Source organism: Stutzerimonas marianensis (assembly GCF_022810315.1).
Lineage (GTDB): Bacteria > Pseudomonadota > Gammaproteobacteria > Pseudomonadales > Pseudomonadaceae > Stutzerimonas > Stutzerimonas marianensis.
Genome location: NZ_JALGRD010000001.1, coordinates 56877 through 286790, shown reverse-complemented (window position 1 = coordinate 286790; position 229914 = coordinate 56877). Strand labels below are relative to the sequence as shown.

Annotated in this window: 198 protein-coding genes, 1 pseudogene and 2 riboswitches (2 of these 201 running past the window's edge); of the genes and pseudogenes, 110 read left to right on the top strand and 89 right to left on the bottom strand. The window is 63.9% G+C overall.

Annotated elements, in window-relative coordinates; translation table 11 throughout:
* On the bottom strand, positions 1–180 hold the 5' end (the start) of the coding sequence (locus tag MST27_RS01260) for an adenosylmethionine--8-amino-7-oxononanoate transaminase (protein ID WP_243604191.1). 1227 nt of this gene lie to the left of the window's left edge; the window shows 180 of its 1407 coding nt (coding positions 1–180); its start codon is at positions 178–180; the stop codon falls past the left edge of the window.
* 162 nt (positions 181–342) lie between these two features.
* Between MST27_RS01260 and MST27_RS01255 the strand changes: the two genes are divergently transcribed.
* The 5 genes from MST27_RS01255 to MST27_RS01235 all read left to right on the top strand — a co-directional run bounded on the left by MST27_RS01255 (position 343) and on the right by MST27_RS01235 (position 7468).
* Positions 343–900 carry a cytochrome b gene (locus MST27_RS01255; RefSeq protein WP_243604190.1) on the top strand — a complete coding sequence of 186 codons (558 nt, stop codon included), beginning with the start codon at positions 343–345 and terminating at the stop codon, positions 898–900.
* 19 nt (positions 901–919) lie between these two features.
* Positions 920–1495: a YceI family protein gene (locus tag MST27_RS01250; protein WP_243604189.1), complete on the top strand. Its 576-nt coding sequence runs from the start codon at positions 920–922 to the stop codon at positions 1493–1495.
* 250 nt (positions 1496–1745) lie between these two features.
* Positions 1746–2879 carry an efflux RND transporter periplasmic adaptor subunit gene (locus tag MST27_RS01245; RefSeq protein ID WP_243604188.1) on the top strand — a complete coding sequence of 378 codons (1134 nt, stop codon included), beginning with the start codon at positions 1746–1748 and terminating at the stop codon, positions 2877–2879.
* Between the two features lie 24 nt (positions 2880–2903).
* Positions 2904–6041, top strand: a complete 3138-nt coding sequence (locus tag MST27_RS01240) for an efflux RND transporter permease subunit (protein WP_243604187.1) — start codon at positions 2904–2906, stop codon at positions 6039–6041.
* Positions 6038–7468 (top strand): efflux transporter outer membrane subunit, encoded by a 1431-nt coding sequence (locus MST27_RS01235; RefSeq protein WP_243604186.1) that lies wholly within the window; start codon positions 6038–6040, stop codon positions 7466–7468. The genes MST27_RS01240 and MST27_RS01235 overlap by 4 nt, the downstream gene beginning before the upstream one ends.
* Positions 7469–7534: 66 nt before the next feature.
* Here MST27_RS01235 and MST27_RS01230 read toward each other — a convergent pair whose 3' ends face one another.
* From MST27_RS01230 to MST27_RS01215, 4 genes are all read right to left on the bottom strand, one after another.
* On the bottom strand, positions 7535–9328 hold the full coding sequence (locus MST27_RS01230) for an RNA helicase RhlE2 (RefSeq protein WP_243604185.1): 1794 nt from the start codon (positions 9326–9328) through the stop codon (positions 7535–7537).
* 232 nt (positions 9329–9560) lie between these two features.
* Positions 9561–10412, bottom strand: a complete 852-nt coding sequence (gene metF / locus MST27_RS01225; RefSeq protein WP_243604184.1) for a methylenetetrahydrofolate reductase [NAD(P)H] — start codon at positions 10410–10412, stop codon at positions 9561–9563.
* 134 nt (positions 10413–10546) lie between these two features.
* Entirely contained in the window at positions 10547–11953 is a 1407-nt protein-coding gene (gene ahcY / locus MST27_RS01220; RefSeq protein ID WP_243604183.1) for an adenosylhomocysteinase, read from the bottom strand.
* A 23-nt stretch (positions 11954–11976) separates the two neighbouring features.
* Positions 11977–12125, bottom strand: a riboswitch (S-adenosyl-L-homocysteine riboswitch).
* Positions 12126–12205: 80 nt separating this feature from the next.
* Positions 12206–13459 carry a cation:proton antiporter gene (locus MST27_RS01215; protein ID WP_243604182.1) on the bottom strand — a complete coding sequence of 418 codons (1254 nt, stop codon included), beginning with the start codon at positions 13457–13459 and terminating at the stop codon, positions 12206–12208.
* A gap of 170 nt (positions 13460–13629) precedes the next feature.
* Here MST27_RS01215 and MST27_RS01210 point away from each other — a divergent pair, with 170 nt between their 5' ends.
* Positions 13630–14064: a hypothetical protein gene (locus MST27_RS01210; RefSeq protein ID WP_243604181.1), complete on the top strand. Its 435-nt coding sequence runs from the start codon at positions 13630–13632 to the stop codon at positions 14062–14064.
* A 67-nt stretch (positions 14065–14131) separates the two neighbouring features.
* On the top strand, positions 14132–14578 hold the full coding sequence (locus MST27_RS01205; RefSeq protein WP_243604180.1) for a c-type cytochrome: 447 nt from the start codon (positions 14132–14134) through the stop codon (positions 14576–14578).
* Between the two features lie 23 nt (positions 14579–14601).
* Here the strand turns inward: MST27_RS01205 and MST27_RS01200 are convergent, their stop codons facing one another.
* A complete protein-coding gene (locus MST27_RS01200; RefSeq protein WP_243604179.1) occupies positions 14602–14982 on the bottom strand; it encodes a DUF1090 family protein in 381 nt (126 codons plus the stop codon).
* 48 nt (positions 14983–15030) lie between these two features.
* Positions 15031–16710 carry an NAD-dependent DNA ligase LigB gene (gene ligB / locus MST27_RS01195; RefSeq protein WP_243604178.1) on the bottom strand — a complete coding sequence of 560 codons (1680 nt, stop codon included), beginning with the start codon at positions 16708–16710 and terminating at the stop codon, positions 15031–15033.
* Positions 16711–17003: 293 nt separating this feature from the next.
* On the opposite strand from ligB, the gene MST27_RS01190 reads away from it, so the two are divergent.
* Together MST27_RS01190 and MST27_RS01185 are read left to right on the top strand one after the other, a co-directional pair.
* Positions 17004–17933: an ABC transporter ATP-binding protein gene (locus MST27_RS01190; protein ID WP_243604177.1), complete on the top strand. Its 930-nt coding sequence runs from the start codon at positions 17004–17006 to the stop codon at positions 17931–17933.
* A complete protein-coding gene (locus MST27_RS01185) occupies positions 17930–18691 on the top strand; it encodes an ABC transporter permease (protein WP_243604176.1) in 762 nt (253 codons plus the stop codon). Before MST27_RS01190 ends, MST27_RS01185 begins: the two co-directional genes overlap by 4 nt.
* Positions 18692–18753: 62 nt before the next feature.
* Here MST27_RS01185 and metK read toward each other — a convergent pair whose 3' ends face one another.
* The 4 genes from metK to MST27_RS01165 form a co-directional block, all read right to left on the bottom strand.
* On the bottom strand, positions 18754–19944 hold the full coding sequence (gene metK / locus MST27_RS01180; RefSeq protein ID WP_243604175.1) for a methionine adenosyltransferase: 1191 nt from the start codon (positions 19942–19944) through the stop codon (positions 18754–18756).
* A 14-nt stretch (positions 19945–19958) separates the two neighbouring features.
* Positions 19959–20960: an ArsR/SmtB family transcription factor gene (locus tag MST27_RS01175; protein WP_243604174.1), complete on the bottom strand. Its 1002-nt coding sequence runs from the start codon at positions 20958–20960 to the stop codon at positions 19959–19961.
* Between the two features lie 73 nt (positions 20961–21033).
* Positions 21034–21636, bottom strand: a complete 603-nt coding sequence (locus MST27_RS01170) for a LysE family translocator (RefSeq protein WP_243604173.1) — start codon at positions 21634–21636, stop codon at positions 21034–21036.
* Positions 21633–22529 carry a TauD/TfdA family dioxygenase gene (locus MST27_RS01165; RefSeq protein WP_243604172.1) on the bottom strand — a complete coding sequence of 299 codons (897 nt, stop codon included), beginning with the start codon at positions 22527–22529 and terminating at the stop codon, positions 21633–21635. Before MST27_RS01165 ends, MST27_RS01170 begins: the two co-directional genes overlap by 4 nt.
* A gap of 163 nt (positions 22530–22692) precedes the next feature.
* Here MST27_RS01165 and MST27_RS01160 point away from each other — a divergent pair, with 163 nt between their 5' ends.
* From MST27_RS01160 to fba, 7 genes are all read left to right on the top strand, one after another.
* Positions 22693–23613 carry a LysR substrate-binding domain-containing protein gene (locus tag MST27_RS01160; RefSeq protein WP_243604524.1) on the top strand — a complete coding sequence of 307 codons (921 nt, stop codon included), beginning with the start codon at positions 22693–22695 and terminating at the stop codon, positions 23611–23613.
* 96 nt (positions 23614–23709) lie between these two features.
* Positions 23710–25707 carry a transketolase gene (tkt, locus tag MST27_RS01155; RefSeq protein WP_243604171.1) on the top strand — a complete coding sequence of 666 codons (1998 nt, stop codon included), beginning with the start codon at positions 23710–23712 and terminating at the stop codon, positions 25705–25707.
* A gap of 107 nt (positions 25708–25814) precedes the next feature.
* Entirely contained in the window at positions 25815–26861 is a 1047-nt protein-coding gene (epd, locus tag MST27_RS01150; protein WP_243604170.1) for an erythrose-4-phosphate dehydrogenase, read from the top strand.
* Between the two features lie 50 nt (positions 26862–26911).
* The gene (locus MST27_RS01145; RefSeq protein ID WP_243604169.1) at positions 26912–28072 is read left to right on the top strand and encodes a phosphoglycerate kinase; all 1161 of its coding nucleotides are present in this window, start codon (positions 26912–26914) and stop codon (positions 28070–28072) included.
* Between the two features lie 89 nt (positions 28073–28161).
* Positions 28162–28356 carry a hypothetical protein gene (locus MST27_RS01140; protein ID WP_243604168.1) on the top strand — a complete coding sequence of 65 codons (195 nt, stop codon included), beginning with the start codon at positions 28162–28164 and terminating at the stop codon, positions 28354–28356.
* Between the two features lie 28 nt (positions 28357–28384).
* Positions 28385–28720: an MliC family protein gene (locus tag MST27_RS01135; RefSeq protein WP_243604167.1), complete on the top strand. Its 336-nt coding sequence runs from the start codon at positions 28385–28387 to the stop codon at positions 28718–28720.
* A gap of 156 nt (positions 28721–28876) precedes the next feature.
* Positions 28877–29941 carry a class II fructose-bisphosphate aldolase gene (fba, locus tag MST27_RS01130; protein ID WP_243604166.1) on the top strand — a complete coding sequence of 355 codons (1065 nt, stop codon included), beginning with the start codon at positions 28877–28879 and terminating at the stop codon, positions 29939–29941.
* An 82-nt stretch (positions 29942–30023) separates the two neighbouring features.
* Here fba and MST27_RS01125 read toward each other — a convergent pair whose 3' ends face one another.
* The gene (locus MST27_RS01125; RefSeq protein WP_243604165.1) at positions 30024–30401 is read right to left on the bottom strand and encodes a response regulator; all 378 of its coding nucleotides are present in this window, start codon (positions 30399–30401) and stop codon (positions 30024–30026) included.
* Positions 30402–30588: 187 nt separating this feature from the next.
* Here MST27_RS01125 and MST27_RS01120 point away from each other — a divergent pair, with 187 nt between their 5' ends.
* The 5 genes from MST27_RS01120 (at position 30589) to MST27_RS01100 (ending at position 33273) form a co-directional block, all read left to right on the top strand.
* Entirely contained in the window at positions 30589–31209 is a 621-nt protein-coding gene (locus tag MST27_RS01120) for a class I SAM-dependent methyltransferase (RefSeq protein ID WP_243604164.1), read from the top strand.
* Positions 31210–31486: 277 nt separating this feature from the next.
* On the top strand, positions 31487–31765 hold the full coding sequence (locus tag MST27_RS01115) for a DUF3509 domain-containing protein (protein WP_243604163.1): 279 nt from the start codon (positions 31487–31489) through the stop codon (positions 31763–31765).
* Between the two features lie 116 nt (positions 31766–31881).
* Positions 31882–32355 (top strand): hemerythrin domain-containing protein, encoded by a 474-nt coding sequence (locus tag MST27_RS01110; RefSeq protein ID WP_243604162.1) that lies wholly within the window; start codon positions 31882–31884, stop codon positions 32353–32355.
* A 324-nt stretch (positions 32356–32679) separates the two neighbouring features.
* On the top strand, positions 32680–33021 hold the full coding sequence (locus MST27_RS01105) for a hypothetical protein (protein ID WP_243604161.1): 342 nt from the start codon (positions 32680–32682) through the stop codon (positions 33019–33021).
* Positions 33022–33084: 63 nt separating this feature from the next.
* A complete protein-coding gene (locus MST27_RS01100) occupies positions 33085–33273 on the top strand; it encodes a hypothetical protein (RefSeq protein WP_243604160.1) in 189 nt (62 codons plus the stop codon).
* Positions 33274–33312: 39 nt separating this feature from the next.
* Here the strand turns inward: MST27_RS01100 and MST27_RS01095 are convergent, their stop codons facing one another.
* The gene (locus tag MST27_RS01095) at positions 33313–34497 is read right to left on the bottom strand and encodes a BaiN/RdsA family NAD(P)/FAD-dependent oxidoreductase (RefSeq protein WP_243604523.1); all 1185 of its coding nucleotides are present in this window, start codon (positions 34495–34497) and stop codon (positions 33313–33315) included.
* Positions 34498–34610: 113 nt separating this feature from the next.
* Between MST27_RS01095 and MST27_RS01090 the strand changes: the two genes are divergently transcribed.
* Positions 34611–35405, top strand: a complete 795-nt coding sequence (locus MST27_RS01090) for a substrate-binding periplasmic protein (protein ID WP_338052411.1) — start codon at positions 34611–34613, stop codon at positions 35403–35405.
* On the opposite strand, the gene yccS is transcribed toward MST27_RS01090, so the two are convergent.
* The gene (gene yccS / locus MST27_RS01085) at positions 35396–37582 is read right to left on the bottom strand and encodes a YccS family putative transporter (protein WP_243604159.1); all 2187 of its coding nucleotides are present in this window, start codon (positions 37580–37582) and stop codon (positions 35396–35398) included. The two genes, MST27_RS01090 and yccS, sit on opposite strands and share 10 nt — an antisense overlap.
* 196 nt (positions 37583–37778) lie before the next feature.
* On the opposite strand from yccS, the gene MST27_RS01080 reads away from it, so the two are divergent.
* On the top strand, positions 37779–39257 hold the full coding sequence (locus MST27_RS01080) for a PhoX family protein (protein ID WP_243604158.1): 1479 nt from the start codon (positions 37779–37781) through the stop codon (positions 39255–39257).
* Between the two features lie 165 nt (positions 39258–39422).
* On the opposite strand, the gene dbpA is transcribed toward MST27_RS01080, so the two are convergent.
* The gene (gene dbpA / locus MST27_RS01075; protein WP_243604157.1) at positions 39423–40802 is read right to left on the bottom strand and encodes an ATP-dependent RNA helicase DbpA; all 1380 of its coding nucleotides are present in this window, start codon (positions 40800–40802) and stop codon (positions 39423–39425) included.
* Positions 40803–40933: 131 nt separating this feature from the next.
* Between dbpA and rloA2 the strand changes: the two genes are divergently transcribed.
* The 4 genes from rloA2 (at position 40934) to MST27_RS01055 (ending at position 44591) form a co-directional block, all read left to right on the top strand.
* Positions 40934–41455: a retropepsin-like aspartic peptidase RloA2 gene (rloA2, locus tag MST27_RS01070; RefSeq protein ID WP_243604156.1), complete on the top strand. Its 522-nt coding sequence runs from the start codon at positions 40934–40936 to the stop codon at positions 41453–41455.
* A 488-nt stretch (positions 41456–41943) separates the two neighbouring features.
* Positions 41944–42207 carry a DUF4212 domain-containing protein gene (locus MST27_RS01065; protein ID WP_243604155.1) on the top strand — a complete coding sequence of 88 codons (264 nt, stop codon included), beginning with the start codon at positions 41944–41946 and terminating at the stop codon, positions 42205–42207.
* A 5-nt stretch (positions 42208–42212) separates the two neighbouring features.
* Complete coding sequence (locus MST27_RS01060; RefSeq protein ID WP_243604154.1) at positions 42213–43982, top strand: sodium:solute symporter family protein; 1770 nt, start codon at positions 42213–42215, stop codon at positions 43980–43982.
* 90 nt (positions 43983–44072) lie between these two features.
* Positions 44073–44591 (top strand): hypothetical protein, encoded by a 519-nt coding sequence (locus MST27_RS01055; protein ID WP_243604153.1) that lies wholly within the window; start codon positions 44073–44075, stop codon positions 44589–44591.
* Positions 44592–44714: 123 nt separating this feature from the next.
* Here the strand turns inward: MST27_RS01055 and MST27_RS01050 are convergent, their stop codons facing one another.
* From MST27_RS01050 to MST27_RS01025, 6 genes are all read right to left on the bottom strand, one after another.
* Positions 44715–45419, bottom strand: coding sequence for a 3'-5' exonuclease (locus MST27_RS01050; protein ID WP_243604152.1), 705 nt, complete (start codon positions 45417–45419; stop codon positions 44715–44717).
* On the bottom strand, positions 45416–47350 hold the full coding sequence (locus MST27_RS01045) for a putative nucleotidyltransferase substrate binding domain-containing protein (protein ID WP_243604151.1): 1935 nt from the start codon (positions 47348–47350) through the stop codon (positions 45416–45418). Before MST27_RS01045 ends, MST27_RS01050 begins: the two co-directional genes overlap by 4 nt.
* A 184-nt stretch (positions 47351–47534) precedes the next feature.
* Complete coding sequence (locus MST27_RS01040) at positions 47535–47939, bottom strand: phosphate ABC transporter substrate-binding protein (protein WP_243604150.1); 405 nt, start codon at positions 47937–47939, stop codon at positions 47535–47537.
* Positions 47940–47950: 11 nt separating this feature from the next.
* Positions 47951–49111: a hypothetical protein gene (locus tag MST27_RS01035; protein ID WP_243604149.1), complete on the bottom strand. Its 1161-nt coding sequence runs from the start codon at positions 49109–49111 to the stop codon at positions 47951–47953.
* A gap of 19 nt (positions 49112–49130) precedes the next feature.
* Positions 49131–50753 (bottom strand): methyl-accepting chemotaxis protein, encoded by a 1623-nt coding sequence (locus tag MST27_RS01030; protein ID WP_243604148.1) that lies wholly within the window; start codon positions 50751–50753, stop codon positions 49131–49133.
* A 199-nt stretch (positions 50754–50952) separates the two neighbouring features.
* Complete coding sequence (locus MST27_RS01025; protein WP_243604147.1) at positions 50953–53133, bottom strand: malate synthase G; 2181 nt, start codon at positions 53131–53133, stop codon at positions 50953–50955.
* 264 nt (positions 53134–53397) lie between these two features.
* Here MST27_RS01025 and MST27_RS01020 point away from each other — a divergent pair, with 264 nt between their 5' ends.
* Positions 53398–53925: a glycine cleavage system transcriptional repressor gene (locus MST27_RS01020; RefSeq protein ID WP_243604146.1), complete on the top strand. Its 528-nt coding sequence runs from the start codon at positions 53398–53400 to the stop codon at positions 53923–53925.
* Here MST27_RS01020 and rarD read toward each other — a convergent pair.
* Positions 53922–54815 carry an EamA family transporter RarD gene (gene rarD, locus MST27_RS01015; RefSeq protein ID WP_243604145.1) on the bottom strand — a complete coding sequence of 298 codons (894 nt, stop codon included), beginning with the start codon at positions 54813–54815 and terminating at the stop codon, positions 53922–53924. The two genes, MST27_RS01020 and rarD, sit on opposite strands and share 4 nt — an antisense overlap.
* Positions 54816–54989: 174 nt before the next feature.
* Here rarD and MST27_RS01010 point away from each other — a divergent pair, with 174 nt between their 5' ends.
* Both MST27_RS01010 and treF read left to right on the top strand, forming a co-directional pair.
* Positions 54990–55757, top strand: coding sequence for an SDR family NAD(P)-dependent oxidoreductase (locus MST27_RS01010; RefSeq protein WP_243604144.1), 768 nt, complete (start codon positions 54990–54992; stop codon positions 55755–55757).
* Positions 55754–57352: an alpha,alpha-trehalase TreF gene (gene treF, locus MST27_RS01005; protein WP_243604143.1), complete on the top strand. Its 1599-nt coding sequence runs from the start codon at positions 55754–55756 to the stop codon at positions 57350–57352. Before MST27_RS01010 ends, treF begins: the two co-directional genes overlap by 4 nt.
* A gap of 231 nt (positions 57353–57583) precedes the next feature.
* Here treF and MST27_RS01000 read toward each other — a convergent pair whose 3' ends face one another.
* The 3 genes and pseudogenes from MST27_RS01000 to MST27_RS00990 all read right to left on the bottom strand — a co-directional run bounded on the left by MST27_RS01000 (position 57584) and on the right by MST27_RS00990 (position 60210).
* Positions 57584–58081 carry an LEA/WHy family protein gene (locus tag MST27_RS01000; RefSeq protein ID WP_243604142.1) on the bottom strand — a complete coding sequence of 166 codons (498 nt, stop codon included), beginning with the start codon at positions 58079–58081 and terminating at the stop codon, positions 57584–57586.
* 8 nt (positions 58082–58089) lie between these two features.
* A complete protein-coding gene (locus tag MST27_RS00995) occupies positions 58090–58851 on the bottom strand; it encodes a slipin family protein (RefSeq protein WP_243604141.1) in 762 nt (253 codons plus the stop codon).
* Positions 58841–60210 (bottom strand): annotated as a pseudogene (locus MST27_RS00990) (NfeD family protein). The gene MST27_RS00995 and the pseudogene MST27_RS00990 overlap by 11 nt, the downstream one beginning before the upstream one ends.
* Positions 60211–60397: 187 nt before the next feature.
* Here MST27_RS00990 and MST27_RS00985 point away from each other — a divergent pair.
* The 7 genes from MST27_RS00985 (at position 60398) to MST27_RS00955 (ending at position 68084) form a co-directional block, all read left to right on the top strand.
* On the top strand, positions 60398–61231 hold the full coding sequence (locus tag MST27_RS00985) for an MBL fold metallo-hydrolase (protein ID WP_243604139.1): 834 nt from the start codon (positions 60398–60400) through the stop codon (positions 61229–61231).
* Positions 61231–61440, top strand: coding sequence for a hypothetical protein (locus MST27_RS00980; protein WP_243604138.1), 210 nt, complete (start codon positions 61231–61233; stop codon positions 61438–61440). Before MST27_RS00985 ends, MST27_RS00980 begins: the two co-directional genes overlap by 1 nt.
* Positions 61441–61593: 153 nt before the next feature.
* Positions 61594–61752: a YqaE/Pmp3 family membrane protein gene (locus MST27_RS00975; RefSeq protein WP_122163549.1), complete on the top strand. Its 159-nt coding sequence runs from the start codon at positions 61594–61596 to the stop codon at positions 61750–61752.
* Positions 61753–61961: 209 nt separating this feature from the next.
* Positions 61962–65465 (top strand): response regulator, encoded by a 3504-nt coding sequence (locus tag MST27_RS00970; protein ID WP_243604137.1) that lies wholly within the window; start codon positions 61962–61964, stop codon positions 65463–65465.
* Position 65466: 1 nt separating this feature from the next.
* Entirely contained in the window at positions 65467–66285 is an 819-nt protein-coding gene (locus MST27_RS00965; RefSeq protein WP_243604136.1) for a CheR family methyltransferase, read from the top strand.
* The gene (locus tag MST27_RS00960) at positions 66282–66884 is read left to right on the top strand and encodes a chemotaxis protein CheB (RefSeq protein WP_243604135.1); all 603 of its coding nucleotides are present in this window, start codon (positions 66282–66284) and stop codon (positions 66882–66884) included. Before MST27_RS00965 ends, MST27_RS00960 begins: the two co-directional genes overlap by 4 nt.
* A gap of 3 nt (positions 66885–66887) precedes the next feature.
* Entirely contained in the window at positions 66888–68084 is a 1197-nt protein-coding gene (locus MST27_RS00955; RefSeq protein WP_243604134.1) for a hybrid sensor histidine kinase/response regulator, read from the top strand.
* A gap of 1 nt (position 68085) precedes the next feature.
* On the opposite strand, the gene MST27_RS00950 is transcribed toward MST27_RS00955, so the two are convergent.
* The 12 genes from MST27_RS00950 to MST27_RS00895 all read right to left on the bottom strand — a co-directional run bounded on the left by MST27_RS00950 (position 68086) and on the right by MST27_RS00895 (position 87449).
* Positions 68086–68739, bottom strand: coding sequence for an HAD family hydrolase (locus MST27_RS00950; RefSeq protein ID WP_243604133.1), 654 nt, complete (start codon positions 68737–68739; stop codon positions 68086–68088).
* On the bottom strand, positions 68720–68914 hold the full coding sequence (locus MST27_RS00945) for a hypothetical protein (protein ID WP_243604521.1): 195 nt from the start codon (positions 68912–68914) through the stop codon (positions 68720–68722). Before MST27_RS00945 ends, MST27_RS00950 begins: the two co-directional genes overlap by 20 nt.
* A 686-nt stretch (positions 68915–69600) precedes the next feature.
* Positions 69601–70362 carry a hypothetical protein gene (locus MST27_RS00940; RefSeq protein ID WP_243604132.1) on the bottom strand — a complete coding sequence of 254 codons (762 nt, stop codon included), beginning with the start codon at positions 70360–70362 and terminating at the stop codon, positions 69601–69603.
* Positions 70363–70380: 18 nt separating this feature from the next.
* Positions 70381–73818: a T6SS effector BTH_I2691 family protein gene (locus MST27_RS00935; RefSeq protein ID WP_243604131.1), complete on the bottom strand. Its 3438-nt coding sequence runs from the start codon at positions 73816–73818 to the stop codon at positions 70381–70383.
* Between the two features lie 14 nt (positions 73819–73832).
* Positions 73833–74681 carry a DUF4123 domain-containing protein gene (locus MST27_RS00930; protein WP_243604130.1) on the bottom strand — a complete coding sequence of 283 codons (849 nt, stop codon included), beginning with the start codon at positions 74679–74681 and terminating at the stop codon, positions 73833–73835.
* Positions 74678–76768 (bottom strand): type VI secretion system Vgr family protein, encoded by a 2091-nt coding sequence (locus MST27_RS00925; RefSeq protein ID WP_243604129.1) that lies wholly within the window; start codon positions 76766–76768, stop codon positions 74678–74680. The genes MST27_RS00930 and MST27_RS00925 overlap by 4 nt, the downstream gene beginning before the upstream one ends.
* A 190-nt stretch (positions 76769–76958) precedes the next feature.
* Complete coding sequence (locus MST27_RS00920) at positions 76959–77477, bottom strand: Hcp family type VI secretion system effector (RefSeq protein ID WP_243604128.1); 519 nt, start codon at positions 77475–77477, stop codon at positions 76959–76961.
* A gap of 279 nt (positions 77478–77756) precedes the next feature.
* The gene (selO, locus tag MST27_RS00915; RefSeq protein WP_243604127.1) at positions 77757–79217 is read right to left on the bottom strand and encodes a protein adenylyltransferase SelO; all 1461 of its coding nucleotides are present in this window, start codon (positions 79215–79217) and stop codon (positions 77757–77759) included.
* 79 nt (positions 79218–79296) lie between these two features.
* Positions 79297–82587, bottom strand: coding sequence for a mechanosensitive channel MscK (mscK, locus tag MST27_RS00910; protein ID WP_243604126.1), 3291 nt, complete (start codon positions 82585–82587; stop codon positions 79297–79299).
* A gap of 111 nt (positions 82588–82698) precedes the next feature.
* Positions 82699–84444, bottom strand: coding sequence for a potassium/proton antiporter (locus tag MST27_RS00905; RefSeq protein WP_243604125.1), 1746 nt, complete (start codon positions 84442–84444; stop codon positions 82699–82701).
* 179 nt (positions 84445–84623) lie between these two features.
* Positions 84624–86426 carry an acyl-CoA dehydrogenase gene (locus tag MST27_RS00900; protein WP_243604124.1) on the bottom strand — a complete coding sequence of 601 codons (1803 nt, stop codon included), beginning with the start codon at positions 86424–86426 and terminating at the stop codon, positions 84624–84626.
* Positions 86427–86543: 117 nt separating this feature from the next.
* Entirely contained in the window at positions 86544–87449 is a 906-nt protein-coding gene (locus MST27_RS00895) for a polyprenyl synthetase family protein (protein WP_243604123.1), read from the bottom strand.
* A gap of 119 nt (positions 87450–87568) precedes the next feature.
* Between MST27_RS00895 and fni the strand changes: the two genes are divergently transcribed.
* The 5 genes from fni to crtB are packed head-to-tail and all read left to right on the top strand — an operon-like array spanning position 87569 to position 93547.
* Positions 87569–88618 (top strand): type 2 isopentenyl-diphosphate Delta-isomerase, encoded by a 1050-nt coding sequence (fni, locus tag MST27_RS00890; RefSeq protein ID WP_243604122.1) that lies wholly within the window; start codon positions 87569–87571, stop codon positions 88616–88618.
* Positions 88619–88664: 46 nt separating this feature from the next.
* On the top strand, positions 88665–89954 hold the full coding sequence (locus tag MST27_RS00885) for a glycosyltransferase (RefSeq protein ID WP_243604121.1): 1290 nt from the start codon (positions 88665–88667) through the stop codon (positions 89952–89954).
* Entirely contained in the window at positions 89947–91110 is a 1164-nt protein-coding gene (gene crtY, locus MST27_RS00880) for a lycopene beta-cyclase CrtY (protein WP_243604120.1), read from the top strand. Before MST27_RS00885 ends, crtY begins: the two co-directional genes overlap by 8 nt.
* Positions 91107–92624, top strand: a complete 1518-nt coding sequence (locus MST27_RS00875) for a phytoene desaturase (RefSeq protein ID WP_243604119.1) — start codon at positions 91107–91109, stop codon at positions 92622–92624. The genes crtY and MST27_RS00875 overlap by 4 nt, the downstream gene beginning before the upstream one ends.
* Complete coding sequence (crtB, locus tag MST27_RS00870; protein ID WP_243604118.1) at positions 92621–93547, top strand: 15-cis-phytoene synthase CrtB; 927 nt, start codon at positions 92621–92623, stop codon at positions 93545–93547. The genes MST27_RS00875 and crtB overlap by 4 nt, the downstream gene beginning before the upstream one ends.
* Here crtB and MST27_RS00865 read toward each other — a convergent pair.
* Together MST27_RS00865 and MST27_RS00860 are read right to left on the bottom strand one after the other, a co-directional pair.
* Complete coding sequence (locus tag MST27_RS00865; protein ID WP_243604117.1) at positions 93507–94034, bottom strand: sterol desaturase family protein; 528 nt, start codon at positions 94032–94034, stop codon at positions 93507–93509. The genes crtB and MST27_RS00865 overlap by 41 nt on opposite strands.
* Before the next feature lie 84 nt (positions 94035–94118).
* The gene (locus tag MST27_RS00860) at positions 94119–95162 is read right to left on the bottom strand and encodes an NAD(P)H-dependent flavin oxidoreductase (protein WP_243604116.1); all 1044 of its coding nucleotides are present in this window, start codon (positions 95160–95162) and stop codon (positions 94119–94121) included.
* Positions 95163–95297: 135 nt separating this feature from the next.
* Between MST27_RS00860 and MST27_RS00855 the strand changes: the two genes are divergently transcribed.
* The gene (locus MST27_RS00855) at positions 95298–96137 is read left to right on the top strand and encodes a 23S rRNA (adenine(2030)-N(6))-methyltransferase RlmJ (protein WP_243604115.1); all 840 of its coding nucleotides are present in this window, start codon (positions 95298–95300) and stop codon (positions 96135–96137) included.
* A 202-nt stretch (positions 96138–96339) separates the two neighbouring features.
* Here MST27_RS00855 and MST27_RS00850 read toward each other — a convergent pair whose 3' ends face one another.
* Together MST27_RS00850 and MST27_RS00845 are read right to left on the bottom strand one after the other, a co-directional pair.
* A complete protein-coding gene (locus MST27_RS00850) occupies positions 96340–97314 on the bottom strand; it encodes a serine/threonine protein kinase (RefSeq protein WP_243604114.1) in 975 nt (324 codons plus the stop codon).
* A 153-nt stretch (positions 97315–97467) separates the two neighbouring features.
* A complete protein-coding gene (locus tag MST27_RS00845) occupies positions 97468–98175 on the bottom strand; it encodes a ComF family protein (RefSeq protein WP_243604113.1) in 708 nt (235 codons plus the stop codon).
* 94 nt (positions 98176–98269) lie between these two features.
* Here MST27_RS00845 and bioB point away from each other — a divergent pair, with 94 nt between their 5' ends.
* The 5 genes from bioB to bioD all read left to right on the top strand — a co-directional run bounded on the left by bioB (position 98270) and on the right by bioD (position 102792).
* Positions 98270–99325, top strand: coding sequence for a biotin synthase BioB (gene bioB / locus MST27_RS00840; RefSeq protein WP_243604112.1), 1056 nt, complete (start codon positions 98270–98272; stop codon positions 99323–99325).
* 84 nt (positions 99326–99409) lie between these two features.
* Positions 99410–100591, top strand: coding sequence for an 8-amino-7-oxononanoate synthase (bioF, locus tag MST27_RS00835; protein ID WP_243604111.1), 1182 nt, complete (start codon positions 99410–99412; stop codon positions 100589–100591).
* On the top strand, positions 100584–101306 hold the full coding sequence (locus MST27_RS00830; RefSeq protein WP_243604110.1) for an alpha/beta fold hydrolase: 723 nt from the start codon (positions 100584–100586) through the stop codon (positions 101304–101306). Before bioF ends, MST27_RS00830 begins: the two co-directional genes overlap by 8 nt.
* A complete protein-coding gene (gene bioC / locus MST27_RS00825; RefSeq protein WP_243604109.1) occupies positions 101303–102109 on the top strand; it encodes a malonyl-ACP O-methyltransferase BioC in 807 nt (268 codons plus the stop codon). Before MST27_RS00830 ends, bioC begins: the two co-directional genes overlap by 4 nt.
* Complete coding sequence (gene bioD / locus MST27_RS00820) at positions 102109–102792, top strand: dethiobiotin synthase (protein ID WP_243604108.1); 684 nt, start codon at positions 102109–102111, stop codon at positions 102790–102792. The genes bioC and bioD overlap by 1 nt, the downstream gene beginning before the upstream one ends.
* Here the strand turns inward: bioD and MST27_RS00815 are convergent.
* Complete coding sequence (locus tag MST27_RS00815; RefSeq protein ID WP_243604107.1) at positions 102782–103951, bottom strand: zinc-dependent alcohol dehydrogenase; 1170 nt, start codon at positions 103949–103951, stop codon at positions 102782–102784. The genes bioD and MST27_RS00815 overlap by 11 nt on opposite strands.
* A complete protein-coding gene (locus MST27_RS00810; protein ID WP_243604106.1) occupies positions 103951–104739 on the bottom strand; it encodes an SRPBCC family protein in 789 nt (262 codons plus the stop codon). The genes MST27_RS00815 and MST27_RS00810 overlap by 1 nt, the downstream gene beginning before the upstream one ends.
* Positions 104740–104922: 183 nt before the next feature.
* Here MST27_RS00810 and MST27_RS00805 point away from each other — a divergent pair, with 183 nt between their 5' ends.
* The 5 genes from MST27_RS00805 to MST27_RS00785 all read left to right on the top strand — a co-directional run bounded on the left by MST27_RS00805 (position 104923) and on the right by MST27_RS00785 (position 112671).
* The gene (locus MST27_RS00805) at positions 104923–105177 is read left to right on the top strand and encodes a hypothetical protein (RefSeq protein ID WP_243604105.1); all 255 of its coding nucleotides are present in this window, start codon (positions 104923–104925) and stop codon (positions 105175–105177) included.
* A gap of 265 nt (positions 105178–105442) precedes the next feature.
* Positions 105443–107248 carry a phenylacyl-CoA dehydrogenase gene (locus MST27_RS00800; protein ID WP_243604104.1) on the top strand — a complete coding sequence of 602 codons (1806 nt, stop codon included), beginning with the start codon at positions 105443–105445 and terminating at the stop codon, positions 107246–107248.
* 159 nt (positions 107249–107407) lie between these two features.
* On the top strand, positions 107408–108709 hold the full coding sequence (locus tag MST27_RS00795; RefSeq protein WP_243604103.1) for a GGDEF domain-containing protein: 1302 nt from the start codon (positions 107408–107410) through the stop codon (positions 108707–108709).
* 99 nt (positions 108710–108808) lie between these two features.
* On the top strand, positions 108809–110599 hold the full coding sequence (locus MST27_RS00790) for an acyl-CoA dehydrogenase C-terminal domain-containing protein (RefSeq protein ID WP_243604102.1): 1791 nt from the start codon (positions 108809–108811) through the stop codon (positions 110597–110599).
* 293 nt (positions 110600–110892) lie between these two features.
* Positions 110893–112671 (top strand): acyl-CoA dehydrogenase C-terminal domain-containing protein, encoded by a 1779-nt coding sequence (locus tag MST27_RS00785; RefSeq protein ID WP_243604101.1) that lies wholly within the window; start codon positions 110893–110895, stop codon positions 112669–112671.
* 420 nt (positions 112672–113091) lie between these two features.
* Here MST27_RS00785 and msrA read toward each other — a convergent pair whose 3' ends face one another.
* Entirely contained in the window at positions 113092–113739 is a 648-nt protein-coding gene (msrA, locus tag MST27_RS00780) for a peptide-methionine (S)-S-oxide reductase MsrA (protein WP_243604100.1), read from the bottom strand.
* 104 nt (positions 113740–113843) lie between these two features.
* Positions 113844–116519, bottom strand: coding sequence for a putative bifunctional diguanylate cyclase/phosphodiesterase (locus MST27_RS00775; protein ID WP_243604099.1), 2676 nt, complete (start codon positions 116517–116519; stop codon positions 113844–113846).
* Between the two features lie 149 nt (positions 116520–116668).
* On the opposite strand from MST27_RS00775, the gene MST27_RS00770 reads away from it, so the two are divergent.
* Positions 116669–117157, top strand: a complete 489-nt coding sequence (locus MST27_RS00770; RefSeq protein ID WP_243604520.1) for a hypothetical protein — start codon at positions 116669–116671, stop codon at positions 117155–117157.
* Positions 117158–117223: 66 nt separating this feature from the next.
* Here the strand turns inward: MST27_RS00770 and aceF are convergent, their stop codons facing one another.
* Positions 117224–119230 (bottom strand): dihydrolipoyllysine-residue acetyltransferase, encoded by a 2007-nt coding sequence (gene aceF / locus MST27_RS00765; protein ID WP_243604098.1) that lies wholly within the window; start codon positions 119228–119230, stop codon positions 117224–117226.
* Positions 119231–119257: 27 nt separating this feature from the next.
* A complete protein-coding gene (gene aceE, locus MST27_RS00760; RefSeq protein ID WP_243604097.1) occupies positions 119258–121903 on the bottom strand; it encodes a pyruvate dehydrogenase (acetyl-transferring), homodimeric type in 2646 nt (881 codons plus the stop codon).
* A 276-nt stretch (positions 121904–122179) separates the two neighbouring features.
* Here aceE and glnE point away from each other — a divergent pair, with 276 nt between their 5' ends.
* From glnE to MST27_RS00690, 14 genes are all read left to right on the top strand, one after another.
* Positions 122180–125125, top strand: a complete 2946-nt coding sequence (glnE, locus tag MST27_RS00755) for a bifunctional [glutamate--ammonia ligase]-adenylyl-L-tyrosine phosphorylase/[glutamate--ammonia-ligase] adenylyltransferase (RefSeq protein WP_243604096.1) — start codon at positions 122180–122182, stop codon at positions 125123–125125.
* Between the two features lie 43 nt (positions 125126–125168).
* On the top strand, positions 125169–126092 hold the full coding sequence (gene ilvE / locus MST27_RS00750; protein WP_243604095.1) for a branched-chain-amino-acid transaminase: 924 nt from the start codon (positions 125169–125171) through the stop codon (positions 126090–126092).
* An 81-nt stretch (positions 126093–126173) separates the two neighbouring features.
* Complete coding sequence (gene waaF / locus MST27_RS00745; protein ID WP_243604094.1) at positions 126174–127208, top strand: lipopolysaccharide heptosyltransferase II; 1035 nt, start codon at positions 126174–126176, stop codon at positions 127206–127208.
* Positions 127209–128210 carry a lipopolysaccharide heptosyltransferase I gene (waaC, locus tag MST27_RS00740; RefSeq protein WP_243604093.1) on the top strand — a complete coding sequence of 334 codons (1002 nt, stop codon included), beginning with the start codon at positions 127209–127211 and terminating at the stop codon, positions 128208–128210.
* Positions 128210–129331, top strand: a complete 1122-nt coding sequence (locus MST27_RS00735) for a glycosyltransferase family 4 protein (RefSeq protein ID WP_243604092.1) — start codon at positions 128210–128212, stop codon at positions 129329–129331. The genes waaC and MST27_RS00735 overlap by 1 nt, the downstream gene beginning before the upstream one ends.
* Positions 129328–130146 (top strand): lipopolysaccharide core heptose(I) kinase RfaP, encoded by an 819-nt coding sequence (gene rfaP / locus MST27_RS00730; protein ID WP_243604091.1) that lies wholly within the window; start codon positions 129328–129330, stop codon positions 130144–130146. The genes MST27_RS00735 and rfaP overlap by 4 nt, the downstream gene beginning before the upstream one ends.
* Positions 130139–130876: a lipopolysaccharide kinase InaA family protein gene (locus tag MST27_RS00725; protein ID WP_243604090.1), complete on the top strand. Its 738-nt coding sequence runs from the start codon at positions 130139–130141 to the stop codon at positions 130874–130876. Before rfaP ends, MST27_RS00725 begins: the two co-directional genes overlap by 8 nt.
* A complete protein-coding gene (locus MST27_RS00720) occupies positions 130873–131625 on the top strand; it encodes a lipopolysaccharide kinase InaA family protein (RefSeq protein ID WP_243604089.1) in 753 nt (250 codons plus the stop codon). Before MST27_RS00725 ends, MST27_RS00720 begins: the two co-directional genes overlap by 4 nt.
* Positions 131622–133046: a lipopolysaccharide kinase InaA family protein gene (locus tag MST27_RS00715; RefSeq protein WP_243604088.1), complete on the top strand. Its 1425-nt coding sequence runs from the start codon at positions 131622–131624 to the stop codon at positions 133044–133046. The genes MST27_RS00720 and MST27_RS00715 overlap by 4 nt, the downstream gene beginning before the upstream one ends.
* Before the next feature lie 229 nt (positions 133047–133275).
* Positions 133276–135030 carry a carbamoyltransferase family protein gene (locus MST27_RS00710; protein ID WP_243604087.1) on the top strand — a complete coding sequence of 585 codons (1755 nt, stop codon included), beginning with the start codon at positions 133276–133278 and terminating at the stop codon, positions 135028–135030.
* On the top strand, positions 135017–136162 hold the full coding sequence (locus MST27_RS00705; protein WP_243604086.1) for a glycosyltransferase: 1146 nt from the start codon (positions 135017–135019) through the stop codon (positions 136160–136162). The genes MST27_RS00710 and MST27_RS00705 overlap by 14 nt, the downstream gene beginning before the upstream one ends.
* A complete protein-coding gene (locus MST27_RS00700) occupies positions 136159–137064 on the top strand; it encodes a glycosyltransferase family 2 protein (RefSeq protein WP_243604085.1) in 906 nt (301 codons plus the stop codon). Before MST27_RS00705 ends, MST27_RS00700 begins: the two co-directional genes overlap by 4 nt.
* Before the next feature lie 56 nt (positions 137065–137120).
* A complete protein-coding gene (locus tag MST27_RS00695; RefSeq protein WP_243604084.1) occupies positions 137121–138182 on the top strand; it encodes a CgeB family protein in 1062 nt (353 codons plus the stop codon).
* Between the two features lie 36 nt (positions 138183–138218).
* A complete protein-coding gene (locus MST27_RS00690; RefSeq protein WP_243604083.1) occupies positions 138219–139184 on the top strand; it encodes a polysaccharide pyruvyl transferase family protein in 966 nt (321 codons plus the stop codon).
* Here the strand turns inward: MST27_RS00690 and MST27_RS00685 are convergent.
* Entirely contained in the window at positions 139181–140308 is a 1128-nt protein-coding gene (locus MST27_RS00685; protein ID WP_243604082.1) for an O-antigen ligase family protein, read from the bottom strand. The genes MST27_RS00690 and MST27_RS00685 overlap by 4 nt on opposite strands.
* Positions 140309–140993: 685 nt before the next feature.
* Here MST27_RS00685 and msbA point away from each other — a divergent pair.
* Both msbA and hldE read left to right on the top strand, forming a co-directional pair.
* On the top strand, positions 140994–142805 hold the full coding sequence (gene msbA / locus MST27_RS00675; RefSeq protein WP_243604080.1) for a lipid A export permease/ATP-binding protein MsbA: 1812 nt from the start codon (positions 140994–140996) through the stop codon (positions 142803–142805).
* Between the two features lie 89 nt (positions 142806–142894).
* Complete coding sequence (gene hldE, locus MST27_RS00670; protein ID WP_243604079.1) at positions 142895–144316, top strand: bifunctional D-glycero-beta-D-manno-heptose-7-phosphate kinase/D-glycero-beta-D-manno-heptose 1-phosphate adenylyltransferase HldE; 1422 nt, start codon at positions 142895–142897, stop codon at positions 144314–144316.
* A gap of 36 nt (positions 144317–144352) precedes the next feature.
* Here hldE and MST27_RS00665 read toward each other — a convergent pair whose 3' ends face one another.
* From MST27_RS00665 to MST27_RS00650, 4 genes are all read right to left on the bottom strand, one after another.
* Positions 144353–145234 (bottom strand): metal ABC transporter ATPase, encoded by an 882-nt coding sequence (locus MST27_RS00665; protein ID WP_243604078.1) that lies wholly within the window; start codon positions 145232–145234, stop codon positions 144353–144355.
* A 159-nt stretch (positions 145235–145393) separates the two neighbouring features.
* On the bottom strand, positions 145394–146209 hold the full coding sequence (locus MST27_RS00660; protein ID WP_476756122.1) for an aldo/keto reductase: 816 nt from the start codon (positions 146207–146209) through the stop codon (positions 145394–145396).
* Positions 146209–147381 (bottom strand): FAD-dependent oxidoreductase, encoded by a 1173-nt coding sequence (locus tag MST27_RS00655; protein ID WP_243604077.1) that lies wholly within the window; start codon positions 147379–147381, stop codon positions 146209–146211. The genes MST27_RS00660 and MST27_RS00655 overlap by 1 nt, the downstream gene beginning before the upstream one ends.
* A 91-nt stretch (positions 147382–147472) precedes the next feature.
* On the bottom strand, positions 147473–147805 hold the full coding sequence (locus MST27_RS00650) for a DMT family transporter (RefSeq protein ID WP_243604076.1): 333 nt from the start codon (positions 147803–147805) through the stop codon (positions 147473–147475).
* A gap of 113 nt (positions 147806–147918) precedes the next feature.
* Between MST27_RS00650 and waaA the strand changes: the two genes are divergently transcribed.
* Complete coding sequence (waaA, locus tag MST27_RS00645) at positions 147919–149196, top strand: lipid IV(A) 3-deoxy-D-manno-octulosonic acid transferase (RefSeq protein WP_243604075.1); 1278 nt, start codon at positions 147919–147921, stop codon at positions 149194–149196.
* A 36-nt stretch (positions 149197–149232) separates the two neighbouring features.
* On the opposite strand, the gene MST27_RS00640 is transcribed toward waaA, so the two are convergent.
* Positions 149233–150684 (bottom strand): TolC family outer membrane protein, encoded by a 1452-nt coding sequence (locus tag MST27_RS00640; RefSeq protein ID WP_243604074.1) that lies wholly within the window; start codon positions 150682–150684, stop codon positions 149233–149235.
* 173 nt (positions 150685–150857) lie between these two features.
* A riboswitch (TPP riboswitch) is annotated at positions 150858–150964 on the top strand.
* Between the two features lie 102 nt (positions 150965–151066).
* Here MST27_RS00640 and thiC point away from each other — a divergent pair.
* On the top strand, positions 151067–152947 hold the full coding sequence (thiC, locus tag MST27_RS00635) for a phosphomethylpyrimidine synthase ThiC (protein ID WP_420864205.1): 1881 nt from the start codon (positions 151067–151069) through the stop codon (positions 152945–152947).
* Between the two features lie 48 nt (positions 152948–152995).
* Here the strand turns inward: thiC and MST27_RS00630 are convergent, their stop codons facing one another.
* On the bottom strand, positions 152996–153724 hold the full coding sequence (locus tag MST27_RS00630) for a DUF3298 and DUF4163 domain-containing protein (RefSeq protein WP_243604073.1): 729 nt from the start codon (positions 153722–153724) through the stop codon (positions 152996–152998).
* Between the two features lie 225 nt (positions 153725–153949).
* On the opposite strand from MST27_RS00630, the gene nudF reads away from it, so the two are divergent.
* The 9 genes from nudF (at position 153950) to MST27_RS00585 (ending at position 163274) form a co-directional block, all read left to right on the top strand.
* Positions 153950–154567, top strand: a complete 618-nt coding sequence (nudF, locus tag MST27_RS00625; RefSeq protein WP_243604072.1) for an ADP-ribose diphosphatase — start codon at positions 153950–153952, stop codon at positions 154565–154567.
* Positions 154564–155010 carry a DUF1249 domain-containing protein gene (locus MST27_RS00620; protein ID WP_243604071.1) on the top strand — a complete coding sequence of 149 codons (447 nt, stop codon included), beginning with the start codon at positions 154564–154566 and terminating at the stop codon, positions 155008–155010. Before nudF ends, MST27_RS00620 begins: the two co-directional genes overlap by 4 nt.
* Before the next feature lie 146 nt (positions 155011–155156).
* Positions 155157–155972, top strand: a complete 816-nt coding sequence (gene cpdA / locus MST27_RS00615) for a 3',5'-cyclic-AMP phosphodiesterase (protein WP_243604070.1) — start codon at positions 155157–155159, stop codon at positions 155970–155972.
* A gap of 132 nt (positions 155973–156104) precedes the next feature.
* Positions 156105–156722, top strand: coding sequence for a YqiA/YcfP family alpha/beta fold hydrolase (locus MST27_RS00610; RefSeq protein WP_243604069.1), 618 nt, complete (start codon positions 156105–156107; stop codon positions 156720–156722).
* Between the two features lie 18 nt (positions 156723–156740).
* Entirely contained in the window at positions 156741–158627 is a 1887-nt protein-coding gene (parE, locus tag MST27_RS00605; protein WP_243604068.1) for a DNA topoisomerase IV subunit B, read from the top strand.
* A complete protein-coding gene (locus tag MST27_RS00600; RefSeq protein WP_243604067.1) occupies positions 158624–159616 on the top strand; it encodes an esterase-like activity of phytase family protein in 993 nt (330 codons plus the stop codon). Before parE ends, MST27_RS00600 begins: the two co-directional genes overlap by 4 nt.
* Positions 159613–160140 (top strand): retropepsin-like aspartic protease family protein, encoded by a 528-nt coding sequence (locus MST27_RS00595; protein WP_243604066.1) that lies wholly within the window; start codon positions 159613–159615, stop codon positions 160138–160140. The genes MST27_RS00600 and MST27_RS00595 overlap by 4 nt, the downstream gene beginning before the upstream one ends.
* The gene (parC, locus tag MST27_RS00590) at positions 160137–162395 is read left to right on the top strand and encodes a DNA topoisomerase IV subunit A (protein ID WP_243604065.1); all 2259 of its coding nucleotides are present in this window, start codon (positions 160137–160139) and stop codon (positions 162393–162395) included. Before MST27_RS00595 ends, parC begins: the two co-directional genes overlap by 4 nt.
* Positions 162396–162602: 207 nt before the next feature.
* Entirely contained in the window at positions 162603–163274 is a 672-nt protein-coding gene (locus MST27_RS00585) for a PqiC family protein (protein ID WP_243604517.1), read from the top strand.
* Positions 163275–163330: 56 nt separating this feature from the next.
* Here MST27_RS00585 and MST27_RS00580 read toward each other — a convergent pair whose 3' ends face one another.
* The gene (locus tag MST27_RS00580) at positions 163331–164866 is read right to left on the bottom strand and encodes an AhpA/YtjB family protein (protein WP_243604064.1); all 1536 of its coding nucleotides are present in this window, start codon (positions 164864–164866) and stop codon (positions 163331–163333) included.
* 179 nt (positions 164867–165045) lie between these two features.
* Here MST27_RS00580 and serB point away from each other — a divergent pair, with 179 nt between their 5' ends.
* On the top strand, positions 165046–166260 hold the full coding sequence (gene serB / locus MST27_RS00575) for a phosphoserine phosphatase SerB (protein WP_243604063.1): 1215 nt from the start codon (positions 165046–165048) through the stop codon (positions 166258–166260).
* 74 nt (positions 166261–166334) lie between these two features.
* On the opposite strand, the gene MST27_RS00570 is transcribed toward serB, so the two are convergent.
* The 5 genes from MST27_RS00570 to MST27_RS00550 form a co-directional block, all read right to left on the bottom strand.
* Entirely contained in the window at positions 166335–168401 is a 2067-nt protein-coding gene (locus MST27_RS00570) for an EAL domain-containing response regulator (RefSeq protein WP_243604062.1), read from the bottom strand.
* A gap of 63 nt (positions 168402–168464) precedes the next feature.
* The gene (locus MST27_RS00565) at positions 168465–170270 is read right to left on the bottom strand and encodes a molecular chaperone (RefSeq protein WP_243604061.1); all 1806 of its coding nucleotides are present in this window, start codon (positions 170268–170270) and stop codon (positions 168465–168467) included.
* 154 nt (positions 170271–170424) lie between these two features.
* Positions 170425–171321: an archaetidylserine decarboxylase gene (gene asd, locus MST27_RS00560; RefSeq protein WP_243604060.1), complete on the bottom strand. Its 897-nt coding sequence runs from the start codon at positions 171319–171321 to the stop codon at positions 170425–170427.
* An 11-nt stretch (positions 171322–171332) separates the two neighbouring features.
* Positions 171333–172148, bottom strand: coding sequence for a rhodanese-like domain-containing protein (locus tag MST27_RS00555; protein WP_243604059.1), 816 nt, complete (start codon positions 172146–172148; stop codon positions 171333–171335).
* A 45-nt stretch (positions 172149–172193) separates the two neighbouring features.
* The gene (locus tag MST27_RS00550; protein WP_243604058.1) at positions 172194–173711 is read right to left on the bottom strand and encodes an HDOD domain-containing protein; all 1518 of its coding nucleotides are present in this window, start codon (positions 173709–173711) and stop codon (positions 172194–172196) included.
* A gap of 158 nt (positions 173712–173869) precedes the next feature.
* Here MST27_RS00550 and motA point away from each other — a divergent pair, with 158 nt between their 5' ends.
* Together motA and motB are read left to right on the top strand one after the other, a co-directional pair.
* Positions 173870–174721 (top strand): flagellar motor stator protein MotA, encoded by an 852-nt coding sequence (gene motA, locus MST27_RS00545; protein ID WP_243604057.1) that lies wholly within the window; start codon positions 173870–173872, stop codon positions 174719–174721.
* A gap of 9 nt (positions 174722–174730) precedes the next feature.
* Positions 174731–175759 carry a flagellar motor protein MotB gene (gene motB, locus MST27_RS00540; protein ID WP_243604056.1) on the top strand — a complete coding sequence of 343 codons (1029 nt, stop codon included), beginning with the start codon at positions 174731–174733 and terminating at the stop codon, positions 175757–175759.
* 12 nt (positions 175760–175771) lie between these two features.
* Here motB and rsgA read toward each other — a convergent pair whose 3' ends face one another.
* Positions 175772–176803 (bottom strand): small ribosomal subunit biogenesis GTPase RsgA, encoded by a 1032-nt coding sequence (gene rsgA / locus MST27_RS00535; RefSeq protein ID WP_243604055.1) that lies wholly within the window; start codon positions 176801–176803, stop codon positions 175772–175774.
* Between the two features lie 126 nt (positions 176804–176929).
* On the opposite strand from rsgA, the gene MST27_RS00530 reads away from it, so the two are divergent.
* Together MST27_RS00530 and orn are read left to right on the top strand one after the other, a co-directional pair.
* Positions 176930–177727, top strand: coding sequence for a class I SAM-dependent methyltransferase (locus MST27_RS00530; protein WP_243604054.1), 798 nt, complete (start codon positions 176930–176932; stop codon positions 177725–177727).
* Positions 177728–177755: 28 nt separating this feature from the next.
* Entirely contained in the window at positions 177756–178298 is a 543-nt protein-coding gene (gene orn / locus MST27_RS00525; protein WP_243604053.1) for an oligoribonuclease, read from the top strand.
* Between the two features lie 213 nt (positions 178299–178511).
* Here orn and MST27_RS00520 read toward each other — a convergent pair whose 3' ends face one another.
* The 3 genes from MST27_RS00520 to MST27_RS00510 all read right to left on the bottom strand — a co-directional run bounded on the left by MST27_RS00520 (position 178512) and on the right by MST27_RS00510 (position 181394).
* Positions 178512–179153 (bottom strand): Rossmann-fold NAD(P)-binding domain-containing protein, encoded by a 642-nt coding sequence (locus tag MST27_RS00520; protein WP_243604052.1) that lies wholly within the window; start codon positions 179151–179153, stop codon positions 178512–178514.
* Between the two features lie 33 nt (positions 179154–179186).
* Positions 179187–180863, bottom strand: a complete 1677-nt coding sequence (locus MST27_RS00515; protein ID WP_243604051.1) for a C13 family peptidase — start codon at positions 180861–180863, stop codon at positions 179187–179189.
* A 75-nt stretch (positions 180864–180938) separates the two neighbouring features.
* Positions 180939–181394 carry a MaoC family dehydratase gene (locus MST27_RS00510; RefSeq protein ID WP_243604050.1) on the bottom strand — a complete coding sequence of 152 codons (456 nt, stop codon included), beginning with the start codon at positions 181392–181394 and terminating at the stop codon, positions 180939–180941.
* A 177-nt stretch (positions 181395–181571) separates the two neighbouring features.
* Between MST27_RS00510 and MST27_RS00505 the strand changes: the two genes are divergently transcribed.
* Genes MST27_RS00505 through MST27_RS00495 form a run of 3 tightly spaced genes read left to right on the top strand, consistent with a single transcriptional unit; the run spans position 181572 to position 183247 of the window.
* Positions 181572–181934, top strand: coding sequence for a CidA/LrgA family protein (locus tag MST27_RS00505; protein WP_243604049.1), 363 nt, complete (start codon positions 181572–181574; stop codon positions 181932–181934).
* Positions 181931–182650 carry an LrgB family protein gene (locus tag MST27_RS00500; protein ID WP_476756121.1) on the top strand — a complete coding sequence of 240 codons (720 nt, stop codon included), beginning with the start codon at positions 181931–181933 and terminating at the stop codon, positions 182648–182650. The genes MST27_RS00505 and MST27_RS00500 overlap by 4 nt, the downstream gene beginning before the upstream one ends.
* 9 nt (positions 182651–182659) lie before the next feature.
* Complete coding sequence (locus MST27_RS00495; protein ID WP_243604048.1) at positions 182660–183247, top strand: LON peptidase substrate-binding domain-containing protein; 588 nt, start codon at positions 182660–182662, stop codon at positions 183245–183247.
* An 11-nt stretch (positions 183248–183258) separates the two neighbouring features.
* Here MST27_RS00495 and MST27_RS00490 read toward each other — a convergent pair whose 3' ends face one another.
* A complete protein-coding gene (locus MST27_RS00490; protein ID WP_243604047.1) occupies positions 183259–184578 on the bottom strand; it encodes a bifunctional DedA family/phosphatase PAP2 family protein in 1320 nt (439 codons plus the stop codon).
* A gap of 181 nt (positions 184579–184759) precedes the next feature.
* On the opposite strand from MST27_RS00490, the gene MST27_RS00485 reads away from it, so the two are divergent.
* The 11 genes from MST27_RS00485 to lipB all read left to right on the top strand — a co-directional run bounded on the left by MST27_RS00485 (position 184760) and on the right by lipB (position 194963).
* Positions 184760–186025, top strand: coding sequence for a glutamate-5-semialdehyde dehydrogenase (locus MST27_RS00485; protein WP_243604046.1), 1266 nt, complete (start codon positions 184760–184762; stop codon positions 186023–186025).
* Positions 186025–186684 carry a nicotinate-nucleotide adenylyltransferase gene (gene nadD / locus MST27_RS00480; protein ID WP_243604045.1) on the top strand — a complete coding sequence of 220 codons (660 nt, stop codon included), beginning with the start codon at positions 186025–186027 and terminating at the stop codon, positions 186682–186684. The genes MST27_RS00485 and nadD overlap by 1 nt, the downstream gene beginning before the upstream one ends.
* A gap of 15 nt (positions 186685–186699) precedes the next feature.
* Complete coding sequence (gene rsfS, locus MST27_RS00475; RefSeq protein WP_243604044.1) at positions 186700–187059, top strand: ribosome silencing factor; 360 nt, start codon at positions 186700–186702, stop codon at positions 187057–187059.
* 7 nt (positions 187060–187066) lie between these two features.
* Positions 187067–187534 carry a 23S rRNA (pseudouridine(1915)-N(3))-methyltransferase RlmH gene (gene rlmH, locus MST27_RS00470; RefSeq protein WP_243604043.1) on the top strand — a complete coding sequence of 156 codons (468 nt, stop codon included), beginning with the start codon at positions 187067–187069 and terminating at the stop codon, positions 187532–187534.
* 11 nt (positions 187535–187545) lie between these two features.
* Entirely contained in the window at positions 187546–189435 is a 1890-nt protein-coding gene (gene mrdA, locus MST27_RS00465; RefSeq protein WP_243604042.1) for a penicillin-binding protein 2, read from the top strand.
* Positions 189432–190577 (top strand): rod shape-determining protein RodA, encoded by a 1146-nt coding sequence (rodA, locus tag MST27_RS00460; protein WP_423705994.1) that lies wholly within the window; start codon positions 189432–189434, stop codon positions 190575–190577. The genes mrdA and rodA overlap by 4 nt, the downstream gene beginning before the upstream one ends.
* 241 nt (positions 190578–190818) lie before the next feature.
* Positions 190819–191757, top strand: a complete 939-nt coding sequence (gene mltB / locus MST27_RS00455) for a lytic murein transglycosylase B (RefSeq protein WP_243604514.1) — start codon at positions 190819–190821, stop codon at positions 191755–191757.
* A complete protein-coding gene (locus MST27_RS00450; RefSeq protein WP_243604041.1) occupies positions 191757–192695 on the top strand; it encodes a septal ring lytic transglycosylase RlpA family protein in 939 nt (312 codons plus the stop codon). Before mltB ends, MST27_RS00450 begins: the two co-directional genes overlap by 1 nt.
* Positions 192696–192765: 70 nt before the next feature.
* Entirely contained in the window at positions 192766–193923 is a 1158-nt protein-coding gene (locus MST27_RS00445; RefSeq protein WP_243604040.1) for a D-alanyl-D-alanine carboxypeptidase family protein, read from the top strand.
* Positions 193924–193989: 66 nt separating this feature from the next.
* The gene (locus tag MST27_RS00440) at positions 193990–194274 is read left to right on the top strand and encodes a DUF493 domain-containing protein (protein ID WP_243604039.1); all 285 of its coding nucleotides are present in this window, start codon (positions 193990–193992) and stop codon (positions 194272–194274) included.
* Complete coding sequence (gene lipB / locus MST27_RS00435; RefSeq protein ID WP_243604038.1) at positions 194274–194963, top strand: lipoyl(octanoyl) transferase LipB; 690 nt, start codon at positions 194274–194276, stop codon at positions 194961–194963. The genes MST27_RS00440 and lipB overlap by 1 nt, the downstream gene beginning before the upstream one ends.
* 81 nt (positions 194964–195044) lie before the next feature.
* On the opposite strand, the gene lipA is transcribed toward lipB, so the two are convergent.
* The 6 genes from lipA to leuS all read right to left on the bottom strand — a co-directional run bounded on the left by lipA (position 195045) and on the right by leuS (position 202281).
* Complete coding sequence (gene lipA, locus MST27_RS00430) at positions 195045–196100, bottom strand: lipoyl synthase (RefSeq protein WP_243604037.1); 1056 nt, start codon at positions 196098–196100, stop codon at positions 195045–195047.
* Between the two features lie 232 nt (positions 196101–196332).
* Positions 196333–197637: a lytic murein transglycosylase gene (locus MST27_RS00425; protein ID WP_243604036.1), complete on the bottom strand. Its 1305-nt coding sequence runs from the start codon at positions 197635–197637 to the stop codon at positions 196333–196335.
* 60 nt (positions 197638–197697) lie between these two features.
* Positions 197698–197856 carry an alternative ribosome rescue factor ArfA gene (gene arfA, locus MST27_RS00420; RefSeq protein ID WP_243604035.1) on the bottom strand — a complete coding sequence of 53 codons (159 nt, stop codon included), beginning with the start codon at positions 197854–197856 and terminating at the stop codon, positions 197698–197700.
* A 98-nt stretch (positions 197857–197954) separates the two neighbouring features.
* Entirely contained in the window at positions 197955–198983 is a 1029-nt protein-coding gene (gene holA, locus MST27_RS00415; RefSeq protein WP_243604034.1) for a DNA polymerase III subunit delta, read from the bottom strand.
* A 42-nt stretch (positions 198984–199025) separates the two neighbouring features.
* Positions 199026–199631 carry an LPS-assembly lipoprotein LptE gene (locus tag MST27_RS00410; protein WP_243604033.1) on the bottom strand — a complete coding sequence of 202 codons (606 nt, stop codon included), beginning with the start codon at positions 199629–199631 and terminating at the stop codon, positions 199026–199028.
* 43 nt (positions 199632–199674) lie between these two features.
* The gene (gene leuS / locus MST27_RS00405) at positions 199675–202281 is read right to left on the bottom strand and encodes a leucine--tRNA ligase (protein ID WP_243604032.1); all 2607 of its coding nucleotides are present in this window, start codon (positions 202279–202281) and stop codon (positions 199675–199677) included.
* 238 nt (positions 202282–202519) lie between these two features.
* On the opposite strand from leuS, the gene MST27_RS00400 reads away from it, so the two are divergent.
* Positions 202520–202966: a hypothetical protein gene (locus MST27_RS00400; protein WP_243604031.1), complete on the top strand. Its 447-nt coding sequence runs from the start codon at positions 202520–202522 to the stop codon at positions 202964–202966.
* 66 nt (positions 202967–203032) lie between these two features.
* Positions 203033–203794, top strand: a complete 762-nt coding sequence (locus MST27_RS00395) for a YdcF family protein (RefSeq protein ID WP_243604030.1) — start codon at positions 203033–203035, stop codon at positions 203792–203794.
* 3 nt (positions 203795–203797) lie between these two features.
* Here the strand turns inward: MST27_RS00395 and lnt are convergent, their stop codons facing one another.
* From lnt to MST27_RS00345, 10 genes are all read right to left on the bottom strand, one after another.
* Positions 203798–205309, bottom strand: coding sequence for an apolipoprotein N-acyltransferase (gene lnt / locus MST27_RS00390; protein WP_243604029.1), 1512 nt, complete (start codon positions 205307–205309; stop codon positions 203798–203800).
* A gap of 109 nt (positions 205310–205418) precedes the next feature.
* Positions 205419–206264 carry an HlyC/CorC family transporter gene (locus MST27_RS00385; RefSeq protein ID WP_243604028.1) on the bottom strand — a complete coding sequence of 282 codons (846 nt, stop codon included), beginning with the start codon at positions 206262–206264 and terminating at the stop codon, positions 205419–205421.
* A 36-nt stretch (positions 206265–206300) separates the two neighbouring features.
* The gene (gene ybeY / locus MST27_RS00380) at positions 206301–206768 is read right to left on the bottom strand and encodes an rRNA maturation RNase YbeY (RefSeq protein ID WP_243604027.1); all 468 of its coding nucleotides are present in this window, start codon (positions 206766–206768) and stop codon (positions 206301–206303) included.
* Complete coding sequence (locus MST27_RS00375) at positions 206761–207762, bottom strand: PhoH family protein (RefSeq protein ID WP_243604026.1); 1002 nt, start codon at positions 207760–207762, stop codon at positions 206761–206763. The genes ybeY and MST27_RS00375 overlap by 8 nt, the downstream gene beginning before the upstream one ends.
* 276 nt (positions 207763–208038) lie before the next feature.
* Positions 208039–209352, bottom strand: a complete 1314-nt coding sequence (gene miaB, locus MST27_RS00370) for a tRNA (N6-isopentenyl adenosine(37)-C2)-methylthiotransferase MiaB (protein ID WP_243604025.1) — start codon at positions 209350–209352, stop codon at positions 208039–208041.
* A gap of 112 nt (positions 209353–209464) precedes the next feature.
* The gene (locus MST27_RS00365) at positions 209465–210007 is read right to left on the bottom strand and encodes a tetratricopeptide repeat protein (protein WP_243604024.1); all 543 of its coding nucleotides are present in this window, start codon (positions 210005–210007) and stop codon (positions 209465–209467) included.
* Between the two features lie 121 nt (positions 210008–210128).
* The gene (locus tag MST27_RS00360) at positions 210129–210755 is read right to left on the bottom strand and encodes a hypothetical protein (RefSeq protein WP_243604023.1); all 627 of its coding nucleotides are present in this window, start codon (positions 210753–210755) and stop codon (positions 210129–210131) included.
* Entirely contained in the window at positions 210755–212044 is a 1290-nt protein-coding gene (gene hemL / locus MST27_RS00355) for a glutamate-1-semialdehyde 2,1-aminomutase (RefSeq protein WP_243604022.1), read from the bottom strand. Before hemL ends, MST27_RS00360 begins: the two co-directional genes overlap by 1 nt.
* Positions 212045–212106: 62 nt before the next feature.
* Positions 212107–212748 (bottom strand): thiamine phosphate synthase, encoded by a 642-nt coding sequence (gene thiE / locus MST27_RS00350; protein WP_243604021.1) that lies wholly within the window; start codon positions 212746–212748, stop codon positions 212107–212109.
* 12 nt (positions 212749–212760) lie between these two features.
* The gene (locus MST27_RS00345; protein WP_243604020.1) at positions 212761–213555 is read right to left on the bottom strand and encodes a hydroxymethylpyrimidine/phosphomethylpyrimidine kinase; all 795 of its coding nucleotides are present in this window, start codon (positions 213553–213555) and stop codon (positions 212761–212763) included.
* 264 nt (positions 213556–213819) lie between these two features.
* On the opposite strand from MST27_RS00345, the gene MST27_RS00340 reads away from it, so the two are divergent.
* Positions 213820–215751: a sensor histidine kinase gene (locus MST27_RS00340; RefSeq protein ID WP_243604019.1), complete on the top strand. Its 1932-nt coding sequence runs from the start codon at positions 213820–213822 to the stop codon at positions 215749–215751.
* Positions 215752–215922: 171 nt separating this feature from the next.
* On the top strand, positions 215923–217572 hold the full coding sequence (locus MST27_RS00335; RefSeq protein WP_243604018.1) for an acyl-CoA dehydrogenase family protein: 1650 nt from the start codon (positions 215923–215925) through the stop codon (positions 217570–217572).
* Here MST27_RS00335 and MST27_RS00330 read toward each other — a convergent pair.
* Entirely contained in the window at positions 217532–218551 is a 1020-nt protein-coding gene (locus tag MST27_RS00330; RefSeq protein WP_243604017.1) for a threonine dehydratase, read from the bottom strand. The two genes, MST27_RS00335 and MST27_RS00330, sit on opposite strands and share 41 nt — an antisense overlap.
* A gap of 80 nt (positions 218552–218631) precedes the next feature.
* Between MST27_RS00330 and MST27_RS00325 the strand changes: the two genes are divergently transcribed.
* The gene (locus MST27_RS00325) at positions 218632–219975 is read left to right on the top strand and encodes an aminotransferase-like domain-containing protein (RefSeq protein WP_243604016.1); all 1344 of its coding nucleotides are present in this window, start codon (positions 218632–218634) and stop codon (positions 219973–219975) included.
* Positions 219976–220048: 73 nt separating this feature from the next.
* Complete coding sequence (amn, locus tag MST27_RS00320; protein ID WP_243604015.1) at positions 220049–221521, top strand: AMP nucleosidase; 1473 nt, start codon at positions 220049–220051, stop codon at positions 221519–221521.
* A gap of 148 nt (positions 221522–221669) precedes the next feature.
* Here amn and MST27_RS00315 read toward each other — a convergent pair whose 3' ends face one another.
* From MST27_RS00315 to MST27_RS00295, 5 genes are all read right to left on the bottom strand, one after another.
* Positions 221670–222239, bottom strand: coding sequence for a HupE/UreJ family protein (locus MST27_RS00315; RefSeq protein WP_243604014.1), 570 nt, complete (start codon positions 222237–222239; stop codon positions 221670–221672).
* A 154-nt stretch (positions 222240–222393) separates the two neighbouring features.
* Entirely contained in the window at positions 222394–223008 is a 615-nt protein-coding gene (gene ureG, locus MST27_RS00310; protein ID WP_243604013.1) for an urease accessory protein UreG, read from the bottom strand.
* A gap of 302 nt (positions 223009–223310) precedes the next feature.
* The gene (locus tag MST27_RS00305; RefSeq protein ID WP_243604513.1) at positions 223311–223988 is read right to left on the bottom strand and encodes an urease accessory protein UreF; all 678 of its coding nucleotides are present in this window, start codon (positions 223986–223988) and stop codon (positions 223311–223313) included.
* A complete protein-coding gene (gene ureE / locus MST27_RS00300) occupies positions 223988–224488 on the bottom strand; it encodes an urease accessory protein UreE (RefSeq protein ID WP_243604012.1) in 501 nt (166 codons plus the stop codon). The genes MST27_RS00305 and ureE overlap by 1 nt, the downstream gene beginning before the upstream one ends.
* Positions 224489–224654: 166 nt before the next feature.
* On the bottom strand, positions 224655–225137 hold the full coding sequence (locus MST27_RS00295) for a GNAT family N-acetyltransferase (RefSeq protein WP_243604512.1): 483 nt from the start codon (positions 225135–225137) through the stop codon (positions 224655–224657).
* Positions 225138–225409: 272 nt separating this feature from the next.
* On the opposite strand from MST27_RS00295, the gene MST27_RS00290 reads away from it, so the two are divergent.
* The 3 genes from MST27_RS00290 to MST27_RS00280 all read left to right on the top strand — a co-directional run bounded on the left by MST27_RS00290 (position 225410) and on the right by MST27_RS00280 (position 228459).
* Complete coding sequence (locus MST27_RS00290) at positions 225410–226282, top strand: DMT family transporter (protein WP_243604011.1); 873 nt, start codon at positions 225410–225412, stop codon at positions 226280–226282.
* Positions 226283–226379: 97 nt separating this feature from the next.
* The gene (locus MST27_RS00285) at positions 226380–227243 is read left to right on the top strand and encodes an isocitrate lyase/PEP mutase family protein (RefSeq protein ID WP_243604010.1); all 864 of its coding nucleotides are present in this window, start codon (positions 226380–226382) and stop codon (positions 227241–227243) included.
* Positions 227244–227301: 58 nt separating this feature from the next.
* A complete protein-coding gene (locus MST27_RS00280) occupies positions 227302–228459 on the top strand; it encodes an MFS transporter (protein ID WP_243604009.1) in 1158 nt (385 codons plus the stop codon).
* A 15-nt stretch (positions 228460–228474) separates the two neighbouring features.
* Here MST27_RS00280 and MST27_RS00275 read toward each other — a convergent pair whose 3' ends face one another.
* Entirely contained in the window at positions 228475–229194 is a 720-nt protein-coding gene (locus tag MST27_RS00275) for a TorF family putative porin (protein ID WP_243604008.1), read from the bottom strand.
* Positions 229195–229511: 317 nt separating this feature from the next.
* Between MST27_RS00275 and MST27_RS00270 the strand changes: the two genes are divergently transcribed.
* The gene (locus MST27_RS00270; protein ID WP_243604007.1) at positions 229512–229778 is read left to right on the top strand and encodes a DksA/TraR family C4-type zinc finger protein; all 267 of its coding nucleotides are present in this window, start codon (positions 229512–229514) and stop codon (positions 229776–229778) included.
* An 18-nt stretch (positions 229779–229796) separates the two neighbouring features.
* Here the strand turns inward: MST27_RS00270 and MST27_RS00265 are convergent, their stop codons facing one another.
* A protein-coding gene (locus MST27_RS00265) for a GAF domain-containing sensor histidine kinase (protein WP_243604006.1) crosses the window boundary here: on the bottom strand, positions 229797–229914 show its 3' portion. The gene runs 1064 nt beyond the window's last position; the window shows 118 of its 1182 coding nt (coding positions 1065–1182); the start codon falls outside the window, past its right edge; it ends in the stop codon at positions 229797–229799.

The following is a 229914-nucleotide window of genomic DNA, read 5'->3' as shown; positions in this document are numbered from 1 at the left end:
GACATTGACCCACCAGGAACTGACCGCATCGAGATAGCGCTTGCCGTCGAAGTCCTCGAGCCACACACCCTCGCCACGTCTGATGGGAATCAGCGGTAGCTGCTCGTGATCCTTCATTTGCGTGCACGGATGCCAGAGAACGTCGAGGTCACGTCGCATCCAGCTGTCGTTCAGGCTCATGGTTCATCCCCTCTGTACAAAGGGCGGCAGCCTAGCAGAAAGCGACATCGCTCTTTCATGGCGACCTATCCGCTGCGTTGATAGTTTGAAACGAAAAAATGCGATTCATTTCGATCGGTTAGTCGTTAGGCTTAAGGCTCTCACGGTTTCGGAATCGTCAAGATGCAGTGGCGCAACAGTCCCCATAACTACGGTGCGGTCAGTATTGCCATGCACTGGCTTGTCGCGCTGACTGTGATCGGGCTCTTCGCCCTCGGTTACTGGATGGTCGGGTTGAACTACTACAGCAGCTGGTACCGCACTGCGCCGGACATACATAAGAGCGTCGGCCTGCTGCTGCTGGCGCTGATGGTGATTCGGGTCGTGTGGCGTTTCGCCAACCAGGGCCCGGCACCACTGGCCAGTCATGGGCGCTTCACCCGGCTGGCCACCAAGGCGGGCCATGGCGTGCTCTACGTCGGGCTGTTTGCCGTGATGATGTCCGGCTATCTGATCTCAACCGCCGACGGCCGACCGATCAGCGTGTTCGGGTGGTTCGAGGTGCCGGCCCTGATCACCTCCATCCCCGACCAGGAAGACGTTGCGGGGCTGGTTCACGAATACCTCGCGTGGGGCCTGATCATCCTGTCCGGCCTCCATGCGTTGGCGGCGCTGAAACACCATTTCATCGATCGCGATCCGACGCTCAAGCGCATGGTCGGGCGCGCCGATGCCTCTTGAACGACCAAAGGAGACCTCCATGTTGAAGAAAACCTTCACAGCACTTGTACTGGGCTCGGCATTGTTTGCGGGCCAGGCCATGGCCGCGGACTACACGATTGACAAGAAAGGCCAGCATGCCTTCGTCAATTTCAAGATCAGCCACCTCGGCTATAGTTGGCTGTGGGGGCGCTTCAACGACTTCGACGGCACTTTCAGCTTCGATGCCGAACAGCCCGAGGCCAGCAAGGTCGAGGTGACGCTGCAGACCGCCAGCGTGGACTCCAATCATGCCGAGCGTGACAAGCACCTGCGCAGCGAGGACTTCCTCAATGTGTCGGAGCACCCCACGGCAACATTCAAGTCCACGTCGGTCCGGTCCACCGGCGAAGGCACCGCTGACATCACCGGCGACCTGACGCTCAATGGCGTGACCAAGCCGGTCGTGATCACCGCCAAGTTCATTGGCGAAGGCAAGGATCCCTGGGGTGGCTACCGGGCGGGTTTTGAAGGCACCACGACGCTTCAACTGAAAGATTTCGACATCAAGATGGACCTCGGCCCAGCGTCGCAGAGCGTCGATCTCATCATTTCTGTCGAAGGCGTACGTCAATAACCGCCAGCAGTACACGAACGCCGGCGAAAGCCGGCGTTCTTTTTTCTGCCTCGCTTGCGGAACGCCCGAACCAGAGCGGTCCCCAGTGACCCGGCCAGTCATCGACCGCAGCGCCTGCATCCTCGCCTTCGACTACACATTCGATGTTTACAGACAGTCTTGAATGTAAGTATATTCCCCGGATTCTTACGTTCGAGTTTGCCCAGCCTGCGCCGCGCTGGGTCCCGTCTGATCTACGAGGTCACATTTCATGCCGTTCAAGCCAGCCAGTGCTGCCCTGGGTACCCTATTCGCCGTCGCCGTGCTCATCGCCGGATGCCAGGACGAAGCGGCGCCGCCTGCCGACGCGCAACAGCCTGAGGCACCGCAGGTTGGCATCGTGACACTACAGGCCGAGCCCTATGCGCTCACCACCGTCCTGCCGGGCAGGGCGCAGCCCTACCGGATCGCCGAGGTGCGGCCGCAGGTCGATGGCATCATCCAGAAGCGCCTGTTCACCGAAGGCAGCGATGTAAAGGCTGGACAGCAGCTCTATCAGATCGATGATGCCCTCTATCAGGCCACCTACAAGAGTACCCAAGCCAGTCTGGCATCGGCTAAATCACTGGCCGATCGTTACGCCCTGCTGGTGAAGGAGCAGGCGGTGAGCCAGCAGGCCCATGACGAAGCGCGTGCGGCCAGCCTGCAGGCGGAGGCCGAGCTCGAGCGCGCTCGCATCAACGTCCGCTATACCAAGGTGATGGCACCTATCTCCGGCCGCATCGGCCGCTCGGCAGTGACCGAAGGCGCTCTGGTCAGCGCTGGGCAGACGCAGGCGCTGGCGGTGATCCAGCAGCTCGATCCGATCTACGTCGACGTCACGCAGCCCGCGCGGGACCTGCTCAGTCTGCGACGTGACCTTGCCGAAGGACGTCTGGAGAAGGCCGGTGACAACGCCGCTAAGGCGACCCTGACGCTGGAAGATGGCAGCGCCTATCCGCATGAAGGCAAGCTGGAGTTTTCCGAAGTGTCGGTGGATTCGGGCACCGGGTCCGTCGTGCTGCGCGCCGTGTTCCCCAACCCAGACAAGGTATTGATGCCTGGCATGTTCGTGCACGCGCAGCTGGTTGCCGGGGTCAAGAGCGAAGCGATCCTCGCCCCGCAACAGGGCGTGACGCGCACTCCGACCGGGGAGGCCACCGCCATGGTGGTCGGCGCCGATGACAAGGTCGAAGTTCGCAAGATCGCGGCAGCACGCACCGTCGGCAACCGCTGGTTGGTCACCGAAGGCCTGGAGCCCGGGGACCGCCTGATTACCGAGGGGCTGCAGTTCATCCGTCCGGGTGTCCAGGTCAAGCCGGTGCCGGCGACTAACGTCGCTCCCGTTCAGTCGCAAGCCCAGTAAGGCCGAGCCGAGGATTAACCTTTAATGTCCAGATTCTTTATCGACCGGCCCATTTTTGCCTGGGTGATCGCACTGGTCATCATGCTGGCGGGCACGTTGTCCATCCTGTCCTTGCCGGTTCAGCAGTATCCCAGCATCGCGCCGCCTGCGGTCGGCATCTCGGTGAACTACCCGGGTGCGTCGGCGCAGACCGTGCAGGATACGGTGGTGCAAGTCATCGAGCAGCAGCTGAACGGCATCGACGGCCTGCGCTACATGTCTTCGGAGAGCAATTCCGACGGCAGCATGACCATCACCGTGACCTTCGAGCAGGGTACCGACCCTGACATCGCACAGGTCCAGGTACAGAACAAGCTGCAGCTGGCCACGCCACTGCTGCCGCTGGAAGTGCAGCAGCAGGGCATTCGGGTGACCAAGGCGGTACGCAACTTCCTGATGGTCATCGGCGTGGTATCCACGGACGGCAGCATGACCCGTGGCGACCTTTCGGACTACATCGTTTCCAACATTCAGGATCCCATTTCGCGTACCTCGGGCGTGGGTGACTTCCAGGTATTCGGTTCGCAGTACGCCATGCGGATCTGGCTCGACCCGGCCAAGCTGAACAACTTCGCGCTGACGCCAAGCGACGTGGGGCAGGCGATCGAAGCGCAGAACGTCCAGGTGTCCGCGGGGCAGTTCGGTGGCCTGCCAGCCGTGCCGGGGCAGCAGCTGAGTGCAACGATCATCGGCAAGACACGTCTGCAGACGCCGGAGCAGTTCCGCGAGATCCTGCTGAAGGTCAATAGCGACGGTTCGCAGGTACGCCTGGGGGATATCGCCCGGGTCGAGCTGGCGGAGCAGAGTGCGGCGATCAGCGCCCTCTACAACGGCATGCCGGCCTCCGCCATGGCGATCAAGCTGGCAACGGGCGCCAACGCGCTGGACACCGCCAATGCGGTGCGCGCGACTATCGAGGAGCTGAAGCCGTTCTTCCCGGCCGGGATGGAAGTCGTCTATCCCTACGACACCTCTCCGGTGGTGTCGGCTTCGATCACGGGCGTGGTCCATACCTTGTTCGAGGCCATCGCGCTGGTCTTCCTGGTGATGTACCTGTTCCTGCAGAATTTCCGCGCCACCTTGATCCCGACGCTCGCCGTACCGGTGGTTCTGCTCGGGACGTTTGGCGTCCTTGCGGCGTTCGGCTTCAGCGTCAACACGCTCACCATGTTCGCCATGGTTCTGGCGATCGGCCTGCTGGTGGATGACGCCATCGTCGTGGTGGAAAACGTCGAGCGGGTAATGGCCGAAGAAGGGCTGTCGCCTCGCGAGGCGACGCGCAAATCCATGTCGCAGATTCAGGGCGCGCTCGTCGGTATCGGGCTGGTGCTATCGGCCGTATTCGTGCCCATGGCTTTCTTCGGTGGTTCGACGGGCGTGATTTACCGGCAGTTTGCAATCACCATCGCCTCGGCCATGACGCTGTCGGTGCTGGTCGCGCTGATTTTCACCCCAGCGCTCTGCGCCACACTGCTCAAGCCCGTCGCCAAGGGGCAGCATCACGAAAAGCGCGGTTTCTTCGGCTGGTTCAACCGAACCTTCGAGCGTGGCGTGGGGGGCTACGAGAAAGGCGTGCGCAGCGTGCTCAAGCGCAAAATTCCGTTCCTGCTGCTGTACGGTGTGATCGTTGCGATCATGGCGGTGCTCTTCACCCGGCTGCCCAGCTCGTTCCTGCCTGATGAGGACCAGGGTGTGCTGTTCGTCCAGGTCCAGACGCCAGCCGGCTCGACCGCCCAGCGCACCCAGCAGACGATCGATGCGATGCGTGAGTACCTGTTGAAGGAAGAATCGGATGTGGTGAAGTCCGTGTTCACCGTAACCGGCTTCAACTTTGCCGGGCGCGGGCAGAATTCGGGCCTGGCGTTCATCGGCCTGAAACCCTGGGATGAGCGCACCGGCGAAGGTCAGGACGTTGCGTCCCTGGCCCAGCGTGCCCAGGCTCGCTTCGCCTCGTTCCGCGACGCCATGGTGTTCGCCTTTGCGCCGCCGGCGGTAATGGAGCTGGGTAACGCCACGGGCTTCAACCTGTTCCTCCAGGACCGGGCGGGCGTTGGCCATGATGTGCTCATGAATGCGCGCAACCAGTTTCTCGGACTGGCGGCCGAGCACCCCGCCCTGGCTGGGGTGCGCCCCAACGGACTTAACGACGAACCGCAATATCAGCTCCAGATCGATGACGAGAAGGCGCGGGTGCTGGGGGTCTCGCTGAGCGCGATCAACCAGACCCTGTCGATCGGCTGGGGTTCGAGCTATGTCAATGACTTCATCGACCGGGGTCGCGTCAAGCGGGTGTACATGCAGGGCGAAGCCAGTGCCCGGATGAACCCCGAGGACCTCGACAAGTGGTACGTACGCAACGACGCCGGCGAGATGGTGCCGTTTAGCGCCTTTGCCAGTGGCGAATGGGTCTATGGCTCGCCCAAACTGTCGCGCTACAACGGCGTCTCGGCAATGGAGATTCTCGGTCAGGCGGCTCCGGGCTACAGCTCCGGCGATGCCATGGCCGCTGTAGAGGAGATCGCGCAGAAGCTGCCTCAGGGGGTGGGTATCTCCTGGACGGGCCTGTCCTACGAGGAACGGTTGTCGGGCGATCAGGCTCCGGCGCTGTACGCCTTGTCCTTGCTGGTGGTGTTCCTCTGTCTGGCAGCACTGTACGAAAGCTGGTCGATTCCGTTTGCCGTCATGCTCGTGGTGCCACTGGGTGTGATCGGTGCGCTGCTGGCGACGCTGGGGCGTGGTTTGTCGAACGACGTGTTCTTCCAGGTCGGTCTGCTGACGACCATCGGCCTCACCGCGAAGAACGCGATCCTGATCGTCGAGTTCGCCAAGGATCTGCATGAGGAGGGTATGAGCCGATTCGATGCCGCGGTACAGGCTTGCCGCATGCGACTCCGTCCCATCGTCATGACCTCGCTGGCCTTCACGCTCGGCGTGGTTCCGCTTGCGCTCGCCAGCGGCGCCGGAGCCGGCAGCTCGCATGCCATCGGTACGGGCGTCATCGGTGGCATGGTGACCGCTACCCTGCTGGTGATTTTCTGGGTGCCGTTGTTCTATGTTCTGGTGTCCTCGCTGGGTGATCGCAAGAAAGACGCCCCCGAAGCGCCTAATGGAGATGCGCAATGAACAAGTCCGTATTGACGTTGGCGTTGCTGGCGGCCCTTAGCGGTTGCTCGCTGATTCCCGAATACCAGCGCCCCGACGTGCCCACCGCCCAAGCCTGGCCCGAGGGCGAGGCCTATGCCGGTACTGATGGCGCGGTGGCGGGGCAGCAGGCGCCGCTGGGCTGGGAAGCCTTCTTCCGTGATCCGACACTGCGTCAACTGATAGGCGTGGCACTGGAGAACAACCGGGACTTGCGCGCAGCCGCGTTGAATGTCGAGGCGTATCGCGCCCTGTACCGCATTCAGCGCGCCGACCTGCTGCCGGCCGTCTCGGCTGACGGCTCCGGCAGCCGCACCCGTACCCCGGGGGACCTCAACCAGTCCGGACAAAGCGCAATCAGCTCTCAGTACAGCGCCACCTTGGGCGTCTCGTGGGAGCTCGATCTGTTCGGCCGACTGGGCAGCCTTCGTGAGCAGGCCTTGCAGGAATTCTTCGCCACGGCGGCGGCGCAGCGCAGCACCCAGATCAGCCTGATCGCCAGTGTCGCCAATGCGTGGCTGACCTTGCAGGCCGATCATGCGTTGCTGCAGGTCAGCCGCGATACGCTCAAGACCTATGAGGAAAGCCTGTCGCTCACCCAGCACAGCTTCGATGTGGGCGTCGCGTCATCGCTCGAGCTGAGCCAGGCCCGTAGCGCCGTGGACACGGCGCGCGTCAGCATCGAGCGCTACACCCGGCAGGTCGCTCAGGACCGCAATGCCTTGATTCAGCTGCTCGGGCAGAACCTGCCCACCGGCCTTGCATCTGCCGGGGATCTCGAGCGGGACCAGCTGGCGCCGGTGCCTGTTGGGCTGCCTTCCGACCTGCTCTACATGCGTCCTGACATCATCCAGGCCGAGTATCAGTTGCGTGCGGCCAACGCGAACATCGGGGCGGCACGGGCCGCGTTCTTTCCGAGCATCAGCCTGACGGGGGCGGCAGGTAGCGCCAGTAGTGAGCTGTCCGGCCTGTTCGAAGGGGGATCGCGGTACTGGAACTTCTCGCCGAGCATCAGCGTGCCGATCTTCAACGCCGGCCAGCTGCGCGCCAACCTCGATTACGCGCAGATCAGCCGCAACATCCAGGTCGCGCAATACGAGTCGGCGATCCAGGCTGCGTTCCGCGAGGTGTCCGACGGCCTGGCCGCGCAGGCGACCTATATCCGTCAGGTGCAAGCCCAGCGAGACCTGCTGGAAACCAGCGAGGATTACTACCGTCTGGCCGAGCGCCGCTATCGTACCGGGGTCGATAGCTACCTGACGCTTCTGGATGCTCAGCGGCAGCTGTTCGAGGTCAAGCAGCAGTACATCACGGATCGTCTCGCGCAGATGACCAGTGAGGTCGATCTGTTCAAGGCGTTGGGCGGCGGCTGGGATGCCCAGGCGCATCCGCTGCCCGCCGAGGGCTGACACGCCAGCCAAATGAAAACGCCGCCCTGGTTGCCCAGGGCGGCGTTTTTCATGGTCAAGCCAGGCTCAGCGATTGCGTGTGAGCAGCGCCGGCTTCTCTCCGCGGGGGCGCGTTGGCAGCTGCTCGAGTTGCTCGATGCTCGGCAGGCGGTCGATCTTCGACTCCTTGTGGATGATCACCGGCTGTTTTTCCTTTGGCTTCTCGGCTGCCATCTCACGACGCGGACCGCCCATGTCTTCGCGACGGGGCTCGTTCTTGCGGCGGGGTTGGCCACCGCGTGCAGCTTGTCCAGCTTGTCCGTTGCGCTTGCCTTTCCCGCCAGCAGCGTTGCGTGGGGCGGCGGCTGCGCGAGGCTGACCGTTCGCCTGACCCGCGCCACCGGAACGGCGGCCACGGCCGGTCTGGTTCTGGTAAGGGCTGACGTAATCGACACGGTTGCCGAAGTTGTCTACCTCATCGTCGAGGAAGACTTCCGGGTCACGGTCGTTGGGCAGACGGGGCGGGCGGTTGACCGTCGCGGCGGTATTCTGCTCCGCCGCCGGTGCACTGCCGCGGGCATTGCGCGGTTTGCTGCGATTGCGCCGATTGCGATTGCGATCTTTCGGCTCGGACTCCGCCTCGGCCGCTTTCGCCCGTGGCTTGCGCTCGGCATTGCGCGCCGGCCTCGGTTGACGGGCTTCGCGTGTTTCGGGTTTTTCCACTTCGATGCTGTCGGCATCGAAGCCCATCAGGTCACCGTCCTGGATTTTCTGCTTGGTCATCCGTTCGATGCTCTTGAGCAGTTTTTCCTCATCGGGCGCTACGAGGGAGATGGCTTCCCCGCTGCGGCCGGCTCGGCCGGTGCGGCCGATGCGGTGCACGTAGTCTTCTTCAACGTTGGGCAGCTCGAAGTTGACGACGTGGGGCAACTGATCGATATCCAGGCCGCGGGCGGCGATATCGGTGGCGACCAGAATGCGCACCTGGTTGGCCTTGAAGTCGGCGAGGGCCTTGGTCCGCGCGTTCTGGCTCTTGTTGCCATGAATCGCCGCAGCCGGCAGGCCGTGCTTGTCCAGGTACTCGGCCAGGCGGTTGGCGCCATGCTTGGTGCGGGTGAAGACCAGCACCTGTTCCCAGGCACCCTGGGTGATCAGGTGAGCGAGCAGGGCGCGCTTGTGGCTGGCCGGCAGGTGGAAAACGCGCTGCTCGATACGCTCGACGGTGGTGTTTGGCGGCGTGACTTCGATGCGCTCGGGATCATGCAGCAGCTTGTTCGCCAGGTCGGTGATGTCCTTGGAGAAGGTCGCCGAGAACAGCAGGTTCTGGCGCTTGGCCGGTAGCTTGGCCAGGACCTTCTTGACGTCATGGATGAAGCCCATGTCGAGCATGCGATCGGCTTCGTCGAGGACCAGAATCTCTACCTTGGACAGGTCGATGGCGTTCTGGCCGACCAGATCGAGCAAGCGACCGGGGCAGGCGACGAGCACATCGAGCCCCTTGGCGATCGCCTGAATCTGCGGATTCATGCCGACACCGCCGAAGATGCAGGCGCTCTTCAGCGGCAGGTCGCGTGCGTAGACCTTGAAGCTGTCGTGCACCTGCGCGGCGAGCTCGCGCGTGGGCGTCAGAACGAGGACGCGTGGCTGGCGTGCAGCGTGGCGGTGTTCCCGGTCGGGATGGCCGCCCGGAAAGAGAATTTCAAGGACGGGGAGGGCGAAGCCACCGGTCTTTCCGGTTCCCGTCTGTGCGGCGACCATCAGGTCGCGTCCTTGCAACACGGCGGGGATGGCCCGCTGTTGCACCGGTGTAGGCTGGGTATAGCCGGCGGCCTCGACGGCACCGGCCAAAGCCTCGGAGAGACCGAGGGAAGCAAAGGACATGAGAAATCCTGTCTTGTTAGGGCGATGCCCTGGGATGGTCATGCCTGGCCTGAATCGCGACTGGCGTGCGATCCCGTCCGGTCCTGCCGCATCTGCTGATGCCGGCATCCGGGCGTAAGCCTGGCGGAAGCGCGGAGTATAACAGAGCCTGTTCACACCGCATTGGTACGACAGTGTGGCAGTTCGCAGGTTCATTGACCAGCTCCCAATTTTGCGGGAGCTGGTCAGTGATTCAGCGTGCCAGCTTCAGGTTGTGCCACACCGCCAGGCTGGGCTCGGCCTGGTTCAGGGTATAGAAATGCAGCCCCGGGGCGCCGCCCGCGAGCAGTTTCTCGCACATCTCAGAGATGACTTGCGTGCCGAACGCCTGGATGCTCGCCATGTCGTCGCCATAGGCCTCGAGCTGCTTGCGCACCCAGCGCGGGATCTCCGCGCCACAGGCATCGGAGAAGCGGGCCAGCTTGCTGTAGTTGGTGATCGGCATGATGCCGGGCACGATGGGCGTATCGACGCCCAGCTTGCGGACCCGCTCGACGAAATAGAAGTAGCAGTCAGCATTGAAGAAGTACTGGGTGATGGCACTGTCGGCGCCAGCCCGAGCCTTGCGTACGAAGTTCGCCAGGTCGTCTTCGAAATTGCGCGCTTGCGGATGCATTTCCGGGTAGGCGGCGATCTCGATATGGAAGTGGTCGCCGGTCTCGGCGCGAATGAACTCCACCAGCTCGTTGGCATAGCGCAGCTCGCCGCTGGCCATGCCCATACCCGACGGCAGGTCGCCGCGCAGGGCGACGATGCGCTGGATGCCGGCATCCTTGTAGAGGTTCAGCAGCTCACGCAGCTCGGCCTTGGTATCGCCGACGCAGGACAGGTGCGGCGCGGTGGGGATCTTTACCTCGCCGTCGAGCTGCAGCACGGTGTTGAGCGTGCGGTCGCGTGTCGAGCCACCGGCACCGTAGGTGCAGGAGAAAAAATCAGGTTTGTATTCGGCCAGCCGGTGTGCGGCGGCCAGCAGTTTTTCGTGCCCGGCTTCGGTCTTGGTAGGGAAGAACTCGAAGCTGATGGAGGGGCGAGGGGATGTGCTCATGGAACGAATCCGGGTGGTTGGGCGCGTGCGCCCAAAACGTCCTTTATCGCGGGAGGCCGAAGGCTCGAACCTGAAAGAAAGCGGCTGTGCCGTCTCGTCATCCAGTGCTCTGGCCTTCCGCCTCCAGCGGCTTTTTAGTAGCGGTAGCTGTCCGGCTTGAACGGGCCTTCGACCTCGACGCCAATGTACTCGGCCTGCTTGGGCGTGAGCCTGGTCACGACGCCACCGAAGCCCTTGACCATTTCCAGCGCGACTTCCTCGTCGAGCTTTTTCGGCAGGACCATGACGGTGACGTTCCGGGTCTTCTCGGCGACCGGCAGGTCGGCGAACTTGCCGTTGTAGAGGTGGATCTGCGCCAACACCTGGTTGGCGAACGAGCCGTCCATGATCCGGCTCGGGTGGCCGGTGGCGTTGCCCAGGTTCACCAGGCGGCCTTCGGCGAGCAGGATTAGGTAATCATCGTTGGCCGGATCGACCTGCTTGCCGGTGCGGTGGATCTTGTGCACCTGCGGCTTGACCTCTTCCCAGCCCCAGTTCTGACGCATGAAGGCGGTGTCGATCTCGTTGTCGAAGTGGCCGATGTTGCAGACCACGGCACGCTTCTTCAGCGCCTTGAGCATGCCGGCATCGCAGACGTTGGCGTTGCCGGTGGTGGTGACGATCAGGTCGATCTTGCCCAGCAGCGCCTTGTCGATGCTGGCGTCGGTGCCGTCGTTCTGGCCGTTCAGGTAGGGCGAGACGACCTCATAGCCGTCCATGCAGGCCTGCATGGCGCAGATCGGGTCCACTTCGCTGACCTTGACGATCATGCCTTCCTGACGCAGCGAGGCGGCCGAGCCTTTGCCCACGTCGCCGTAGCCGATCACCAGCGCCTGCTTGCCCGACAGCAGGTGGTCGGTGGCGCGCTTGATGGCGTCGTTGAGGCTGTGGCGGCAGCCGTATTTGTTGTCGTTCTTGCTCTTGGTGACCGAGTCGTTGACGTTGATCGCCGGAATCTTCAGGGTGCCTTTCTTCAGCATGTCCTGCAGGCGGTGCACGCCGGTGGTGGTCTCTTCGGTCACGCCATGCACGCGCTCGAGCACCTGCGGGTACTTGTCGTGCAGGATCTGGGTCAGGTCACCGCCGTCGTCCAGCACCATGTTGGCGTCCCACGGCTGGCCGTCCTTGAGGATGGTCTGCTCGATGCACCACTCGTACTCGTCTTCGGTCTCGCCCTTCCAGGCGAACACCGGGATGCCGGCGGCGGCGATGGCGGCAGCGGCCTGGTCCTGGGTGGAGAAGATGTTGCACGAAGACCAGCGCACCTCGGCGCCCAGTGCCGTCAGCGTCTCGATCAGCACGGCGGTCTGGATCGTCATGTGGATGCAGCCGAGAATCTTGGCGCCCTTGAGTGGCTGCTCGGCGGCATATTTGCGGCGCAAGGCCATCAGCGCGGGCATTTCCGACTCGGCGATGATGATTTCGCGGCGGCCCCAGTCGGCCAGGGAAATGTCGGCGACCTTGTAGTCGTTGAAACCGGCAGGCGTCATGACAGCGCTCATTGAAGAGTTCTCCATTCGTTTTGTGCGAATGGGCGCCGTTGATGCGTATGGTTAACGCCCTGTCCGAGCCTGACAGGTGGAGCCGTCTGGATCTGCTGCGGCGCGACAGGTCAGCCGCGCGGCTTGCGAGATTTAGACAGGCTTCCGCCCTGCTGCAGCGCCCCTCGGACAGGTGGCGGGCACGGCCGAACGGTGTCGGCTGTGTGAAACCCGGCGAGTATAGCCGTGACCGCGGGCAATCCCAAGCCCGACTCAGTGCCGCTCGCCGCTCTGCTGCATGCATATCCGGCGCACCAGGCGACCGATGCTCAGCCCTTGGACCAAGATCGAGAACAGCACCACCAGGTAGGTGATGTTGAGCAGCAGGTTGCGCTCCTCGCTGGCCGGCAGCGCGAGGACCAGGGCCACCGAAATGCCCCCGCGCAGGCCGCCCCAGGTGAGGATGCGCACTGTACCGCTCGGCAGCGCTCGGCCCGTCCGGCGCAGCAGAAGGGCGGGTGGCCCGACGGCGACCAGCCGTGTGCCGAGGATCAGCAAGGTGATGCACAGCGCGATCAGCAGGTACTGTGCGCTGAATGGCAGCAGCACGAGCTCCATGCCGATCAACACGAAGAGCACCGCATTGAGGATTTCGTCGAGCAGCTCCCAGAAGTTGTCGAGGTTTTCCCGGGTGTGCGGCGACATCGCATGGCGGCGCCCCTGGTTGCCGATGATCAGGCCGGCCACGACCATGGCGATCGGGCCGGACACGTGCAGGTGCGTCGCCAGCGTATAGCCACCGAGCACCAGCGCCAGCGTCAGCAGGACCTCCACCTGGTATTGATCGATGCTCTTGAGCAGGGCGAAGGTCAGGGCGCCGAGCAGCGCGCCGAGCAGCATGCCGCCACCGGCCTCCTCGACGAACAGCCACACCGCCTCTCCCGCGCTCGGCGCTTCACCGCGGGCCAGCACGCCGAGCAGCACGGTGAAGACCACCACCGCGACCCCATCATTGAACAGCGATTCGCCGACGATGGTGGTTTCCAGCGCCTTGGGCGCGCCCGCCGAACGCATGATGCCGAGTACGGCGATGGGGTCGGTCGGTGAGATCAGCGCGCCAAACAGCAGGCAGTAGATCAGCGGCGGCTGCAGACCGAACAGCTCAAGCAGCCACCAGCTGCCGACGCCGATCACGGCGGTCGAAAACAGTACGCCGACGGTCGCCAGCAGCCCGATGGCCCAACGGTGCGCCCGCAGGTCCGACAGGTTGATGTGCAACGCGCCGGCGAACAGCAGAAAGGAGAGCATCCCGTCCATCAGCAGGTGGTTGAAATCAATGCGCCCGACCAGCGCTTCGATCCGCTGCTCGAACGCTGGCAACCCCAGCATCGCCAGGCCGTGCAGCAAGACCGAGAACACCAGTGCCGTTGCCATCACGCCGATGGTGGGCGGCAGACCGATGAAGCGATAGTTGAGGTAGGCGAGTAGCGCGGTGAGGCTGATGAAGATGGCGGACAGTTCCAGCATGCGGATTTCAGGGCCTGTCAGGTGGGTGGTGTTCTGTTGACCCTGCCCGGCCCGGATTGGTGCCGAGCGGCCACCGGCCTCCGGCGGACGAACTCCTCACGCATCCTGCGGGTCGAAGCCTCAGGGTTCGGTGAACCTCGCCGGGCGAATGTCCTCAGGAGCTGCCAACCATGAACATCGCGTTCCGTGCTGTCCTGCTAGCCGTTGCCGCCATGCTGAGCCTGCCGGCGGCGGCCAATTCCTGCTACGTCACCGTCGATACGTCGGGCGCCGTGCCGCCGCCTGTGGTGACAGAAAAGTGCTTCGAATACCAGGGCGTCGAAGATGACGCCATCGACTGGGTCTGCCAGGACAACGAGGCAGTGAAGAACACCCGCAACGAAATCCGCGACAGCTGCCCGACTGGTTATTTCGGCGTCTGTACCGCCGCCATGACGCCCGAAACCCTGGCGAATGAGCGCGCCACCGGCAGCCAGGCGACCGATACGCCCGCACCGACGACCGTGCCGGAGGATGCGCGCATCGTGACCTACAACTACGCCGCGAGCGATCGTGCGCAAGCCAAGATCGATTGCGAAAGCGCGGGCGGTCAATGGTCGCAGTAAGCCGGTTTGGCGAATCGATTGGCAGCGGGGATAATCTCGGCCCGTCCCGTTGCTGATCGAGTGGCCCATGAAGTTGCTGCCGTTGTGTGTTTCGCTGCTTGCCGTCCTCGCCGTGTCCGGCTGCGACCGTATCGACCCCAATTCCCCGCTCGGCAAGCGTAAGGCGATCTATCAGCAGATGCTCGACGTCAAGGAGGACCTGGGCGGGATGCTGCGAGGTCGCCTGGCGTTCGATCCGCAGGGTTTTGCCAGCGGTGCGGTGACGCTCGATGACCTGTCGCGCCAGCCGTGGCAGTACTACCCCGAGGCCAAGGAGGCGGGTAGCGATGCGCGTGATGAAGTCTGGCAGCAGCAGGCGCGGTTCAACGAACTGGCGCGAGAGCTCGAGGCGCGCACCGCGGCGCTGGTATCGGCGACCACGTCAGGCCCGTTGACGGCTGCAGGTGTCGCACCGGCGTTCCAGCAGGTCGAAGACGCCTGCGAGGCCTGCCACAAGGAGTTTCGCAACTATTGATCCGCTGGCGCCTGGACGACCGGTCAGCGCTTGGCCGCCTCGAGTTGCCGGCGGGCATGATCGAGGCGCCGCTTGCTCAGTTCGATCCGCGCCGGATCGCCGCTGCCCAGCGCTTCTCGCAGCTGGGCTTCGCGCTCGTCGGCCAGGCGCGTCGCCCGCTCGATCGCCAGGTGATTGGGTTGCACCGGAGTGACGCCGCGGCACTGCTTGGCCAGCGCCTGCAGCTGCTCTTCCAGGGCGCTGCGTCTGGCCTTGTCGCCCTTTAGTCGCGCTTCGGTGATCTGCTCTCCAATCGCTCGTCTTGCGTCGGCGCAAGGGTCTGCTGGGTCCGGTGCCGCCATCGCCCATTGCCCCAGACCGGCACAGAGGGCCAATGGAAGCAGGATGTATCGCCTGGCAATCATGCACGCTCCGTTCTTATTGTTCTTGCCTTGAGACTGAAGCAGGGCCGCTTAGTGCCCTTGGAAGCCGGCGATGCCTTCGGCCATCAGCAGCCGTTGCAGCCTCTGCGCATCGGCCGAGGCGAAGAACGCCTGCAGTTGCTGCGCCCGCCGCGCCCCGATGCCGGGCTCGGCTTGCCACTGCGCCTGGCTGCGCGCCGCCAGTGTCTGCCAGTTTTCTTCGCTTGCCGGGCTATAGCCTGGCGGCAGGCCGATGGCGCGCAGCCAGGCGTCGAAGGTCCGCGTGCGGGCCAGGCGGAAGCTTGCGGTCAGTTGGCGCGCGCTCTTTTCGCCGATGCCCGGCGTCTGCCGCAGCCGGGCTTCATCGAGGGTCAGCCAGTCAAGCAGGCCGTGCAGCGCGCCGGTCTCGACCAGACGCTTCCAGGTGCCCGGGCCGAGGTGTGGCAGGTCCAGGCCCTGCTTGCCGCCGAGCCAGACGAGCCGGGCAAGAAACTGCTGCTCGCAGCCGGGCGTCGGTTGCCAGCAACTGAGTGCATGATAAGCGTCGGGTTCGGGCGCCTCGATCGCGTGCCGCTGCTGGGCACGCCAGGCGACGCCCTCGAAGCGCGGTATGGTATGCCCGGCGAGGCCCAGGGTGATCTGGTCGCCGGGCAACACCTTCGCTTCCCGCCAGCGATCCACCGAGCCAAGGCTGACGCGGCTGATGCGGCGGCCGTCCAGTTCGAGGGGGTCGAGTTCGAGGATCGGCGTGATGCGCCCGCTGCGGCCGATGCTGAAGGTTACCTCGCGAACTTCGGCCAGCGCGGTGCGCAATGGATACTTCCAGGCCGCGGCCCAGTGCGGTGGTTCGGCCCGCCAGCGCGAGGCGTCGGGGCGGCGACCCTGGCGCAGCACCACGCCGTCGCTGGCGAAGGGCAGCGGTTGGCGATACCAGGTGTCGCGCCAGTGGGCAGCACTCTCCGAGGTCGCCACGGGACGGGTCAGCGCCGCGCTCTCGCCGAAGCCCATCGCAGCGAGGCCGTCGAGGCGGGCTTGCATGCCGTTCGGGCCGTTCGGCCAGTCCCAGACGAACAGGCCGATATTCGCGGCCTCATCCTTGCCCAGCGACTCGCGCGCCATCGCGCCGGCCACCTTGCCACGCGCGCCCGCACCGCCGGCACGCGCCTGGACATGATCCTTGAGCCGCCAGTACAGCTCGCCCTGCAGTATCACCTCGCCCAACTGAGCCAGGCGGTCGGGCACCGCCGGCAGCCGCCGCACCGTGTCGGTCCAGTCCTGCCCGCGCCGACCGTCGCCGCGGCTGATGGCGGCGGCCAGCTGCCCGTCGCGGTAGTGCAGCGTCACGGCCACACCGTCAACCTTTGGCTGGATCCACAGGTCGCCGCGCGCGCGCATCCAGGTGGCGACGGCCGCTTCGTCAGCCAGTTTCGCCAGGCCGGTCTGCGCCACCGGGTGGGGGCGCTCGCCCGAAGCGGTAGCCAGTGGATCGGGCAGGGCAGCGGCGCTGCCCGGAAAGCAGCGCTGCCAGTGCTCGAGGCGCTGGTTCGCCTGGTCGTAAATTTCATCCTCGACCAGCGCGACGCCGCGGCGGTGGTAGGCGTCGTTCCACTCGGCCAGCTGCTGGCGCAAGGCCGTGCTTTCCGTCTGGACGCGGTCGGGCGACCAGTCGGGGCAGTCGGCGGATGAAAATGACGCGACGAGGCAAAGCGATAACGCGATGAGGCGTTGCATGAGGAGCGTCCTTGCTCAAATGGGGCGCTCATGATGCCGTGATGCGGCGCAGCTCGCCGTGCGCTGGCTCATGTTGAATGCGCAGCGCGATGCCTTGCTCCTGGCGTGCGGACTGAACCATGTCCGCCCCTGACGGCCTGAACAACACATTGTGCCGACGCATGCCGGGCGCCAGGCCGGCGCCCTTGCGCCTGGTCAGGCTGCGTGCTGGCTTCGAACCATGTCATGTCGGTTAGCACGCTAAACAAACGCGCCTTACAATCGCCAGCCAACCCTTGCGGAGTTACCCAGCAGTGCAGCCTGTGATATCCATCGAGAAGCTGAGCAAGACCTACGCGTCGGGCCATCCGGCGCTCAAACAGATCGACCTCGAGATCCGCAAGGGCGAGATATTTGCCCTGCTCGGCCCCAATGGGGCGGGCAAGACCACGCTGATCAGCATCATTTGCGGCATCGTCAACCCCGGCGGGGGGCGCGTGCTGGTCGACGGCTTCGACATCGTCGGGGATTACCGCGACGCGCGCTCGAAGATCGGCCTGGTGCCGCAGGAACTGTTCAACGAGGGTTTCGAGAGCGTCTGGGCCACGGTGCGTTTTTCCCGCGGATTGTTCGGCAAGGCGCCGGACGATGCCTACCTGGAAAAGCTGCTGCGTGACCTTTCGCTGTGGGACAAGCGCAAGGCGCGCATCATCGAGCTGTCCGGCGGCATGAAGCGGCGGGTGATGATTGCCAAGGCGCTGTCCCACGAGCCGAGCATCCTCTTTCTCGACGAGCCGACCGCGGGCGTGGATGTCGAGTTGCGCCGCGACATGTGGGAGATGGTCCGCGGCCTGCGCGAGCGGGGCGTGACCATCATTCTCACCACGCACTACATCGAGGAAGCCGAGGAGATGGCCGACCGCATCGGGGTGATCAGCAAGGGCGAGATCATTCTGGTCGAGGACAAGCAGGAGTTGATGCAAAAGCTCGGCACGAAGCAGCTCACGCTGCACCTGCAGCGACCGCTGGCAGAGATCCCGACGGAGCTGGCCGGCTACCCGCTGGAGTTGGTCGACACCGGTAACCAGCTGGTGTTCACCTTCGATGCGCAGCACGAGGACACCGGCATCGCCGACCTGCTCAAGCGCCTGGCCGAGCACGGCATCGATTTCAAGGACCTGCAGTCGAGCCAGAGTTCACTGGAGGAAATTTTCGTCAGCTTGGTAAAGGGCAGCCGCACATGAATTTCCACGCAATACGCGCCATCTACCTGTTCGAGCTGGCACGGACCTGGCGGACGCTGCTGCAAAGTATCGCCACGCCAGTCATTTCCACCTCGCTGTATTTCGTCGTCTTCGGCTCGGCCATCGGCTCGCGGATGGAGGCGATGCACGGCATCCCCTACGGCGCTTTCATCATTCCCGGGCTGATCATGATGGCGCTGCTCACCGAAAGCATTTCCAACGCCTCGTTCGGCATCTACATGCCGCGCTATTCGGGGACCATCTACGAAGTGCTGTCGGCACCGGTGTCCTATCTGGAGATCGTCATCGGCTACGTTGGTGCGGCGGCGACCAAGTCGATCATCCTCGGCGTGGTGATCCTGCTCACGGCGCGGTTGTTCGTCGACTACCAGATCGCCCATCCCTTCGTGATGGCGCTGTTCCTGGTGCTGACGGCGGTGACCTTCTGCCTGTTCGGCTTCATCATCGGCATCTGGGCGGACGGCTGGGAAAAGCTGCAGATAGTGCCGTCGCTGATCGTCATGCCGCTGGCCTTCCTGGGCGGCAGTTTCTATTCCATCGAGATGCTGCCGCCGTTCTGGCAGAACGTCACGCTGTTCAATCCCGTGGTGTACCTGATCAGCGGATTCCGCTGGAGCTTCTACGGCGTGTCGGATGTCAATGTCGGCATCAGCCTGGGGATGACGCTGGGCTTCCTCGCACTGTGCCTGGTGCTGATCGGCTGGATCTTCAAGACCGGTTACCGGCTGAAGAACTAGCGCCGGCCCGGCACGAAAAAGCCCCGCTCAGCAAACGCTGGCGGGGCTTTTTTTTGCGCCGGTCAGAGCCCGGCGGCAGCGCGCAGGGCGTCGGCCTTGTCGGTCTTTTCCCAAGTGAACGCGGTGAAGGTGTCGCCACCGACCGTCATTTCATATGGGTCGCGACCAAAGTGGCCGTAGGCCGCGGTGGCCTTGTACATCGGGTGCAGCAGGTCGAGCATGGTGGTGATGGCGTACGGCCGCAGGTCGAAATGCTCGCGGACCAGGGTCACGATCCGCTCGTCGCTGAGCTTGCCGGTGCCGAAGGTGTTGATCGAGATCGAGGTCGGCTGGGCCACGCCGATGGCGTAGGAAACCTGGATTTCGCAGCGATCGGCCAGGCCGGCAGCGACGATGTTCTTCGCCACGTAGCGCCCGGCGTAGGCAGCGCTACGGTCGACCTTGGACGGGTCCTTGCCGGAAAAAGCGCCGCCGCCGTGACGGGCCATGCCGCCGTAGGTGTCGACGATGATCTTGCGTCCGGTCAGGCCGCAGTCACCCACCGGGCCGCCGATGATGAACTGGCCGGTCGGGTTGATGTGGAACTGGGTGTCCTTGTGCAGCAGTTCGGCCGGAATCACGTGCTTGACGATCAGCTCCATCACCGCTTCCTTGAGGTCGGAATGCTTGACCTCCGGGTTGTGCTGGGTGGACAGCACGATGGCGTCGATACCGACCACCTTGCCACCTTCGTAACGGCAGGTGACCTGGCTCTTGGCGTCCGGGCGCAGCCAAGGCAGCAGGCCGTTCTTGCGCGCTTCGGCCTGGCGCTCGACCAACGCGTGGGAGAAGCGGATCGGTGCGGGCATCAGCACGTCGGTCTCGTTGCTGGCGTAGCCGAACATCAGGCCCTGGTCGCCGGCGCCCTGGTCTTCCGGCTTGCTGCGGTCGACGCCCTGGGCGATGTCCACCGACTGCTTGCCGATGATGTTGATGATGCCGCAGGTGGCGCCGTCGAAACCGACGTCCGAGCTGTTGTAGCCGATGTCGATGATGACGTCGCGCACCAGTTGCTCCAGATCGACCCAGGCGCTGGTGGTCACTTCACCGGCGACGATGGCGACGCCCGTCTTGACCAGGGTCTCGCAGGCCACGCGGGCGTGCTTGTCCTCGGCGATGATGGCGTCCAGCACCGCATCGGAGATCTGGTCGGCGATCTTGTCCGGATGCCCTTCGGACACGGACTCGGAGGTGAAAATCGAATATTCGCTCATCTATCGGTTTCCTATTACCGGTGGGTGAGTCGGCTGTCAGGGGTGGGCCGGGAAAAGTACCGGGCCTGGATCTGAAAACCGTTCTTCAAGCCAATGTAGAGGCTCTCGCCGGGCGTGAGCCCCGCGGCATCGGCCCAACGGGCCAGATCGTCCTGTTCGAAGCCCAACCAGAGATCGCCGCAGGCCTCCCTGGCCCAACTCTGGTTGTGGCTGCACAGCTCGGTGACCAGCAGGCTGCCGCCCGCGTTCACCAGCCGCGCCAGTTGCTTGAATGCTTCACCCGGCGCGGCCAGGTGGTGCAAGACCATGTTCAGCACCACGCAGTCGGCCGACGGACATTCGTCCTGCAGGGCGTCGGCAAGTTTCAGTTCGACGTTGCCCAACCCATCGCGCTCGCAACGAGTGCGCGCCAGATCGAGCATGGCCGGGCTGTTGTCGATCGCGACCACCTGGGCGAAGCGCTGCGCGAGGTCGGGCAGAAAACTGCCGTCCCCGGGCCCGACTTCCAGTGCAGTGGCCTGCTTCGGAAAATTCAGCGCATCGAGCAGGGCCACCACGCTGTCACGGTACTGCGGCAGGCCGGCGATCATGTCCTGCCGCGCCTGGAAGCTGCCGGCCATGCGCGCGAAGAAGTCCTCGCTGGCGGCGTTGCGCTGGGCATGCACCGCCCCGATCCGCGCCTGCACATCGGCCGGCAGGACCAACTGGTCGACTTCCTCGAGCAGCGCGGCGTGAAGGCGCCCGCCCAGGCTGTCGGCCTGCGGCAGGGCGCGTCGATAGAAAATGGCGTTGCCCTCGCGTCGGGTGGCGAGCAGCCCGGCCTGGGTCAGCACCTTGAGGTGATGGCTGATGCCTGACTGACCGGTGGCGAAGATCTGCGCCAGTTCGAGTACGCCAAACGAGTCGCTGGCCAGCGCGCGCAGAACGTTCAGCCGCAGCGAATCGCCGCCGGCCTTGCACAGGGCGGCGAGCTGGTCGCTGTGATCGAACGAGATCCGGGGAATGCGCAGGCTCATAGGCGGCGCAGTCTAGTCGGTCGTTTTTCGTCCAGCAATGCCAATATCAAAAAGTTTTGATATTGGCTGTCGCTCAATGGATCAGGCTATTGACGCCCATGCCGCAGGACACCAGGCCCAGGCCCAGCAGGAAGAAGCTCGGCACCAACTCCAGCGCCCGTTGCAGCCCTTCGCGGCTCGCCAACTGGCGGGACACCAGGCTGTAGGTCACCAGCACCGAGATGTCCACCAGCGCCCAGATCGCGATCAGGGTCACCGCCTGCGGGGCGAAGGGTTGCGCCGGCAGGATGAAGCCGGGCAGGAAGGCGAGGAAGAACAGGATGTCCTTGGGGTTGGACAACCCTACCGCCATGGCACGCCAGAAGTAATGCGACTGTGGGCGCGGTGCATCCTGGGCGTCGCCGCCACCGCCGCAGAGCCCATCCGCACCGAGCCAGATGAGGTAGAGCCCGCCGATCACCTGCCCCCATTCGAGGATGATCGGCTGCATGTCCAGCGCCAGGTAGATCAGCACCAGGGCGGCGATCATCAGCACCTGCGCCGAAAGCACGCCGCCCAGGATGGTCCAGGCCGGCCAGCTGCGCCGGGCGTCGGCGATGACCAGCGCGACCACCGGTCCCGGCGAGGCGATCAGCAAGACGACGGCGGCGGCGAAGGCGAGGTAGGTAGCAGTCATAGTTCGGTCACCAGTTCGAAAATGCGCGACTGTTTGCCCAGCCGCTCGGTGTAGAACCGCTGGTTGCAACTGGCGAAGGTGCGTTGCATCCAGCGGTCGTTGCCATCGAAGTGCGCCGTGAAAGGGCTGCGTGCATGCGCGGTGCGACGGTTGTCGATCACCAGCAGATCGCCGCGCCTCATGCGCACGGGTTCGACGACGTCCCAGGCGATGGTGCGCAGCCGGTCCAGGGCGTGCTGCGCGCGGTCGCTGTAGGCGACCATGAATTGCGGGTCGAAGCGCAGGAAGGGGGCGTCCGGGTCGCCGTAGAGCACCGTCTGGTGCTTGTCGATGTCGATCCGCTGGTTCTTCTCGCAGGGGCCGTAATCCGAGAGGAAGTTGTAGGGCTCGTTGAGGAAGAACACCTGGTCTTCATAGGAAAGGCGCTCGAGAATGCGCTCGGCCGAGGCGATGTAGGTGATGGCCTCGGCAGCCGGATCCTGGCGCAGGCAGAGCAGCAGCAAGTAATCCGGCTGGATGGCATGGAAGGCGTTTTCGGTGTGCAGGTCCAGCTCGGTGTCGAAGCTGTCCGAGGTCGCGGCACGCGACTGGTTCTGTAGCGGGAAGAAGTTGTTGACGATGGCCCCACCCGACTCCTGCACATAACCGATCGGCTCGCCAAGCAGCGCGGTGGCCTGCAACAGCAGGCGCTCGCTGCGGGTGTCCGGCTTGTCCAGCGCATGGCGCGAGGCGGGGGTCGGTGGGATCTCGCCGATCTCAGTGTCTTCCAGCAGCAGGAAGCCCTTGGCGTTGCCGAACAGTTTGAAGTCGAGGATCTGCGCCATCTGCGCCTGACTGAGCCCCCCGTGGCGAATGCTGGCAGATAAAAGTTGGTCAAACTCGCGTGTGGGCATGTCATCCTTCCCTAGCGTTATGTGCGGCGTAGGCCTTGTTCTGGTGCCGGTGCCATTGCAATGCTGGCCCGGTAGCCGGCGAGTATTGGTGGGGGGCAGAGGGTTGCAAAATGGAAAAAACGGCCATCTCGGATGAGTTTTACTCATGCCACCGGTGCCCGGCATGACGGTGCGCATGCCGCCGCTTTACGCGCTGCGCGCCTTCGAAGTCGCGGCCCGCTTCGGCTCGTTCACACAAGCGGCCGAAAGCCTGTGCATCACCCAGAGTGCGGTGAGCCGCCACGTCAAGACGCTGGAGGAAAGCCTCGGCTGCCAGCTGTTCGAGCGGCGGGGTTCGCGGCTGGCACTGACCGACACCGGCCGCGTGCTGGCGCAGGAGCTCAACGCGGGGTTTCGCACCCTGGAGAATGCCTGCATCGCCGTGACCCGGCAGCGTGATGCGTTACGGCTAAAGGCGCCGTCGACCCTGACCATGCGCTGGTTGCTCGGCGTGCTGGATGACTTCCATCTGCACCACCCGCAGGATCGCGTCCAGCTCACCAGCGCCTGGATGGACCTCGACGCCGTGGATTTCCACAACGAGCCCTTCGATTGCGCGATCCTGCTCGGCCATGGCGGCTTCCCGGCTGACTGGAACCGCGTGAAGCTGTTCGACGAGTGGCTGGTGCCGGTCTGTTCGCCCGGCTTTCAGGGCGGTGCGCCCTGGACGCTCGAACGTCTGGCCAACGCCGAGTTGATTCATCCTTCACGGGATTGCCGGGACTGGCGCCGCTGGCTCCAGCGGGTCGGCTGGGTCGATGCCGTGGCGTGGCAGCAGGGCAAACTGTTCGACACGCTGGAGCTGGGGATCTCGGCGGCGGCCCAGGGGCATGGCATCTCCATCGGAGATCTGGCGCTGGTCGAGGCTGAACTGCAGAAAGGGTCACTGATGCTGCCGTTCGATCAGGCGGTCCGCTCCGGCGACAGCTACTACCTGGTCTGGCCTGCCGGTGGCGAGACGCCGGTCACCCTGACGCGGATGAAGGAGCACCTGCTGCGGCACCTGCCGGACAGGGACAATCGCGGCATCCGCCTGCTGGAATGACCGCGGCGAAGGCCCTCATTCAGTCATTGCCCCACCACGCTCGGTAGGGGAAAATGGCCGCCTTTTTCTACGTACACCCCCGCAGGAGATTCAGCGATGCCCAGCCGTCGTGAGCGAGCCAATGCCATCCGCGCCCTCAGCATGGATGCTGTGCAGAAAGCCAACAGCGGCCACCCGGGTGCCCCCATGGGCATGGCGGACATCGCCGAAGTGCTCTGGCGCGACCACCTGAAGCACAGCCCGACCAACCCGCAATGGGCCGACCGTGACCGCTTCGTGCTGTCCAACGGCCATGGTTCGATGCTGATCTACTCGTTGCTGCACCTGACCGGCTACGACCTGTCCATCGATGACCTGAAAAACTTCCGCCAGCTGCACAGCAAGACCCCGGGCCACCCGGAGTTCGGCTACACCGCCGGTGTCGAAACCACCACCGGTCCGCTGGGGCAGGGCCTGGCCAACGCCGTGGGCTTCGCCCTGGCCGAGAAGGTCATGGCGGCGCAGTTCAACCGTCCGGGCCACGCCATCGTCGATCACAACACCTATGTCTTCATGGGCGACGGCTGCATGATGGAAGGTATCAGCCATGAGGTCTGCTCGCTGGCCGGTACCCTCGGGTTGAACAAACTGATCGCCTTCTACGACGACAACGGCATTTCCATCGACGGCGAGGTGCACGGCTGGTTTACCGACGACACCCCGCGCCGCTTCGAGGCCTATGGCTGGCAGGTGATCCGCAACGTCGACGGCCACGATGCCGACGAGATCCAGATCGCGCTGGACACCGCCCGCAAGAGCGACCGCCCGACGCTGATCTGCTGCAAGACCATCATCGGCTTCGGTTCGCCAAACAAGCAGGGCAAGGAAGAATCCCACGGCGCTGCGCTCGGCGACGCCGAGATTGCCCTGACCCGCGAAGCGCTGGGCTGGAACCACCCGCCGTTCGAGATTCCTGCCGAGATCTACGCCGAGTGGGACGCCAAGCAGAAGGGCGCCGACGCCGAGAATGAGTGGAACAAGCGCTTCGCCGCCTACGAGGCCGAATTCCCGGCCCTGGCCGCCGAGTTCAAGCGGCGCATGGCCGGTGAGCTGCCGGCGGACTTCGCCGAGAAGGCCAGCGCGTTCATCCGTGAAGTCGCGACCAAGGGCGAGACCATCGCCAGCCGCAAGGCCAGCCAGAACTGCCTGAACGCCTTCGGCCCGCTGCTGCCGGAGCTGCTCGGTGGTTCGGCGGACCTGGCCGGCTCCAATCTCACACTGTGGAAGGGCGTCAAGCCGGTGGTCGAGGAAGACGCATCCGGTAACTACATCTACTACGGCGTGCGCGAATTCGGCATGAGCGCCATCATGAACGGCGTCGCCCTGCACGGCGGCCTGATTCCCTACGGCGCGACCTTCCTGATGTTCATGGAATACGCGCGCAACGCCGTGCGCATGTCGGCGCTGATGAAGCAGCGGGTGATCTACGTGTTCACCCACGACTCCATCGGCCTCGGCGAAGACGGCCCGACCCACCAGCCGGTCGAGCAGCTGGTTGCGCTGCGCACCACGCCGAACCTGGATACCTGGCGTCCGGCCGACACCGTCGAATCCGCGGTGGCCTGGAAGCACGCGGTCGAGCGCAAGGACGGCCCGAGCGCGCTGATCTTCTCGCGGCAGAACCTGCCGTTCCATGTGCGTGATAACGAAACCGAAGGGGCCATCGCCCGCGGCGGCTACATCCTGAAGAACTGTGTCGGCGAGCCGGAGCTGATCCTGATCGCCACCGGTTCGGAAGTCAGCCTGGCGGTCCAGGCCGCCGGCAAGCTGGCCGAACAGGGCCGCAAGGTGCGCGTCGTCTCCATGCCCTGCACCAGCGTGTTCGATGCCCAGGACGCGGCCTACAAGCAGTTGGTGCTGCCGGTGGAAGTCGGTGCGCGCATCGCCATCGAGGCGGCGCATGCGGACTACTGGTACAAGTACGTCGGCCTCGACGGCCGCATCATCGGCATGACCACCTACGGCGAGTCGGCCCCGGCCAACCAGCTGTTCGAGGAGTTCGGCTTCACCGTCGACAACATCCTCGCGGTGGCCGAAGAGCTGCTGGAAGACTGATCGCGACGCCGGATGGCTGACCGCGGTCGGCTATCCGGCGTAACCCCACCTTCCGTAGGGTGGAAAACCCGCAACGCGGTTTTCCACCGCCAGGATCGACGAATCCAATGGCCAACGCCCGTCCCTATCGCGTCGCCCTCAACGGCTACGGCCGCATCGGCCGCTGCGTGCTGCGTGCCTTCTATGAACGCGGTGCGGCCTTCGATTTCCAGATAGTCGCGCTCAACGACCTGGCCGACATGGCCAGCATCGAATACCTCACCCGTTTCGACTCCACCCACGGGCGCTTTCCCGGCGAGGTCGGCGTAGAGGGTGATTGCCTGCACCTCAACGGCGACTGCGTGAAGGTGCTGCGCGAATCGACTCCCGAGGCCATCGACTGGGGTGCACTGGACATCGACCTGGTCTTGGAATGCTCGGGCGCCTACAACACCCGTGCGGGCGGGCAGCGTTTCCTCGACGCCGGCGTACCGCGCGTGCTGTTCTCCCAACCCATGAGCGGCGCCGGCGATGTCGACGCCACCGTGGTGATGGGCATCAATCAGGGACAGCTGAGCGGGGCCGAGCGGCTGGTGTCCAACGCCTCCTGCACCACCAACTGCGGCGTGCCGCTGCTCAAATTGCTCAACGAGGCGGTGGGTATCGAATACGCTTCGATCACCACTATCCATTCGGCCATGAACGACCAGCCGGTGATCGACGCCTACCACCACGACGACCTGCGCCGCACCCGCTCGGCCTTCCAGTCGGTGATTCCGGTGTCCACAGGGCTTGCGCGTGGTATCGAGCGTCTGCTGCCGGAACTCTCCGGGCGGATTCAGGCCAAAGCGGTGCGGGTGCCGACGGTGAACGTGTCCTGCCTGGACATCACCGTGCAGACCTCGCGTGACACGGATGCGCACAGCGTCAATCGAATCCTGCGCGAAGCCGCCGAATCCGGGCCTTTGCATGGCCTGCTGGCCTACACCGAGTTGCCGCATGCCAGTTGTGATTTCAACCACGACCCGCATTCGGCGATCGTCGATGGCAGCCTGACGCGCGCGTCCGGCCCGCGACTGGTGAACCTGCTGGCCTGGTTCGACAACGAGTGGGGATTCGCCAACCGCATGCTCGATGTGACCGATCATTATCTGGGCGTGGCTCATCGCCGCTAGCGGCCCGCGCCTGGAACATCGCTGCTTCTCGACCTTTAAGGAAGACCAACATGACCGTTTTGAAGATGACCGATCTCGACCTCCAGGGTAAGCGCGTGCTGATCCGCGAGGACCTCAACGTGCCGGTGAAGGATGGCGCGGTGAAGAGCGATGCACGCATCCTGGCCTCGTTGCCGACCATCAAGCTGGCGCTGGAAAAAGGTGCTGCGGTGTTGGTCTGCTCGCACCTGGGCCGGCCGGAAGAGGGCGTCTACAGCGAGGAAGACAGCCTCAAGCCGGTCGCCAACTACCTGTCCAAGGCCCTCGGTCGTGAGGTGCCGCTGGTCAAGGACTACCTGGGCGGCGTAGAGGTCAAGGCCGGCGAGCTGGTGCTGCTGGAGAACGTGCGCTTCAACAAGGGCGAGAAGAAAAACACCGACGAGCTGGCGCAGCAGTACGCCGCGCTGTGCGACGTCTTCGTCATGGACGCCTTCGGCACCGCGCACCGCGCCCAGGGCTCGACCCATGGTGTGGCCAAGTTCGCCAAAATCGCTTGCGCCGGCCCGTTGCTGGCCGCCGAACTGGACGCGTTGGGTAAGGCGCTGAAGAGCCCGGCCAAGCCGATGGCGGCGATCGTTGCCGGTTCCAAGGTATCGACCAAGCTGGACGTGTTGAACTCGCTGAGCCAGGTCTGCGACCAGCTGATCGTCGGCGGTGGCATCGCCAATACATTCCTCGCCGCGGCGGGGCACAAAGTCGGCAAGTCGCTGTATGAGCCGGACCTGGTCGATACGGCCAAGGCCATCGCGGCCAAGGTCAGCGTGCCGCTGCCGGTCGATGTCGTGGTCGCGAAGGAGTTCGCTGAAAGCGCTGCCGCGACCGTGAAGTCGATCGACGAGGTCGCCGACGACGACATGATCCTCGACATCGGGCCGAAGACCGCCGCGCAGTTCGCCGAGCTGCTGAAGTCCTCGAAGACCATCCTCTGGAACGGCCCGGTCGGTGTCTTCGAATTCGACCAGTTCGGCGAAGGCACCAAGACCTTGGCCAAGGCCATCGCCGCGAGCGATGCCTTTTCGATTGCCGGTGGTGGTGACACCCTGGCGGCCATCGACAAGTACGGCGTCGCCGAACAGATCTCCTATATTTCCACAGGCGGTGGCGCCTTCCTCGAGTTCGTCGAGGGCAAGGTGCTGCCAGCGGTCGAGGTGCTCGAGCAACGCGCCGGCTGATCGTCGACCGGTCAAGCGCAACGGCAGAAGGCAACCCTGTGCGCCTGGCGCTGTCTCTGTTCTGTCCAGACAAGGAATGGAGACTCACCATGCGTCATGTCGCGATTGCTGTTTGCCTGCTCGGCCTGGCCGGGTGTGCCGGGGCCGGTCCGGATTCGGCCTGCGAAGTATTCGATCCGCCGCCGGCCGAGAGCCCAACCGCGCAGAACGACCAGCGCGTAGAGATGCAGAGCACCGGCGACCCCACCGCCGGCACCACCGCCGACGTACAGGATTGCCCCTGAAACGAGGCGGCCCAGGCAAGGAGAAGCAATGAAAGGCCTGTTCATTACCACCGCCGCCGCGCTGATGCTCGGCGGTTGTGGCCACTGGCAATCCGGGCCCGACGCGCCCTTCGTCCGCTGGAAATGCCAGAGTGCGCAGCACATCGCCTGGCGTTATGCCGATGAAAGCCGGCAGGTGGTGGACTTGAAAATTGGCGACAGCGAAGGGGTTCATACTCTGCGCAAGGAACCAGCCACCCGCGGTGCTTTCTATAGCGATGGCGTAGTGGCCTTTCACGACAAAGGTAACGAAGCGCTGGTCTACCGGATCGCCGACGACAAGCTGCTGGCCCATGGCTGCAGCGCTTCGCTGATTACCCTCTGATTGGCGGGTTATGTCCGGACTCTGCGTTTTTTAGCGGATGGCTTTTGCCCCGTCCGCCACTACAATGCCGCGCCATGCTGCGCGGTGTTTGAATACCGCCAGCCGCTGCGGCAGGCTACAGACGATTAATCGACCCTAACCGGGAGAAAGGAAACCATGGCACTCATCAGCATGCGCCAGATGCTCGACCACGCCGCCGAATTCGGCTACGGCGTGCCGGCTTTCAACGTGAACAACCTCGAGCAGATGCGAGCCATCATGGAAGCGGCCGACAAGACCGACTCCCCGGTGATCGTCCAGGCTTCGGCCGGCGCTCGCAAATACGCTGGCGCGCCGTTCCTGCGCCACCTCATCCTCGCGGCGGTGGAAGAATTCCCGCACATCCCGGTGGTGATGCACCAGGATCACGGCACCAGCCCTGACATCTGCCAGCGTTCGATCCAGCTGGGCTTCAGCTCGGTGATGATGGACGGTTCGTTGAAGGAAGACGGCAAGACCCCGTCCGATTACGAGTACAACGTCCGCGTGACTCAGCAGACCGTCGCCTTTGCCCACGCCTGTGGCGTCTCGGTTGAAGGTGAGCTCGGCTGCCTGGGCAGCCTGGAAACGGGTATGGCCGGCGAAGAAGACGGCGTCGGCGCCGAAGGCACCCTGGATCACAGCCAGCTGCTGACCGATCCGGAAGAGGCCGCGGACTTCGTAGCCAAGACCAAGGTCGACGCCCTGGCCATCGCCATCGGCACCAGCCACGGCGCCTACAAGTTCACCAAGCCGCCGACCGGCGACACCCTGTCGATCCAGCGCATCAAGGAAATCCACCAGCGCATCCCCGATACCCACCTGGTGATGCATGGCTCCTCCTCGGTCCCGCAGGAGTGGTTGAAAATCATCAACGAGTACGGTGGCGACATCAAGGAAACCTACGGCGTGCCGGTCGAGGAGATCGTCGAGGGCATCAAGTACGGCGTACGCAAGGTGAACATTGACACCGATTTGCGTCTGGCCTCCACCGGTGCCATCCGCGAATTCATGGCGAAGAACCCCAGCGAATTCGACCCGCGCAAGTACCTGGCCAAGACCGTCGCCGCCATGCGCGACATCTGCATCGCCCGCTACGAAGCCTTCGGCACCGCCGGCAACGCCTCGAAGATCAAGCCGATCTCCCTGGAAGGCATGTTCCAGCGTTACGCCAGTGGCGAGCTCGACCCCAAGGTCAACTGAGCCGCGCTGCAATGAAGACGAGCCCGCCCTGTGCGGGCTCGTTGCATCAGGGGCCACAAAAAGGGTGAAGATGCCGGGGGATTCAGCCGAGCAGCTGCTGAATCTGATTGCGCAGGGTTTCCAGGGAGAAGGGCTTGGCCAGGATCGGCGCCGAGCGCGCGATTTCGCTGCCGGACTCGTAGATTTCGATCGGATAGCCGCTGATGAAGATCAGCTTCATCTCCGGGCGCAGCTTCAACGCCGGTTCGGCAATCATGACCCCGGAGATCCCGCCAGGCAGGCGGAAGTCGGTTACCAGCAGGTCCAGTCGAGGCTTGGTCGCCAGGATGTCAAAGGCCTGAGTGGCATCCGCCGCCTCCAGCACCTCATAGCCTTCGCTGGCCAGGTAGTCGAACAGCAGGGCGCGGATGTGGGGCTCGTCCTCAACGAGCAGAACGACTTTGGCAGTGGGATGGCTCATTGGAGCTGTTCTCGATCTTTCGAATGCGGATCGCTAAGGTGATTGGGTTCGGCCGCGAACCGTTGGACGAGGGGTTTGAGCGCGCTCGCACCATGCAAGTTCATGGATATCGGTCGTTCCGTCAACCGCTACTTGATAATTGCTAGCCAATAGACGTTTACGCGACGGTCGCCACGAGGGAATCACCATGTCGGATCTGGATACCCAGGCCATCACCGAACGAACGCTCGACGATTATCGGGCAAACGCCGAAGCCTTCCGCGACGGCACCCGCGACCACGATGTCAGCCAGAACATCGAGGCGCTGCTCAGGCATATTCGCGGCGAAGCGCCGTTTCGCATTCTCGATCTGGGGTGCGGTCCCGGGCGTGACCTGAAGACGTTCACCGCCCTGGGCCACGTCGCGGTGGGGCTCGACGGCGCGGAACCCTTCGTGCGAATGGCTCGTGAAGCGACTGGCTGCGAAGTCCTGCATCAGCAATTTCTGGCGTTGGATCTACCGGCGGCCTCCTTCGACGGCATTTTCGCCAATGCCGTCCTGTTTCACGTACCCAGTCGTGAGCTGGACGGCGTGTTACGCAAGCTCCATAGCGCGCTGCGCCCCGACGGTGTCCTCTTTACGTCCAATCCCCGGGGCGACAATCAGGAGGGTTGGAGCGGCACGCGCTACGGTGCCTGGTATGACTGGCCGACCTGGCGTCAGTGCCTTGAAAAAGCCGGTTTCGTCGAACTGGAGCACTACTACCGGCCCGCTGGTTTGCCACGTGACCAGCAACCCTGGCTCGCCAGCGTCTGGCGCCGCGGATAGGCGCCCTATCGATCACCTGACCCCCCGGTTTGCGGGCCGGTTGCGCCCCGGTTAGACCGGCTCGATCTGCCGGCGCGGCGTGGCTTGGGCATTGCCAGCTATTCCGGCCGGGACAGCAGAATGCATGCCGAATTCCGCTGCTTCATGCGTTTTGCACGCAGACAAATTGCCATTATGTGATGCAAGTCACTGATTTAAGCGGTTTTTGATGTTTCGCCCGGTTGGCACGAACGGTGCTCTAGCTCCGTACGCTGGAAACATAACCGGAGTAAAAACAATGATCGCCGCTGAAAAAATTCTCGCTGCCGCGTTCCCCGAGTTCGAAGTTGTCACCGTGCCGCGTCCGGATGGCGGGCTTCTGCTGACGTTGCGCAATGACGACCGCGACATCATCAAACGCGCCCTGTCCAAAGGGCAGACGCAGACCAACATCCAGCTGGAATGGGTGGTCAGCTCGATTCGCCGTGACCTAGCCCTGGAGGCCGGAATGTCCCCCGCGATTGCACGCCTGCAGAGCCAGAGCCGTACGGGACTGCCCACGTACGAATACGCCTGACCGACCGTGAGGCCGCTGAACCGAGCCTCGCACTCAAGCGCTGCCGCCAGCAGCCACGCGCGCACCGGGCCGCAGAGCCCGGGCGTCGCAGACCTGATGAATGATGAGGAAGCCGCATGAATGCTATCGACCTGCTGATCGAAGATCACGAGACCCTGAAGGACCTCCTTTCCCGCCTGACCGACACCACAGAGCGTGCCGTCAAGACGCGCACTGAGCTGTTGCAGAAGCTGGAAATGGAAGTGTCCATCCATACCCAGATCGAAGAGCAGATTCTCTATCCGGCCTACAAGGAAGCAGGTGGCAAGGAGGAGATGAAGATGTACCACGAAGCCAAGGAGGAGCACCGCACCGTGGACGCGCTGGTTCTGCCCGATCTGAAGGCGACCGACCCGTCGAGCCTGGAGTTCTCCGGCCGCGCCAAGGTGTGCAAGGAGCTGCTCGAGCATCACATCGAGGAAGAGGAGGAGGAGATGTTTCCTCAGGCACGCGAGCTGTTCGACGCGAAGCGGCTCGAGGAGATGGGTCAGCAAATGGCCGAACTCAGGACTCGTCTGAAAAAGGAATTCAGCGCCCGTAACGCGGCGTGATCCCCCGGGCGGGCCTCATGGCCCGCCCCGTTTACCTCTCTGCTGCCCGCCTTTCCGGCGACGCCAACCTGTCGCTGCGCCCCGGCTGATCTGCATCAATAACCCCGTCCCGATCTGCTGCCATCCCATGGTGTTCCGCTTGTTACGCTATGGGCTCTGGTCGTTCGAGCAGATGGCATCCTGATCGCACCCGGGACCGTCGGGCGGACGGTCGAGGCCCGGTGGGCACTCATGGCGCTTCGCAGGGTCAACCTCTTCAGAGGGTCCCTAGGGATCCGAATGCCGCCGGCCTCGGGTCGGCCTGACTATCTGTTGGAGGTTTTCATGCGTCTTGCTTATCTATCCGCCCCTCTTCTTGGTCTGCTGCTCGTTGGCTGTGGTCCCGACGAGGAGCGCGAGCGCGAGGCAACACCACCGCAACCAACTACCGAACAGCCCGCGGCGCCCTCGACCGGCACGCCGCCGAGCAACTCCGGCACTACCGGCACTGGCGCCAACACCAGCCCTGAAACCGGCACCAGCAACGGCTCCGGTGCAGGCATGACGACAGGCGAGTCCGGCGATATGAATACCGCGCCCGGCGATAACGGCAGCGGAATGGGCACTGAATCCGGCGCCGGCACTGCGCCGAATACCACCGGCACCGGTACGGGCGCTGCTCAGTAATCGAGCGGGGAGGGCGGCGAATCAGCCGCCCGTCCGGGCCAATCCGATGCGAGGAGGTTTTCGATGAACACCCGACCAGTCGCCGTTTTACTGGCGTTTCCCTTGGCGCTGCTGCTGGGTGCGTGCTCGCCTGATGACGAGCGCTCGGCCATGGAGAACAACGAGCGTAACCAGCAGGAGTACCAGAACACCGCGACGGATCCAGCCGGGCCGCGCGAGGTATCGCCGCCGTCCAATTTGTCCAACGAATAACGGAAGGGCGCTTCGTCCGGGCCGCCGCACCCTGGCGGCTCAGACGTGCTGGGCCGCCGCGTAGCCGGATGCCCAGGCCCACTGGAAATTGAAACCGCCCAGGTGTCCGGTCACATCCAGCACCTCACCGACGAAATACAGCCCCGCCACCTTTTGCGATTCCATCGTCTTCGACGACACCTCGCGCGTGTCCACGCCGCCGAGAGTCACCTCCGCGGTGCGATAGCCCTCTGTGCCAGCCGGCACCAGTTGCCAGCGGGCCAGCCGCTCGGCGATGGCCTCCAGCTCCGCCTTGCCGTACTGCTTCAGCGGCCGCGACTCGAACCAGTGCTCGGCCAGCAGCGTCGCCATCTTGCGGGTGAACAGCTCGCCCAGCAGCGTCTTGAGCTCGGTGTTCGGCCGCTCGTGGCGCTGCTCATCGAGCCAGGTCGGCAGGTCCAGGTGCGGCAGCAGATCGATCTCCACGACATCACCCGGTTGCCAGTAGGAAGAAATCTGCAGGATCGCCGGGCCGGACAGGCCGCGATGGGTGAACAGGATGTTCTCGCGAAAGCTTTGGCCGTTGCAGGTGACCTGGCAGTCCTCGACCGAGGTGCCCGACAGTGCCTCGCACATGGCCTTGAGCGATGGGTCGGTGACGGTGAAGGGGACCAGCCCGGCGCGGGTCGGCAGCACGGTATGACCGAACTGTCGCGCCACCTGATAACCGAAGCCGCTGGCGCCGAGGGTCGGGATCGACAGGCCGCCGGTGGCGATGACCAGCGACTGGCAGTGGAGCTCGCCGGCGTCGCTCTGCAGGCAAAAGCCGATTTCAGTCTTGTCGATGCACTGCACGGCCGTGTCCAGACGCAGGTCGACGCCCGCCTGTTGGCACTCGTCGATCAGCATGCCGAGAATGTCGCTGGCCTTGTTGTCGCAAAACAGCTGGCCGAGCTTCTTTTCGTGATAGGGAATGCCATGGCGGCTGACCAGATCGATGAAATCCCATTGCGTGTAGCGGGCCAGGGCAGACTTGCAAAAGTGTGGGTTGCCAGACAGGAAGTTGGCCGGCTCGGTGTACAGGTTGGTGAAGTTGCAGCGCCCACCGCCGGACATGAGGATCTTCTTGCCGGCCTTGTTGGCATGGTCGAGCAGCAGGACGCGCCGGCCTCGCGCCGCCGCGGTGAAGGCACACATCAGCCCCGCCGCGCCGGCGCCTATGATCACCACCTCTGTCTGTAACACAGCCACCTCGGTAGGGTGTGTAAAACGCGGCATGGTACTCCGGGTTCAGAAGCCCTGCAGCAACGGTGCGAGGCGCCAACTCATTCAGTTCGGCAGCGTCGCGAAATTGTGCTTTGCTGAAGAGGGTAGCGTTCTGCCATGAGGGTGTGGATGTGGGCGGGATGATGGGGGTATTGCTGCTGACACTGCTGGCGTCCACGTCGGCGGTGGCCGAGGTGTTGCGCTTGGCGGGGAACGCCTGGCCGCCCTATACGGATCAGCGCTTGCCCAATTCGGGACTTTCGGTCGATCTCATCAGCACCGCGCTGGGCCGGGCCGGTTACCAGGTCCAGTATGTCGAGGTGCCCTGGGAACGCGCGTTGCGCGGACTGAAGTCCGGTGACTACGACATGGTCAACGGTTGGTGGTCGGCGAAACGCGCGCGCTTCGCCAGCAGTTCCCGCCCGTTCCTGAGCAATCGCATGCGCTGGGTGCAGCGCAGCGAAGACAAGGTCCATTACGACGGGGTCGACAGCCTCACGGGCTACGCCATTGCCCTGAGCCGCGGTTACGCCTATGGCGATGAGCTGCCGCCTGACGAGCGCTTGCATATCGGCTACGCCATCAATTTCGTCCAGGCTGCTCGAATGGTGCTCGCCGGTCGTGTGGACCTGACGCTCGAGGACGAGCTGACCGCGCAGTTTCACTTCGACCGAGAACTGGCCGACGCCAGCGACCTTCTGAGCTTCGTGCCGGGCGAGTTCCGCGTGCTGGACCTGTCACTGGTGGTGCGCAACGACCACCCCCGACGAGCCTCGATCCTGGAGGCGTTCGATCGGGAGATCGCCGCGATGGCCGACGATGGCACTTACGCCGCGATCTTCGCCCGCCACGGCTTGCCGGTGCCCTCGGCGCTGCCTCAGCCCTGAGCCGGAGACCCCTGGCGCAGCAGGTGCGCCACCATCCCGCGCAGCGGCGCCAGTTGCCGGCAGATCAGGCCCAGCTGGGTCTGCAGCAGCCGGTGCGCGTCGTCCATCTCCTCCGGTGCCTGCTCGAGCTGCTGGGCGAGCGCTTCCTCGGCCTCGCTGTACACCGCGACGGGCTGGTTGTCCTGCAGCGCCTTGGCCAGCTCGTCGAGGCTCGTCGCCAGGCGCGCCGCTGCGTCCTCGAGCATGGCGTCCCGGGCATCGTCCGGCAGGCTTTCGCGATGGGCGCCCAGGCCCGACAGGTAATTGAGCAGCGTGTGCGAGAGGATCAGGAAGCGAAAGCCCGTCTCGGCATCTTTACGGAAGTGGCCGGGCTCCAGAAGCATGTTCGACAACGTGGTCGAGAGCGCGGCGTCGGCGTTGTGTGCGTTGCGTCGGGCCAATCGATAGGCCAGATCGTCGCGCTTGCCGCTTTCGTACTGCGCCATGATCTGCCGCAGGTAGTCGGCGCTGCGGCTGAGGGTGTTGGCCACCACCTGGTTCAGGCGGCGGCCTTGCCAGTCGGGGAGGATCAGGAATACCGCCGCGGCGGCGATCAGGCTGCCGATCAGGGTATCGACCAGTCGCGGCCAGAACAGCCCGTAGCCGTCGCCGACCTGATTGAAACAGAACAGCACCAGCAGCGTGATGGCGGCGGTTGCCAGGGTGTAGCGGCTGCTGCGGGCGGCGAAGAACACCACGCCGGCGACCACGGCGAACAGTGCCTGCACCTGCTGGCTGGGGAAGAGATCGAACAGTGCCCAGCCGACGGCCAGGCCGAGCGCCGTTCCGGTGATGCGCTGGACCAGTTTGATCCGCGTCGCCCCATAGTTCGGCTGGCAGACGAAGACCGTGGTCAGCAGAATCCAGTAGCCCTGGTCCGGGTGGATGGTATGCAGCACGGCGTAGCCGGCCACCAGCGCCAGACTCATGCGCAGGGCGTGGCGGAATTGCAATGAGGTCGGCGTGAGCTGCAGACGGATGCGCGCGAGCGCATCACGCAGCGACTGTGGCTCGCGATCGAGCAGGCTGCTGTCCTGCTCGCCTTCGAGCGCATCCGGGTTGCTGGCGCTGGCGAGCTGGCGCTGCATGTTGCCGAGGTTGCCGGACAGCGCACGCAGCGAGCGCAGCAACCCGCGCCAGGCAGGGTTGCTCTGCAGGCGAAGGTGTTCGAGCGAGGCTTCCAGGTCGGCCAGGGCCTGCGCATTCGCTTCACTGTAGCGGAAGGGCTGGCGCAACTGGATGGCGTTCGCCAGTTCGGCGCACGCCACGCTCTGCAGGCGCAGCAACCGTCCGCAGCGGAACAGTACGTCGCTATGGAAGAAGGCCTCGGCCAACGCCTGATAGGGGTAATGCGACGAGCTGACCCGCTCGTGCAGGTCCTGGGCGAGGAAATACAGCTTCAGGTAGTGGCTGATCTTGACGCCCGGGCGGCCGTTGCCCAGGCGATGCAACAGGGTTTCCTTGGTGGCGTTCAACGCGCTGACGACCCGACCGTTCTGCTGCGCCAGTTCCAGGCGGCGCTCCTCGACGTCCAGCTGCCGTACCGGTTCGAACAGAGCGGCCTTGAGCTTGAAATACTGCCCCAGCTCGCGATACAGGCGGGCCAGACTGTGCTGCACGGGCTGGTGCGCGAACAGCGCGTTCCAGACGATCGACAGCAGGCCGTACCAGGCGGCGCCCGCGAGCAACAACAACGGGTCGCGCCAGGGATGAAGGCCTGCGCCGCTGCGCTGATCGGCCGCGATCATGCTGTAGATGGAAAGAATCAGTGTGGCCTGGGCGATGGTCGCGTAACGCTCACCCAGCGCGCCGAGCATCACCAGGCAGAACGCTGCCGCGGCCATGGCCAGCGCGAACACCCAGGGGTAGGGAAACAGCAGCTTGACCGACGCCGCAGCAATGCTGAAGCAGAACAGCGTGACCAGCAGCGCCGAGAGACGGCCCAGCCAGCTGTCGTCCGTTTCGGCCAAGGCGCTGGCGATGACTCCCAGAAACAACGGGATGACCATCGATGGCTCGGCCAGATACCAGCTCAGGCCCATGCTCGATGCCAGCGCGATGGCGACGCGCAGGCTGTAGCCGAACTTGTCCAGCGCCCAGAGGCGCCGCAGGGAGTGGCTGAGCGAGGGTGAGCGCATGCAAAGGGTCCGACCGGCTGATGGAGAAACGGATTGGACGCGGTTCAGATGACGGCGTCACGACAAACGTAGCAAAGCTTATACCGACCACTGATCCCGCATCACCGGAACGAAACCGCATGGTCATCGTTTCGCCGTATTCGTCTGGCTTCATTCATGCCGCCCCTCCTTCCAATCTATAAACAGAGGACACCGCATGAACCGTGAACATGATGCCAGCCGCCGCAGTCTGCTCAAGGGTGGCGCTGTTGCCGCTGTAGTCGCCACCACGCCATTTCTGGGCACGCTGCAGGCCTTTGCCGCGCGCAACGCCCAGGGTCGTAACGCAGGCGTGGTGCGCAGCAGCTACGGCCCGCTGCGCCCGACGCGTGATCTGTCCACCGGCCTGGAGCTGCTGCAACTGCCGGACGGCTTCCAATACAAGAGCTTCTCCTGGACCGGCGACATGATGGAAAACGGCCAACCGGTGCCGACGTCCCATGACGGCATGGGCGTGATCGCGGTGCGCCGCGGCGCCAATGGCCCGGAAATCGTGCTGGTACGCAACCATGAAGCCGGCACGGGGAGCCTGATCGAAGCCAACGGGATCTACGACGGCGTGACCCTCTCCAACGGCCAGCGCCCGGCCGGTGGTACCACCAACCTGTATTTCTCCCGCGGCATCGACCAGCCGGTGCGCACCGTACCCAGCCTGGGTGGCACCCGCACCAACTGCGCCGGCGGTGTCACGCCCTGGGGCACCTGGTTGTCCTGTGAGGAAACCACGGCCGACTACACCAGCGTGGGCGGTCGCGCGCATGGTTATGTCTTCGAAGTCACAGCCGACCCGGCGTTGACCACCGGCCAGCCGATCATCCAGATGGGCCGCTTCGCGCATGAGGCGGTCGCCGTCGACCCGCGCAACAGTTACGTCTACCTGACCGAGGACGCGCGCAACCGCGCTGGCTACTATCGCTACATCCCCACCGACGCCAGCCAGCAGCCCGGCTCCCTGGCCGCGGGCGGCATCCTCCAGGCGGCACGTGTGCGCAACCGTGAACTGGTCGATCTGCACGCGCCGCGGCAGGGCGACAGCTACCAGCTCGAATGGGTGGAGGTGGCGAACCCGGACCTCGAACCGCAGCCCGAAGGCAGCGGCCCCTATGCACAGGCTCGCCGTGCGGGCGGCCTGAGCATGAGTCGTGGCGAAGGCATCTGGTACAGCGAAGGCAAGCTCTACATCGTCGACACCAGCGCCGGTACCGATGCCCAGGGTCGCGCCGGCTATGGCCGCGGCGCGGTGTGGATGCATGACCTGGCGACCGATCGGCTGACCTGCATCTTCGCCTCGACCGACGCCGAGATCGCCAACAACCCGGACAACGTCACTGTCAGCCCGCGCGGCGGCGTGCTGCTCTGCGAAGACGGCGGCGGTGTGCAGGACATGTACGGCTTCGGCGAACGTCTGCTGGGCCTGACCGACGCGGGCGAGGCCTACATCTTCGCCAAGAACAACGTGGTCTTCGAGGACGTCCAGGCCGCTGCGGCCGGCAAAAAGGTTTCCGGCGGCGACTACCGCAACCGTGAGTTCTGCGGTGCCTGCTTCGATCCGACCGGGCATTTCCTGTTCGTCAACATCCAGACCCCCGGCATCACGTTCGCCATCTGGGGCCCCTGGGCCCGCGGTTCGCTGTAATCCGCTCCCGAGGCGAGCCGAGCGACAGGATGTCGTTGGGTTCGCCGGTCGCGCCGCTCGCTTCGATGCATCGAGCAAGGCGCGGACGCTCTACGGAACGGGCAATCCGTTTCGCAACGAGCCTGCACGCGAGGAGGCGGCAGGCTCGTTATTTCCCGGTTTTGCTCAAAGCGTGCGGACCTTCAGGGAGCGGCCCTTGATCTTGCCGGCATTGAGGCGATTCAGGGCCTGCTTGGCGACGTCTCGCTCGACGGCGACGAACGCCTGAAAGTCGAAGATCGCGATCTTGCCCACCTGCGTGCCGGGAAGCCCCGCATCGCCCGTCAGCGCGCCGAGGATGTCGCCGGGGCGCAGCTTGTCCTTGCGGCCGGCCGCGATGCACAGCGTGACCATGGGCGGCTGCAACGGGCTGCCTGGTTGCACCTGCAGGTCGCTCAAGGACTGCCAGTTGAGCGGCGCTTTCTGGCGATCCTCGATAGCCTGGGCGCGGTGGGCTTCGGCAGGCGCAACGAGGCTGATGGCGATGCCTTTCTTGCCGGCCCGCCCGGTGCGGCCAACGCGGTGGATATGGATTTCCGAGTCGCGCGCCAGCTCGACGTTGATCACCATGTCCAGCGCGTCGATATCCAGCCCGCGGGCGGCGACATCGGTTGCGACCAGCACCGACAGGCTGCGGTTGGCGAACATGGCCAGGACCTCATCGCGGTCGCGCTGCTCGAGGTCGCCGTTGAGCGCCATGGCGGAAATGCCCTTTGCGGTAAGCGCATCGACCAGTTCCTGGCATTGCTGCTTGGTGAAGCAGAAGGCTACGCAGGACTCCGGACGAAAGCTGCCCAGGATGCGAACGACCGCTTGCATGCGCGCTTCGGGGTCGATTTCGTAGAAGCGCTGCTCGATCTGCGTGTCGTCATGCAGCGCTTCGACCTTGACCTGCTGCGGATCGCGCATGAAGGTCGAGGCGAGTTGTTTGATGCCGGCCGGGTAGGTGGCCGAGAACATCAGGGTCTGCCGCTTGCTCGGGGTCTGTCCGATGATCTCGGCGATGGCGTCGTAGAAACCCATGTCGAGCATCCGATCGGCTTCGTCGAGTACCAGCTTGTTCAGGCCGTCGAGTTTCAGCGAGCCCTTTTTCAAGTGCTCCTGGACGCGCCCGGGCGTGCCGACGATCACATGCGCGCCGTGTTCGAGCGAGCCGATCTGCGGGCCGATGGAAACGCCGCCGCAGAGCGTGAGGATCTTGATGTTGTCGGCCGAGCGCGCGAGCCGGCGAAGCTCCTTGGCCACTTGGTCGGCCAGCTCACGCGTCGGGCAAAGCACCAGCGCCTGGCAGCCGAAATAACGTGGATTGATGGGCTCCAGCAGGGCGATGCCGAAAGCGGCTGTCTTGCCGCTGCCGGTCTTGGCCTGGGCGATGAGGTCCATGCCCTTGAGCATGACCGGCAGGCTCTGCGCCTGGATCGGCGTCATCTCGAGGTAGCCGAGCGTCTCCAGGTTGGCCAGCGTGGCGGGGCTGAGGGGGAGGGTGGCGAATGCGGAACGGGGCACGGCGATAATCTGCTGGAGGGACGGGCCAGCAGTCTAGCAGGCCGGTGGCGTCGGCGTGGCACCGCCGCGTGGCGAACCCCCGGGGGCGAGACGGGTCCGAAGGAAGGTCAGAAGAAACCCCGGAGGTCGTTTTGTCCCGTCTGCTGTTGCTGTTGAGTACCTTGACCCTTCCCGTCGTCGCCGCAGAGCCGACCCTGTTCGGGCGCTACGAACAGATCAAGATCGAAGAGATCGGCAAGACCCTGAAAGCCAAGATGGACACGGGGGCGATGACCGCCTCGTTGTCAGCGCGCGATATCGAGCGATTCGAGCGCGATGGCGAGGACTGGGTGCGCTTTCGCCTGGCGGTCGAAGGGGCTGACGACACCCTGTACGAACAACCCCTGGCGCGCATCGCCGAAATCAAGACCCGCGCCGAGGAGCAATCCGACCCGGACGATGACACCGACGCCGAGCGAGGTCCGGACGTCGCCGAACGGCCCGTGGTGCAGATGCAGCTGTGCATCGGCGATCAGCTACGCGACGCCGAGGTCAACCTGACCGACCGTAGCCATTTCCGTTATCCCCTGCTGATCGGCGCCACGGCCATCCGCGATCTCGAGGCGGCCATCGATCCGGCGCAGAAGTACACAGCAGGCCGCCCGGCGTGCTGAGCCCTCCAACCTGTCGAATGACGGCGCGTCCGCCCACCTGGCGGCAGGCGCGCCGCGGCGTTGCTCCCGTTTTTTTAATTAATAGCTTTTTATATGGCGCGGCCACAGATAATCAGTGGCTTGCCTGCAATTAATTGATATTGGTTTTTGTCGTAATTGCGCTATTAAGTCGGGCGGCCGATTAGTCTGCAGATTAAAAAATGATTATTTAATTGGTCGAGGGAGTTTCTAAATCGAGGTTGGAGCTGTTTGATTCACTTGCCTTGCCGCCTCCCCGCTGCCGGTGACTGGCGAGTCGGGCCCCGTAGCGCTTGGTGCGCCTTCACACCCTAGTGTCACGGGCGCAGCAGACAGCCTCTCAGAGCGGCTCAGCAGGCGATCCAGAGCGCTTGTCAGACTAAAGTCGGGGCTTTCTTTCCGTCGCGTATCCTTGCTAAATTCAGGCTGTGGTTTCCTTCACCTGTAATAACAATAAGACGGAGAACGTCATGGCCGACGGCGACAAAACAAATGCTGCTGCGTACTGGAAGGCGAATGTTCGCCTCATAACATGGAGCTTGGTGGTCTGGGCTCTTGTCTCTTATGGCTTCGCCATTCTTCTGCGCCCTTTGCTGGCGGGTATCCCGGTCGGGGGGACTGACCTGGGTTTCTGGTTCGCTCAACAGGGTTCCATCATCGTGTTCATTGCGATCATCTTCCACTACGCGTGGCGGCTGAACAAACTGGACAAGGAATTCGGGGTTGAGGAGTAACCACCATGAGCCAATATTGGATCAACATGCTGTTCGTGGGCGCCTCGTTCCTGCTCTATATCGGGATCGCGGTCTGGGCTCGCGCTGGATCGACTAAAGAGTTCTACGTCGCCGGTGGTGGCGTTCACCCCGTGACCAACGGGATGGCGACCGCAGCTGACTGGATGTCCGCAGCGTCCTTCATCTCCATGGCCGGTCTGATCGCCTCTGGCGGTTATGCCACTTCGGTGTACCTGATGGGCTGGACCGGTGGCTACGTGCTGCTGGCCATGCTGCTGGCACCCTACCTGCGCAAATTCGGCAAGTTCACCGTACCGGATTTCATTGGTGACCGGTTCTACAGCCGTGGCGCGCGCCTGGTGGCGGTCGTCTGCCTCATCCTCATCTCCGTTACCTACGTAATCGGTCAGATGGCGGGTGCTGGCGTGGCGTTCTCCCGCTTCCTGGAAGTGAGCAACTCCGCTGGTATCTGGATTGCTGCTGCCATCGTGTTCGCCTACGCGGTATTCGGCGGCATGAAGGGCATCACCTACACCCAGGTGGCGCAGTACGTGGTTCTGATCATCGCCTACACCATTCCGGCCGTGTTCATCGCCATGCAGCTGACTGGCAACCCGATCCCGATGCTCGGCATGTTCAGCACCCATACCGAATCCGGTCTGCCGCTGCTCGAGAAATTGAACCAGGTGGTAACTGACCTCGGTTTCACAGCGTATACCGCTGACGTCGACAACAAGCTGAACATGTTCCTGTTCACCCTGTCGCTGATGATTGGTACCGCTGGTCTGCCGCACGTAATCATTCGCTTCTTCACCGTACCGAAGGTAGCTGATGCTCGCTGGTCGGCTGGCTGGACTCTGGTCTTCATCGCCCTGCTGTACCTCACCGCCCCTGCCGTTGGCTCGATGGCGCGTCTGAATCTGGTGAACACCATCTATCCAGAAGGCCCGGCTGCCGAAGCGATCCGCTACGAAGATCGTCCGGAGTGGGTGCAGACTTGGGAACGTACCGGTCTGATCCAGTGGGAAGACAAGAACAGCGATGGTCGTGTACAGATGTACAACGACGCCTCCGCTGCCTTCACTCCGACTGCGCAGGAGCGTGGCTGGAACGGCAACGAGCTGACCGTGAACAATGACATCATCGTTCTGGCCAACCCGGAAATCGCAAACCTGCCGGGCTGGGTCATCGGTCTGATCGCTGCGGGTGCTATTGCTGCTGCGCTCTCGACTGCTGCGGGTCTGCTGCTGGCGATCTCGTCTGCCATCAGTCATGACCTGATCAAGACACTCATCAATCCGAAGATCAGCGAGAAGAGCGAAATGCTGGCAGCCCGTCTGTCCATGACGGCCGCGATTCTGCTGGCAACCTGGCTGGGCCTGAACCCACCGGGCTTCGCCGCCCAGGTGGTTGCACTGGCGTTCGGTCTGGCGGCAGCGAGCCTGTTCCCGGCGCTGATGATGGGTATCTTCTCCAAGCGCGTGAACAGCAAGGGCGCTGTCGCCGGTATGCTGGTTGGTGTGATCTCCACCGCCGTGTACATCTTCCTGTACCTGGGCTGGTTCTTCATCCCGGGCACCGCAAGCATCCCGAACACGCCTGATCAGTGGTGGATGGGCATCTCCCCGCAGGCCTTCGGTGCCGTGGGTGCGATTCTGAACTTCGCTGTTGCCTACGCCGTTTCGATGGCTACCGAGGCTCCGCCGCAGGAGATTCAGGATCTGGTCGAGAGCGTTCGTACCCCGAAGGGTGCTGGCGTTGCGCTTGATCACTAACTGATAATGCGCCAATTGTCAGACTTGGTCTGATGCTGAAGTAGAGTCGGGCTTCCATATGGAAGCCCGATTTTTTTAAGGAAGCTGTTTATGATCTGGCATCTCATCGCTGCAATTGTCGCTGCTGTAGCAGGTGCGGGCATCGCGTTGCTGTTGCGCTCCCTTACTCGAAAGCGGCTGCCGAAGTGGATCATCCCGGTGTTCGCCGGCCTGGGCATGTTCAGCTATACGGTTTATTACGAGTACAGCTGGTTTGACGCCAAGCAGGCACGGTTGCCGGAGGGCGCCGTGGTGGTAGCGAGTGAAGAGGGCAGCATGCTGTGGCGGCCCTGGACTCTGGCCTACCCCATGCCGCTGGTCTACACGGTGCTGGATCGAGCGAATGCGCAGATTCAGGACACCGATCAGGGGCGTGTGGCCCGGTTTGTCCTGTATCGCTTCGAGAAGCAACATCTGGTTTCTACCGTGAAGAGCCTGCCATACCAGGCCCTTTGCGCCGAACGCGTGATGTTCCAGCTTAATGACGCCGGCGAAGCCAAGGCGCAGAGCGTGGCCGAGCTGGACGAGCAGGGAGCGCTTTACCAGGCGATCTGCACCTCGGATCGTTAACGTCAGGGCCGCCATGAACGGGCGGCCGACCCGTCTAAACGCGACGCCCATCCTTCCCGGGATGGGCGTCGTTTCGTTTCTGGCTTGAATCGAGCCGTCGAGCACTGGCGGCCGGCTGAGGCGCTACATGAAATTGGCCTGCTGGCGCTGACGCCAGTTGGCCAGGCGTTGGCTGAGGGTCAGCAGATTGTCCACACCTTGCCGGTGCGCCTTGCTCAGGAGTATCAGCGCCAGCTCGGCGGTCGCGAGGGCATCGGCGCTGGCGTGGTGGCGCTGCATGACCTGCAGTCCAAAGTGCGCACACCAGTCGTCCAGGCCATTTTGCCGCGGACGGTTGTCCGGGCAGAGCATCGGGGCAAGCTCGGCGACGTCGAGAAACGGATGGCGCAGCTTGTAGCCGAGGGTCTGCTTCAGCGCTCGGGTCAGCATGCGTTGGTCGAAGCCGGCGTGGAAGGCCAGGATCGGGCTGTCGCCAACGAACTCCATGAAATCGAGCAGGGCTTCGACCGGATCATCGCCGGCCTCCAGCTCGCTCGGAGCGATGCCGTGGATCAGCACGCTTTCGCTGATCTTCTGAGCCGGGCGTAGCAGGGTGGACTCGAACTGGTCGCCCAGATCGATACCGCCGTGTGCGATCACCACGGCGCCGATGGACAGCACGATGTCCTTGCGCAGATCGAGGCCACTGGTCTCGACGTCGAGCACGACGAGCCGCTGCTCGCGAAGTGGCACGGTACCCAAAGCGGCTGGTGGTAGCAGCTGATCCCGCCGTTCTAGCTGATCGAGGTCCAGCGCCGGACCTCTTAACCTGAACCAGGGCATGTTCATAACTGATAACGCAGCGCCAGGCTGCTCTGCAGGCGCTGAGCCTGACGGAAGGACTCGCGCAGAATGCGACGATCCAGATGGTTGAGCGTATCCGGGTCGAGCCGGTTGGAATAGGGCTGGCCCTGGCGAGCCTGCTGCTGATGCTGCTGCATGCGGGTCTGCTGGATGAAATGGTAGGCCTCTTCATAGGCCGCGCCATCCTTTTCGTCGATGACGCCCTCCGTCACCAGTTGGCGCAGTCGGTCGAGGGTATTGCAAGTGCCGATGCCATGGCCCAGGGCGAGCAGACGCGCACCGTCGACGAAGGGCGTCAGGCCCTGCACCTTGAGATCCAGCGTGGCCTTGCCATCGCCCTTGCGCGACACCACGAAGTCGCGGAACCGCCCCACTGGCGGGCGATGGCGCAGGGCGTTTTCGGCCAGCATGCGTTGGAAAAGCCGATTCTCGGCGATCTCCTCCAGCAGGTAGGCGCGCAGCTGCTCGTAGCCTTCACACGGACCCCAAATCGCCCGCAGGTCGAAAAAGATGGTGCTGCCGAGCAGATTCTCCGGTGTGGCTTCGCGGATGAAGGTACCGAAGCGGCGCTGCCATTCCTGACGCGACAGGCACAGCTGAGGGTTGCTGGCCATGATGTTGCCCTTGCACAGGGTGAAGCCACAGGTCGCCAGATCCTGGTTGATGCGTTCGGCCAACGGCAGCAGACGGCCACGGATGTGCGCGGCTTCGGCGGCGTCCTCGGCCTCGAAGAGGATGCCGTTGTCCTGGTCGGTGTGCAGCGTCTGCTCGCGTCGGCCCTCGCTGCCGAAGCACAGCCAGGTGAAGGGCACGCCGGGATCGCCGAGGTCGGTGATGGCCAGCTCGATCACCCGACAGACCGAGTGGTCGTTAAGGAGGGTGATGATGTGTGTGATCTGCGTCGAGGACGCGCCGTGGGCCAGCATGTTGTCGACCAGCTGCAGGATACGACTGCGGATGATCACCAGCGTCTCGACGCTATCGGCGTGCGAAATCGCCTGCGCCAGGTGTACCAGATCGACCCGTTGCAACGAGAAGAGGTCGCGCTCGGATATCACGCCTCGCAGCAGTCCGTCCTCGACCACGCAGACGTGTGCGATATGGCGCTCGGTCATGGCGATGGCCGCATCGAAGGCGGTAGCGTCCGGCGGTAGGTGGAAGGGATCGTGGGTCATGAAGCCGGCGATCGGTGCCGCCAGGTCAGTGGTGCCGGTGCCGATCACCCGGCGCAGGTCGCGCAGGGTAAAGATGCCCTGGGGATGCAGCGCCTCATCGGTGATGACCACGCTGCCAACGTTGTTTTCATGCATCAGCCCCACGGCTTCGGCGAGCGGCATCGTCGGCAGGCACGAGACCGGGTGAGGTAGGGCGAGCTCGCCGACCCGCGTTTCCAGCGAGTACTGCTCGCCAAGGCTCTCCACCGCGCGCATCTGCGCCTGTTGGTTCACCAGGTCCAGCAGGCTGCTGACGCCGCGCATGGCAAAGTCGCGGAAGGAGGCCGACTTGGACACGAGTTTGACGAACGCCGGTTTGTTCAGCAGGTAGCAGAAGGTGTCTTCAGCGGCGAAATGGCCGGTACGGGTGGCGCGTTCGCCCATCAGCGCGGCCATCGGGAAGCATTCGCCGACGATCACCTCGAAGGTGGTATCGGTGCCGCGCTTGCTGGTATGCGGCCGCTGCCCGTGAACCCGCCCCTGCTTGACGATATAGAAGTGTTCGACGACGCCGTCGTCCGGCGAAATGATGCAGTCACCGGCGCTGTAGAAGCGCAGCTGGCAGTTCTCCACTAGGTAGGCCAGGTGCCCCGGCTCCATCTGGTTGAACGGCGGATACTTGCGCAGGAACTCCATGGTTCCATGGATGTTCTGCAGCACGGCAGTTTTGCCTGCCTCGGCGAAAGCATCGGCTTTGCTCATGTTGGCTTCCATTTTTTGCGCACAATGGTGGGCTGCGGGTAGGGCGTGGCACATTGGACGTAAGTCTAGTCGCGAGTCGCCTTGCGCGGGCAGGCCGAATTGCGCCATACGGAGTGCCTGATATAGCCGTGACACCATAAAAAAACCGCCCCGAAGGGCGGTTTTTTCAGCTTAGGGCGGGAGGCTACGGCAGGGTGAACAGCACCTTGACCGAGCCATCGACTGCCGCGGCGTCGACGTAGCCAATGGCGTCGGCTTCGGCCGCAACCTTGGCGACGACCGCTGCGTCGTTGGCGACGCTTGCCATCGGCTGGCCTTTACCAGTAAACACCAGGCCGGACCAGTAGGACTTCAGCTGCGATTCGTTCTTGCTGGTGACCGCGGAGTAGAAGCTTTCCTTGGCCGGGGTCCAGTCCTTGATGTCGACGCCCTTCATGGACTTGTCCTTGCCCAGGAAGATGTTGGCCACCTCGGACTGCGACGGCGTTTTGGCCGCGCCGGGATTGACGATCACGGCGACGTCAGCCTGCGACACGGAGGCCATGCCGAGCAGCGCTGCGCAGCTGAGGATGCGAACGGATACTTTCATCGGGACGCTCCTCAGAATACGAAATCGACGCCGACGGAAACGATGTCGCCGTCGTAGTTGCGTGCCGGAGTACCAATGAACCCCCCGGTCAGGTCGTACGCAGCGTTCTCGTAGACTTCCTGGGCGTTGCGGGTAAAGACGCCGTCATAGCCGTTCTTGGTATCGACGCGCTTGTACTCGCCCTTGACCACCACGGTTGGCGCGGCCTGGTAGTTCAGGCCCAGGGTCCAGGAACTCTGGCGACCGCCGTTGTCGTCCAGCTGTGCATAGGTCAGGTGCGGCAGGAAATCGCCGAAGCGACGGCCGCTCATGAGGTAGAAGGAGTCGATCGACTCCATGCCGTCGTTCTCGATCATGCGCGAGGTCCACTCGTTGCTGCTGACCCAGTTACCGTTGTCGTACTGGTAGCCGATCGAGGTGAACTTGCCCTTTTCTTTGTCGAGGCTGAGCAGCGTCAGGGGCGCCATCACGCCGCCGCCGACATCTACGGTGCCGCTGATGTCAGTCTTGATATCCGCTTCGACATAGCCGACGCGCAGCGTACCGAAATTGTTGCTCGCCAGGCTGATGCTGGCGCCGAACAGATTGCCGTAGTCGATATCGAACTGCTCGTCGTAGGCATAGTAGTCACGGTTCTTTGCCTGACCACCCGCTACCTGAACGGTTACCGAACCGTAGGAGAGCGGCACGGTGTAGACCGCGTCGACGCCTTCGTAATTGGTTACCTGGACCTGGCTGTAGACCTCGTCCGGCAGGCGCAGCCATGGGTAGCTGTAACCGACGTCGAGGCTTTCGGAATACATGTAGACCGGGCTGCGCAGGCGGCCGGCGCGGAGCATCAGCTGGTCGGTGGTCTGCCACGAGAGGTAGGCCCACTCCAAGTTGGCTTTCCACTCATCCTGCTGCGCCTTGGCAGTGGCCTGAACGGTCACGCCAACGGTATCGGTGATGCCGTAGCTCAGCTGGGCGCCGAACTTGGACAGCTGGTCGCCGCGCCAGGAATCGTTGGTCTGGCTCTGCACGCCATAGCTGCGGCCGTCGTCTTCGCCGCCCAGATGGGTAAAGCCGACGGTGCCGAAGCCATTGAAACGGTGCTCACCCTGTTCCAGGGCGAAGGCTTGAGTGGTTGCAAGGCAGACGGCTGCCAAGCCGATAACACGTACTGCGGTCATCAGGTTGCTCCTAAAGCATTTAAACGCGGAATTGGGCCGTGGCCGCACGCAGGTGATCGCCCGTGCTGACCAATTGCTCGCCCAGACGGGCAGTGGCTTCGGCGCCATTTGCGGTTGCTTGTGCGTCCTGCTGCAACACTTGGGTTTCTTGTTGGATGGAACTCGACAGACCGATCTGCTCCTGAGTGAACTGAGCGATACCGGCGTTGAGTTCGTCGATCTGATTGACGGTGCGCGCGATGGTCTCGAGTAGCTGGGTCGCTTCGACCGAACGCTCGATGCTGGCGCGCGACTTCTCGCCATTACTGTTCATGACGTTGAGCACGGTATTGGCGCTGCTTTGCAGACGCTGAATGATCTGCTGGATTTCGGCAGTGGAGGCGGCGGTTTTCTGCGCCAGGTTGCGCACCTCGTCAGCCACCACGGCGAAGCCGCGGCCCTGCTCGCCGGCGCGGGCGGCTTCGATGGCAGCGTTCAACGCAAGTAGGTTGGTCTGTTCAGCAATGCTGCGAATCACTGTAAGTACGGAGCCAACCTCCTGGGTTTCCTCTTCCAGTTGCTCCATGGCCTGCACGGCGCTCATCACACTGCTGCCCAGATCGCTGATGCCACTGGAGAGGCTGCCAACGTGTTCACGCGCGGCGGCGGCCTGGCGCGCAGCGGAGTTGGCTTCATCGGAAGCCTGCTGCGAACGCTGCGCGACCTCCTGAATGCTGCCGGTCATGGTGAGAATGTCGCGGGTGATCGAATCGGTATGGTGCTGCTGCGACTTGGCGTTCTCTTCCGAGCCTTGCGTCAGGTCATACAGTTCCTTGGATACCTGTGTCAGTGGGCTGGCCGCTTCGATGATCTGACGGATAGTGCCCTGCAGCTTGTCTAGGAAGCTGTTGAACAGCTCGATCATCGCACCGATTTCATCGTTCGACTGGATGTTCACTCGCTGGGTCAGATCGCCATCGCCGCGTGCGATGGACTGCAGCGATGCGATTACACCGCGCACGTTGGCCATCACGCTGCGAATCACCAGCCAGGCGCCGAGGCTGACCACCACGATTAGTACCAGGCTGAGGATGATACCCAGGCGCGTGGTGGCTTCGTTGGCTTCGCGGGTCTCGGCCAGGGTCTGTTGGAAATCCTGATACGCGCCGGTGCGGAAGTCGCTTGCCAGCTTCTGAGCCTGGGCAAGGTCACCGGCCATGCGATCCAGGTTGGGTCGCAGGTCGTCGAAGGAGGCGCTGCCGTCAATCAGTTTTGTCGAGGCGCTCAGGGCGTTTTCGGCATAAATCTTGACCGCGCTGCGCCAGCCATCCAGTGCCTGTCGGCGTTGTGGTTGGCTGCTTAGCAGCGATCCTAGTGCTTGCTGCTCTGCGTCGATCTGGCTCAGCACCTCACGCGCTTCATCGAGAATGCCAGGCTCACCTGCCGCCACAGCATTGTTCAGCAAGCCAGGAATACGCGAAAACTGGAAGATCACCGCGTCGGCTTTTTCCAGCGTCGGATAGCTCTGGGTTTCCAATGTCACCAGGCGCGAATCGGTAGCCGACAGCTGCAGCGAGGTGTAGCCGACGTAGAGGATCAACCCGAGCAGGGCGACGGCAGGGACCAGCGACAGCTTTGCGGTCAGGGACAAATTCTTGAACATGCATCGACTCCACAGCGGGCGGCGGATACTACGAGACAGCACGTAATAGCGAAATGCCATCTGTCTGAAATATTGTGACTAAGAATGGCATCCGGGTCACGTTATCGGTTGTCGCAGCCCAAACTTGAGCGCCGTCCAGCAGGTGCTGGGCATAAAAAAACCGCCCCGTAGGGCGGTTCCTTTGCAGCAACTGCGGGGTTTATAGGCCGTTCTTGGCCTTGAATTCGCGGCGGCGGCGGTGCAGGACCGGCTCGGTGTAGCCGTTGGGCTGCTTGGTGCCTTCGAGGACCAGCTCCAGCGCGGCCTGGAAGGCGACGTTGTTGTCGAAGTCCGGGGCGAGCGGGCGGTAGGTCGGGTCGCCGGCGTTTTGGCGATCGACCACCGGGGCCATGCGCTTGAGGCTTTCGATGACCTGCTCCCGGGTGACCACGCCATGACGCAGCCAGTTGGCCATGTGCTGGCTGGAGATGCGCAGCGTGGCGCGATCTTCCATCAACGCGACGTCATTGATGTCCGGCACCTTGGAGCAGCCGACGCCAGCATCGATCCAGCGGACCACGTAACCGAGGATGCCCTGGGCGTTGTTGTCCAGCTCGTTGCGCTTTTCCTCCTCGCTCCAGTCGGTGCGGGGTGCCAGCGGGATGGTGAGGATGTCGTCGACCGAGGCCTTCTCGCGCTTGGCGAGCTCGGCCTGGCGGGTGAAGACGTCGACCTTGTGATAGTGCATCGCGTGCAGGGTCGCAGCGGTCGGCGAGGGTACCCAGGCGGTGTTGGCGCCAGCCATGGGATGGCCGATCTTCTGCTCGAGCATGCTCGCCATCAGGTCGGGCATGGCCCACATGCCCTTGCCGATCTGTGCCTTGCCCTGCAGGCCGCAGGCCAGGCCCACGTCGACGTTGTTGTTCTCGTAGGCGCTGATCCACTTCTCGGCCTTCATGGCCGCCTTGCGCACGACCGGGCCGGCTTCCATGGAGGTGTGGATCTCGTCGCCGGTGCGGTCGAGGAAGCCGGTGTTGATGAACACCACGCGCTCACGCGCTTCCTTGATGCAGGCCTTGAGGTTGATCGTGGTGCGGCGCTCCTCGTCCATGATGCCGACCTTGAGGGTGTTGCGCGGCAGACCGAGGACGTCCTCGACACGGCCGAACAGCTCGGTGGCGAAGGCGACTTCTTCCGGGCCGTGCATCTTCGGCTTGACGATGTACATCGAGCCGGTGCGGCTGTTGGCGCGGGTGGTGTTGCCCTTGAGGTTGTGGATGGCGATCAGGCTGGTGAACAGCGCGTCCATGATGCCTTCGGGCACTTCGTTGCCGTCCTTGTCGAGGATGGCATCGTTGGTCATCAGGTGGCCGACGTTGCGGATGAACAGCAGGGAGCGGCCATGCAGGGTCAGCTCGCCGTTGCCGTCGGCCTGGGTGTAGACCCGGTCCGGGTTCATGGCGCGGGTGATGCGCTTGCCACCCTTTTCCAGCTCCTCGACCAGGTCACCCTTCATCAGGCCCAGCCAGTTGCGGTAGACCAAGGTCTTGTCGTCGGCGTCGACGGCAGCGATGGAGTCTTCGCAGTCCATGATGGTGGTCAGCGCCGATTCCATCAGGATGTCCTTCACGCCGGCGGCATCGGTCTGGCCGATCGGGCTGGCCGGGTCGATCTGGATTTCGAAGTGGATGCCGTTGTGCTTGAGCAGGACCGCGATCGGGGCGTCGGCGGCGCCCTGGAAGCCGCGTAGCTGGGCGGGATTCTGCAGGCCGGTGGTGCTGCCGTCCTTTAACGCGACGGTGAGCTTGCCACTTTCGACGCGATAGCCGGTGGCGTCGGCGTGCGAGCCGGTTTCCAACGGCGCCGCTTCGTCGAGAAAAGCCCGGGCGTAGGCGATGACCTTGTTGCCGCGTATCTCGTTGTAGCCCGGGCCCTTGGTCGCGCCGCCTTCTTCGGAGATGGCGTCGGTGCCGTACAGCGCGTCATACAGCGAGCCCCAGCGGGCGTTGGCGGCATTCAACGCGAAGCGCGCATTCATGATCGGCACGACCAGCTGCGGGCCGGCCATGCGGGCAATTTCCTCGTCGACGTTCTGCGTGGTGGCCTGGAAGTCTTCGGCTTCTGGCAGCAGGTAACCGATGTCCTGCAGGAAGGCCTTGTAGGCCACCGGATCGTGAGCCTGCCCGGCGCGAGCCTGGTGCCAGGCATCGATCTGCGCCTGCAGGTCGTCGCGTTTGGCCAGTAGCGCACGGTTCTTCGGCGCCAGGTCGTGGATGACGCTGGAAGCGCCGGCCCAGAAGGCATCGGCGTCGACGCCGGTACCAGGAATCGCTTCGTTGTTCACGAAGTCGTACAGGACTTTGGCGACCTGCAGGCCACCGACTTCAACGCGCTCAGTCATCTCTCGCCTCACTTGATTCTTCATTCCGACACGGACGATTAGGTTCTTGTAGTCCGGGCCGCCGGATACTACATGAAGCCGTTGGGAAAATCAGTCCGCCGGATCGAGGGGTGTTTTGGCTGGCCGCGGGTGCTCCTGGCGCATATCGGACGCGCATCCGGGCGGCGAACGCGGTAGTTTGTCAGCTGCCTGACGTCCAGGCGCAATCCGCCATACTGAACGGCGCGGCCGGTGTCGCCGGGCCATCATGAAGAGGAGCCATCGATGGACGATCTCGTTCTTACCGTCATCGCCGAAGACCAGCCCGGGCTGGTCGAGCGCGTCGCCAAATGCATCAGCGAACACGGCGGCAACTGGCTGGAAAGCCGGATGTCTCGGATGGCGGGCCAGTTCGCCGGCATCCTGCGTGTCGCGGTGCCGACCGCCGCCCACGCCGGATTGATCGAGGCCCTGCATGCTCTTCAGGCACAGGGCATCCGGGTCGTGGTCGCGCCGAGCGGTGCCGAGCCCGAGCGCAGCTGGCGGATGATCCAGCTGCAACTGGTCGGCAACGACCGCACCGGCATCGTTCGCGACATCACTCGCCTGCTGGCCAGCCATGGCGTCAACCTCGAGAGCCTGGACACCGATGTGCTACCGGCGCCGATGACCAACGAGCTGCTGTTCCATGCCGAGGCGCTGCTCGCCGTGCCCGCCGAGTTGTCGCTGGACGAGCTTCAGGGGCATCTGGAGACGCTGGCCGACGACCTGATGGTCGAGCTCAAGCTGCAGCCGGCCGACCGAAACGCCTAGCGTACAGGGCTTTTGCGCAGGGTCCGCCAGATGTCATAGCTGTAGACGGCCAGCCCTGCCCAGATGCAGATGAATGCCACCTGGCGGTCGGCCGGGAAGGGCTCGTTGAAGACCCAGACCGCGAGAATCAGCAGCAGCGTCGGCGTGATGTATTGCAGGAAGCCCAGCGTGGAATAGGGCAGGTGCCGCGCAGCAGCGTTGAAGCACAGCAGCGGCACCAGCGTCACGGGGCCGGCGGCGACCAGCCAGAGCGCCTCGGGAGTGGCCCAGAATGACCATTCGGTGCTGGGCCCGCTGCCAAAGAAGAACAACCAGACGAGGGCGATCGGTAGTAGCAGCCAGGTTTCCACTACCAGCCCGGGCAAGGCCGCGACCGGCGCCTGCTTGCGCAACAGGCCGTAGCTGCCGAAGCTCAGCGCCAGCACGATCGACACCCAGGGAAATTCGCCCAGGGTAATCAGTTGCAGGGAGACCCCGATCACCGCCATTGCCACCGCAAGCCACTGCAACGGGCGCAGCCGCTCACGCAGCACGATCAACCCGAGCAGCACATTGACCAGCGGATTGATGTAGTAGCCCAGGCTCGCTTCCAGCATGTGCTCGTGGTTGACCGCCCAGACGTAGATCAGCCAGTTGCTGGCGATCAGCAGGCTGGAAATCATCAACACGCCGATCCGCTTGGGATGGGCAAGCAGCTCCTGCCACCAGCCGCGGTGGCGCCAGATCATCAGCACCAGGGTGCCGAACAGCGCCGACCAGATCGCCCGCTGGGTGACGATTTCCAGCGCGGCGTACTGCTCGATGGATTTGAAGTACAGCGGAAACATGCCCCAGATGCTGAAGGTCGTCAGACCCAGCAGATAACCCTTGCGCAGATCGGCGGTGGCCATGGATGTCCTGGAAACGAAGGCAGTGGAAAAGCCCGCCATTGTGCGCCTGCCGCCTGTGCTTGTCTGCCGTCCTGACCGCTCGGACAGGCCCTGAAGCATCTGTAAACACCCAGGCGTGAACGCAACGGCTGCCGGCTCGTCAGAACAGGTAATCGACCCATCACGAGGTGCCGAATGAAGCTCGAGAACAAGGTTGCGCTGGTCACGGGTGGCTCGCAGGGCATCGGCCGCGGTATTGCCCTGCGGCTGGCCGAGGAGGGCGCGGACCTGGTCATCAACAGTCGTCACGAGAACGACCAGGCCCGGGAAACGCTCGCGCAGATCCGGGACCTGGGCCGCCGGGCCTGCTTCATACCGGCGGACGTCGGGGTCGTTGCCGACTGTCGGCGGCTGGTCGAACGGGCCGTCGAGCAGATGGGGCGCCTCGACATCCTGGTCAACAACGCCGGCGTACAGACTCATGCGTCCTTCCTGGACGCCAGCGAAGAGGACTACGACCAGGTGCTCGACATCAACCTGCGCGGGCCCTTCTTCCTCGCCCAGGCGTTTGCCCGCCATGTGCGCGACCGCGGGCACCGAGGCCGCATCATCAACAACAGTTCGGTTCACGAAGAGCTGCCGCATCCCAATTTCACCGCCTACTGCGCAAGCAAGGGCGGCATGAAGATGCTGATGCGCAACATCGCCATCGAGCTCGCGCCGCTGGGCATCACCGTCAACAACATCGCGCCCGGTGCCATCGAGACGCCGATCAACCGCGACCTGATGAACCAGCCGGAAAAGCTCGACACGCTGCTGCAGAACATTCCTGCCAACCGCCTCGGCCAGCCGCGCGACGTGGCCGGTGCGGTGGCCTTTCTCGCCTCGGACGACGCCGACTACATCACCGGCGCCACCCTGGTTGTCGACGGTGGCCTGCTATGGAACTACAGCGAACAATGACCGACACCCGCAAAGGCGTCTTCGACTACGACACCCACAGCGTATCGGCTGCCGACACCCTGACCCCGGCCGATCGCTACCAGGAGCTTTTCGTCGCGGTGCAGACCGGGCGCGTCTTCGAGGACAGCAAGACCTTCGTCGATTGCGCGCCGCGGATCGATCCCGAGCAGATTCTCGACAACTACCGGACACGCTGCCACGAGCCGGATTTCGATCTGGTCGCCTTCGTGCATGACCACTTCAGCGTGTTCGAAATGCCGCCCAAGGAGTTCGTCGCCAACCCCAACGATTCTCTCGCCGAGCACATCGACCGGCTCTGGCCGGTACTGACCCGCCATCCGAAACATCATCCACGGCATTCCTCGTTGCTGCCGCTGCCGCATGACTACGTGGTGCCGGGCGGCCGCTTCACCGAGATGTACTACTGGGATTCCTACTTCACCATGCTGGGGCTCGATGAAAGCGGGCATTGCGAGCTGCTGCGCGCCATGGCGGACAACTTCGCCTACCTGATCGACACCTACGGGCACGTGCCCAACGGCAATCGCTCCTACTACCTGAGCCGCTCGCAACCGCCTGTCTTCGCCTTGATGACCGACCTGTTCGAGGAAACCGGCGTGCACCGCGCCAGCGATTACCTGCCTCAGCTGCTCAAGGAGCATGCCTTCTGGACCGAAGGGGCCGACCGCCTGCGCCCCGGTGAGGCGCACCGACGCTGCATCTGCCTGGCCGATGGCAGTGTGCTCAATCGCTATTGGGACGAGCGCGACACGCCTCGTGAAGAGTCTTACCTCGAGGATATCGAGACAGCCCGCTCCTCCAGCCGGCCGGCACACGAGGTCTATCGCGACCTGCGCGCCGGTGCCGAATCCGGCTGGGATTTCAGCTCGCGCTGGCTGGGCGACCCGACCCGGTTGTCGAGCATTCGCACCACCAACATCATTCCGGTCGACCTGAACAGCTTTCTCTACTACCTGGAGCTCAAGATTGCCCAGCTCAGTGAGGTCAAGGGCTGGCAAGGCTGCGTCAAGACCTTTCGGGCGCACGCCGAGGCGCGACTGGCGGCGATCGACCGCTACCTGTGGCACGACGAGCGCGGCGCTTACTTCGACTACGACTGGACGCTGCAGGCCGCGCGCGACAACCTCACGGCGGCAACTGTCACGCCGCTGTTCGTCAGGTTGGCCAGCGACCACCAGGCGGCGCGGGTCGCGGATGTGGTGCGTGACCGTCTGCTGGCGCCGGGTGGCCTGTCCACCACCGAGGTGAGCGGCAGTGGCGAGCAATGGGACCGCCCCAACGGCTGGGCCCCGCTGCAGTGGATGGCGATTCGCGGCCTGCAGCGCTACGGTCACGACGCCCTGGCGTTGCAGATCGAGGAGCGCTGGCTGAGCATCGTTTCGCACCTCTACGAGCGCGAGAGCAAGCTGGTCGAGAAATACGTGCTCAGGCCTTGCGTCGAACATGCCGGCGGCGGCGAATACCCCCTGCAGGACGGCTTCGGCTGGACCAACGGCGTCACCCGCAAGCTCATGCAGGAAGACCCGAGCCACGAAGCGCACCGTTGCCGGGCGGGGCAGTGCCGGGTGGATTGAGCGACAGCGCCTGGGCCGAGCCGACGGCACGCCAGCGCCTGGTTCTGCGGTAGGCGTGAGGCACGCATCGCCAGCAAGCTGGCTCCTACGGACGCGGCTGGGTATAGCAGTCGTGATTTAACCGACTTCTCGTGCTCTTCGTAGGAGTGAGCTCGCTCGCGATCGGGCGTATCGACCACTCGAAGTTCAGGCAACCCACCGTACAGAAGCCGTCTGTTGGACGCCCCGGCACTATCGCCGATAGGGATTGGGCAGCGCGCCTTCGAGATCCAGGGTGCCGCGCTCGACGAAGCGCTGGGTGCCGAACAGCCCTCCGGCCAACTTGCCGCGTAGCACGTAGGGCACCTCGTCCAGGCCAATGTGCTCGGCCAGGCCCAGTGCCTGGCGTGCGGCCGAGAAGGCTGAGATGGTGACAGGCACGCGCAACACCGTCTCGCCAAAGCGTGGCACGCTGCCGCTGGCATCGCTGACGCCACTGGCCAGGCGTCGGCCGTTGACCTCCAGATCCAGCGCCACGCCGTTGTATTCCAGCGCCATGTCGTTGGGATTCTGCACCCTGAGCTTGACCGCCATGCGCAGTTCCAGCCCTTCGCCGGGCAATGGCTCGACGCCTGCAACCTGCACGTTCAGCGGATCACGCGGGCTGAAGGCCGCGCAGGCGGCCAGGGCGATCGCCAGCACGGCGAGCAGCGACAGACGGACGGTTGAAGCGACGAGACGCGGCGGCATAGAACCTACTATTCGGATTTCTTGTTGAGATTGCCCAGGCCCTGCAGCAGCTCCATGGGCAGCGGGAAGACGATGGTGGAGTTCTTGTCGCCGGCAATGTTGCTCAGCGTCTGCATGTAGCGCAGCTGCATCGCGCCGGGCTGGCGACCGAGCATCTCGGCGGCCTGCATGAGTTTTTCCGACGCCTGTAGTTCGCCCTCTGCATGAATGACCTTGGCCCGCCGCTCGCGTTCCGCCTCGGCCTGGCGGGCGATGGCGCGGATCATGGACTCGTCGAGGTCCACATGCTTGATCTCCACGTTGGCGACCTTGATACCCCAGGCATCGGTCTGTGCGTCGAGCACCTGCTGGATGTCGTTGTTGAGTTGTTCGCGCTCGGCGAGCATGTCGTCCAGGTCATGCTTGCCGAGCACGGCACGCAAGGTCGTCTGGGCCAGCTGACTGGTCGCCGAATGATAGTCCTCGACCTGGATGATGGCCTTTTCGGCATCCAGGACTCGGTAGTAGACCACCGCGTTGACCTTCACCGAGACGTTGTCACGCGAGATCACGTCCTGCGTGGGGACGTCCAGCACCAGGGTGCGAAGGTCGACCCGTACCATTTGCTGCAGGCCGGGAATCACCAGAATCAACCCCGGGCCCTTGACCCTCCAGAAGCGCCCCAGCTGGAACACGACGCCGCGTTCGTATTCGCGCAGGATGCGAAAAGCCGACGCGAGAAGCGCGATCAGCAGCACCAGTACCGCGATGAAGCTCATTTCAAAGCCCATGGATCACCTCTTTTCAGAAGGCGGCTCGTCGGCCGCCGTGACGTCCAGTTGCAGCCCGCGCCTGCCCACGACGCGCACCTGTTGGCCCGGCCGCAGCGGCGTCGGGCTGTGCACTTGCCAGTGTTCACCCTGCAGTTGGATCCAGCCGCAGGCCGAGTCGTCGGCGCGAATGCCGGTGACCTGAGCGAGGCTGCCGACCAGGCTCGCGTCGCCGCTGACCAGGCTCTGCCGACGCGCCTTCAGCGCCATGCTGACAATCAGAAAGAGCAGCAATGCACTGGCCACGGCGAGCGTGCCGATCAAGGCCAGCGGGATGCCAAAGCCGGGGACCTCGGTGTCGATCAGGATCACCGCGCCGGCCACGAACGCCGCGATGCCGCCCAGGCCCAGCACGCCGAAACTGGGTACGAAGGCTTCGGCGATCATGAACGCGAGCCCTAGCAGGATCAGCGCCACGCCGGCGTAATTAACCGGCAGCAGTTGCAGTGAGTAGAACGCAAGCAGCAGGCAGATTCCGCCAACGACGCCGCCTCCGCCGCTGCCGGGATTGGTGAATTCGAAGATCAGCCCATAGATGCCGATCATCATCAGGATCAGGGCGACGCTGGGGTTGGTGATCACGGCCAGCAGGCGTACCCGCCAGTCCGGGTCGTGCCGTTCCAGGCTCGCCTGGGCCGTTTCGAGCGTCCGTTCGCCAGTGCGGGTCTGCAGCGTCTTGCCGTCCAGTTGCATCATGAGGTCGGGGAGGTCGGTTGCAATGTAATCGATGACGTCACGCTCCAGGGCTTCGCGCGCCGACAGGCTGACCGACTCCCGCACCGCCTGCTCGGCCCAGTCGGCATTGCGTCCGCGCAGCTGCGCCAGCCCGCGGATGTACGCCGCGGCGTCGTTGACCTGCTTGCGTGCCATGGCGCCGTCTTCGTCCTTGGCGTCGGCATCCGGGCTGTCGGGTGCCTTGCCAGGCGTGCCGCCGAGCTGGACGGGTGTCGCCGCGCCAAGGTTGGTGCCTGGCGCCATGGCCGCGACATGGCTGGCATAGAGCAGGTAGGTCCCGGCACTGGCCGCGCGTGAGCCGCTGGGGGTGGCGTAGGTGGCGATGGGGATCGGGCTGGCAAGCACGGCCTTGATCATTTCGCGCATGGCGCCGTCGAGCCCGCCGGGCGTGTCGAGCTCGAGCACGACCAGCTGCGCTTCGTCGAGCTGGGCGCGCTCCAGCGCCCTGGTCAGGTAATCCACGCTGGCCGGGCCGATTGCGCCGTCGATTCGCAACACGGTTACGGGCGCTGCGCTGAGGGCTGTCCCGCTGAAGATCAACAGCACAAGCAGCAGCCAGGTATAAGGGCGGAAGGGGCAGCGCATCGGTAAGGGCCCTCCGGCGAGCGGGTGAGCGACACGAGTCGCGTGCGTCCCTTGAGCATAGTCGAGTCGTGGGGCATGGCCCGACGGGCCGAAGGCCTGAACTCTGTAGCGGGCCCGGGCCTCACAATGAGTACAGAACGACAATTCGGTCGGCGGCCGTCGGGGTTGCGGCCGCGAGGAGTCCATCATGCGCGTTCATCACCTCAATTGCGGCTGCATGTGCCCGGTCGGCGGCAAGCTGTTCGACGGCTTCAGCCAAGGGCTGACCGCCAGCCTGGTTTGCCACTGCCTGCTGGTCGAAACCGACGCCCACGGGCTGGTGCTGGTCGATACCGGTTTCGGCACCTGCGATGTACTCGACCCGCGCAAGCGGCTCAGCAGCTTCTTCATCGCCTTCAACAACATCCAGTTCGAACGACGCCATACGGCCATCGAGCAGGTGCGTCAGCTCGGTTTCAGCCCCGAGGATGTGCGCCATATCGTGCTGACGCACCTGGATTTCGATCATGCAGGTGGCCTGGAAGATTTTCCCGAGGCGCAGGTCCACGTGCTGCAGCGCGAGATCGATGCGGCGCGTTCGACCCGCAGCTTCCTGGGCCATCGGCGTTATCGGCCCAAGCAGTGGGATGCCGTGCGCCACTGGCAGTTCTACGAGCCGGGCGGTGACCGCTGGTTCGATTTCCAGGCGGTGAAGGGCCTGCGCGGCCTGCCGCCGGAGATCCTGCTGATTCCGCTGACCGGGCACACGCATGGTCACGCGGGCGTTGCCCTGCAGACCGACGATGGCTGGCTGCTGCATGCCGGGGATGCCTATTTCTACCGCGAGGAAGTCGGGCAGAACGAGCGCCACTGCACGCCTGGGCTGCGCTTTTATCAACGGCTGATGGAGGTGGACCGTACCGCCCGCCTGGCCAATCAGCATCGGCTGTGGACGCTGTCGATGGAGCGCAAGGACGAGGTCACGCTGTTCTGCAGCCATGACGCCAAGGAGCTCGAACGCATGCAGGCGAGGGCGCGCTGATGGCCGGCAGCGAGGGCAATCCTGTCCGCGTGATGATGAGGTACGTCCGCTGGATCGGGTTCGTCGCCTGCTCGCTGGCGGGGTTGGGCTATCTGTTGGCGGGGGCCTTCAACATGGCCGGGTTGATGATCGCCCTGGCGGTGCTCAGCTGGATCAACATCCGGCGCAAGCGTGACGATGCGCAGGATCCACAGGCGCCGCGTCGTTGAGCGTGACGGCGCCTGCTTAAGCCTGGCCGGGCTGAGCGAGTAGCCGCCGCTGCGCCGATCCGAGCGAAACGTTGCGAAAAGGAACCCCTGTCACCCTGGCGGGTCGATTTCACAAGGCCGTTTGGCAACTTAATAGACCGAGGGGTACGCACCATGGACCTGATCCGAATAATCATCGCGATTCTGCTGCCGCCGCTGGGAGTGTTCCTGCAGGTCGGCTTGGGTGGCGCGTTCTGGCTGAACATTCTGCTGACGTTGCTGGGTTACATCCCCGGCATCATCCACGCGGTCTGGGTCATCGCCCGCCGCTAGGGAAACGCTGAATACGACATGCGCCCGGCCATTCGGCCGGGCTTTTTTGTGCTGTGCAGCGAGCCGGTGTAGAGTGCCGGGTCTTCTTGAGTGCGTGGTTTCATTTCACGCGAACCAACCAGAACATGCCGGGATCGGTGAATACCCTCGTGGTTCACCGGCCCTGCGCCGTGGGCGGCTGCCTCGAGCAGGCCCGGAAAGGAAACCAGATGGGCGACACCTTCATCGATCAGAGCCAGTTCCGGCGGATCCTCAATCGCAACGTGGCCGTGCCCCTCGGGTTCGGCTTTCTCAGCGCCTTCTTCTTCAGCGCCATCGTCTATTTCCTGCTCAATGTCAGCCACTGGGTCGAGCGCTCGGTGGTGGGTGTGGCCTATGCCCACGACATGCTGAAGGTCATGGGCGACATGGAATCCTCGATGCGCGGCTATCTGATCGCGGGTGAGGATGTCTTTCTCGAGCCCTATCGCAACGAGCTGCCGCTGTTCACCGGTCTGCTGAAGGATCTCAAGCAATACTCGGCCGAGGACTCGGTGCAGCTGAACCGTGCCGAGCGTATCGGGCAGCTGCACGAGCAGTGGGTGGCGTTCGCCGAGGAGGCGATCGCGCGTCGCGCGAACGACGAGCCGGTGGTCGATTACGTCCGCGGCAAGCGTGGCCTGGAGCTGAAGGAGGAGCAGCGTCGCCTGCTCAACGAGTTCATCGCCTACGAGCGTCAGGTTCGTGCCGAGCGCACCGATACCTCCGAAATGATCACCACGGCGCTGATCGGCGGTTTTCTCGCATTCAGTCTTATTTTCAGCGGTTTGCTGGTCTATTTCGGTCGGCGTGATCTCTACAGCCTGGCCGACAGCTACGCCGAATCGCTTGAGCGCCAGCAGGAGCACGCCGCCGCGCTGGAGAAGCAGGCCTGGTATCGCGCCGGCCAGACCCAGCTCAGCGAGGCCATCATCGGTGAACAGACATTGCCGGCGCTGGGGCAGAACATCCTCAACTTCCTGTCGCGCTACCTCGGCGCGTCGGTCGGCGCCCTGTACGTCGCTCAGGAAGGCAAGCTGCAGCGGGTTGCCGAGTTCGCCTGGGACCGTGACCGGCTCAATGCGGGGCGCCATCTGGAGTTCGGCGAAGGACTGGTCGGGCAGGTCGCGCTCGAACGCCGCGCGCTGACCCTCGATCGCGTTCCGTCCGGGTATCTGAAAGTCAGTTCGGCACTGGGCGAGACCGATGCCGGAGCAGTGCTGATCGTCCCGGTCGAGGACAGCGGCATGCTCAACGGCGTACTCGAGATCGGCTTCCTGCGTCCGCTGCGTGAAGAGGACGGCGAGCTGCTGCGGCGCATCAGCGACAGCCTGGGTTCGGCCATCGAGGCCGCGCGCTACCGTCAGCGCCTGCAACGCATGCTGGCCGAGACCCAGCAGCTCAACGAAGAACTGCAGGTGCAGCAGGAAGAGTTGCGCGCAGCCAACGAGGAACTGGAGGAACAATCAAACGCCTTGCGCGAATCGCAGGCGCACATGGAAGAGCAACAGGCCGAGCTGGAGCAAACCAACGAGCAGCTTGCCGAGCACACCGAAGAGCTGGCCCGCCAGCGCGACGAGGTGGATCTGAAGAACCAGCGCCTGCAGGAAGTTCAGCTGCTTCTCGAAGAACGCGCCGAGGAGCTGCAGCGTGCCAGCCGTTACAAGTCCGAGTTCCTCGCCAACATGTCCCATGAGCTGCGCACGCCGCTCAACAGCTCGCTGATCCTCGCCAAGCTGCTGGCCGACAACCCGGAAGGCAACCTCAACGACGATCAGGTGCAGTTCGCGCGCTCGATCTATTCGGCCGGCAATGACCTGCTCAACCTGATCAACGACATCCTCGACATCTCCAAGGTCGAGGCCGGCAAGCTGGACGTGCGCCCCGAGCTGCTGATGCTGAGCCGCATGGTCGATGGGCTCAAGAACCTGTTTATCGCGCAGGCGCTCGAGAAGTCGCTGCAGTTCAACGTCGAACTGGAAGGCGGCTTGCCGGAAAGCCTCTACACCGACCGCCAGCGTCTGGAACAGATCATCAAGAACCTGCTGTCGAACGCCTTCAAGTTCACCGAGAAGGGGTCGGTGGAGCTAAGGGTCAGCCGCCGCGATTCCGGGCGAATCGCCTTCGCCATCCGAGATTCGGGCATCGGCATCCGCGCTGACCAACAGGACGTAATCTTCGAGGCCTTCCGCCAGGCCGACGGCACCACCAACCGCCGCTACGGTGGCACCGGCCTTGGTTTGTCGATTTCAAGGGAGCTGGCACAGCTGCTGGGCGGCACCATCGAGGTCAGCAGCGAGCCGGGCGCCGGCAGCCTGTTCACCCTGATCGTGCCGGAGCACTACAGTGCGCCCGCTAAGGCCGAGGCGGCCGACGCCGCACCGCTTCCACTGCAGCCGCTGGCGGCCGCGATTGCCGTGGCTGAACCCGTGCCTGCCAAGCCTGCCGAGCCGGTGGCAATCGCGTCGGCGCCGAGCGTGGCGGACGACCGCGCGCACTTCCCGTTCAAGGAGCGCTCGGTGCTGGTCATCGAGGACGAACCGCAATTCGCCGCCATCCTTCGCGACCTGGCGCACGAGCTCAAGTACAGCTGCCTGATCGCGCAGAATGCCGACCACGGCTTCGACACGGCCGTGCAGTACCGCCCCGACGCGATCCTGCTGGACATGCGGCTGCCGGATCACTCGGGCCTGACCGTTCTCGAGCGGCTCAAGGAGAGCCCGATCACCCGCCATATCCCGGTGCATATCGTGTCGGTCGAGGATCGCAAGGAAGCCGCGCTGCAGATGGGGGCGATCGGCTACGCGACCAAACCGACCACCCGCGAAGACCTCAAGGAAGTCTTTGCACGCCTGGAAGCCAAGCTGGCGCAGAAGGTCAAACGCATCCTCTTGGTCGAGGACGACGCCCGTCAGCGCGAAAGCGTCGCGCGGTTGATCGAGGACGTCGACATCGAGATTACCGCCGTCGAATTCGGCGAGCAGGCGCTCGAGCTGCTGCGCTCGACGGTCTTCGACTGCATGATCATCGACCTCAAGCTGCCGGACATGGACGGCCATCAGTTGCTCGAAAGCATGGCACGCGAAGACATCTGCTCCTTCCCGCCGGTGATCGTCTATACCGGCCGCAACCTGACCCGTGAGGAAGAGGCCGAGCTGATGAAATATTCACGCTCGATCATCATCAAGGGGGCGCGCTCGCCCGAGCGGCTGCTCGACGAGGTCACGCTGTTCCTGCACAAGGTCGAGTCGGACATGCCACCGGAGCGGCAGAAGATGCTGAAAAGCGTGCGCAGCCGCGAGAAGGCCTTCGAGGGGCGCAAGATCCTGGTGGTCGACGACGACGTACGCAACGTCTTCGCGCTGACCAGTGCCCTGGAACAGAAGGGGGCGCTGATCGAGATCGCCCGCAACGGCCATGAAGCCATCGCCCAACTGCAGGAGGTCAGCGATATCGACCTGGTCCTGATGGACATCATGATGCCGGAGATGGACGGCTTCACCGCCATGCAGGAAATCCGCAAGGATCCGCGCCTGGCCAAACTGCCGATCATCGCCGTCACCGCCAAGGCCATGAAGGACGATCAGGACCGCTGCCTGCGCGCCGGTGCCAACGACTACCTGGCCAAACCCATCGACCTGGACCGCCTGTTCTCGCTGATCCGTGTCTGGCTGCCGAAAGTGGAGCTTCTGTGACATGCCGGACCGCAACCTCGCGATCGAGCTGAAGCTGCTGATCGAAGCGATCTACCTGCGCTACAGCTACGATTTTCGCGACTACTCCAGTGCTTCGCTCAAGCGCCGCGTTCTGCTCGCACTCAAGCAGATGCAGTGTGAAAACGTCTCGGCGTTGCAGCGCCGCATCCTCTACGATCCGCAGGCGTTCATGGAGCTGCTGCAATACCTCACCATTCCGGTGAGCGAGATGTTTCGCGATCCGAGCTACTACCTGGCGTTGCGCGAACAGGTGGTGCCGGTGCTGCGAACCTATCCGTCGCTGAAGATCTGGATCGCCGGGTGCAGCACGGGCGAAGAAGTCTATTCGATGGCGATCCTGCTGCAGGAAGAGGGATTGCTGGAGCGCGCCATCCTCTACGCCACCGACATCAATCCACGGTCGCTGGAGCAGGCGCGCAAGGGTATCTTCAACATCGAACACATGGGCCAGTACACCGGTAACTACCAGCGGGCCGGGGGCAAGCGCAGCCTGAGTGACTACTACACCGCTGCCTATGACTCGGCCATCATGGATAAGTCATTGAAAGAAAAGGTGACTTTTGCCGATCATAGCCTTGCGACCGATAGTGTGTTCGCCGAGACGCAGCTGATTTCCTGCCGCAACGTGCTGATCTACTTCAACAAGCCGTTGCAGGACCGCGCCTTCGGTCTGTTTCATGAGTCGCTTTGTCATCGAGGGTTTCTTGGCCTCGGCAGCAAGGAAACCGTGGAGTTTTCCGGGTTTGCCGAGCGGTTCGAGGCGTTCGACAAGCAGGAACGGGTTTTCCGCAAGCTATGACTTTCACCTCCGCCGACGCCTTCGAGAATCTGCCCTCCCGGCCGGTCGATGCCGTAGTGATCGGTGCGTCGGCTGGCGGTCTGGCAGCGCTCAGCGTGCTGGTGTCCGGCTTGCCGTCGGCGTACCGCATGCCGCTGCTGATGGTCCAGCACGTGCCGCCGACGGGGCCCACTCAGCTGGTCGAGATTTTTCAGCGCAAGACCGACCTGAAGGTCAGGGAGGCCGGCGACAAGGAGCCCGTGCGCGGCGGTACCCTGTATTTCGCTGCGCCGGGTTATCACCTGTTGGTCGAGTCAGACCTGAGCCTGGCCCTCAGCCAGGACGATGCGATGCATTTCTCGCGGCCGTCGATTGACGTGCTGTTCGAATCGGCGGCCGATGTCTGGGGCGAGCGTGTCGCCGGTATTCTCCTGACCGGCGCGAACGAGGACGGTGCCGCCGGCCTCCAGGCCATCGGTCAGGCCGGAGGGGTGACCATCGTTCAAGACCCTGACGACGCCGAAGTCGCTACCATGCCCCGTGCAGCACTCCAGCGCTTTGCGCCGGATTATCTTTTGCCCCTGCGCGATATCCATCGACTGTTGCGCGAACTGGAGTGACCCATGCCTGACCGAACGGATGAAGCGAACCTGCTGATCGTCGATGATTTGCCGGAAAATCTGTTGGCCCTCGAAGCGCTGCTCAAGGCGCCAGGCATACGCGTGCACCAGGCCGAGTCGGCGGAGCAGGCGCTGGAACTGTTGCTGCGCCACGAATTCGCGCTGGCCATTCTGGATGTGCAAATGCCGGGCATGGACGGCTTTCAGCTGGCCGAGCTGATGCGCGGCACCGAGCGCACCAAGCAGATTCCTATCGTCTTCGTCAGCGCCGCTGGCCGGGAACTCAACTACGCCTTCAAGGGTTATGAGAGCGGCGCCGTCGACTTCATGCAGAAGCCCCTCGACACGCATGCCGTACGCAGCAAGGTCAGCGTTTTCGTCGACCTGTACCGCAATCGCAAGCGCATGGCGCGCCAGCTCGAAGCGCTCGAGCAGAGCCGGCGCGAACAGGAAGTGCTGCTTGACGAGCTGCGTAGCACCAAAGCCGAGCTGGAAGATGCGGTGCGCATGCGCGACGACTTCATGTCCATCGTCTCGCATGAGCTGAAGACGCCGCTCAATACCCTCATCCTCGAAGTACAGCTCCGCAAGATGCAGCTTGGCCGTAACAATCTCGCCGCCTTCAGCGAGGAGCGGCTGCGGCACATGGTCGACAAGGATGAGCGTCAGGTGCAGAGCCTGATCCGCTTGATCGACGACATGCTGGACGTATCGCGGATCCGCACCGGCAAATTGTCGATCCGCCCGACGCCCGTCGATCTCTGCAAGCTGACTGCCAATGTGGTCGAGAATTTCGCGCCACAGATGGAAGCCAGCGGCTGCGCCCTCCTGTTCCAGCGGCCTGAGCCGGTGATCGGCGTCTGGGACGAATTCCGCATCGAGCAGGTGCTGGCCAATCTGCTGACCAACGCCATGCGCTATGGCGCAGGCAAGCCCGTCCATGTCGCGCTTGGCCAGCAGGGCGAGCAGGCATGGATCGAGGTGCAGGACCATGGCATCGGCATCAGCCGGAAGAGCCTGGAACGCATCTTCTGTCAGTTCGAACGCGCCGAGGGCAGCGAGAGCAGCGCCGGCCTGGGCCTGGGCCTGTTCATCGCCGAGCAGATCGTCAAAGCCCATGGAGGCCGCATCGAGGTTGAAAGCGAAGAAGGGCAGGGCGCGCTGTTCCGGGTGCTGCTGCCAGTGCGCCCCGAGGCCTGATTCAGCGCCAGGCGAGCACTGGCCAGCCCCTGCCTTCGGCCTGCTCGCGCAATAGCGGGTCGGGGTTCACCACCTGCGGATGCGCCACCTGTTCGAGCAGCGGCAGGTCGTTGATCGAGTCGGAATAGAAATGCGCAGCCTCCAGCGACTCACCCTGCCCTTCGGCCCACTCACGCAGCCGCGTTACCTTGCCCTCGCGGTAGGTCAGTACGCCACGGGTGTGGCCGCTGTAAAACCCATGCTGCTCGTCCAGCTGAATCGCCAGCACATCGTCGATCCCTAGCCGTGCGGCGATCGCCTTGACCAGAAACTCTGCGGAGGCGGAAATGATGAGGATGCGGTCACCGGCCTTGCGGTGTTCGGCGACGTGGCGCATGGCATCGCTGTAGATCAGCGGCTCGATCACGTCTTCCACGAAAGGCTCGACCACGTGCTCGACCTCATCAGCAGTGCGGCCTACCAGGGGCGCCAGGCTGAAAGCCATGTAGTCCTCCATCGCCAGTCGGCCAAAGGCGTACTCGGCCATCAATTCGGCGTCCTTGCGCAGAAAGGACTCCCCATCCACCCAGCCGATCTTCGCCATCTCTTGCGCCCACAGGCTGGCGCAATCGCCATCGATGAGGGTTTCGTCCAGGTCAAAAATTGCCAATGCCATCATGCCATCCCGTGAATTGCCGAAGCGTCGATGGTAAGGCTTGCGTGACGGTCGTGGGGGATAGAGATCGGTGGCAGTGCGGTCGAGTGCGCCGACCAGCAGTCCGACATAGCGCCTCGACGCGGTAACGGATCACGCTGCCGAGCAGGCTATGACGTTTGATCACTGCGGTCATCCCGCCGCTGCCCCCAGCCGTTGCTAACGCTATGGATTCCGGGCGGATCGCTACCTGTCCATTGATCGGGCGCTGCAATAGGCGTGCGGTAATGTTGGCGCTGAGCGGGAGAAAGCGTCGATTGACGAGCATTCCGGTTTGGCGATTGAAGCCGCTACTGTTATGGGCGAGACGCGCAAAATAGAGATCCAGTAAGTGGTCCAAGGCCCATAAAGACACAGAATGCCATGGCGCCTCACATCGGAAACAAAACTGTGCCATACGGCGATATTGGAGTTTTAGGGCGGATGCCGTTATAGCAATTAATAAACCTGAGCAGTTTAAGATCAGCTATTGCCTTTTTGGGTGTCTTTCCACAAAGATAATTTTCAGTTAAAGGAGAGCTGTCGTTCTTGAAGAACAAATAGCAGGCGCCCAGAGCTATGCTCATCATGACCAAAACATGCCATTGGCAACGGTTGTGTTATAAGGGCTCGCCTTGATTTTCTACTCTAGCAACGCATGTTGATTAGTATGTTTCCATTGATGGCGGTCTGGAAGTTCGATGGACTGGTTCCAGGGGAGAACCTGGATAAGTTTTTTCAAGGTACTGCTCATAAGCAATCATTCACTCGTATGTGGCATCTGCAGGGGGCGTAAGCACGTATTTTGTGAAGAGAGCAAACTAGTAGGGTTGGGCTTTGAGACTAGAATTGCAGCACTGAGACGCTCTCTTCTTTTAGGGGGAGTTCTTTTAGCTGCTCACGGATGAGGGTAACGTGCTTATCGAAGTTGCGTTTGTCCGAGAAAATATAGAACGGCCAATCCACATATTCATTTGAGTGCGGGCTAAGCCAAGGTGCCTCAAGGCAAATTATTTTCTTAGGCCGGTCCAAAGTGATATTTTTGAACTCGCTCCATTGATACTCATACGTATGGTGGCTTGTGTGTAATTCTTGGAATTGCCTTGAGTTAGCTAGGCCTAGATAAAGCAAGCCCATGCCGCCAGGCCCGGCAAGCGCCACCCAAAAGGCCGATGGGTCAAGTGCGACAACGAATAGAACGGCGATAGCGGCGATAACTGTCAGCCATTTCAAGGCGATCATCCAGCCTTTACCTGGTGCCTTCCACTCGCAGACTTCTATGCCTGTTTCGGTCAGGCGATAAGCGAATTTTGTTTTTTGATGAGTTGTGCCATATAGGGCTAAAAAGAAAACAGAAAGAAATATCGCGCTCCAAGATAATTTTTCGATTAAAGGGGAGCTGTCGTTCTTGAAAAACATCAAATAGCAGGCGCCTAGGGCTATGCTCATCATGAACCAAAACATGCCATTGGCAACTGTTGTGTTATAAGGTCTCGCCTTGATATTCCATTCTAACAGTGCATGTTTATTGGCGTGCTTCCAATTGTGATGGTCTGGAATTTTGATGGGCTGGTTCCAAGGAAGAAACTGGGTAAGTTTGTTCATGTTGCTGCTCATAAGCAATCATTCACTCGTATGTGGCACCTGCAAGGAGAGCAAACGGGTGCTTTGTGAAGAGAGAACCATATCGGTATAGGGTTCCTTGCTGAAAGCATCGCTTTTCAGGTCAGCTTCAGAGGACGAGGCATCTATTTCCACGCGGAACATATAGCCCTGGCCGTTGGCGCTTTCTAGGATCTGCTCCGGATAGCGAACCTCAAGCTCCAGTACGGGAGGGCGCTGGTAGGCGATCCAGGTTTGCCAGAGGCGGTACTGTGTGTCCTTGGTATAGCGGATGTCGCCAAGCAATGGCCCGTTGGGGCGTTGTGTGGGCGGTTGGCCAAATTGTTCGATGGGCGCCCAGTGGCCTTCAAGGAACTGGTCGTAGAACCTGTCTGCCATGCTTTGCATCAGGCTATCGGAAAACCAGCCGCTGTCGATCATGGCCGGTTGCAGCTTGACGTCTGTTCCCGACAGTTCGGACGGTAGCAGAAGCTGTAGCCAGAAGCCGGTATAGATACGTGGGCCAGGCCCATAGTAAGCCAAGGTGGTGGCGCGAGCCGCCAGGCTGGGGCGTAGGCAGATTTCCTTCAGGGTGCGCAGTTCATCCTTATGATCCCCATCGCTATGCGTCCATCTAGGAGATTTACCCCAACTGCTGCAATAAAGCCAGAGCCGCAAGCCCTCACGCTTGTACTGGTTCGCGACCATGCTGGAGATAAGATAGATCACGCCGAGCAGCGCGATGATGATGGTTACCGGGTTGGACATGACCCAGGCGAAACCGAACCAAAAGCCCAGGGCACTACCGACGAGTTGGACGCCTGCGACGCCTGACATAAGGCCTAAAGTGAGCTGCTTCGTACGCAGTGCGTAGGTTTCTGCAGCACTTGTGGCCTTATCGATATCTTTGGAAACCTGCCAAGCTTCCACTCCTGCAGCGATGGCGCCAAATGCGGCCATACCCATGGTGCGCAAAACCAACTGCCGAGCCAAGACTGAAAACTCTGCACTTCCAGCTTTCAGCCAAGTGCTGACCCCTGCTTTCGCTAGCTGTGTTGTTCGTGTTCTGAGGGTTCCCTGCATATTGGCCCATTTGTTCCACGCCGGCACCGTCCAGAGCGCCATCAATGCGTTGGCGGTATAGGCAGCGTTGGCGCCGACCGTGCGTAGTTCATCCTCACTGAAAATGCCGTCATTGCGTGCCTTGTCCAGGCTATTGATGAAGTTCCATACGTTCAGCCCTGCGACCAGCACAGGCAAGCTGCCGCCGAGCTCCTGGTTCATCCACTGACGGCTGCGGGCTGCGTAGCCTGCCGAACTGTTTGCTTTGAGCTGCAACTGATCGAGCAGCTCTGACTGGCCCAGTGTCGCGAGCCACATGTTCACTTGGTGGGTTTGTACCTTGGTGATTCTGGTTTCGGTGACGACACTGCCGATCACCTCGTTAGGCCTTTGCAGGTTCAGCGTCTCGCGCTTTTGTTCCAGCCCGAGCAACTGTATGCGCGCCGAGCGTTTGTCGGGGCCTTTACCGGGTAGAGAAAGGGTGCGTTGCAGGCCCTTGATGCTCTTCTCGAGCTGGGCAACCTGCATTTGCCATTTACGGTTCTTCTTCGCAAACTCGTCATCCAGAATCAAACGCGTCTGTGTGGAGATTTCCGTAGAGACCAAGACCTGGGTGACGTTGAACGCAAAGATTCGAACCTTAGGTGCGAATTTCGTGCTCAAGGCAGGGAGCAAAACAAAGGCCATCAGGTTCCAGCTGTCCTTGGCTTTTTGTCCCACTACGTTGCGCAGGGTCTCGAAGGCGCGCTTGCCGGGGTCGGAAAGGCTCTTGTACAGGTTGCTGGCTTGTACGCTCGGCAGATCGAGTACCGATTTCACCTCGTTAGCTCGGCTGACTTCGCTGGTGGTGTCGGAGAGCCCGCCGTGGGCCTGGCCGCTACCATCGCCCTGCCGCCCCTGGTTGTCGATGGTGCCGTAGGTGGTGAAATTGGCGGAGATCTTGTCGATCAAGGCGGAAAGCTCGGCGCTGAAATTGAACAGCGCCAGGCCTGCCAGCGTAGTGGGTTTGCCGTACTGCTCGCAGAGCCATTGCTTGCCCGTGTCGCTCGCACCCAATTGCTCGTACAGGTTGGCCATGGTGTCCAGCAGCTCGGTCGATTGCTGCGGGTGGCAGGGGTCATAAAAAACCTCTTCTGCTTTCGGGCTGAGATTTTTCAGCCAGGCGAGCAGGTCGCTTTCGCTGCGCTGGATGTGAGCATTTAGGCGCTCCATTTCATCGGAACGCTCCTGGAGATAAGTCCAGGCCTCGTCGAAACGAACGTCCTCACGCCAGGTCTTCTTCTGCTGCCATTCGTCTATCAGTGCGCGCCACCCTTTCCCTGAGGGTAGGGTGCCCCAGTCTGTACGGAACTGTTTTTGGGCTTCCTGCAGTTGCAGTGACTTGAGCGTCAAGGTCGCGTCACTGCCGCTGTGATTGAGTAGCTGTGCTTCGCTATCGAGCAGCTTGTGAGCATCCTTGATGAATACCTGTTTGCGGCTTGGATTGGCTGATACCGATTTAGGGATAAAGGGGTCTAGTTTGACGCCGCAAAGCCCCTGAATGAGCGTAGCGCTATTGATCTTGTTGGCGTGCTGTTTGTCTGCTGCTGCCAGTTCCAGCCAGCGGCCCTGCAGATTCATGGCCAGATCGTCGACGATGGCCATGGGATCGTCCAGAGCAACGAAGAGGGCGCTGTCCTGATCGGGTACGCTGCCGAGTATGAGGGCCTGGTCGATCGGCTTTTTGCAGGGGCGGGACGAATCGTCTTTGTTCGCCGCCACCAGGCAGCTCTTGAAGGTCGGGGCTTCTCCTCCTGCCAGGATATCGGCGACCGCGTTGCCTATTTCGCGGATAGGCGCGGCATGTGCTGCCTGCATCTGGGTGCAGTATTGCGGCAGGTTAAGCGCGCGCATCCAGCGCTGCTGCTCTTGGGAGTTGCTACGCATTTTTTCGCACAGCCGCCAACTCCATTGCATAGGGGAGTAGGCAATAAGCAGACGGCTGCGCCTTGGGTAAAGCAGGTAGGGTTTGCTGTCACCAGGGTTGTTTCGCTCATCCTTGCCCAGTTGCGCATTGCCCCACTGATGACGAATCAATTGGTGGCCCTTCACCTGATACTCGTGAAGAGTACGATCCGTTTCATCCCATACGTACAGCCAGCCATCGCGAAGTTGACGCAGGGTATAGCTGCGCGTCTTGAGCTTTGGTAAATGGCCAGCGCCCCAGCCGTTGGGGAGCGGATTTGGGCCCTGGGCGCTGCCGCGCGCCGGTGACTCGTCTATCGCATAGCGAACGGGGTGGATTGCAATTGCGCCCGCTTTTAACGGGCATTGACCACTCGCATTCGCCGGCTTGTTTTCAAAAGCCTGATTGCGTTTGGCTTGTTGCAGGGTTTTGTCGGAAGTTGTCGCACTCATGGAAATCCTTTCCTTTAGCCGGCAAGGCAGTCTTCATCCAGGGCTTGAATACGCAGTTCTGGCGGTAATTTCCGGGCATCTGGTGTCCTGGCTAACCAGGCTTGGTAAGGGCTATCGGAGCGTGTAGCGAAGTCATCGCCCCAGCAGGCGCAGCGCTCGAGCCAGATTGCAATGCTCCGCTCGTTGACCAGTCCCCAGGCTTCGGCATCGAGTAGGCGTTGTTCCAGCCAATGACCTCGTTCCTGTTCGCCAAGCCCTGACAGTGTTTGTGGGTAGTCTTCGGTCATCCAGCCGTATAGTCGTTCCTTGAAGCTGCGCCGATAGGCCCGTTCAAGCGCCTCAACCTGATCATTGGCGAGATGGTTGAGCTTGCCTTCCAATCTGGGGCTGTTTGGCTGTGGCTGATAGGATTGCCATTCGACTGCCTGCGAGGGGGCCCAGCTAGGCGGGCTCAACGGCACGAGCCATTCGCTTATGGGGCCCAGTAGGCTTTGATAAGCGGATGGGGGGTAGCTATTCAGCCAGTAAGAGGTCACCAGCGGATCCGCGAAACGGAACAGGCTGTAGCTACCTAAATTGTCCGTGATGCTGATGAACTGGCCCAGGTGATTTGCGACATCGTTCAGTGACGCTGAGCTTTGTAGTCTGCTGGCCTGACGCTGAAGAAAGGGCCCCCTTTCCCATTCACTCAGTAAGGACGAATGGCTGTCCAGTTCAACCAGAATTGGGCCGAACTCTTTGACGCCGTCCCAGCGGGTGCCGTTATAGAGAGGAATGACCTCGATAGGCTCGCCTGCCCCATAAAGCCACTGCAGGGCGTCCTGACGAAGCACTCCATCCACGAGCAAGAATTTGCGGCTCATGCTTCGGCTTCCTGATTGGCTCGCTCGCAGATTTCGCACCGTGGCATCGCTCGTAACAGTGCCTGCCGCTGGGCGGGGATCAGCAGCTCGCCTGCCTTGTCCGCATCCGCCGCCTTCACCTGCCCCGGCAATACCGGCGCCGCGCCCGACCCTTTCCCCGGACTTCCACCCGAGTTCATCTTGATCACCGGCCCGACCAGGGTGATGCCGCCGCCGTCGAGTTTGATAAAGCTGCCACCAGCCTTGAAGGTCAGTTCGCTGCCTGCTTCGAGCACCACCTTGAGGCCGCTGGAGAGGTGGATTTCGTTGCCCGCTTCGACGAACTGTCCGGTGCCGATTTTCAGGTGATGGTTGTTTCCCACGGTGAGGTGGTCGTTGGCGCGGATCTCGGTCTTGCGGTCGGCGTGGGTGGTGCGGTGTTCTTCGGCGCGGAATTCGCTGTAGCTGTTGGCTTCCACCGTATCGTGGCGTTCATGACCGACGCGGATCTTCTGGTCGTGCTCGATGTTCTCGTCCCAGTCGCGCTGGGCGTGGAGGTAGATCTGCTCGGCGCCCTTGCGATCTTCGATGCGCAATTCGTTGTAGCCGCCACCGCCGGGTGAGCTCAGGGTCTTGAACACCGTGCGGGTCTTGTTCGCCGGCAGGTCATAGGGGACCTGGTGCTCCTTGTGGTACAGGCAGCCGGTCACCAAGGGTTGGTCGGGATCGCCTTCAAGGAAGGTGATCAGCACTTCCATGCCGATACGCGGGATGGCGATGCCGCCGTAGCGGTCGCCGGCCCAGCTCGAGCTGACACGCAGCCAGCAGCTGGTCTTGTCATCGCCCTGGCCATGGCGATCCCAGAAAAACTGAACCCTGACCCGACCGTATTCGTCGCAATGGATTTCCTCACCAGGCGGCCCGGTGACAACGGCGCTCTGGCTGCCGAGGATGCGCGGCTTGGGGTGGGCCAGCGGTGGACGGTAGGGGACGTCCCAGGGGGTGGCCATAAAGCGGTTGCGGTAGCCCTGGTGGAAGTCGATGTTGGCAGAAGCCCGCTCCTCTGCCCATAGGGGCGAGGGAGTCAGCGCTGGGCTGGCCGAAAGGTCGGTGACGGATTCCTCCAGTACCTGCGGCTGCTTGCCTTCGTGGAGGACTTCTGTCAGCAGCCAGAGCTGGTTCCAGTCGCCGCGGGGATGCGCTTCGAGCGGTAAGAAGTGGCCGCTGAGCAGGAGGGGTTGATCGCTTTCGCCGTCGGCCAGCTCGAAGTCGTGGCGGTGCCGTTCCAGGGAGCGCCGGGCAAGATGCTTGCCGCGCTCGCGGTCGACGAAGCGGCCAGGGTAGTCGTAATCCTCAAGGTCTGGCTGGGTGTCGCCGCGGGCGGCGGCTTCGAGTGACAGGCGAGGCTTTTCGAAGTCGTAGTCGCGTCGGGTGACTCGGTTGGTTCGGGTCTCGACGCGCACGCCGAAGCGCTTGACTACCGGCTCGTCGGCGACGAGTCCGCTGTCCTGCTGGTATGCGACCGGGGCGAGGGTCGGGAATACCGTCTGGTCGTCGCCGAACACCAGCACGTGGCCGGCTCTGCTGTGCTGGAAGTGGTAGTGAATGCCTTCTTCCTCGCACAGGCGCTGGACGAAGTGCAGGTCGGTCTCGTCGTACTGAACGCAATAGTCGCGTTCGGGATAGATCACCGGACCCAGGTCGAAACGATGACCATCGCCGGCGAGGATGCCGTGCTCCTCGAGAACCGTGGCGATGATCTGGGGTACCGAGCGGTGCTGGAAGATGCGCTGGTTGGTGCGGTGCGCCAGGTAGGCGAGCCGGGGCACGATGGCCAGCCGGTAACGGGTCAGGCGTTTGCCCGATTCCCCCTGGGCGGTGCGATGGATTTGCCCATGAATGCCGGCACCGTCGGCGGTGAATCCAAGAAAGGCAGGGCGTTGCAGCAGGCTTTCCAGATCCAGGTCGGGACGTTCGCTGACCAGCTCCAGCTCGAAACGATAGGGCTGGCTGATAGCTTCTCGACCGGTGAATTCGAGCACCTGGAGGTCATGTTCGAGACCTTCGATGTGCAGGGAAAAATGAGGCTGGTTGGCGGGGGCGAACATCCGTGTTCCTCCTGGTTCCGTCCTTGGGTGCGCCAGGGCGCGCGAGGGGCTCTGATGTACCACGTGCTGACCATGGTGCGGTGCGCTGGGTCGCGCATTGCGGCGCTGCGGTTCGCATTTGCGCTACTGCTTCGCAAAAAAGCTCCGGCCGGGTGTGCCGGACCGGAGCCTATGGTGCCGCGAACTCGCCTTAGCTGGCGATCGGGGCGCGCCAGTCGTCCGAGCCGGAGGTGCCGGAGACTTCATGAGTCCAGACGATCTTGCGGTAGGTGAAGTAGACGTCTTCCAGATGGGTGAAGTGCGCCATGTTCGGGTCCTGGCAGTTCGGCATGCGCGACTGGACGTCGACGATGACCGCATCTTCCAGTTCGACGGTGAAGTAATGCTCCTGAGTACCGGTCGCCGAGGTGCGGTACCACTCCAGGCGGCACTTGTTCAGGCGCTCGCCAGAGGTCAGGGCGTTGAAGATCAGCGGGGACGACTTGTCGAAAACCTTGGTGATCATCAGCGGCTTGTGGACGCGCTGGCCGGTGGGCTGACCCGATTGTGGGTCACGCGGAATGATGACTTGATGCTGGAAGGCCTGTACCAGGATCTGGTCTTCGTGTCCTTCCTGGAAGATGTTGCCGACCGAGTCCTCGGTGAAGGTGCCAGCGGTGATGAGGCCTTGCTTGGTGCCTTCGAGGGACAGATACGCGGGTGTTGGCATGAACGCTCTCCTTGCCTGTGTTGAATGCCGGATGGCGCTCATAGGCCTTCAAGGGGCGTGCCACTTGCGAAATTGTCTTTTATATCAGTGGCTTACGGTATGTCTTCTGGGGCGCTCGAACAGCTCTGCGCGACGCCTCACATTTCGTTGAGCAAGATTCTGCCGCTGGGTGGGCAGGTTCTTGCGCAGATCGGCGCTGGCCCAGGCAGGTCGGGGCATTGCGCCTGGCGCCCGGTCATGCTGGGCGATCCGCTGCGCAGCATGTTGCGCAGCATGGCATCAGGACGAGCAACTGATTTCCAGGTGTTTGCCCCACTCCGGCGGACGTTCGGCGTATCGCTCCATTCCCGGCTGCTCCTCGAAGGGCTGGCTGAGCACGGCATGCAGTTCGCGCACCGGGGCGTAGTCACCTCGTTCGGCAGCCTCGATAGCCTGCTGCGCCAGGTAGTTGCGCAGGGTGTATTTCGGATTGACCGCATGCATGCGCACCCGACGTGCCTCGGGGTCTCCGTCCTCGCGGGCGCTGCGGGCGCGATACTCGGCGGCCCAGTCGTCGAAAGCGCGGATGTCGATGAAATCCTCGCGCAGGCGGAACAGTGACTGCTCCGCCGGGCTGTCGCCCAGTTCGCGAAAGAACCGGGTGTAGTCGATCGCGCTGCCCTGCATGAGCTGCAGCAGGCGCTGGACCAAGGCCTTGTCGTCGTCCTCGGCGGTCTGCAAGCCCAGACGCTTGCGCATCAGCTCGAGCCAAGCGGTTTCGTAGGTCGGCAGGAACAGGTCCATCGTCTGGCGCAGCTGGTCGACTTCTATGAAGGGTGTCAGCGCCTGGGCCAGCGCGGCGAGATTCCAGTGAGCGATGGGCACCTGGTTTTCGTAGGAATAACGCCCGGCATGGTCGGAGTGGTTGCAGATGAAGCGGGCGTCGAAGTCGTCGAGGAAGGCGTAGGGCCCGAAATCGAAGGTGATACCGAGGATCGACATGTTATCGGTGTTCATCACACCGTGGCAGAAGCCATAGGCCTGCCAGCGCGCAACGAGCGCCGCGGTGCGCTCGAGCACTTGCTGAAAGAAGGCCTGGTAGGGCTCCGGATGCTCGAGGCAATCCGGGAAATGGCAGGCGATTACGTGGTCCAGCAATCGCCGCAGCTCGTCGTGCTGGCGGGTGTAGTAGAAGAATTCGAAGTGGCCGAAGCGCACATGACTGCGGGCCAGGCGCAGCAGCATGGCGCCCTGTTCCTGGCGTTCGCGGTAGACGGGCGTGTCCGAGCCGGTGACGCACAGTGCACGGGAGCTGGGGATGCCAAGGGCATGGAGGTGCTCGCTGGCGAGGAATTCGCGGATGGAGGAGCGCAGCACGGCGCGGCCATCGCCCATGCGGGAGTAGGGGGTCAGCCCGGCACCTTTGAGATGCAGGTCCCAGTGCTCGCCAGCGTCGTTGCGCACCTCCCCGAGCAACAGGCCGCGCCCATCGCCCAGGCGCGGGTTGTAGCTGCCGAACTGATGGCCGGAATAGACCATGGCGCGCGGTTCGGCGGTGCTCCAGAGCTTGTGTCCGGAAAAGAGTTCGGTGAACAGCGGCTCGGCTGCCTCGGTCGGGTCGAGGTCGAGCAGCCTCATCGCCGCGGCGCTGGCAACGACCAGGCGCGGGTTGTCCAATGGCTGCGGCGTCACCTCGGTGGAGAACACGTCGCCAAGGCGGGCGAAGCGGTTGTCGAATTGCAGTTCGGTCAGCGTCTTCACGAGGGCTCCGGCGCGGTGTGGGTGGGCGTCCGATCACGGGCGCACAGGGGTTTGGAGGCCGCCGCTAGGGTGACGTTCCTCAATCCTGACCGTCGGCGGGGGGCATCGTCGATGCGTTGGGCCGGGACGCGGCGCCGAGTTGCAACACCTTGCCATCGAGGTTCTTGAGGAATACGTCGACCTGGCGGAACGCGATGGCGATGCCGGCCTTGGCGAATTCGCGGTCGATGAAACGGTTGATCTCATCGGTCGCCGGGTTGCGGTCGCCCAGGTCGCGTACATGAATGCGCAACTCGTGGTCCAGGGTACTCTCGCCGAAGGTCAGGAAGAAGACCTGCGGCTCCGGCTCCTTCAGCACGCGCGGGTTGTCCTGCGCCGCTTTGTGGAGCAGCGCCTTGACCTGGTCGAGGTCCGAGCCGTAGGCCACGCCGACCTTGATGGTCACGCGGGTGACGGTATCGCTCAGGGACCAGTTCACCAGCTGTCCGGTGATGAAGGTCTTGTTCGGGACGATGATGTCCTTGCGGTCGAAATCGGTGATGGTGGTGGCGCGGATGCGGATGCGGCTGACCGTTCCGGACAGGTTGCCGATGGTCACCACGTCACCGATGCGCACCGGGCGCTCGAACAGGATGATCAGGCCGGAAATGAAGTTCGCGAAGATCTCCTGCATGCCGAAGCCGAGGCCTACCGACAGCGCCGCGACCAGCCATTGCAGTTTGTCCCAACTGACGCCGAGCGTGGACAGCGTGGACACGATGCCGATACCGGCAAGCAGATAGGACAGCAGCGTCGTGGTGGCATAGGCGCTGCCCTGGGCCAGGCGCATCTTCGACAGCACTACCACTTCCAGCAAGCCCGGCAGGTTGCGCGCGACGGCGACCGTGATGGCGACGATGAGCAGCGCGCCCAGCAGGTTGTTCAGTGTGATGGCGTTGGTGGTGGCCGTCTCGCCCGAGCCGCTGACGAACTCGTAGAGCACGACGTTATCCAGGTAGGACACGACGCTGATCAGGTCCGACCAGACCCAGTAGAGCACCACGAAGAACAGGCCGAACATCGCCAGCCGGGTCAGGCGCAAGGACTGCTGGTTGACCTGCTCGATGTCCAGGACGGTGTCGCCAGCCGCCTCGCTGGTGTCCATCGCCTCTTCCGCCTGGGTTTCGCGCCTGGCCAGTGCGCGCTGGTAGGCCAGGCGGCGGGCGGCCACGGTCAAGCCACGGATCAGCGTCGCCTCGATGACGATCCAGGCCAGCAACAGATAGAGCGTGTCGATCAGCCGCCCGGTCAGCTTGAGGGCCGTGTAGTAGTAGCCGAAGCCCACCACCACGATCAGCGCCAACGGCAGGATGCTGAACAGCAAGCCGATGAAGCGGCGGAACGGCGGCGCGTTGCGGCTCGACGGGCCCTTGAGCAGCAGGCGGGTCAGGCGCCAGCTCATCATGGCGAAGCAGACCAGCACCACGACGATGCCGATCACGTCGTCGACCAGGCCGCCGGGCTGATGCTCGGCGATCGCCACCACGGCCACCAGCGCCATCACGACCAGGCCGAGGCGCCGGATCTCGTTGCGCAGGAAGGCCACCTGCGGGCGGAACCAGCCAAAGTGCGTCTCGGCGACGCGATTGGGCGAGAGCATCCGATAGGCGCTGTAGAACACCAGCCAGGCCTGCGCCATCTGGTAGAAGGCGGCGCCCAGACTGACGTTCTGCCCGCGTCCGTCCATCTGCAACAGATAGCCGCAGAGGGCAAGAAAGAGCGCGCCGGGCAGCGCCAGCAGGAGGTTCAACAGCAGCGCCAGGGGGGTGTGCAGCTGGCTGTCGTTGCGGAAGTGACCGATGTCGGCACTGAGCGAGTCGAGCTTGGCGTTGATCGCTTCGCGGCGCCAGAGGAGCAGGCCGATCAGTAACAACAACGGTACGAAGAACAGCGGCCGCTCGAGCAGCCCCGCGCCCAGCGCCTCGAACACCGAGCCCCAGGGCATCGCGCGTAACTGGCGATCGAGCAGCGTCGGGACGCTCTTGAACCAGTCCAGGTCCAGCGGCTTGTTGCTCGGAATCCAGAACATCTGCTCGTCCAGCGTTTCGCGCAGGGCCGCAGCCTTGGTCTGTAGCTGGCGCTGGTTCAATTGCAGCGTGATGGATTCGCTGAGCAGGGCGTTGAGCGAGTGGTTAAGGCGATCGAGCAGTTCGCTACGGGTACGCACCAGCTCGGTGAGCGCGCTGCGCAGCTCCGGCGTCACCTCGCCGGGCGGCTGGCTGGCCAGGCGTTCCTCGACGTAATCCTCGATGTTGCCGGCGGTTTCGCGGCGCTGGTTGAGTTCGAACTGATAGAGCCGGATGTCAGCGATCTCGTCGGCGAGATCCTTGTCCAGGCTGAGCTGCGGCAGCGCCTGCTTCTGCTGGTAGAGGATCTTCGACAGCAGCAGGCTGCCTTCGAGGACCGCGATCTGCTCTTCGAGCGCCTGGTCGGCCTGATTGAGGGTGTCGAGCTGCTGGCGGGTCTGCAAGTTCTGTTGGGTGAGGTCGTTGAGGCGCTCGGTGGCGCGCAGCAGGTATCCCGACAGTTTGCGGTTTTCCTCGCTTTCGGCGGGCAGCAGCTTGTCCGAACCGGTTCGCTCGGCCTTGAGGGAGAACTCGGCCACCGTCTGTTCGGATTCTTCGCGGCGCTTGTTGTTGATGGCGCTCTGCAGGGCCATGGTCTCCCGTTCGGCCCGGGCGATGCGCTCGGAGAGCAGGTCGCGGCGGGCGACGCCCAGGTCGAGCAGCAGGCTGTTGCCGGCCAGCTCGCTTCGACGCAGCTCGATCTGCGCATTGAGCGCTTGTTTCTCGACGTTCAGCAGCGCGCGGCGCTCGTCGCCCATCGGCTTGCCGTTCTCACGGCCGGTCTTGAGCAGGCTGTCGATCTCATCGATGCGGGTCTGGAACTTGGCGATGTCGGCCTGGGCGCGCTCGGGGCGAGTCTGCGCACTGATGATCATGCTGTTGGCCGCCGTCAGTGCCGCCTGCCACGCCGACAGTTCGGCGACGCGTTCGTCCAGCCGCTGCTCGAGCGCGGGAACCTTGAGTTTGGCGAGCTTCTCCGCCAGGTCGCCGTCGTCGCTGGCCTTGAGCTTGGCCAGCTCACGCTGCGACTCGGTGATCTCCTTTGGCGCGCCGGCCAGCTCGGTCTTGACCGTGGCCAGCCGCTTGGTCGCGGCGGCGGCCTGTTCCTCGAAGCCCTTCGCGCGGTCGTCCGTGCTCGGTTGGGCCGGCTTGGCCTCTTCTTCGGCAGGTTGGCTGCCGGTCAGGCCGGGTACGGATTGGGCGAAACCGGATAGGGGGGTGAGGGCGAGCAAGGTCGCCAATAGCAGAGTGCGCAGGGAAGCCATGGATCGCATCGATGTGGGAAAAAGAGTGCGAGTCTAAGGGCTGCGAAAGGGCGAGGCGAGTCCGTAGATCGGAACGCATCGCCCCGTTCCGGCAAGCGCTGGCGGCGGGCTTCAGAAATGCAGCGACGGACCGGGTTTGTTGCCTTCCGGAAACTTCAGACCCACCTTGCGTACCTGGCCGTGCTCCATCGCAGCGATGGTCCAGATCAGGCCGTTCCACTCGATCTGATCGCCGATGACCGGCTTGCCGCCGACACGTTCTGCAATGAATTGGCCGATCTGCAGGCGTCCATCCACGTCTCCCAGCTTCAGACCATAGAGCGCCGCCAGTGCGCTCATCTCCGCCTCGCTTTCGAGGATGAAGTCGCCGAAGAAACGCATGTCGCGACCGCGCTCCGGCGCCTCGCTGAACAGCTTGCCGAGCGCCGGCAGGTCTTCTTCATGACCGATGACGCAGAGAATGTCATCGACCTGCAGGCGCGTGCTGCCGGAGGGGTGCAGCAGCGCCCGACCGCGGAACAGTGCGGCGATGCGCGTACCGGCCGGCATCTTCAACTCGCGCAGTGCGGCGCCGACGCACCACTTCTTGGCATTGAGGCGGTAGATGAACAGTTCCCACTGGCTGGTGGTGTGGATCTGCAGGCCAGCTCGGGAGATCGGCATGGGCGAGGGCGGTACCTCGACCTTGGCCTTCTTCGCCGCCCAGGTCAGGGTGGTGCCCTGCAGCAGCAGCGAAACCAGCACGATAAAGAACGCCACGTTGAAGAACAGCTGGGCATTTTCCAGCCCGGCCATCAGCGGGAACACCGCCAGAATCACCGGCACGGCACCGCGCAGACCGATCCACGAAATGAACAGGCGCTCGCGCAGCTGAAAGCTTCGAAACGGCAGCAGCCCGATGAAGACCGCGAGCGGGCGGGCGAAGAGGATCATCCACAGCGACAAGGCCAGCGCGGGCAGGGCGATCGGCAGCAGCTGGCTCGGGGTGAGCAACAGGCCAAGCACGAGGAACATGCCGATCTGGCTGAGCCAGGCCAGGCCGTCGAACATGTGCAGGATGCCGTGGCGGTTGCGGATCGGTCGGTTGCCCAACAGCAGGCCACAGACGTAGACGGCGAGAATGCCACTTCCGCCGATGGCACCCGACAGTGCATAGATCATGATGCCGCCGGCCACCGCCAGCAGCGGATAGAGGCCATCGGCGACCGAGAGGCGGTTGATCAGCTGAAGCAGCAGCCAGCCGCCGGCCAGGCCCAGCAGCGTGCCGATGCCGAACTGCTGCAACAGACTGACGAAGAAGCCCCAGCCGAAGCCGGTCTGCCCCGAGGCGAGCATGTCGATCAGGGCGACGGTCAGGAACATGGCCATCGGGTCGTTGCTGCCCGACTCGATTTCGAGGGTCGAGCCGACGCGCTCATTGAGCCCACGCCCGTTGAGCAGATTGAAGACGACCGCCGCGTCCGTCGAACCGACGATGGCGCCAACCAGCAGTCCCTGCATCAACGGCAGGTCGAACAGCCAGGCCGCGGCCAGCCCGGTGAGCCCCGAAGTGATCACCACGCCGGCAGTGGCCAGCGAGAAGGCTGGCCAGAGCGCCACGCGGAAGGTTGCGGCACGGGTGCGCATACCGCCGTCGAGCAGAATGATGGCCAGCGCCAGGTTGCTGATCAGAAAGGCCAGCGAATAGTCGTCGAAGACGATGCCGCCGATGCCGTCGACGCCGGCCAGCATGCCAACGGCCAGGAAGATGACCAGGATCGGTACGCCAAGGCGCGTCGACAGGGAGCTCATCAGGATGCTCGCCGCAACCAACAGGGCACCGATGAAGAACAGTTGGTTGATGTTGCCGATATCCAAACGCGCGCTCCGAAGTTATACCGCTGGGGAACATGCAGGCTGCATGCCAGCGATTCTAACCCGCTGATTTGACATGCTGTCAAAAAAGCAACGGCGCGCGACGGGCGTTCCCCTGGGGATTCGGTCAAGCGATGCGGCGGGAGCACCACGCCCCGCAGCCGGGGCGTGGCGGGCGAGTGTCAGAACCAGCTGTCGCGCATTTCCAGGCAGGTATCGTCGCGGCGGGCCAGCAGCTCCAGCTCGTGATGGCAGCCGGGCACTTCCCAGGTGAGGAAGTAGCGCGCGGCCTGAAGCTTGCCGCGATAGAACTCGACGTCCGCTGCGTTGCCCTTCGCCAGTCCCTGCTCGGCGCGAATTGCCTGTTCCAGCCAGCGCCAGCCGATCACCGCATGGCCGAACACCTTCAGATACAACGCGGAATTGGCCAGCGCCAGGTTGACCTTTCCGGCCATCAGATCGCCGAGCAGCGCCTGGGTCACCTCGGTCAGCCGTGCCAGCAGCTGCTCCAGCGGCTGTCGCAGCGCGTCGAGCGAGCCGAACGCGCTGGCGCGCCCGCAGGTGTCCTGGATCAATCCGAGCAATTGGCGCAGCCCGGCGCCGCCGTTCTGCATGAGCTTGCGGCCCAGCAGGTCGAGCGACTGGATGCCATGGGTGCCCTCGTGGATCGGGTTGAGGCGGTTGTCGCGGTAGTACTGTTCTACCGGATATTCGCGGGTGTAGCCGTGGCCGCCGAGGATCTGAATGGCCAGCTCGTTGGCCTTCAGGCAGAACTCCGAAGGCCAGGATTTGACGATAGGGGTGAGCAGATCGAGCAGTTCGTGGGCCGTTCTGCGCGCGTCCTCTGTCGCGGCGGTCTGCTCCTCGTCGACCAGCCTCGCGGCGTACAGCCCCAGGTCGAACGCGCCTTCGACGTAGGCCTTCTGCGTCAGCAGCATGCGCCGGACGTCCGTGTGCTGGATGATCGGCACCTGCGCCGATGACGGGTCCTTGCCGTCCGGCAGGCGGCCTTGCGGGCGCTCACGGGCGTAATCGAGCGAATACAGGTAACCGGCGTAGCCGAGCATGATGGCGCCCATGCCGACGCCGATGCGCGCGTCGTTCATCATCTGGAACATGTACGACAGGCCTTTGTGCGGCTCGCCGACGAGGTAGCCGACGCACTCGCCGCGGTCGCCGAAGTTGAGTGCGGTCGAGGTGGTGCCGCGCCAGCCCATCTTGTGGAACAGCCCGGCGAGGACCACGTCGTTGCGCGGGCCCAGGTTGCCGTCGTCGTTGACCAGGTACTTCGGCACGATGAACAGGCTGATGCCCTTCACGCCGGGCGGTGCATCCGGCAGCTTGGCCAGCACCATGTGCACGATGTTTTCCGACAGTCCGTGATCGCCACCGGAGATGAAGATCTTGTTGCCCTTCAGTCGATAACTGCCGTCGCCCGCCGGTTCGGCTCGGGTGCGCAGGTCGGACAGGGACGAGCCCGCATGGGGCTCGGTCAGCGCCATGGTGCCGAAGAAGCGGCCTTCGATCATCGGCTTGAGGAAACGCTGCTTCTGCTCATCGCTACCGAAGACCTCGATCAGGTGCGCCGCGCCCATCGACAGCATCGGGTAGGACGAGGTGCCGATGTTGGCCGCCTGGAAATGGGCGAAGCAGGCCCGCGACAACAGGTTCGGCAGCTGCATGCCGCCCTCGTCGAAGCTGCGCGAGGCGTTATGGAAGCCCGCCTCGAGGAAAGCCTCGACAGCCGGCTTCACCTCGGGGATCAGGATCGCCTCGCCGTCCTTGTAGACCGGCTCGTTCTCGTCGGCCTTGCGGTTGTGCGGGGCGAACAGGTTCTCGGCGATGCTGCGTGCGGTGTCGAGCGCGGCATCGAAGGTTTCGCGGCTGTGATCGGCGAAGCGCTCGCGCTGGATCAGCCCTTCGGCGTCGAGCACTTCGTAGAGTTCGAACGCCAGGTTACGCGGGCAGAGCAGAGTCTCGGGCATGGGAATTCCTCCGTGTACATGCGCTCGAGTCTAAGGAGGCGCCAAGCGGGCTGCCTAGCACCATACATTCGGGTGATGGAGCGGCACAGTGGCGGGTTTGCCGTTTGCGCCCGGCCCTCAGCGGGCGCGCGTGGCGAAGTAACCGAGCAGCTGCGCCAGGTGCCCATCGCCGATGCCCGCCTCGATCAGGTGCTGATCAGCCCGAGCGAGGTGTTCTTCGACCTGCTGACGCGCCGCCTCGGGGCCCAGCAGGGCGACTACCGTGCTCTTGCCGACGTCCTTGCCCGAATCCTTGCCGATTTGCTGGGCACTGAGCCCGTCGGCCAGGTCGTCGAGTAGCTGGAAGGCCAACCCCAGCTCGGTGGCGAAGCCGTTCAGGTGGCGCGTGCAGCTGACGCTGGCGTCGGCGATCAGGGCGGCGAACTCCACCGCCGCGGTGAACAGCGGGCAGGTCTTCAGGCGGTTGGTGTGAGCGATGGCCTCCAGCGGTCGGGCGCGTTGCCCTTCGCGCAAATCGTGGTACTGGCCACGTACCAGCCCTTGCGCGCCCGTTGCCTGAGCCAGCAGGCGGACCAGCTGATTGCGCGTCGGAGGCGGCACGCCCTCGGCGGAGGCAGCGACACCGAAGGCCTGGCTGAGCAGCGCGACCGAGCCCAGGACGGCGACGTCTTCACCGAACTGGCGGTGGATGGTCGGGCGACCCCGACGCAACTCGGCGTTGTCCATGCAAGGCATGTCATCAAGAAAGAGGGAGGCGGCATGCACCATCTCGAGGGCGCAGGCCAGGTCGAGCCCAGCCTCGGAAACTGGCGCATCCTGTTGCAGGTCCTTGAGGGTCAACAGGAGCAGCAGCGGACGGACCCGCTTGCCCGGAGCGAGCGTGCCGTCACGCATGGCCGTGGCGATGGCATCCTGCGCCGGGGCCATCGGCAACCACTGGCCTAGCCGTTCGTCGACCTGGGCACGCAGGGCACTGACTGTCCGTTCGAAGTCGTGTTGCGTGTTCGGCAAAGCGATGGCCATGACGACCTCCTGTATCGTTTTTCGTTAGATATCGTGACAATACCTGTACAGCGTGTATAAGTCTTGGCACTTTTTAATGACCACACCCGTCCACATAAGGTCATCGAACGAGGCGCTGCATGACTAAAGAAAACATTGCGGAACGTAAGAATGATCATCTGGACATCGTTCTCGACCCGCGCCGCGCCTGTTCCCTGGTCGACCCGGGCTATGCCGCCCTGACGTTCGAGCATTGCGCGGCGCCGGAGTTGCGTCTCGACGACATCGATGTTCGTGCCGTGCTGTTCGGCCGAACGCTGTCGGCACCGCTGTTGATCAGCTCCATGACCGGCGGCGCGGCGCGTGCTACCCAGATCAACCGTCATCTGGCCGAAGCGGCCGAAGCCCTGGGCATTGCGCTAGGTGTGGGCTCGCAGCGCATCGCCCTGGAAACCGGGGCGGACCAGGGCCTGACGCGCCAATTGCGACAGCTCGCACCCTCGGTGCCGCTGCTGGCCAACTTCGGCGCGGCGCAACTGGTGGCTGGTTACGGCCTGGATGAGGCACAGCGTGCCGTCGACATGATCGAAGCCGATGCGCTGATCATCCACCTGAACCCCTTGCAGGAAGCCGTGCAGACTGGCGGCGATCGTGACTGGCGGGGCGTTTTCACCGCGATCGAGGCGCTCGCGCTGCGGCTGCAGGTGCCCCTGGTCGCGAAGGAGGTCGGGGCGGGGCTTTCCCCGGCCGTGGCGCAACGCCTGCTCGAAGCGGGCGTCTCGGTCATCGACGTGGCCGGGGCGGGCGGTACCAGCTGGGCCGCGGTTGAAGCCGAACGTACGCAGGACCCGCGCCAGCGCGCCATTGCCACGGCGTTCACTGGCTGGGGCATCCCCAGCGCCCAAGCGATCGCCAGAGTGCGGCGCGCCTGCCCAGGCGCCTACCTGATCGCCTCTGGCGGCATTCGCGACGGTATCGATGCAGCCAAGGCGATTCGCCTCGGCGCCGATCTCGTGGGCCAGGCGGCCGGTGTGCTGGATGCGGCGTTGGTCGGGCCGGAGGCGGTCATCGAGCACTTCCAGGTGCTGATCGAGCAGTTGCGCATCGCCTGCTTCTGCACGGGCTCGCCCGACCTGGTGGCGCTGGCGCAGGCGCCACTGCTGCCGCCGTTCGACCCGTCCGGTCTGTGATGAGTCGGAGGCGCTCGATGCCCGGCTGCCGCGCCAGGAGGTGGCAATGACGCATTTTGCGGTGATCGCACCGCCCTTTCACAGTCATCTGCGCGCCCTGGAAGCCATCGCCGCGCAGCTGATCGACCGCGGCCATCGGGTCACTTTCGTGCAGCAGGCGGATGTGGCAGCGGCGCTGCGTCATCCCGGGCTCGGCTTCGCCCAGGTAGGCGCCGGCTCGCATCCACCAGGCTCGTTGTCGGCGGTGGTCGACCGGGCCGCGCGGCCGGGTGGACCCTGGGGCATCCGTCGCGTGATCGCCGACATGGCGGCCGCGACCGAAATGTTCTGCCGTGATGCCCCGCTGCTGCTGCGATCGATCGGTGTCGAGGCGCTGATCGCCGACCAGATGGAGCCGGCCGGTGGTTTGTTGGCCGAGCACCTGGGGCTACCGTTCGTCTCCGTGGCCTGCGCGCTGCCGGTCAATCGCGAGCCGTTGTTGCCGCTGCCGGTGATGCCCTGGCGGTACCGGGCGACCCCTTGGGGCGAGCAGCTGAACCTCCACAGCAGCAAGGTGTACGACCGCGCCATGCAGCCGCACGCCGAGGTCATTGGCCGCTACGCCGCGGCTTTTGAGCTGCCGCCTCGCCAGCGCCTGGATGAATGCCTGTCGCCGCTGCTGCAGCTGAGCCAGACGACCCCTGGCTTCGATTTTCCGCGCGCGGCATTGCCGGCGCACTTCCATGGTGTCGGCCCGCTGCGCTCGACGATGGCCGACGAGCCGGCGCTGGATGTCCCGATCACCACCGGCCGGCCCTTCGCGTTCGCCTCGCTGGGCACGCTGCAGGGCGACCGGCTCGGGCTCTTCGAGCGGATCGCCGAAGCCTGTCGCGAGCTCGAGGTGCAACTGCTGATCGCGCATTGCGGCCGGCTCGGCGCGAAGCAGGAGGCCCGGTTGCGCAAGGCCGGGGCTGATTGGGTCACCGATTTCGCACCGCAGCGGGCGGTCCTGGCGCGTGCTGATGTGCTGGTGACCCATGCCGGCCTGAACACCGTGCTCGATGCGCTGGAAGCCGGCGTGCCGAGCCTGGCGCTGCCGATCGCTTTCGACCAGCCAGGCGTCGCGGCGCGGGTGGTGCATGCTGGCGTCGGGCTGAAACTCGATCCGCGCCTGGCCAGTCGTCGGCGGATCGCGGCGGCGATGCATCGCCTGCTGCGCGAACCCGGTTTTGCCCAGCGCGCGCGTAGCCTTGGCGCCGAAGTGCGTGGAGCCGGCGGTGCGGCACGGGCGGCGACACTGATCGAGCAGTCGCTCGGACGCCTGACCCCAGCGGCCCGGGAGGTCGAGCATGGCTGATGCGGACCTGATCCTGGTCGGCGGTGGCCTGGCCAACGGGCTCCTGGCCCTGCGCTTGCGCCAGCAGCGGCCCGATCTGCGCCTGCTGGTGCTGGAGCAGGGCGACACCCTGGGCGGCAATCACACCTGGTCCTTTCACCAGCACGACCTGACGCCGGTTCAGCATCGTTGGCTGGAACCGATGGTGGGCAAGCGCTGGCCCGACTATGAAGTGATCTTTCCCGACCTGCAGCGCCGGCTGGGCAGCGGTTACGCGAGCATCTTTTCGGAGCGCTTTCACCGGTACCTGATGTCCGAGCTGAGCGATGGCGTGCGTTTGCGAACCACCGTTGCCAGCGTGGAGCCACAAAGGGTGCGTCTGGCCTCGGGGGACATCCTGCAAGCCGGCGCCGTGATCGACGGGCGCGGCGTGCGGCGCAGCGCTCAGCTGGCGCTGGGCTTCCAGAAGTTTCTCGGCCAGGAGTTGCGTCTGCAACGGCCCCATGGCCTGCAGGCGCCGATCATCATGGACGCCAGCGTCGCCCAGAAAGACGGCTATCGCTTCGTCTACGTGCTGCCGCTCAGCGTCGACAGCCTGCTGATCGAAGACACCTACTACGCCGACGGCGACGCGGTGGCGCCGGAGACACTGCGCGCCAATATCCAGCGCTACGCCGAGGGCCGCGGCTGGGCGATCCGCGAGGTGCTGCGCGAGGAGCAGGGCGTGCTGCCCATCGTGCTGTCCGGCGATATCGCGGCGTTCTGGGACGAGTCGCGTGGCGTGCCGCAGAGCGGGCTGTCGGCCGCGCTGTTCCACCCCACCACGGGCTATTCGCTGCTCGATGCGGTGCGCCTGGCCGACCACCTGGTTGCCCTCGATCGCTGGGACGCAGGCAGCCTGTTCGCCGCGATTCGCGACTATTCCACGCTGCAGTGGCGCCGGCGCGGCTTCTTCCGCCTGCTCAATCGCATGCTGTTCATGGCCGGCCCGGCGGATCGCCGCTGGGCGGTGATGCAACGTTTCTACCGGCTGCGCGAACCGCTGATCCAGCGCTTCTACGCGGCCGAGCTGACTGCCTGGGACCGCTTGCGCATCGTCTCGGGCAAACCTCCCGTGCCGGTGGGCGAGGCGCTGCGGGCGCTGGCCGCCAGCAATCTGCACAAGGACAGACGATGAACCAGGCAACAGGCGGTGTGAGGCGGGCGGTGGTGATCGGTGCCGGTTTCGGCGGGCTGGCGTTGGCGATCCGCCTGCAGCGCGCCGGCGTCCAGACGACGCTGCTGGAGAAGCGCGACAAGCCGGGCGGCCGCGCCTACGTCTACCACGACCAGGGCTTCACCTTCGACGCCGGGCCGACGGTGATCACCGATCCGCCGGCGTTGGAAGAACTCTTCAGCGGCGCCGGCAAGCGCATGGCCGACTATGTCGAACTGCTGCCGGTCAGCCCCTTCTACCGGCTGTGCTGGGAGGACGGCTACAGCTTCGACTACGTCAACGACCAGGCCCAGCTGGACCGGCAGATCCACGCGCTCAACCCTCGTGACGTGGCCGGCTATCAGCGCTTTCTCGCCTATTCGCGGGCGGTGTACGAGGAGGGCTACGTCAAGCTCGGCACCGTGCCCTTCCTGTCGTTTCGCAGCATGATCGGCGTCGCGCCGCAGCTGGCCAAGCTGCAGGCCTGGCGCAACGTGTACAGCATGGTGGCCAAGTTCGTGGAGAACGACCGGCTGCGCCAGGCCTTGTCCTTTCACTCGCTGCTGGTCGGCGGCAATCCGTTCGAGACCTCGTCCATCTACGCGCTGATCCATGCCCTGGAGCGCCAGGGCGGTGTCTGGTTTCCCCGCGGCGGGACCGGGGCGCTGGTGCAGGGGATGGTCCGGCTGTTCGAGGATCTGGGCGGCAGGCTGGAGCTGAACGCCGAGGTCGCGCGGATCGAGCTGGAGGCTGGACGTGCGAAGGCCGTGATCACGGCGGACGGTCGCCGCTTCGACACCGATGCGGTGGCGTCCAACGCGGATGTGGTCAACACCTACAAGCAGCTGCTCGGGCATGAGGAGCGTGGTCGCGACGAGGCCAAACGGCTCTCCGGCAAGCGTTTCTCGATGTCCCTGTTCGTCATCCATTTCGGTCTCAAGCGCCGTCATGAGCACCTGCAGCATCATACGGTGTGCTTCGGCCCGCGTTACCGCGAGCTGATCGACGAGATATTCAAGCGCGAGACGCTGGCCGACGACTTTTCTCTCTACCTGCACGCGCCCTGCGTCACCGATCCCTCGCTGGCGCCGGAAGGCTGCGCCAGCCATTACGTGCTGGCGCCGGTGCCGCACCTGGGCACGGCGGATATCGACTGGGCGGAGGAGGGGCCGAAGTACCGCGACCGCATCTTCGAGTACCTGGAGCGGCACTACATGCCGGGGCTGCGCGGCGATCTGGTGACCCACCGGATCTTCACGCCGCAGGATTTCCGCGACGAGCTCAACGCCCATCTGGGCTCGGCGTTTTCGCTGGAGCCGATCCTCACCCAGAGCGCCTGGTTCCGCCCGCACAACCGCGATGACGTGATTCCCAACCTCTATATCGTCGGCGCCGGCACTCACCCGGGTGCCGGCGTGCCGGGCGTCGTCGGTTCGGCCAAGGCCACCGCCGGGCTGATGCTGGAGGACTTCATGTTGAAGGAGCAGGCCAGATGAACGATCAGGTCATCGATCACTCCACTCAGGCGATCAATGTCGGCTCCAAGAGCTTCGCCGCGGCGGCTAAGCTGTTTGACGAGCGCACCCGCCAGAGCGCGGTGATGCTCTACGCCTGGTGCCGTCATTGCGACGACGTGATCGACGGGCAGACTCTGGGGCATGGCCAGGTCGAAGGCGATCGCTCCACCGGCGAAGCGCGGTTGGCCGAGCTGGTCGATCTCACCGAGCGCGCCTACGCTGGCGAGCCGATGGCCGATCCGGCGTTCGCCGCCTTCCAGCAGGTGATCCAGCGGCACCGGATTCCCAAGGCCCATCCGCTGGAGCACCTGGCGGGTTTTCGCATGGATGTGCAGGGCTACCGCTACCAGACCCTCGACGACACCCTGCTGTATTGCTACCGGGTTGCCGGCGTGGTGGGCCTGATGATGGCGCGGGTGATGGGCGCCGAGGCGGAGCCGACGCTGGATCGCGCCTGTGATCTGGGCTTAGCCTTTCAGCTGACCAACATTGCCCGCGATATCGTCGAGGATGCGCAGATCGGCCGCGTCTACCTGCCGGCCGAGTGGCTGGCGGAGGTGGGTATTCCAGAGGACGAGGTCGCGCTGCCTCAGCACCGTGCCGCGTTGGCGACGCTGGCGGCGCGGCTGGTGGATCTGGCCGAGCCCTACTATCAGTCGGCGTCTCAGGGCCTGCGCGACCTGCCGCTACGCTCGGCCTGGTCGATTGCCACCGCCCATGGCGTCTACCGGCAGATCGGCGTCGAGGTGAAAGCGCGCGGCGCGGCGGCCTGGGATGCGCGGGTGTCGACGAGCAAAGGGCAGAAGCTGCAGTTCCTGCTGGGGGGCGGCGTGCTGGCGCTGGCCTCGCGGCGGATGCAGGTCAGGCCGCGTCCTGACGATCTCTGGAGGCGTCCTCGCTAGCGCTCGCCTTGCGCAGCGGCCCGTCGTGCAGCTCGCGCAGCTGGCGCTTGAGCACCGGCAGCGGCGGCGCGTAGAGAAAACCGAAGGACACGCAGCGCTCCTTGCCTTCGACCGCGTGGTGCAGGCGATGCGCCTGATACAGCCGCTTGAGGTAGCCGTTGCGCGGCACGTAGCGCAGCGGCCAGCGGTGATGGACCAGCCCGTCATGGGCGACGAAATAGAGAAAGCCGTAGGCCGTCATCCCGGCGCCGATCCATTCCAGCGGGTGATAACCGGCCGTGCCGAGGGCGATCAGCCCGATCGCCACGCCAGCGAACACCACCGCATAGAGGTCGTTCTTCTCGAACCAGCCGCTGCGCGGCTCGTGGTGCGACTTGTGCCAACCCCAGCCCCAGCCGTGCATCACGTACTTGTGCGCCCACCAGGCGAAGACTTCCATGCCGGCGAGCGTGGCGAGAAAAACGAGTGCGTTGGTCAACAGGCTCATACCGGTCCTTCCATCTGCAGGTGAGCACAGTCTACGCCGTGCGGCGCGCCAGTCGAGTCCGGCGCCGACGCCTGGCGGGCATCTTCAGAGTCGCCACCCCGTAGCCAGTTCAGCGGTCAGGCGCGCTGCGCCGATGGCCCGACAGCCGCTGGCGTTCTGCCCGGCCCAAAGGGGCGAGAAATCGCTCACGCCGGCGGGCTCGGCCTGGCCGCGCAGGCGTGCAATGGCATTACCGGCCAGCGGAAAGGCAGGCACCGCGGCCGGGCGGGGACCGAGTTCGCGGATCAGGCGATTGACGATGCCGCGCGCCGGACGACCGGAAAACAGTGTGGTCAGCACCGTCTGCTCGACGCCAGGGCTTTGCAGTGCCTGGCGGTGCAGGGGGCTGGCGCGGCTCTCGTCGCACAGCAGGTAAGCCGTGCCAATCTGCACGCCGGCAGCACCCAGCGCTTGTGCGGCCGCGACGCCCTGCGCATCGGCGATGCCGCCGGCCGCGATCACGGGCAGGTCCAGCGCGGCGACCAACTGGGGCAGCAGTGCGAAGGTGCCGACCTGGCCGTCGAGGTCATCGCTCAGGAACAGTCCGCGGTGGCCGCCGGCCTCCAGCCCCTGCGCAATCACCGCATCGACGCCTTTCGCCTGCAGCCAGCGGCCTTCTTCGAGCGTCGTGGCGCTGGACAGCACCTTGGCTCCGGTCGCCCTGACGCGCTGAAGCAATGCCTCGTCGGGCAGCCCGAAGTGAAAGCTCACCACCGCCGGCCGGTGCCGCTCCACCACCTCGGCCATCGCCGCGTCGAAGGGGCGGCGCGTGGCACCATCCGGGATGCTCGTCGGCTCGATGCCATGCGCCGCCAGATAGGGCGCCAGCAGGTCGAGCCAAGCCTGGTTGCGCGCCGGGTCGGCGGGAGGCGTGCGATGGCAGAAGAAATTGACGTTGTAGGGCTTGCGGGTGAGGGCGCCCATGGCGGTCAGTTCGGCGTCGAGCAGGTTCGCATCGAGCATGCCCGCGGGGATCGAGCCCAGTCCGCCGGCATTGGAGACGGCCGCCGCGAGCTCATGGTTCTGCGAACCGGCCATGGGCGCCTGGATGAGGGGCAGGCTGATCTGGAAAAGGTCGCGGATGTCCATCGAGGTTCCTCGGGCTGCTTGGGCGGGCCCCACACTGTAGCAGCCGCCGGTCGAGGTTCGGCATCGGGGCGTGCCGCGCGCCCCTGCGAATCGGGGCGCCGCACGGTTAGACTGTGCGCTCTTCAGGAGTGCCCGATGAACTACCGCCACGCTTTTCATGCCGGCAATCATGCCGATGTCTTCAAACACCTCGTCTTGTCCCGACTGTTCGCCCTGTTGTCACGCAAGGAGGCGCCGCTCGCCTACCTCGACAGCCATGCCGGCGTTGGCCTGTATGACCTGGCTGGCGACCAGGCCAGCCGCACCGGCGAATGGCTGCAAGGCATCGCGCGCCTGTGGCAGGCCGATGACGTGCCGGCTTCGGTGGCGGGCTACCTCGAGACGGTCCGCGCGCTCAACCGCGATGGCGAACTGCGCTACTACCCTGGCTCGCCTGAGTTGGCGCGACGCCTGACCCGCTCGCAGGACCGGCTGCACCTCAACGAAAAACATCCCGAAGACGGCCGTCTGCTGAAGGACAACATGGCCGGTGACCGTCGCGTCGCCGTGCACCTGGGCGAGGGCTGGCACGTCCCGCGCGCGCTGCTGCCGACCGCAGAGAAGCGCGTGGTGCTCCTGATCGATCCGCCCTTCGAGAAAGCCGACGAGCTGAGCCGCTGCGTGCAGGCCATGAACGAGGCGCTCGGGCGCATGCGCCAGACCATTGGCGTGATCTGGTATCCGATCAAGGACGAGCGCCAGCTCAAGCGCTTCTACCAGGACCTGTCTCGCAGCGACGCGCCCAAGCTGCTGCGCGCCGAGCTGTATGTCCATCCCACCGACGAGGCCTTGCGACTGAATGGGTCCGGCCTGGCGATCAGCAATCCGCCATGGGGGCTGGAGGAGGAACTGCGCGAGCTGCTGCCCTGGCTGTCCAGGCTGCTCGGGCAGAGCGAGGGCGGTTGGCGGTTGGACTGGTTGGTGGAGGAGAAGTAGCGGCAAGCGGGTGCCATCGGGGTCGCGCTAGGCGATGTCGGAAGCCGGGTCGGGACCGCAGTGGCCAGTGATCGCCTAGCTGGCCCCTACGGGTGGGTGAAGCAGCTTCGTGGGGTGGATTTCAGGCTGATATCACTGACGCCGCCTGGTGAACCGGTGATGCGGGATCCGCGCTGCATCGGGGTCGCGCCCAGCGTCCAGCTCAAAACAACTTCAGCGGTTCTTCCTGCAGTGCCGCCATCTGCTCGCGCAGGATCAGCACCTGGTCACCCCAGTAGCGTTCGCTGCCAAACCAGGGAAAGCTCATCGGGAACGCTGGATCATCCCAACGGCGCGCCAGCCAGGCGCTGTAGTGCATCAGCCGCAGGGCGCGCAGCGCTTCGATCAGCGGCAGTTCGCGTGGGGTGAACTCGTGGAATTCGCTATAGCCTTCCACCAGCTCGGACAGTTGCCCGAGCCGCTCCTGACGATCACCGGCGAGCATCATCCAGATGTCCTGCACCGAGGGGCCCATGCGGCAGTCATCCAGGTCCACGAGGTAAAACGCGTCGTCACGGGCCAGGATGTTGCCGGGGTGGCAGTCGCCGTGCAGGCGTATCGGCTGAAAGTCGGTACAGTCGAACAGATCGTCGACGAGATTCAGTAGGTCGCGCGCCACTGATTCGTAAGCGGGCAACAGGCTCTTCGGCACGAAGCCGCCGTCGAGCAGGGTCGCCAAGGAGGCGTGGCCGAAGCGCTGGGTATCGAGTGTTTCGCGATGCTCGAACGGGCGACTGGCACTGACGGCGTGCATGCGACCCAGCAACTGGCCGAGGCGGTAGACCTGATCGAGATTGCCCGGCTCGGGCGCGCGGCCACCGCGCCGGGGAAAGAGCGCGAAGCGGAAACCGGCATGTTCGAACAGGGTCCTGCCGTTCTGCTCGATCGGCGCCACAACCGGGATCTCGCGATCGGCCAGTTCGCGGGCGAACTGATGCTCCTCGAGGATGGACGCATCGCTCCAGCGACCGGGGCGATAGAACTTCGCCACGATTGGCGTCTCGCCCTCGAGGCCGACCTGATAGACGCGATTTTCGTAGCTGTTGAGCGCCAGCACGCGCGCGTCGCTGAGGAATCCGGCGCTTTCCACCGCATCGAGCACAAGGTCAGGGGTGAGTGTGTCGAAGGGATGGCTCATGGTTGGCTCCGTGGACGGGCGGCCAGTGTATTGCACTGGTGCGTTTACACAACTCGCATTCCGGTCGGGTGCGAACGACGGTACCCGGGCAAGCAAAGGCGCCTTGGCGAACGGCGTCAAATTCACCCACCCGCCATGCCTGGCCGCGGAATTTCAGTCGCCCGGCTTGGGTGTCCGTGCCAGGCAGTACACATCGACGCGCGCGGCCCCGGCGCGTTTGAGTAGCCGGGCCAGTGCCTCGGCCGTGGCGCCGGTGGTGAGCACATCGTCGATGATCGCGACGTGTCGATCTGCGAGGTTGTCCCCGCCTGCCAGGGCGAAGGCCTGCCGCAGGTTGCGCCGACGACTGGCCGCGTCGAGCCCCTGCTGTGACGGAGTGTCCTGTATGCGTTGAAGCCGCTTGCCATCGACCGGGATTCGGAGTGCCCGGCTGAGCCAGTCGGCCAGCATCTGCGCCTGGTTGAAACCGCGCTGGCGTAGTCGCCGGCGGGCCAGGGGTACCGGCAGCAGGATGTCCGGTCGTGGCAGGCCTTCATCGAACCCGTGCTGCAGATGGCGCGCCAGTTGTTCGGCCAGCAGCCGTCCGAGCGGCCAGCGTGACTGATGCTTGAAGCGGCTGATAAGGGTGTCGACGGGAAAGGCGAAGCGCCAGGGGACGGCCACGTGGTCGAAGCTCGGCGGGCGCTTCTGGCAGTTGCCACAGACCACGCCCGAGGCGGGTAACGGCAGTGCGCAGACCGAGCAGCGGCCGCCGAGCCAGGGCAGCTCGGCTTCGCAAGCGGCGCACAGGGATTGGTCGGCTTCGCAGCGTTCGTCGCAAAGCAGACAGATTTGGTTAATTTTTATCCACTTGTAAACCATGATTCCTTTCCTGGTTGACAGCGCATTGACCTTGGCTAACCATTTCGCATCCGTGCCAGGCCTGCCGGGCCGCTATTTATTACAAGGAACGCCCATGAGCGCCACTGCTGCTTCCGTTACCCGCCATGACTGGTCTCTTGCCGAGGTCAAGGCGCTCTTCGAACAACCCTTCAACGACCTGCTGTTCCAGGCGCAGACCGTGCATCGCCAGCACTTCGACGCCAACCGTGTGCAGGTCTCGACCTTGCTGTCGATCAAGACCGGTGCCTGTCCCGAAGATTGCAAATATTGCCCGCAGTCCGGCCACTACAACACCGGTCTGGACAAAGAAAAGCTGATGGAAGTGCAGAAGGTGCTGGAAGCGGCGGCCGAGGCCAAGGCTATCGGTTCGACGCGCTTCTGCATGGGCGCAGCCTGGAAACACCCGTCGGCCAAGGACATGCCCTATGTGCTGAAGATGGTCGAGGGCGTCAAGGCCATGGGGCTGGAAACCTGCATGACCCTCGGCAAGCTGGACCGCGAGCAGACCCAGGCGCTCGCCGCGGCGGGCCTGGATTACTACAACCACAACCTGGATACCTCGCCGGAGTTCTACGGCAACATCATCACCACCCGGACCTACGCCGACCGCCTGGAAACGCTGAGCTACGTGCGCGATGCCGGGATGAAGATCTGCTCGGGCGGTATCCTCGGCATGGGCGAATCGCTGGACGACCGCGCCGGCCTGCTGATCCAGCTGGCCAACCTGCCCGAGCACCCCGAGTCGGTGCCGATCAACATGCTGGTCAAGGTCAAGGGCACCCCGTTGGCCGACGAGCAGGACGTCGATCCGTTCGACTTCATCCGCATGCTCGCCGTGGCGCGGATCATGATGCCCAAGTCCCACGTGCGCCTGTCGGCCGGACGCGAGCAGATGAACGAGCAGATGCAGGCTCTGGCCTTCTTCGCCGGCGCCAACTCGATCTTCTACGGCGAGAAGTTGCTGACCACCGGTAACCCGCAGGCAGACAAGGACATGCTGCTGTTCAAGCGTCTGGGCATCCAGCCCGAGGCGCGCGAAGAGCACGACGATGAGGTGCACCAGGCGGCGATCGAGCAGGCGCTGGTCGAACAGCGCGATTCGAAGCTGTTCGTAAACGCTGCCGTGTAAATACGGAGCTGAAAGCCAGAAGCCGGAAGCTTGAAGCGATTCGGTGCAGCTTTTGGCTTCTGGCTCCCCGCTTCGAGCTCGTCTATGCCTTTCGATCTTCAATCCCGCCTCGCCGCGCGCCACGCCGACCATCTTTATCGCCAGCGGCCGCTGCTCGAGGCGCCGCAGGGCCCGGCGGTGGTCGTCGACGGTAAGCCGCTGCTGCAGTTCTGCTCCAACGACTACCTCGGCCTGGCCAATCATCCCGAGGTGATTGCGGCGATGCAGCAGGGCGCCGCGAACTGGGGCGTGGGCGGGGGCGCCTCTCATCTGGTGATCGGTCACAGCACACCGCATCACCAGTTGGAGGAGGCGCTTGCCGAGTTCACCGGCCGGCCGCGTGCGCTGCTGTTCTCCACCGGCTACATGGCCAATCTGGCGGCGGTGACCGCGTTGGCCGGGCAGGGCGACACGGTGCTGGAAGATCGCCTCAATCATGCCTCCCTGCTCGATGCCGGTCTGCTCAGTGGTGCGCGCTTCTCTCGCTATTTGCATAACGACGCGACCAGCCTCGCCAAGCGACTGGAGAAGGCCAGCGGCAACACCCTGGTGGTCACCGATGGCGTGTTCAGCATGGACGGCGACCTCGCCGACCTGCCGGCGCTCTGCGCCGAGGCGAAGCGGCACGGCGCCTGGGTGATGGTCGACGATGCCCACGGCTTCGGCCCGCTCGGGGCGAACGGTGGCGGTATCGTCGAACATTTCGGCCTTGGGATCGATGAGGTGCCGGTGCTGGTCGGGACACTCGGCAAGGCCTTCGGTACCGCGGGTGCCTTCGTCGCCGGCAGCGAGGAATTGATCGAAACGCTGATCCAGTTCGCCCGGCCGTACATTTACACCACCAGCCAACCGCCAGCGGTGGCCTGCGCCACGTTGAAGAGCCTGCAGCTGTTGCGTCGCGAAAACTGGCGGCGCGAGCATCTGGCCGCATTGATTGCCCGCTTCCGCCAGGGTGCCGTCGACATCGGCCTGACGCTGGTGGACAGCCCCACCCCCATCCAGCCGATCCTGGTCGGGAGCAGTGCGCGCGCCATGAAACTGTCCGCTGCGCTGCGTGAGCGGGGCTGTCTGGTCGGTGCGATTCGCCCGCCGACCGTGCCGGCCGGTACCGCTCGGCTGCGCGTCACCTTCAGTGCGTCGCACACCGAGGCGCAGGTGGAACAACTGCTGGATATCCTGGCCGAATGCTGGAATCGAATGGCCGAGGAGCCTGAAGCGGATGCGTGATCAGCTGATTTTGCTGCCTGGATGGGCGTTCGGCCCGGCGGCGTTGCAGCCTCTGTGCGAGGCGTTGGCCGAGCAGGCGCCAGAACTCACGGTGGCGGTCGAAGCGTTGCCGGAGCTGGCCGATGCCGGTGCCTGGCTGGATGCGCTGGATGCGCGCCTGCCCACCGACAGCTGGCTTGCAGGCTGGTCGCTCGGCGGCATGCTGGCGACCCAGCTCGCGGCGCGGCGTCTCGACACCTGCCGTGGCCTCGTCACCCTGGCCAGTAACCCGTGCTTTCGCGCCCGCGCTCAATGGCCCGAGGCGATGGACGCCGAGATATTCGACACCTTTCACGAAGCCTTCCGGCTCGACCCGCAAGAAACGCTCAAGCGGTTCCGCATGCTCTGCAGCCGCGGCGGATACGATCCTCGAACACTGGCGCGGCAACTTCAGGTCAGCCAGGCGCAGTCATCCGTCGAGGTGCTGGATGCGGGCCTGCAACTGCTGGCGCAGTTGGACGGACGCGACGCATTGCACGGCTATTTCGGCCCTCAATTGCATCTTTTCGGCGGCCAGGATGCGCTGGTGCCCGTCAGCACCTGCGAGGCTGTACGACGCTGGATGCCGGGCGCCCGAGCAGAGCTGATAGACGGTGCCAGCCACGCCTTCCCATTGGAGCGCGCCGATGAAGTGGCGACAGCGATCCTGGCGATCATGAGGAGCGCGGAGGCATGATCGAACCGCTCGACGCCCCGTCGGCCTTGCCTGACAAGCGCCAGGTAGCCGCTTCGTTTTCCCGGGCGGCCGGCAGTTACGACGCGGTCGCAGACCTGCAGCGACGGGTCGGCGACGCGCTGCTTCGGCGTTTGCCGGATGACCTGCTTACGCAACGTTGGGTCGATCTGGGCAGCGGCACCGGACATTTCTCGCGCCTGCTGGCGAATCGTTTCCCGGCAGGCGAGGGCTGGGCCATGGACATCGCCGAAGGCATGCTGCGGCACGCCCGGCCGTTGGGCGGCGCGCAGCATTTCGTCGTTGGCGACGCCGAATGCCTGCCGTTGCGTGATGCCTCGGCGGACCTGATCTTTTCCAGCCTGGCGCTGCAGTGGTGCGGCGATTTTCAGGCGGTGCTGCGCGAGGCTGGCCGGGTGCTGCGTCCCGGAGGCGTACTGGCGTTCAGCAGCCTGTGCAGCGGCACCCTGCAGGAGCTGCGCGACAGCTGGCAGGCTGTCGACGGTTTTGCGCACGTCAACCGCTTTCGTTCGCTGGACGAGTACCGACAGCGCTGCGGAGCCAGCGGTTTGCGGCTCGAGCAGCTAGAGGTCGTACCCGAGGTGCTCCACTTTGCCGAGCTGCGTGCGCTGACCCATGAACTCAAGGCGCTGGGCGCGCACAACCTCAATCCCGGCCGTCCCGACGGGCTCACTGGACGTGCGCGTGCGCGCGCGCTGGTCGAGGCGTACGAGCGCTTGCGTACGCCCCGCGGGTTACCGGCCACCTACCAGGTCGTTTACGGCGTGTTGCGCAGGGATTTCTGATGGCACGGGCATTTTTCATTACCGGAACCGACACCGAGGTCGGCAAGACGACCATCGCCGCTGGCCTGCTGCACGCGGCCCGGCTCGCCGGCCTCAGCACTGCGGCGGTCAAACCGGTGGCGTCCGGGTGCGACGTCACGGCCGAAGGTTTGCGCAACAGCGATGCGCTGGCGCTGCTCGGCGAATGCACGCTGCCGTTGCGTTATGAAGAGGTCAACCCGTTGGCTTTCGAGCCGGCGATCGCGCCGCACCTCGCCGCGCGCGAAGTGGGCAGCGAGCTGACTGTCACAGCGCTGGCATCGCCGGTTCGGCGAGTGCTGGCATCGGGCGCCGCGTTCACGGTGGTGGAGGGGGCGGGGGGCTGGCGCGTCCCGCTGGCTGGCCGCGAGACCCTGGCGGACCTGGCGATAAACCTGAAGCTGCCTGTGATTCTGGTGGTCGGGGTGCGCCTGGGCTGCATCAACCATGCGCTGCTCAGCGCCGAAGCCATCGAGCGTGACGGCCTGGTGTTGGCTGGCTGGGTAGCCAACATCGTCGATCCGGCAACCTCTCGCCTGCAGGAAAACCTCGCCACACTGGCCGAGCGGCTGTCGGCGCCATGCCTCGGCCAGGTCCCGCGGCTACAGAATGCAAGCCCGGCCGAAGTGGCGCGTTATCTGGATCTCGCCCCGCTCAGGGTTTGAATACGGCACGCATGCATCGCTCGGTCTTGTGCTTGAACAGTCGATAGCCTTCGGGCGACTGCTCGAGATCCATCGGGTGCGTCAGTAGGTAGGACGGGTCCAGCTCGCCCTCGAGAATGTGCTGGAAGATGCGCTCGGCATAACGCTGCCCCGGCTGCTGTCCGGAGCGCAACGTCAGAGCCTTGTTGACGATCGCGCCCATCGGAAACTTGTCCATCAGGCCGCCGTATACACCGAGTACCGATACCGTTCCGGCCTTGCGGCAGGAATGAATGGCCTGGCGTAGCGCGACGCCCCGCTCGGTATGCAATCGCAGCTGCTGCTTGGCCTTGTCGTAGACCTCCTCGATGCCGGTGCCGTGGGCTTCCATGCCCACGGCATCGATGCAGCGATCCGGCCCGCGGCCGCCGGTGAGTTCGAGCAACGCCTCGTGAACATCGGTGGTCTCGTAATTGAGTGGAATGGCCCCGGCCATTCGTTCGGCCAGCGTGAGCCGGTCGCTGAAGCGGTCAATGGCGATGACACGCTCGGCTCCCATCAAATAGGCGCTGCGAATGGCCATCTGACCGACCCCGCCGCAGCCCCACACCGCTACGGTGTCGCCTGGCTGGATGTCGGCCTGATCCGCACCGAAATAGCCTGTCGGTACGGCATCCGAAACGAATACGGCCTGCTCGTCGCTGATGCCGTCGGGGACCTTGAACAGGTTGACCTCGGCGTAGGGCACACGAATATAGGTCGCGTGGCTGCCGGCGTAGCCACCGAAGGCGTGGCTGTAGCCGAAGATGCCCGAGCAGGTATAGCCATACGCCAGCTCGGTTTCCGGACTGTTGGGGTTCGAATTGTCGCAGCAGTTGAAGTTGCTCGCCTGGCAGTGGCTGCACTCGCCACAGCCGATGATGGAGATGGCGATGACGCGGTCGCCCCGGCTGAAACGGGTCACGGCAGCACCGGTCTCCACGACTTCGCCGAAAAATTCGTGCCCGAGGATGTCGCCGGGGTGCATCGTTGGCACGTAGCCATCCACCAGGTGCAGGTCGGAGCCACACACCGACGACATGATCACCTTGAGGATCACGTCCTTGGGGTTGACGATCTCCGGATCCGGCACGGTATCGACTTGCAGCCTGTTCGGGCCTTGCCAGGTCAGTGCGCGCATTATCGTGCCTCCCCTGTAGCGGCCATGCCGGTGTGCTTGTCGGCCGGATCGCGATTCATCTGGCCAGTCGAGATTTCACCGGTTTCCATGAGTTGCTTGAAACGGCGTAGGTCCTGCTCGGCCTTGAAGCCACTGATCTTGCTGACACCCCGAGCGAGCGCATAGCCCAGCTGCCCTCCGGGGACCTCGTGGGCAATGACCGCTTGAATCTCCGTACCGCTGCCATTGGGCGCATCGCGGAACGACACCCAGCCCAGATTGCGGACCGGTGCGTCGACTTCCGAAAGCCAGGCCAGGCGCTCCCCGGGGATGTCTTCGGTCACGTAGGTGTCCCACTCGAGCGTCTTGTCGGTCATCGGGACCCTCGCAACCCAGTGGGCATGATGATCGTCCCGGGCCTCGACGCGCTCGACGAAGTCCATGAAGGTCGGCATGTTGTTGAAGTCGCGCCAGTAGCGATAAACCTCGTCGCGTGGCCGGTTCACCGTGATGCTTTTGGATAACGCGCGGGCACGTCCCCACTGCTGTTCGTTGGCGAGCTGGCTTTCGTAGGGCGAGGGCGACAGGGCCTGTTTAGCGCTGCATCGGCCGGATCCGCCTCGGGCGATGGCCATGCCCCCAGCCGCCAGTTCCAGAAGGCCCCACACCCCTCCATTACGCAGGCCGCGCGCGATGAGCCAGCCACCGACGAGGCCGGACGCCAGGCGTTCGACTCCTCGGAGATTGGGGAGGTCGGTCTGCTCTGGTGACGTGTGCAACGAGATTAGCGGCGACGGTGAGGACGGCATGGCGTTTCTCCGGGGAAGGTCCGATGAACAGCTGACTCCGGTCGACCCCGTGCATTCCTTTGTTCCGATGAACGTGTACATCACGTTCGGTAATAAAAGGAAGCTGGTTATAACGACGCATTGCTGGCGCCATGATGGCGTCTCTGCTTCAATGATGGCCATCTGGTTTCGCAGGTGTCGGCCATGCAAATCGACAGCATTCTTTCTTCCGGTCTTGGCGCCTTTCAGGCCGGGCAGCAGCGCATCGACCAGGCCGCAGGGGCAGTGGCCGGCGCGAGCCTGCCTGCAGCCGATACCTCCCAAGCGGTTGCCGAAACGGTCGAGCTGACCGAGCAGTTGGTGCAGATGAAGGTCGGCGAACACCAGGCGAAGGCCGGCGTTCGCCTGTTGCAGACAGCCGACGAAGTGCTGGGCACCCTGATCAACACCAAGGCTTGATCAACCCCCAACCCTGATCCCTCCAATCTCCTCCGCCCCGGCTGGCCTGCTGGTCGTATGGTCCTGTCCGATCCCGCCTATTCTTAATCTGGTCCACCGCCGCGTTCGCCGACGAACGGCGGCAGGGTCGCTGCTTGACATCGATCAGGCCTAAACGTATGTTTCAAACGCCTGTTTGACCTGCCGGGCGTGCCGGAAGGGTCCATACCAATTCCTAGCGTGGCTGATTCGCCAGCCACCTGAATCCACCGCTGAGGTCTACGCTATGCCTGACTACAAGGCCCCCTTGCGCGATATCCGCTTCGTACGTGACGAATTGCTTGGCTACGAGGCGCACTATCAGAGCCTTCCGGGTTGTGAAGACGCCACCCCGGACATGGTCAATGCCATCCTCGAAGAAGGCGCGAAGTTCTGTGAGCAGGTGATTGCTCCGCTCAATCGCGTAGGTGACACCGAAGGCTGTACCTGGAGCGAGAACGGCGTGAAGACGCCGACCGGCTTCAAGGAGGCCTACCAGCAGTTCGTCGAAGGCGGTTGGCCGAGCCTGGCGCATGACGTCGAGCACGGCGGCCAGGGTCTGCCGGAGTCGCTGGGCATGGCCATCAGCGAAATGATCGGCGAGGCGAACTGGTCCTGGGGCATGTACCCCGGCCTGTCCCATGGGGCGATGAACACCCTGCATGCGCATGGCACGCCTGAGCAGCAGCAGACCTACCTGACCAAGCTGGTTTCCGGTGAGTGGACCGGCACCATGTGCCTGACCGAACCGCATTGCGGTACCGACCTCGGCATGCTGCGCACCAAGGCCGAGCCCCAGGCCGATGGCAGCTACAAGGTCTCGGGAACCAAGATCTTCATTTCAGCTGGCGAACACGACATGGCCGATAACATCGTCCATATCGTCCTGGCCCGCCTTCCCGATGCGCCGGAAGGTACCAAGGGTATTTCCCTGTTTATCGTGCCGAAGTTCCTGCCCAACGCCGAAGGTGGTGTGGGTGAGCGCAATGGTGTGACCTGCGGGTCCATCGAGCACAAGATGGGCATCCACGGCAACGCGACCTGCGTGATGAACTTCGACGGCGCCACCGGCTTCCTGATCGGCCCGCCGAACAAGGGGCTGAACTGCATGTTCACCTTCATGAATACCGCCCGCCTGGGTACCGCACTGCAGGGCCTGGCGCACGCCGAGATCGGCTTCCAGGGCGGTATCCGCTATGCGCGTGAGCGCCTGCAGATGCGCTCGCTGACCGGCCCGAAGGCGCCGGAGAAGGCGGCCGACCCGATCATCGTGCACCCTGACGTGCGCCGCATGCTGCTGACCATGAAGGCGTTCGCCGAGGGCAACCGCGCGATGCTGTACTTCGCGGCCAAGCAGGTCGACATTGTTCAGCGCAGCCAGGATGAAGAGCAGCGCAAGGCGGCTGATGCGATGTTGGCCTTCCTGACTCCGATCGCCAAGGCCTTCATGACCGAGGTTGGCTTCGAAGCGGCCAACCACGGTGTGCAGATCTACGGTGGCCACGGCTTTATCGCCGAGTGGGGCATGGAGCAGAACGTGCGTGACAGCCGCATCTCCTGCCTCTACGAAGGTACGACCGGTATCCAGGCGCTCGACCTGCTCGGTCGTAAGGTGCTGATGACCCAGGGCGAGTCGCTCAAGGGCTTCACCAAGGTCGTGCACAAGTTCTGCCAGGCCAACGAGGGCAACGAGGCGATCAAGGGGTTCGTCGAGCCACTGGCCAAGCTGAACAAGGAGTGGGGCGACGTCACCATGAAGGTCGGTATGGCCGCGATGAAGAACCGCGAGGAAGTGGGTGCCGCTTCGGTCGACTACCTGATGTACTGCGGCTACGCCTGCCTGGCCTATTTCTGGGCCGACATGGCGCGCCTGGCGAGCGAGAAGATCGCCGCGGGCGAGGACGCCGACGGCTTCTACGCCGCCAAGGTACAAACCGCACGCTTCTACTTCCAGCGCATCCTGCCGCGTACGCGCACCCATGTAGAAGCCATGCTGTCGGGTGCCGATAACCTGATGGATATGGACGAAGCTCACTTCGAGCTGGCCTACTAAGGTCCATCGCAAGAGAAGAAACCGCTGCACGTTGCAGCGGTTTTTTTTTTGCGTAACCGTCATGCTCAGATCACCCTTTCGTGCGAAGACGTATGTACCGCAGGCCAAGTGCAGGCACAATGCCTGCTCTGTATCCTGCGGCTGTTTACCGGAGCCTTCGTGCCTCGTCTGAACCCTGCACGCTTGAGCCATTTCTATGCGCCCTTGGCCTTGCTGGTCGGCGGGCTGGTGGCTGCGCGCCAGACGAGCCTGAACGAGTTCTTCACCTCCCTGTTCAACGTCTTGCCGACCGTCCTGCTATTGCTTGGCGGTGCGTTCTGCCTCGCCTATGCGCGAATCCGCGAAGTATTCCTTCTGGTCGTCGTCTACCTCGTCTATTTTCTGCTCGACACACAGGTCGACCATTACCGCCTGACCGGTGCGCTGCTACCGACCGCGGCGTTGACCTTTCACCTGTGTAGCCTGCTGTTGCCAGCGTTGTACGGGCTGTTTGCCTTGTGGCAGGAGCGCACGCATCTGTTGCAGGATGGCTTGGCGCGGCTGGCGGTGCTGTTCGCCGTGGCGGTGTCGACCGTCGCGCTGGCGCGGCGCTTTCCCGATTCGATGCTGGACTGGCTCACTGAGGTCCGCTGGCCGGCCTTGCAGGCGGACTGGTTGCAGCTCATTCAACTCGCCTACCCGATATTCTTGCTGGTCCTGTCGGGGTTGATCGTTCAGTACGCGCGCCGGCCGCGTCCGGTACACGCCGCGCACGGCGTTGCGCTGATCGGGCTGCTGCTGATGCTGCCCCAGGTATTCAGTCGGCCGGGTGCGCTCAATATCCTGGCCAGCTTGATGATGCTTGCGCTGGTCATCGCCATTGCGCAGGAGGCCTATCAGATGGCCTTCAGGGACGAGCTGACCGGGCTGCCCGGCCGCCGAGCCTTGAACGAGCGCCTTCAACGCCTCGGACGGCAATATGTGATCGCCATGGTCGATGTGGATCGCTTCAAGGCCTTCAACGATACACATGGCCATGACGTAGGCGATGAGGTCTTGCGCCTGGTGGCGAGCCGGCTGCGCAAAGTGGGTGGCGGCGGGCGGGCTTATCGTTACGGGGGAGAGGAATTCGCGCTGGTGTTCCCAGGGCGCGACCTCGAGCATTGCCTGCCTTATCTGGAGGCGGTGCGGGAAGCGGTAGCGGGCTACCCACTGCAACTGCGCGACCGATCGAGCCGGCCGAAGGATCCCGCGCAGGGCCGGCAACGGCGTGGTGAAAACGCAACCCAGGCGGTTTCGGTAACCGTCAGCATTGGTGTCGCGGAACGTCTGCCCACGCAACGCAACCCGGAAGAGGTCATCAAGCAGGCCGATCAGGCGCTCTACAACGCAAAGGGCGCCGGGCGGAACTGCGTCCGCTGTCATGGCGAGAACCGCCGCGGTGCCGTGCGCACGACCAAGCGCCCTGCTGCCGACAGCTAGCGCTTATGGCCGCGCATTCAGCGGCTGCAATGTCATTGGCGCACTCGTCTTCCGGGCAGTAGCGTGGAACGGTATCCACGGACGTCCCGGAGAAATGACATGCCCGAGTACAAGGCACCCCTGCGCGACATGCGCTTCCTGATCGACGAAGTCTTCGATTTCACCAATAGCTACGCCACGATCGGAGCGGACGATGCCACGCCGGACATGGTCAATGCCATTCTCGAGGAGGGCGCCAAGTTCTGCGAGCAGGTGCTGGCGCCGCTCAATCGTAGCGGCGACGAAGAGGGATGCCACTACGAAGACACCGTGGTTACCACGCCCAAGGGTTTCAAGGAAGCCTTCGCCCAGTACGCCGAAGGGGGCTGGATGGGCCTGGCGTCGGATCCGGCCTACGGTGGGCAGGGTCTGCCGCACTCGCTCGGGCTGGTCATCGGCGAGATGGTCGGCTCGGCCAATACTTCGTTCGGCATGTACCCAGGCCTGACCCACGGCGCCATGGCGGCAATCAGCGCACATGGCAGCGAAGCGCAGAAGCAGACCTACCTGACCAGGATGACCGAAGGCCGCTGGACCGGCACCATGTGCCTGACCGAGCCGCACTGCGGCACCGACCTCGGCATCATCAAAACCCGCGCCGTGCCGCAGGCCGACGGCAGCTACGCTGTCAGCGGCACCAAGATTTTCATCTCCGCCGGCGAGCACGACCTGAGCGAGAACATCGTCCACCTGGTGTTGGCCAAACTGCCCGACGCGCCCGCCGGCACCAAGGGCATCTCGCTGTTCATCGTGCCGAAGTTCCTGCCGGCCGGCGACGGCATCGGTGAGCGCAATGGCGTCAGCTGCGGCTCGATCGAGCACAAGATGGGCATCAAGGCGTCGGCGACCTGCGTGATGAACTTCGACGAGGCCAAGGGCTTTCTCATCGGCGAGGTGAACAAGGGGCTGAACTGCATGTTCACCATGATGAATCACGCCCGCCTGGGCACCGGCATGCAGGGCCTGTGTAACGGCGAGGCCAGCTATCAGGGCGCGGTCAAGTACGCCAACGAACGCTTGCAGATGCGCTCGCTCACCGGCGTCAAGGCGCCGGACAAGCCCGCCGACCCGATCATCGTTCACCCCGACGTGCGGCGCATGCTCCTGACGATGAAGGCCTTCAACGAAGGCAATCGCGCGTTGGCCTATTTCACCGCGCAGTTGCTCGATCAGTTGCATAGCCCGGATGAAAGTAAGCGACAGGAGGCCGAGGGGTTGCTCGCTTTCCTCACACCGATCTGCAAGGCCTTCATGACCGAGACCGGCGTCGAGGTCACCAACCACGGCATGCAGGTCTTCGGTGGGCATGGCTACATCCGCGAGTGGGGCATGGAGCAGCTGGTGCGTGACGCACGCATCGCGCCGATCTACGAAGGAACCAACGGCATCCAGGCGCTCGACCTGCTCGGGCGCAAGGTCCTTGGCAGCCAGGGCAAGCTGATGCTGGCGTTCACCAAGCAGGTGCACCGGTTCTGCGAGGCGAACACGGGACATGCCGACTTCGCCTCGCAGATCGCTGAGCTGGCGCGGCTGAACAAGCAGCTGGGCGAGGTGACCGCACGCATTGGCATGGCTGCGATGAAGAACCCGGATGAAGTCGGCGCCGCGGCGCTCGACTACCTGATGTACTGCGGCTATTTCATCCTTGGCTATCTCTGGTTGCGCATGGCCATGATTGCTCGGGAAAAGATTGAACAGGGCGCCAGTGAGCGGGGCTTCTACGAAGCCAAGCTGGCCACCTGCGACTTCTACTTCAAGCGCCTGCTACCGCGCACGGCCGCGCACCTGGCCGCCATCGAGGCAGGCAGCGAAAGCCTGATGAAGCTTCCGGCCGAGCATTTCAGTGCCTGATCCGCGAGCGTCGTGAGCGCGGCCAGCAAACACACTGGGGCTGCGGCCCGGATGCTGCTGCGTAAAAAAGCGGGTTCGCCTAGGCGAGCCCGCTCGCTCGCCGTTCTGCCTTGCTTGGTTGGCTCGCCGCGTTCTCACAGGCCGGGACAACTGGGCCCTTTTCACCGACAATGGCTGCTCGTCGGTAGAACCGTTCGGTCAAAAACAGACGCTTCGGCCCTCTAGAGGTGTCGGCTAGACTCGCTGACAAGCAAGCGGCCACACCGGCCGGTAACAGTCCCAGCGAGGTTTCCATGGCTGACTACAAGGCACCCCTTCGCGACATGCGGTTCGTCCTCAACGAAGTGTTCGACGCCCCGAGCCACTGGCGCGCCATGCCAGCGCTGGCCGAGGTGGTTGACGCCGAGACTGCCGAGGCGATCCTCGAAGAAGCCGGCAAGATCACTGCCGGCACCATCGCACCTCTGAACCGAAGCGGTGACGAGGAAGGTTGCCGCTGGCAGGACGGCTCGGTGACCACCCCGGCTGGCTATCCCGAGGCCTACAAGTTGTACGCGGAGGGCGGCTGGGTCGGCGTCGGTGGCGACCCGGCCTACGGCGGCATGGGCATGCCCAAGGCGATCTCGGCGCAGGTCGAGGAAATGATGAACTCGGCGAGCCTGGCGTTCGGGCTCTATCCGATGCTCACCTCCGGCGCCTGCCTGTCCATCTATGCGCACGCCAGCGAGGCGCTGAAGCAGAAATATCTGCCGAACATGTACGCCGGCCTCTGGGCCGGTTCCATGTGCCTGACCGAGCCGCATGCCGGTACCGACCTGGGCATCATTCGCACCAAGGCCGAACCGCAGGCCGATGGCTCCTACAAGATCAGTGGCACCAAGATCTTCATTACCGGCGGTGAGCACGATCTGACCGACAACATCATCCACCTGGTGCTGGCCAAGCTGCCAGACGCGCCGGCCGGTTCCAAGGGCATTTCGCTGTTCCTGGTGCCGAAGGTGATGGTCAACGACGACGGCTCGCTCGGTTCGCGCAATACCCTGTCCTGTGGCTCGATCGAGCACAAGATGGGTATTCAGGCCTCGGCCACCTGCGTGATGAATTTCGACGGCGCCACCGGCTGGATGGTGGGTGAGCCGAACAAGGGCCTCGCCGCAATGTTCACCATGATGAACTACGAGCGTCTGGGCGTCGGCATCCAGGGCCTGTCCACTGGCGAGCGTTCCTACCAGAGTGCCGTCGAATATGCCCGCGAGCGTATCCAAAGCCGCGCGCCGACCGGCCCGGTTGCGCAGGACAAGGCCGCCGACCCCATCATCGTGCATCCGGACGTGCGCCGTATGCTGCTCACGATGAAGGCCCTCAACGAGGGCGGGCGGGCCTTTTCGACCTATGTCGCGATGCAGCTCGACACGGCCAAGTTCAGCGAGGACGCCGAAGCCCGCCAGCGCGCCGAAGCGCTGGTCGCGCTGCTCACGCCTGTAGCCAAGGCCTTTCTGACCGATGTGGGGCTCGAGTCCACCATTCATGGCCAGCAGGTCTTCGGTGGGCATGGCTTCATCCGCGAGTGGGGGCAGGAGCAGTTGGTCCGCGATTGCCGGATTACCCAGATATATGAAGGTACCAATGGCATCCAGGCGTTGGATCTGCTCGGTCGCAAGGTCGTGGGCAGCGGCGGCGACCTGTACCGGATCTTCTCCGACGAGATCGTCGGCTTCTGCCGCGATGCCGGCGCGGAGATGGGGGAGTTCACCGCCCCGTTGGTAAAGGCGCTCGAGCTTCTGGATGAACTCACTGCACACGTACTCGAGAGCGCAAAGCGTAACCCCAACGAGATAGGTGCTGCCTCGGTCGAGTATCTGCATGCGTTCGGCTACACCGCCTATGCCTACATGTGGGCCAGAATGGCGGCAGCTGCGCTGGGTAAGGACGGCGAGGACGACTTCTACGCAAGCAAGCTGGGCACGGCGCGGTTCTACTTTGCACGCCTGTTACCACGTATCCATTCGCTGGCCGCGTCCGTGAAAGCGGGCAGCGAGTCGCTCTATTTGCTGGAGGCGAATCAGTTCTGATGACTTAATGCATGAGGGCACATTGAAATTAATTCGCCAGTCTGCGGAACAATGTGCCATCACGCTTGGTCATAATCCGGCCTGCACTATGGTCAATTGCTTACAAAGCTTAATCATGGATGGTTGGTTTGTAAGCAATTGCTTACATGGCGCGGTGCAGTTGGCTACTACAGGTTCCCAAGACCTCTGAGTAGTCTGCTAACCAGGACAGAGCGTAAGGAAGCGAAGTCGAATAACAGGGAATGCTCAGGGGAACGACGCCAGGATGGCGTACGTCACGGATGTCAGGATTCAGTCTGCAAAGGCCCCGCTTCGGCGGGGTTTTCTTTTTTTGGGGCATAACTGCCCGGCGAGGAGTGCGGACGGCATTAAGTGACTGGCCTTAAGCGCGCCGAAGCCCGTGGGCCCCGGCGCGGCATTTCAAGCCGGCATACAGACGCCGGTTCCACCTAGCCCGCAGTAGCCCCCGGGGTTCTTCGCAAGGTATTGCTGATGGTAGGCCTCGGCGTAATAGAACGTCGGCGCCTCGTCTATTTCAGTGGTGATCTGACCGAATCCCTGTTCGTTGAGGGCTGTCTGGAAGGTCGTCTCGCTTTCCCTGGCCTGTTGCAGCTGCTCTTCGTTCAGGCAGTAGATCGCCGAGCGGTACTGGGTGCCGGTGTCGTTGCCCTGCCGCATGCCCTGAGTTGGGTTGTGCGCTTCCCAGAAGAGCTTGAGCAAGGCGGCATAGCTGATCCGCTGCGGGTCGAAAACGACCAGGACCGCTTCGGTATGCCCGGTCAGCCCCGAGCACACTTCTTCATAGGTGGGGTTCGGCGTGTAGCCGCCGATGTATCCCGCTGCGGTGGTCCAAACGCCTGGCTGCTCCCAGAATCGTCGCTCCGCACCCCAGAAGCAGCCCATGGCAAAAATGGCCTGCTGCAGGTGAGCCGGAAACGGCGGATGCAATGGATGACCATTGACGAAGTGCGCTTCGGGCACCGGCACCGGGGTGGCGCGGCCCGGCAGCGCCTGGTTCTGGTCGGGCAGCGCCTGCTTGTGAACGAGAATTTGCGAACGCAACGTCATGGGTATTCCTCGAACCGAAAGTCATAAGGCTGCCTGGAAGCCTAGGACAACGGCGCAAGAAACCAAAGCGCTTTTCGGTAAGTGGTGATGTGAGCGGTCGCCAGTCAGACCCAGCGGGGGTAGCGGCCAAGGCTGGCAAGCAGGAGGTTGCCTGGAATGGGCCGATCGAACAGGTAGCCCTGACCGATATCGCAGCGATGCTGGCGCAGGAAAGCGAGTTGCTCCGGGGTTTCGACTCCCTCGGCCACGACTTTGAGTCGCAGATTGCGGGCCATGGCGATGACGGCGGAGGTGATCTCCATGTCGTCCTGATTGTCGGGAATATCCTTGATGAAGCTGCGGTCGATCTTGATGACGTCGATCGGGAATTTTTTCAGATAGCTGAGCGATGAATAGCCGGTGCCGAAGTCGTCCATGGCCAGGGTGACCCCCAGGGCCTTCAGGCCGTTCAGCTGTTGTCGGGTTTCGTCGGTGGCGTCGAGCAGCAGACTCTCGGTGAGTTCCAGCTCCAGCATTTCGGGCGGTAGGCGCTCTTCCTCCAGCACCCGAGCGATCGAGTCGACCAGCTCGGGGTCGGAAAATTGCTTTGGTGAGAGGTTGATCGCCATGCGAGGCGTGCCATGGCCCAGCGCCGAAAGTTGCATGCTCATGCGGCAGGCCTCACGCGCCACCCACTTGCCGATCGGGATGATCAGCCCGGTTTCCTCGGCGACGCTGATGAACTGGTCCGGGCGGATCATGCCCTTTTCCGGGTGACGCCAGCGCAGCAGCGCCTCGAGTCCTTGCAGACGGCCTGTGCGCAGACAGAGCTTGGGTTGATAGAAAATCTCCAGCTCGTTCTGCACCAGGGCGCGGCGCAGGTTGTTTTCCACGAACAGCTTGTAGTTGGCCTCGGCGTGTAGCGCCTCGGTGAACACCTGGACCTGGTTCTTGCCGTTGGCCTTGGCCTTGTGCAAAGCCTGGCCGGCATGCTTCATCAGGGTTTCCGGGTCACGCCCATGCAGCGGCGCGCAGGCCAGGCCCAGCGAGGCGCTGACGGTGATCAGCTGCTTGTCGACGAACAACGGCTTGTCGAGGATGCGCAGGACCTGGTTCGCAAGACGATGGCCTTCTTCGAGGTCCATGTCGTCGAGCAGCAGGGCGAATTCGTTGCTGGCGAAGCGCGCCAGCACGCTGTCGCGGTTGAGGCTGTTGCGCAGCCGTCGGGCCAGACTGGTCAGCAGCTTGTCGCCGGTCTGGTGTCCGAGGCTGTCGTTGATACGCTTGAAGTTGTCGATGTCCACCAGCAACAGGCAGAGCTTCGGGCTGGCGCTGCGTGCGAAGCGTTCTTCTATGCTGCGTATGAAGAAGGGGCGGTTACCAAGGTTGGTCAGGTTGTCGGTGTAGGCCAGCCGTTCGATGTGTTGCTGCGCGAGCTTGCTGTGGGTGATGTCTTCGTAGATGCCGATGTAGTGCGTGAGTTCGCCGGTTTCACCAAACACCTTGGAGATCGACAGCTGCCCCCAGTACGGCTCGAGGTTCTTGCGCCGGCTGCGGAACTCGCCTTGCCAGCTGTTGCTGTTCACCAGTGCCGAGGAGGTATCGAACAACAGTTCACTGAGGTTTTCCAGGGCCGTCAGCTCTGCCAACCGCCGTCCGCGAACCTCCTCGGCCGTGAACTGCGTGATGGAGGTGAAACTCGGGTTCACATAGTCCACCACGCCGTCTCGGTCGACGAGTATGAAGGCGCTGGCACTCTGTTCCACGGCGCGTTGGAACAGGTGCAGGGTATGGGTGGCGCTCAGCCGCTGCTGGTTGGCGAGCACCTGGGCGTACTGGTCAGCCAGCTCGCCGGCGAATGCGACCTCGTCGGTATGCCAGGCACGTGCACAGCCCGAATGTTCCAGGCAGAGCACGCCGATCACTTCGCCGCCGACGCGAATGGTGGCGTCGAGTATCGAGGTGATCCCGCGCGGCTTGAAAAATGGCTCCACCAGCTCCTGAGTGCGAGGGTCGTCGACGACATTGGGGACATCGATGGCGCGGCTGCTGTGGATGGCGTCCAGGTAGCGGGGGCAGACCGACATATCGAGCGCGTCGGGGTATTCGTGACTGTTGGTATCGCGCCGGTAGGCGGCGATGGCTTGCAGATGACTGCCGTTGACGTGCCAGATCGCGGCCCGAGCGATGCCGTAAGCTTCGCTTGCCGCCCGGGTGATCAGCTGTGCCGCCTCGAGCTGGGGATTCGGCGAACTGTAGCGGTGCCGCGCGAGCCGGACGATCAGGCTCTGCTGGGCACGGGAGCGGATCAGGTGCTCGAGGTGTTCGTCCTGAGCTTGCTGGTAGAACTCCAACGACGATCTAAGCTTTGCATTCTCCGTCTCGAGTGCCGGCGAGGCCGTAGGGCCGTGCGGCTCGACAATCAGATAGCCGCGCACCACTTCGCGACCGTATTGCTGGACGACCTCACCAATTTCGAGCAGATCCAGCGTACCGCTCGCGGCATGGACGCAATAGCGAACCGAGTAGTGTCCACGGTCGGCCAATTGCGCCTGGATGACGTCATGCAGGTGTAGTCGTGCCTGCGGCTCCATCAGGCTCGCATAGGGAGAATCGATGAGGGAACACAATTCATGGGCCGGTTGGCCGAGGTAGCGTTCGCAGGCAGGATCGAGGAAGAGCAGAGCCCAGCTGGATTCGTTCAGGCGCTCGAAACGCAGCATGCCGAGCCTGGAAGGCACTGGCAACTGCGTCACAACCTCGGTCGCCAGGCGGCTGGCGGCATCGGTATGTATTTTCATCGAGCGGTTTGCTTCCAGTATGCTGCGGGAGTTGCTCTGCCGGTCCCTATCTAGGCGTGTTTCTCGGCAGAGCGATGGCTAAATAACATTAATTATCGCAAGGGTGCATCATGCAGCAGGGACTGACAAGCCGGCTATTGAACTTCCTGATGATCTCGGCGCTAGTTGTTGCAACCGGGCCGCTGAGAGCCGCTGAAACCAACACCCTTGGCTCCGACGAACCAGCCCGATACCTGGCTGAATTGAAGTCGCTCTACCTGACCGGCGACGAGCGCCAGGCCTTGCTGGCGCATGCCAACGCGCTGCTAAAGACTTACGGCTTGCGCGCGTCCTACCAGGTTGGCCAACCAGATCCACACGACCTGGACTACCGCCTCGACGTCGGCGGCCCTGGCGAGTTGCGCATACGCGAGGAGCGCCGCGATGCGTCAGGTAACCTGGCCGTCCGAAATCGCAGCCTCAGCGTCTTCGGCCTCGATCCCTACTTGCAATACCGATGCCCGACTCAGGGCGTCGTCTGCACTTTTGGCAATACGCCGGGCGGCGAGCCCTGGCTGACGATCCTGCGTGATCCGCAGGGTGCCGAGGAGCTGGCCAAGGCCTTGTCCTTCCTGCTTCGCAATTTGCAGAAGGGCTGAACGACAAGGTATCGGACCCGAACATGAAAAAACCCGCCGAGGCGGGTTTTTTCATGGCTCAACGACTCACAGCAGCATCGTACGAATATCGGCGAGCAGTTCCGACAGTCGCTTGGTGAAGCGTGCCGCTGCGGCGCCGTTGATGACGCGATGGTCATAAGACAGCGACAGCGGCAGCATCAGGCGCGGCTGGAACGCCTTGCCATCCCATACCGGCTGCATCGCCGCCTTGGACACGCCAAGGATCGCCACCTCCGGCGCGTTGACGATCGGCGTGAAGCCGGTGCCGCCAATGTGACCAAGGCTGGAGATGGTGAAGCAGGCGCCCTGCATCGCGTCCGGGGACAGCTTCTTGGTGCGTGCCTTCTCGGCCAGCTCCGCCGCTTCGCCAGCCAGTTGCAGCAGGCTCTTCTGATCCACGTTGCGAATGACCGGCACCATCAGGCCGTCCGGTGTATCCACGGCGAAGCCTAGATGCACGTACTTCTTGCGAATCAGCGCCTTGCCGCTCGGCGCGAGCGAGCTGTTGAAGTCCGGCAGCTCCTTGAGCAGATGCGCGCACGCCTTGAGCAGCAGCGGCAGCACGGTCAGCTTGACGCCGGCCTTCTCTGCCACCGCCTTCTGCGCCACGCGGAAGGCCTCCAGCTCGGTGATGTCGGCTGACTCGAACTGGGTGACATGGGGCACGTTCAGCCAGCTGCGATGAAGGTTGGCAGCGCCTACCTGCATCAGGCGGGTCATCGGGATTTCCTCGACCTCGCCGAAGCGGCTGAAGTCGACGGTCGGAACCGGCGGGATGCCGGCACCGCCTGAAGCCCCTTCGGTGGGCGCCTGCTTGGCCTTGTTCATCATGCTCTTGACGTAGGCCTGGACGTCTTCCTTGAGGATGCGCCCCTTGGGCCCTGTGCCCTGAACATCCGCCAGGTCGACGCCAAACTCACGAGCGGTCATACGTACTGCCGGACCGGCGTGTACCTTGCTACCGGCCTTGCTCGGGCCGCTGACGGCGGGCGCGGGTGTAGCGGCGGCCTTGGCTTCCGGCACGCCTTGCTTGTTCGGCGCCACGGCCTGCTGCTGCGCAGCCGCTTCCTGCGGCTTGCTCTCGGCCTTTTTCGGCGCCGCGGCACCCTTGATCTTCAAGGTCAGGATCAGATCGCCGGTCTTGGCCTCGTCACCGACCTTGATCGACAGCGATTCCACCACGCCCGCCTTGGGCGCAGGAATTTCCATGCTGGCCTTGTCGGACTCAAGGGTAATCAGCGACTGGTCCGCCTCGACGCTGTCGCCAGCCTTGACCATCACTTCGATGACGTTGGCGCTGCCGCTGGAGCCGATATCCGGAATGCGGACCTCTTCCACGGATTCGCCGCCGGCTTCGCTGGGCGCCTCGGTGGCCTGTTCGCTGAGTTTCTCCTTCGGTGCGCTCGCCGCTTCGCTTGCCGGTGCCTTGCTGGCGGCCGGCTTGGCGGGGGCTGCGCCCTTGAGGATGAGGATCAGGTCGCCAGTGCCGACTTCGTCACCGACCTTGACCGAAATGCTTTCGACCACGCCAGCGGCCGGCGAGGGGATCTCCATGCTGGCCTTGTCCGACTCGAGCGTGATCAGTGCCTGCTCGGCGGCGATGGTGTCGCCGGGCTTCACTGATATCTCGATCACGCTGGCCTTGCCGGACGAGCCGATGTCCGGAACCTTGATCTCTTGCGATTCACCTTCGCCCGCCGAGGCGGACGGGTTCTCATCGCCTGGGGGCGTAGGTGCTTCGGTTTCGTCAGCCGGGCCGCCACTGCTGGCAGCGGCCGGTTCGGCTGCAGCTTGCGCTGGCGCCTCGTTGTCCGCGCCTTCTTCGCTTTCCAGCTCGAGTAGCTCGTCGCCTTCCTTCAGCCGGTCGCCCAGCTTGACCTTCAGGCTCTTCACCACCCCGGCCTTCGGCGCGGGGATTTCCATGCTGGCCTTGTCGGACTCCAGCGTCAGGATGCTCTGGTCGGCTTCGATACGATCACCAACCTTGACGAACAACTCGATTACTTCACCCTCACCGCTGCCGATGTCGGGTACGCGTATGGTTTCACTCACGTTAGGTTCTCCTGTGCGCACGCAGCATCAGCAATCCAGGGGATTGCGCTTCTCGGGGTCGATACCGAACTCGGTGATGGCATCGGCCACGACCTTGCGTTCGATGGCGCCGCGATCGGCCAGTGCTTGCAGCGCCGCAACGGCGACCCAGCGACGGTCGACTTCGAAGAAATCGCGCAGCTTGGCGCGCGAGTCGCTACGACCGAAGCCGTCGGTGCCCAGCACCTGGTATTCGCGGGACGGGACCCACTGACGGATCTGGTCGGCGAACAGCTTCATGTAGTCCGTGGAGGCCACGACCGGGCCTTCGCGGCCTTCCAGGCACTGCTCGACGTAGCTCTTGCGTGGCTCCTCGGTCGGGTGCAGGCGGTTCCAGCGATCCACTGCCAGGCCGTCACGGCGCAGCTCGTTGAAGCTGGTCACGCTCCAGACATCGGCGCCGACGCCCATCTTGGCGAGGATGTCCACCGCGGCGCGCACTTCACGCAGGATGGTGCCCGAGCCCAGCAACTGCACGCGGTGCTTGAAGTCGCCCTTGGCTTCTTCGAGCAGGTACATGCCCTTGATGATGCCGTCCTCGACACCCTGCGGCATGGCCGGCTGCTGGTAGTTCTCGTTCATCACGGTGATGTAGTAGTAGACGCTCTTCTGCTGCTCCATCATCTCGTGCATGCCGTGATGCATGATCACCGCCAGCTCGTAGCCGTAGGTGGGGTCATAGCTGCGGCAGTTGGGGATGGTGCTGGCGAGGATGTGGCTGTGGCCGTCCTCGTGCTGCAGACCTTCGCCATTGAGCGTGGTGCGCCCGGAGGTGCCACCCAAGAGGAAGCCACGGGTCTGTGCATCGCCGGCGGCCCAGGCCAGGTCGCCGATGCGCTGGAAGCCAAACATCGAATAGAAGATGTAGACCGGCAGCATCGGCTGGTTGTAGTTGCTATAGGCGGTACCGGCGGCGATGAACGAGGAGAACGCGCCCGCCTCGTTGAGGCCTTCCTGGAGGATCTGGCCGTCCCGCTCTTCGCGGTAGTACATCACCTGGTCGCGGTCGACCGGCTCGTACAGCTGACCCACCGGCGAGTAGATGCCCAGCTGGCGGAACATGCCTTCCATACCGAAGGTGCGCGCTTCGTCGGCGAGAATCGGCACGATGCGCTTGCCCAGATCCTTGTCTTTGACGAGTTGCGAGAGGATCCGGCCGAACGCCATGGTGGTGGAGATTTCCCGGTCGCCGGAGCCGTCGAGCACGGCTTTGAGTGTTTCCAGCGGCGGTGTGGGAATGCTGAAGCTCTTCGGACGGCGCTGTGGCAGCGATCCGCCGAGCTTTTCGCGGCACTTGCGCAGGTATTTCATTTCCGCGCTGTCTTCGGCCGGGCGGTAGAACGGCAGCTCTTCGAGCTGCGAATCGTTGACCGGGATGTCGAAGCGATCGCGGAATTTCTTCAGGCTGTCGATATCGACTTTCTTGGTGTTGTGGGCGATGTTCTTCGCCTCACCGGCACCGGTGCCGTAGCCCTTGATGGTCTTGGCCAGGATGACGGTTGGCTGACCCTTGTGGTTGACCGCCTGGTGATAGGCCGCATAGACCTTGTAGGGGTCGTGGCCGCCACGGTTGAGCTTCCAGACCTCTTCGTCGGACATTTTCTCGACGCGCTTGAGCAGCTCCGGATCGGCCCCGAAGAAGTGCTTGCGAACGTAGGCGCCGTCTTTGGCCTTGTAGTTCTGGTATTCGCCGTCGATCGCCTCGTCCATTCGGCGCTGCATGCGGCCGTCTTCGTCCATGGCGAACAGCGGGTCCCACATGCGACCCCAGATGACCTTGTTGACGTTCCAGTTGGCGCCTTTGAACACGCCTTCCAGTTCCTGGATGATCTTGCTGTTGCCGCGCACCGGGCCGTCCAGACGCTGCAGGTTGCAGTTGATGACGAACACCAGGTTGTCGAGGTTCTCGCGGCCGGCCAGGGAGATGGCGCCTAGGGTTTCCGGCTCGTCGCACTCGCCGTCGCCGATGAAGCACCAGACGCGCTGCTTGCCGGCCGGGATGAAGCCGCGGTTCTCCAGGTACTTCATGAAGCGTGCCTGGTAGATGGCGGTGATCGGGCCCAGGCCCATGGAAACGGTCGGGAACTGCCAGAAGTCGGGCATCAGGTGCGGGTGCGGGTAGCTCGAAAGACCCTTGCCATCGACTTCCTGGCGGAAGTTGAGCATCTGCTCTTCGGTCAGGCGGCCTTCGAGGAAAGCGCGGGCGTAGATGCCCGGCGATGCGTGGCCCTGGTAGTAGATCAGGTCGCCGCCATGTTCTTCGGTCGGCGCCTGGAAGAAGTAGTTGAAACCGATGTCGTAAAGCGTCGCGCTGGAGGCGAAGGTGGAGATGTGACCACCCAGGTCCGGGTCCTTCAGGTTGGCGCGCATCACCATTGCGAGTGCGTTCCAGCGAACCAGGGAGCGAATGCGACGCTCCATGAACAGGTCGCCGGGCATCTTGGCTTCGCGGGTAACGGGAATGGTGTTGCGGTACGGTGTGGTGATGCCGTACGGCAGCGGTGTACCACTGCGGGTGGCCAGCTCCCCCATCCGGGTCAGCAGATAGTGGGCGCGGTCTTCACCTTCGCGGTCGAGAACGGACTCGAGGGCGTCCAGCCATTCCTGGGTTTCGACGGGATCGAGATCTTGCATGGCTTGCTCCAGGGCGGAAAGGCTTCCAGAATCGGTTGCCTGACTTCGCTGCCGGCTTTTTGGGCCGGTGCGTATATGTTCTTGGATGTAATGCCGGGGGTAGAGCCGGGCTCTGTAGTTTTACTACAAAACCGCGTTCGATTCAGCCCCCTGTAACAATCATTCGTAGTAAAACTACACGCGCAGCGAGTCGGCCGGGCCGGCTGGCGCTGGCTCCAGGGGCTCTGTACCGGTGCCGACGCTGTCTTGTAGCCAACCTTTGCGCTAAGGAATCCTATGAGTCTGCCATCGCTGGTTGCGCTGCCTTCCTCGCTCCACTCTTTGGTCAGTCGTGCCGAGGAGACGTTCCTCGATGCACTGCGCGACTCATCGGCGCAGGCCGTGGAGGCGTTCACTGCCTGGCCTGTGTCACGGCGCGACATTTTTGGTCGGGTGTGTGCGGCCAGTGACTTCGTCAGCGAACAGGTTAGCCGAGATCCCGCGATGTTGCTGAGCCTGGCATCGGCCGGGTTGCTGGAGCGGGGGCTGAAAGACGGCGAAATGCGCGCATCGCTCGCCGAAGCCCTGGCCGACTGCGCTGACGAGGACGACTTGGCGAGGCGGTTGCGGCGTTTTCGCACACGTCAGCAAGTGCGCATCGTCTGGCGCGATCTGAGCCGTCAGGCGGATCTGGCCGAGACCTGCGGCGATTTGTCCGACCTGGCCGATGCCTGTATCGATCTGGCCTATGGCTGGTTGTACGAGCGCCATTGCACTCAGTTCGGCGTCCCGACCGGGCGGCGCAGTGGCGAGCCGCAGCACATGGTCATCCTGGGCATGGGCAAGCTGGGTGCACGCGAGTTGAACCTGTCATCGGATATCGACCTGATCTTTGGCTACCCGGAGGGGGGCGAGACGGTGGGCGCTCGACGGGCGCTGGACAATCAGGAGTTCTTCATTCGCCTGGGTCAGCGGGTGATCAAGGCGCTCGATGCGCCCACCGTCGACGGGTTCGTGTTTCGAGTCGATATGCGTCTGCGTCCGTACGGATCGTCCGGCTCGCTGGTGCTCAGCTTCAACGCGTTGGAGCAGTACTACCAGGACCAGGGGCGGGACTGGGAACGCTACGCCATGATCAAGGCTCGTGTGGTGGGGGGTGACCAGGCGGCAGGCAAGGAGCTGCTGGAGATGCTGCGCCCCTTCGTCTATCGGCGTTATCTCGACTTCTCCGCAATCGATGCGCTGCGCACCATGAAGCAGTTGATCCAGCAAGAGGTCCGGCGCAAGGGGATGGCTGCCAATATCAAGCTGGGTTCCGGTGGTATCCGTGAGGTGGAGTTCATCGCCCAGGCCTTCCAGCTCATTCACGGAGGCCGCGATCTGAGTCTGCAGCAGCGACCGCTGCTGAAGGTGCTGGCGACCCTTGCCGGTCAGGGCTACCTTCCAGCGCCAGCCGTGGACGAATTGCGCGAGGCATACGAATTCCTGCGTTACACCGAGCATGCGCTGCAGGCCATAGATGACCGACAGACCCAGATGCTGCCGGAGAACCAGACGGACTGTGACCGGGTCGCCTTCATCATGGGCTTCGACGACTGGGCGAGCTTTCACAAGCAGCTCCTGCACTGGCGGGAGCGCGTCGATTGGCATTTCCATCAGGTCATCGCCGACCCCGACGAGGACGAGGGCAGCGAAGGCGAGACGCTGGTTGGTGGCGAGTGGCTGCCGCTCTGGGAACAGGATTGGGACGAGGAACATGCCTGTCGCCAGCTGGCCGATGCCGGTTTTCGTGATGCCCAGGCGGCCTGCCAGCGGCTCGCCGCACTGCGCAGCGGCAGCCAGGTGCGCACCATGCAGCGCCTGGGGCGCGAGCGGCTGGACGCATTCATTCCGCGTCTGTTGGCGCAGGCCGTGGAGCAGGACGACCCGGATCTGGTTCTCGAGCGTGTTTTGCCGCTGGTTGAGGCCGTGGCGCGGCGCTCGGCCTATCTCGTGCTGCTGACGGAAAACCCGGGTGCCTTGCAGCGGTTGCTCGAACTCTGCGCGGGCAGCCCTTGGATCGCCGAACAGATCACGCGCTTCCCGCTCCTGCTGGATGAATTGCTCAACGCCGGGCGGCTGTTCAGCCCGCCCCAGGCGCCGGAGTTGGCTGCCGAGTTGCGTGAGCGCCTTGCGCGCATCCCAGAAGACGATCTGGAACAACAGATGGAGGCGCTGCGCCACTTCAAGCTGGCGCATCGGCTGCGCGTCGCCGCTTCGGAAATCGCCGGTACGCTGCCGTTGATGAAGGTCAGCGACTACCTGACCTGGCTGGCCGAGGCCATTCTCGAGCAGGTCCTGCAGCTCGCCTGGCGCCACACCGTGGCGCGGCATGGGCAGCCGCGGCGCGTCGACGGCAGCCTCTGCGATCCGGCGTTCATCATTCTCGGCTATGGCAAGGTCGGGGGCATCGAGCTTGGGCACGGGTCGGACCTGGACCTGGTGTTCATCCACGACGGTGATCCCAACGCCGAGACCGACGGCACCAAGCCCATCGATGGCGCGCAGTTCTTTACCCGCCTGGGCCAGCGGATCATCCATCTGCTGACCACTCAGACCACCTCTGGCCAACTGTACGAAGTGGACATGCGCCTGCGACCGTCGGGCGCATCGGGGTTGTTGGTCAGTTCGCTGAGTGCTTTCGACCGCTATCAGAGCCAGGACGCCTGGACCTGGGAACATCAGGCACTGGTCCGCGCGCGGGTGCTGGTCGGTTGTCGGCAATTGGCAGCGGACTTCGAAAAGGTCCGCGCCTCGGTGCTTGGTCGCCAGCGTGATCTCGACCAGTTGCGTCGCGAGGTGAGCGAGATGCGAGCGAAGATGCGAGACAATCTCGGAACGCGAGCGACCCAGGCCGGCACCGCCGAAAACGCCTTCATGCCCGAGGGCGAGTTCAACCTCAAGCAGGATGCCGGTGGTATCGTGGATATCGAATTTATGGTGCAATACGCGGCTTTGGCGTGGTCGCACCAGCATCCGCAACTGCTGCGCTATACCGATAACATCCGCATTCTCGACGGGCTGGAGCAGGCCGGGTTGATGACCGGCGATGAGGTGCGGCTGCTGCAGGATGCCTACAAGGCATACCGCGCCGCGGCCCACCGGCAATCACTGCAGAAACTGCCTGGCGTGGTGAGTGGGGATCAATTTCACGACGAGCGCCGCGCGGTGATGCGCATCTGGCGTGAGCTAGGACTCAGCTGACTCGTCTGCAAACAGCATTTATCGAATTCCGAGGTGGCAACTAATGTCGATGGCCGATCGTGATGGCGTGATCTGGTATGACGGTGAGCTGGTTCAGTGGCGCGACGCGACCACTCATGTGCTGACTCACACCCTGCATTACGGCATGGGGGTTTTCGAGGGCGTGCGTGCCTACGACACGCCGGCCGGCACCGCGATCTTCCGCCTGCAGGCGCACACCGATCGCCTGTTCGATTCGGCACACATCATGAACATGCGGATGCCGTATTCGAAGGAAGAGATCAACGAGGCGACCCGCGCCGCCGTTCGCGAAAACAACCTGGAAAGCGCCTACATTCGCCCGATGGTCTTCTACGGAAGCGAAGGCATGGGGCTGCGTGCCTCCGGGCTGAAGGTGCATGTCATCGTCGCGGCCTGGCACTGGGGCGCCTACATGGGCGACGAGGCGCTCGAGATGGGCATCAAGGTACGCACCAGCTCCTTTACTCGACACCATGTCAACATCAGCATGACCCGCGCCAAGTCCAACGGCGCCTACATCAACTCCATGCTGGCCCTGCAGGAAGCCATTTCCGGCGGCGCCGACGAAGCGCTGATGCTGGATCCCGAAGGTTATGTGGCCGAGGGGTCCGGGGAAAACATCTTCATCATCAAGGATGGCGTGATCTACACCCCGGAGGTTACCGCCTGCCTCAATGGCATCACCCGCGCCACGGTACTGACCCTGGCCGATGAGCTGGGCATCAAGGTGGTGGAAAAACGCATCACCCGCGATGAGGTCTATATCGCCGACGAGGCCTTCTTTACCGGCACCGCCGCGGAAGTCACCCCGATTCGCGAGGTCGATGGCCGCAGTATCGGCATTGGTCGCCGTGGCCCGGTGACCGAGCGTGTCCAGAAGGCCTATTTCGATCTCGTGACCGGCAAGACCGACGCGCATGGCGAATGGCGGACGCTGGTCAAGTAAGCCGCAAGCTGGAAGTCGGAAGCCGGACGTGAAGACCACTCCGGCACTTGCTTCCAGCTTCATGCTCATGGCTTTCAGCTTATGAATATTCTGATCGTAGGTCCCAGCTGGGTCGGCGACATGGTGATGGCGCAGACATTGTTCGTCTGCTTGAAACAGCGCCATCCCGACTGCCAGATCGACGTGCTCGCGCCCGAATGGAGTCGGCCTATTCTCGAACGCATGCCCGAGGTCCGGCAGGCGTTGAGCTTTCCCGTCGGGCATGGCGTGCTCGACATGGCGACACGGCGCAACGTTGCGCAGAGCCTGAGAGGGCGATACGAGCAGGCGATCCTGCTGCCCAACTCGCTGAAGTCGGCGCTGGTACCGTTTTTCGCCGGCATCCCCAAGCGTACCGGGTGGCGTGGCGAGATGCGCTTCGGCCTGCTCAACGACATTCGCAGGCTGGACAAGCAGCGCTACCCCTTGATGATCGAACGATTCATGGCGCTGGCCTACGAGCCGGGCGCCGAGTTGCCAAAACCCTATCCCAAACCTTCGCTGAGCATCGTCGAGCAGAGCCGCGATGCGGCCCTGGCGCGCTTCGGCCTGAGTCTGGATCGGCCGGTGCTGGCGCTGTGTCCGGGCGCTGAATTCGGCGAATCCAAACGCTGGCCGGCGGAGTACTTCGCCAAGGTCGCCGAAGCGAGGGTTCGCGAAGGGTGGCAGGTCTGGCTGTTCGGCTCGAAGAATGACCATGCCGTGGGCGAGGAGATCCTCCAGGGTCTGATCCCGGGATTGCGGGAGGAAGCATTGAACCTGGCCGGCGAAACCAGCCTGGCCGAAGCCATCGACCTGCTGTCGTGCGCCGATGCGGTGGTTTCCAACGATTCCGGGCTCATGCACGTAGCCGCCGCGCTGGGGCGCCCCTTGGTTTCCGTCTACGGTTCGACCTCACCGGCATTCACCCCGCCGCTGTCCGACCAGGTCGAGATCGTGCGTCTGGGGCTCGATTGCAGCCCCTGTTTTGAGCGCACCTGCCGTTTTGGTCACAACAACTGCATGCGCGACCTCAGGCCCGGTGCAGTCATCGAGGCGCTGGAGCGCCTGGCGCCGCAGCCGGTCGAGGTACGCTGAGTGAGGGTGCTGTTGGTCAAGACCTCTTCGCTGGGCGATGTGGTCCACACCCTTCCGGCGCTGACCGATGCCGCGCGCGCGCTACCGGGCATCCAGTTCGATTGGGTGGTAGAGGAGGGGTTCGCCGAGATCCCCGCCTGGCACCCAGCCGTGGCCCAGGTCATACCGGTCGCGATTCGCCGTTGGCGCCAGCATCCGCTGCGGGCGCTGCGTTCCGGCGAATGGCAGCGTTTCAAGGCGCGCTTGCGAGAGGCCCGCTACGATCTCGTGATCGACGCACAGGGGTTGCTCAAGAGCGCCTGGTTGACCCGATATGCCCCGGCTCCGGTGGCCGGTTTGGATCGCGATTCCGCCCGTGAACCGGTGGCCGCGCGCTTTTACGATCGACGCTATAGCGTCGGGCGCGAACAGCATGCGTTGGAGCGGGTACGGCAGTTGTTCGCCCAGGCACTGGGATATCCGGCCGCCGACACGGTGGCGGACTATGGGCTGGATCGCAGCCAGTTGGCTGCGCCCAGCGACCAGCCCTATCTGCTGTTCCTGCATGGCACCACCTGGCCAAGCAAGCACTGGCCCGAGCGATACTGGCGTGAACTGGCCGAGCGAATGAGCGAGTTCGGCTGGGCGATCCGACTGCCTTGGGGCAATGCCGACGAAAAGGCCAGAGCCGAGCGAATCGCTGCCGGGCTGCCGAGCGTCTCCGTACTGCCTCGTCTCAACCTGGGCGGCATCGCCAAGGTCGTGGCCGGTGCGCGAGCCTGCGTCGCGGTGGACACTGGCCTCGGGCATCTCGCTGCCGCGCTGGACGTGCCGAGCATTTCGCTCTATGGCCCGACCTTGCCGGGCCGCGTCGGCGCCTATGGGCGCTCCCAGGTGCACCTGTGCGCACCCGGGCCGAACGCCGGCAAGGGTGATCGACACAAACCCTGCTTCGACGAGCTTCCCCCGGAGCGCGTCGCCAGCGAACTCAAGGCCCTGTTGCGGTCGTCGGAGACAACCTGATGCAGTTGGCCTTTGTGCTGTACAAATACTTTCCCTTTGGCGGGCTGCAGCGCGACTTCATGCGCATCGCCCTGGAATGCCAGCGGCGCGGTCATGCCATTCGCGTTTACGCGATGATCTGGGAAGGCGAGAAGCCAGAGGGCTTCGAGGTGCTGATCGCGCCCGTCAAGGCGCTGTTCAACCACACCCGCAACGAGCGTTTTACCGCCTGGGTCGAGGCCGATCTGGCCAAGCGCCCGGTTGATCGGGTGATCGGCTTCAACAAGATGCCGGGGCTGGACGTGTATTACGCGGCCGACCCCTGTTTCGAGGACAAGGCGCAAACCCTGCGCAACCCGGTCTACCGGCGGTGGGGCCGCTACAAGCATTTCGCCGAGTACGAGCGCGCGGTGTTCGACCCGCGTTCCAACACCGAGATCCTGATGATCTCCGAGGTCCAGCAGCCGTTGTTCGTCAAGCACTACGCGACGCCTGCCGAGCGCTTTCATCTGTTGCCGCCCGGCATCGCCCAGGACCGGCGCGCACCGCCCAACGCGGGTGAGATTCGCCAGGCGTTCCGTGATGAATTCGAGTTGGGCAGCGACGAACTGCTGGTCGTGCAGATCGGCTCGGGCTTCAAGACCAAGGGCGTCGACCGCAGCCTCAAGGCCATGGCCTCGCTGCCGCGCGAACTGAAGCGGCGCACCCGCCTGTTCGTCATCGGTCAGGACGATCCCAAGCCGTTCCAGCTGCAGGCCCGTGCCCTGGGGGTTGCCAGTCAGGTCGAGTTTCTCAAGGGGCGTAGCGACATCCCGCGCTTCCTGCTTGGCGCGGATTTGCTGATCCATCCGGCCTATAACGAGAACACCGGGACCGTGCTGTTGGAGGCGCTGGTCGCGGGTCTTCCCGTCTTGGTAACCGATGTGTGCGGTTACGCCCATTACATCGCTGATGCCGACGCCGGCCGCGTGGTGTCGAGTCCTTTCGAACAGTCCTGCCTCGATCGTGCGTTTGCCGACATGCTTGCCGATGATGTGCAGCGCAGCCGCTGGGCGCGCAATGCCCTGGCTTATGCTGATACCGCCGATCTGTACAGCATGCCCAAGCGTGCGGCGGACGTGATCCTGGCGGAGCGAGCATGAAGTTGATCCTTGCCGAACCCTTCAGGACGCTCTGGGCTGACCGCGACCCGTTCGAGGCGGTGGAACAGCTGGAGGGTCAGGTCTACCGTGAACTCGAAGGCCGGCGCACGCTGCGCACCGAAGTCGATGGGCGCGGCTATTTCGTCAAGATTCATCGCGGCATCGGCTGGGGCGAAATCTTCAAGAATCTGACCACCGCGAAGCGGCCGGTGCTTGGCGCGGGGCAGGAGTGGCACGCATTGGAGCGCCTGCATCAGGTCGGCGTGCCCACCATGACCGCCGTCGCGTACGGCGAGCGCGGCAGCAACCCAGCCAGGCAGCATTCATTCATCATTACCGAGGAGCTGGCGCCGACGGTCAGTCTCGAGGATTATTCGGCCGACTGGTTGGAGTCTCCGCCGGATCCAGTGCTCAAGCGTGCACTGATCGCCGAGGTCGCGCGGATGACCGGAACCATGCACCGAGCCGGCGTCAATCACCGTGATTGCTACATCTGCCATTTCCTGCTGCACACCGATAGACCGGTGACGGTCAATCATCTGCGCCTGTCGCTGATCGACCTGCACCGTGCTCAGACTCGGGCCAAGACGCCGCGCCGCTGGCGTGACAAGGACCTGGCGGGGCTCTATTTCTCGGCGCTGGGCATCGGATTGACCGAGCGTGACAAGTTGCGCTTTCTGAGAGCCTACTTCCAGCGGCCGTTGCGCGAGATCCTGCGTGACGAGGCCGAATTGCTTCGCTGGCTGGCGCAGCGGGCCGCGCGCCTGAGCGCACGCTACGTCCGTAAATACGCTCCGGGTGCCGGCAATGAGTGAATGGCAGGTCGCGCCGGGCATCGCCCCGGAGGCCGCCGATGCCTTCGCCAGCCTGGAACGGGTCTTCGCCTTGCAGGGCGAGCGGATCGCCAGCGATCCGCTATCGAACGTCACTCGGGTAACGATTGGAGACCGACGCTACTACGTGAAACGGTACAGCGCGGCCGGCAAGGGTTTACGGCGCCTGTTCGGCCGCCCTCGGGTCAAGGCTGAATGGCAGAACCTGCGCCTGTTCAGCCGTCTTGGAATTCCGATAGCACCCATCGTTGCCTGGGGGCTGGAGCGGCAGTTCGGTGTATTTCGACGAGGTGCGCTGATCACGCTGGAAATCCCCAATACGCTGGATATGGCAGCCATGGCGCTGACCGGGGACCGCCGGCTCGCTGATCCGGCGTGGGTGGATCGCATCAGTCGGCAAGTCGCCCGCGCGACCCGGCTGCTGCACGATCACAGGTTCGCGCACAACGATCTCAAGTGGCGCAATCTTCTCGTCGACGAGGACGACCAGCTGTATCTGATCGACTGCCCGAGCGGTGATTTCTGGTGGGGCTCTTTCCTGCGGTATCGGGTGATCAAGGACCTCGCCTGCCTGGACAAGGTCGCCAAGAGTCAGCTGTCTCGCAGTCAGCGTCTGCGGTTCTTTCTCTACTACCAGCAACGCCATCGCCTCGTCCCGGAGGATCGGGCGATGATCGAAAGCGTGCTTGGCTATTTCAAGGGGCGCGAATGAAGGACTTCATCGCGGTGCAAGACAAGCCGCTATTGGAGGCGGCAGGGTTGTCCGGCTTCGATGCTCTGTGGGACGCCCGCGTGCCCGCGGTCGACGAGCCGAACCGAGGGCGTGGCGGCTGGAGCGCGGTATACAAGCTAAAGCTTGGCAGCGCGGCCTATTACCTCAAACGACAGTCCGACTACCTCATTCATTCGGTGACACATCCGCTAGGGGAGCCAACGCTGACGCGCGAATTCCGTAATATTCGGCGCTACCACCGGCGCGGGATTCCCACTTTGGACGTGGCTTTCTTCGGCCAGCGTAAGGTCGCTGGGGAGCGTCGCGCGATTCTGCTGACGCGTGCGTTGGATGGCTGGAACGACCTTGCTAGCTGGCTGGAAGGCTGGTCGGAGGTGTCGGTTGCTCGCCGCGAAACGATCCTGCGGGCATGTGGTGAGCTGGTCCGGCAGCTGCATCAGGCCGGTCAACGCCATGGCTGCCTGTATCCGAAGCACATCTTCCTTCGTGAGCAGGGTGAACGTTTCGATACCTGCCTGATCGACCTGGAAAAGACGCGTCCCCTGATGTTTGGGCGCGGCGCCCGGGAGCGTGATTTGGACGCGCTGGTGCGTCGTGCTGGCTGGCGCGACGGCGATGTGGCAACGCTGCTGGCGGCCTACCTGGGCTGCATGCCTGACGCCGCGCGCGTCGACCGCTGGCGCCGGCGACTACTCGTTCGGAGCATTAGCAAGGACGCGCAGCCATGAAACTGGCCGAGCTGCAACAGGCGGGGCGGTCGCCCGATCTACCGCAGGTACTGCCCTTGGCTGGCGGTGCGCTTGAGCTGCAGGCCTGGCTGCGCGTGTTGCCTGGTCAGCGCTATGTCGCCCGGGCCCTCTGGAATGGCCGCGTGGTGCTGGCCAAGTTGTTCGTGGGTGCCAAGGCGCAACGGCACCTTGAGCGTGAGCGCCGCGGCGCGAAGCTGCTGATCGAGCAGGGTATGACGACTCCGGCACTTGTCGCTGAGGGCGCGCAGGGTGGGGAGGGCGGCTGGTTGCTCTTCGACTACCTGGAAGGTGCAACCAGCCTCGGCGAGGCCTGGTCCCAGGTGGCAAACGAACCGATGCTTTCCGAGGCGCAGCAGGCCATTCTCGCCGAGGCCCTGGGCGCAGTTGCCGCCTTGCATGCAAAAGGCCTGTGGCAGGCCGACCTGCACCTGGACAACTTGCTGCGCCAGGGCGACAGGTTGTGGCTGATCGACGGCGGCGGTGTCCAGGCCGAGTCACCAGGCTCGGCGCTCGGGCGCGAGCGGGTGTTGGAAAATCTTGGTTTGTTCTTTGCGCAGCTGCCTTCGGCTATCGATCCGTTCATCGAGGAGCTGCTCGTCCACTATCTTCTGATCAACGCCGAGCACGCCCTGCCCCTCGAGCTGTTGCAGCATGAGGTGGGGCGCGCTCGAAAGCGGCGCTGGAAGGACTTCCACGGCAAGCTAGGCCGCGACTGCACCCTGTTCAGCGTTAGCCGTGATGCGCTGGGCCTGCGAGCGGTTGTCCGGAGCGAGGAGGCAACCCTGGCGCCTCTGTTGAGCGATCCGGACGCTGCGATTGCCGACGGCGTGGCGCTAAAGCGCGGTGGCAGTGCGACCGTGGCCGGAGTCGAGGTCGCGGGACGCAGGCTGGTCGTCAAGCGCTATAACATCAAGGGCGTCGGGCACTGGCTCAGGCGTTTCTGGCGACCTTCCCGCGCCTGGCACAGCTGGGTCGAAGGTCATCGCCTGAACTTCCTCGGCATTGCCAGTCCCAGGCCCCTGGCGGTGATCGAGCGGCGCTGGTTTGGCTTGCGCAGCAGAAGCTATCTGGTGACCGACTACGCTGACGGCCAGGATTTGCTTACTCTGCTCGCGCCCTACCAGGACGGCGCGCCGCCGGAGGACGTTCTGCAAGCGTTGGAGCGATTGTTCAGCGGCTTTCTTCGCGAGCGCATCAGTCATGGTGACCTCAAGGGTACCAATCTGCTTTGGCTGGAGGGGCGGCTGATGCTCATCGATCTCGATGCCGCCAGGCATCACGATGATGATCGGCGTTTCGCCGAAGCCTATCGTCGCGATCGTGCCCGTCTGCTGCGAAACTGGCCGGCCGATAGCGCCTTGCACAGGCTGCTCGACGCGCGCCTGCCCACCCTGAAATAAATCGACGATCGCATTTTCGCGCGCCCGGCCGATTGGTTGTTGCCGCAACGTTTTGTCGAAGGGATTGCGCACGACGGGCGTTTACCCTGGCTTCCCTGTAGCCGCTATAATTCCGCCCTTTATGTTTCCATCGTGGTCACTTGGTTGGCCATGTTCATAGGCGACCCCGGATAGCGGCGCAGCGACTGCTGGCGTTCCGGCGGCCGTCGTTGCTGAAGAGGCTTTAAACGTGGCATTGACGATTCTCGGTTTATCAGGCGCGCTCAGCCATGATCCATCTGCCGCCCTTTACATCGATGGCAAGCTGATCGCCGCGGCCGAAGAAGAACGGTTCGTGCGCGACAAGCATGCCAAGAACCGCATGCCGTACGAGTCTGCCAAGTTCTGCCTGGAACAGGCGGGCATCAAGCCCTCGGACGTGGATGTCGTCGCGATTCCCTTTGCGCCAATCAGCCTCTTCGAAAGGGCACGCTGGCACTACGCCAAGCGTTACTGGTACGCACCGGATCGCGCCCTGGATGCAATCCTGTTCGGCAATCGCCGCTACAAGCGCTACCACAAGCGCATCCAATGGTGCCTGCAGCAGCTCGGTTTCGATCTGAAGAAAATCAAGATCGAACCGGTCGAGCACCACCTGGCACATGCCTCCAGCGCCTATCACTGCTCGGGCTTTACCGAAAAGACCGCGATACTCGGCATCGACGGCAAGGGCGAGTACGCCACGACCTTCTTCGGCTGGGGCGAGAACGGTCGCATCCACAAGATCAAGGAGTTCTACGATCCGGACTCCCTGGGTGGCCTTTACGGCGCGATCACCGAATTCCTCGGCTTCGAGATGCTCGACGGCGAGTTCAAGGTCATGGGCATGGCGCCCTATGGCGACGCCGCCAAGTACGATTTCTCCCGCCTGGCTACCTTCGAGAACGGCGAGCTGACCATCAATACCGAATACGCCAACGTCATCGGCTTCCGTCGCTACAAGGAAAAGGGCAAGGGGTACTACTTCTCGCCGAAGCTGATTGAGTGGCTCGGGCCGAAGCGAGAGGGGGATATCGCTGACGACCCCTACATTCATTATGCAGCTGCGATGCAGGCGCTTTTCGAAAAGCTCGCGCTGCAGATGATGGATCACTACCTGGGCGACATCATCCGTGAGACCGGCAAGATTGCCTTCGCCGGGGGCTGCGCGCTGAACGTGAAGCTGAATCAGAAGATCATCGCGCGTCCGGAGGTCAAGGAACTCTTCGTCCAGCCGGCGTCCGGCGATGCCGGCACTGCAGTCGGCGCGGCGGCCTACGTTTCGCATCAGCGCGGTGTGCCTGTCGAGAAGATGGAACACGTCTACCTCGGCCCCGCCTACTCGAACGAAGACATCATCGCGGCCTGCGCGCGCCACCCCAACAAGCCGGTCTGGACGCGCATCGATGACACGCCGCAGCGCATTGCCAAGATCATGGTCGAGGGCAATCCGGTCGCCTGGTTTCAGGGCCGCATGGAGTTCGGCCCGCGCGCCCTGGGCGGACGTTCGATCATCGGCTGCCCGAGCGTGCCGGGCGTGGCTGACCGCATCAACGAACAGATCAAGTTTCGCGAGCGCTGGCGGCCATTCTGTCCGTCGATGCTCGATACCGTGGCGCCGCAAATGCTCAAGGTCGATCACCCAAGCCCGTTCATGACCTTCACCTTCGAGGTCAACGAGGAGTGGAAGGATCGCGTCGGCGAGGTGGTTCACGAGGACGGCACGTCGCGCGCGCAGGTGCTCGAGCGCCGCCACAATCCCCGTTGGTACGATCTGATGGTCGAGCTGGAAAAACTCACCGGCAACGGCGTGTCCCTGAATACCTCGCTCAACCGCCGCGGCGAGCCGATGATCTGCTCACCGACCGATGCGCTGAACATGTTCTACGGTTCGGATCTGCAGTATCTGATCATGGAAGATGTGTTGGTGGTGAAAGACGACAAGGACCGGCATGACAGCATCTGAGCAGTGGGTGCTGCAGCTGTGCCACGGCTATGACGGTCCGTTTCTGGATTGTGCGCGGCAATACGCCGCGCTGTTCGTCGGCACGACTTACAAAGTCTGCACGGTTTACCTGACCGGTGATGAAAGCGATGAGGTTGTGCGTGGTTCCGCCTCGGACGAGGTCATTTTTCTCGGCTACGAAAGCAAGGCGGTACGTGGGCTGAAGATAGGCGCACTACGCGCGTTGAAGCGGATTGTGAAAGGGCGTGATTTCCATTTTTGCATCGCTCACCGCTTCAAGCCAACCTACCTCGCCTTGCTGTGCACGAGACTTCCTGTGATTGGTATCAACCATGCGTTCGGCGTCTACCAGCGCCGATACCGTCGTCTATTTGCCAATCTCTACCGTCGCCGTTTGGCACTGTTGGGGGTTTCCGATGCGGTCCGTGATGATATTCGCGCCTGCTTGCCGGGTTGGCCAGGCGGGCGCATCGAAACGCTATACAACCGGATTGATATCGGAGCGGTGCAGTCCGAGCAGGTCGATCGCTCAGAAGCCCGTGCCTACCTGGGTTTACCCGCCGGTGCCTGGGTGGTTGGAAATGTTGGGAGGCTGCATCCGGATAAGGATCAGGCGACCCTGATCCGTGGATTCGCCAAGGCTCTGCCTTGGCTCCCGGAGAACAGCTGGCTTGTCATCATAGGGGTGGGGCGGCTTGAGGCCCGCTTAAAAATGCTTGCCTCGGAACTCAGCATCGCTGAGCGTGTTCGGTTTACGGGAAGCGTGCCTCAGGCGCGACGCTTCTTCAAAGCATTCGATGTATTTGCTTTGTCGTCCGATCATGAGCCGTTTGGCATGGTCCTGCTCGAGGCAATGGCGGCGCATGTACCGGTTATCTGTAGTGACTGCGGGGGTGGGCGGGAAGTGGTTTGCGGTGTTGGGGCGCTTTTCCCGTTCGGTAACGCTGATGCGTTAGCCGAGCAGATTGTTACGTCGACATCGATGCCAGTCGATTCGGGAAGGTTTGAAACTCGGCTGCATAGGTGCTTCACGGACGAAGCTGCGACGGCGCGTTTCTGGGCGCTCTTAAGCAACTGGGGTGTCAAGGCTGTAAGCAGGCACAATTCGAGCGCGAGCCAGGAGAAGACATGAGTACCGCCCTTCAGCCACTCGTTTCGGTAATTGTGCCTTGCTATAACTATGGTGAATTCGTCGGCGAAGCAATCGCAAGCATTCTTCGCCAGGACTATTCGAATTTCGAACTCATCGTTATTGACGACGGATCAACGGACAATAGCGTAGATAATATCGCGAAAGCCTTGCAAGACTGGCCGAGCGCTAGCAATGCGTGCCGGGTTGAGTTCATCAAGCAGTCGAATCAAGGAGTGAGCGCTGCCTTAAACGCAGGACTTGCGCTCGCCAGCGGTGAGTTCATCGCCACCTTCGATGCCGATGATGTCATGGCCCCGGGGCGTCTGCGTTTGCAGGCTGAGTATTTGGCTACTCATCCTGAGGTAGGTTGCGTAGGTGGAGTCCCGATACGTATCGATCACCAGGGTGATCTGCTCCCTAAGAAGCAAAAGAAGCGAGCGGTACGCCGGTACGATTTCTCACAAGCCTTGGCTCAGTCTCTGGTAGTAGGCGGGAACCTAGCGGTCTATAGGCGGGAAGCGATGCTCGCTGTGGGTGGGTATGACCCCGCAATCAGGGTCCAAGACTTTCAGATGACCCTTAAGATTGCAGAGGCAGGCTATTTGGTCGATATACTCCCTGATGTAGTGACCCTGTATCGTAAGCACGGTAGAGGTCTGTCCAGTCGGTATGTGGACGAGTACCACTACGGCATGCAAGTCATCAATGCCTATATTGGTCATCCCAGTTATCCCTCCGGAAAGGCCCGGCTATTGACGCGAATTCTTGGGCCGGCGGTTATTCATGACAAGCGGCTTGCCTGGACTTTGATTCGGCAAGTTCCCGTGCGGGAATGGGATCGCCGCTTTCTAAAGCGACTGCGATATTTCTTTTTCAAGTTCCCATCCCGGCGATCGGGCTAGCGCTGGCTTGCCAAGCCTCTTGTTTTTTGGCGCTGGTCGCAACCGAGGAGTAAATGATGAGTAGTCGGCCAACTAAGTTTCTGATCATTGATGGTATCGGTGGCGTACCGCTAGGGCGAGAGATCGGCGAGGCCTTTGCGGAGTGTGGTATACCTACAGCTCGCCTAGATGCCTTGAAATTGCCGGTCCGGCGTTTCTACAAAGTTCGTTCGGCTTGGCACAAATTCAGAAACAAGCTTGGCGAAAAGGATGCGTTTCATAATCTACCACGCTTGCGATTCGACCTTTTGGAAAAGCGTGTTGTGCAGGAGCAACCCACACATATTCTTGTGGTTGGGTTTGTCTATAAGCATTTCGATCCGGCGGAGGTAAAGCGTTTAGCAGAATCCGTCGGTGCGCAGTTGATGATTTACGATACCGACAGCTGTAATTTGTATTCCAAGCGTCGCGAGTTTATTTATTTCATTGAGCATGAACTGCCGATTTATGATTTGATCTTTTCTTTCTCCAAAGTAACCACCCGCTTTTTTCGCGATACCCTTAGGCTTAATGCGGTTCATCTCCCTTTTGGTGCAAAACAGTTGCCGAAGGAGCCCGTTGCGCTGAGACAGGATGTAGTGTTCATTGGCAGCGCTGATCTTCGGCGGGTTTTTCTGCTCGAGCATGTCCGGGAGTGGCTGTCGGTGCGCGGTGCACGCTGGGCTCGAAATTTTCCCTTGATTTCTGTCGATTTGAGAAAGCGGATTGACGATCGGCCCATCTGGGATGACGAGCTGATTTCATTGCTTCAAAGCGCAAAAATTGTCTTGAACATAACGCGGTCAGATTTTTACGGCGCAGAAACCGGTGTGAATCTTCGAATTTTTGAGGCGCTGGCGGCAGGATGCTTTTTGCTAACGGATTACTGCGAAGAAGTGACGGAAATATTCACGCCGGGCGTGCACCTTGATGTTTTTCGTTCGGCATCGGAGTTAAGGCAGAAGGTAGAATACTACCTGGCCCATCCGCATGAGCGCGAGCGTATAGCCGAGAATGGCTATAACGAGTTTTTAGCAGCGCACGGGTGGTCTGCTCGTGTAAAACAGATTTTGGCGCACACTTCGGTACCTGGCGTATGAGTGACGTTGTGATGCGTAAGGCTGATGTGATCCTCTATGAAGTGTTTTTATTACGACGCGGCACCGAATGTTGGGGACGAGGTAAACCGTTATTTGTGGAGCAGATTGCTAGGGCGGTCTGCGGAATCCGAGGACGGCAGGGTCGGTCTGTTGGGTATTGGTACTTTGCTCAGCGAAGAGTTTTGCCAGCGTCTTGACTCATGCGAACGTATCGTAGTGTTTGGCTCTGGAGCGGGCTATGGGCGCCTCCCTAGGCTGGATGCGCGCTGGGACGTGCGCTGCGTTCGTGGTATCCAGACAGCGCGAGCGATTAGCGTTGATGAGCGTCTTGCAGTTGCCGACGCTGCCTACCTGCTGGGGTCCTTGACTTGGGCGCGGCGGTCAGTGGGGCCTGTTGTTGTTATTCCGCATCATGCCTCGATGGCTTATATGGACTGGAATAGCGTTTGTCAGCGAGCAGGGTTTAGTTTTCTTTCACCTGCCCTACCTGGAAAGGATTTCTTCGACACGTTGAGCACGGCGAGCTTGGTACTGACCGAGGCGATGCATGGTGCGATTTTCGCGGACATTGCGCGAATTCCTTGGGTGCCTTTTCGGTTCGGTCCGAATTTTCTGGAGCGAAAGTGGACGGACTGGGCGGATATGTTCAACTTGAGTCCGTCAATTCCACAGGCAGAGTCATTCTATGATCCCCAACACCATAATCAGGAAAAAAGTAGCGCCTTCCATGCAGAGCGCCGCCTGAAGGCGCTGCTCGGGCGTCGTGGAATAGGGCGTCGCAGATGGAGAAAGGTGCTGCCGCCAGGTGATACGTCTGGCGCGGCGGGTGATCGGTTTGCGGGCTTTTTGCAGGGGCTGGCCCAGCGGGAAGGCTATCTGAGCGCTGACTCAGTGTTTGATGTGCGGGTCAGCGCCTTGCATGAAAAGCTTTCGCATATGGCTGATGAATACGGCCTCGAATATACCGGTTTCTCCGGAAACATCTCCGATCTGTTTGATTAGTCCGGAAGACGATGAGCGTCTTCCTGCTGCTCCAGCAAGCACATGAGTGTTGGAAGCCAGAAATATATCCAGAGGGGGTGTGACGGCGAGGTGAACATCCCATTGCTGGTAGTAATTAGCGCGCCCCATCCGACCATTGCCACTGGCAGCCAGCGAGACTGACTCCGAACGCCGCGAAGGAAAAAAATGAGAGCGAACAGGGTGAAAGCGGAAAATCCGACCACGCCAGTTTGATAAAGCACACTGATATAGCCACTGTGTGGGTGAGGGAATCGGCCGGCGAAAAGGTAGTCATCATGCCCGCAGCCCCACGCTAGGCTGCAGTTGAGTAATAGGCGTTCGATAGCGTCTTGCCATATGGCTGGCCTATAACTCAAGCCACGATGCGCGAGAACGTCGTCTGCCCCTAATGCGATAGCCAATGTGATCCCTACGGCGATCACCAAGAGCATTATTACTGCGCGTTTACCCTGGATATATAGTGAGAAGGCAAAAAACAAAGCCAGACCGACCAGTGCAGAGCGCGCCTGGAATATGATGACAGTAAGCAGAAAAAGCGCGACACATGACAGAAAGCCAACTGCATACAACGCTGTGCTTTTCTCGCGAAGGATAGGCTCCAAATGAAAGATCCACAAAAATCCGACGCTCGTGGCGATAATGAGCGCCACGTGAACGGGGTTTGCCTGGATACCGAGTATCTGGCTATAGCGGATACTTTCGCCGGCTTCCAAGCTCAGGATGGCCCAATGAAGAGTAATGGCGGAAAGAATCACCATCCAGACTAGGCTGGCGAAAAGTAGCCCTTTTTCGGCGCTGCTTTTTCCTTCGTTGCGTAGATTGAGACTTAAGGCAAATAGGAATAGGTACAGGGTGAACTTCAAGTCGCTCAGGCTTTCTGCTGCGATAATGGATATAACAAGTATGAGGGCAAGGGGAGCCAGAAGCGTTTTTGTCATGGCCCATAGCGTGTCCCGTTGTTGGGCGCAAAAATGGGCAATTGCCGGAAGCGCTATTCCTGCGTAAAAAAAGTTATTTATCATTTTAGAGGATAACGGTAGGGCGTGGCTGAGGCAAAAAGCTGTAATGGCGAGGGGGAGCCAGTGAGTCACTCTGAAAGTCACGATATATCTCTAGGAAAGCTGTTTAGGTAGACGCGAGCGTATGTCTCGTTAGTCTAGGCTGTGATAATGTTCGACCAAGGCGTCCATTGGAAAGTTTAGGACTTGATGCCGAGCTAAATACTGCGAGAGATGGGCAAAGTTTCTGTTGACTAATCGCTGACCTAGAGGGACGTGTTTGAAGCGCATGTCCAGAACGTCAATTAGCCCAAATTGTTCATTGCCAAGCTCAAGGATGTTCCCGAGGTGCAGCGACCGAAAATATATTCCGTTGGCGTGTAGCGTCTTGATGAAGGCGGCCAGGCTTGGCAGCAGTCTGCAGATTCTTTCTGGTTCCCGCTTATTGATACTTTCCACGGGCTCGCCTGCGAGCGGGGAGTATATACATCCGCTCACGCCGGATTTAGCGTCTAACCAGAATACGTCGAGTACTTCCGGCGCTGAAATCCCCAGGTGTTGCAATCGAATGGTGTTACGTTGGAATCGGCAGGCCGCCGGTCGGAGGCGGGCGATAGCGGGATGGCGCCGGGTATGGAAGATTTTCAAATAGCGTGCGTTTTGCAACATGACGACCTTGGGGCCGCGGGTGTCCTGTTCAAGGATTCGTCCCTCAGCTATCCAGCTTTCCAATTCCTGCGCTGATACACTCCGCATTTTGTTCCTCTAGCCGTTTAACGGGACCTGCCGAATGGCCAATTCTACCCAGCAATCCAGCCTGAAGGTGTACATTCGATTGCTGCGTTACGTCGTACCCTATTGGGGCGCGTTCGCTGTCAGCCTTCTGGGCTTTTTGCTCTTCGCTGCTACCCAGCCGATGCTCGGCTACATTCTCAAATTCTTCGTCGACGGGCTCAACAACCCAGACGCCAGCTTTTTTGCTCAGGTTCCGCATCTGCAAGACGTCGCGTGGCTGGCCGATTTGAAGCTATTGCAGGTCGTACCGTTGCTCATCGTTGTAATCGCGCTGATGCAGGGCGTTGGGTCGTTTCTCGGCAACTATTTTTTGGCGAGGGTATCGCTGGGATTGGTGCACGACCTGCGCGTGGGGCTCTTCAACAGCTTGCTGGTCCTGCCCAACCGCTATTTCGACAGCCATAACTCAGGTCATCTGATCTCGCGGATAACCTACAACGTGACCATGGTCACTGGCGCGGCGACGGATGCGATAAAGGTTGTGGTGCGCGAGGGGATGACGGTCATCTTCTTGTTTGCCACGCTGCTCTGGATGAACTGGAAACTGACCCTGGTGATGGTGGCGATTCTGCCGGTGATCGGTGTCATGGTCTCCAGTGCCAGCAAGAAGTTTCGCAAGCAGAGCAAGAAGATTCAGGTAGCCATGGGTGATGTGACGCATGTCGCGTCTGAAACCATACAGGGCTATCGTGTCGTACGAAGTTTCGGCGGCGAGAGCTACGAGCAGGGCCGCTTCCTGTCTGCCAGTAGCGAGAACACCGCCAAGCAGCTGCGCATGGTCAAGACCAACGCGATATATACCCCGTCGTTACAGTTGGTGATCTACAGCGCCATGGCCATGCTGATGTTTCTGGTGCTGCTGCTGCGCGGTGATGCGTCCGCCGGTGATCTGGTCGCCTACATCACGTTGGCGGGTCTCCTGCCTAAGCCAATCCGCCAGCTTTCAGAAGTCAGCTCGACGATTCAAAAGGGTGTATCCGGTGCCGAAAGCATCTTCGAACAGCTGGATGAAGATCCCGAGGTTGATCATGGAACGATCGAGCGCGATCGGGTTAGCGGTCGGCTCGAGGTACGGGATTTGAGTTTCGTCTATCCCGGTACTGATAAGCCGGTACTGGAGTCGGTCAGTTTTAAAGCGGAGCCGGGGCAGATGATTGCGCTAGTGGGTCGCTCGGGAAGTGGCAAGTCGACACTGGCGAACCTCATTCCGAGGTTTTACCACCACGAAGCTGGCCAGATTCTTCTCGATGACGCCGACGTTGAAGCGTACACCTTGCGTAATCTGCGGCGGCACATTGCGCTAGTCACTCAGCAAGTGACCTTGTTCAACGATACGGTGGCTAACAACATTGCATACGGCGACCTGGCCGGTGCGCCTCTGGAAGATATTGAGCGTGCGGCACGCGACGCTTACGCCGATGAGTTCATCCAGCAGATGCCCCAGGGGTACCAGACGCCTGTTGGCGAGAACGGGGTTCTGCTTTCCGGCGGGCAGCGTCAGCGTCTTGCTATTGCGCGTGCGCTGCTGAAGAACGCTCCGGTATTGATACTCGATGAGGCTACTTCAGCACTGGATACTGAGTCGGAGCGCCATATCCAAGCGGCGCTGGACAAGGTGATGAAGGGCCGTACGACATTGGTCATTGCGCATCGGCTGTCAACCATCGAGAAGGCTGATCTTATCCTCGTCATGGAGAATGGACGTATCGTCGAGCGTGGCAGTCATGCCGAGCTGCTTGCTGCCAATGGCGCTTATGCCGGTCTGCACGCCACGCAGTTCAAGGAAGACGGTGACGCCCCGAATTAAGAACTGAGCGAACCCCGCCTGCGCCGGCGGGCCGTTACCTGCCGCCATGCTATGATCCCCGCCGTTTTCTGCCCGCCGGAGCCTCGCCAATGAAACTCTCCATGCCCCGTTTCGACCACGCTGCCGTCCTAGTGGTGGGCGATGTCATGCTCGATCGCTACTGGCATGGCGGTACCTCGCGGATTTCGCCCGAGGCGCCGGTGCCGGTGGTCAGGGTCGAGCAGGTCGAGGATCGGCCGGGCGGGGCGGCGAACGTGGCATTGAATATCGCCGCGTTGGGTGCGCCGGCTGCGCTGGTGGGCGTGACCGGGGTGGACGAGGCGCGGCAGAGCCTGCTCGACAGCTTGGCAGCGGCCGGCGTGCGGGCGCATTTCCAGTCCATCGAAGACCAGCCGACCATCATCAAACTGCGGGTGATGAGCCGGCATCAGCAATTGCTGCGCATGGACTTCGAGGAGCCCTTCGCCACCGACGCCTCCGCGTTGCTGGGCGACGTCCAGCGGCTGCTCGAGGGCGTCAAGGTGCTGATTCTGTCTGATTACGGCAAGGGCGCGCTGCGTAACCACCAGGCGTTGATCAAGGCGGCGCGGGCGCGTGGCATTCCGGTGCTGGCCGATCCGAAGGGCAAGGATTTCGAAATCTACCGAGGGGCGACGGTCATCACGCCCAACCTCGGCGAGTTCGAAGCGATCGTTGGGCATTGTGCCGACGAGGCGGAGCTGGTGGCCAAAGGCGCGGCGCTCATGCACAGCCTGGACCTGGGCGCGCTGCTGGTCACCCGCGGTGAGCATGGCATGACACTGCTGCGCCCCGAGCAATCGCCGCTGCACCTGCCGGCCCGCGCTCGCGAAGTGTTCGATGTCACGGGGGCCGGCGATACCGTCATCTCTACCTTGGCGGCGGCGCTGGCGGCTGGCGAAGAACTGCCACAAGCGGTCGCGCTGGCCAATCTGGCCGCCGGAATCGTGGTGGGGAAGCTGGGCACCGCTTGCATCAGCGCGCCCGAACTGCGGCGTGCAGTGCAACGTGAAGAGGGCTCCGAGCGGGGCGTGATGACGCTCGAGCAGCTGCTTACCGCGATCGAGGATGCCCGGGCCGATGGCGAAAAAATCGTCTTCACCAATGGCTGTTTCGACATCCTGCATGCTGGTCATGTGACCTACCTCGAACAGGCGCGTGCGCAGGGGGATCGCCTGATCGTCGCGGTGAACGACGATGGTTCGGTCAGCCGCCTGAAGGGCCCCGGGCGGCCAATCAACTCCGTCGATCGGCGCATGGCGGTCCTGGCGGGGCTCGGGGCGGTGGACTGGGTGGTCTGCTTTGCCGAGGACACGCCGGAAACTCTGCTCGCCAAGGTCCGGCCCGATGTCCTGGTCAAGGGCGGTGACTATGGGGTGGATCAGGTTGTCGGCGCGGACCTCGTGACGGCCTATGGTGGCGAGGTCAAGGTGCTGGGTCTGGTTGAGAACAGTTCAACCACGGCCATCGTCGAGAAAATCCGCACGCGCTAGCGCTGCCTTGGCGTCCCGTTCGTTCGGACGCCACATTCATCCCGGCGCGGGGATGCTAGCCACCCAGTCGCGCCAGCTTGCCCGATCCGCCCGTACAACCCAGCCGTCCTGTCCGGCGAAACTTTCCGATAGCCAGAGGCCACGTGTGCTGGCCGGCACCGGCTGGCCCTTGATCAGCGTGAACAGCGAGGGAGTCGGCTGGCCATCCTTGAGCGCGACGAGATAGAGGTCTGGCCGGCGCCGCTCCAGTCGCGCGACCAGTTTGCCGTCTTCAAGGCGCTCGTCGACATGGAAAAGGCTCAGTTCCCGGGTTTCCTTCGGCAGCTCGAGGCGCATGTCATAGACCAGTTGCAGCGACGCCGTGGGCAGATGCACGTAAGCACGGGGGCGTTCCATCAAGGTCATCTGGCCGCACTGCACCGGGCGGGCAGAGCCGGACAGCGACGCCAGGTTGAAGTGCACCGCCTCGCGGTAGCGGAGGCTGCCGAGGTAGGGCGCCGGTAGCCAGATGTCGCCGAAGCGGCCCGCCAGCCAACCTTCGGGCGTCTCCAGCAGGCACTCCTCGGCGACTTCCTGGATGGCGCTGAGCAGCGGTAGGGCCAGTTCGTGGGCGGGTACGTAGCCGGAAATCAGCTTGAGCACCACATCGCCCCGATCCTGGCGTTGCTGGCGGACCAGCACCCAATAGTCCTTGCCTTGCCAGCTGAGGGTCAGGCGTACCGATACGCCCAGATTCGCCAGTTCCAGGCTGAACTGGGTGGGGTCGTCCACCGTGACCGGGCGCCGGCGCTCGAGCATTTCGCTGAAGTTCAGCGGGCGCCCGAGGCTCTGGTAACGCAGCCCATCCGGACTGGCGTCGACGAGCAACGGGAGGGTCTTGAACGCGGTGGGGTTCTTACGGATCAGCACGCGCGGCATTCGGCTCCTCCTGGCGGTGAGCGGCCGTTCAGGTCGTGGCTTCACTGCGCTCGGTCGTGCTGCCAACAGGCCAGGCAGCAGCGCACAAGGCTCTGCTGCACGGGTGTGGACTGGTTCGCCCGCGCGCTGCGTTTCCACATGGCCTGAAGAAGGCCGTGCTTATTGTTGTTGGGCTGCTAGTACGGATGCGACGGTCTGCACGTTATCGGACAAGTGTTTCGGGTTGATGGTGCCGACGATGGCTGCCGCGACGCCGCGATGAGCGAACAGCTGCTCGAAGCTGAGCCGTACCGGGTCGTCGCCTGGTCTCAGGCAGGCATGGCCGCTGGCCAGGGCTTTTTTCACCAGGATGCCCTTGCCATGAGCAAGCGCGTAATCCATGACCGGGCGTTCGGCCTGCTCGTTGAGATTGTAGGTCACCATGGCACAGTCGCCTTGCTCGAGCGCGAGAAGCCCGCCCTCGACGGTCTTTCCGGACAACCCGTACGCAAGGATCTTGCCCTCGCGCTTGAGTTCGGCAAGCGTCTCGTAGACGCCGCTGTTACGCAGGATGTCCAGATCGTTGCCGTCCGAGTGCACCAGCACCAGCTCGATGCGGTCAGTGCGCAGTCGTGTCAGGCTCCGCTCGACGGAGAGTCGCGTGTGTGCAGGGGAAAAGTCGAAGTGAGACTGGCCGTTGCTGAATTCCTCTCCGACCTTGCTGACGATCACCCATTCCTCTCGCTGTCCGGCCAGTAGCGGGCCGAGCCGCTCCTCGCTGACGCCATAGGCCGGTGCGGTGTCGATCAGGTTGATGCCAAGGTCGCGCGCCAGGGACAGCAGGTGGCCGGCCTGGTTATCGTCGGGAATGCTGAAGCCGCTGGGGTACTTCACGCCCTGGTCCCGGCCCAGCTTGACGGTGCCCAGGCCCAGCGGCGAAACGCTCAGTCCGGTGCCGCCGAGCAAACGATGGAAGTCGTGCAGGGTGCTGGTCATCAGAGCAACCCGTCCCAGAACGGCCTGGTGAGTTCGGGTCGCGGCAGGTCCGGCAGGGCTGGGTGCGTCTGCGGAGCGATGCCGTCGCGTGTCAGCGCCGCCTCGACACGGTCGGCGAAATCAGGAGACAGTGCCAGCTTGGTTGGCCAGCCAACCAGCAGCCGCCCCGCTTCGGCGAGAAAGGCATTGTCCGGTCTGGCAAGAGAAGACTGGGCCGGCTCGGCGCGATCGATACGCAGGGTTGCCCACTTCGCGGCGGCCAGATCGATCCAGGGCACCAGTTCGGCCAGTTCCTTTTTCGCTGCTGAGATCTGCGCCGCTTCGTCGCGGGCGACGCCCGCCGCTTCGGCCAGGTCGCCGCCCAGATACCACACCCACTCGCCATCCTCGGCCGGGTGGCTTGTCACGGTGAGGCGGGGTTTGGTGCCACCGCCCAGGCAGTGCGCATAGAGCGGCTTCAAGGTCGCCGCCTTGACGATGACCATGTGCAGCGGACGTTTCTGCATCGCAGGCTGTGCGAGTCCCAGCGCGGCCAGCAATTCGGCATTGCCCGCCCCGGCCGTGAGCACGATGCGCTGCGCGCGAATCGGGCGACCGTCGATGACAAGCCCGGTCAGCTCGCCGCCTTCGTACAGCGGCTCGATGCGGTCGGCCTTGACGAGCCCATCACCGGCGAGTTGCGCCAGGCGCTGAATCAGGCTGGGGACATCCAGGACCAGCTCGCTGAGCCGGTACACCTTGCCCTTGAAACGCGGGTGCTGCAGCGCCGCGGGCAGCTGGTCCCCCTTGACCTGGCCGACCCGCGATCGTACGGCCTTGCTGGCGAAAAAGCTGGTGAGGTTGCCCGTCAGGGTGCCGGGTGACCACAGGTAATGGGCGTCGGAGAGCAGGCGGACGCCCCTCAGATCCAGCTCACCATTGCCTTCGAGCGCTTCGCGCCAGCGCCGAGGCATGTCGGAAATGGCTTCCGAGGCACCGGTCAGGGCACCACTCAGGGCGTACTTGGTGCCGCCGTGGATGATGCCTTGCGACTTGACGCTCTGCCCGCCGCCCAGCACGCCCCGGTCCGCCAACAGCGTCGAATAGCCCAGGCGACGCAGGCGCGCATTGAGCCAAAGGCCAGCGACACCTCCGCCGACGATCAGGATATCGGTGCTCAGGGACTCGGACATGGACAGGCCTCGTTCAGTGATCGGGCGCGCAGTATAGCGCCTGTGGGCTGAGGGTTATGCCCTGCGGCGGGTCGTCGGTCAGGCGCTCCCGCTAATGGCCTGTGCTCTTGGAAAAGAGCTGGATGACCACCACGCCCGCAACGATCAGCGCCATGCCGAGCACTGCCGGCAGGTCGAGCTTCTGCTGATAGAGCAGCGCAGCGGCCAGGCTCACCAGCACGATGCCAAGACCGGCCCAGATGGCGTAGGCGATGCCGACCGGGATGGTCTTGACCACCAGGCTCAGCATCCAGAACGAAAGGCTGTAGCCGGCGACCACCAGAAACAGCGGGAGCGGGCGGCTGAACCCCGCCAGTGCCTTCATCGAGGTGGTGGCGATCACTTCGGCGGTGATGGCGATGGCAAGATAGATATAGCCAGTCATGACGTCTCCGGTTCTGGGCGGCTGCCGGGTATTCGGCTGCAGCAGCGGCGCGAAGTTCTCAGCTGCCCTGTGCGGTGGCCGGCGCTTCGCTGCCTTTGCTAAGCTCCGCGCCCATGAATCGTACCCTCTACACCCTGTTGTTCAATCTCTCTCTGCCGCTGATCCTGGTTCGCCTGCTATGGCGCGCTCGCCGGGCGCCGGCCTATTCGAAGCGGATCGGGGAGCGGTTGGCCTTGGGATTGCCGACCATGCAGCCTGGCGGCATCTGGGTGCACGCCGTCTCGGTTGGCGAGAGCATTGCGGCGGCGCCGATGATTCGCGCGCTGAAGGCGCGGCATCCGGACCTGCCCATAACCGTGACTTGCATGACGCCGACCGGTTCCGAGCGAATCCGGGCGTTGTTCGGCGATACGGTGCAGCATTGCTATCTCCCGTACGACCTACCGTGGGCGGCTGCGCGCCTGCTCGACCGGCTGCGGCCTCGGCTGGCCATCGTGATGGAAACCGAGCTGTGGCCCAACCACATCCATCAGTGCGCGCGGCGTGGCATACCCGTGGTGCTGGCCAATGCCCGATTGTCCGAACGCTCCGCGCGCGGCTACGCAAGGCTTGGACGTTTGACCGCGCCGATGCTGGCCGAGCTAAGCCTGATTGCGGTGCAGACGGAGGCCGAGGCGACGCGCTTTCGGCAGCTTGGCGCGCCCGAAGCTGTGGTGCAGGTGACGGGGTCGATCAAGTTCGACCTCAGCATCGATCCGGCAGTGCCCACTCGGGCCGCGCAGCTTCGCCAGCAATGGGGCGCCGAGACGCGGCCGGTATGGATCGGCGCGAGCACTCACACCGGCGAGGACGAAATTCTGCTGGCCGCCCATCGTCAGTTGCTGGTCGATCATCCTGGGGCCCTGCTGATCCTGGTGCCGCGCCATCCGGAACGATTTGCCTCGGTGCTCGAACTCTGCCGCAAGCAAGGCTTCGTCACGGTTCGACGGTCGCTCGACGAGGCGCCCGCGAACGAGACCCAGGTCCTGCTGGGGGACACCATGGGCGAGTTGCTGTTCCTGTTTGCGCTGGCCGACGTGGCCTTCGTCGGCGGCAGCCTGGTGCCGACTGGCGGCCACAACCTGCTTGAGCCCGCCGCGCTGGGCAAGCCGGTGCTGACGGGGCCGTACCTGTTCAATTTCCTCGATATCGCCGCGCAGATGCGTGACGCCGGTGCGCTGGTCGAGATCAATAGCGCACCCGAACTGGCGGAGCAGGTCGCCATATTCTGGACGGATCCAGCGCCAGCGGAGCAGGCGCGCGCCGCCGGTTATGCCGTTCTAAGGAACAACCAGGGCGCGCTGGACCGGTTGCTGGCGGGGCTGGACGCCTTGCTGTCGACGCAGCGCTGACGGGCCGCGCCGCGCCTCGGACGCCGACGTTGCTGATCAGTCGACGCGCACCGGGCGGCCGATGTTCTCCGACAGGTCCGGCGGCAGGAAATCGCTGTCCGGATCGTAGTCCGCCTTCAGATACCGCTGCAGGTCCTCCAGATCGCCCGGGTTGAGCGTGCCGGCTGCCTGTTTCAGGCGCAGGCTGTCGAGGATGTAGTCGTAGCGGGCATTGTTGTAGTCGCGAACCGCGGCGAACAACCGGCGCTGGGTGTCGAGCACGTCGACGATATTGCGCGTGCCGACCTGGTAGCCGATGTCGGTCGCTTCCAGCGCGCTCTGGTTGGAAATGATCGATTGCCGGCGCGCCTGCACCTGTTCCACATCCGTATTCACCGCGCGGTGCAGGTTCCGCGTCGACTCGACGACCTGGCGACGAAGGCTCTCGCGCTGTTGCTCGGTCTGGGTCAACTGATGGTAGGCCTCGCGGCTCTGCGAGGTCGTCAGTCCGCCGCTGTAGAGCGGAATGTTAAGGCGCAGGCCGATGCTGCGCTGCTCCACGTCGCCGGTGTAGCGGGGGATACCGGTAACCGCTTCGCTGCCGGTATTGGTGAAGCCCAGGGTGTCGTTGTCGCCGCGGCTGTACTGCGCTACGGCATCAAGCGTCGGCGCGTGGCCGGCGCGTCGCTGGCGCAGGGTCTCCTCGGCCGCGATGACGGCCTGGTTGACCGCCTGCAGGTCGAGGTTTTGCCGCGCGGCCGTGTCGACCCAGGCGCTGGCGTCGTTGGGCACTGGCGGTAGCACCGGCAGGCTGTGCTCGATACCTTCAAGCGCCAGGTATTGGCGATTGGTCAGGGTCGAGAGCGCCTGAAAGGCATCGTCCACCTGACGCTGGGCAAGCAGGCGATTGGCGCGCGCCGTATCGAAGCCGGCTTGCGCTTCGAGGACGTCGGTACGATCTGACAGCCCGACCTCGAAACGCTCGTCCGCCTGGTCGAGCTGGCGCTGGAAGGCCGACTCCTCGGCCTTCGCCGCAGCCAGCGTGTCCTGTGCCCGCAGCACGGCGAAGTAGGCCTGTGCGGTCAAGCGGATCAGGTCCTGCTCGGCAATGGAATACTCAATGGCCGCCTGCTCGTTGACCGCCTCGGCCGCCTGGAGCTGGAACCAGCGGTCGGCGCGAAAGATCGGTTGGCTCAGCGTCGCCTGGTAGAGCGTGCCGCTGCGCTCGAGCGAGCGCGACCCTGCGCTGGTGTCGACATCGGTGCGGGTGCTGCTGGTTTCGGCGCCCGCACTGAGGTTGGGCAACAGCCCGGCGCGCGCTTGCGGGATGATTTCCTGGGCGGCCATGAATTGCGCACGCGCTGCAGCCAGGTCGGCATTGTTTTCCACCGCCTGCCGATAGACGCTGAGCAGGTCGGTTCGGGCGGAAACAGGCGGTGCGTTCTGGGCCAGGGCCAGCCCCGACGAGGCGGCGGTCACGGCGAGTGCCAGCGTGAGTCTACGCAGCATGTGCGTCTTTCCCCGAAGCGAAGTGATGGGCAAGGCTATGCCCGGTCTTTCGGTCGGTCAAGCAGCGCGAACCGGGGGCTGCAGGGCCGACGGCGCGGCGTCGGGATGACCCGGCGGTCGCCGAATTGCCCTGACGGCGTAGTAATCCCCGGCGCCGTTGATTAGACTCGGTGCCGTTCTTGTCGGGGTGCCTTGAAGCGAAGGCTGAGATCGGAAAGTTCCGGATCCCGTTGAACCTGATCAGGTTAAGGCCTGCGTAGGGAACAAGATGTGCTCGGCAGTCTGCCCACGAGCCCCTCGGCGCCAGTCTTGGCGCGCCCGATGCCCCCTTTCCCCGCCGTGTTTTCAGGTTCGCTCCGACAACTTTCTAGGAGCTAGCCTGATGCGTGCAGAACAACAAAATCTCAGTGAGTCGGCTCAGGTCGATCAACAGTCGATCCAGCCCTTTCCGCGTTCGCAGAAAGTCTATGTGCAGGGTTCGCGTCCGGACATCCGCGTGCCGATGCGTGAGATCAGCCTGGACGTGACGCCCACCGCCTTCGGCGGTGAGATCAACCCGCCGGTCACTGTCTACGACACCTCCGGTCCCTACACCGACCCCAGCGTGCAAATCGACGTGCGCAAGGGGCTGGCCGATGTGCGCAGCGCCTGGATCGAGGATCGCGGCGACACCGAAAAGCTGCCGGGGCTGACCTCCGAATTCGGCCAGCGGCGCCTCAACGATGCCGAGCTTTCGGCGATGCGCTTCGCCCATGTGCGCAACCCGCGCCGCGCCAAGGCCGGGCACAACGTCAGCCAGATGCATTACGCGAAAAAGGGGATCATCACGCCCGAGATGGAGTACGTCGCCATCCGCGAGAACATGAAACTCGCCGAGGCACGCGAGGCCGGCCTGCTGGCCGAGCAGCACGCCGGGCAGAGCTTCGGCGCGGCGATCCCGAAGGAAATCACGCCCGAGTTCGTCCGCCAGGAAGTGGCCCGCGGCCGCGCCATCATCCCGGCCAACATCAACCACGTGGAGCTGGAGCCGATGATCATCGGCCGCAACTTCTTGGTGAAGATCAACGGCAACATCGGCAACTCGGCGCTGGGCTCCTCCATCGAGGAAGAAGTCGCCAAGCTGACCTGGGGCATCCGCTGGGGCTCGGACACCGTCATGGACCTGTCCACCGGCAAGCACATCCACGAAACCCGCGAGTGGATCATTCGCAACTCGCCAGTGCCGATCGGCACCGTGCCGATCTACCAGGCGCTGGAGAAGGTCAACGGCGTCGCCGAGGACCTGACCTGGGAGCTGTTCCGCGACACCCTGATCGAGCAGGCCGAGCAGGGCGTGGACTACTTCACCATCCACGCCGGCGTCTTGCTGCGCTACGTACCGCTGACCGCCAAGCGCGTCACCGGTATCGTCAGCCGTGGCGGTTCGATCATGGCCAAGTGGTGCCTGGCGCATCACAAGGAAAATTTCCTCTACACCCATTTCGACGACATCTGCGAAATCATGAAGGCCTACGACGTCAGCTTCTCGCTGGGCGACGGCCTGCGTCCGGGCTCCATCGCCGATGCCAACGACGCCGCGCAATTCGGTGAGCTGGAAACCCTCGGTGAGCTGACCAAGATCGCCTGGAAGCACGATGTGCAGTGCATGATCGAAGGCCCGGGTCACGTGCCGATGCACCTGATCAAGGAAAACATGGACAAGCAGCTGGAATGCTGCGACGAGGCGCCGTTCTACACCCTCGGCCCGCTGACCACCGACATCGCGCCGGGCTATGACCACATCACCAGCGGCATCGGCGCGGCCATGATCGGCTGGTTCGGCTGCGCGATGCTCTGCTATGTCACGCCGAAAGAGCACCTGGGCTTGCCGAACAAGGATGACGTCAAGACCGGCATCATCACCTACAAGATTGCCGCCCACGCCGCCGACCTTGCAAAAGGTCATCCGGGCGCGCAGATCCGCGACAACGCGCTGTCCAAGGCACGCTTCGAGTTCCGCTGGGAGGACCAGTTCAACCTCGGCCTGGACCCGGACACCGCGCGCGCCTTCCACGACGAGACGCTGCCCAAGGAGTCGGCCAAGGTGGCGCACTTCTGTTCCATGTGCGGGCCGAAGTTCTGCTCGATGAAGATCACTCAGGAGGTACGCGAGTACGCTGCCGAGAACGGTCTGACCGACGAACAGAAGGCCATCGAGGCCGGGTTCGCCGAGCAGGCCGAGCGCTTCAAGGACCAGGGGTCGCTGATCTACAAGCAGGTGTGACCCGAGCGGAGAGGCCGCCCCGCAATGGGAGGCCTTGTCGCGTGTGTGCTACGGCAGATAGGCCGGCTTCACGATGCCGTCGAGCTCGGCATAGGAGATCGTCAGCGTGGGATGCCCGCTCGAATAGGGCGCGATGCTGTAGACGTCGTATTTGAGCAGCACCTGGTCACGCAGAAAGGCGACGTTTGACGTTTGCTGGAACGGCCATTGACGGCTGAAGGCGGCGTCGTGCTCGTTATCCAGCAGCCACTGCTGATGAGCCTTCGCTGCGACGCGCCAGAAGGCGCCCTCCTTGCCCGGCAGCAGCACGTCGGCCAGTTTCAGTTCACGGTCCTGCTCGCGGTCGTAATTGATGAAACCGCGTCCGGGCATGCCGTGCGCACCGCCGGTAAAGAGGTAACTGGACAGTTCGATCACCAGTAGCGAATCGTGCTGGTCGATGAGCTTGGCCTGCAGGTAGCTGCTCCAGCCCGGCTCTGCCTGTCGCAGGAACTGCTGCTGGTAGGTCTCCAGTGAGGCGGGCAGGGTCGCTTCCGGCGAGTTGATGGTCATCCGCCGTAAACGATGGTCGATCAACGTATTCAGGGCTGGCTCGTCGGCAAATACCTGGGTGTCGATGTTCACCAGTGGGCAGGTTTCGTCCGTCCTCGGGCAGGCTTCGGGGCGCTGCTCGCTGATGACCTGACGAACCTCGACGGCTGGTGGCGAAAGGAAATGCTGGCAACCGGCAAGCAGCAGGCCAAGCGTGAGAAGGGGCAAGGTGTTACGAAGCGACATGGTGTGGTCTCATGGCTCAGGAGTCGTGAGGTGCGGTTTCGAGTGCGGTGCGGGTGTTAAGTTCGACCGCCTTCAGCCGGGCATTTTTGCCCATGCTTGTGGTCTGCAAAGGGCTGCGCCAGATGTTACGGCGCGCTAGCATGACAACAGAGAGACCGCTCACCCTGTGACGGTTGCAGCCTTTCCGTGGCGGCTGGCACGGAAGATACCGAATGTGAGTTATTCATGACTGATACCTTCAAGCCCGGTCCGGATGATGTCGAGATCGTTGAACGCGAGCAATGCTTCAGCGGCTTTTACCGTCTTGACCGGCTGCAGTTGCGCCATCGGCTGTTCAGCGGTGCCATGGGGCGGCAACTGGAGCGTGAGTTGTTCGTTCGCCATGACGCTGTATGCGTACTGCCCTACGATCCGCGGCGCGACGAAGTCGTGCTGATCGAGCAGTTTCGGGTCGGTGCGGTGGGCAAGGTCGCCAACCCGTGGCTGATCGAACTGGTGGCGGGACTGATCGACAAGGATGAACAGCCGGAAGAGGTCGCGCGCCGCGAGGCTGTCGAAGAGGCGGGGCTGGAAGTCGCTGAACTCTGGCCGGTGACCACCTATTTTCCCTCGCCCGGTGGCAGCACCGAGCGTGTGCATCTCTATGTCGGTCGATGCGACAGCACCCATGCCGGCGGAGTGTTCGGCCTGGACGAAGAAGGCGAAGACATTCGTGTCCACGTGTGGAGCCTGGAGCGAGCACTGCAGGCCGTACGTGACGGGACCATCGACAACGCGGCGAGCATCATCGCCCTGCAGTGGCTGGCGCTGAACCGGGACGAAGTCAGAGGGGCGTGGTCATGAGGAAAACCCGCGAACGATATCGGGTAGACCTGCGAGAGTTGCAGGCTGCTTGCGAAGCCAACTACCTACGGCTGATGCGTCTCTTGCCGGGGATGCGCAGCCAGTCCGAGGTCCGGCGCATTGCCCTGAGCCAGGGGGAACGTCTGCTGGGCGTGTTGGCGCTCAGGGTCGTTGAAAGCTGCCCCTACACCACGACCGTGCAGATCAGCCAACAGGATTGCCTGCCCTGGTTGCCCGTGCCTCAGATGGAGGTGCGGGTCTATCACGACGCGCGCATGGCCGAAGTGGTCAGCGCGCAAAACGCCCGGCGTTTCCGCGGGATCTACAGCTATCCCAATGCGCAGATGCATCAACCCGACGAGAAGAATCAGCTCAATCTGTTTCTCGGCGAGTGGCTCGGCCATTGCCTGGCTTGTGGTCACGAGCTCGAGCCGGTTCTCTGAGCTCTCCTGTGATTGGTTAGGCGATGTCAATGCGCCATGAGTCTCGTTCGCAAGCTGATCTGTGATGCATGCCCGCATCATGCGGTTTACCCCCATCATGGCGAGCCACCATAATTCTCCCGCGAATTCGCCAAAGGAGACGGGTCGTGGCTGTTGCGCCCCTTACTGCTGAAAAAGATTCGGTACTGCTGGTGCAGCTGACCGACAGCCATCTGTTCGGCAATCCCGGCGGCAAGCTGCTGGGCATGGACACGGCGGACAGCCTGCAGCGGGTGGTGGACCTGGTGCTCGCCGAGCAACCGGGCATCGATCTGGTCCTGGCAACCGGCGATTTATCGCAAGACGGCTCGCTGGCATCCTACGAGCGGTTTCGGACACTGTCCGAACGTATCCAGGCGCCTGCTCGCTGGTGCCCCGGTAATCACGACGAGCTGGCCATCATGCGCGAGGCGAGCCGCGATACGGACCTGATGCAACCCGTCCTGGATATCGGCGCCTGGCGCGTGGTCATGCTCGACACCCTCGTCCCTGGCTCGGTGCACGGCATGTTGCGCGAGGATCAGCTGCAGCTGCTGGATCGTGCGCTGGGGGAGGCGCCTGATCGCCATCATCTGATTTGCCTTCATCATCACCCCGTTACCATCGGCAGTCGCTGGATGGACAAGATCGGATTGCGCAATCGCGATGCGCTGTTCGAGGTGGTGGATCGTCACCCTGGGGTGAAAGCCTTGCTGTGGGGCCATATTCACCAGGCCTTCGATGCGGCCCGGGAGGGGGTTCGCCTCCTGGCGACGCCTTCGACCGGTGTGCAATTCACGCCAGGCAGCGAGGATTTCGACGTGGACACCCGCGCCCCGGGGTATCGCTGGCTGCGGCTGCATGCGGATGGACGTCTGGACACGGGAATTTCGCGGGTGGTTGGAATCGATTTCGAGGTCGACTACAGCGTCAAGGGTTATTGAGGCGCGGTACCTGTCAGGTTGCCGGCACCGGCGCGGTGCTGGCGCCCCGCCTGGATCTCGCCAGCCATCCAGCTTGCAGCCTTTGCGTCTCGCCTTGTAGCCTTCTCCGTCTTTTTCATTCAGCGAGCCAGCATGACCTGCGAACGTCCCGCCATTCTCTATATGCACGGCCTCAACAGCTCGCCACAGTCGCAAAAGGCCCGCCAGCTGATGCAGGCGATGGAGCGGTTGGGGGCGAGCGACCGCCTGAGGGTGCCGGCTCTGCATCACCATCCGCGCCAGGCCATTGCGCAACTGGAGGCGGGAATCGCTGAGCTGGGCCGTCCCTTGCTGGTCGGCAGCTCCCTGGGCGGCTACTATGCGACGCACCTTGCCGAGCGTCATGGCCTCAAGGCATTGCTGATCAACCCAGCCGTTACGCCACATCGCCGCTTCGACGGCTACCTGGGCCCGCAGACCAATCTCTACACCGGTGAGGTCTGGCAGCTGACCGACGATCATGTCGCCGCGTTGGCGGAGTTGGAGGTGGCGCCACCTGAGGATGCCGAGCGCTATCAGGTCTGGCTGCAGACTGGCGACGAAACCCTCGACTATCGGCACGCCGCCGATTTCTATCGCGGCTGCGCGCTGCGGATCCAGGCCGGGGGCGATCATGGTTTCCAAGGCTTTGCCGAACGCCTACCGGCGCTGCTCGCCTTTGCCGGCTTCGACCCGGCGTGCTTGGCCGAGCTCGATTTTTCCGATTCATAAGGACATCACGAGACGCTCATGTCGTATACCGCAGAAGCCATTGAAGTCCTCTCCGGCCTTGACCCGGTACGCAAGCGGCCGGGGATGTACACCGATACGTCACGCCCGAATCACCTGGCGCAGGAAGTCATCGACAACAGCGTCGACGAAGCGCTGGCCGGTCACGCCAGCTCAGTGCAGGTGATCCTGCACCAGGACAATTCGCTCCAGGTCATCGACGATGGCCGTGGCATGCCGGTGGACATTCATCCCGAGGAAGGGGTGTCGGGTGTCGAACTGATCCTCACCAAGCTGCACGCCGGCGGCAAGTTTTCCAACAAGAACTATCAGTTCTCGGGCGGCTTGCATGGCGTGGGCATTTCGGTGGTCAACGCGCTTTCGACGCGCGTCGAAGTAACCGTCAAGCGCGACGGCAATGAGTACCGCATGGCGTTCGCCGACGGCTTCAAGGCCAGCGAGCTGGACATCATCGGCAGCGTGGGCAAGCGCAACACTGGCACCAGCGTGCAGTTCTGGGCCGACCCCAAGTATTTCGATTCTCCCAAGTTCTCCATCAGCCGTCTCAAGCATGTACTCAAGGCCAAGGCCGTGCTCTGCCCTGGGCTCAAGGTCAGCTTCGAGGACAAGAGCACCGGTGAGAAAGTCGAGTGGCACTACGAAGATGGCCTGCGCTCGTACCTGATCGATGCGGTCAGCGCCTTCGCGCGCCTGCCGGACGAGCCGTTCTGCGGCAGCCTTGCCGGCAACAAGGAGGCGGTGGACTGGGCGCTGCTGTGGCTGCCGGAGGGCGGCGACAGCGTGCAGGAAAGCTACGTCAACCTGATTCCCACCGCGCAGGGCGGCACCCATGTCAACGGTCTGCGCCAGGGGCTGCTGGATGCCATGCGTGAGTTCTGCGAATTCCGCAACCTGTTGCCCCGCGGGCTCAAGCTTGCCCCTGAAGACGTCTGGGAGCGGATTGCCTTCGTCCTTTCGGCGAAGATGCAGGAACCCCAATTCTCCGGGCAGACCAAGGAGCGCCTGTCGTCGCGCGAGGCCGCTGCATTCGTCTCCGGCGTCGTTAAGGATGCATTCAGCCTCTGGCTCAATGCCCATCCCGAGCTCGGGCTGCAACTCGCGGAGCTGGCGATCAGCAATGCGGGACGCCGCCTGAAGGCGAGCAAGAAGGTCGAGCGCAAACGCATCACTCAAGGGCCGGCGCTGCCCGGCAAGCTGGCCGACTGCGCCGGTCAGGACCCGATGCGCGCCGAGCTGTTCCTGGTCGAGGGGGACTCGGCCGGTGGCTCCGCCAAGCAGGCACGCGACAAGGAATTCCAGGCCATCATGCCGCTGCGCGGGAAGATCCTGAACACCTGGGAGGTCGATGGCGGCGAAGTGCTCGCCAGCCAGGAAGTCCACGACATTGCCGTGGCGATTGGCGTCGACCCGGGCGCGACCGACCTGGCGCAGTTGCGCTACGGCAAGATCTGTATCCTCGCCGACGCCGATTCCGACGGGTTGCACATCGCCACGCTGCTGTGCGCGCTCTTCGTTCGGCACTTCCGCCCGCTGGTCGACGCCGGACACGTCTATGTCGCCATGCCGCCGCTGTACCGCATCGACCTGGGCAAGGACATCTTCTATGCGCTGGACGAGGCCGAGCGAGACGGCATCCTCGATCGGCTGGCCGCGGAAAAGCGCCGAGGCAAACCGCAGGTCACACGCTTCAAGGGCCTGGGCGAGATGAACCCGCCGCAGCTGCGCGAGACCACCATGGACCCCAACACCCGCCGTCTGGTGCAGTTGACGCTGGACGACTTCGACGGAACCCGCGAGGTGATGGACATGCTCTTGGCCAAGAAGCGCGCCGGTGACCGCAAGAGCTGGCTGGAGTCCAAGGGCAACCTGGCTGAGGTCCTGCTGTGACGGCGGGTTGGCTGGCGCGCCTCGCGCTGTTGACCGCCTTGACCGCTCCTGTCTGGGCTGCCGAGCCGCCGGTCGAGCTCGAACTCGTCAGCGAACATCCCGTCGATGGGATGGATGCCGGCCATTTATCGGGTATGGCCTGGTGCGGTGATGCATTCTGGGCGGTTTCGGATCGCGATGACACAGGGCTCTACCGCCTCGACGCCAGCGAACCCGTCTGGCGGGCCGAAGCCGAGCGGTTCGAGCTGTTGCCGCCGCCGGAGACCGGGCTGTCCTGGGGGACGCGTATGCGTTCGCTGGCCACCGGACTGGCGCGTGGCGGTAAGATGGATTTTGAAGGCCTGAGCTGCGACGGGCTCGGCAATCGGTACCTGGTGAGCGAAGCCTACGCGGCGGTGCTCAGGGTCAACCCGGCCGGTACGGCAGAGTGGCTCAACCTGCCTGACAGCCTGGTTCGCCAGGCGCGCGCGAGCGGCATGCTGCTGCGTTTCAACGCCATGTTCGAAGGCATCGCGGTCGACCCCGAAGCCAATCGGCTCTGGCTGGCGGCTGAACATAGCCGTCGCGGTTTGCTGGTCATGCATCGCAATCAGAGCAGTTGGCAATGCACGGGCGGCTGCGTATTGCTGGCAGAAGGCGGACATGAGACCCCGCCGGCCATCATGGACGAAGGCGAGCAGCCGCTGCGGTTTTCCGGTCTGGCCTTCCATGGCGGCAAGCTGTTCACCCTGGAGCCGGTACCTCACCAGATCTGCCGCCGCCGGCTCGATACCGGGGCTGTCGAGCGGTGCTGGTCCTACGCCGACACGGCCCTGGCCGAGGATCGCCGCTACGACACGCCCTTCGGCAACGCCGAGGCGTTATGGATCGATGAGCAGAGCGCCTGGATCGGCATCGACAACAATCAGGCCACCCGTGCCGACGGCGAAAAGCGCCCCGTCGTCTGGCGCCTTGCCGCGCCGAAGGGTGGCTGGGGTGCCAAGCGGTGAGCCAGCCAGCGGGCCGGCGTGCCGGCCGCGTCATGCTGGTGCTGGCCTGGGGGGCGGCGTTGTTTCTGGCGACGCGGTTCTTCGCCGATTGGGAGCAGAGCCGCTACAACCCCAACCGAGAGCCCGTATCGGTCGTCAAGGGCGAGGAGATCGAAGTGCGCCTGGAGGGGAACGTGCAGGGGCATTTTGTCGCGGATGGTCGCATCAACGGCGAAAAGGTGTCTTTTCTGCTGGACACCGGTGCCACCGACGTCGCCATTCCGGTGGTATTGGCAGAGCGCCTGGGGTTGCCGCGCGGCGCGCCGGTTGCGCTACAGACGGCCAATGGGCTGGCCACCGGATACCGGACCGAACTCGACAGCCTCAGCCTCGGCGAGATCCACCTGACCGGCGTACGGGCGATCGTCGCGCCGGGCTTCGAAGGTGACCAGGTCCTGCTCGGCATGAGCGCCCTGAAGCAACTTGAATTCACACAGCGCGCCGGCACCCTGGTGCTGCGCCAACACGCCACGGATCGACCATGAGCGAAACCCTAGACTTGAGCCTGGACGGCGTGGAACGCCGCTCGCTTGCCGACTTCACCGAGCAGGCCTATCTCAACTACTCGATGTACGTGATCATGGACCGGGCCTTGCCGCATATCGGCGATGGTCTCAAGCCCGTTCAGCGGCGCATCGTCTATGCGATGAGCGAGCTCGGCCTGAACGCCGATGCCAAGCACAAGAAGTCGGCCCGCACCGTGGGTGACGTGCTCGGTAAGTACCATCCACACGGTGATTCGGCCTGTTACGAAGCCATGGTTCTGATGGCGCAGCCCTTCAGCTACCGCTACACGCTGGTCGACGGGCAGGGCAACTGGGGTGCGCCGGACGATCCCAAGTCCTTCGCGGCGATGCGCTACACCGAGGCGCGGCTTTCGCGTTACTCCGAGGTGCTGCTGTCCGAGTTGGGACAGGGGACGGTCGACTGGGTGCCGAATTTCGACGGCACTCTGGACGAGCCGTCGACCTTGCCGGCGCGCCTGCCTAACCTGCTGCTCAACGGCACCACCGGCATCGCCGTGGGCATGGCCACCGACGTGCCGCCGCACAACCTGCGGGAAGTCGCCGCCGCCTGCGTGCGTCTGCTGGACGAGCCCAAGGCCACTGTCGAACAGCTTTGCGAGCACATCCAGGGCCCGGATTATCCGACCGAGGCGGAGATCGTCACGCCGCGTGCAGATCTATTAAAACTCTACGAAACCGGGCGTGGCTCGGTGCGCATGCGGGCCGTTTACCGGGTCGAGGATGGCGACATCGTCGTCACCGCGTTGCCGCATCAGGTATCCGGCTCCAAGATCCTCGAACAGATCGCCGCGCAGATGCAGGCCAAGAAGCTGCCCATGGTGGCAGACCTGCGTGATGAATCCGATCATGAAAACCCCTGTCGGATCGTCATCATTCCGCGCTCCAACCGTGTCGATGCCGACGAGCTGATGCAGCACCTGTTCGCGACCACTGAGCTGGAGTCGAGCTACAGGGTCAATACCAACGTCATCGGCCTGGATGGCCGACCGCAGGTCAAGAATCTGCAGATGCTGCTCAGCGAGTGGCTGACCTACCGTATCGGCACCGTACGTCGTCGCCTGGAGTTCCGCCTGGATAAGGTCGAGAAGCGTCTGCACCTGTTGGAAGGCCTGCTGGTCGCCTTCCTCAACCTTGATGAGGTCATCCACATCATCCGCACCGAGGATCAGCCAAAGCCGGTCCTGATGGCGCGCTTCGAGCTGTCGGAGCTACAGGCCGACTACATCCTCGATACCCGCCTGCGTCAACTGGCGCGGCTGGAAGAGATGAAGATCCGTGGCGAGCAGGACGAGCTGGCCAAGGAGCGGGAGAAGTTGCTGGCGCTGTTGGGCAGCGAAACCAAGTTGAAAAAGCTGGTGCGCAAGGAGCTGCTGGAAGACGCTGAAACCTATGGCGACGATCGTCGTTCGCCGATCGTCGCCCGCGCCGAGGCACGCGCCCTGTCGGAGAACGAGCTGCTGCCGTCCGAACCGGTGACTGTCGTTATCTCCGAGAAGGGCTGGGCGCGCTGTGCCAAGGGGCACGACATCGACGCTACAGGATTGTCCTACAAGGCCGGTGACGGCTTCCGCGCCGCCGCCGCCGGACGTTCGAACCAATACGCCGTGTTCATCGACTCGAGCGGTCGCAGCTATTCGCTGGCGGCGCATTCGCTGCCTTCTGCACGCGGACAGGGCGAGCCTCTGACCGGGCGCCTCGCACCGCCGCCGGGCGTCAGTTTCGAATGCGTGCTGCTGCCCGAGGACGAGGCGCTCTATGTCATCGCCTCGGATGCCGGCTATGGCTTCGTGGTCAAGGGCGAGGACCTGCAGGCCAAGAACAAGGCCGGCAAGGCGTTGCTGTCGCTGCCGGCCGGGGCCCGGGTGGTTGCGCCGCGGCCGTTGAAGAGCCGGGATCAGGACTGGTTGGCCGCCGTGACCACCGAGGGTCGCCTGCTGGTGTTCCCGGTGCGGGACCTGCCACAACTTGCCAAGGGCAAGGGCAACAAGATCATTGGCATCCCGGGTGATCGCGTAGCCAGCCGCGAGGAATTCCTGACGGACCTGGCGATCCTGCCTGAGGGCGCCACGCTGGTCTTGCAGGCCGGCAAGCGCACGCTCTCGCTGAAGGCGGACGATCTGGAGCACTACAAGGGCGAGCGTGGGCGGCGGGGCAACAAACTGCCGCGCGGTTTCCAGCGCGTGGATGCGCTGCAGGTCGAAACGGTGGGCTGATCCAGCGCGGCTTCGAGGCTGGCTTCTGGCCGCGGTTTCACGGAAGATAGCGACCTTCGAATCCACCTGCCACCGAGGCCCCGTCGGTGGCAATGTCATGGCACCGCGGTTCGCGGGACGCTCCGGATGCAGCAGGCGCTGCAAGGGTCGAGCGTGTCGCTCCACACGGTGTGAGGTAGAACGAACGTGTTGCGCTCCACAACCTTCATGCTGCTGGCCTGTGCCAGCCTCGCCGGTTGCATCACCCAGCAACCTGTGCCCATGTATCGTCTGGACACCGGTGCCGTGGAGGTGCCAGCGAAGAGCGATGGCGCCTCGGTGTTGCTGGGGCCGATAAAGCTTGCCGATTATCTGCAACGTGACGCGCTGCTGCAGCGCCTTCCCGATGGCAGCCTTGGCGAAGAGGCGCAACATGCTCGCTGGGCTGGCAGCCTGAAGGGAGATATCGATCAAGTGCTGCTGCGCCAGCTCGCCGGGCAGCTCCAAACGCAAAGCCTCGAGCTGAGCCCCGGCGCCAAGGGGTTCGTGCCTGACGTCCAGATCGAACTGGAAATCACCCGCTTGGACTCCGGCCCGCAACATCCGGCCGTGCTGGAGGCGCAATGGCGTCTGCTGGACAAGCAGGGCAAGCGGCTGGGCAGCCGCCTGGTCCGGCTGCAGGAAGAGCATGCCGGCACCACGACCGACCAGGTCCGTGCCCAGAGCCTGCTGCTTCAGCGCCTGAGCGAGATGATGGCCGGTGCAGTCGAGCCGATGCTCGTGGCGAAGGCTCCAGCCAAGCGCAGCCCCGCCAAAGCACCCCGCGCGCCTGAGCCAAGCGCTCCGGCTATCCCGGCAGTCGAGCCGATCAGGACCGATCTGGAAGTGTTCCGCTTCTGACGTCCAGGCTGCGGCGTTGCCGCAGCCCTTTCCTTACGCAGTGACGAATGGCTGGCTTAGCGCCGGCTGCGGAGCTCGTGCATGCGCGCCAGCTGGCGTTCCAGCAATGATGGGTAGGGTTCGAGCAGGCGTTCGACGCAGCAGGCGCCTTCGGGGCTGGCGATCGGGCGGATGCGGGCGCGCTGGCGGATCAGTTCGTCCTCGCCGATGCCCCGCTCTACCAGCAGCAGGTTGCGACTGTGCTGGGCCATGGCAAGCGCTGCCTGTGCGGGCGCGCTGAGCAGCAGTTCGCCCTGGCTGAGATCGTAGAGCCGCTCGCCCTGGGTCAAGCCAAGCTGCAGCTGCAGGGTGATGCCGCTGTCAGCCACCTCGATCTGCAGGGCATGGCCCAGCGCACGCATCAGCTCGCCGCAGCACAGTGCGTGGGTCAAATAGTTCTGCTCGTCGTCCTGGCTGTGGAACAGCATCAGACTACTGCCGTCGGCGAGCGTATGCAGTTCAGCCTGATAGAGGGTCGCGGCCTGTTGCAGGCAATCGCTGTAGCGCTGCAGCAATTCGGTCAGCCGTTCGCGCGGGAGGCGGCGCAGCTGCTCCTGGGCGCCGAGCTGGACCGCCAGAACGCCAGTCTTGCCAGCGGCAGGGCTGGGGACGAGCGGGGCGGCCTGCATATCCGTGCGCTCGTCACCGAGCGGTGGGGCATTGTCGTCGAACGGGTCGAACGCCTCGCTGTCGTCGAGCTCTGCCTTGATGGACGGCAGCTTGGCGCCATCGAAGGGGGCATCCTCATCATCAGGCTCGTCGAGCTCGATGTCATGGTCGTCTTCTGCGGCTGGCACGTCGAAATGCGCCGAGTACAGATCCTGCAGGCTTTCGTCGAGTTCGATTTCAGGCTCGGGCTTTTCCGGAACGAGGCGGGCTTGAAGCTGGCGCGCCAGATCGCCGATCTCGTCCTGCCGACCGGCGCCCGGAGCGGGATCATCAGGGTCGCGGAGCCACAGGCGCAGTTGCATCAGCGGCAACGACAATTGCCGCCCGAGTCGCATGCTCAGCGTCAGGGTCAATGCCAGCAGGATGAGACTGAGCAGGCCCATGCTCTGGAGGCTTATGGTCATCGGCTGCTGGAACCGGGTCATGTCGAGGTTGATGCGCAGGTGCCCGGCGATGACCTCCTGAAAGCTGATCGGTGTGGAGTACAGGCCTTCCTCGTCGCCCAGCAGGTTACGCTGCGGCCGAGCACCGGATTCGGCGAGTACCTTGTTGTCGACGCTGTAGATCGCTGCGTGCGCCACCAGGGGGTTCTTCACCAGGTTGCTCAGCAGCACATTGAGGCTGAGGATGTCGTTGGCCACCAGCAAGTCGGTCGCCGAGGCGGCGGTCTGGGTGATGAGGCTCTGGCCCAGTGCGTCGGCCTGCTGCTCCATGGCGTGCTTGAACTGCATGCCCATGACCCAGGCATAGATGATCAACGCCAGCGCGACCAGCAAAAGTGTATGGCTGGCCACCCGCAAAACCAGCGGGACACGTCGCTGGCGCAAGGCACGGTAGATCAGCAGGAAGAAATTGTCGGGTTTGACGGATGCGGGCCGGTTCACAGAGCGCGGCTCAACTCTTGAGGAAAGTGCCGCGCAGTATACGGAAACCGCGTGAGGGGCTGAAGGTTTCGCGTTCATAGCTGACGAATTGCAAGGTCGCTCCGCTACAGGTCCAGCCGCATCCGGCGGACCTCTGGCTGTTGTAGAATGCCCGCCTTCTTTGCCATGGGAGCTGCGCCTTGCGCGAAATCGTCCTGATCAACATCACCGGGGAAGACCGTCCCGGCCTGACCGCGGCAATCACTGGCGTGCTCGCCCATGGCGGCGTGAACATTCTCGACATCGGGCAGGCGGTCATTCACGACACCCTTTCGTTCGGCATCCTGGTCGAGATCCCGGACACCGAGCGCGCCTCCTCCGTGCTCAAGGACGTGCTGTTCACCGGCTACAAGCTGGACCAGCAGGTGCGTTTCACGCCGGTGTCCGAGCAGGATTACCAGCACTGGGTGTCCGGCCAGGGCAAACCACGCCACATTGTGACGTTGCTCACGCGCAAGGTCACCGCCGAGCAACTGCAGCGGGTGAGCTCGATCACCGCCAAGTACGGCTTGAACATCGACCACATCGATCGCCTTTCCGGACGCCAGTCGCTCGACATGCCGGAAGAAGCCGGCAAGGGATGCATCGAGTTCTCCGTGCGCGGCGAGCCGGCTGACACGGCCGCCTTGCGTGCCGAATTTCTCAGCGTGGCGCAAGAGCTGAACGTCGACATCGCGTTCCAGCGTGACTCGGTGTTTCGCCGCAACCGGCGCTTGGCGGTGTTCGACATGGACTCCACCTTGATCGAAGCGGAAGTCATTGATGAACTGGCCAAGGCGGCTGGCGTGGGCGAGCAGGTTTCGGCTATCACCGAGCGCGCGATGCGCGGTGAGCTGGATTTCCGGGCAAGCTTCACGGAGCGTCTCGCGCTGCTCAAGGGGTTGCCGGAAAGCGCGCTGGCCGAGGTGGGGGCGGGCCTGCGCCTGACCGAAGGGGCCGAATTGCTGTTCGCCGAGCTCAAGCGGCTGGGCTACAAGACGGCGATCCTCTCTGGTGGGTTCACCTACTTCGCGCGACAACTGCAAGCTCGACTGGGCATCGATTACGTCTATGCCAACGAGCTGGAGATCGTCGACGGCAAGCTCACAGGCGTGGCGCAGGAACCCATCGTCGATGCCCAGCGAAAGGCGGACCTGCTGCGCGATCTGGCCGCGCGTGAGGGGTTGCGGCTCGAGCAGACCATCGCGGTCGGCGACGGTGCCAATGATTTGCCAATGCTGGGCCTGGCCGGGCTGGGTGTGGCGTTCCGTGCCAAGCCGTTGGTCAAGCAGTCAGCCAAGCAGGCGATTTCCACCCTCGGCCTTGACGGCATTCTTTACCTGCTGGGATTCAGGGACCGCGAAGGGCTGGAATAGCTACCGGAGGGGCGAGCGCGGGACGCCCCGCATCGTGGAGCCGGGCTCGACGGCCCGGTGATTCGCATGCAGTCCTATTCGTCGTCCGAGGAGAAGTCGTAGTCCATCGACTGGCTGGGGCCCTGCAGATACTGCCCCTGGATATAGCCGACGCCAGCTTGCCAGAGCGTGGCGAGCACCGTCGCGCTGTCGACGAAGGGAACCACGGTCTGCTTGGCCTGCTCATGCAGTTCGGTCAGCAGTTGTTTCAGCGCTTCCTGATTTTCCTGCCGGCTGAGGTCCTGAGTATAGGAGCCGTCGATTTTTACGAAATCGACGTTCAGGTGCTTGAGCGTGTTGAAAGGGTTGAGCACGCAGCCGAACTGGCTAAGCGCGATCCGACAGCCAAGCCCGGTGAGCCCCTGTACCAGTGCCTTGGCCTGCTTGAGGTAGGCCACCGCGTCATTTTCATCGATCTGAAAGACCAGCGAATCCGGCGGCAGGCGCGACGCCTTGAGCGCGACGCCCAGCCATGGGAGCAGGGTGGCGTCCTGCAGGCTCGAACTTGAGAGGTGGAGGAACAGCCGGGTGCTGTGCCCCTTGCTGCGGTGCTCAGCCAGCAGCTTGATCGAATTGAGCAGAACCCAGCGGTCGATGCGCGCAGCCAGGCCGGCGTCCTTCGCAGCACCAAGAAACTCGCCGGGTGGCACCTCGACCCCTTGCGGATCGAGCAGGCGCAGCAGCACTTCGTAGTGTTCATGGCTGTCGCCGCGCAGGCTGATGACCGGCTGGAACAGGAGGCGGAAACTGTTCTGTTCCAGCGCCTGTTGGACCATCGCGATGACTTCGCCGCGATTGGCTGCGGCTGCCAGCTCATCGGCGGGGTTATAGATATTCAGGGCGTTGCCGTCGCTGAGCTCTTCGGCGCAGCGATGGGCACGGTCGATCACGTCGCGCGCCTTGGCGGTCTGTTCGTCCAGGGCGGCGACGCCGATGCTCAGCGTGGCCTGGATCGTGCGGCCGTCAATCTCGAACAGGTGACTCTCGACCTTGCGCAGCAATGCCGTCAGCGACTGCTCCAGCTGCGCGGGCGTGGCATCGGTGACCAGCACGGCAAAGGCGTCATCGCCGAAACGTGCCAGTTGAGCCTTGTCCGCGAAATGAGCGCGCAGGATCTGCGCCAGTTCGGCGAGGAGGCGGTCGGAGTTGCCCAGGCCGAGGTCCGCCTGCAGGCTGGCGAAGCGATCGACACGCAGATAGGCGAGGCTGGCGCCCTGGCCGGCCTTGACCGCACGCTCGACGGCGTTGTCGAGCAGCTCCAGAAAGTGATTGCGGTTATGCAGGCCGGTAACCAGGTCCTGGCTGCTGATTTCACGCAGCTTTTCCAGCTCGGCATTGTCGCTCTCGGCGCGGATCACCACCTGGATGCAGGGTTCGCCGTCATAACTGGCGGGCGAGAAATGCATGCTGGCCTTGAAATTGCCGCCGTCAGCGCGTACGCCACCGCAGACCAGTTCGGCGCTGCCCTGCATACTCTGGTAATTCTTCAGGAAACTCTTGAAATCGGCCTGATCGCAGGACGCGATCAGGTCGATCATCGGCATGCCTTCGAGCTCCTCGACGTCCTCGTAGCCGAACAGTTCGAGATAGGCGCGGTTGGCGTAAATGTGCATGCCGTCGTGAACATAGGCGATGGCATCGACCGAGCTATCGAGCAGGAGCTGGCAGCGCTTCTCCGCCTCCCGCAGCGCGAGCTCGGCGGAGCGGCGCGCGCGTCGGTCCTCCAGGTTGGCCAGTTCGCGGCTGGCGATCAGCACGAGCCACTCGTCCTCGCCTTGGGGCAGTGCGCGCTGGGCCCCAAGCATCAAGGCTTCGGTGATGGCTTCGGCGTCGTTGCCCTCGATCAGCTGAATGATCGGGATATCCTTGCCCTGCTTGCGCACCGCGCTGATGGCCTCGCTGGGCTCCAGATTCTCGCTGCGGGGTGCACTGATCAGCAAATCCCAGGTCTGCTGCAGCACATCGGCCAGGTCTTCGCTGGAGGTGAGACGATGCACGCGCGTCGCCTGGCCGGCATTGCGGAACAGGCTGACCAGTCGCTCGGCTTCATTCTGCGAATCCTCAAGGATCAGCAGGCGGATGGTTTTCTTTTGCGGGGCCATGGGCAGCAGCTTTGGGGCGCGCCCTGGGCGGCGCGTAGGGCTAAAAGAACGGTGAGCCGCAATCTACAGCGACTTCCAGAGCGAGTCAAAATCTTCGGCCCCCGCCGGCGGCTCGCTTCCACGGCCTGTGATCGGGGTCTCCTGGCTGCCGGTACCGGCACCGACCAATTGGTATTCGAACTGGTTGTAGCTGTTGGAGCTGGCCTGGCGATGGCACAGCATGGCGCGGTGTTCTTCGCCGTTCTGGTTCACCTGGACCTTCTGGCCTTCCTGGAAAGGCAGGCGTGGCACGATCAGTGTCGCGGCGCGCGAGATGACGCGGATTTCCGGAAGCAGCAGCGCCCGCAAGTACTCGCTGCCCTGCTCGACCTTGCGCAGCAGGCGGACACCACAGGGCTGGGCATAAGGGGCGATCAGTTCCACGCCCATCTGCGGTCCGCTACCTCGGACCTGTCGAATCCAGCGGACGACGGCGACGCTCCAGTTCTGGCTGGTTCCGTCCTGCAGGCCGAGCAGTTCGCCGGCCTGGAGTTGCGCCGGCACCTCGCCGGACCAGGACAGGCAGAAGCCGCCCGGACTGTGGTTGATCAGTTGTACGCGGTAGGTCGGATAGGGGCACTCGGCCGGCTTTTCCTCGGCATCGGAGCGGGTCTCGGTGGCCGAGACGAATTCGATGTGTTCGGTCGGTAGCAGCTCCATATCCGAGCGGCTCTGGGCGTCGAACGCCGTCGACCAGACGTCGGGCGTGGCGTTGTTGAGCTTGAACACGGCCGAGCGGGCGGCCTCGGGGTGCTTGAGCAGGTCGGCGAACAGGCGGCCTCCGGCGAGAAAATAATGGAGCGCGGTCATGCCGATGCACAACTCCACGTGCCCCTGCGCGGGCGTGCGCTGAAAGCTGCGTTCCGACACATCGCCCCAGGCCGCGCTGACATGCTGCATGAGGTCCATGCTCAGGCCCTCGGGCACGACCAGGCCGGGCGGCGGGCGGGTGCCGGGTTCGGCCTGCAGATGCTTGCGTAGCGACTCCACCAGCAGGTGTGGGTCGATTCCCAGCAGATAGGGCAGCTCGTCAGTGCTGAACATGGTGCGGTAGCGCGGCGGTGCGTCGGTACGGGTCGACACCGCGAACAGCGTCGAGGCTTGCTGCACCGGTTGCAGGCGGATGAGTCGGCTCCAGGGTTCCATGACTTCGGCGAGGCGGGCGATGTTCTGCTGGCGCATCTGGTTGCATCGGGCGCTGCCGATCATCAAGGCGACGATGTAGCTCTGCTCGGCGCTCAGGCCTTCGGTCTGGTAGGCCAGCTCATCACGGACCACCGTGCGGTGAACGCCTTCCTCGACCGCCATGGCGTGCAGCTGGTGCAACTCCAGCCAGAGTCCGTCCGGCGTCGGGTTGTACAGCTGGGTCGAGCGAACCAGGATCGCGGACAGCGTATGGATGGCGCGCTGCAGGGCGATCGTCAACATCTGCAGGCGGTCGCGGCCGGCCTGCGACACCAGATCGACAGAGATCAGCTTGTAGCCGATCGCCAGGTGGTTCTGCAGTGCCTGGCACAGGCTCGCCACCTTGCGAGGGCGCTCGCTGAGAACGATGGGCTGGTTCAGGTAGTAGCGTTCGAGCTGCCGGCAGACGTAGTGGATTTCCGGGCGGAGCACTTCGAGCAGTTGTAGCCGGCCCTGGGTCGAGGCGCGCAGCTGGTTGAGTTCGAGCATGGCCTGGTACAGCAGTCTCGCGGTTTCGCCGAGATTCGCTTTGGGCAGGCCGCCCAGCCAGCGCTTGAGGTCGCGTACCGTGGGCTCGCAGAACGACAGCTCGTGCCGGTCCGGCTTCGGTACGCGCAACAGCAATGGTTGGCTGTGGTTTTCCACGCTACAAACTCCGCGACATGGACCCTGGCGTCAGGCCTCTTGAAACTCTAGCAGCACTCCTGCGCTGAGGTCTGCCGATGATGGCATTTTGCAATCTCGCCGCATCATAGCGGACCTGGTCGGCTGGGTCAGCCGTAACCGACCACTGGTGCCGTCAGGGTTGCAGCGAATCGGCCTCAGGTATGAGCGGCGCTGCTGCAGCCTGGCCGAGGCTCTCTCCCATGCGAACAGGGGTGAGTGCCGTCAGTTCCTTGGCCCAGCGGACCTGATCCGGACCGAACAGCAGGATGACGGTGGAGCCCAGCTTGAAACGGCCCATCTCGGCGCCTTTGTCGAGATGGATCGGGGCGCGGGCCGCCTCGTCGTAGCGCAGGGTCTTCAGGCTGCGCTTGGGTGGGGTGACCAGGCCGGCCCATACCGTCTCGATGCTTGCGACGATCATGGCGCCGACGAGCACCATGGCCATCGGGCCGTGCTCCGTGTCGAACAGGCAGACCACGCGCTCGTTGCGCGCGAACAGCTCCGGCACGCCTTCGGCGGTCACGGTGTTGACGGAAAAGATCCGCCCTGGCACGTAGACCATCTCGCGCAGGGTGCCGGCCACCGGCATGTGCACGCGGTGGTAGTCCTTCGGCGAAAGGTAGACGGTGGCGAAGCTGCCGCCCATGAAGGGTGCGGCCCGCTCGTGGTCACCACCCAGCAGCTCCATCACGCTGTAGCTGTGGCCCTTGGCCTGGAAGATCCGGCCCTGCTCGACAGTGCCGAGCTGGCTGATGGCGCCATCACACGGGTTGAGGATCGCGCCGGGTGTCGGGTCAAGCGGGCGGGCCCCATCTTTCAGGGCGCGGGTGAAGAAGGCGTTGAAGTGCTCGTACTCGGTCGGCTCCTCGATCTGCGCCTCGTGCATGGGTACACCGAAATGACGAATGAACGCCTTGATGAAGGTGTTCTTCACCCAGGGCAGGCGGCACTCGGCAAGACAGCCGGCAATGCGGGAAACCAGATGGTGGGGGAGCAGGTATTGGCTGATGACGAACAAGCGATCTTTCATGGATGACCTTTTCATTGCTGGATCGGGGTGTCGGGCAGGTTGCCCCATTCGCCCCAGGAGCCGGCGTACCCCTTGACCCGTGGATAGCCGAGCGCCTTGGCCAGCAGGTAGGTGAAACCGGACCGGTGATGGGTCTGGCAGTGCGTGATGATTTCCTTGTCCGGGCTGATACCCAGGGCCTGCAGGCGCTCGGCGATGTCCTCGCGGATGCGCAGTGCGCGTGACGGGTCCATGCCGGCGGTCCATTCGAAGTTGACCGCTCCGGGGATATGCCCCGCGCGTGCCGCCAGCACCTTCTCGCCGCGGTACTCCTCGGGCGAGCGGGCGTCCCAGATCACCAGGTCGGCGGCGCCGAGCCGGCTTTCAATGTATTCGCGGGTGGCGGTCGGCGCATCGTCCAGCGTCAAGGAGACCGCGTTGCTGGCCGCAGCGGGGACCTCGCGGGACAAGGGTCGCTGCTCCGCCAGCCAGGCGTGCAGGCCGCCGTTGAGGTAGTGGTAGTGCCGATGCCCGATGACGTCGAGCAGCCAGATGAAGCGGCCAGCCCAGCCGCCGCCCTCGTCGTCATACAGCACGTAGACCGCATCGACCCGATGGCCCAGTGCGGTGAAGACTGCTTCGAGCTGGGTTCGAGTCGGTGCGCGGCCGGGGGCCGGCGGCTGACCGAGCTGGGTTTGCTTGGGGTCGACGAAACGGGCGCCGGGGATGTGGCCCTCGGCGTAGCGCGCGGCACTGGTCAGATCGACGAGGATGAGCTCGGGCGCTTCGAGGCGTTCGGCCAGATCGGCCGGCTCTATCACCAGTGGCAGATTTGAAAAGACGGACACGTCGGGCCTCGACTGATCTCGAAAGGGCGCAGTCTAGCTAAAAAGCTAACGGCCGCGCTTGCTGAACGTCGCCAGTGCCCGTTCGATGCACTGTACGGTCTTGCCGAAGGCCTGCACCGATGCGTCGCTCAAGGGGGCATTGGCCTGATCGGCAACTACCAGCATCACGACGCGCCCGTCCAGGCCGATCGAGCGCAACAGCACATGTTCGCCGGGAAACAGAGTTTTCAGGGTGCCCGGCAGCAATGCTGAAAACTGCGCGACGTTGCCAGGGTTCAGGCGCAGCAGGGCTGGCTTCTCCAGCAGGCGGCGCAGAACCTGGCTCTGCTCCGGGTCGAGCGTGGCGCGCGCGGCGGCTTCCGGGAGGCCGCTGGCCTGCTGAGCGACCAAGCGGTTCTGCCGGCGGTCGACCAGCATCAGCAGAACGCGCGAAAGGCCGGCCGCGGCGAGCGCCTGGCAAGCCGTCGCGCTCAGTTGCAGCACATTGCCGTAGGGCGAACGCTCGCTGAGCAACTCCCGGCACAATGCGCGCCATGGCTCCACCTGCACCTGCGCGGCAGGCGCCTCGACCCGGCGCGGTTGTTGGAACTGGCTGTCCCAGGGCCACAACAGCCCCTGCGCCGGATGCCAGAGTTCGGTGGGGCCGATGGCCTGGGCGCTGGCGGCCGCCTGCTGGTGAACCAGTTGTTGTAATTCTCCCAGCGGAACCTGCAGGTAAAGCCCGGCGAGACGCTGCCAGCGCAGGCTATGGATGCCGCTCCAGCTGTGATGAGACGACAGGGCCAACCCGTTCGCCAGCACGATGGTGTTGCTGGGCAGGGTCAGCCAGCGGCGCAATTCCGGATCGGCATCGAGCATCTGTTGCTGGTGCAGGGGATGCTCGTTGTCCCGTGCGATATGCAGCGCCTTGATCAGCATCCGGCGGTTCTCGCGGAGTAGCCGGTAGCCCAGCGCGATCCAGCCGGGCAGTGCCCAGTGCTCGGCGATGGCGATGCACAGGTCCAGCAGCGAGATGCCGAGCAGCTCCTGCTCGACCTTGGGTGCCGGTTCGCCGTTTACCAGCACGCGTTGTTCCCAGGTCTCGAGCAGCTCGGGGTGGGCGGCGACCAGGGTCCAGATCGGCGAGAGAAACAGCAGGCTGCTCCAGTGAATCTCCTGCCAGAGGCGGGCGAGCCGGGCGGCGAACAGCCCGCTGGCCTGCTGGCTGGCGTGCTGGCTGATCAGCATCAGCTGCCGCAGGGGCGCGGGTACCTCGCTCGGTTTGACAGCTGGAATGCGCTGGAACAGCGCTTCGGCCCGCTTGAGGCCGATACGGCTTAGCGCGACTTCCAGGCTTTCGGCCGGCTTGTTGGCCGCCGCCGCATCCCGGTTCGCCTCGCGGATCACGTTCAACGCCATGACCGGGCTGTCCTGGATCAGCTCGGAGATCTGTCGCATCGACTGGCTGCTGTCGCGAAGCGCGCGCTGGACCTGCGTGTAAGCATCGGCAAAAGCCGGCAGGACAACGGCGTCTAGCGCCTTGATCCAGGCCGGTAGCGTGCGGGGGAGCGGGGTCGTGGTCATAGGTCGCCGAACTAGCATTTCATCGGGATGGCCTTTAGTCTGGCGCAAAAGTTCCGATAACCAGAACAATTCTTTTCATCTGCCCGCCCGGCGCTCTGTGCGACTGCATGGCGCGCGCTCAGGCTCCTCCCGTGACCAGGTTCTAGACGTACCCACCTATGGCAAAAATTATCGGCATCATCGTGGTATTCGCCAGTGTGCTTGGCGGATTCATCCTGTCTGGCGGAAAGGTCGGGGCGCTCATTCACCCCTTCGAGGTCATGATCATCGGCGGCGCGGCATTGGGCGGATTCCTCCAGGCAAACCCGGGCAGCACGACCAAGATCGTGTTCAAGAAATCGCTGCAGATGTTCGGCCATCGCTTCACCCACAAGTTCTACCTGGAAGTGCTGGGGATGCTTTACGAAATCCTCAACAAGAGCCGCCGCGAAGGCATGATGGCGATCGAGGCCGACGTGGAAGACCCCAAGGCCAGCCCGATCTTCAGCAAGTACCCCTCGGTCTTGAAGGACGAGCGCATGACCGCCTTCGTCTGCGACTACTTGCGCATCATGTCGTCCGGCAACATGGCGCCGCACGAGCTGGAAGGCCTGTTCGACATGGAACTGGCGGGCCTCAAGGAGGAGCTGGAGCACCCCTCGCATGCGGTGGCGAAGATCGCTGACGGTCTACCGGCGATGGGTATCGTCGCGGCGGTACTGGGCATCGTGATCACCATGTCGATTCTGGCCTCGGCGACCAACGCCGAAATCGGGGAAAAGGTTGCCACCGCGCTGGTCGGGACCTTCCTCGGCATCCTCGCGTCCTACGGCTTCTTCGGCCCGCTGTCCGGCGCCCTCGAACACGACGCCAAGGAGGAGCTGAACCTGTACGAAAGCATCAAGGCGACGCTGGTGGCATCGGCGTCTGGCATGCCGCCGACCCTGGCGGTCGAGTTCGGGCGCAAGGTGCTGTTGCCGGCGCATCGGCCGAGCTTCTCCGAACTCGAACAAGCCATGCGTGGCAGCTAAAGAATCACGATGGACAATAACCAACCAATCATCGTCAAGCGGATCAAGAAAACCGCTGGCGGCCATCACGGCGGCGCCTGGAAGATTGCCTTCGCCGACTTCGCGACGGCCATGATGGCGTTCTTCCTGGTGATGTGGCTGATGAGTTCAGCCACGCCCGAGCAGAAGCGGGCGATCTCCGGCTACTTCCAGGACCCGATCGGCTTCACCGAGAGCGCGAGCCCCTACGTCATCGACCTGGGCGGCACGCCCACGCCGGCGCCCGATCGCACGCTCAACGAGCAGGTCGACATCGAGCCGCAGCAGACCGAGGCGACCATCGCGCCGGACCAGGTCGAGAACCTGGCCGAGCAGCTCGACAAGGAGCGGCTGGAGCTGTTGCTGCAGGAATTGCAGAACAAGGTGGATGAAAACCCCGAGCTGACGCGTTTCAAGGACCAGATCCTCTTCGAGATTACCCAGGACGGGCTTCGCATTCAGATCATGGACGCCGAGAATCGGCCGATGTTCGCGCTGGGCAGCGCACAGCTGCAGCCCTATTTCGAAGACATCCTGCTGGCGATGGCCGACACCATCCGGGCCGTGCCGAACAAGATCAGCGTGAGCGGTCACACCGATGCCAAGCCGTATTCGGGCCGCGGTGAGTTCGGCAACTGGGAGCTGTCGGCCGGGCGCGCCAACGCGGCCCGACGGGCGCTGGTCGCCGGTGGGTATCCCGAGGAGCAGATCGCTCGCGTGGTCGGCTATGCCTCTTCGGCGCTGTTCGACCGTGAGAATCCGCTCAATCCGGTGAATCGTCGCATCGACATCCTGGTCTTGACCAAGAAGGCGCAGCGCAACATCGAGGGCGAGCAATCCGAAGCCCCGGACGAGGCGGCCGCGCCGGCGGGCGCACCGCAGACTCCGGCGCCGCCCGCCTCGCCGGGCGCGCTGCCTCCGGCCGGCAGCGCCGACCCCTTGCCACCGGGGGCGCTGCGCGAGCGCTTGAACATCTTCGAGGACGGCGTCCTGCAGTTCGATCAGCCGGCTGGCGAGTGACCAAGTGGCCGGTCAGTAGTCCGGTTCCTGCAGGCCGCTGATGATGTGCCGGTAGCTGGCCATCCGCTGCGGCTGGACGCGACCCTCTTCGAGCGCCCTGAGCAGGGCGCAGCCGGGTTCACGATCATGCTTGCAGTCGCGGAAGCGGCAATGGCCAAGCAGGTCCTGGAATTCGATGAAGCCGGCCTCCACGTCGGCGCGGCTGACATGGCCGAGGCCAAATTCGCGAATACCGGGTGAGTCGATCAGTTCACCGCCGCCCGGAAAATGGAACAGGCGAGCCGTGGTCGTCGTGTGCGTGCCCTTGCCGGTCATCTCCGACAGGGCGCCGACGCGGGTGTCCACGCCCGGAAGCAGGCTGTTGACCAGCGACGACTTACCAACGCCCGATTGCCCGACAAAGACGCTGACCTGCCCGTCGAGCCGGCGCTTGAGGGCGTCCATGCCTTCCCCCTCATGAGCCGACACTTCCATCAGGGGGTAGCCGAGGGTCCGATAGACCGATAGCAGGGCGTCGAGGGCTGGCTTGTTCTGTGCGTCGATCAGGTCGGCCTTGTTGAGCAGCAACAGCGGCGCGATGCCGGCGTGCTCGGCGGCGACCAGATAGCGGTCGATGAGGTTGGCGTGGGGCTCGGGTAGCGGCGCAAAGACGATAACGATCAAGTCCACGTTCGCCGCGACCGGCTTGAGCTGGCCGCGGCTGTCGGGGCGGCATAGCTCCGAATGGCGCGGCAATTGCGCGACGATCACGCCGATACCCTGGTTGCCGGGTCGCCAGACCACCCGGTCGCCGGTTACCAACGCTGGCAGGTTGGCACGTAGGTGGCAACGGAAGACCTGGCCGCGGGTGTCGCCGTCCAGCGCCTCGACCTCCACCTGCACACCAAAGTGAGCGATCACCAGGCCGGTCTGTTCAGGGCCCAGGTCGCCCCCTTCGAGCTCCTCAATGACCCGCGACTCGCGTCGTGCGGCACGGGCGGCACGCTCCTCCTGGATTTTCTCGATGCGCCAGCTTTGCCGGCGGTTGAGTTGGCGTTTGGCCATGTGCTTGGGAGCTCGGGTTGGAAAGGGCTGCGAGTCTAGCATGCCGATCACCGCCGGACGCTGGCCTGTAAGCCGCGCCGTTGCAGGGTTAGACTTCGCCTCTGTCCTCTCGGTTGCGCATGGTCCATGACGAAGCTGGCTCCCGTTCGAACACCTGCGCTGCTGGCGTTGTTCAGTCATTTGTGTGCCCTGATGGCGTGCTGGCTGCTGCTGTTCGCCTCCGCCCGGCTGCTGGGCGTCCAGGTCACGCTGTTGGTGGCCTCATTGATCCAGGGTCTGCTGGCCGCATTGATCGGTCAGCGGCTTGGGCTGTCGGGCTGGTGGTGGCCGATCAATCCCGGGTTGGTGCTGATGCAGAACTACGCGCTGCCGCCCTGGGTGCCGCTGATCGGTTTCGTGGTGCTGTTGCTGCTGAACTGGAATGCACTGGTTGAGCGGGTGCCGCTCTACCTCACGGGACCGGCCACCGAGCGGGTTCTGGCCGAGCGGCTTGCGCGGCTGGGTGACGGCTTTCGTTTCGTCGACCTGGGCTGTGGTGTCGGCGGCAGCCTGTTGCGCCTGGCGCGCGCTTACCCGACGGCCAGTTTCGTCGGCGTCGAGACAGCGCCGCTATCGTTCCTCATCTGTTGGCTCCGCTGCCTGCCCCGGCGCAACTGCAGCGTGCGCATGCGCAGCCTCTGGCGCGAGCCGCTAGGCCGCTACGACGCGGTCTACTGCTTTCTCTCGCCCGCACCGATGCCGCGTCTCTGGGAAAAGGCCAGCATCGAAATGCGCCCGGGCGCGCTGCTGATCAGCAACAGCTTCGAGGTACCGGGCGTGCCCGCCGAGGAAGTACTGCCGGTCGACGACTTGCGCCGCTCGCGCCTGCTGATCTGGCGGCCAGGGCATGCAGCGGCACCTGACGGTCCGGGTGCGAACGGCTAAACTGCGCGGCACAGCCAAGGAGCACAGCATGCAGAGCCCGCAGAACCTGATCTGGATCGACCTCGAAATGACCGGCCTGGATCCGGACAATGACGTCATCATCGAAATGGCCACCATCGTGACCGACAGCCAGTTGAACATCCTGGCTGAAGGGCCGGTCATCGCGATTCACCAGAGCGATGAGGTCCTCGCCGCCATGGATGAATGGAACACGCGTCAGCACGGGGGCTCGGGCCTGACCCAGCGGGTTCGTGACAGCCGGATCTCCACCGAGCAAGCTGAGGCGCAGACGCTGGCATTCCTCGAGCAGTGGGTGCCCAAGGGCAAGTCGCCCATCTGCGGCAACAGCATCTGCCAGGACCGCCGCTTCCTCTATCGGCGCATGCCGACGCTGGAGGCTTATTTCCACTACCGCAACCTGGACGTCTCGACCCTGAAGGAGCTCGCTGCGCGCTGGGCACCGGACGTGCTCGCCGGGTTCAAGAAGGGCGGTACCCACCTGGCGCTGGACGACATCCGCGAGTCGATCGCCGAGCTGCGGCATTACCGCGAACATTTCATCAAGGTTTGAAAGCGAGGGGCGAGGCCGGCTGTGGCCGAAAGCTGGACGTCAGGAGAAGCGAAAGGCGTCAGACATTGTCGGGTGGGCTGACAGCTGTTGTGCGAGCGTGTGAGCCCGCATAACGCATCTATTCGCAGCGGACGCGTGGAACATCGTCCACTCGCAGCTCGGTTCAGTGCCGTACCGTCCAGCTGCCGTTCCGGGCGCTCGACTTCCGACCTTCTACTTGCCCAGCCGCCTCAACTCATCCGACTCAACCACTCGCGTGCCTTCGCCTTCTTCCAGGGCGAGGCGCCAAAGGGCGCGGGCGAGGGTGCAGGCGGCGATGCCGCGGTATTTGCCGGGCAACAAATAGGAAAGCGGGGCGGTAAGCCGCTCCATCGGGCGGACTTCCATGCGTGGTCCGAGCAGTTGCGCCGGACGCGCGAGGGTCAGTTGGGGCCAGCCTTGTGCACGCAGCGAGGCTTCCATTTCGCCTTTGACCTTGAGGTAGAAGATCGAGCTGTCCGGATTGGCGCCGAGCGAGCTGATCACCAGCAGATGACGGGCGCCGAGTTCACGGGCGCGTCGGGCGAAGGCGATCACCAGGTCATGGTCGATGGCCTTGAAGGCTGCTTCGCTGCCGGCTTCCTTCAGGGTGCTGCCCAGGCAACAGAAGGCGGTGTCGAACTCGCCGTCCAATTGGCCGAGCAGCGCCGGCAGCGGGCCGATCGGGTTCTGCAGGCGTGGATGCTCGGCGAGCGCCTTGCGTGTCGGCGCCACTACGCAGCCGACAGTGGGCTCGTTGAGCAGACGGTCAAGCAGGTGCTCGCCGGTCAGTCCGGTGGCGCCGGCAAGCAAAATGCGCTGGGGCGTCAAATACATGGTGAGGCTTCCTGTGACTGGCTTGCGTGGCGATCAGTCGCTCGGCGACGGCTGTGGTTGCAGCCGATGCCAATGATCGACGACTCCGGGGGGCGCCCAGATCTGTGGTTCCGAAGCCTGATAGTGGTCGGCCTGCTCCCGTTCGGCAACCCTGGCTTGCGCCAGCGTGAACGCCTGCACGATGTCACGCGTCTGCTGCAGCGCCTCGGCGAAGAGGGCGCGGCCGAAATAGGTGAAATCGGCCTCCTCGCTGCAGCCGAAGGACACCCGGTCTGCGCGTGCCGCCGTCATGATCAATGTGTTGGCGCTCTTCAGCGGTTCGATGAATCCCCCGGAGTAACAGGCGGAGATCACGATGATCTTGTTACGGTCGGCCAGCGGCCGCAGCAGTGATGCCAGTTCGCTCGCCGGCAGATCTTCGAGCGCGAGGCGGGGCTGCTCGACCACGAGCTGGTGATCGGCCGATCCGTGGCTGGTGAAATACAGGAAGAGCAGGTCCTCGGGGCCGCTGCGGTCGGCCAGCGTACGGATGGCACGCGCGAGGTGCTCGTGGGTGGCCAGGGGGCGATCGGCCAGGTGGTCACGATGATTGACCAGATTGATCTGACCGCGCGCCGCAAAGCGCTCGGCGAGCAGACGGTCGACATAATCGACCTCGCGCAGGAATACGCTTTGTTGGCCGTCGCCCGCGAATGTCAGGCTGTAGAGTTCCGCGGCAGACGTTGATGGGCGAACGGCATCCAGGGCGTTCTGCAGCAGCTGTCCCTGGTTCAGCAGCCCGAGTTCCAGCGGGTCGGGCAGCCGCCTGCCGTCGCCGTCCTGGCGGAGGCGCCCGTCTTGCCACAGGCCGCTCTGCACATTTCCGTTCGCCTCGGTGAGGCGGCCCGGCCCATCGTACTGGCCGTGCTTGAATCCGCCTTCGTATCGGCTGCCGTCCGGTCGCGTCAGGCGGCCTTCGCCGTGGTACTGCCAGGTCCGAAATGCGCCGGCGTAGTGGGTGCCGTCGGTGCCGACATAGGTTCCGGCGCCACTCAGGGCTCCGTGTTCGAAGCTGCCTTCCCAGCGATTGCCCTCGCCATCTTCGTAGCGGCCGGGGCCGTGGAAGAGATCCTTTTCGAAATGCCCGACATAGCGCTCGCCCGAGCTGCCGACGAATTCGCCTTCGCCGCTCGCCTGCCCGGCGACGAAGACTCCCCTGAGCGTACCGGACGCGTCGCTGCGGCTGCCCTCGCCGTGGGGCTGGCCTTCGCTGAAGGCGCCTTGGTAGACCACGCCGTCGGCGGTGCTCAGGGTGCCGGTGCCGTGGTAGAGATCGTCCTTGAACTGGCCTTCGTAGCTCAGTCCCGGCTCGCTGTAGCGACCTTCGCCGCGGAGGCTGCCCGCCTGGAACAGACCTTCGTAGACCCCGCCGGCGGCGTAGCTGAAACGACCCTGACCATCGAACAGGCCATCCTTGAACTCCCCTTCATAGCGGTCGCCGTTGGCGCCTTGCCAGACGCCCAGCCCCGCCCATCGGCCGTCGACGAAGCGCCCCTCGTAGAAACTGCCGTTGGGGTAATCGATCCGGCCTTTGCCCTGGAGCAGGCCGTCGATGATCTCGCCGCGATAGCGCCCACCATCGGGCAGAACGCCATCGGCTGGCAGCAGTGGCTCACCGTCACCGCAACCAGCCAGCAGGGCAATCAGAACAAGTGAGGGCAGGCGACGCATGGCGCGATCCAGGCAGTAAGACCCGCGCAGTATGCCGCAAAGCCAGGTCGCACCGGCAAGCCGGCCCAGCCGGTTTCAGGTGATGCAAAGGGCGAGGGTTTCGGCGATGTAGGCCGGTTTCTCGACACCTTCGATTTCCATCACGGCGCGTGCCTTGAGCAGCCATTGGCCGGGGTTCTTCTCGTAGGCGTCGAGCAGCGTGACGGCCAGGCGCACCCGCGAGCCCACGCGCACCGGCTGGATGAAGCGCAGGCTGTCGAGCCCGTAGTTGACGCCCATCCGCGTGCCCTCCGGCGTCACCAGCAGGTCGCCCATGAGCATGGGCATCAAGGACAGCGACAGGAAGCCGTGCGCAATGGTTCCGCCGAATGGGGTCTGCGCCGCTTTCTCGGGGTCGACGTGGATGAACTGGTGGTCGCCTGTGCACTCGGCGAACTGGTCGACGCGCGTCTGGTCGACGGTGAACCATTCGGAGCGCCCGAGCTCCTTGCCAATGTAGTCCTTGAGTTGTGCTGCGGGTACTTGCGGCATACGTCCTCCGGGGTTGTTGTTATCGAGGGGAGTGCGAGCGTTAGATCAGCACGCGGGTGAGGGCGAGGCAACCATGCATGGCTGTCGCGAATGGCGCGGCATAGCCTGGCGTGTCCTTTGGCCGGGGTATTCGCCGGGCGGATGCTTATAATTGCGCTTCGTGACCTGGAGGCTTGCATGCTGCTACGCGGTTTAACCTGGCTGGTGTTGTTTCAACTGCTCGGCACGGCGCTGAACGTGCTCCTTTTGCCGATGTTGCCGGGCCCGATCATCGGGCTGGTCCTGCTGTTCGTGACGCTGCTGATGCGGGGCGAGGCGGGGGAGTCCCTGCCACTGGCCGCCAGTAGCCTGCTGCGCTATCTGCCGCTGCTGCTGGTGCCGCCCGCGGTGGGGGTGATGGCGTATACCGAGGCGATCCTCGATGACTTCTGGGCAATCATCGGGGTGCTGGTCGTGTCGCTGGTGGTATCACTGGTTTTCACCGGCGTGCTGATGCAGGTGTTGATTCGCCGTCAACAGCGCAAGGCGGGCCGCGCATGATTCCGTTGCAATGGCAGGCGGCCTGGGAGGCTGTGATCCATCATCCGCTGTTTGGCGTGGCGATCACGCTGGCGGCGTTCCAACTGGCCTTCGCGGCCTACGAGCGCACCCGCTGGGTGTTCCTGCAGCCGGTCCTGGTGTCGATGCTGCTGGTGATCGGCATTCTGCTGCTTTGTGGCCTGAGCTATGCCGAATACCGCGCCAGTGCCCAGATGCTGACGGTCCTGCTCGGGCCGGCAACGGTCGCGCTGGCGGTGCCGCTGTACCTGAACCTGCGGCGAATTCGTGAGCTGTTCGCGCCGATCATGCTGACCCTGCTGGTCGCCGGTACCGGGGCAACGGCACTGGGCATGGCCTTGGCCTGGGGCTTCGGTGCGGACCGGGTGATCCTGATGACACTGGCGCCCAAGTCGGTGACCTCCCCAATCGCCATGCTGGTCGCCGAGCAGATTGGCGGCGTCGCCGCACTGGCCGCGGTGTTCGTCATGATCACCGGCATCCTGGGGGCGATCTTCGGTCCGGCGCTGCTGCGCCTGTGTCGGGTGAGCAACCCGGCCGCGCGCGGGATGGCGCTGGGGCTCACCGCGCATGCCGTAGGCACTGCGCAGGCGCTGCAGGAAAGCGACGAGAGCGGGGCGTTCGCCGCCCTGGCGATGAGTCTTATGGGCGTGATGACTGCGGTACTTCTGCCGCTACTGGTCACGCTGCTGCTGTGAGGAATCTGAATGAAGCTGCCACTGTTTCCCCTCGACACCGTGCTATTCCCCGGCTGCACGCTGGATCTGCAGATATTCGAGGCGCGTTATCTGGATATGGTCAGCGGCTGTCTCAAGGCCGGGCACGGATTCGGCGTGGTGCGCATACTCGAGGGGAGCGAAGTCGGCGAGGCGCCCCGCGCCTATTCGCCGGTCGGTTGCGAAGCGCTCATTCGTGACTGGCAACAGCAGTCCAACGGTTTGCTGGGTATTCGTGTCGAGGGCGGGCGGCGCTTCGACGTGATCTCGGCCGAGGTGCAGCGCGACCAGCTCGTCGTCGCTGAAGTCGGCTGGCGCGAGGAGGCGGAGGATCTGCCGCTGGGGCCCGAGCATGCCGACCTCGCGGTGCTGCTCGAGGCGCTTGGCCAGCACCCTCTGGTCAGGACGATCGGGATGGGCGGCGTGGCGCACGGCCAGCGCTCGTTGGCGCACCAGCTGGCCTACCTGTTGCCTTTTCGTCCGGAGCAGAAGCTGGAATTGCTGCAGCTCGACAGCACCGATGTACTGCTCGAGCGTATCCAGGGCTGGCTCGAGCGGCTGCAGCACGAGGACGCGTAGCGCTGCGGCGTCTATTGATACCGATAGAGCAGCATCGCACCGGGCAGCGCCCAGACCGCGAACGCGCCGATCAGACCAAGGCTGGCTGGAAGGATCAGCCACCAGATCCGGGGCGATAGCGCCCGCATCGGAGCGCGCCATTGCGTCAGCGACAGGCTCAACGCGCAGAAGGTCGATGCGAGCACGGCACCGGCAATCACGTCGGTCGGCCAGTGCACCCCGAGATAGACCCGTGACAGGGCGATCGCGGTGGCCGGCAGGACGGCCAGTAGCACCCAGGCCAGCCGCAGGCGCGGTGGCTGGCCACGCCCGGCCAGCACGCCCAGGGTCAGAAAGAAGGCGAACGCCGCCGAGCTGTGGCCACTCGGAAAACTGTAGGTGTGCAGGGGTTCGAGGAGAATTTCGGGACGTATCCGGGCAAAGCTGGCCTTCAGCGCGCCGTTGGCCACAGCGGTGCCCAGCAGCGTCGCAATGGCGAAGACTGCGGCGCGCCACTGTCGGGTCAGCAGCAGAAGCAGCCCGAGCAGCACGGCTGCCCAGAGCTGGGTCTGGAAATCGCCTGCGCGTGTCACGAGTACCATGAAACGGTCGAACGCCGGGCTGCGTTCGGCCTGCACGACCGTCATCAGGCCTTCGTCGAATTCCTTCAGGTATGGCCAGCCGACGAACAGGCCGGTCAGGAGGGCAGCGCTCAGGACCGTCGCCAGCGGCGTCACCCAGCGCACCTGGTGCAGGCTGCAATGCACCACGGCGCCAACAAGCAGCAACAGGCAGGCCAGGACCACACCGGCTTCGCCCCAGAAACCGTCTGGAAGTGGAAGGCGTACCGCCGCGCCGGCCGTCCAGCCCGGTAACAGATAGGCCATCGACCAGCCGGCGGCGGCAACCAGACTGACCAGCAGGAAGCGACCGAACGGCATGTCCAGCATCCCGGCGGTCAACGGCAGCATGGGACGCAGCGGACCGATGAAACGACCAACCAGCAGGCTGGCGATGCCGTAGCGGTCGAAGTAGGCCTCCGCGCGCGTCAGCCATTCGGGATGGTTGCGCAGCGCCCGTACGCTGCGGATGTTCTGGTGGTAGCGCCTGCCCAGGGCATAGGACAACAGATCGCCAAGCAGGCCGCCGACGTAACCGAGTAGCAGTGTCTCGCCGAGCGACAGGACACCGCTGCCGGCCAGCACGGCGATCCCGAAGATCAGTACGGTGCCTGGCATCAGCAGGCCGACGATGGCCAGGCACTCGAGGCAGGCGACAAGAAACAGACCCAGGCCCAGCCACTGGGGGTTATTGGCAAGCCAGTTCGTCAGTGGCGCGAGCCATTCGGGCATGAGCGATTTCCTAGGTTCGGGAAGCGTTCGACCGGGAGTTGGGCGGCCAGGTTTCAGCCGCGCATGATAGCGGCAGTGAATTCTCTCTGTGGGCAGACTGCCTTTCGCCGGACGCTGCTGTGCGTATGCCGCGAGGCTGGCTATAATCTGCCGCTTTCCCTTGAGCCAGGCCAGCCAGACCATGACCGAGTCCGTACTCGACTACATGAACCGCCTCGGTCGCGCCGCACGCGAGGCGTCGCGCGTGCTCGCGCGTGCCGCTACCGCCCAGAAGAATCGCGCGCTGCAGGCGGCGGCCGCAGCGCTCGACGCAGCGCGTGACGAACTGGTCGATGCCAATCGGCAGGACCTGGAGGCCGGGCGCGCCAATGGTCTGGACGAAGCCATGCTCGACCGTCTGGCGCTGACCCCGGCACGCATCGACGACATGATCGAGGGCCTGCGCCAGGTGGCTGCATTGCCCGATCCGATCGGCGAAATCCGCGATATGCGCTACCTGCCGTCGGGCATCCAGGTTGGCAAGATGCGCGTCCCGCTCGGCGTGGTGGGCATCATCTACGAGTCCCGGCCGAACGTGACCATCGACGCCGCCAGTCTCTGCCTCAAGTCGGGCAATGCCACCATCCTGCGCGGCGGCTCCGAAGCCATCCACTCGAACCAGGCAATTGCTCGCTGCATCCAGCAGGGCCTGGCCGAGGCCGGATTACCGGCGGCCGCGGTGCAGGTTGTCGAGACCACCGATCGCGCCGCGGTCGGCGCCTTGATCACCATGCCCGAGTATGTCGATGTCATCGTGCCGCGCGGCGGCAAGGGCCTGATCGAACGAATCAGCCGCGACGCCAAGGTGCCGGTGATCAAGCATCTGGACGGCATCTGCCACGTGTTCATCGATCAGGCCGCGGACCTGGACAAGGCCATCCGGGTTGCCGACAACGCCAAGACCCAACGCTACGCGCCCTGCAACACCATGGAAACCTTGCTGGTCCATGCCGCGATCGCCTCGCGCGTGTTGCCGCCGCTGGCGGCGATCTACCGTGACAAGGGGGTCGAGCTGCGCGGTTGCCCACAAACACGTGAACTGCTTGGGGCGGATGTGCTGGAGGCGAGCGAGGCGGACTGGGCGACCGAATACAACGCGCCGATCCTGTCGATCCGCATCGTCGCGTCGCTGGACGAGGCGATCGAACACATCAACCGCTTCGGTTCGCAGCACACCGACGCGATCGTCACGGAAAACTTCAGCGACGCGCGGCGCTTCATCACCGAAGTCGATTCCGCTTCGGTCATGGTCAACGCTTCCACCCGCTTCGCCGATGGCTTCGAATACGGGCTGGGCGCCGAGATCGGCATCTCGACGGACAAGCTGCACGCGCGTGGGCCGGTCGGTCTCGAAGGCCTGACTAGCGAGAAGTACGTCGTGTTCGGCGACGGCCACGTACGGACCTGATGGCTTCGACTCCTGGAGCTCGGCGCGTCGGCGTGCTGGGCGGCACCTTCGATCCGGTCCACATCGGTCATCTGCGCGGCGCGCTCGAGGTGGCCGAAATGTTCGGGCTCGACGAGGTGCGGCTGGTGCCCAACTTCCGTCCGCCGCACCGGGAAACGCCCCATAGCTCGGCGCAGGACCGGCTGGCGATGGTCCGGCTGGCTGTGCAGGACCTTCCGCCATTGACTGTCGATGCGCGGGAGCTGGAACGTGACCGGCCGTCTTACACCGTCGAGACGCTGGAGTCGCTGAGAAGCGAAATGGGAGCCGACGTCCAGCTGTTCCTGATCGTCGGCTGGGATGCGTTCTGCGGTCTGCCGGGCTGGCATCGCTGGGATGAGTTGCTCGATCACTGCCACATGCTTGTCATGCAGCGGCCCGATGCCGACAGCGAGGCCCCTGAAGCGCTGCGTGATCTATTGGCGGCGCGTAGTGTAAGCGATCCACAGGCGATGTCCGGCAGCGCTGGGCAGATCTCCTTCGCGTGGCAGGCGCCACTGGGTGTGTCGGCGACGCGCATCCGTCAATTTCTGGCCAGCGGCCGGTCGGTGCGATTCCTCGTGCCCGACACCGTACTGGCTTATATAAACGCGCACGGGCTCTACCGGGCGTCGAACTGAGGTTGTTTTCGAACTATGCAGAATGATTCTTTGGTCCAGCTCGCGATCAGCGCCCTGGAAGACCTGAAAGGCGCTGACATCACCACCATCGATGTGCGCGGCAAGACCAGCGTCACCGATTTCATGGTGATCGCCAGTGGCACTTCGAGTCGGCACGTGAAGTCGCTGGCCGACAACGTGCTGGAGAAGGTCAAGGAGCAGGGCGTGCGGCCGCTGGGCAGCGAAGGCCTCGACGGCGGTGAGTGGGCGTTGCTCGACTTGGGCGATGTGGTGGTGCATGTCATGCAGGTGCCGACTCGCCAGTTCTATGACCTCGAGCGCCTCTGGCAGGGTGCCGAGCAGAGCCGCGCGCAGCATTCCGGCGAGCAGGAGTAGGGGGTCCGTGCGGATCAAGCTGGTCGCGGTGGGCTCGAAGATGCCGCGTTGGGTCGAGGATGGCTGGCAGGAATATGCCAAGCGTCTCCCTGCCGAATTGCCGCTCGAACTGCACGAAATATCTCTCAACACACGGGGCAAGAATGCCGACGTGGCGCGGTTGATTCGCCAGGAAGGCGAGGCCATGCTGGCGAAGGTGCAGCCCGGCGAGCGGATCGTCACCCTGGAAGTGAACGGGCGCCCCTGGAGCACGGAGCAACTGGCGGCAGAACTTGACCGCTGGCGGCTCGATGCGCGTAACGTCAACCTCATGGTCGGCGGGCCGGAAGGGCTCGCGCCGGAGGTCTGTGCGCGGAGTGAGCAGCGCTGGTCCCTGTCGCCACTGACACTGCCGCACCCCCTGGTGCGTATTCTGATCGGTGAGCAGATCTACCGTGCCTGGACGCTGCTGTCCGGCCATCCCTATCACAAGTAGTCCAGCCCGAGATGTCCCAGCCGATACCCCTCAAGGACCACGAAAAGGACGCCCGCCTGGTGCGTCAACGGGTAATCGTGGGCGCGGTGGTCGTGCTCGTGATGATCGGCGTGCTGATTGCCCGCCTGTATTACCTGCAAGTGGTGCAGTACCAGTACCACTCGACGCTGTCGGAAAACAATCGGGTACATGTCCAGCCCATCCCGCCCAACCGCGGGCTGATCTTCGATCGCACCGGCAAGATCATCGCCGATAACCGTCCGAGCTTCAGCCTGACGGTGACTCGCGAGCGTGCCGGTGACTGGCGCAAGACGCTGGACGCGGTAGTCGAGGTGCTGGGGCTGTCCGCCGAGGAGCGCCAGCTGTTCGAGAAACGCGTGTTGCAGGGGCGGCGCCCGTTCGAGCCGGTGCCGATCATGTATGAGCTGTCCGAGGAGCAGATCGCGCGCATCGCGGTAGACCAGTTCCGCCTGCCGGGTGTCGAAGTGGCGGCCCAGCTGGTCCGGCATTATCCGCAGGGTGAGCATTTCGCCCATTCGGTCGGTTACGTCGGACGCATCAACGAATCGGAGCTCAAACAGCTCGATCCGGTCAATTACAGCGGCACCCACCATATCGGCAAAACGGGTATCGAGCGCTTCTACGAGGACTCGCTGCACGGCCAGGTGGGCTACGAGGAAGTGGAAACCAATGCCCGCGGCCGGGTGCTGCGGGTGCTCAAGCGCACCGATCCGATCCCCGGCAAGGACCTGACCCTGACCCTCGATCTGGCGTTGCAGGAGGCCGCCGAGGCTGCGCTCGCCGGGCGCCGCGGGGCGGTTGTGGCGCTGCAGCCCTCGACCGGCGAGGTGCTGGCAATGGTCAGCCAGCCGAGTTTCGACCCGAACCTGTTCGTCACTGGCATCAGTTTCAAGGACTACGGAGCGCTGCGCGATTCGATCGACCGGCCGCTGTTCAACCGCGTCCTGCGCGGACTCTATCCACCCGGCTCGACGATCAAGCCGATGATGGCGGTCGCCGGCCTCGACACGGGCGTGGTAACCGAAAACTCGCGCGTTTTCGACCCCGGCTTCTTCCAACTGCCCAACGTCAAACACAAGTACCGCAACTGGAACCGCGGCGGCGACGGCTGGGTGGATCTGGAAACGGCCATCATGCGTTCCAACGACACCTATTTTTACGACCTCGCCCACAAGATGGGCATCGATCGGATGCATGATTACATGACCCGCTTCGGCATCGGTCAGCGCGTCTCGCTGGACATGTTCGAGGAGACGGCCGGCCTGATGCCCTCGCGGGACTGGAAGCGGGCGCGCTACCGCCAGCCCTGGTATCCGGGCGAGACGGTCATCCTCGGCATCGGCCAGGGCTACATGCAGACTACGCCCCTGCAGCTTGCACAGGCGACGGCGTTGATGGCCAATCGCGGTAAATGGATCCGCCCGCATCTGGCGCGTCGCATCGAAGGCGAGATGCCGGTCGACCCGGAACCGATGCCGGACATTCAATTGCGTGATCCGCGCTACTGGGAGGCCTCGATCAACGGCATGGTGAAAGTACTGCACGGTGCGCGGGGAACCGCCAAGAAGGTGGGCGACACCTCGACCTATCGCATCGCCGGTAAGAGCGGTACGGCCCAGGTCGTGGCGATCAAGCAGGGCGAGCGCTATGACAGCGGCAAGCTCAACGAGCGGCATCGCGACCATGCCTTGTTCGTTGCCTTTGCCCCGGTGGAAAACCCGCAGATCGCCGTCGCGGTGATGGTGGAAAACGGCGAGTCCGGCTCGGGCGTTGCCGCGCCTGTGGCCAAGCAGGTGATGGACGCCTGGTTGCTGGATGAAGACGGTCAGCTCAAGGCCGAGTACGCGCCGATGCTCAAAGCGGAGGTCTCGGCGCCATGAGCCAGACGTTCGACCGAACCATTTCGACGACCGACGTGATGCGCCGCCGCGCCACGCTGCTGCAGCGAATGCACATCGATGGCGTGCTTCTGGTGCTGTTGCTGATGCTCGCGTGCGGCAGCCTGTTCGTCCTCTATTCGGCCGGTGGCAAGAATGTCGACCTGCTGCTCAAGCAGGCTTCGTCGTTCGGCATCGGCATGGGCGCAATGTTCGTGATTGCCCAGCTGGAGCCGCGCTTCATGGCGCGCTGGGTTCCGCTCGGTTACCTGGTCGTCGTCGGCTTGCTGGTCGCGGTGGAGTTCGTCGGCTACACCGCGATGGGGGCGACACGCTGGATCAGCATCCCCGGCGTGATCCGCTTCCAGCCGTCGGAGTTCATGAAGATCATCATGCCGATGACCATCGCCTGGTACCTTTCGGCACGGGCGCTACCGCCCAGCCTCAAGCACACCCTGATCAGCCTGGCGCTGATCGTGGTGCCCTTCGTGCTCATTCTCAAGCAGCCGGACCTGGGCACCTCGCTGCTGGTGCTGGTGTCCGGTGCCTTCGTCTTGTTCATCGCCGGTTTGCGCTGGCACTGGATCGCGGGTGCGGTCGCTGCGTTGGTACCGATTGCGGTAGCGATGTGGTACTTCGTGCTGCACAACTACCAGAAGCAGCGCGTGCACACCTTCCTCGACCCGGAAAGCGACCCGCTCGGTACCGGGTGGAACATCATTCAATCCAAGGCCGCGATCGGTTCCGGTGGCGTCTTCGGCAAGGGCTGGCTGCTGGGCACTCAGTCGCATCTCGATTTTTTGCCGGAAAGCCATACGGACTTTATCATTGCGGTCCTCGCGGAGGAGTTCGGCCTGGTAGGGGTTTGCCTGCTGCTGCTGATCTATCTGTTGCTGATCGCGCGCGGGCTGATGATCACCGTTCAGGCCCAGACGCTGTTCGGCAAGCTGTTGGCCGGCGCGCTGACCATGACGTTCTTCGTCTATGTCTTCATCAACATCGGTATGGTCAGCGGGCTGCTCCCGGTCGTGGGCGTGCCGTTGCCTTTCATCAGCTTCGGCGGAACTTCGCTGGTGACGCTATTGTCAGGCTTCGGGGTCTTGATGTCGGTGCATACGCATCGCAAGTGGATCGCTCAGGTATGAGGGCATTGGCGTCACGTCAGGCCAGGTCCTGCAGCCGGTCCGACCGGGGCAGGGCATGGGGCGCACCAGCTCAACGGCAGCTGACGCCAAGGGGCCCGGCGAACCGACAGCACAGGACAACCGCACAGCGGCCCGCGGCAACAACATCAACAGACCCTAGGTGAAGTACTTGAATCCATTACGGCGTGGCAGGTTGGTGAATACCCTTCTCGGAGCCGGCTTGGTCGGCCTAATCGCCAGTATGCAGGTCGCACAGGCGGGCGATTACGAGGGCGAGAAGGTCGCTGAGTTCGTCCAGGAAATGACCCGTGACTATGGATTTGCCAGCGAGCAGCTGGTGGACCTGCTGGCCCAGGCCGAACGCAAGCAAGGCATCCTCGATGCCATTTCGCGCCCGGCCGAGCGAGTCAAGCCATGGAAGGAATACCGACCCATCTTCCTCACCGAGTCTCGCATTGCGCAGGGTGTGGACTTCTGGCGCGAAAACGAGACGGCGTTGGCGCGCGCCGAGGCCGAATTTGGGGTGCCTGCAGAGGTCGTCGTCGCGATCATCGGCGTCGAGACCTTCTACGGCCGCAACACCGGCGGTCACCGCGTTATCGATGCCCTGGCCACGCTCGGCTTCGACTACCCGCCGCGTCAGCCTTTCTTCCGCCAGCAGCTCAAGGAGTTTCTCCTGCTGGCCCGTGAGGAGCAGGTCGATCCGCTCACCCTGACCGGCTCCTACGCCGGTGCCATGGGCCTGCCGCAGTTCATGCCCAGTAGTTTCCGTGCCTATGCGGTGGATTTTGACGAAGACGGTCATATCGACATCTGGAAGAACCCCGTCGATGCCATCGGCAGTGCAGCCAATTATTTCAAGCAGCACGGCTGGTCGGCAGGCGAACCGGTGGTGGCCCGAGCGCGTGTCGCGGGAGACCGGCATGCCGAAGGGCTGACCGAAGGGCTCGAGCCGATACTGACTGCAGCCCAGCTGCGTGAGTTGGGCTGGACGATGGACACCGAGATTCCTGATGACACCCAGGTCACGGCATTTCGCCTGGATGGCGCCGAGGGCGACGAATACTGGGTCGGCTTGCCCAACTTCTACGTCATCACCCGTTACAACCGCAGCGTCATGTATGCCATGGCCGTTCACCAGCTTGCCGGTCAGCTCGCGGCGGCGCGAGGGGACTCGTGATGCGCATGCTTCGTTATCTGCTGGCAGGCGGTATCGCCGTGCTCGTGGTCGGTTGCTCGTCTTCGCCGTCACCTAAGCTGCCATCTTCGAGCCAGCCCGAAAGCACCGGTCCCGCTGACTATGTGCGTCCACACAAGGACGGTGCCCCTTGGTGGGATGTCGATGTGTCGCGCATTCCGGACGCCACGCCCACGCCGCATAACGGCCCGTTCAAGGCCAACCCGTACACGGTGCTCGGCAAGACGTACTATCCGATCAACGACGGTCGCAACTACAAGGCGACCGGGGTCGCTTCCTGGTACGGAACCAAGTTTCACGGCCAGCCGACCGCCAACGGCGAGAAGTATGACCTTTACGGCATGAGCGCTGCGCACAAGACCCTGCCGCTGCCGTCGTACGTGCGCGTCACCAACCTGGACAACAATCGCTCGGTGATCCTGCGGGTCAACGACCGCGGCCCGTTCTACTCGGATCGGATCATCGACCTGTCGTTTGCCGCCGCGAAGAAGCTCGGTTATGCCGAAACCGGTACGGCGCGAGTCAAGGTCGAGGGTATCGATCCACAGCAATGGTGGGCGGAGCGCGGCGGTTCAGCGCCGGCGGTACTGGCCCAGCCGGTGGAGAAGTACACGCCGCCGCCAACGCAGCATGCTGCGGCGACGCTCCCGGTCGAGGTCGATCGGAACGATGCGCCGGGCGGGGACGGCTTGTTCCTGCAGGTCGGCGCCTTCGCCAACCCCGATGCGGCGCAATTGCTTCGTGACAAGCTCAGCAGCATCACCCAGGCGCCGGTGTTCGTCAGCTCGGTCGTGCATCAGGAGCAGATTCTGCACCGGGTGCGCCTCGGCCCGATCAGTTCGCCGGACGAGGCGGCTCAGCTCGAGCAGAGTGTTCGCCTCGCCAACCTTGGACAACCCCGGCGGGTGCGGGGCGACTGAGCCCGCCACGCAGATAGCAGGACGCTGATTCATCCAGGACCGTATTGCCCATTTATTCACCGAGAGCGCAATGACTATCACCAATTTCGTGCACCGCCTGTTTCTCGTCATCCTGTTGGCCGTTGCGCCAGCGGCCTGGGCCGAGACGATCATTCCGACCGCGCCGCAACTGGCGGCCAAGTCCTATGTGCTGATGGATGCCGCCAGCGGCAAGGTGCTGGTCGAGAGCGGCGGCGACGAGCGCCTGCCACCGGCCAGTCTGACCAAGCTGATGACCGCTTACATCGCCACGCTGGAAATCCGCAAAGGCCAGATATCCGAGAGTGACATGGTGACCGTCAGTGAAAAGGCCTGGCGCACCGGCGGCTCGCGGATGTTCATCCAGGTCAACACCCAGGTGTCGGTGGACGATCTGCTGCACGGCATCATCATCCAGTCGGGCAACGACGCCAGTGTGGCCATCGCCGAGCACATCGCCGGCAGTGAAGATGCATTTGCCGATCTGATGAACAGCACGGCGCAGCGCCTGGGCATGACCAACACGCACTTCATGAATTCCACCGGTCTGCCGCACCCTGAACATTACTCCTCGGCGAACGACATGGCCAAACTGGCCCGCGCGATCATTTATGAAGATCCCGCTCACTACGGCATCTACGCGCAAAAAGAATTCTTCTGGAACAATATCAAACAACCCAACCGCAACCTGTTGCTGTGGCGCGACAAGACCGTTGACGGCCTGAAAACCGGCCATACCGAGGAGGCCGGCTATTGCCTGGTCGCTTCTGCCGTGCGGGATGACATGCGCCTGATCGCGGTAGTGTTCGGTACCAACAGCGAACAGGCTCGTGCAGCGGAGACCCAGAAGCTGCTCACCTACGGCTTCCGCTTCTTCGAAACACGCACCTTCTACAAGAAGGGCACCGAGCTGGCACAGGCGCGCGTCTGGAAAGGCGAGCAGGATCAGCTCAGTGCTGGCCTAGCCAACGACCTGACGATGACACTGCCGCGCGGCCAACTGGACAAGCTGCAGGCAACCATGACCTTCACCCCCGAACTCACCGCGCCGATCCAGCAGGGCGACGTGGTCGGCAAGGTCGAGGTCAACCTGGACGGCCAGGTGGTGCAGAGCAGCGACCTGATCGCGTTGCAGACCATCGAAGAGGGTGGGCTGTTCAGTCGCATTTGGGATAGCATTCGGCTGTTCTTCTTCAACCTTTTCAACTGATAGCTCCCTGCGCGTGCCTGGCCGACCCGGTCAGGCACGCCTGCGGATGACGAGTCCGCCATTGCCATGACCGATAGCAAAGACGACGTACAAGCGCCCAAGATCGACTTTCCCTGCGAGCGCTACCCGATCAAGGTGATCGGCGATGCGGGCGAAGGGTTCCGCGAGACGGTGATCGAAGTGATCCAGCGCCATGCCCCGGGTTTCGACGAAACCACGGTGGTGACCCGCGACAGCCGCAACGGGCGGTTCCTTTCCCTTCAGGTGTTGATCACGGCAACCGGTGTCGAGCAGTTGCAGGCGATCCATGTCGACCTGCGCGCCACCGGTCGTGTGCACATGGTGCTGTGATGAACCCCGGTTCGCCCCTCGCTGCGGACCCTGTGTCAGATCGCACGCTCGGCGTGCGTGAGCTGGGGCTGGTCGCATACGAACCGGCCTGGCAGGCGATGCAGCGCTTCACCAACGAACGCGTGCCGGAAACCCCGGACGAGGCGTGGTTGCTCCAGCATCACCCGGTGTTCACCCAAGGCCAGGCCGGCAAGGCCGAGCACTTGCTGCTGCCTGGCGATATTCCGGTGGTACAGGCGGACCGGGGTGGGCAGGTGACCTATCACGGCCCGGGTCAGCTGGTGTGTTATCTGCTGCTGGACGTCAGGCGTCTCGGCATCGGCGTACGCGAACTGGTCAACCGGATCGAGGGAAGCCTGATCGAGCTGCTGGCCAGCTATGGCGTCGAGGCGTCGGCCAAGCCCGATGCGCCGGGCGTCTATGTGAATGGCGCCAAGATCGCCTCGCTCGGACTGCGCATCCGCAATGGCCGCTCGTTCCATGGCCTGGCACTCAACGTGGACATGGATCTTGAGCCTTTCAGGCGGATCAACCCGTGCGGTTACGCCGGTATGGCCATGACTCAGCTAGCCGATCTGGTGGCTGGGCCATTGGCTTTCTCGGAGGTCAATGCCCGCATGCGTGAACAGCTCGTCAAGCACCTCGGCTATGCCGAGCAGGAGTCGTTGGCGGGGTCGGTATTCGGCTAGGCCAGGTGGCGGGGACGGGGGTTGGTCGATTCTACCGCCTACCCGCAGGCGAGGCCCCGGGCAGGTGATGGTTCAGCGCGATCAGTTCAGGTTGACGGTGGGAATAATCAGGCTGCTGTCGAACGATTGGCCCGGCACCGGGACCGGTGCGGCAAGACCCAGGTTGTTCTTTTCGAACACCCGGTCGGCGCGATAGCTGGAGCGCACCAGCGGGCCGGCGGCGACCTCCATGAACCCTTTTTCCAGGCCGATATCACGGAAACGGTTGAACTCTTCCGGGCTGACCCAGCGCTTGACAGGCAGGTGGTTGCGCGTCGGTTGCAGATACTGGCCGAGGGTGAGGATGTCCACCCCGATAGCACGCAGGTCGTCCATGGTTTGCAGGATTTCGTCATCGGTCTCGCCCAGACCGAGCATAAGGCTGGTCTTGGTGAGTACCTCCGGGCGATGTTTCTTGGCGTGCTCGAGAACCTTGAGGGTCTTTTCGTAGCCGGCACGCGGGTCGCGCACCACGTGAGTCAGGCGCTCGACCGTCTCGACGTTCTGCGCGAACACCTCCAGGCCCGAGTCCACCACGCGCTCGATAGCCTGAGGATCACCATCGAAATCCGGGGTGAGCGCCTCGACCACCACGTGCGGGGTGTTTTCCTTGATTGCTCGTACGCATGCCGCGTAATGGCTGGCGCCGCCGTCTTCGAGGTCGTCGCGATCCACCGAGGTCAACACGATGTAGCGCAGCGCCATCAGCTCCACCGATTTGGCGGTATTCTGCGGCTCCTCCAGATCCAGCCAGCCGTTGGGATTGCCCGTGTCCACCGCACAGAAGCGGCATGCGCGGGTGCACACTGAACCCATCAACATGATGGTGGCGGTGCCGTTGGACCAGCACTCGCCCATGTTCGGACAATGCGATTCCTGGCAGACGGTGCTCAGGCGGTGCTCGGCGACGTTGCGTTTGACAGCCTCGAAGCGGCTGCCGCTGGGCGCCTTGACCCGCAACCACTTGGGCTTGGGTTCGAACACCTGGGGTTCGCTTGAGGCGCGGCGCTTTTGCCCGTCTTTGATCGCGGTGATGCCCTGGGAGGTGCGGAATTTTTCGCCGCTGGCGACGGGCTTGGGCTGGGAGGTTTCGGACATCGGCTTTCTGGGCTCCGCTAGAGGCTCCGTTGACGAGGCGGCTCGTGGCCGCCGCGCAGTTTATCACAGGCGCTGACCGTCCAGTCCCACAGCGGGGCAGCCGGTTGAGAGGCCGCGGCGGCAGGGCCACTTCGCGCATGTTGCCCGTACGCGCGCAACCGGACGCGATGCTACGGACGACGGAGAGGTTTCGACGCTTCGGGAGCAGCCTGATCGAATGGGCGCCTCGTCGCTAAGGCCCTGCGCGCAGCCTGCCGAGCAGCTCCTGGGTAGGGTGGCCATCAGCAGGCCAGCCAAGCTGTTGCTGAAAGCCTCGAATGGCGTTGCGGGTGTTAGCGCCGATGATGCCGTCGGCCACGCCGGGATCGAAACCCTGCTGCTGCAGGCGCTCCTGCAGCTCCAGACGTTCCGAGCGGCTGAGCGGCAGTTCGGAGCGCGGCCAGTCGCCTTTCACCTGGCCACCGCCGTCGAAGCGCTCTGACAGCAGGCCGATCGCGAGCGCATACGAGGATGAGTTGTTGTAGCGCAGTATCGCCCGGAAGTTGTCGAGCAGCAGGAAGGCCGGCCCGCGATAGCCGGCAGGCAGCAACAGGCTTGCCATGGCCTCGTCCCGGCCTTGTGGGATGTTCTCGAGGCCTAGGCGACGCCATTCGCCCAGCGGCTTACGGATGGCTGGGTCGGCCAGGGCGTAGTCGAAATCCGTTGGCAGGCTGACTTCGAAACCCCAGGGTTCGTTTGCCCGCCAGCCAGACGCCTGCAGGTAGTGTGCGGCGGATGCCAAGGCGTCGGCGGGACTGTTCCAGATATCGCGGCGGCCATCACCGTCAAAATCCACTGCATGGGTGTTGTAAGTCGTCGGGATGAACTGTGTCTGCCCCATCGCGCCAGCCCAGGAGCCGCGCAGCTGCTCAGGCGGCACGTCGCCATGGGCAAGGATGTCCAGCGCGGCTAGCAACTGGCTCCTGGCGAAGCCCGGGCGGCGGCCTTCGTGGGCGAGGGTCGCCAGCGAACGGATGACCGACTTGTCCCCCTGTATCTGACCGAAGCTGCTTTCCAGGCCCCAGATGGCGACCAGCGCGGTGCGGTCGACGCCATAACGCGCCTCGATGCCATCCAGCGTGTTGGCATGCTCGCGCAGGAGCCGTCTGCCACCGCGCACGCGCTGGTCCGACAGGGCGCCGTCGAGATACTGCCAGACGGGTCGATTGAATTCCGGCTGGCTCTGGTCGGCGGCGATGATGCTGGGGTCGGGCGTGACGCCGGCAAAGGCGCGGTCGAACAAGTCTGGTGAAACGCCCGCCTGCAGCGCCTCGTCGCGGAAGGCATCACGCCAGGCTTCGAATGTCTGCTGTGGCGGCGCGGCGTCGTCTTCAAGCGGAGTTGGCGACGCCTGGGTCGCCTGTTGAGCCGGCAGCGGTGCGGTTGTGTTCTGAAGATGAGGTGCGGGGGGTTCGGCAGCGCAGGCAACCACGATGCTCAGCGCGGAGCCGGCCACCAAAGTGCGCAGGAGCAGGACGGGAACGAAAGTGTAAAGCATGCACCACACTCGGCAAGACGTCGGCAGGTGACCTTATCACGCTTTGCGGCCATTGGCTTTTCAAGCCGCTAGAAGGACCGAAGCCTCCCAGTTGTGAGACTGGGAGGCTTCGCGGCGATAACTGCCTTTGCCTTTCTTGGGGCGTTCCTGACGGCTGCGAAACAGGGGTTGCGCCACCAGCGACTTGGCCCGATTGGGCTGTTTGGTTCGTTTGCTCATGATCGGCTGCTCCATGACGATTGGCGCCGGCATCATAAGGTCTGGCGAGGAAATGTACAGTGGTGGCGATGAGCTGCACGGTGCGGCAGCAGCGGAGGCTAGAGCGCGATTCGCTTGCCGCACAGTTGCAGGCAGACCTGGGCCAGGCCCACCCAGGGATCCCCTTCGGCTTGGCCCTTGATCTGTGCGTCGATGCGCTGGGCTTCGCCCAGCAGGCGCTGCCAGCCGGCGGCATCGTGGCGTTGCAGGGCTTTGCCGACGATCGGCTTGCGCTTGTCCCACACGGGCGGGCGCGCCTGGCTGAAAGCCCGGTCAAGCGGTACGCCCTGGCCGTACTGTTGGGCGATGTTGGCGAGCTGGCGAATCTCGCGGGCAACGGCCCAGAGTATGACCGGCGCCTCGACGCCTTCGGCCCGCAGCCCGGTGAGCATTCGCAGGACATGCTCGGGCTGGCCCAGCAGCGCGGCGTCGATCAGACCGAACACGTCATAGCGCGCACTGTCGGCAACCGCGGCCTGAACCGTGTCGAGCGTGACCTGTCCTCCGTCGGCGAGCAGTTTGAGCTTTTCGATCTCCTGCGCAGCCGCCAACAGGTTGCCCTCGACCCGGGCCGTGATCAGGTCGACCGCATCCTGATCGGCCGCCAGTCCGGCTTGCGCCAAGCGCTGGCGAATCCACTGCGGTAATTGTGCGACGTCGATCGGCCAGATCTGGATGAACTGACTTTGCTTGCCGTCGATCAGGGCCTTGGCCCACTTGGTTTTCTGGGTACTGCCGTCGAGCTTCGGCAGGCTCACCAGCAGAACGGTGTCCTCTGCCGGACGAGCCAGGTATTCGATCAGCGCTGCGGCGCCCTTGTCGCCGGGCTTGCCATTGGGAATCCGCAGCTCGATCAGCCGCTTCTCGGCAAACAGCGACAGGCTCGCGCCCGCTTCGATGAGTTGGCCCCAGTCGAAGCCAGTCTCTACATTGAGAACCTGTCGCTCGCTGAACCCCAGGTCTCGGCAGGCCTTGCGGATGGCATCGCTGGCTTCCTGGCAAAGCAGATGCTCATCGCCGCTGACAATGTAGACGGGTGCGAGCGGACCTTGCAGGTGCTTGGCGAGCTGGGCGGGAGATAGCTTCATAGCGGTATAGGGGAGGGCCACCCCACGGGTGGCTCCCGCCTGTCACTGGATCGGCAGTTCGATCGGCGATTGCTGCGGCTGCGCGGCCTGTTCGCGAATCTGCGCTTCGATGGCTTCGGCTTCGGCGCGGCGCTTGGCTTCGGCGGTTTCCTGCAATTGGTCGAGCTGCGTCGGGGTGATGCGGCTCAGGCGCAGGGCCAGTTGCTGGAGCAGCTCGCGGCGCATTTCCTGCCGCAACTGCGCCGCTTCTTGGTCAGAGCTGATCAGGTTGCTGCTGTCATGCACGTAGACGCGCTGCACCTCGACGCGGTCTTCGAGCAGCAGGGTGTTCTGTGGCCCTTCGAGGGCATAGTCCACGATGCTGGTCAGCTCGTATTCAGCGGTACGCGCCGCGGTGGTGTAGCTGGCGGTACGCTGGCGGTTCTGCTCGCGGGTCAGGTCCAGGGTGTAACGCGCTCCCGGGTGGACTCGAACGCCACTTTGCTCCAACAGCTCTTCGAGCTGCTTCGCCGTCTCGCCGTAGGTGTCACGCGCCTGCAGGTTTATCTCCTGAAGCGCGAAGCTGGTTTCGCCCGTGCCGCGCAGCTGGAAACCGCAGGCGCTCAGCAGCAATGTCAGACCCAGCACCACCAGATTCCGTTTGTTCATCTTGTTATCCCCTTGCAGGCCCGGCGCAGGCGCCGGGACCGAATCAGTTAGCGACGATGTTGACCAGCTTGCCCGGCACCACGATGACCTTGCGGATGGTCAGGCCTTCGGTGAAGCGCAGCACGTTCTCGTTGCCGCGCGCGGCGGCCTCCACCTCTTCCCGGCTGGCGCTGGCCGGCACTTCGATCTGGCCGCGCAGCTTGCCGTTGACCTGCACCACCAGGGTCAGGCTGTCCTGCACCAGGGCGGCTTCGTCGACCTTGGGCCACTGCGCGTCGATGATCGCGCCCGGCTTGCCCAGCTGCTGCCAGAGTGCGTGGCAGATGTGCGGGGTGATCGGTGCCAGCAGCAGGGCGACGGTTTCCAGGCCTTCCTGCAGCAGGGCGCGGTCCTGTTCTCCGGCGGTCGGCGCCTTCTCCAGCACGTTCATCAGCGTCATGACCTGGGCGATGGCGGTGTTGAACTTGTGATGCTGGCCGACATCGGTGCTGGCCTGCTTGATCGCCAGGTGAATCGCGCGGCGCACAGCCTTCTGCTCATCGTTAAGTGCGGCCACATCGAGCGCGCCCGGCAGTCCGGCGCTGACATGCGCGTGGGCCAGGCGCCATACGCGGCGCAGGAAGCGGCTGGCGCCCTCGACGCCGGAGTCGGACCACTCCAGGCTCATGTCCGGTGGCGAGGCGAACATCATGAACAGGCGGCAGGTGTCGGCGCCGTAGGCATCGATCATCGCCTGGGGGTCGACGCCGTTGTTCTTTGACTTGGACATCTTCTCGGTGCCGCCGATTTCCACCGGCAGGCCGTCGGTCTTGAGCCTGGCGCCGATGACCTTGGCCTTGGCGTCACGCTCGACCTCGACGTCGGCCGGGTTGAACCAGTCCTTGCCGCCGTTTTCCAGGGTGCGGTAGTAGGTTTCGGCAACCACCATGCCCTGGGTCAGCAGGTTCTTGAACGGTTCGTTGGAGCTGACCAGCCCTTCGTCGCGCATCAGCTTGTGGAAGAAGCGCGCATAGAGCAGGTGCAGGATGGCGTGTTCGATACCGCCGATGTACTGATCCACCGGCAACCAGTGGTTGGCCGCCTGCGGGTCGACCATGCCCTGGTCGTAGTTCGGGCTGGCGTAGCGGGCGAAGTACCAGGACGACTCCACGAAGGTGTCCATGGTGTCGGTTTCGCGTTTGGCCGGGGCGCCGCATTTCGGGCAGGTGCATTCATAGAACTCGGGCATCCTGGCCAGCGGCGAGCCGGCGCCATCCGGCACCACGTCTTCGGGTAGCACCACCGGTAGCTGGTCTTCCGGCACCGGCACGTCGCCACAGCTGTCGCAATGGATGATCGGGATCGGGCAGCCCCAGTAGCGCTGCCGGCTGATGCCCCAGTCACGCAGGCGGAACTGGGTACGCGCCTGGCCGAGGCCCTTCTTCTGCAGCGCCACTTCGATGGCATCGAAGGCGCCTTCGAAATCCAGGCCATCGTAGATGCCGGAGTTGATCAGCTGGCCGTGCTCGCCGTAGGCGTCCTGCCAGGGGGCGGGCGTCTCGTTGCCGGCACTGGTGCGTACCACCGGCTTGATTGGCAGGCCGTACTTGCTGGCGAATTCGAAGTCGCGCTCGTCGTGCGCCGGCACGGCCATAACCGCGCCCTCGCCGTAGTTCATCAGCACGTAGTTGGCGACCCATACCGGCAGCAGCTCGCCGGTCAACGGGTGCTGCACGCGCAGGGAAGTGGCCAGGCCCTTCTTCTCCTGGGTGGCGATGTCGGCTTCGGCGACGCCGCCGCGCTTGCACTCATCGATGAAGGCCTGCAGCTCGGGGTTGTTCTGTGCCGCCAGGGTGGACAGCGGATGTTCGGCTGCGACGGCCACGTAGGTCGCACCCATCAGCGTATCGGGGCGGGTGGTGAAGACCTTCATCACGCCTTCGCTGCCGATGCTGGCCACGTCGTAGGGGAAGCTGATCTCCATGCCGCGCGACTTGCCGATCCAGTTGCGCTGCATGGTCTTGACCTGCTCGGGCCAGCCATCCAGCTCGTCCAGACTCTCCAGCAGCTCATCCGCGTAGGCGGTGATCTTGAAGTAGTACATCGGGATTTCGCGCTTCTCGATCAGCGCGCCCGAACGCCAGCCGCGGCCATCGATGACCTGCTCGTTGGCCAGCACGGTCTGGTCCACCGGGTCCCAGTTCACGGTGCCGTTCTTGCGATAGATCACGCCTTTTTCGTACAGGCGGGTGAACAGCCACTGCTCCCAACGGTAGTAGTCGGGCTTGCAGGTCGTGACTTCGCGTGTCCAGTCCACCGCCAGACCCAGGCTCTTCAGCTGGGCCTTCATGTAGGCGATGTTCTCGTAGGTCCACTTGGCCGGCGCCACCTGATTCTTCATCGCGGCGTTTTCCGCCGGCATGCCGAAGGCGTCCCAGCCCATCGGTTGCAGGACGTTCTTGCCCTGCATGCGCTGGTAGCGGGCGATCACGTCGCCGATGGTGTAGTTGCGCACGTGGCCCATGTGCAGCTTGCCGCTGGGGTAGGGGAACATCGACAGGCAATAGAAGGTGTCTTTGCCTGGCTGCTCGCTTACTTCAAAGGATTTCTGCGAATCCCAGTGGGACTGCGCGGCGGCTTCGATCTCGCGGGGCTGATACTGTTCGTGCATGGCTACTGGCATTGAGAAGGGGCGGGCTGTTCGCTCGGCGGTCGGCTGCAGCGTGCCGGCACTAGGCGGCTGGGCGCGGCGCAACGGGGCGGATGCGAAAGCATGGAAGCGCCGTAGCATACATGACCCCCTGCAATCGAGGGAAACCCGTTTTGCCGCTCCCGTTTGTCGCTGGCGCAGTGGGGGGTGAAGTCTGGGCTACGCTTGTATGGGGCGGGGCGGATGACGAGGTGAAGACATGGGCAAAGAGCGCCAGGAGAACGAGGGCAACCTGTACGGTCGTGTGCTGCAGCGGCTGAGTCTCGCCCTGGAAGAGGCTGAACGAGCCGAGGGCGCCAGCGCGCCCACGGAGCTGGAAGTCGCTGGGCTGACACCGGCGGAGTTCGACCTGATCCGGGCCTACCTGCAACAGGACGCTCAATGGCTGTCCGGTTGGCATGCGGCTGCCGAGGAGCAGGCGCAGATGGTCAGGCAGACGTCGCGTCCGGCGCTACGCAATGTGCTGCGCCAGCATTCGGCGAAGCGCTGCAAACAGTCCCCTCCTGCGCTTCAACAGGCGATGAGCTGCGCGCTCTGCGGCACGCCGGTGCGGTGGCCGGAAGGGCCCGGCGCGGTCGCCTGTGGCGCCTGTGGTTCCCAGCTGCTGCGGGCGCGACAGCGGCTGCATACCTATCCTCGACATTGAGGGCCGAGGCCGACAAAGGCCTGTCTTGCTAGGTAAAGTGTGGCGACCCTTCCGATGGAGCCACGCATGCCGATTCGCTACTTATTCAAGCAACTGCTATTGCCGCCGGGAGGTTTGCTCCTGCTGCTGCTGGTTGGATGGTGGCTGCGCCGTCGTGCGCCGCGCCTGGCCGCCGGCTGCTTCGTGGCTGGGTTCGGTGGCCTGTGGCTGATGAGCTTGCCGGTGACGGTCGAGTGGGCGGCGCGACAAGTGGAAACCGAACCGGCGCTGGCTCGAAGCGATTGGGCGCGCGCCGGGCAACTGGCTCAGGCGATCGTCGTGCTGGGCGCCGGGCGCGAGCAGGCCGACCCGGGTTGGGGGTCGGACCAGCCCAGCCATATCGCGCTGGAACGCCTGCGCTATGCCTCGAGGCTCGCCAAATCGACTGGCTTGCCTATCCTGGCCAGCGGCGGCCTGCACTATGGCGAGCCGCCGAGCGAAGCCCTGCTGGCAGCCGAGGCCTTGCAACGAGACTTCTCCACCCAGACGCGCTGGCTCGAGGAACGCAGCCGCACGACCTGGGAGAACGCCGTCGAGAGTGCCGAGATCCTGAAGGCCGCCGGCGTCGAGCGGGTGTTACTGGTCACCTCGGCCTCGCACATGCCACGTGCGCGCTGGTGTTTCGAGCAGGTGGGGCTGCAGGTGATTCCTGCGCCCATGGGCTTTCTCGGCGTACCCAACGGCAGGCCGTTCGGTGGCTGGCTTCCGGAAAGCAAGGCGATCTGGCAGAACGGGGCGCTGCTCAACGAAGCGGCTGGCCTGCTCCTGTACCCGCTGCTATATCCCTGAGCCTCAGGCCGCGCGACGGCGCAGCATGCCCCAGCCGAGCAGCAGGGCACAGATGACGATCAGCGGCCAGGAGCGCCAGCGCAGGTAGGGCGTCAGCCCTTGCATCGGCGTCACCTCGCCGTAGAGCACGGCCTCCTCGAACGCCGGGATTCGCTCGGTGATCTGCCCTCTCGGGTCGATCAGCACCGTGACACCGTTGTTGGTGGCGCGCACCATCCAGCGACCGGCCTCCAGCGCACGCATCTGCGCCATCTGCAGATGCTGCAGCGGGCCGATCGAGTGGCCGAACCAGGCATCGTTGCTTACCGTCAGCAGCAGATCGCTCTGCGCCGCCAGGCTGGCGGCGAATTCGGGGTAGACCACCTCGTAGCAGATGAACGGCGCGATCCGATAGCCCTTGGCCTGCAGCAGGGCCTGCCCCGGATCGCCCCGGGCGAAATCGGACATCGGCAGGTCGAAAAAGGCGATCAGCCCGCGCAGCAGGTCTTGCAGCGGCACATACTCGCCGAAAGGCACCAGCTTCTGCTTGAGGTAGGTGCCCCGCGCGTCACCCGTGGCCGTCAGGCCGTTGTAGTAGCGAACCTCGCCCTCGGCATTGGGCTGGCGAACCGGCACGCCGGTAATCATCGCCGCCTGCCGGTCCAGGGCGAAACGGCCCATCATCGTCAGGTAGCCTTCGGCATGCTCCTTGAGGATCGGTATGGCTGTTTCAGGCCAGACGATCAGGTCCGCCGGGCGGCTGCGAAACGTTATGTCGCGGTAGAGCAACAGCTGCATCTCCAGCTGCTTGGGATCCCACTTGAGGCTCTGCGCGACGTTGCCCTGCACTGCCGCGACGCTGATCGGGCCACCCTTCGGCGAGGTCCATGGGTGCCCGCTGAGTCCCAGACCGCCGCCCCAGAGCAGAATCAGCACGAGCGTCGCGACAGCCACTTGTACCTTGCTCGCGAACAGGCGCGGCGCCTCAGCCAGCAGCGTGGCGCTCAGGGCCAGGACGAAGCTGATCAGCCAGACGCCACCCAGCGGAGCGAGCCCGGCCAGCGGACCGTCCAGTTGGCTGTAACCGACGTAAAGCCAGGGAAAACCGGTCAGGAGCCAGCCACGCAAGGCGTCGAATGCAAGCCACAGGGCGGCGAATGCCAGCGCATTGCGCAGCGGCGCGCCAGGCGTCCTCAGAGTGCGTACCCAGAGCCAGCCGAGCAGGGCCAGGAACAAGGCGAGGCCGGCGACAAAGCCCAGCGTCAGCAAGCCGGCCAAAGGTGGCGGCGCGGCGCCGAAATCATGAATGCTGACGTAGACCCAGCTCACGCCCGAGGCGAACAGGCCGAAGCCGTAGCACCAGCCGCGGGCCATGGCCTGCCGCGGCGTGACCTCGCGCAGGCCCAGATAGAGCAGGCCGATCGACAGCAGGGCCAGCGGCCAGAAGTCGAACGGTGCCAGCGACAAGGTCGTCAGCGCGCCGGCAGCGATCGCCAGCAGGTTGCCCGGCCAGCCGGGGCGAGTGATCCAGTGCATCGGCATCCTTAATCAGCGCGGGAGTATGCAGAAGGCAAACAGGGTGGCGGTACGAAGCGGTTGAGACGGGCCCGCATCGTACGGCGGCCCGGCCTGCCTCCAGAGTCGATCAGCTACCCGCTTCGGTCCGTGTCAGGCGCAGCATGTGCACGCGGCGACTGTCGGCATTCAGCACACGGAAGCGGAACCCGTCGATTTCGGTGATTTCATTGCGCTTGGGCAGATGCCCGAAGGCGTTCATCACCAGGCCCGCCACGGTGTCGAATTCTTCGTCCGGGAACTCGCTGGCGAAGTAGTCGTTGAAGCTGTCGATGGGGGTAAGCGCCTTGACCAGGAAGTCGCCGCTGGGCAACGGCCGGATGTAGCTGTCTTCCTCGATGTCGTGCTCGTCTTCGATATCGCCGACGATCTGCTCCAGCACGTCTTCGATCGTGACCAGGCCGGCGACGCCGCCGTATTCATCGATAACGATCGCCATGTGGCTGTGGTTGGCGCGGAATTCGCGGAGCAAGACGTTCAGGCGCTTGGATTCGGGCACGAAGGTGGCCGGGCGGAGCAGATCCTTGATGTCGAAGCTGTGCTGCTCGTCCTGGAGGATCAGTGGCAGCAGGTCCTTGGCCAGTAGCACGCCGATCACCTCGTCGAGGCTGTCGCCAACCACCGGGTAGCGGGAATGTGCGGCGGAAATGACCGCCGGCAGGAATTCCCGCGGTGACTGGTCGGCGCGGATGCTCATCACCTGCGAGCGCGGCACCATGATGTCGCGCACCTGCAGATCCGCGACCTGGATGGCGCCCTCGACGATCGCCAGGGCTTCGTTGTCGAGCAGTTTGTTCTGATGGGCGCCGCGCAGGACGTCCAGCAATTCCTCTCGGGTTTTCGGCTCATGGGCAAAAGCCTGGGTGATCTTTCCAAACCACGACTTCTGCCCGTTGCTCGATCGGTCTTCGCTCATGTCTTCGACTCAGTGGTCCTTGCAATGCCTTGGGGGCTATTCGCCAGCGTATGGGTCGGGATAACCCAGCTCCGCCAGCAGTTCACGTTCCAGGCCTTCCATTTCTTCGGCTTCCTCGTCTTCCAGGTGATCGTAGCCCAGCAGGTGCAGGCAACCATGGATGACCAGGTGCGCCCAGTGTGCCTCCAGCGGCTTGGCCTGTTCGGCGGCCTCCCGCTCGACCACGGCGACGCAGATCACCAGGTCGCCGAGCAGGGGGATGTCCAGCAGGGGCTCGCCGTCGGGCCCGTCAGGCACGTCCGCCGGAAAGGACAGCACGTTGGTGGGGTAGTCCTTGCCGCGGTAATCGCGGTTCAGCTCGCGGCCTTCGGCTTCGTCGACCAGCCGTATCGTCAGTTCGGAGTCGGCGCTGCGCTGGCGCAAGGCCAGTTCGCACCAGCGACGAAACGCCTGTTCATCCGGCGTTTCGGCCGCGGTCGCCCGTTGCAGGTCGAGCTCAATCATCGCGTTGCGTATCCCGCCGCTTCTGCGCCCCACCGTGCTCGTCGAAGCGCTCGTAGGCCTCGACGATGCGCTGCACCAGCGGATGACGCACGACGTCCTTGGGCTTGAAGTGCGTGAAGCTGATGCCGTCGACGTCCCTGAGCACTTCGATGACATGGGCGAGGCCGCTCTTGGTGCCGCGCGGCAGGTCGACCTGGGTGATGTCACCGGTGATCACCGCGGTCGAGCCGAAGCCGATCCGGGTCAGGAACATCTTCATCTGTTCGAGCGTGGTGTTCTGGCTCTCATCGAGGATGATGAAACTGTTGTTCAGCGTGCGCCCGCGCATGTAGGCCAGCGGAGCGATCTCGATCACCTGCTTCTCGATCAACCGCGCCACGTGCTCGAAGCCGAGCATCTCGTAGAGCGCGTCATAGAGCGGGCGCAGGTAGGGATCGATCTTCTGTGCCAGGTCGCCGGGCAGGAAGCCGAGCTTTTCGCCCGCTTCGACCGCCGGGCGGACCAGCAGGATGCGGCGTACCTGCTCGCGCTCCAGGGCATCGACTGCACAAGCGACGGCCAGGTAGGTCTTGCCGGTGCCGGCCGGGCCAATGCCGAAGTTGATGTCGTTGTCGAGGATCGACTTCACATAGCGCTGCTGGTTGGCGCCGCGCGGGCGAATGTTGCCCTTGCGGGTGCGCAGCGAAATATTGGGTGTCGCCGAGGGGTTGGCCAGCTCTTCCATGCCCGATTCCTGCAGGAACAGGTGCACCAGGTCGGGCGACAACTCGGTGCTCTTGGTTTCGCGGTACAGGCGGCGCAGGAGATTTTCCGCGGCCTTGGCGACGTCGCTCGGCCCGACCAGTTCGAACTGGTTGCCACGGTTGCGGATTTCCAGCTCCAGGCGCTGTTCGATCAGGCGCAGATGCTCGTCGAACTGGCCGCAGAGGTTGGCGAAGCGATCGGCTTCGAAGGGCTCGAGGATGAAACGATGAGGTTCGATAGGGGCGTTCAAGGGCTTTTGATTGACCTGCTGTGCATGAAGATGGGGTGAGAATAGCGCCGCATGACGAAAAAAGCAGCGGGCTGGAAGAGCCGTACCCGGCGGGTCTCGCGCCTGGTCGGTCGCCGATTCCAAACCACGAACTCAGGGTGAGCGCCGCATGTTGCCGGGATCGAAGCCCGGCGGCAGGTGCGGGCAGCGTGGCCTGCGGCCCGGCGCCGCCTGGGCGGCCAGCCGACAGGCGGCGCTGTCGCCCAGCACTCCCCTGGCGCCTGTCGCTCGCGTGCGTCAATCCATCAGGGTGCCACGCAACGAGTGCGGTAGGGCATCGTCGATGTGGACATCGACGAACTGGCCGATCAGCAAGGGATTTCCGCTGCGGAAGTTGACGATCCGGTTGTGCTCGGTACGGCCCTGCAGCATGCCCGGGTCCTTCTTGGAATAGTCGGTGACCAAGATGCGCTGGCGAGTCCCGACCATCCGTCGGCTGTTCTCGAAGCCCTGCTGGTTGATCCGTTGTTGCAGGATCGCCAGGCGCTGCTTCTTGACGTCGTCGGGAGTGTCGTCGGGCAGGTCGGCCGCGGGTGTGCCGGGGCGCGAGCTGTAGACGAACGAATAAGAGAAGTCGAAGCCGACGTCCTCGATCAGTTTCATGGTCTGCTCGAAATCGCGCTCCGTCTCGCCCGGGAAGCCGACGATGAAGTCCGAGCTGATCAGCATCTCCGGCACCGCGGCCTTCAGCTTGCGGATGCGCGACTTGTATTCCAGCGCCGTGTGGTTGCGCTTCATCGCCGCCAGCACCCGATCGGAGCCGGACTGCACCGGCAGGTGCAGGTATTTGACCAGCTGCGGAATCTCGGCGTGGGCCTGGATGATAGCGTCGGAAAACTCCAGCGGATGGCTGGTGGTGTAGCGGATGCGATCGATGCCATCGACCGCCGCCACGGCGTGCAGCAGGTCGGCGAAATCATGGTCGTCGAAGCGGTAGCCGTTGACGTTCTGCCCTAGCAGCGTCACCTCTTTCACGCCGTTTTCGGCGAGGTGGATGATCTCGGCCAGTACGTCGGCCAGCGGCCGGCTGACTTCTTCGCCGCGGGTGTAGGGCACGACGCAGAAGGTGCAGTACTTGCTGCAGCCTTCCATCACCGAGACGAACGCGGTCGGGCCGTCGACGCGGGGTTCCGGCAGGCGATCGAACTTCTCGATTTCGGGGAAGGAGATGTCGACTTGCGGCTCTCTGGTGGTGCGCGCGGCGTCGATCATCTCAGGCAGGCGGTGCAGCGTCTGCGGACCAAACACCACATCGACGTATGGCGCGCGGTCGCGAATGGCCGCGCCTTCCTGACTCGCGACGCAGCCGCCGACCCCGATGACCAGCTGCGGGTTGTCCTGCTTCAGCTCGCGCCAGCGCCCCAGCTGGGAGAAGACCTTTTCCTGGGCCTTTTCACGAATCGAGCAGGTATTGAGCAGGATCACATCGGCTTCCGCCGGGTTGGCAGTGAGCTCGAGAGGTTGTTGCTCGCCCAGCAGGTCCACCATGCGCGAGCTGTCGTACTCGTTCATCTGGCAGCCATGGGTTTCGATGTAGAGCTTGCGGGTCATGTTACGGGCCGGCGTTGTGCAAAAAATGACCGGCGATTATATGCGTACGCCGAACCCGTTGAAAGCGTCGCGCGTGGCCCGGCGTGGGTAAGACGGCGCGGCTGATGAGTGCTCAGGGCGAGAAGGGTTTGTTTTCGCCGGCGGTCTGCAGGTCCATCAGGTAGTCGCGGAATATCTGGCCGAGCACCTGGGTGGCGATCTCCAGTTCGTCGCGGCGCATCTGTGAGGAAACCCGGTCGGCCGTGTCCAGCGCCTCTTCCTCGCCGTTGACGGCGGACATCTTCAGTACTATGTAGGCCTGCACATTGTTGGCCGGCACGCCTTCGCCGCGAAAGAACATGACGCCCAGGCGATGCTGTGCCAAGGCGTGCCCCTGCAGCGAGGCCTGCTCGAACCAGTGCAGTGCTTTCGGCAGGTCGCGTGGTGTGCGGCGTCCATCGTAGTAGTACTCGCCGAGTTCGTAGGCGGCCTGGACATCGCCATCCCGCGCGGTCTGTTCACAGGCGCGCAAGGCCTCGGGCATCTCCTCGGGGGGCATGTTCAGTGCACAGCGGGAGGTCGCCGGGATCAGCAGCGAATTGCCACCTGCAAAGCTCGACAGGGGCGTCAGTAGCAGCAGACAGCCAAGAGCAAGGCTGCGACCGGTGCGAATCATGAATCGAGGCGCCTCGAAGATCAGGGCGGTGATTGGAAGTGTGGCGTAAAACGAGCCAGCGGTCACATTATGGATAAGGCGCCGCCGCCTTACAAAGCCTTAATCGCGCGCCGGCCGCTTTTTATGCCGGCATTTCATCGCGCTGGTCGAACTGGATGGCCAGATTCGGCAGCAGCCAGGCCAGCAACGGGCAGAGGAGCGCCAGACAGAGCATCTGGTAATCCGCCAGCGGATGGCGAAACACCAGCCCGTTCCAGGAGGCCGACAGCAGTGCCAGCAGGGCTGCGACCAAGCCGGCCAATGCGGTGCGGCGGGCCGGCCAGCGCAACAGGCCGGCATAGGCGATCAACAGGGCGCTGGCCACCGCCAGCATCGCGGCATACTCATCGCTCCGTTCGAAGCGGCGGGCCAGCTCGAAGAACACGCACAAGCCGATGATCACGCGACCCCAGGTCGGGCGGCTCCAGGGCGACCGGCGACTGAGCGCCAGCGCGGCGATGCCGGCCAACGGCAGCCCGAGCAGCAGCGTGGCCTGCAGCAGCCAGCGCTCGGCGTGCAGCGTGTCCAGGCCGACGCCGAGTCGCGCCGCCGCACAGGCGCCACCGCCAGCCGCCAGGGCGAGCGCGAGCAGGGCACTGAAGAGAGCGGGCTGATTCGCCTCGTCATGGCCGCGACGGGCCAGGCCGAGCCGAACGGCACTGGCCGTCGCCAGGACGGCGAGGAGCAGCGCCTGGAGTAGCTCCGGCATCAGGCACGCTTCAGTTGGGCGAAGGCGCGCTCGGCGGCGTCAAGCGTCAGTTTCAGTTCCGTCTCGCCGTGGGCAATGGAGGTGAAACCGGCCTCGAACGCGCTGGGCGCCAGGTACACGCCGCCTTCGAGCATCAGATGGAAGAAGCGCTTGAAGCGCTCGGCATCGCTGGCCATCACGTCATCGAAGGTGACGATATCGGCCGCCTCGCTGAAGTACAGGCCAAACATGCCGCCCACCTGGGTCGTGACGAAGGGGATGCCGGCTGCGGTGGCGCGGGCCTTCAGCCCATCGAGCATGCGCGTGGTGTAGTCGCTGAGCTCGTCATGGAAGCCGGGGCGATTGATCAGCTTGAGGGTGGTCAGGCCGGCGGCCATGGCCAGAGGATTGCCTGAGAGCGTGCCGGCCTGGTAGACCGGGCCGAGCGGGGCGATGCGCTCCATGATCGCGCGCTTGCCGCCGAAGCAGCCGACCGGCATGCCGCCGCCGATGATCTTGCCAAAGGTGGTCAGGTCCGGTGTCACGCCGTAGTGCGCCTGCGCGCCGCCGAGCGCGACGCGGAAGCCGGTCATCACCTCGTCGAAGATCAACACAACGCCGTGCTGGTCGCACAGTTTGCGCAGCCCTTGCAGATAGCCCGGAGCGGGCGGCACGCAGTTCATGTTGCCGGCGACGGGCTCGACGATGATGCAGGCGACGTCCTGGCCCGCTTCGCCGAGCATCCGCTCCACGGCGGCCAGGTCGTTGAACGGCAGGGTCAGGGTGTGCTTGGCGAAGGCTGCCGGTACGCCGGCCGAACTGGGCACGCCCTGGGTCAGCGCGCCGGAACCCGCCTTGACCAGCAGGCTGTCGGAATGGCCGTGGTAGCAGCCTTCGAACTTGATGATGCTGTCGCGCCCGGTGTAGCCACGGGCCAGGCGGATGGCGCTCATGGTGGCTTCGGTCCCGGAGCTGACCATGCGCATCATCTCCATCGACGGCACCAGGCTGCAGACCAGCTCGGCCATCTCCGTTTCCATCGCCGTTGGCGCGCCGTAGGACAGGCCGTGCTGCAGTTGGCGGCGAACGGCGTCGAGCACCTCCGGATGGCTGTGCCCGAGGATCATCGGTCCCCAGGAGCCGACATAGTCGACGTAGCGCTTGTCATCCTCGTCGATGACATAGGCGCCCTCGGCATGCTTGAGAAACAGCGGGGTGCCGCCGACGCTGCGAAACGCGCGGACCGGCGAATTGACTCCGCCGGGGATGTGCTGCTGGGCGCTGGCGAACAGAATTTCGGAACGGGACATGCTAGGCCTCTCATGCGGGGAAGTGGGGAAACATGGCGGACGCGTACGGTACCGCCAGGCGCTCAGTGAGCGGCGAACAGATCGCTGAACGCGCGGGCACGGCGCTCGACCTCGCGCGGCGACTCCGCGGAAAACAGCGCGTGAATCACCGCGATCAGGCTCGCACCCCGGGCGATCAGCTCGGGGGCGGTCTCCAGCGTCACGCCGCCGATCGCGGTGATCGGGACTTCGAACCGCTGGCGGGCCTGCTCGAGCAGTTCGGGTGTAGCGCTGGGCGCGCCAGGCTTGGTGTTGGAGTCGAAAAAACGGCCGAAGGCAATGTAGCTGGCACCCTCCGAAACGGCCTGCTCAGCCAGATCCAGGCGGGCATGGCAGGTGGCGCCGATGATGGCCTTGCGTCCGAGCAGGGCGCGCGCGGCGGACAGTGAGCCGTCTTCCTGTCCGAGATGCAGGCCTGCGCCCAGTCGTGCGGCGAGTTCGGCATCGTCATTGATGATCAGGTGCGCGCCGTAGCGTTCACACAGCTGCTGCAGGGCCTCGGCTTCACGCAGGCGGCGTGCGTCGTTGTCGGACTTGTCGCGGTATTGCAGCAGGCGGGCGCCGCCATCGAGCGCGGCTTCGACATAGGGCAGCAGGCGGCCCTCGGCGAGCAGCCTGCTGTCGGTGATGGCATAGAGTCCGCGTAGCCGTGAGGTGACTTTCATCGGCGGGTTCCTTCAGGGCAGATCCAGCGGAAGGCGACGGGGAATGTACTGGCCGCGGCCCGGGGCCTCGGCGTCGCGCAGGGTGCGCCAGGTGTAGTCGAGTGCCGTCTTGACTGCGCTGACCAGGTCCTCGCCGAGTGCCAGCCGCCCGGCCAGCGCGCTGGCCAGGGTGCAGCCTGAGCCGTGATAGCTGCCCGGAAGACGCTGGCAGCTGAAGTCGTAGCGGCTGCCATCGCGGCAGTAGAGTCGGTTGTGCACCTCGGTTTCGTCGCCGTGGCCACCGGTGATCAGCAGATGACGGATCCGTGGCAACAGCCGCTCGGCGCATTCGTCGGCGCTGCCTTCCGGTAACTCGGCGAGGATGCGGGCTTCCGGCAGGTTCGGCGTCGCGATGGTGGACACCGGGAACAGCCGCTCGCGCATGGCGTAGCCAACTTCGTCCTTGCCCAGCGCACCGCCGCCGCCAGCGCGCAGCACCGGGTCGCAGACCAGCGGGACGCCGGGCAGCTTCTGCATGATCTCCAGCACCGTGTCGACCATTTCGACCGAGCCGAGCATGCCCAGTTTGACCGCCGCCACGGGGAGATCGGCGATGACCGCGTCGGCTTGAGCCATCACCCAGGCGCGATCCAGCACGCGGAAGTCGGCGACGTCGACGGTGTCCTGGACGGTCAGGGCCGTGACCGCGGGCGCGGCGTGACAGCTCTGGGCCAGCAACGCTTCGATGTCAGCTTGCAGGCCGGCGCCGCCGCTTGGGTCATGGCCGGAGAGGCAGAGGACGACAGGGCGGGAGCAAGGGCCGGACATCGAGGGTTCCCCAGGGTAGGCGTGGCACGGGCGGCCGGTGCAGTGTTGCGCCGGTATTTCGAGGCGTGCGAGCTTATCACCAAACACCGGGCACGGCTCGCCCGGGGTCAGCAGGTCGCGGCTAGACAACGAGCCGCTCGGCAGGTTCCCTCAGTTCGTCGGAACCTTTGCCGTTAACCCATGCTAAAGTGCCACCACTTCTGAGCGGTCACGTGTCTTCAGGGAGGTAGGCTTCCCTGACGTGCTCGATGGATTCTCCGACGCATGCGCCATTTCATCCTGCTGATCTTCAGCGTGTTGCCGATGCTGGCCAGCGCAGTCGTGTTCGACGAACACGACCGCCGCATTCCCCTCGGGCGGGCGATGGCCGTTCTGGAAGACCCGACGCGCGAAGCGCGCATCGAAGAGGTGGTCGCGCTCGATGCGGCGGGCAAGTTCGTTCCGCACGATCAGGATGTACTCAACGCCGGCTACTCGCGTTCGGCTTTCTGGCTGCGTGTCGATCTGGATTACCGTGCCGGCGAGCGGAGCCGCTGGTGGCTGGAGCTGGCCTATCCGCCCCTGGATCTGCTGGAGCTCTACCTGCCGGATGGGCAGGGCGGCTATCGCCTGGCCGAGCGCAGCGGTGACACCCTGCCGTTCAGCCAGCGCCAGATCCACCAGCGCAACCACCTTTTCGAGCTGCAGATGACGCCCGGCCAGAGCCAGCGCCTCTACCTGCGGCTGGAGAGCGAGGGCTCGATCCAGGTGCCCCTGACCCTTTGGGCACCGGTCGCCTATCTGGAAGAGCAATCAGCGCACATTTACATCCTGGCGGTGATCTACGGCGTGCTGCTAGTGATGCTTGTCTACAACCTGTTCATCTATCTCAGCGTCAGGGACCGCAGCTACCTCTACTACATCCTCTACATCGGCTCGTTCGGGCTCTACCAGATCTCGGTGAACGGCCTCGGCGTGCAGTATTTCTGGCCCGAGTCGCCCTGGTGGGCGAACGCTTCGACCCCTTTCCTGATCGGCGCCGCCGGCCTGTTTGGCTGCCAGTTCGCGCGCAGCTTCCTGCATACCCACGAACACAGCCCCTGGATCGATCGTGCGCTGCTTGCCCTGATGGCGCTGGGGGTGGTCACCATGGTGCTGTCGTTTACTTCCAGCTACGCACTGGCGCTGCGGCTGGCGACCTTCCTCGCACTGTGGTTCATCCTCGTCATCTTTGTCGCCGGGATACTGGCCTGGCATCGCGGCATGCGCGTGGCCCGCTACTTCATGATCGCCTGGACGACCTTTCTCATTGGCGGTCAGATCAATACGCTCATGGTCCTTGGCTACCTGCCGCACATGTTCCTGACCATGTACGCCGGGCAGATCGGTTCCGCCGTCGAGGTGGCGCTGCTGTCACTGGCGCTGGCCGACCGCATCAACATGATGAAGGAAGAGCGCGCGCAGATGCTCGAGGAAACCGGGCGCAAGCTCGAGGAGCTGAACCGCGAGCTGGCCGAAAGCAACCGCCTGAAGGACCAGTTCCTGGCCAACGTCACGCACGAACTGCGCACGCCCATGCATGGGGTGATCGGTAGCCTCGACCTGATGCGCACCCTCGACCTGGGCAACGAGCTGGAGCAGTACCAGCGCATTGCCACCAGCTCGGCACGGGACATGATGCGCCTGGTCAACGACATCCTTGCGCTGACCGAACTGCAGGCCGGCAAGCTCCGCGTACGCCAGGAGGCGTTCGGGTTGCGGGCCGTCTTCGACGAGCTTTATATGCTCTACGGCCCACGTGCGGCCTCGCGTGGCCTGGATTTCGACCTGGACTTCGCCGTTGGCTTGCCCGCGATGCTCGTGGGTGACGCGGCGAAACTGAAACAGAGCCTCGGCTACCTGCTCGACAACGCCATCAAGTTCACCTTGCATGGCGGCGTGACCTTGGCCGTCAGTGGGAAGGATACCGGGGACGGCTTCGAGCTCAGGGTCGAAGTGATCGACACCGGGATCGGCTTCGAAGCGCCCTCGGACGATTCGCTCTACCAGTATTTCCGCCAGCTCGACGGCAGCATGACGCGGCAGTACGGCGGGCTCGGCATCGGCCTGTCGCTCTGCCGGCAGCTGATCGAACTGCAGGGCGGCGGCCTGTCCTACCATTCCGAGCCCGGCCAGGGCAGCCGTTTCCAGCTGCTGATGCCTTTCCAGCCGGCCTGACACCGGCGCGACATTCTCCGCGCAAGATTGGCCGAAACCGCACTTTTGCCCTGTCCTGGTGCGTGCTTCACTTGACGGACGGGGCGCGTCTGGCCCCCTCACATGACCGGCCTGGTCTGTCGCCGGCGCAAGGCGACTGGCGCCGCGCGACCCGCATCGAGGAAAGCTGCCATGAGCCTGCACGAATATGCCGAAACCCATGAAGTCCTGAACCAGGTACCGCCGCTCGACGGCGTGAATCTGTATCGGCTCGACCTGCCACTGCAGGACTGGGTGCGTCGCTATCGGGGTGGCTGGGCCGAGACGCGACTCGACGCATACGGTGCGCTGGCCGGCGGCCCGCTGATAGCGGCCGGGTTTCTCGCCAATGAGAATCGCCCGGTGTTCAAGAGCCACGACCGTTACGGCCATCGCATCGATCTGGTGGAATTCCATCCCGCTTACCACCAGCTGATGAGCACCGCCATCGCCCACGGCATCCCCTCGCTGCCCTGGACCGACCCGCAACCCGGCGCACAGGTCGCCCGGGCCGGGCTGATGTACTTGCACAACCAGGCGGAGGCGGGCAGCAGCTGCCCGCTGACGATGACCTACGCCAGCGTGCCCGCGCTGCGCCAGCAACCGGGAATCGCCGACCTCTGGCTGCCCAAGATCCTCAGCCTCGAATACGACCCGCGCAACCTGCCCATGGAGCAGAAAGCCGGCGTCACCATCGGCATGGCCATGACCGAGAAACAGGGCGGCACCGACGTGCGTGCCAACACCACTCGCGCGTACCCCGTCGGCGCCACTGGGCCGGGCCAGGCCTACGAACTGGTCGGCCACAAGTGGTTCTGCTCGGCGCCCATGTGCGACGCCTTCCTTACCCTGGCGCAGACCGAACGGGGGCTGACCTGTTTCCTGCTGCCGCGCCATCGACCGGACGGCAGTCGCAACCAGTTCTACATCCAGCGGCTGAAGAACAAGCTCGGCAACTGGTCCAACGCCTCCAGCGAGGTCGAGTATCGCGGCGCGCTTGCCTGGATGATCGGCGAGGAGGGCCGTGGTGTGCCGACCATCATCGAGATGGTCGCCTCGACCCGCTTCGACTGCATGGTCGGCTCAAGCTCGCTGATGCGCCAGGCGCTGACCCAGGCCATGCACCATTGCACGCACCGTCAGGTCGGCGGCAAGGCGTTGATCGAGCAACCGCTGATGCAGAACGTGCTGGCTGACCTCGCGCTGGAAAGCGAGGCTGCGTTGGCGCTGACCATGCGCATGGGCCGTGCCCTCGATCATCCGTTCGACGAAGGCGAGGAAACCTTCGCCCGCGTCGTGACCGCCATCGGCAAGTACTGGATCTGCAAGCGCGCCCCGGAAATGATCGCCGAGGCCAGCGAATGCCTGGGCGGCGCCGGCTATGTCGAAGACACCCTCCTGCCGCGGCTCTACCGCGAGGCCCCGGTCAATTCGATCTGGGAAGGTTCCGGCAACGTCCAGTGCCTGGATGTATTGCGAGCCCTGTCCAGGGAGTCCGGCGCGCTCGATGTCCTGCACAACGAGCTTGGCGACGGCCATGGCGACCCGCGCCTGCGCGCGCATGTCCGCCAGCTCCAGGCGGCGCTCGCCGACACCGACGCCATCCATTACCGGGCCCGTCAGTTGACCGAAGACCTCGCCGTCGCCCTGCAGGCCAAGCTGCTCCTCGAGGCGGGCAACGAAGCCGTATCGGACGCCTTCATCGCCAGCCGCCTGGACGGCCGCGGGCGCGTCTTCGGCACCCTTCCGACAGGGCTGGACATCAGTGCGCTGCTGGCGCGGAGTGCGCCGTTTCTGGATTAGATCGACTCTGGTCGGCAACCGCTGGCTTCCCCGTCAGGATCGCCGCCAGCACCTCCCGATCGATATTCGCCCCGCTGAGCACGACCGCGATGCGTTTGCCCCGGTTGCGCTCGCGGTCCTGCATGGCGGCGGCCAGCGCGGCGGCGCCGGCGCCTTCGGCGAGGTTGTGGGTGTCTTCGTGCAGGGCAACGATGGCGTGGCGAATCGCGGCGTCGTCGACGCGCAGGATGCGGGCCGCCCCCGTGCGGATGATTTCCAGCGCCTCGGGCGCCGGCATGCGGCAGGCCATGCCGTCGGCGAAGGTATCGGCGGTTTCGGTGCAGACGATCCGCCCCTGTTCGACGCTCTGCGCGTAGGCGTCGGCCGCGCTGGAGACCACGCCGATGATCTCGGTGTCCAGGCCCAGCAGGTCGCGGGTGCGGATCATGCCGCAGATGCCGGAACCCAGGCCGATCGGAACATAGACGCGGCGCAAGTCGGGCACGGCCTCGAGCAGTTCGAGTGCGTAGGTGGCGACGCCCTTGATCAGGTCGGGGTGCAGTGATGGAACGAAGTGCCAGCCGTCTGTCTTGGCGAGCTGCGCGGCGCGCAGGCGGGCGGTGTCGAAGTCGCGCCCGTATTCGATCACCTCGGCGCCACAGGCGCGCATGGCGGCGTTCTTTTCCGTGGAATTGCCCTCGGGGACGAGAATCCGCAGCTGCAGCCCCGCGTCACGAGCAGCCATCGCCAGGCTGATGCCGTGGTTCCCGCGGGTGGCGGTGATCAGCCCGGGTAGTCGAGGTTCGCGCTTGATCAGTTCCTGGATATAGACCAGCCCGCCACGGACCTTGAAGGCGCCGGCCGGCGTGTGGTTCTCGTGCTTGACCCAGACTTGGCAGCCGAGTCGTCGGGCCAGCAGTGGCCAGGCATGTTGCGGGGTAGGCGGGATGGACTGGTGTACCAGTTCCGCTGCCTGGCGCAGTGCGTCGAGATCGAACATCGGAAGCTCCTGGCTGGGTTTGACGTCGATCCTACGAGCCGCGCATTGTATGGGTAAATTCTTTTATTGCATGGCAAGCAATGTGGTTACCAACCCTTTCGGATGATGGCCAGCCGCGCTATCTGGCGCTGGTCGAGGCCATCGCCACGGCGATCGCGTCTGGCGAGCTGCGGCCCGGCGACCGGCTGCCGCCACAGCGCCGGCTCGCCTGGGCGCTGGGCCTGAACCCGAGCACGACGATGCAGGCGTACCGTGAAGCAGGACGGCGCCACCTCATCGGCGGCGAGGTCGGGCGCGGCACCTACGTGCTGGCCAGCAGCCGGGAAGCCAGCCTGTTCCGCCTGAAATCACCCGAGCCGGACGCCGAAGCGCTCGATCTTTCGACGAATCTGCCCGTGCTCGATCCCGACGATGACGACCTGCAGCGCAGTGTGACGGCGCTTTGCGCGCGCCACGAGATGGCCGGTCTGCAGGGTTATCCCACCGCGCGCAGCCTGCGGCATGGTGCGCTGGCCGTCAGCGAGTGGCTGCGCGGACGGGCGCTCGAAATGCCGCCTTCGCAGGTGGTGCTGTGTGCCGGTGCTCAGCAAGGGGTATTCGCCGCGCTGCTCGGGCTTTGCGAGCCGGGTGAAGCGGTGCTGGTCGAAGGGCTGACATCGCCGGGTATCAAGGCGGCCGGGCGCCAGTTGCGGCTGCCTCTGCACGGCGTGGCGATGGATGAACACGGCATCCTGCCGCAGGACCTCGACCGCCAGGCACGAGCCACCTCGGCGCGCGTCGCCGTGCTGACTCCCTGCCTGCAGAACCCGACGGGCGCGAGCATGAACGCGCTGCGCCGCGAAGCCATCGCCGCCGTGGCCAGGGCGCGTGGACTGTGGATCATCGAGGACGATATCTACGGGGCGCTGGGCGATGAGCCGTCCCTGGCCTCGGTATTGCCCGAGCGCACCCTGCTGGTCAGCAGCCTGTCGAAGACCGTCGCGCCGGGATTGCGGCTGGGGTTCATGGCCGGGCCTGCGGCGCTCATGGTACGAATCGACCCCGAGGCTCAGGCGACCAGCTGGGCGCTTTCACCGCTGTGCCTGCGAATCGGCAGCGACTGGCTGCAGGACGGTACCGCGGCGCGTCGGTTGGCCTGGCAGCGCGAGCAGGTCCACCAACGCTGGCGGTTGGCGCAGAAGCTGCTTGGCTCCAGGGGCGTGCCCTCACCGCATCTCTGGCTGCCGCTTGCGTCTGGTGTCGATATGGCCAGCTTGTGTCGCCTGGCTGGGATCGAGGCTGCCGGTTCGGCAATGTTCGCGGTCGGGCATGACGCGCCTCCTGCATTGCGCCTGAGTCTGACCGCTGCGCCGAGCCTGGCGCTCTTGAAGGCGCGGCTGGAGCGGTTGTCGGGTTTGCTCGCCGCGGCGCGGTGCGATGAATGAGTGCGGACGGGTGCTACCGCTGTCATCGAACAGCAGGCAAGATGTTTTCAACGACCAGACAAGGAAACCCACCATGAATCCAGCAGGCGAGACCTTTCGCATTGCCACCAGCGCTGAAGCGGCCGTGGACCACCTTGCCGAATTGCACCAGCACGCCACGCGCGCGCTGAACCAGGCGCTCAAACGCTATGTCGCCACGCGCGAGGAGCCCGATGCCGCCGAGCGCGCACTGTTTCGCTACCCCGAGCTACGCCTGACCTACGCCTGCCACGGCCAGGTCCCGGCTTCGACGCGCGCTTACGCGAAGGTGCAGGCGCCGGGCATCTACAGCGTTACCGTGACGCATCCGGCGGCGTTCCGCGGCTATCTGCTCGACCAGTTGCGCCCGTTGATCGCCGATTTCGGTGTCAAGGTCGAGGTCGGCATCAGCGACCGCAACATTCCCTACCCCTATGTGATCGAGCAGGGCGACGAGCTGGCCGGCACCGGCGTGACCGCGGCCGAGCTGGCCCGGGTGTTCCCCAGCACCGACCTGTCCGCTGCCACGGACGACATTGCCGACGGCCTCTATGACTGGGAGCACGCCGACCCTTATCCGCTGGCGCTGTTCGACGGCGCGCGGGTGGACTTCTCCCTGCGCCGGCTGGTGCATTACACGGGCAGCGATTGGCGCCATGTACAGCCCTGGATCCTGCTGACCAACTACCATCGCTACGTCGACCAGTTCATCCGCCACGGGCTGGACATGCTGCGCGACGACACCCGCTTCGTGCGGATGGTGCTTCCGGGCAACGTGATCATCAAGCGCGGCATGGATGAAGGTGAAGCCCAGGCGATCATCGGCGGCGTGCTCTGGCATCGCTACCAGATGCCGGCCTACCACCTGGTCGCAGAGGACGGCCACGGCGTCACCCTGGTCAACATCGGCGTCGGGCCATCGAATGCGAAGAACATCACCGATCACCTCGCCGTGCTGCGTCCGCACTGCTGGCTGATGATCGGCCATTGCGGCGGCCTGCGGCAGTCGCAGTCGATCGGCGACTACGTGCTGGCTCACGCCTACATGCGGCGCGACGGCATCCTCGATCGCGTGCTGCCGCCGCACATCCCGCTGCCGGCGCTGGCGGAGGTGCAGCAGGCGCTGCAGGAAGCCGCGGCGCAGGTGACCGGGGACAAGGGCGAGGCGCTGAAGAAGCGGCTGCGCACCGGCACCGTGCTGACCTACGACGACCGTAACTGGGAGCTGCGCTGGGCGCAGGAGCGGCCGTTGATCAACCTGTCGCGCGCCGTGGCGGTGGACATGGAGAGCGGCACCATCGCCGCCCAGGGCTACCGCCTGCGGGTGCCCTACGGGACGCTGCTCTGCGTGTCGGACAAGCCGCTGCACAGCGAGATCAAGCTGCCGGGCTCGGCCAACGCCTTCTACGAGCGGGCCGTGACCCAGCACCTGAAGATCGGTATCGCAGCGCTGGATATGCTGCGCAACCAACTCAACTCGCTGCACTCGCGCAAGCTGCGCAGCTTCGACGAACCGCCGTTCCGCTGAGCCAGGCGCAACGAAAAAAGCCCGAGTCAGGTCACTGGCTCGGGCTTTTCATTTCAAGAACGGCATGGCGGCGTGAAGCCGCAGGGGTATACAGTCGCTTCGGCCCAGCAGTCGAGGCTCTGCACCTCGACCATTCACGCGTCGTTTGTCAGGCCGCGAGCAACCAGGCGCCAGCCAGGGCCGACGCCGCACCGGCGATGCGTACCAGAGGCGCGGCAACCTGCGGCAAGCTGCGGGCAACGACGTAGCCGGCGCCGTGCAGCGCCGCGGTCGCGGCCACGAAACCGGCGGCATAACCCCAGGGACTCGACAGGGCCGGCAACTCCAGGCCGTGCGCGACCCCGTGACTGGCGGCGAACAGGGCGGTCAGGCCGGCTGCGACGGCCAGTGGTGGGCGTACCGCCAGTGCGACCAACAGGCCCAGCGCCAGCACCGACCCGGCGATGCCGGTTTCCATCAGCGGCATCTCGACCCCGGCAAAACCGAGCAGGCCGCCGAGCAGCATGGTGGCGACGAAGGTCAGCGGCAGCGCCCAGCGCGCCGTGCCGGTCTGCTGCGCCGCCCAGAGCCCGACGGCGAGCATCGCCAGCAGATGATCGAGGCCGAAGACCGGATGGGCGAGACCGGACATGATGCCGGCGTGGTCGTGCCCGGGGTGGGCTACAGCCAGCGCCGGACTGAGCAGCAGGGCGGTGGCCAAGAGAAGTTTTCTGTTCATTCGGTGTTCCCTCTGGTTTGCATGATGCGTTCGAATCGTCGCGATGCTTCGCGTCGGCGCGGTCGGCGGTTTCCCGGTAGCAGCCCGCTGGCTGGCTGGCGAAGCGCTTGGCGATAAGCGAGCACGGACGGGCGGGCCTACAGGCGGTGTTGGCTCAGGCGGCGCTGAGCATTCCCTGTTGTTCGATGAAGGCGATGATCTCGTCGAGCCCCTGGCCGACTTTCTGGTTGCTGAACACGAACGGCTTGTCGCCACGCATCTTGCGGGCGTCGCGGTCCATGACCTCCAGCGAGGCGCCGACCATGGGAGCGAGGTCGACCTTGTTGATCACCAGAAGGTCGGACTTGCAGATCCCCGGCCCGCCCTTGCGCGGCAGCTTGTCGCCGGCCGAGACGTCAATCACGTAGAGCGTCAGGTCCGACAGCTCGGGGCTGAAGGTTGCCGAGAGGTTGTCACCGCCGGATTCGACGATGATCAGGTCCAGCCCCGGGAAGCGCCGGTTGAGCTGTTCGACCGCTTCGAGGTTGATCGAGGCGTCTTCACGAATGGCCGTGTGCGGGCAGCCGCCGGTTTCCACGCCGATGATGCGCTCGGGTGCCAGTGCTTCGTTGCGCACCAGGAACTGGGCGTCCTCTTGGGTGTAGATGTCGTTGGTGACGACGGCGATGTTGTAGCGCTCGCGCAGGGCGCGGCACAGGGCGAGGGTCAGGGCGGTCTTGCCCGACCCGACCGGGCCGCCGATGCCGACGCGCAGGGGTTGGCTGTTCATGGATGGTCTCCTCTGGAAGGCGATGTGGCTGCCTTGGGGTTGCGAAAGGGGTGCCGCTGCCGATTGGGGCAGGGATGGGATTCGTTGGGTGAGCGTATTTGCCGCTTGCGGATGCAGTGCGTGTCGGCAGTGGCTTGGGTGCTTCCAAGGGGCGTTCCGACACTCAGGCAAAAAGCCAACGGCTGCGCGGCCGAGGTCCCTTTGCATGGGCTCCGTGAATAAAGTAGGTCGCATGGGCGCGCGGGCTCTCGGGCAGTGCTCGTTCCGCCTGATGCGAATGGCGGAGGCGACCGTTGGTCTGCTCATGACCTGAACAACCGACTGTACTGTCGCTCGTGTCCCATGCTGGCCAGCACCAGTCCGAACGGCAGGCTCCCCCAATCCTCGGGCGCCCGGTCGGTGGCGATGCGAGCGGCCTGGTCGAGGCTTGGCAGCAAGGCCGACGTCAGCCGCTGGGCCGCCTGCTGCCCCAGCGGCAGCGTTTTCATCAGCACCGCCAGCTGGTTTTCCAGCCAGCCCCAAAACCAGGCACTCAGCGCCTCCCGCGGCGGGATCTGCCACGCGCGGGCGGCGAGCGCCCAGGTCAGGGCCAGACCAGATTCGGGGGTGCGGGCAAGCAGAGCGCGGGCGGGGGCGTCTAGTTCCGGCAGGCCGTCGAGCAGTTGGCCGAGCGAGTAACCCATCTGCCGGCTTTCCAGCTGCAGTTCGCGGGTTTCACGGCTGGCGCGGTGGCGTTCGGCGAGTTCAGCAAGGGCGGGCCAATCCTCGCGGGCGGCCGCTTCGCAATGCGCCAGCAGAAGCGGCGCCTCGAAGCGCGCCAGGTTCAAGAGCAGTTGATCCTCGAGCCAGGCAGCAGCCTGTTCGGCGGTGGCGACCAGACCCTGCTCGACCGCCATTTCCAGGCCCTGCGAGTAGCTGTAGCCGCCGATCGGCAGCTGCGGGCTGGCCAGGCGCAGCAGGCCCCAGGCCGCACCGTTGATCACGGGCGCACTCCGAACTGGTGCAGACGAGGGGCGTAGCTGAACTCGGCCTCGCCCGCGTGGGAGTGATGGTGGCCGCCGCCGTAGGCGCCATGTTCGGGCTGGAAGGGCGCCTCGATGGCTTCGACCGTGGCGCCAAGCTGCAGCAGCATGTCCTTAAGCACGTAGTCGTCGAGCAGGCGCAGCCAACCGTCGCCGATCTGCAGCGCCACGTGGCGGTTGCCGAGGTGATAGGCCGCGCGCGTCAGCTCGAAGGCGCTGGCGCAGGTGACATGCAGCAGGCGCTCCGGGCGGGCACGCACGCGGACGATGCGGCCGTCTTCGGCCTCGAGAGACTCGCCATCGCGTAGCGGCGGCTGGCCGCGCTCGAGGAACAGGCCGACGTCCTCGCCCGTCGTGGTGAAGCAGCGCAGGCGTGACTTGCTGCGTGCCTCATAGGTAAGCAGGAGTTCGGCGTCAGCCTTGGCATGCGTCTGTGTACGGCGATGAATGACCAGCATGGGCGCGGCAGTTCCGGTTGTGCGTTCGGCACAAGCAGAGCAAGGCGCTTGCCAACCTGCGTTGGCAGAGGCGTCGCGCCGGCTGCGGGGCTGGCCGTGCCTGAAAATGGGGCTCATGCCGCATCATGATGGTGCGTCAGCTATATGCTCGCACCATCGGGGTGCATCAATGCAGGGCGCGCACCATGTAAACCGCGGGGAGGCGATAGCTGGCGAGGTTATCGACCTGGCGCGGTTCGAGTTCGGTATGAGCGCTGTAGCCCAGGCGCGACCAGAAGGCTTCGGATTCCTGCACCGAAACCAGTGCCGAATAGCGGATCTGCTGGCGGCTGGCCTGCTCCAGGTTGCGGCTCACCAACGCCGGGCCGATGCCACGGCCGGCGGCGCGGCGCGAGACGGCCAGGTCGTGCAGGTAGAGGCAATCGGCTTCGGGGTACTGTTTGAAATCGCCGTCCAGCGGGGTGACCTTGCCGACGCGCGAGTGATAGGCGAACAGATAGGCGCAGACGCCTTGTTCGTCTTCGGCCACCCAGGCGAGTCGCGGAAAGGCAGCGAGACGGTCGCGGATGACCGCTTCATCCTCGAGGATTTCGGCGGCGTAGGATTCTTCCTGAATCGACATCACGGCAGGGATATCGCGCACCTGCATCGCGCGTAACTTGAACATCAGACAAGACTCGGATTGACGCGGCCGTTGCTATGGCGGCGCGCGCGGGGGCGGCGATCATACGCGATTGTCGAGCGGCTGGAGCGGTACCCGACGGAATGATCGCGATTACACCCGAACGGCATGACCGTTTCGCGACACGACGGCCACCGTGAAGGACGATCGTCTGGTCGGCTCGGCTCATGTGACGACTGACGAAACACGGATTTAGGCGCATAATTCTTAGGTAGCTACCTATCGTCGCGGTTTACCAATTGAACAATTCCCACCAGCCCCTGCTCGGCGTGCTGCTCATTCTGGTGTCCTGTCTGACTCTGGCTTCGCACGATGGCCTGTCCAAGCACCTGACGCAGCTCTATCCGGTATTCCTGGTTATCTGGGCGCGCTACATGGCGCAGACGACCCTGATGCTTGCCCTGTTCACGCCGCGCATGGGACGGCGCGTCTTCCAGACGCTGCGTCCGGCCCTGCAGATCTGCCGCGGCCTGAGCCTGGTCAGCGTCAGCATGCTGTTCATCAGCGGGTTGAGCTACATCCCGCTGGCCGAGGCCACCGCCGTCATCTTCCTCACGCCGCTGCTGGTCACCATCGCCTCGGCGCTGTTGGGCGAGCAGGTCAGCCGCGCTCAGTGGCTGGCGGTCGGCTGCGGGCTGATCGGCGTGATGATCATCGTGCGCCCGGGCGGCGCGCTGTTCACTCCGGCGATCCTGCTGCCCTTCGGCGCCGCGGTCAGTTTCACGATCTACCAATTGATCACCCGCCGGCTCAGCGCGACAGACCATCCGGTGACCAGCAATTTCATCACCAGCCTGGTGGGCAGTCTGGTCATGAGCGTACTGGTGATCTTCAACTGGCAGACGCCGTCTCTGCATGACGCCGTGATGATGGCGGCGCTCGGCGCCATGGCCATGAGCGGACATCTGCTGTTGACCAACGCGTTCCGCTTCGCCAGTGCAGCCGCGCTGGCACCCTTCACCTATTCGCAGATCATCTTCGCCGGTGTGGTGGGCCTGATCGCGTTTGGCCACACGCCGGATGCTGGCGCCATCACCGGGATGGCCGTGATCATTGCCAGTGGGCTGGTCATGGCGTACGTACAGGGGCGGCAGCCACGCGCGCCGCTCTGATTCACCGTGGTGTGGCCGCAGGCCCGCCGCAGAGCTTTCAACACTAGACCAGACAAGGGCGACTAGACCCTTGCGTGCGACTCAACAGGACGGACACATGCAACGACGCTCTCATCACACCCTGCGCCAGGACTTCCGCAAGTTACTGGCCTCGGACCGCTGTTATCACACCGCCTCGGTATTCGATCCGATGTCGGCCCGCATCGCTGCCGATCTCCAGTTCGAGGTCGGGATTCTCGGTGGCTCGGTCGCCTCGCTGCAGGTGCTGGCTGCGCCCGACTTCGCGCTGATCACCCTCAGCGAGTTCGTCGAGCAGGCCGTGCGCATCGGCCGCGTTTCGCGACTGCCGATCATCGCCGATGCCGACCATGGCTACGGTAATGCGCTGAACGTGATGCGCACCGTGGTCGAACTCGAGCGCGCCGGGATTGCCGCGCTGACCATCGAGGACACCCTCTTGCCGGCCAAATTCGGCCGCAAGTCTACCGATCTCATCGGCATGTTCGAGGCGGTCGGCAAGATTCGCGCGGCGCTGGAGGCGCGCATCGACCCCGAGCTGTGCATCATCGCCCGGACCAACGCCGGCGTGATCGGCCTGGAAGAGGTGATCGCGCGCGTGCAGGCCTACGAGGCGGCCGGGGCGGACGCGATCTGTCTGGTCGGCATCGAGAATTTCGAGCAGCTCGAGCAGGTCGCCGAAAAGCTCAAGGTGCCGCTGATGCTCGTCACCTACGGCAATCCGCAACTGCGCGACAACGAACGCCTCGCCCGGCTGGGTGTGCGCATCGTGGTGAACGGCCATGCCGCCTATTTCGCCGCGATCAAGGCGACCTACGACTGCCTGCGCGAGCAGCGCCAGATCGACGCCTCCGACCTCAACGCCTCGCAGCTGTCGGTCAAGTACTCGACAGCGGAGGAGTACATGGTCTGGGCCGAGGAATACATGCAGGTCAAGGAGTGACCGCTGCGGCGGCGGCTCGCCCCGGCCGCCGCGACCATCGCCGTGCTTGGGAGACCTGATGAGCCCACGTCTACTGACCTTCATGGTCGCCTTCGCCGCCTTTCTCGGCCCCTTCACCCAGACGGTCTACACACCGATCCTGCCGGAGCTCGGCACCGCGCTGCGGACCACGCCGTTCCTGATCAACCTGAGCATTTCGATCTTTACCTTCGTGCTCGCCTTCATGCAGATCATCTATGGGCCACTGGTCGACCGCACCGGTCGCAAGCGCACCCTGCTGGCGGGTCTGGCGGTCTACGTCGTCGCCTCGATGGGCTGCTTTCTGGCCAACAGCATCGAAGTGCTGCTGGCCTTCCGGGCGTTGCAGGCGGTGGGCATCGCCGCCGGTGCGGTGGTGGCGGTCACGGTGATCGGCGACCGCTTCGAAGGCGCCGCGCGGGGCCGGGCAATGGGCTCGTTCCAGATGATGGTGGCGCTCGGTCCGGTCGCCGGGCCTGTGGTGGGTGGCTTCATTGGCGAGCACGTGGATTTCCACTACGTGTTTCTGCTGCTGGCGATCGTCGGTATCGGGGCGCTGGCGAGCAATGCGCTCTGGCTGCAGGAAACCCGCCCCGCCGGCGGGCCGCCGCGCGCGTTTCACCCGGTGCAGTACCTCGAGGTGCTCGGCAATCGCCAGGGTCTGGCGATCATGCTGCTGAGCTTCGTGCAGTACTACGCGTTCTATAACTACCTGGTGTTCATGCCGCGGATCCTGGACGCCCGTTACGGGTTGAGCGCCAGCGAGAAAGGGCTGGTGTTCCTGCCGCTGTCGATCGCGGTGGTGATCGGCAGTTTCGTCGGCGGGCGGCTGCTCGGCCATTGGCGGCCACGACCCATGCTGCTGATCACGGCGCTGCTCAATGCGCTCAGCCTGCTGCTGTTCCTGGCGGTCGCTCAGTCATCGCTCGCCGCGCTGGTCGTGGCGGTCACTGCGTTCGGGCTGTTTCTCGGGTTGTCGCTGCCGGTGCAGACCAGCCTCTTGATGGACCTGTACCACGAGAACCGAGCCACGGCCGTCGGCAGCTACAACTTCTTCCGCTTCATGGGCATGGCGACCGGGCCGGTGCTGGGCTCGTGGCTGTTCCAGGACGGCAACCTGGGCCTGCTCTACGGGTTCGCCGCAGCAGTCTTCCTGCTCGCTGTCGGCCATGCGCAGCTGCGTTTTCGCCAGGGCTGATGACCGGCCGGGCGCTTAGAAGAAGGCGCGCTCGGCCTTGAACATCATGAACCCTTCGCAATAGGCGTTCTGTCCCGAATAGACGCCGCATTGCGCGCCCTGCAGGTTCGAGTCGGAATAGGACAGGTCCAGCTTCACCCCGAGCAGCTGCCGGGACAGGCTCAGCGACCAGTCATTGAACGTTCGCAGGCTGCCGCCGTTGTAATACAGCGGGTTGTCCACTGAGTGGGTGGCGTACTTCAGACGGACCCCGACGTCGAAAGGGCGGACCGAACCCAGTTCGATAAACAGGGTGCTGTCGGTGCGCCCCAGTGCGCTGCTCAGTGCGCCGCCCAGCCGGCTGCTGCCCAGGTTGAAGCCCGCGTAGTATTCCTCGCGGTCCCAGGTGTCGATTTCCGGGAAGCTGTAGCGGATCACCCCCAGCTCATAGCCGGGCGAGTCGTCCATCCGAGGCTGCGCGTAGCCGACGTAGCTGTTGAGCTCCAGCTGGCTGCCGTCCAGCAGTCCGACGCTGGGCGACCACTGGCCGACATACACTCCGCTCTCATGGGTGAGGTCCAGCCCACCCCGGAACGTGCTGGCCGTGGCTGGCTGAACCAGCCCCTGGGCCATGCTGCGTGTCGGCGCCGTACCGAGTTTGAGGTCGAATTGCCCGACCTCCCGTTCCATGACTTCTGGCTGGCTGGCGCAACCGCCCAGGGCGATGACCAGCGCGATCAGGTATCTCTTGTCCATAATTCCGCTTCACGGGTCAGGTGTGTCTGGTAGGCCGACCAGCGACGACCATGAGCGGGCGAGGCCGTGCCAGAGCGCTCCAAGCGCCCACCGAGACACGGCCTTCCCTTCACTTCGGCTCGAAGGATAGCCAAAGCCCTTTACCGGCGAGCCCCGCTCGTCGATTTGGCGCCAGCAAATCGACAAGCGGTGCCGGTGTGCTGGCGGTACGTATTTGCGGCACTTGATTTCAGCGGCTGGTGAACCTGTCCGGGCCAGGGTCGATCAGAGAAAGGTAGAAACCTGTGAGAAGGCCCTGTCGGGCCGAGGAGGGTGCGATGGCTACCGGTTGGGCGAACGAGGGGGCTGTGCAGGACCAGATCGACAGCACGCTCGAGGACGCCGTGCAGCGCGCGCGCAGTCGGCTCGGGCATGGCGAGAGCCTGCAGCGTTGTGAAGCCTGTGGCGAACCCATTCCAGAAGCACGGCGCGCGGCCGTTCCCGGCGTTCGGCTGTGCATCCGCTGTCAGGCGGAGCAGGACAAGCAGGACGCCAGATCCAGCGGGTACAACCGCCGCGGCAGCAAGGACAGCCAGTTACGTTGACTGCCCCGCGCCAGCGCATCAGGGCCCGCTCAGCGGCATCCTGAACATGAAGGTAGTGCCCGCTTCGGCCGTCGAGGTGACCTGCATCTTCCCGCCGTGGGACTGCGCGATTTCGCTGGCAATGTACAGACCCAGC

Bases quoted from the DNA above. Each gene is read 5' to 3' on its own strand.
- MST27_RS01200 (WP_243604179.1), bottom strand. From the start codon at position 14,982: ATGATTGCCAGGCGATACATCCTGCTTCCATTGGCCCTCTGTGCCGGT.
- MST27_RS00860 (WP_243604116.1), bottom strand. From the start codon at position 95,162: ATGGACATCCGCGACCTTTTCCAGATCAGCCTGCCCCTCATCCAGGCG.
- MST27_RS01205 (WP_243604180.1), top strand. From the start codon at position 14,132: ATGAAGTTGCTGCCGTTGTGTGTTTCGCTGCTTGCCGTCCTCGCCGTG.
- msrA (WP_243604100.1), bottom strand. From the start codon at position 113,739: ATGACGTTGCGTTCGCAAATTCTCGTTCACAAGCAGGCGCTGCCCGAC.
- fni (WP_243604122.1), top strand. From the start codon at position 87,569: ATGACTAAAGAAAACATTGCGGAACGTAAGAATGATCATCTGGACATC.
- MST27_RS00920 (WP_243604128.1), bottom strand. From the start codon at position 77,477: ATGCCAACACCCGCGTATCTGTCCCTCGAAGGCACCAAGCAAGGCCTC.
- MST27_RS01135 (WP_243604167.1), top strand. From the start codon at position 28,385: ATGAAAGGCCTGTTCATTACCACCGCCGCCGCGCTGATGCTCGGCGGT.
- MST27_RS01035 (WP_243604149.1), bottom strand. From the start codon at position 49,111: ATGACCGCAGTACGTGTTATCGGCTTGGCAGCCGTCTGCCTTGCAACC.
- thiC (WP_420864205.1), top strand. From the start codon at position 151,067: ATGCGTGCAGAACAACAAAATCTCAGTGAGTCGGCTCAGGTCGATCAA.
- bioC (WP_243604109.1), top strand. From the start codon at position 101,303: ATGATCGAACCGCTCGACGCCCCGTCGGCCTTGCCTGACAAGCGCCAG.
- MST27_RS00510 (WP_243604050.1), bottom strand. From the start codon at position 181,394: ATGCCGCAAGTACCCGCAGCACAACTCAAGGACTACATTGGCAAGGAG.
- MST27_RS01165 (WP_243604172.1), bottom strand. From the start codon at position 22,529: ATGCCCACACGCGAGTTTGACCAACTTTTATCTGCCAGCATTCGCCAC.
- bioF (WP_243604111.1), top strand. From the start codon at position 99,410: ATGCCTTTCGATCTTCAATCCCGCCTCGCCGCGCGCCACGCCGACCAT.
- MST27_RS00485 (WP_243604046.1), top strand. From the start codon at position 184,760: ATGACCGAGTCCGTACTCGACTACATGAACCGCCTCGGTCGCGCCGCA.
- MST27_RS00360 (WP_243604023.1), bottom strand. From the start codon at position 210,755: ATGCCGGAGCTACTCCAGGCGCTGCTCCTCGCCGTCCTGGCGACGGCC.
- MST27_RS00960 (WP_243604135.1), top strand. From the start codon at position 66,282: ATGACTTTCACCTCCGCCGACGCCTTCGAGAATCTGCCCTCCCGGCCG.
- MST27_RS00705 (WP_243604086.1), top strand. From the start codon at position 135,017: ATGACAGCATCTGAGCAGTGGGTGCTGCAGCTGTGCCACGGCTATGAC.
- msbA (WP_243604080.1), top strand. From the start codon at position 140,994: ATGGCCAATTCTACCCAGCAATCCAGCCTGAAGGTGTACATTCGATTG.
- yccS (WP_243604159.1), bottom strand. From the start codon at position 37,582: ATGCGCTCACCCTCGCTCAGCCACTCCCTGCGGCGCCTCTGGGCGCTG.
- MST27_RS00690 (WP_243604083.1), top strand. From the start codon at position 138,219: ATGAAGTGTTTTTATTACGACGCGGCACCGAATGTTGGGGACGAGGTA.
- metF (WP_243604184.1), bottom strand. From the start codon at position 10,412: ATGAGCACATCCCCTCGCCCCTCCATCAGCTTCGAGTTCTTCCCTACC.
- MST27_RS01215 (WP_243604182.1), bottom strand. From the start codon at position 13,459: ATGCTGGAACTGTCCGCCATCTTCATCAGCCTCACCGCGCTACTCGCC.
- MST27_RS00490 (WP_243604047.1), bottom strand. From the start codon at position 184,578: ATGCCCGAATGGCTCGCGCCACTGACGAACTGGCTTGCCAATAACCCC.
- MST27_RS00995 (WP_243604141.1), bottom strand. From the start codon at position 58,851: ATGGGCTTTGAAATGAGCTTCATCGCGGTACTGGTGCTGCTGATCGCG.
- MST27_RS00395 (WP_243604030.1), top strand. From the start codon at position 203,033: ATGCCGATTCGCTACTTATTCAAGCAACTGCTATTGCCGCCGGGAGGT.
- MST27_RS01040 (WP_243604150.1), bottom strand. From the start codon at position 47,939: ATGAAAGTATCCGTTCGCATCCTCAGCTGCGCAGCGCTGCTCGGCATG.
- MST27_RS00640 (WP_243604074.1), bottom strand. From the start codon at position 150,684: ATGCTGCGTAGACTCACGCTGGCACTCGCCGTGACCGCCGCCTCGTCG.
- epd (WP_243604170.1), top strand. From the start codon at position 25,815: ATGGCCAACGCCCGTCCCTATCGCGTCGCCCTCAACGGCTACGGCCGC.
- MST27_RS01060 (WP_243604154.1), top strand. From the start codon at position 42,213: ATGAGCCAATATTGGATCAACATGCTGTTCGTGGGCGCCTCGTTCCTG.
- MST27_RS00775 (WP_243604099.1), bottom strand. From the start codon at position 116,519: ATGAAAATACATACCGATGCCGCCAGCCGCCTGGCGACCGAGGTTGTG.
- MST27_RS00495 (WP_243604048.1), top strand. From the start codon at position 182,660: ATGAAGCTGCCACTGTTTCCCCTCGACACCGTGCTATTCCCCGGCTGC.
- MST27_RS01230 (WP_243604185.1), bottom strand. From the start codon at position 9,328: ATGTCCTTTGCTTCCCTCGGTCTCTCCGAGGCTTTGGCCGGTGCCGTC.
- MST27_RS01020 (WP_243604146.1), top strand. From the start codon at position 53,398: ATGGACGATCTCGTTCTTACCGTCATCGCCGAAGACCAGCCCGGGCTG.
- MST27_RS01120 (WP_243604164.1), top strand. From the start codon at position 30,589: ATGTCGGATCTGGATACCCAGGCCATCACCGAACGAACGCTCGACGAT.
- ilvE (WP_243604095.1), top strand. From the start codon at position 125,169: ATGTCGATGGCCGATCGTGATGGCGTGATCTGGTATGACGGTGAGCTG.
- MST27_RS00505 (WP_243604049.1), top strand. From the start codon at position 181,572: ATGCTGCTACGCGGTTTAACCTGGCTGGTGTTGTTTCAACTGCTCGGC.
- MST27_RS00610 (WP_243604069.1), top strand. From the start codon at position 156,105: ATGACCTGCGAACGTCCCGCCATTCTCTATATGCACGGCCTCAACAGC.
- glnE (WP_243604096.1), top strand. From the start codon at position 122,180: ATGAGTCTGCCATCGCTGGTTGCGCTGCCTTCCTCGCTCCACTCTTTG.
- crtY (WP_243604120.1), top strand. From the start codon at position 89,947: ATGGCTGATGCGGACCTGATCCTGGTCGGCGGTGGCCTGGCCAACGGG.
- MST27_RS01145 (WP_243604169.1), top strand. From the start codon at position 26,912: ATGACCGTTTTGAAGATGACCGATCTCGACCTCCAGGGTAAGCGCGTG.
- ybeY (WP_243604027.1), bottom strand. From the start codon at position 206,768: ATGATTGAGCTCGACCTGCAACGGGCGACCGCGGCCGAAACGCCGGAT.
- MST27_RS01045 (WP_243604151.1), bottom strand. From the start codon at position 47,350: ATGAGCAAAGCCGATGCTTTCGCCGAGGCAGGCAAAACTGCCGTGCTG.
- lnt (WP_243604029.1), bottom strand. From the start codon at position 205,309: ATGCACTGGATCACTCGCCCCGGCTGGCCGGGCAACCTGCTGGCGATC.
- MST27_RS00650 (WP_243604076.1), bottom strand. From the start codon at position 147,805: ATGACTGGCTATATCTATCTTGCCATCGCCATCACCGCCGAAGTGATC.
- MST27_RS00440 (WP_243604039.1), top strand. From the start codon at position 193,990: ATGACCGATAGCAAAGACGACGTACAAGCGCCCAAGATCGACTTTCCC.
- MST27_RS00715 (WP_243604088.1), top strand. From the start codon at position 131,622: ATGAAACTGGCCGAGCTGCAACAGGCGGGGCGGTCGCCCGATCTACCG.
- MST27_RS01100 (WP_243604160.1), top strand. From the start codon at position 33,085: ATGAACACCCGACCAGTCGCCGTTTTACTGGCGTTTCCCTTGGCGCTG.
- motB (WP_243604056.1), top strand. From the start codon at position 174,731: ATGGACAATAACCAACCAATCATCGTCAAGCGGATCAAGAAAACCGCT.
- MST27_RS00945 (WP_243604521.1), bottom strand. From the start codon at position 68,914: ATGACCGCAGTGATCAAACGTCATAGCCTGCTCGGCAGCGTGATCCGT.
- rarD (WP_243604145.1), bottom strand. From the start codon at position 54,815: ATGGCCACCGCCGATCTGCGCAAGGGTTATCTGCTGGGTCTGACGACC.
- MST27_RS01210 (WP_243604181.1), top strand. From the start codon at position 13,630: ATGAACATCGCGTTCCGTGCTGTCCTGCTAGCCGTTGCCGCCATGCTG.
- rodA (WP_423705994.1), top strand. From the start codon at position 189,432: ATGAGCCAGACGTTCGACCGAACCATTTCGACGACCGACGTGATGCGC.
- MST27_RS00275 (WP_243604008.1), bottom strand. From the start codon at position 229,194: ATGGACAAGAGATACCTGATCGCGCTGGTCATCGCCCTGGGCGGTTGC.
- MST27_RS00620 (WP_243604071.1), top strand. From the start codon at position 154,564: ATGAGGAAAACCCGCGAACGATATCGGGTAGACCTGCGAGAGTTGCAG.
- MST27_RS01185 (WP_243604176.1), top strand. From the start codon at position 17,930: ATGAATTTCCACGCAATACGCGCCATCTACCTGTTCGAGCTGGCACGG.
- MST27_RS00335 (WP_243604018.1), top strand. From the start codon at position 215,923: ATGAGCCTGCACGAATATGCCGAAACCCATGAAGTCCTGAACCAGGTA.
- MST27_RS00630 (WP_243604073.1), bottom strand. From the start codon at position 153,724: ATGTCGCTTCGTAACACCTTGCCCCTTCTCACGCTTGGCCTGCTGCTT.
- leuS (WP_243604032.1), bottom strand. From the start codon at position 202,281: ATGCACGAACAGTATCAGCCCCGCGAGATCGAAGCCGCCGCGCAGTCC.
- MST27_RS00345 (WP_243604020.1), bottom strand. From the start codon at position 213,555: ATGTCCGGCCCTTGCTCCCGCCCTGTCGTCCTCTGCCTCTCCGGCCAT.
- MST27_RS00695 (WP_243604084.1), top strand. From the start codon at position 137,121: ATGAGTAGTCGGCCAACTAAGTTTCTGATCATTGATGGTATCGGTGGC.
- MST27_RS00295 (WP_243604512.1), bottom strand. From the start codon at position 225,137: ATGCAGGTGCGCGATATCCCTGCCGTGATGTCGATTCAGGAAGAATCC.
- MST27_RS00450 (WP_243604041.1), top strand. From the start codon at position 191,757: ATGCGCATGCTTCGTTATCTGCTGGCAGGCGGTATCGCCGTGCTCGTG.
- MST27_RS00425 (WP_243604036.1), bottom strand. From the start codon at position 197,637: ATGCTTTACACTTTCGTTCCCGTCCTGCTCCTGCGCACTTTGGTGGCC.
- MST27_RS01010 (WP_243604144.1), top strand. From the start codon at position 54,990: ATGAAGCTCGAGAACAAGGTTGCGCTGGTCACGGGTGGCTCGCAGGGC.
- MST27_RS00500 (WP_476756121.1), top strand. From the start codon at position 181,931: ATGATTCCGTTGCAATGGCAGGCGGCCTGGGAGGCTGTGATCCATCAT.
- MST27_RS00955 (WP_243604134.1), top strand. From the start codon at position 66,888: ATGCCTGACCGAACGGATGAAGCGAACCTGCTGATCGTCGATGATTTG.
- ureG (WP_243604013.1), bottom strand. From the start codon at position 223,008: ATGAACAGCCAACCCCTGCGCGTCGGCATCGGCGGCCCGGTCGGGTCG.
- MST27_RS00325 (WP_243604016.1), top strand. From the start codon at position 218,632: ATGTGGTTACCAACCCTTTCGGATGATGGCCAGCCGCGCTATCTGGCG.
- tkt (WP_243604171.1), top strand. From the start codon at position 23,710: ATGCCCAGCCGTCGTGAGCGAGCCAATGCCATCCGCGCCCTCAGCATG.
- thiE (WP_243604021.1), bottom strand. From the start codon at position 212,748: ATGAAAGTCACCTCACGGCTACGCGGACTCTATGCCATCACCGACAGC.
- parE (WP_243604068.1), top strand. From the start codon at position 156,741: ATGTCGTATACCGCAGAAGCCATTGAAGTCCTCTCCGGCCTTGACCCG.
- MST27_RS00855 (WP_243604115.1), top strand. From the start codon at position 95,298: ATGAACTACCGCCACGCTTTTCATGCCGGCAATCATGCCGATGTCTTC.
- MST27_RS00885 (WP_243604121.1), top strand. From the start codon at position 88,665: ATGACGCATTTTGCGGTGATCGCACCGCCCTTTCACAGTCATCTGCGC.
- MST27_RS00520 (WP_243604052.1), bottom strand. From the start codon at position 179,153: ATGTATTTGACGCCCCAGCGCATTTTGCTTGCCGGCGCCACCGGACTG.
- bioD (WP_243604108.1), top strand. From the start codon at position 102,109: ATGGCACGGGCATTTTTCATTACCGGAACCGACACCGAGGTCGGCAAG.
- MST27_RS00735 (WP_243604092.1), top strand. From the start codon at position 128,210: ATGCAGTTGGCCTTTGTGCTGTACAAATACTTTCCCTTTGGCGGGCTG.
- MST27_RS01125 (WP_243604165.1), bottom strand. From the start codon at position 30,401: ATGAGCCATCCCACTGCCAAAGTCGTTCTGCTCGTTGAGGACGAGCCC.
- MST27_RS00570 (WP_243604062.1), bottom strand. From the start codon at position 168,401: ATGGCCCCGCAAAAGAAAACCATCCGCCTGCTGATCCTTGAGGATTCG.
- MST27_RS00285 (WP_243604010.1), top strand. From the start codon at position 226,380: ATGCAACGACGCTCTCATCACACCCTGCGCCAGGACTTCCGCAAGTTA.
- MST27_RS00330 (WP_243604017.1), bottom strand. From the start codon at position 218,551: ATGTTCGATCTCGACGCACTGCGCCAGGCAGCGGAACTGGTACACCAG.
- parC (WP_243604065.1), top strand. From the start codon at position 160,137: ATGAGCGAAACCCTAGACTTGAGCCTGGACGGCGTGGAACGCCGCTCG.
- hldE (WP_243604079.1), top strand. From the start codon at position 142,895: ATGAAACTCTCCATGCCCCGTTTCGACCACGCTGCCGTCCTAGTGGTG.
- MST27_RS01115 (WP_243604163.1), top strand. From the start codon at position 31,487: ATGATCGCCGCTGAAAAAATTCTCGCTGCCGCGTTCCCCGAGTTCGAA.
- MST27_RS00810 (WP_243604106.1), bottom strand. From the start codon at position 104,739: ATGCCGTCCTCACCGTCGCCGCTAATCTCGTTGCACACGTCACCAGAG.
- MST27_RS00660 (WP_476756122.1), bottom strand. From the start codon at position 146,209: ATGACCAGCACCCTGCACGACTTCCATCGTTTGCTCGGCGGCACCGGA.
- MST27_RS01025 (WP_243604147.1), bottom strand. From the start codon at position 53,133: ATGACTGAGCGCGTTGAAGTCGGTGGCCTGCAGGTCGCCAAAGTCCTG.
- bioB (WP_243604112.1), top strand. From the start codon at position 98,270: ATGAGCGCCACTGCTGCTTCCGTTACCCGCCATGACTGGTCTCTTGCC.
- nudF (WP_243604072.1), top strand. From the start codon at position 153,950: ATGACTGATACCTTCAAGCCCGGTCCGGATGATGTCGAGATCGTTGAA.
- MST27_RS00270 (WP_243604007.1), top strand. From the start codon at position 229,512: ATGGCTACCGGTTGGGCGAACGAGGGGGCTGTGCAGGACCAGATCGAC.
- MST27_RS00550 (WP_243604058.1), bottom strand. From the start codon at position 173,711: ATGACCACGACCCCGCTCCCCCGCACGCTACCGGCCTGGATCAAGGCG.
- MST27_RS00950 (WP_243604133.1), bottom strand. From the start codon at position 68,739: ATGGCATTGGCAATTTTTGACCTGGACGAAACCCTCATCGATGGCGAT.
- mscK (WP_243604126.1), bottom strand. From the start codon at position 82,587: ATGGCTTCCCTGCGCACTCTGCTATTGGCGACCTTGCTCGCCCTCACC.
- MST27_RS01170 (WP_243604173.1), bottom strand. From the start codon at position 21,636: ATGACTGCTACCTACCTCGCCTTCGCCGCCGCCGTCGTCTTGCTGATC.
- MST27_RS00340 (WP_243604019.1), top strand. From the start codon at position 213,820: ATGCGCCATTTCATCCTGCTGATCTTCAGCGTGTTGCCGATGCTGGCC.
- MST27_RS00410 (WP_243604033.1), bottom strand. From the start codon at position 199,631: ATGAACAAACGGAATCTGGTGGTGCTGGGTCTGACATTGCTGCTGAGC.
- MST27_RS01080 (WP_243604158.1), top strand. From the start codon at position 37,779: ATGAACCGTGAACATGATGCCAGCCGCCGCAGTCTGCTCAAGGGTGGC.
- asd (WP_243604060.1), bottom strand. From the start codon at position 171,321: ATGAAAGATCGCTTGTTCGTCATCAGCCAATACCTGCTCCCCCACCAT.
- MST27_RS01250 (WP_243604189.1), top strand. From the start codon at position 920: ATGTTGAAGAAAACCTTCACAGCACTTGTACTGGGCTCGGCATTGTTT.
- arfA (WP_243604035.1), bottom strand. From the start codon at position 197,856: ATGAGCAAACGAACCAAACAGCCCAATCGGGCCAAGTCGCTGGTGGCG.
- MST27_RS00530 (WP_243604054.1), top strand. From the start codon at position 176,930: ATGACGAAGCTGGCTCCCGTTCGAACACCTGCGCTGCTGGCGTTGTTC.
- MST27_RS01000 (WP_243604142.1), bottom strand. From the start codon at position 58,081: ATGCCGCCGCGTCTCGTCGCTTCAACCGTCCGTCTGTCGCTGCTCGCC.
- rfaP (WP_243604091.1), top strand. From the start codon at position 129,328: ATGAAGTTGATCCTTGCCGAACCCTTCAGGACGCTCTGGGCTGACCGC.
- MST27_RS00940 (WP_243604132.1), bottom strand. From the start codon at position 70,362: ATGAACAAACTTACCCAGTTTCTTCCTTGGAACCAGCCCATCAAAATT.
- MST27_RS01240 (WP_243604187.1), top strand. From the start codon at position 2,904: ATGTCCAGATTCTTTATCGACCGGCCCATTTTTGCCTGGGTGATCGCA.
- MST27_RS00585 (WP_243604517.1), top strand. From the start codon at position 162,603: ATGCTGCTGGCCTGTGCCAGCCTCGCCGGTTGCATCACCCAGCAACCT.
- motA (WP_243604057.1), top strand. From the start codon at position 173,870: ATGGCAAAAATTATCGGCATCATCGTGGTATTCGCCAGTGTGCTTGGC.
- mrdA (WP_243604042.1), top strand. From the start codon at position 187,546: ATGTCCCAGCCGATACCCCTCAAGGACCACGAAAAGGACGCCCGCCTG.
- MST27_RS01235 (WP_243604186.1), top strand. From the start codon at position 6,038: ATGAACAAGTCCGTATTGACGTTGGCGTTGCTGGCGGCCCTTAGCGGT.
- MST27_RS00805 (WP_243604105.1), top strand. From the start codon at position 104,923: ATGCAAATCGACAGCATTCTTTCTTCCGGTCTTGGCGCCTTTCAGGCC.
- metK (WP_243604175.1), bottom strand. From the start codon at position 19,944: ATGAGCGAATATTCGATTTTCACCTCCGAGTCCGTGTCCGAAGGGCAT.
- MST27_RS00790 (WP_243604102.1), top strand. From the start codon at position 108,809: ATGCCCGAGTACAAGGCACCCCTGCGCGACATGCGCTTCCTGATCGAC.
- MST27_RS01105 (WP_243604161.1), top strand. From the start codon at position 32,680: ATGCGTCTTGCTTATCTATCCGCCCCTCTTCTTGGTCTGCTGCTCGTT.
- MST27_RS00900 (WP_243604124.1), bottom strand. From the start codon at position 86,426: ATGCCCGAGACTCTGCTCTGCCCGCGTAACCTGGCGTTCGAACTCTAC.
- treF (WP_243604143.1), top strand. From the start codon at position 55,754: ATGACCGACACCCGCAAAGGCGTCTTCGACTACGACACCCACAGCGTA.
- MST27_RS00400 (WP_243604031.1), top strand. From the start codon at position 202,520: ATGGGCAAAGAGCGCCAGGAGAACGAGGGCAACCTGTACGGTCGTGTG.
- MST27_RS00385 (WP_243604028.1), bottom strand. From the start codon at position 206,264: ATGAGCGAAGACCGATCGAGCAACGGGCAGAAGTCGTGGTTTGGAAAG.
- hemL (WP_243604022.1), bottom strand. From the start codon at position 212,044: ATGTCCCGTTCCGAAATTCTGTTCGCCAGCGCCCAGCAGCACATCCCC.
- MST27_RS01055 (WP_243604153.1), top strand. From the start codon at position 44,073: ATGATCTGGCATCTCATCGCTGCAATTGTCGCTGCTGTAGCAGGTGCG.
- holA (WP_243604034.1), bottom strand. From the start codon at position 198,983: ATGAAGCTATCTCCCGCCCAGCTCGCCAAGCACCTGCAAGGTCCGCTC.
- ureE (WP_243604012.1), bottom strand. From the start codon at position 224,488: ATGCTGGTCATTCATCGCCGTACACAGACGCATGCCAAGGCTGACGCC.
- MST27_RS01050 (WP_243604152.1), bottom strand. From the start codon at position 45,419: ATGAACATGCCCTGGTTCAGGTTAAGAGGTCCGGCGCTGGACCTCGAT.
- MST27_RS00975 (WP_122163549.1), top strand. From the start codon at position 61,594: ATGGACCTGATCCGAATAATCATCGCGATTCTGCTGCCGCCGCTGGGA.
- mltB (WP_243604514.1), top strand. From the start codon at position 190,819: ATGCAGGTCGCACAGGCGGGCGATTACGAGGGCGAGAAGGTCGCTGAG.
- waaF (WP_243604094.1), top strand. From the start codon at position 126,174: ATGAATATTCTGATCGTAGGTCCCAGCTGGGTCGGCGACATGGTGATG.
- MST27_RS00845 (WP_243604113.1), bottom strand. From the start codon at position 98,175: ATGGTTTACAAGTGGATAAAAATTAACCAAATCTGTCTGCTTTGCGAC.
- lipA (WP_243604037.1), bottom strand. From the start codon at position 196,100: ATGTCCGAAACCTCCCAGCCCAAGCCCGTCGCCAGCGGCGAAAAATTC.
- MST27_RS00280 (WP_243604009.1), top strand. From the start codon at position 227,302: ATGAGCCCACGTCTACTGACCTTCATGGTCGCCTTCGCCGCCTTTCTC.
- MST27_RS00770 (WP_243604520.1), top strand. From the start codon at position 116,669: ATGATCTCGGCGCTAGTTGTTGCAACCGGGCCGCTGAGAGCCGCTGAA.
- MST27_RS00895 (WP_243604123.1), bottom strand. From the start codon at position 87,449: ATGGCCATCGCTTTGCCGAACACGCAACACGACTTCGAACGGACAGTC.
- rsfS (WP_243604044.1), top strand. From the start codon at position 186,700: ATGCAGAATGATTCTTTGGTCCAGCTCGCGATCAGCGCCCTGGAAGAC.
- MST27_RS00970 (WP_243604137.1), top strand. From the start codon at position 61,962: ATGGGCGACACCTTCATCGATCAGAGCCAGTTCCGGCGGATCCTCAAT.
- MST27_RS01175 (WP_243604174.1), bottom strand. From the start codon at position 20,960: ATGAGCCTGCGCATTCCCCGGATCTCGTTCGATCACAGCGACCAGCTC.
- MST27_RS01030 (WP_243604148.1), bottom strand. From the start codon at position 50,753: ATGTTCAAGAATTTGTCCCTGACCGCAAAGCTGTCGCTGGTCCCTGCC.
- MST27_RS00830 (WP_243604110.1), top strand. From the start codon at position 100,584: ATGCGTGATCAGCTGATTTTGCTGCCTGGATGGGCGTTCGGCCCGGCG.
- lipB (WP_243604038.1), top strand. From the start codon at position 194,274: ATGAACCCCGGTTCGCCCCTCGCTGCGGACCCTGTGTCAGATCGCACG.
- nadD (WP_243604045.1), top strand. From the start codon at position 186,025: ATGGCTTCGACTCCTGGAGCTCGGCGCGTCGGCGTGCTGGGCGGCACC.
- MST27_RS00785 (WP_243604101.1), top strand. From the start codon at position 110,893: ATGGCTGACTACAAGGCACCCCTTCGCGACATGCGGTTCGTCCTCAAC.
- MST27_RS01255 (WP_243604190.1), top strand. From the start codon at position 343: ATGCAGTGGCGCAACAGTCCCCATAACTACGGTGCGGTCAGTATTGCC.
- MST27_RS00865 (WP_243604117.1), bottom strand. From the start codon at position 94,034: ATGAGCCTGTTGACCAACGCACTCGTTTTTCTCGCCACGCTCGCCGGC.
- MST27_RS00875 (WP_243604119.1), top strand. From the start codon at position 91,107: ATGAACCAGGCAACAGGCGGTGTGAGGCGGGCGGTGGTGATCGGTGCC.
- ligB (WP_243604178.1), bottom strand. From the start codon at position 16,710: ATGCAACGCCTCATCGCGTTATCGCTTTGCCTCGTCGCGTCATTTTCA.
- MST27_RS01065 (WP_243604155.1), top strand. From the start codon at position 41,944: ATGGCCGACGGCGACAAAACAAATGCTGCTGCGTACTGGAAGGCGAAT.
- MST27_RS00655 (WP_243604077.1), bottom strand. From the start codon at position 147,381: ATGTCCGAGTCCCTGAGCACCGATATCCTGATCGTCGGCGGAGGTGTC.
- MST27_RS00930 (WP_243604130.1), bottom strand. From the start codon at position 74,681: ATGAGCCGCAAATTCTTGCTCGTGGATGGAGTGCTTCGTCAGGACGCC.
- crtB (WP_243604118.1), top strand. From the start codon at position 92,621: ATGAACGATCAGGTCATCGATCACTCCACTCAGGCGATCAATGTCGGC.
- MST27_RS00965 (WP_243604136.1), top strand. From the start codon at position 65,467: ATGCCGGACCGCAACCTCGCGATCGAGCTGAAGCTGCTGATCGAAGCG.
- MST27_RS01140 (WP_243604168.1), top strand. From the start codon at position 28,162: ATGCGTCATGTCGCGATTGCTGTTTGCCTGCTCGGCCTGGCCGGGTGT.
- fba (WP_243604166.1), top strand. From the start codon at position 28,877: ATGGCACTCATCAGCATGCGCCAGATGCTCGACCACGCCGCCGAATTC.
- MST27_RS01110 (WP_243604162.1), top strand. From the start codon at position 31,882: ATGAATGCTATCGACCTGCTGATCGAAGATCACGAGACCCTGAAGGAC.
- miaB (WP_243604025.1), bottom strand. From the start codon at position 209,352: ATGACCCGCAAGCTCTACATCGAAACCCATGGCTGCCAGATGAACGAG.
- MST27_RS00700 (WP_243604085.1), top strand. From the start codon at position 136,159: ATGAGTACCGCCCTTCAGCCACTCGTTTCGGTAATTGTGCCTTGCTAT.
- MST27_RS00315 (WP_243604014.1), bottom strand. From the start codon at position 222,239: ATGAACAGAAAACTTCTCTTGGCCACCGCCCTGCTGCTCAGTCCGGCG.
- MST27_RS00815 (WP_243604107.1), bottom strand. From the start codon at position 103,951: ATGCGCGCACTGACCTGGCAAGGCCCGAACAGGCTGCAAGTCGATACC.
- MST27_RS00980 (WP_243604138.1), top strand. From the start codon at position 61,231: ATGGCCGGCAGCGAGGGCAATCCTGTCCGCGTGATGATGAGGTACGTC.
- waaA (WP_243604075.1), top strand. From the start codon at position 147,919: ATGAATCGTACCCTCTACACCCTGTTGTTCAATCTCTCTCTGCCGCTG.
- MST27_RS00850 (WP_243604114.1), bottom strand. From the start codon at position 97,314: ATGAGCCATCCCTTCGACACACTCACCCCTGACCTTGTGCTCGATGCG.
- MST27_RS00800 (WP_243604104.1), top strand. From the start codon at position 105,443: ATGCCTGACTACAAGGCCCCCTTGCGCGATATCCGCTTCGTACGTGAC.
- MST27_RS01160 (WP_243604524.1), top strand. From the start codon at position 22,693: ATGACGGTGCGCATGCCGCCGCTTTACGCGCTGCGCGCCTTCGAAGTC.
- orn (WP_243604053.1), top strand. From the start codon at position 177,756: ATGCAGAGCCCGCAGAACCTGATCTGGATCGACCTCGAAATGACCGGC.
- MST27_RS00985 (WP_243604139.1), top strand. From the start codon at position 60,398: ATGCGCGTTCATCACCTCAATTGCGGCTGCATGTGCCCGGTCGGCGGC.
- MST27_RS00935 (WP_243604131.1), bottom strand. From the start codon at position 73,818: ATGAGTGCGACAACTTCCGACAAAACCCTGCAACAAGCCAAACGCAAT.
- MST27_RS00925 (WP_243604129.1), bottom strand. From the start codon at position 76,768: ATGTTCGCCCCCGCCAACCAGCCTCATTTTTCCCTGCACATCGAAGGT.
- amn (WP_243604015.1), top strand. From the start codon at position 220,049: ATGAATCCAGCAGGCGAGACCTTTCGCATTGCCACCAGCGCTGAAGCG.
- MST27_RS00515 (WP_243604051.1), bottom strand. From the start codon at position 180,863: ATGCGTCGCCTGCCCTCACTTGTTCTGATTGCCCTGCTGGCTGGTTGC.
- MST27_RS00665 (WP_243604078.1), bottom strand. From the start codon at position 145,234: ATGCCGCGCGTGCTGATCCGTAAGAACCCCACCGCGTTCAAGACCCTC.
- aceE (WP_243604097.1), bottom strand. From the start codon at position 121,903: ATGCAAGATCTCGATCCCGTCGAAACCCAGGAATGGCTGGACGCCCTC.
- MST27_RS01245 (WP_243604188.1), top strand. From the start codon at position 1,746: ATGCCGTTCAAGCCAGCCAGTGCTGCCCTGGGTACCCTATTCGCCGTC.
- MST27_RS00365 (WP_243604024.1), bottom strand. From the start codon at position 210,007: ATGATTCGCACCGGTCGCAGCCTTGCTCTTGGCTGTCTGCTGCTACTG.
- ahcY (WP_243604183.1), bottom strand. From the start codon at position 11,953: ATGAGCGCTGTCATGACGCCTGCCGGTTTCAACGACTACAAGGTCGCC.
- MST27_RS00720 (WP_243604089.1), top strand. From the start codon at position 130,873: ATGAAGGACTTCATCGCGGTGCAAGACAAGCCGCTATTGGAGGCGGCA.
- MST27_RS00445 (WP_243604040.1), top strand. From the start codon at position 192,766: ATGACTATCACCAATTTCGTGCACCGCCTGTTTCTCGTCATCCTGTTG.
- MST27_RS00725 (WP_243604090.1), top strand. From the start codon at position 130,139: ATGAGTGAATGGCAGGTCGCGCCGGGCATCGCCCCGGAGGCCGCCGAT.
- rsgA (WP_243604055.1), bottom strand. From the start codon at position 176,803: ATGGCCAAACGCCAACTCAACCGCCGGCAAAGCTGGCGCATCGAGAAA.